Annotated in this window: 178 protein-coding genes and 1 pseudogene (1 of these 179 running past the window's edge); 84 read left to right on the forward strand and 95 right to left on the reverse strand. The window is 71.7% G+C overall.

Annotation, left to right across the window (positions count from 1 at the left end):
- Window positions 1-114 precede the first annotated feature (114 nt).
- Window positions 115-1,587, forward strand: coding sequence for an aminopeptidase P family protein (locus GA0115234_RS15765; protein ID WP_256088727.1), 1,473 nt, complete (start codon window positions 115-117; stop codon window positions 1,585-1,587).
- 160 nt (window positions 1,588-1,747) lie between these two features.
- Here GA0115234_RS15765 and GA0115234_RS15770 read toward each other — a convergent pair whose 3' ends face one another.
- From GA0115234_RS15770 to GA0115234_RS15800, 7 genes are all read right to left on the reverse strand, one after another.
- Window positions 1,748-2,476 carry a GntR family transcriptional regulator gene (locus GA0115234_RS15770; RefSeq protein WP_093542063.1) on the reverse strand — a complete coding sequence of 243 codons (729 nt, stop codon included), beginning with the start codon at window positions 2,474-2,476 and terminating at the stop codon, window positions 1,748-1,750.
- Window positions 2,477-2,565: 89 nt separating this feature from the next.
- Window positions 2,566-3,510: an ornithine cyclodeaminase family protein gene (locus tag GA0115234_RS15775; protein WP_256088728.1), complete on the reverse strand. Its 945-nt coding sequence runs from the start codon at window positions 3,508-3,510 to the stop codon at window positions 2,566-2,568.
- Window positions 3,507-4,508, reverse strand: coding sequence for a proline racemase family protein (locus GA0115234_RS15780; protein WP_093542065.1), 1,002 nt, complete (start codon window positions 4,506-4,508; stop codon window positions 3,507-3,509). The genes GA0115234_RS15775 and GA0115234_RS15780 overlap by 4 nt, the downstream gene beginning before the upstream one ends.
- 200 nt (window positions 4,509-4,708) lie before the next feature.
- On the reverse strand, window positions 4,709-5,617 hold the full coding sequence (locus tag GA0115234_RS15785; RefSeq protein ID WP_093542067.1) for a dihydrodipicolinate synthase family protein: 909 nt from the start codon (window positions 5,615-5,617) through the stop codon (window positions 4,709-4,711).
- 137 nt (window positions 5,618-5,754) lie between these two features.
- Window positions 5,755-7,275 carry an FAD/NAD(P)-dependent oxidoreductase gene (locus GA0115234_RS15790; RefSeq protein ID WP_093542069.1) on the reverse strand — a complete coding sequence of 507 codons (1,521 nt, stop codon included), beginning with the start codon at window positions 7,273-7,275 and terminating at the stop codon, window positions 5,755-5,757.
- Window positions 7,256-7,582, reverse strand: coding sequence for a (2Fe-2S)-binding protein (locus tag GA0115234_RS15795; RefSeq protein ID WP_093542071.1), 327 nt, complete (start codon window positions 7,580-7,582; stop codon window positions 7,256-7,258). Before GA0115234_RS15795 ends, GA0115234_RS15790 begins: the two co-directional genes overlap by 20 nt.
- A 123-nt stretch (window positions 7,583-7,705) precedes the next feature.
- A complete protein-coding gene (locus tag GA0115234_RS15800; protein WP_093542073.1) occupies window positions 7,706-8,860 on the reverse strand; it encodes an NAD(P)/FAD-dependent oxidoreductase in 1,155 nt (384 codons plus the stop codon).
- 155 nt (window positions 8,861-9,015) lie between these two features.
- On the opposite strand from GA0115234_RS15800, the gene GA0115234_RS15805 reads away from it, so the two are divergent.
- Complete coding sequence (locus GA0115234_RS15805) at window positions 9,016-12,150, forward strand: alpha-mannosidase (RefSeq protein WP_093542075.1); 3,135 nt, start codon at window positions 9,016-9,018, stop codon at window positions 12,148-12,150.
- A 167-nt stretch (window positions 12,151-12,317) separates the two neighbouring features.
- On the opposite strand, the gene GA0115234_RS15810 is transcribed toward GA0115234_RS15805, so the two are convergent.
- From GA0115234_RS15810 to GA0115234_RS15820, 3 genes are all read right to left on the reverse strand, one after another.
- A complete protein-coding gene (locus tag GA0115234_RS15810) occupies window positions 12,318-14,060 on the reverse strand; it encodes a pyruvate dehydrogenase (RefSeq protein ID WP_093542076.1) in 1,743 nt (580 codons plus the stop codon).
- Between the two features lie 65 nt (window positions 14,061-14,125).
- The gene (locus tag GA0115234_RS15815; RefSeq protein WP_093542078.1) at window positions 14,126-15,865 is read right to left on the reverse strand and encodes a protein phosphatase 2C domain-containing protein; all 1,740 of its coding nucleotides are present in this window, start codon (window positions 15,863-15,865) and stop codon (window positions 14,126-14,128) included.
- A gap of 127 nt (window positions 15,866-15,992) precedes the next feature.
- Window positions 15,993-19,763 (reverse strand): S8 family peptidase, encoded by a 3,771-nt coding sequence (locus GA0115234_RS15820; RefSeq protein ID WP_093542080.1) that lies wholly within the window; start codon window positions 19,761-19,763, stop codon window positions 15,993-15,995.
- Window positions 19,764-19,973: 210 nt separating this feature from the next.
- Here GA0115234_RS15820 and GA0115234_RS15825 point away from each other — a divergent pair, with 210 nt between their 5' ends.
- The 3 genes from GA0115234_RS15825 to GA0115234_RS15835 all read left to right on the forward strand — a co-directional run bounded on the left by GA0115234_RS15825 (window position 19,974) and on the right by GA0115234_RS15835 (window position 24,142).
- Window positions 19,974-20,963, forward strand: a complete 990-nt coding sequence (locus GA0115234_RS15825) for a helix-turn-helix transcriptional regulator (protein ID WP_093542081.1) — start codon at window positions 19,974-19,976, stop codon at window positions 20,961-20,963.
- A gap of 112 nt (window positions 20,964-21,075) precedes the next feature.
- A complete protein-coding gene (locus tag GA0115234_RS15830; RefSeq protein ID WP_093542083.1) occupies window positions 21,076-21,558 on the forward strand; it encodes a DUF456 domain-containing protein in 483 nt (160 codons plus the stop codon).
- A 241-nt stretch (window positions 21,559-21,799) separates the two neighbouring features.
- The gene (locus GA0115234_RS15835; protein ID WP_093542406.1) at window positions 21,800-24,142 is read left to right on the forward strand and encodes a glycosyl hydrolase family 95 catalytic domain-containing protein; all 2,343 of its coding nucleotides are present in this window, start codon (window positions 21,800-21,802) and stop codon (window positions 24,140-24,142) included.
- Window positions 24,143-24,148: 6 nt separating this feature from the next.
- Here GA0115234_RS15835 and GA0115234_RS15840 read toward each other — a convergent pair whose 3' ends face one another.
- Both GA0115234_RS15840 and rsgA read right to left on the reverse strand, forming a co-directional pair.
- Window positions 24,149-25,501, reverse strand: a complete 1,353-nt coding sequence (locus GA0115234_RS15840; protein WP_093542084.1) for a DNA-3-methyladenine glycosylase 2 family protein — start codon at window positions 25,499-25,501, stop codon at window positions 24,149-24,151.
- Between the two features lie 103 nt (window positions 25,502-25,604).
- Complete coding sequence (gene rsgA / locus GA0115234_RS15845; protein ID WP_093542086.1) at window positions 25,605-26,780, reverse strand: ribosome small subunit-dependent GTPase A; 1,176 nt, start codon at window positions 26,778-26,780, stop codon at window positions 25,605-25,607.
- Window positions 26,781-27,178: 398 nt separating this feature from the next.
- On the opposite strand from rsgA, the gene GA0115234_RS15850 reads away from it, so the two are divergent.
- Window positions 27,179-27,679: a DUF5949 family protein gene (locus tag GA0115234_RS15850; protein ID WP_093542408.1), complete on the forward strand. Its 501-nt coding sequence runs from the start codon at window positions 27,179-27,181 to the stop codon at window positions 27,677-27,679.
- Between the two features lie 161 nt (window positions 27,680-27,840).
- Here the strand turns inward: GA0115234_RS15850 and GA0115234_RS15855 are convergent, their stop codons facing one another.
- From GA0115234_RS15855 to GA0115234_RS15880, 6 genes are all read right to left on the reverse strand, one after another.
- On the reverse strand, window positions 27,841-28,251 hold the full coding sequence (locus GA0115234_RS15855; RefSeq protein ID WP_093542087.1) for a rodlin: 411 nt from the start codon (window positions 28,249-28,251) through the stop codon (window positions 27,841-27,843).
- Between the two features lie 119 nt (window positions 28,252-28,370).
- Window positions 28,371-28,571 carry a hypothetical protein gene (locus tag GA0115234_RS15860; protein ID WP_093542089.1) on the reverse strand — a complete coding sequence of 67 codons (201 nt, stop codon included), beginning with the start codon at window positions 28,569-28,571 and terminating at the stop codon, window positions 28,371-28,373.
- A 265-nt stretch (window positions 28,572-28,836) separates the two neighbouring features.
- Window positions 28,837-29,247 (reverse strand): rodlin, encoded by a 411-nt coding sequence (locus tag GA0115234_RS15865; RefSeq protein ID WP_093542091.1) that lies wholly within the window; start codon window positions 29,245-29,247, stop codon window positions 28,837-28,839.
- 187 nt (window positions 29,248-29,434) lie between these two features.
- The gene (locus GA0115234_RS15870) at window positions 29,435-29,725 is read right to left on the reverse strand and encodes a hypothetical protein (protein ID WP_093542092.1); all 291 of its coding nucleotides are present in this window, start codon (window positions 29,723-29,725) and stop codon (window positions 29,435-29,437) included.
- A gap of 249 nt (window positions 29,726-29,974) precedes the next feature.
- Window positions 29,975-30,208, reverse strand: a complete 234-nt coding sequence (locus GA0115234_RS15875) for a chaplin (protein ID WP_093542094.1) — start codon at window positions 30,206-30,208, stop codon at window positions 29,975-29,977.
- Window positions 30,209-30,512: 304 nt separating this feature from the next.
- Window positions 30,513-30,914 carry a rodlin gene (locus GA0115234_RS15880; protein ID WP_093542096.1) on the reverse strand — a complete coding sequence of 134 codons (402 nt, stop codon included), beginning with the start codon at window positions 30,912-30,914 and terminating at the stop codon, window positions 30,513-30,515.
- A 550-nt stretch (window positions 30,915-31,464) separates the two neighbouring features.
- Here GA0115234_RS15880 and GA0115234_RS44130 point away from each other — a divergent pair.
- Window positions 31,465-32,247: a chaplin gene (locus tag GA0115234_RS44130; protein WP_093542098.1), complete on the forward strand. Its 783-nt coding sequence runs from the start codon at window positions 31,465-31,467 to the stop codon at window positions 32,245-32,247.
- 96 nt (window positions 32,248-32,343) lie between these two features.
- Here the strand turns inward: GA0115234_RS44130 and GA0115234_RS15890 are convergent, their stop codons facing one another.
- From GA0115234_RS15890 to GA0115234_RS15910, 5 genes are all read right to left on the reverse strand, one after another.
- Window positions 32,344-33,279, reverse strand: coding sequence for a dihydrodipicolinate synthase family protein (locus GA0115234_RS15890; protein ID WP_093542100.1), 936 nt, complete (start codon window positions 33,277-33,279; stop codon window positions 32,344-32,346).
- The gene (locus tag GA0115234_RS15895) at window positions 33,276-34,265 is read right to left on the reverse strand and encodes an oligopeptide/dipeptide ABC transporter ATP-binding protein (RefSeq protein WP_093542102.1); all 990 of its coding nucleotides are present in this window, start codon (window positions 34,263-34,265) and stop codon (window positions 33,276-33,278) included. Before GA0115234_RS15895 ends, GA0115234_RS15890 begins: the two co-directional genes overlap by 4 nt.
- The gene (locus GA0115234_RS15900) at window positions 34,262-36,229 is read right to left on the reverse strand and encodes a dipeptide/oligopeptide/nickel ABC transporter permease/ATP-binding protein (RefSeq protein WP_093542104.1); all 1,968 of its coding nucleotides are present in this window, start codon (window positions 36,227-36,229) and stop codon (window positions 34,262-34,264) included. Before GA0115234_RS15900 ends, GA0115234_RS15895 begins: the two co-directional genes overlap by 4 nt.
- Window position 36,230: 1 nt before the next feature.
- Entirely contained in the window at window positions 36,231-37,181 is a 951-nt protein-coding gene (locus GA0115234_RS15905) for an ABC transporter permease (protein ID WP_093542105.1), read from the reverse strand.
- A gap of 235 nt (window positions 37,182-37,416) precedes the next feature.
- On the reverse strand, window positions 37,417-39,012 hold the full coding sequence (locus GA0115234_RS15910) for an ABC transporter substrate-binding protein (RefSeq protein ID WP_093542107.1): 1,596 nt from the start codon (window positions 39,010-39,012) through the stop codon (window positions 37,417-37,419).
- Window positions 39,013-39,195: 183 nt separating this feature from the next.
- Between GA0115234_RS15910 and GA0115234_RS15915 the strand changes: the two genes are divergently transcribed.
- From GA0115234_RS15915 to GA0115234_RS15935, 5 genes are all read left to right on the forward strand, one after another.
- Complete coding sequence (locus GA0115234_RS15915) at window positions 39,196-39,927, forward strand: FadR/GntR family transcriptional regulator (protein WP_093542109.1); 732 nt, start codon at window positions 39,196-39,198, stop codon at window positions 39,925-39,927.
- A 182-nt stretch (window positions 39,928-40,109) separates the two neighbouring features.
- Window positions 40,110-41,117: an acetylxylan esterase gene (locus GA0115234_RS15920; protein WP_093542111.1), complete on the forward strand. Its 1,008-nt coding sequence runs from the start codon at window positions 40,110-40,112 to the stop codon at window positions 41,115-41,117.
- 15 nt (window positions 41,118-41,132) lie between these two features.
- On the forward strand, window positions 41,133-42,431 hold the full coding sequence (locus GA0115234_RS15925; RefSeq protein ID WP_256088730.1) for a GDSL-type esterase/lipase family protein: 1,299 nt from the start codon (window positions 41,133-41,135) through the stop codon (window positions 42,429-42,431).
- A gap of 103 nt (window positions 42,432-42,534) precedes the next feature.
- Complete coding sequence (locus GA0115234_RS15930) at window positions 42,535-43,974, forward strand: sialidase family protein (protein ID WP_093542115.1); 1,440 nt, start codon at window positions 42,535-42,537, stop codon at window positions 43,972-43,974.
- A gap of 102 nt (window positions 43,975-44,076) precedes the next feature.
- Complete coding sequence (locus GA0115234_RS15935; protein ID WP_093542117.1) at window positions 44,077-45,267, forward strand: FAD-dependent monooxygenase; 1,191 nt, start codon at window positions 44,077-44,079, stop codon at window positions 45,265-45,267.
- Window positions 45,268-45,289: 22 nt separating this feature from the next.
- On the opposite strand, the gene GA0115234_RS15940 is transcribed toward GA0115234_RS15935, so the two are convergent.
- Together GA0115234_RS15940 and GA0115234_RS15945 are read right to left on the reverse strand one after the other, a co-directional pair.
- The gene (locus tag GA0115234_RS15940) at window positions 45,290-45,982 is read right to left on the reverse strand and encodes an ATP-binding cassette domain-containing protein (protein ID WP_093542119.1); all 693 of its coding nucleotides are present in this window, start codon (window positions 45,980-45,982) and stop codon (window positions 45,290-45,292) included.
- Window positions 45,979-47,103 carry an ABC transporter permease gene (locus tag GA0115234_RS15945; protein WP_093542121.1) on the reverse strand — a complete coding sequence of 375 codons (1,125 nt, stop codon included), beginning with the start codon at window positions 47,101-47,103 and terminating at the stop codon, window positions 45,979-45,981. Before GA0115234_RS15945 ends, GA0115234_RS15940 begins: the two co-directional genes overlap by 4 nt.
- Before the next feature lie 115 nt (window positions 47,104-47,218).
- On the opposite strand from GA0115234_RS15945, the gene GA0115234_RS15950 reads away from it, so the two are divergent.
- On the forward strand, window positions 47,219-47,809 hold the full coding sequence (locus tag GA0115234_RS15950) for a TetR/AcrR family transcriptional regulator (protein WP_093542123.1): 591 nt from the start codon (window positions 47,219-47,221) through the stop codon (window positions 47,807-47,809).
- Window positions 47,810-47,874: 65 nt separating this feature from the next.
- Here the strand turns inward: GA0115234_RS15950 and GA0115234_RS15955 are convergent, their stop codons facing one another.
- Window positions 47,875-48,573, reverse strand: coding sequence for a FadR/GntR family transcriptional regulator (locus GA0115234_RS15955; protein ID WP_093542125.1), 699 nt, complete (start codon window positions 48,571-48,573; stop codon window positions 47,875-47,877).
- 152 nt (window positions 48,574-48,725) lie between these two features.
- Here GA0115234_RS15955 and GA0115234_RS15960 point away from each other — a divergent pair, with 152 nt between their 5' ends.
- The 4 genes from GA0115234_RS15960 to GA0115234_RS15975 all read left to right on the forward strand — a co-directional run bounded on the left by GA0115234_RS15960 (window position 48,726) and on the right by GA0115234_RS15975 (window position 52,938).
- On the forward strand, window positions 48,726-49,685 hold the full coding sequence (locus GA0115234_RS15960; protein WP_093542127.1) for a dihydrodipicolinate synthase family protein: 960 nt from the start codon (window positions 48,726-48,728) through the stop codon (window positions 49,683-49,685).
- Window positions 49,682-50,728: an ROK family protein gene (locus GA0115234_RS15965; RefSeq protein WP_093542129.1), complete on the forward strand. Its 1,047-nt coding sequence runs from the start codon at window positions 49,682-49,684 to the stop codon at window positions 50,726-50,728. The genes GA0115234_RS15960 and GA0115234_RS15965 overlap by 4 nt, the downstream gene beginning before the upstream one ends.
- The gene (locus tag GA0115234_RS15970; protein WP_093542131.1) at window positions 50,725-51,405 is read left to right on the forward strand and encodes an N-acetylmannosamine-6-phosphate 2-epimerase; all 681 of its coding nucleotides are present in this window, start codon (window positions 50,725-50,727) and stop codon (window positions 51,403-51,405) included. The genes GA0115234_RS15965 and GA0115234_RS15970 overlap by 4 nt, the downstream gene beginning before the upstream one ends.
- Before the next feature lie 63 nt (window positions 51,406-51,468).
- A complete protein-coding gene (locus GA0115234_RS15975) occupies window positions 51,469-52,938 on the forward strand; it encodes a sialate:H+ symport family MFS transporter (protein WP_093542132.1) in 1,470 nt (489 codons plus the stop codon).
- Between the two features lie 44 nt (window positions 52,939-52,982).
- Here GA0115234_RS15975 and GA0115234_RS15980 read toward each other — a convergent pair whose 3' ends face one another.
- Entirely contained in the window at window positions 52,983-54,218 is a 1,236-nt protein-coding gene (locus GA0115234_RS15980) for an acetyl-CoA C-acetyltransferase (protein WP_093542410.1), read from the reverse strand.
- Between the two features lie 308 nt (window positions 54,219-54,526).
- On the opposite strand from GA0115234_RS15980, the gene GA0115234_RS15985 reads away from it, so the two are divergent.
- Both GA0115234_RS15985 and GA0115234_RS15990 read left to right on the forward strand, forming a co-directional pair.
- A complete protein-coding gene (locus tag GA0115234_RS15985) occupies window positions 54,527-56,113 on the forward strand; it encodes a 3-hydroxyacyl-CoA dehydrogenase (protein WP_093542134.1) in 1,587 nt (528 codons plus the stop codon).
- 125 nt (window positions 56,114-56,238) lie between these two features.
- Window positions 56,239-56,631, forward strand: a complete 393-nt coding sequence (locus GA0115234_RS15990) for a VOC family protein (protein WP_093542412.1) — start codon at window positions 56,239-56,241, stop codon at window positions 56,629-56,631.
- Here GA0115234_RS15990 and GA0115234_RS15995 read toward each other — a convergent pair.
- Window positions 56,571-57,343 (reverse strand): annotated as a pseudogene (locus GA0115234_RS15995) (DUF6597 domain-containing transcriptional factor). The gene GA0115234_RS15990 and the pseudogene GA0115234_RS15995 sit on opposite strands and share 61 nt — an antisense overlap.
- A 52-nt stretch (window positions 57,344-57,395) precedes the next feature.
- Here GA0115234_RS15995 and GA0115234_RS16000 point away from each other — a divergent pair.
- A complete protein-coding gene (locus GA0115234_RS16000; protein WP_237541466.1) occupies window positions 57,396-57,779 on the forward strand; it encodes a CU044_2847 family protein in 384 nt (127 codons plus the stop codon).
- A 50-nt stretch (window positions 57,780-57,829) separates the two neighbouring features.
- Here the strand turns inward: GA0115234_RS16000 and GA0115234_RS16005 are convergent, their stop codons facing one another.
- Window positions 57,830-58,942 (reverse strand): YihY/virulence factor BrkB family protein, encoded by a 1,113-nt coding sequence (locus GA0115234_RS16005; RefSeq protein WP_093542136.1) that lies wholly within the window; start codon window positions 58,940-58,942, stop codon window positions 57,830-57,832.
- A 104-nt stretch (window positions 58,943-59,046) separates the two neighbouring features.
- On the opposite strand from GA0115234_RS16005, the gene GA0115234_RS16010 reads away from it, so the two are divergent.
- From GA0115234_RS16010 to GA0115234_RS16070, 14 genes are all read left to right on the forward strand, one after another.
- Window positions 59,047-60,684, forward strand: coding sequence for an acyl-CoA dehydrogenase family protein (locus GA0115234_RS16010; protein ID WP_093542138.1), 1,638 nt, complete (start codon window positions 59,047-59,049; stop codon window positions 60,682-60,684).
- A 264-nt stretch (window positions 60,685-60,948) separates the two neighbouring features.
- Window positions 60,949-62,229: a GAF domain-containing protein gene (locus GA0115234_RS16015; protein ID WP_256088731.1), complete on the forward strand. Its 1,281-nt coding sequence runs from the start codon at window positions 60,949-60,951 to the stop codon at window positions 62,227-62,229.
- An 89-nt stretch (window positions 62,230-62,318) separates the two neighbouring features.
- A complete protein-coding gene (locus GA0115234_RS16020; RefSeq protein ID WP_093542141.1) occupies window positions 62,319-62,915 on the forward strand; it encodes a GNAT family N-acetyltransferase in 597 nt (198 codons plus the stop codon).
- A gap of 219 nt (window positions 62,916-63,134) precedes the next feature.
- Entirely contained in the window at window positions 63,135-63,218 is an 84-nt protein-coding gene (locus GA0115234_RS44340; protein ID WP_317864749.1) for a putative leader peptide, read from the forward strand.
- A gap of 116 nt (window positions 63,219-63,334) precedes the next feature.
- On the forward strand, window positions 63,335-65,032 hold the full coding sequence (locus GA0115234_RS16025) for a nitrite/sulfite reductase (RefSeq protein WP_093542143.1): 1,698 nt from the start codon (window positions 63,335-63,337) through the stop codon (window positions 65,030-65,032).
- The gene (locus tag GA0115234_RS16030; protein ID WP_093542145.1) at window positions 65,029-65,208 is read left to right on the forward strand and encodes a hypothetical protein; all 180 of its coding nucleotides are present in this window, start codon (window positions 65,029-65,031) and stop codon (window positions 65,206-65,208) included. Before GA0115234_RS16025 ends, GA0115234_RS16030 begins: the two co-directional genes overlap by 4 nt.
- Window positions 65,205-65,906 (forward strand): phosphoadenylyl-sulfate reductase, encoded by a 702-nt coding sequence (locus GA0115234_RS16035; RefSeq protein WP_093542147.1) that lies wholly within the window; start codon window positions 65,205-65,207, stop codon window positions 65,904-65,906. The genes GA0115234_RS16030 and GA0115234_RS16035 overlap by 4 nt, the downstream gene beginning before the upstream one ends.
- 23 nt (window positions 65,907-65,929) lie before the next feature.
- Window positions 65,930-66,475, forward strand: coding sequence for an adenylyl-sulfate kinase (gene cysC, locus GA0115234_RS16040; protein ID WP_237541396.1), 546 nt, complete (start codon window positions 65,930-65,932; stop codon window positions 66,473-66,475).
- Window positions 66,472-67,407, forward strand: a complete 936-nt coding sequence (cysD, locus tag GA0115234_RS16045) for a sulfate adenylyltransferase subunit CysD (protein ID WP_093542151.1) — start codon at window positions 66,472-66,474, stop codon at window positions 67,405-67,407. Before cysC ends, cysD begins: the two co-directional genes overlap by 4 nt.
- The gene (locus tag GA0115234_RS16050; protein WP_093542153.1) at window positions 67,408-68,751 is read left to right on the forward strand and encodes a sulfate adenylyltransferase subunit 1; all 1,344 of its coding nucleotides are present in this window, start codon (window positions 67,408-67,410) and stop codon (window positions 68,749-68,751) included.
- Window positions 68,752-68,994: 243 nt separating this feature from the next.
- Window positions 68,995-70,110: an aliphatic sulfonate ABC transporter substrate-binding protein gene (locus tag GA0115234_RS16055; protein ID WP_093542155.1), complete on the forward strand. Its 1,116-nt coding sequence runs from the start codon at window positions 68,995-68,997 to the stop codon at window positions 70,108-70,110.
- A 41-nt stretch (window positions 70,111-70,151) separates the two neighbouring features.
- Window positions 70,152-70,943, forward strand: a complete 792-nt coding sequence (locus GA0115234_RS16060) for an ABC transporter ATP-binding protein (protein WP_093542157.1) — start codon at window positions 70,152-70,154, stop codon at window positions 70,941-70,943.
- Complete coding sequence (locus GA0115234_RS16065) at window positions 70,930-71,820, forward strand: ABC transporter permease (RefSeq protein ID WP_093542159.1); 891 nt, start codon at window positions 70,930-70,932, stop codon at window positions 71,818-71,820. The genes GA0115234_RS16060 and GA0115234_RS16065 overlap by 14 nt, the downstream gene beginning before the upstream one ends.
- Before the next feature lie 8 nt (window positions 71,821-71,828).
- Entirely contained in the window at window positions 71,829-72,593 is a 765-nt protein-coding gene (locus GA0115234_RS16070) for a sirohydrochlorin chelatase (RefSeq protein WP_093542161.1), read from the forward strand.
- Between the two features lie 12 nt (window positions 72,594-72,605).
- On the opposite strand, the gene GA0115234_RS16075 is transcribed toward GA0115234_RS16070, so the two are convergent.
- The 3 genes from GA0115234_RS16075 to GA0115234_RS16085 form a co-directional block, all read right to left on the reverse strand.
- On the reverse strand, window positions 72,606-73,241 hold the full coding sequence (locus GA0115234_RS16075; protein WP_093542163.1) for a mycothiol-dependent nitroreductase Rv2466c family protein: 636 nt from the start codon (window positions 73,239-73,241) through the stop codon (window positions 72,606-72,608).
- Between the two features lie 134 nt (window positions 73,242-73,375).
- Complete coding sequence (locus tag GA0115234_RS16080; protein ID WP_093542165.1) at window positions 73,376-73,960, reverse strand: TIGR03086 family metal-binding protein; 585 nt, start codon at window positions 73,958-73,960, stop codon at window positions 73,376-73,378.
- A 68-nt stretch (window positions 73,961-74,028) separates the two neighbouring features.
- Window positions 74,029-75,033: a ketopantoate reductase family protein gene (locus GA0115234_RS16085; RefSeq protein ID WP_093542167.1), complete on the reverse strand. Its 1,005-nt coding sequence runs from the start codon at window positions 75,031-75,033 to the stop codon at window positions 74,029-74,031.
- Window positions 75,034-75,154: 121 nt separating this feature from the next.
- Between GA0115234_RS16085 and GA0115234_RS16090 the strand changes: the two genes are divergently transcribed.
- Window positions 75,155-76,024, forward strand: coding sequence for an aldo/keto reductase (locus GA0115234_RS16090; RefSeq protein ID WP_093542169.1), 870 nt, complete (start codon window positions 75,155-75,157; stop codon window positions 76,022-76,024).
- Window positions 76,025-76,136: 112 nt separating this feature from the next.
- The gene (locus GA0115234_RS16095) at window positions 76,137-76,922 is read left to right on the forward strand and encodes an ABC transporter ATP-binding protein (RefSeq protein WP_093542416.1); all 786 of its coding nucleotides are present in this window, start codon (window positions 76,137-76,139) and stop codon (window positions 76,920-76,922) included.
- Window positions 76,923-76,928: 6 nt separating this feature from the next.
- Here the strand turns inward: GA0115234_RS16095 and GA0115234_RS16100 are convergent, their stop codons facing one another.
- The 6 genes from GA0115234_RS16100 to GA0115234_RS16125 form a co-directional block, all read right to left on the reverse strand.
- Window positions 76,929-77,324, reverse strand: a complete 396-nt coding sequence (locus GA0115234_RS16100; protein ID WP_093542171.1) for a nuclear transport factor 2 family protein — start codon at window positions 77,322-77,324, stop codon at window positions 76,929-76,931.
- On the reverse strand, window positions 77,321-77,896 hold the full coding sequence (locus GA0115234_RS16105) for a DUF1697 domain-containing protein (RefSeq protein WP_237541399.1): 576 nt from the start codon (window positions 77,894-77,896) through the stop codon (window positions 77,321-77,323). The genes GA0115234_RS16100 and GA0115234_RS16105 overlap by 4 nt, the downstream gene beginning before the upstream one ends.
- 122 nt (window positions 77,897-78,018) lie before the next feature.
- Complete coding sequence (locus GA0115234_RS16110) at window positions 78,019-79,221, reverse strand: S8 family peptidase (RefSeq protein WP_093542173.1); 1,203 nt, start codon at window positions 79,219-79,221, stop codon at window positions 78,019-78,021.
- A gap of 362 nt (window positions 79,222-79,583) precedes the next feature.
- Entirely contained in the window at window positions 79,584-80,882 is a 1,299-nt protein-coding gene (locus GA0115234_RS16115; protein WP_093542175.1) for an ABC transporter substrate-binding protein, read from the reverse strand.
- A complete protein-coding gene (locus GA0115234_RS16120; RefSeq protein WP_093542177.1) occupies window positions 80,882-81,721 on the reverse strand; it encodes a carbohydrate ABC transporter permease in 840 nt (279 codons plus the stop codon). Before GA0115234_RS16120 ends, GA0115234_RS16115 begins: the two co-directional genes overlap by 1 nt.
- Window positions 81,718-82,689: a carbohydrate ABC transporter permease gene (locus GA0115234_RS16125; protein WP_176729180.1), complete on the reverse strand. Its 972-nt coding sequence runs from the start codon at window positions 82,687-82,689 to the stop codon at window positions 81,718-81,720. Before GA0115234_RS16125 ends, GA0115234_RS16120 begins: the two co-directional genes overlap by 4 nt.
- A 104-nt stretch (window positions 82,690-82,793) precedes the next feature.
- Here GA0115234_RS16125 and GA0115234_RS16130 point away from each other — a divergent pair, with 104 nt between their 5' ends.
- Window positions 82,794-83,660, forward strand: a complete 867-nt coding sequence (locus GA0115234_RS16130) for a phosphotransferase enzyme family protein (RefSeq protein ID WP_093542419.1) — start codon at window positions 82,794-82,796, stop codon at window positions 83,658-83,660.
- Window positions 83,661-83,696: 36 nt separating this feature from the next.
- On the opposite strand, the gene GA0115234_RS16135 is transcribed toward GA0115234_RS16130, so the two are convergent.
- Together GA0115234_RS16135 and GA0115234_RS16140 are read right to left on the reverse strand one after the other, a co-directional pair.
- A complete protein-coding gene (locus GA0115234_RS16135) occupies window positions 83,697-84,428 on the reverse strand; it encodes a 3'-5' exonuclease (protein ID WP_093542181.1) in 732 nt (243 codons plus the stop codon).
- A 78-nt stretch (window positions 84,429-84,506) separates the two neighbouring features.
- Window positions 84,507-85,739 carry an SAV2148 family HEPN domain-containing protein gene (locus tag GA0115234_RS16140; RefSeq protein WP_093542183.1) on the reverse strand — a complete coding sequence of 411 codons (1,233 nt, stop codon included), beginning with the start codon at window positions 85,737-85,739 and terminating at the stop codon, window positions 84,507-84,509.
- A gap of 416 nt (window positions 85,740-86,155) precedes the next feature.
- Here GA0115234_RS16140 and glgX point away from each other — a divergent pair, with 416 nt between their 5' ends.
- Entirely contained in the window at window positions 86,156-88,321 is a 2,166-nt protein-coding gene (gene glgX, locus GA0115234_RS16145) for a glycogen debranching protein GlgX (RefSeq protein WP_093542185.1), read from the forward strand.
- 90 nt (window positions 88,322-88,411) lie between these two features.
- Window positions 88,412-90,808, forward strand: coding sequence for a malto-oligosyltrehalose synthase (gene treY / locus GA0115234_RS16150; RefSeq protein WP_093542187.1), 2,397 nt, complete (start codon window positions 88,412-88,414; stop codon window positions 90,806-90,808).
- Here treY and GA0115234_RS16155 read toward each other — a convergent pair.
- Both GA0115234_RS16155 and GA0115234_RS16160 read right to left on the reverse strand, forming a co-directional pair.
- On the reverse strand, window positions 90,768-91,799 hold the full coding sequence (locus GA0115234_RS16155; protein ID WP_093542421.1) for a cytochrome P450: 1,032 nt from the start codon (window positions 91,797-91,799) through the stop codon (window positions 90,768-90,770). The genes treY and GA0115234_RS16155 overlap by 41 nt on opposite strands.
- A 234-nt stretch (window positions 91,800-92,033) precedes the next feature.
- A complete protein-coding gene (locus tag GA0115234_RS16160; RefSeq protein ID WP_093542189.1) occupies window positions 92,034-92,606 on the reverse strand; it encodes a DUF1707 and FHA domain-containing protein in 573 nt (190 codons plus the stop codon).
- A 240-nt stretch (window positions 92,607-92,846) separates the two neighbouring features.
- Here GA0115234_RS16160 and GA0115234_RS16165 point away from each other — a divergent pair, with 240 nt between their 5' ends.
- Window positions 92,847-93,800: a GNAT family N-acetyltransferase gene (locus GA0115234_RS16165; RefSeq protein ID WP_093542191.1), complete on the forward strand. Its 954-nt coding sequence runs from the start codon at window positions 92,847-92,849 to the stop codon at window positions 93,798-93,800.
- A 22-nt stretch (window positions 93,801-93,822) separates the two neighbouring features.
- Here the strand turns inward: GA0115234_RS16165 and GA0115234_RS16170 are convergent, their stop codons facing one another.
- Together GA0115234_RS16170 and GA0115234_RS16175 are read right to left on the reverse strand one after the other, a co-directional pair.
- Entirely contained in the window at window positions 93,823-94,902 is a 1,080-nt protein-coding gene (locus GA0115234_RS16170) for an alpha-L-fucosidase (RefSeq protein WP_093542193.1), read from the reverse strand.
- A 34-nt stretch (window positions 94,903-94,936) separates the two neighbouring features.
- On the reverse strand, window positions 94,937-96,304 hold the full coding sequence (locus GA0115234_RS16175) for a GH1 family beta-glucosidase (protein WP_093542195.1): 1,368 nt from the start codon (window positions 96,302-96,304) through the stop codon (window positions 94,937-94,939).
- Between the two features lie 182 nt (window positions 96,305-96,486).
- On the opposite strand from GA0115234_RS16175, the gene treZ reads away from it, so the two are divergent.
- Window positions 96,487-98,268, forward strand: a complete 1,782-nt coding sequence (gene treZ, locus GA0115234_RS16180; RefSeq protein WP_093542197.1) for a malto-oligosyltrehalose trehalohydrolase — start codon at window positions 96,487-96,489, stop codon at window positions 98,266-98,268.
- Window positions 98,269-98,341: 73 nt separating this feature from the next.
- Here the strand turns inward: treZ and GA0115234_RS16185 are convergent, their stop codons facing one another.
- From GA0115234_RS16185 to GA0115234_RS16195, 3 genes are all read right to left on the reverse strand, one after another.
- The gene (locus GA0115234_RS16185; RefSeq protein ID WP_093542199.1) at window positions 98,342-99,469 is read right to left on the reverse strand and encodes a M24 family metallopeptidase; all 1,128 of its coding nucleotides are present in this window, start codon (window positions 99,467-99,469) and stop codon (window positions 98,342-98,344) included.
- Window positions 99,470-99,546: 77 nt separating this feature from the next.
- Window positions 99,547-100,206: a LuxR C-terminal-related transcriptional regulator gene (locus GA0115234_RS16190; protein ID WP_093542201.1), complete on the reverse strand. Its 660-nt coding sequence runs from the start codon at window positions 100,204-100,206 to the stop codon at window positions 99,547-99,549.
- Window positions 100,194-101,504: a sensor histidine kinase gene (locus tag GA0115234_RS16195; protein WP_093542202.1), complete on the reverse strand. Its 1,311-nt coding sequence runs from the start codon at window positions 101,502-101,504 to the stop codon at window positions 100,194-100,196. The genes GA0115234_RS16190 and GA0115234_RS16195 overlap by 13 nt, the downstream gene beginning before the upstream one ends.
- 169 nt (window positions 101,505-101,673) lie before the next feature.
- Here GA0115234_RS16195 and GA0115234_RS16200 point away from each other — a divergent pair, with 169 nt between their 5' ends.
- Together GA0115234_RS16200 and GA0115234_RS16205 are read left to right on the forward strand one after the other, a co-directional pair.
- Entirely contained in the window at window positions 101,674-102,390 is a 717-nt protein-coding gene (locus tag GA0115234_RS16200; protein ID WP_093542204.1) for an ABC transporter ATP-binding protein, read from the forward strand.
- Window positions 102,387-105,074 carry an ABC transporter permease gene (locus tag GA0115234_RS16205; RefSeq protein WP_093542206.1) on the forward strand — a complete coding sequence of 896 codons (2,688 nt, stop codon included), beginning with the start codon at window positions 102,387-102,389 and terminating at the stop codon, window positions 105,072-105,074. Before GA0115234_RS16200 ends, GA0115234_RS16205 begins: the two co-directional genes overlap by 4 nt.
- Before the next feature lie 46 nt (window positions 105,075-105,120).
- On the opposite strand, the gene GA0115234_RS16210 is transcribed toward GA0115234_RS16205, so the two are convergent.
- The 7 genes from GA0115234_RS16210 to GA0115234_RS16240 form a co-directional block, all read right to left on the reverse strand.
- Window positions 105,121-106,053, reverse strand: a complete 933-nt coding sequence (locus GA0115234_RS16210) for a LysR family transcriptional regulator (protein ID WP_093542423.1) — start codon at window positions 106,051-106,053, stop codon at window positions 105,121-105,123.
- A gap of 112 nt (window positions 106,054-106,165) precedes the next feature.
- Window positions 106,166-107,359 carry a glycine C-acetyltransferase gene (locus GA0115234_RS16215; RefSeq protein ID WP_093542208.1) on the reverse strand — a complete coding sequence of 398 codons (1,194 nt, stop codon included), beginning with the start codon at window positions 107,357-107,359 and terminating at the stop codon, window positions 106,166-106,168.
- A 38-nt stretch (window positions 107,360-107,397) separates the two neighbouring features.
- Complete coding sequence (gene tdh / locus GA0115234_RS16220; protein ID WP_093542210.1) at window positions 107,398-108,426, reverse strand: L-threonine 3-dehydrogenase; 1,029 nt, start codon at window positions 108,424-108,426, stop codon at window positions 107,398-107,400.
- 261 nt (window positions 108,427-108,687) lie between these two features.
- On the reverse strand, window positions 108,688-110,889 hold the full coding sequence (locus GA0115234_RS16225) for a bifunctional serine/threonine-protein kinase/ABC transporter substrate-binding protein (RefSeq protein WP_093542212.1): 2,202 nt from the start codon (window positions 110,887-110,889) through the stop codon (window positions 108,688-108,690).
- A gap of 6 nt (window positions 110,890-110,895) precedes the next feature.
- Window positions 110,896-113,034, reverse strand: a complete 2,139-nt coding sequence (locus GA0115234_RS16230; RefSeq protein ID WP_093542214.1) for a bifunctional serine/threonine-protein kinase/ABC transporter substrate-binding protein — start codon at window positions 113,032-113,034, stop codon at window positions 110,896-110,898.
- Window positions 113,035-113,057: 23 nt separating this feature from the next.
- Window positions 113,058-113,834 carry a hypothetical protein gene (locus GA0115234_RS16235; protein ID WP_256088732.1) on the reverse strand — a complete coding sequence of 259 codons (777 nt, stop codon included), beginning with the start codon at window positions 113,832-113,834 and terminating at the stop codon, window positions 113,058-113,060.
- A gap of 133 nt (window positions 113,835-113,967) precedes the next feature.
- Window positions 113,968-114,591 (reverse strand): GNAT family N-acetyltransferase, encoded by a 624-nt coding sequence (locus GA0115234_RS16240; RefSeq protein ID WP_202553749.1) that lies wholly within the window; start codon window positions 114,589-114,591, stop codon window positions 113,968-113,970.
- Window positions 114,592-114,931: 340 nt separating this feature from the next.
- Between GA0115234_RS16240 and GA0115234_RS16245 the strand changes: the two genes are divergently transcribed.
- Window positions 114,932-116,608, forward strand: a complete 1,677-nt coding sequence (locus GA0115234_RS16245; protein WP_093542218.1) for a glycosyltransferase family 2 protein — start codon at window positions 114,932-114,934, stop codon at window positions 116,606-116,608.
- A 16-nt stretch (window positions 116,609-116,624) separates the two neighbouring features.
- Entirely contained in the window at window positions 116,625-119,633 is a 3,009-nt protein-coding gene (locus GA0115234_RS16250) for an acyltransferase family protein (protein WP_093542220.1), read from the forward strand.
- 180 nt (window positions 119,634-119,813) lie between these two features.
- Here the strand turns inward: GA0115234_RS16250 and GA0115234_RS16255 are convergent, their stop codons facing one another.
- From GA0115234_RS16255 to GA0115234_RS16270, 4 genes are all read right to left on the reverse strand, one after another.
- A complete protein-coding gene (locus tag GA0115234_RS16255) occupies window positions 119,814-120,695 on the reverse strand; it encodes a peptidase S1 (RefSeq protein WP_093542222.1) in 882 nt (293 codons plus the stop codon).
- 194 nt (window positions 120,696-120,889) lie between these two features.
- Window positions 120,890-121,549 carry a double zinc ribbon domain-containing protein gene (locus GA0115234_RS16260; RefSeq protein WP_093542224.1) on the reverse strand — a complete coding sequence of 220 codons (660 nt, stop codon included), beginning with the start codon at window positions 121,547-121,549 and terminating at the stop codon, window positions 120,890-120,892.
- Between the two features lie 161 nt (window positions 121,550-121,710).
- Window positions 121,711-124,509, reverse strand: coding sequence for an eCIS core domain-containing protein (locus tag GA0115234_RS43435; RefSeq protein WP_093542226.1), 2,799 nt, complete (start codon window positions 124,507-124,509; stop codon window positions 121,711-121,713).
- Between the two features lie 128 nt (window positions 124,510-124,637).
- Window positions 124,638-125,168 (reverse strand): ATP-binding protein, encoded by a 531-nt coding sequence (locus GA0115234_RS16270; protein ID WP_093542228.1) that lies wholly within the window; start codon window positions 125,166-125,168, stop codon window positions 124,638-124,640.
- A 165-nt stretch (window positions 125,169-125,333) separates the two neighbouring features.
- On the opposite strand from GA0115234_RS16270, the gene GA0115234_RS16275 reads away from it, so the two are divergent.
- The 4 genes from GA0115234_RS16275 to GA0115234_RS16290 all read left to right on the forward strand — a co-directional run bounded on the left by GA0115234_RS16275 (window position 125,334) and on the right by GA0115234_RS16290 (window position 129,727).
- Window positions 125,334-126,188 (forward strand): helix-turn-helix domain-containing protein, encoded by an 855-nt coding sequence (locus tag GA0115234_RS16275; RefSeq protein WP_093542230.1) that lies wholly within the window; start codon window positions 125,334-125,336, stop codon window positions 126,186-126,188.
- Complete coding sequence (locus GA0115234_RS16280; RefSeq protein ID WP_093542232.1) at window positions 126,185-126,442, forward strand: DUF397 domain-containing protein; 258 nt, start codon at window positions 126,185-126,187, stop codon at window positions 126,440-126,442. The genes GA0115234_RS16275 and GA0115234_RS16280 overlap by 4 nt, the downstream gene beginning before the upstream one ends.
- A 198-nt stretch (window positions 126,443-126,640) precedes the next feature.
- Complete coding sequence (locus GA0115234_RS16285) at window positions 126,641-129,109, forward strand: GTPase-associated protein 1-related protein (protein ID WP_093542234.1); 2,469 nt, start codon at window positions 126,641-126,643, stop codon at window positions 129,107-129,109.
- Between the two features lie 147 nt (window positions 129,110-129,256).
- Complete coding sequence (locus tag GA0115234_RS16290) at window positions 129,257-129,727, forward strand: hypothetical protein (RefSeq protein ID WP_093542236.1); 471 nt, start codon at window positions 129,257-129,259, stop codon at window positions 129,725-129,727.
- Between the two features lie 36 nt (window positions 129,728-129,763).
- On the opposite strand, the gene GA0115234_RS16295 is transcribed toward GA0115234_RS16290, so the two are convergent.
- Window positions 129,764-130,885 (reverse strand): DUF1648 domain-containing protein, encoded by a 1,122-nt coding sequence (locus tag GA0115234_RS16295; protein WP_093542238.1) that lies wholly within the window; start codon window positions 130,883-130,885, stop codon window positions 129,764-129,766.
- Between the two features lie 141 nt (window positions 130,886-131,026).
- Window positions 131,027-131,428 carry a GntR family transcriptional regulator gene (locus tag GA0115234_RS16300; RefSeq protein ID WP_093542240.1) on the reverse strand — a complete coding sequence of 134 codons (402 nt, stop codon included), beginning with the start codon at window positions 131,426-131,428 and terminating at the stop codon, window positions 131,027-131,029.
- A gap of 119 nt (window positions 131,429-131,547) precedes the next feature.
- Here GA0115234_RS16300 and GA0115234_RS16305 point away from each other — a divergent pair, with 119 nt between their 5' ends.
- Entirely contained in the window at window positions 131,548-131,919 is a 372-nt protein-coding gene (locus GA0115234_RS16305) for a hypothetical protein (protein ID WP_093542242.1), read from the forward strand.
- A gap of 84 nt (window positions 131,920-132,003) precedes the next feature.
- On the opposite strand, the gene msrB is transcribed toward GA0115234_RS16305, so the two are convergent.
- The 4 genes from msrB to GA0115234_RS16325 all read right to left on the reverse strand — a co-directional run bounded on the left by msrB (window position 132,004) and on the right by GA0115234_RS16325 (window position 135,240).
- Window positions 132,004-132,411: a peptide-methionine (R)-S-oxide reductase MsrB gene (gene msrB, locus GA0115234_RS16310; protein ID WP_093542244.1), complete on the reverse strand. Its 408-nt coding sequence runs from the start codon at window positions 132,409-132,411 to the stop codon at window positions 132,004-132,006.
- 9 nt (window positions 132,412-132,420) lie between these two features.
- Window positions 132,421-133,815 (reverse strand): UDP-N-acetylmuramate--L-alanine ligase, encoded by a 1,395-nt coding sequence (gene murC, locus GA0115234_RS16315; RefSeq protein ID WP_093542246.1) that lies wholly within the window; start codon window positions 133,813-133,815, stop codon window positions 132,421-132,423.
- A gap of 58 nt (window positions 133,816-133,873) precedes the next feature.
- Entirely contained in the window at window positions 133,874-134,326 is a 453-nt protein-coding gene (locus GA0115234_RS16320; protein ID WP_093542426.1) for an indole-3-glycerol phosphate synthase, read from the reverse strand.
- A gap of 149 nt (window positions 134,327-134,475) precedes the next feature.
- On the reverse strand, window positions 134,476-135,240 hold the full coding sequence (locus GA0115234_RS16325; protein WP_237541402.1) for a pyrimidine reductase family protein: 765 nt from the start codon (window positions 135,238-135,240) through the stop codon (window positions 134,476-134,478).
- 37 nt (window positions 135,241-135,277) lie between these two features.
- On the opposite strand from GA0115234_RS16325, the gene zapE reads away from it, so the two are divergent.
- The 5 genes from zapE to GA0115234_RS16350 all read left to right on the forward strand — a co-directional run bounded on the left by zapE (window position 135,278) and on the right by GA0115234_RS16350 (window position 141,965).
- On the forward strand, window positions 135,278-136,369 hold the full coding sequence (zapE, locus tag GA0115234_RS16330) for a cell division protein ZapE (RefSeq protein ID WP_093542250.1): 1,092 nt from the start codon (window positions 135,278-135,280) through the stop codon (window positions 136,367-136,369).
- Window positions 136,370-136,452: 83 nt separating this feature from the next.
- Window positions 136,453-136,878 (forward strand): OsmC family protein, encoded by a 426-nt coding sequence (locus GA0115234_RS16335; RefSeq protein ID WP_093542252.1) that lies wholly within the window; start codon window positions 136,453-136,455, stop codon window positions 136,876-136,878.
- Between the two features lie 125 nt (window positions 136,879-137,003).
- Window positions 137,004-138,446, forward strand: a complete 1,443-nt coding sequence (locus tag GA0115234_RS16340; protein WP_093542254.1) for an alkaline phosphatase PhoX — start codon at window positions 137,004-137,006, stop codon at window positions 138,444-138,446.
- 279 nt (window positions 138,447-138,725) lie between these two features.
- Complete coding sequence (locus GA0115234_RS16345; RefSeq protein WP_093542256.1) at window positions 138,726-140,948, forward strand: FAD-dependent oxidoreductase; 2,223 nt, start codon at window positions 138,726-138,728, stop codon at window positions 140,946-140,948.
- Window positions 140,949-141,092: 144 nt separating this feature from the next.
- Entirely contained in the window at window positions 141,093-141,965 is an 873-nt protein-coding gene (locus GA0115234_RS16350) for a polysaccharide deacetylase family protein (RefSeq protein ID WP_256088734.1), read from the forward strand.
- Window positions 141,966-141,981: 16 nt separating this feature from the next.
- Here GA0115234_RS16350 and GA0115234_RS16355 read toward each other — a convergent pair whose 3' ends face one another.
- The 5 genes from GA0115234_RS16355 to GA0115234_RS16375 form a co-directional block, all read right to left on the reverse strand.
- The gene (locus GA0115234_RS16355; RefSeq protein ID WP_343335946.1) at window positions 141,982-142,491 is read right to left on the reverse strand and encodes a methyltransferase; all 510 of its coding nucleotides are present in this window, start codon (window positions 142,489-142,491) and stop codon (window positions 141,982-141,984) included.
- Between the two features lie 103 nt (window positions 142,492-142,594).
- The gene (locus GA0115234_RS16360; RefSeq protein WP_093542258.1) at window positions 142,595-142,801 is read right to left on the reverse strand and encodes a hypothetical protein; all 207 of its coding nucleotides are present in this window, start codon (window positions 142,799-142,801) and stop codon (window positions 142,595-142,597) included.
- 10 nt (window positions 142,802-142,811) lie between these two features.
- Complete coding sequence (locus GA0115234_RS16365; RefSeq protein ID WP_093542260.1) at window positions 142,812-143,483, reverse strand: ABC transporter; 672 nt, start codon at window positions 143,481-143,483, stop codon at window positions 142,812-142,814.
- Window positions 143,480-144,328, reverse strand: coding sequence for an ATP-binding cassette domain-containing protein (locus GA0115234_RS16370; protein ID WP_093542262.1), 849 nt, complete (start codon window positions 144,326-144,328; stop codon window positions 143,480-143,482). Before GA0115234_RS16370 ends, GA0115234_RS16365 begins: the two co-directional genes overlap by 4 nt.
- 44 nt (window positions 144,329-144,372) lie before the next feature.
- Entirely contained in the window at window positions 144,373-145,050 is a 678-nt protein-coding gene (locus GA0115234_RS16375; protein ID WP_093542264.1) for an AIM24 family protein, read from the reverse strand.
- Between the two features lie 71 nt (window positions 145,051-145,121).
- On the opposite strand from GA0115234_RS16375, the gene GA0115234_RS16380 reads away from it, so the two are divergent.
- The 3 genes from GA0115234_RS16380 to GA0115234_RS16390 all read left to right on the forward strand — a co-directional run bounded on the left by GA0115234_RS16380 (window position 145,122) and on the right by GA0115234_RS16390 (window position 148,435).
- Window positions 145,122-145,883, forward strand: coding sequence for a peptidyl-tRNA hydrolase (locus GA0115234_RS16380; protein WP_093542265.1), 762 nt, complete (start codon window positions 145,122-145,124; stop codon window positions 145,881-145,883).
- Between the two features lie 192 nt (window positions 145,884-146,075).
- Window positions 146,076-147,374, forward strand: a complete 1,299-nt coding sequence (locus GA0115234_RS16385) for a DUF692 domain-containing protein (protein ID WP_093542430.1) — start codon at window positions 146,076-146,078, stop codon at window positions 147,372-147,374.
- A 5-nt stretch (window positions 147,375-147,379) separates the two neighbouring features.
- Complete coding sequence (locus GA0115234_RS16390) at window positions 147,380-148,435, forward strand: TIGR04222 domain-containing membrane protein (protein ID WP_093542432.1); 1,056 nt, start codon at window positions 147,380-147,382, stop codon at window positions 148,433-148,435.
- A 225-nt stretch (window positions 148,436-148,660) separates the two neighbouring features.
- Here GA0115234_RS16390 and hemQ read toward each other — a convergent pair whose 3' ends face one another.
- Window positions 148,661-149,389, reverse strand: a complete 729-nt coding sequence (gene hemQ, locus GA0115234_RS16395) for a hydrogen peroxide-dependent heme synthase (protein WP_093542266.1) — start codon at window positions 149,387-149,389, stop codon at window positions 148,661-148,663.
- 4 nt (window positions 149,390-149,393) lie between these two features.
- A complete protein-coding gene (hemG, locus tag GA0115234_RS16400) occupies window positions 149,394-150,881 on the reverse strand; it encodes a protoporphyrinogen oxidase (protein WP_093542268.1) in 1,488 nt (495 codons plus the stop codon).
- Window positions 150,882-151,007: 126 nt separating this feature from the next.
- On the opposite strand from hemG, the gene GA0115234_RS16405 reads away from it, so the two are divergent.
- Window positions 151,008-151,982, forward strand: coding sequence for a DUF4349 domain-containing protein (locus tag GA0115234_RS16405; RefSeq protein WP_093542269.1), 975 nt, complete (start codon window positions 151,008-151,010; stop codon window positions 151,980-151,982).
- Between the two features lie 50 nt (window positions 151,983-152,032).
- Complete coding sequence (locus tag GA0115234_RS16410; RefSeq protein WP_093542270.1) at window positions 152,033-153,418, forward strand: FAD-dependent oxidoreductase; 1,386 nt, start codon at window positions 152,033-152,035, stop codon at window positions 153,416-153,418.
- A gap of 23 nt (window positions 153,419-153,441) precedes the next feature.
- On the opposite strand, the gene hemE is transcribed toward GA0115234_RS16410, so the two are convergent.
- On the reverse strand, window positions 153,442-154,515 hold the full coding sequence (gene hemE, locus GA0115234_RS16415; protein WP_161275604.1) for a uroporphyrinogen decarboxylase: 1,074 nt from the start codon (window positions 154,513-154,515) through the stop codon (window positions 153,442-153,444).
- A gap of 91 nt (window positions 154,516-154,606) precedes the next feature.
- Between hemE and GA0115234_RS16420 the strand changes: the two genes are divergently transcribed.
- The 5 genes from GA0115234_RS16420 to GA0115234_RS16440 all read left to right on the forward strand — a co-directional run bounded on the left by GA0115234_RS16420 (window position 154,607) and on the right by GA0115234_RS16440 (window position 161,256).
- Window positions 154,607-155,266, forward strand: a complete 660-nt coding sequence (locus GA0115234_RS16420) for a DUF3000 domain-containing protein (protein ID WP_093542273.1) — start codon at window positions 154,607-154,609, stop codon at window positions 155,264-155,266.
- A gap of 294 nt (window positions 155,267-155,560) precedes the next feature.
- Window positions 155,561-156,223: a helix-turn-helix transcriptional regulator gene (locus tag GA0115234_RS16425; RefSeq protein WP_093542274.1), complete on the forward strand. Its 663-nt coding sequence runs from the start codon at window positions 155,561-155,563 to the stop codon at window positions 156,221-156,223.
- Between the two features lie 115 nt (window positions 156,224-156,338).
- Entirely contained in the window at window positions 156,339-157,613 is a 1,275-nt protein-coding gene (locus tag GA0115234_RS16430) for an HRDC domain-containing protein (RefSeq protein ID WP_093542275.1), read from the forward strand.
- A 296-nt stretch (window positions 157,614-157,909) separates the two neighbouring features.
- A complete protein-coding gene (locus GA0115234_RS16435; RefSeq protein ID WP_093542277.1) occupies window positions 157,910-159,130 on the forward strand; it encodes a thiolase family protein in 1,221 nt (406 codons plus the stop codon).
- Window positions 159,127-161,256, forward strand: a complete 2,130-nt coding sequence (locus tag GA0115234_RS16440; protein ID WP_093542278.1) for a 3-hydroxyacyl-CoA dehydrogenase NAD-binding domain-containing protein — start codon at window positions 159,127-159,129, stop codon at window positions 161,254-161,256. The genes GA0115234_RS16435 and GA0115234_RS16440 overlap by 4 nt, the downstream gene beginning before the upstream one ends.
- A 96-nt stretch (window positions 161,257-161,352) precedes the next feature.
- Here GA0115234_RS16440 and GA0115234_RS16445 read toward each other — a convergent pair whose 3' ends face one another.
- Window positions 161,353-162,456 carry a hypothetical protein gene (locus GA0115234_RS16445; RefSeq protein WP_093542280.1) on the reverse strand — a complete coding sequence of 368 codons (1,104 nt, stop codon included), beginning with the start codon at window positions 162,454-162,456 and terminating at the stop codon, window positions 161,353-161,355.
- A gap of 99 nt (window positions 162,457-162,555) precedes the next feature.
- Window positions 162,556-163,563 (reverse strand): UDP-glucose 4-epimerase GalE, encoded by a 1,008-nt coding sequence (gene galE / locus GA0115234_RS16450; protein ID WP_093542281.1) that lies wholly within the window; start codon window positions 163,561-163,563, stop codon window positions 162,556-162,558.
- Window positions 163,564-163,742: 179 nt separating this feature from the next.
- Here galE and GA0115234_RS16455 point away from each other — a divergent pair, with 179 nt between their 5' ends.
- Window positions 163,743-164,849: an LCP family protein gene (locus GA0115234_RS16455; protein WP_093542282.1), complete on the forward strand. Its 1,107-nt coding sequence runs from the start codon at window positions 163,743-163,745 to the stop codon at window positions 164,847-164,849.
- A gap of 28 nt (window positions 164,850-164,877) precedes the next feature.
- Here the strand turns inward: GA0115234_RS16455 and GA0115234_RS16460 are convergent, their stop codons facing one another.
- From GA0115234_RS16460 to ngcE, 9 genes are all read right to left on the reverse strand, one after another.
- Window positions 164,878-166,392, reverse strand: coding sequence for an amino acid permease (locus GA0115234_RS16460; RefSeq protein ID WP_093542283.1), 1,515 nt, complete (start codon window positions 166,390-166,392; stop codon window positions 164,878-164,880).
- A gap of 200 nt (window positions 166,393-166,592) precedes the next feature.
- Window positions 166,593-168,521, reverse strand: a complete 1,929-nt coding sequence (gene dxs, locus GA0115234_RS16465; RefSeq protein WP_093542285.1) for a 1-deoxy-D-xylulose-5-phosphate synthase — start codon at window positions 168,519-168,521, stop codon at window positions 166,593-166,595.
- Between the two features lie 191 nt (window positions 168,522-168,712).
- The gene (locus GA0115234_RS16470; protein WP_093542286.1) at window positions 168,713-170,026 is read right to left on the reverse strand and encodes a sugar ABC transporter permease; all 1,314 of its coding nucleotides are present in this window, start codon (window positions 170,024-170,026) and stop codon (window positions 168,713-168,715) included.
- On the reverse strand, window positions 170,023-170,817 hold the full coding sequence (locus tag GA0115234_RS16475; protein WP_093542434.1) for an ATP-binding cassette domain-containing protein: 795 nt from the start codon (window positions 170,815-170,817) through the stop codon (window positions 170,023-170,025). The genes GA0115234_RS16470 and GA0115234_RS16475 overlap by 4 nt, the downstream gene beginning before the upstream one ends.
- A gap of 264 nt (window positions 170,818-171,081) precedes the next feature.
- A complete protein-coding gene (locus tag GA0115234_RS16480) occupies window positions 171,082-172,179 on the reverse strand; it encodes a substrate-binding domain-containing protein (protein ID WP_237541404.1) in 1,098 nt (365 codons plus the stop codon).
- A 122-nt stretch (window positions 172,180-172,301) separates the two neighbouring features.
- The gene (locus GA0115234_RS16485) at window positions 172,302-173,501 is read right to left on the reverse strand and encodes an ROK family transcriptional regulator (protein WP_093542289.1); all 1,200 of its coding nucleotides are present in this window, start codon (window positions 173,499-173,501) and stop codon (window positions 172,302-172,304) included.
- Window positions 173,502-173,692: 191 nt separating this feature from the next.
- Window positions 173,693-174,610, reverse strand: coding sequence for a carbohydrate ABC transporter permease (locus GA0115234_RS16490; RefSeq protein ID WP_093542290.1), 918 nt, complete (start codon window positions 174,608-174,610; stop codon window positions 173,693-173,695).
- A gap of 91 nt (window positions 174,611-174,701) precedes the next feature.
- Window positions 174,702-175,625 carry a carbohydrate ABC transporter permease gene (locus GA0115234_RS16495; RefSeq protein ID WP_093542291.1) on the reverse strand — a complete coding sequence of 308 codons (924 nt, stop codon included), beginning with the start codon at window positions 175,623-175,625 and terminating at the stop codon, window positions 174,702-174,704.
- A 50-nt stretch (window positions 175,626-175,675) separates the two neighbouring features.
- Window positions 175,676-177,124 (reverse strand): N-acetylglucosamine/diacetylchitobiose ABC transporter substrate-binding protein, encoded by a 1,449-nt coding sequence (gene ngcE, locus GA0115234_RS16500; protein ID WP_093542292.1) that lies wholly within the window; start codon window positions 177,122-177,124, stop codon window positions 175,676-175,678.
- Between the two features lie 502 nt (window positions 177,125-177,626).
- On the opposite strand from ngcE, the gene GA0115234_RS16505 reads away from it, so the two are divergent.
- On the forward strand, window positions 177,627-181,472 hold the full coding sequence (locus GA0115234_RS16505; protein ID WP_093542294.1) for a GH92 family glycosyl hydrolase: 3,846 nt from the start codon (window positions 177,627-177,629) through the stop codon (window positions 181,470-181,472).
- Window positions 181,473-181,542: 70 nt separating this feature from the next.
- Here GA0115234_RS16505 and GA0115234_RS16510 read toward each other — a convergent pair whose 3' ends face one another.
- The 5 genes from GA0115234_RS16510 to GA0115234_RS16530 all read right to left on the reverse strand — a co-directional run bounded on the left by GA0115234_RS16510 (window position 181,543) and on the right by GA0115234_RS16530 (window position 188,953).
- Window positions 181,543-182,187 carry a histidine phosphatase family protein gene (locus tag GA0115234_RS16510; protein ID WP_093542296.1) on the reverse strand — a complete coding sequence of 215 codons (645 nt, stop codon included), beginning with the start codon at window positions 182,185-182,187 and terminating at the stop codon, window positions 181,543-181,545.
- A gap of 272 nt (window positions 182,188-182,459) precedes the next feature.
- Window positions 182,460-183,344, reverse strand: a complete 885-nt coding sequence (locus GA0115234_RS16515; RefSeq protein ID WP_093542435.1) for an aminoglycoside phosphotransferase family protein — start codon at window positions 183,342-183,344, stop codon at window positions 182,460-182,462.
- A 208-nt stretch (window positions 183,345-183,552) separates the two neighbouring features.
- Window positions 183,553-186,267 (reverse strand): aconitate hydratase AcnA, encoded by a 2,715-nt coding sequence (acnA, locus tag GA0115234_RS16520; protein WP_093542437.1) that lies wholly within the window; start codon window positions 186,265-186,267, stop codon window positions 183,553-183,555.
- A 287-nt stretch (window positions 186,268-186,554) separates the two neighbouring features.
- Window positions 186,555-187,634, reverse strand: a complete 1,080-nt coding sequence (locus GA0115234_RS16525; RefSeq protein WP_093542439.1) for a hypothetical protein — start codon at window positions 187,632-187,634, stop codon at window positions 186,555-186,557.
- 11 nt (window positions 187,635-187,645) lie between these two features.
- The gene (locus GA0115234_RS16530; RefSeq protein WP_093542298.1) at window positions 187,646-188,953 is read right to left on the reverse strand and encodes a hypothetical protein; all 1,308 of its coding nucleotides are present in this window, start codon (window positions 188,951-188,953) and stop codon (window positions 187,646-187,648) included.
- Window positions 188,954-189,176: 223 nt separating this feature from the next.
- On the opposite strand from GA0115234_RS16530, the gene GA0115234_RS16535 reads away from it, so the two are divergent.
- The 7 genes from GA0115234_RS16535 to GA0115234_RS16565 all read left to right on the forward strand — a co-directional run bounded on the left by GA0115234_RS16535 (window position 189,177) and on the right by GA0115234_RS16565 (window position 199,521).
- Window positions 189,177-192,596 (forward strand): CHAT domain-containing protein, encoded by a 3,420-nt coding sequence (locus GA0115234_RS16535; protein ID WP_093542300.1) that lies wholly within the window; start codon window positions 189,177-189,179, stop codon window positions 192,594-192,596.
- A 362-nt stretch (window positions 192,597-192,958) separates the two neighbouring features.
- Window positions 192,959-193,639 carry a vWA domain-containing protein gene (locus GA0115234_RS16540; RefSeq protein WP_093542301.1) on the forward strand — a complete coding sequence of 227 codons (681 nt, stop codon included), beginning with the start codon at window positions 192,959-192,961 and terminating at the stop codon, window positions 193,637-193,639.
- 1 nt (window position 193,640) lies between these two features.
- Complete coding sequence (locus tag GA0115234_RS16545) at window positions 193,641-194,774, forward strand: protein phosphatase 2C domain-containing protein (protein ID WP_093542302.1); 1,134 nt, start codon at window positions 193,641-193,643, stop codon at window positions 194,772-194,774.
- Window positions 194,771-196,447: a DUF4189 domain-containing protein gene (locus GA0115234_RS41390; protein ID WP_141718428.1), complete on the forward strand. Its 1,677-nt coding sequence runs from the start codon at window positions 194,771-194,773 to the stop codon at window positions 196,445-196,447. Before GA0115234_RS16545 ends, GA0115234_RS41390 begins: the two co-directional genes overlap by 4 nt.
- A gap of 118 nt (window positions 196,448-196,565) precedes the next feature.
- Window positions 196,566-197,069, forward strand: a complete 504-nt coding sequence (locus GA0115234_RS16555; RefSeq protein WP_093542304.1) for a hypothetical protein — start codon at window positions 196,566-196,568, stop codon at window positions 197,067-197,069.
- Window positions 197,070-197,095: 26 nt separating this feature from the next.
- Window positions 197,096-197,719 (forward strand): RraA family protein, encoded by a 624-nt coding sequence (locus GA0115234_RS16560; RefSeq protein WP_093542305.1) that lies wholly within the window; start codon window positions 197,096-197,098, stop codon window positions 197,717-197,719.
- A 272-nt stretch (window positions 197,720-197,991) separates the two neighbouring features.
- Window positions 197,992-199,521, forward strand: coding sequence for a helix-turn-helix domain-containing protein (locus GA0115234_RS16565; protein WP_093542306.1), 1,530 nt, complete (start codon window positions 197,992-197,994; stop codon window positions 199,519-199,521).
- Window positions 199,522-199,940: 419 nt separating this feature from the next.
- Here GA0115234_RS16565 and GA0115234_RS16570 read toward each other — a convergent pair whose 3' ends face one another.
- Window positions 199,941-202,217 (reverse strand): GmrSD restriction endonuclease domain-containing protein, encoded by a 2,277-nt coding sequence (locus GA0115234_RS16570; protein ID WP_093542307.1) that lies wholly within the window; start codon window positions 202,215-202,217, stop codon window positions 199,941-199,943.
- A gap of 563 nt (window positions 202,218-202,780) precedes the next feature.
- On the opposite strand from GA0115234_RS16570, the gene GA0115234_RS16575 reads away from it, so the two are divergent.
- The 3 genes from GA0115234_RS16575 to GA0115234_RS16585 all read left to right on the forward strand — a co-directional run bounded on the left by GA0115234_RS16575 (window position 202,781) and on the right by GA0115234_RS16585 (window position 212,971).
- Window positions 202,781-204,124, forward strand: a complete 1,344-nt coding sequence (locus tag GA0115234_RS16575) for a serine/threonine protein kinase (RefSeq protein ID WP_093542308.1) — start codon at window positions 202,781-202,783, stop codon at window positions 204,122-204,124.
- 161 nt (window positions 204,125-204,285) lie between these two features.
- Complete coding sequence (locus GA0115234_RS42810) at window positions 204,286-207,378, forward strand: DEAD/DEAH box helicase (RefSeq protein ID WP_202553751.1); 3,093 nt, start codon at window positions 204,286-204,288, stop codon at window positions 207,376-207,378.
- Window positions 207,379-207,430: 52 nt separating this feature from the next.
- The gene (locus GA0115234_RS16585; protein ID WP_093542310.1) at window positions 207,431-212,971 is read left to right on the forward strand and encodes an Eco57I restriction-modification methylase domain-containing protein; all 5,541 of its coding nucleotides are present in this window, start codon (window positions 207,431-207,433) and stop codon (window positions 212,969-212,971) included.
- Window positions 212,972-213,055: 84 nt separating this feature from the next.
- Here the strand turns inward: GA0115234_RS16585 and GA0115234_RS43440 are convergent, their stop codons facing one another.
- The 3 genes from GA0115234_RS43440 to GA0115234_RS16600 all read right to left on the reverse strand — a co-directional run bounded on the left by GA0115234_RS43440 (window position 213,056) and on the right by GA0115234_RS16600 (window position 214,396).
- Entirely contained in the window at window positions 213,056-213,178 is a 123-nt protein-coding gene (locus tag GA0115234_RS43440) for a hypothetical protein (protein WP_256088735.1), read from the reverse strand.
- A 205-nt stretch (window positions 213,179-213,383) separates the two neighbouring features.
- Window positions 213,384-213,611: a hypothetical protein gene (locus GA0115234_RS16590; protein WP_176729182.1), complete on the reverse strand. Its 228-nt coding sequence runs from the start codon at window positions 213,609-213,611 to the stop codon at window positions 213,384-213,386.
- A 416-nt stretch (window positions 213,612-214,027) separates the two neighbouring features.
- Window positions 214,028-214,396 carry a hypothetical protein gene (locus GA0115234_RS16600; RefSeq protein WP_093542312.1) on the reverse strand — a complete coding sequence of 123 codons (369 nt, stop codon included), beginning with the start codon at window positions 214,394-214,396 and terminating at the stop codon, window positions 214,028-214,030.
- Between the two features lie 158 nt (window positions 214,397-214,554).
- Here GA0115234_RS16600 and GA0115234_RS16605 point away from each other — a divergent pair, with 158 nt between their 5' ends.
- From GA0115234_RS16605 to GA0115234_RS16620, 4 genes are all read left to right on the forward strand, one after another.
- Complete coding sequence (locus tag GA0115234_RS16605; protein ID WP_256088736.1) at window positions 214,555-214,782, forward strand: winged helix-turn-helix domain-containing protein; 228 nt, start codon at window positions 214,555-214,557, stop codon at window positions 214,780-214,782.
- 154 nt (window positions 214,783-214,936) lie between these two features.
- Window positions 214,937-222,022: a DEAD/DEAH box helicase gene (locus GA0115234_RS16610; RefSeq protein ID WP_093542315.1), complete on the forward strand. Its 7,086-nt coding sequence runs from the start codon at window positions 214,937-214,939 to the stop codon at window positions 222,020-222,022.
- Window positions 222,019-224,397, forward strand: a complete 2,379-nt coding sequence (locus GA0115234_RS16615) for a UvrD-helicase domain-containing protein (RefSeq protein WP_093542317.1) — start codon at window positions 222,019-222,021, stop codon at window positions 224,395-224,397. The genes GA0115234_RS16610 and GA0115234_RS16615 overlap by 4 nt, the downstream gene beginning before the upstream one ends.
- Before the next feature lie 544 nt (window positions 224,398-224,941).
- Complete coding sequence (locus GA0115234_RS16620; protein ID WP_093542443.1) at window positions 224,942-226,024, forward strand: NAD-dependent epimerase/dehydratase family protein; 1,083 nt, start codon at window positions 224,942-224,944, stop codon at window positions 226,022-226,024.
- A gap of 3 nt (window positions 226,025-226,027) precedes the next feature.
- Here GA0115234_RS16620 and GA0115234_RS16625 read toward each other — a convergent pair whose 3' ends face one another.
- Together GA0115234_RS16625 and GA0115234_RS16630 are read right to left on the reverse strand one after the other, a co-directional pair.
- The gene (locus GA0115234_RS16625) at window positions 226,028-227,134 is read right to left on the reverse strand and encodes a sensor histidine kinase (RefSeq protein WP_093542318.1); all 1,107 of its coding nucleotides are present in this window, start codon (window positions 227,132-227,134) and stop codon (window positions 226,028-226,030) included.
- Complete coding sequence (locus GA0115234_RS16630; RefSeq protein WP_237541406.1) at window positions 227,131-228,045, reverse strand: response regulator; 915 nt, start codon at window positions 228,043-228,045, stop codon at window positions 227,131-227,133. Before GA0115234_RS16630 ends, GA0115234_RS16625 begins: the two co-directional genes overlap by 4 nt.
- 124 nt (window positions 228,046-228,169) lie before the next feature.
- On the opposite strand from GA0115234_RS16630, the gene GA0115234_RS16635 reads away from it, so the two are divergent.
- The 3 genes from GA0115234_RS16635 to GA0115234_RS16645 are packed head-to-tail and all read left to right on the forward strand — an operon-like array spanning window position 228,170 to window position 230,354.
- Window positions 228,170-228,874: a glycosyltransferase family 2 protein gene (locus GA0115234_RS16635; RefSeq protein WP_305123100.1), complete on the forward strand. Its 705-nt coding sequence runs from the start codon at window positions 228,170-228,172 to the stop codon at window positions 228,872-228,874.
- Entirely contained in the window at window positions 228,871-229,548 is a 678-nt protein-coding gene (locus tag GA0115234_RS16640; protein WP_093542322.1) for a TIGR04282 family arsenosugar biosynthesis glycosyltransferase, read from the forward strand. The genes GA0115234_RS16635 and GA0115234_RS16640 overlap by 4 nt, the downstream gene beginning before the upstream one ends.
- A complete protein-coding gene (locus GA0115234_RS16645) occupies window positions 229,545-230,354 on the forward strand; it encodes a class I SAM-dependent DNA methyltransferase (protein WP_093542323.1) in 810 nt (269 codons plus the stop codon). Before GA0115234_RS16640 ends, GA0115234_RS16645 begins: the two co-directional genes overlap by 4 nt.
- Before the next feature lie 325 nt (window positions 230,355-230,679).
- On the opposite strand, the gene GA0115234_RS16655 is transcribed toward GA0115234_RS16645, so the two are convergent.
- Window positions 230,680-230,686 carry the 3' end of a molybdopterin-dependent oxidoreductase gene (locus tag GA0115234_RS16655; RefSeq protein ID WP_093542325.1) on the reverse strand. It continues 1,331 nt past the right edge of the window, so the window shows 7 of its 1,338 coding nt (coding positions 1,332-1,338); its start codon lies off the right edge, out of view — the gene reads right to left on this strand; its stop codon occupies window positions 230,680-230,682.

Genomic DNA, 230,686 nt, shown 5'->3' on the forward strand with positions numbered 1-230,686 from the left:
ACGGCTCACGCACGCCGGTCGCCATCACCGCGTTTTCGGTCGCCGGACCACCGCGTCCCGACAGAGCCCGGAGCCCCGCGCCGGGCACCTACCGAGCCCCGAGGAGCAAGGCCCGTGCCCCACTACCCCTCCGCGCCCCGTACCGGCAGCCACGACCTGCCGGTGTCATCCGCCCTGGACACCTTCATGCGTACGGCATGGACGGACACCCCCCTGCCGACCGACGCCCGCGCCCCCTCCTACGACGCCACCCCCGCCCGCCGCGCCCGGCTCGCCGCCCGCTTCCCCGGCGAGCGCCTGGTCATTCCGGCCGGGGCACTCGCCGTCCGCTCCAACGACACCGACCACCGGTTCCGGCCGCACACCGGCTACGCCTGGCTCACCGGCCTGACCGGCGAGGACCAAGCCGGTCACGTACTCGTCCTGGAACCGGACGGTGACGAACGGCACGAAGCGGTGCTGTATCTGCGGCCCCGGTCACCGCGCACCGGTCAGGAGTTCTACCGTGACCGCAGATACGGGGAGTTCCGGGTCGGGCGCAGGCCCGACCTGGCGGAGGCCGCCCGGCTGACCGGCATCCGCTGCGCCCGTCTGGACGCCTGGGAGAAGCTGCTCACCGGGCCGCAGCCGCCGGTCAGGTTCCTGAGCGGCGTGGACCCGTCCGTCGACGAACTCCTGCGCTGTCGAAGCACGTTCCCGCTCGGGCGCTCGGCGCCGGCCGGGCTCGAAGCGGTCCTCAGCGAGCTCCGGCTCGTCAAGGACCCCTGGGAAGTCGGGCAGTTGCAGCAGGCCGTCGACGCGACGACAGCGGGCTTCGAGGACGTGGTCCGAAGCCTGCCGCAGGCACTGCGGCACCCGCGCGGCGAGCGCTGGATCGAGGGCGTCTTCGATCTGCGGGCCCGGCTGGAGGGGAACGGTCCGGGCTACTCCACGATCGCCGCGGCCGGGGCACACGCCTGTGTTCTGCACTGGATCCGCAACGACGGACCGCTGGAACGCGACCAGTTGCTGCTTCTGGACGCCGGAGTGGAGACCGACACGCTCTACACCGCCGACATCACCCGCACCCTGCCTCTGTCCGGCCGTTTCTCCCCTGTGCAGCGCACCGTCTACGAGCTGGTGCTCGCCGCGCAGGACGCGGGCATCGCGGCCCTGCGCCCGGGGGCGCGCTTCCGTGACTTCCATCTGGCGGCCATGCGGGTCATCGCCGAAGGTCTGCACGAGTGGGGCGTGCTGCGGATGTCCGCGGACGAGGCACTCGACCCGGACAACGGCCTCTACCGCCGGTACACGCTGTGCAGCAGTGGCCACATGCTCGGCATGGACGTGCACGACTGTGCGCAGGCACGGGCCAATTCCTATCTGGACGGGCGTCTGGAACCGGGTCAGGTGCTGACCGTGGAACCCGGGCTCTACCTCCAGCCCGACGACGGAACACTGCCGCGGTCGCTGCGCGGGATCGGGGTGCGGATCGAGGACGACCTCGTGATCACGGCCGACGGGGCCCGCCTCATGTCGTCGGCGCTGCCGCGCACCGCCGACGGCATCGAGGAGTGGATGGGCTCGCTGCTGGAGAGCCGGGCCTGACGACCGGCCCCGCCGCCGGTGCCGGCGGTGGGGCCGGCGGTGGGGGCGGGGGTGTGGCCGGTGCCGGCGGTTGGGCAGCCGGCGAGGGTGTGGACTGAAGCAGGGGGGCAGAGGGCGGGGGTGGTGGGGCTGAAGCAGGGACAGCAGGGCCGACGGCGGGTCAGGCCTCCGTGACCGGGAGCGAGACCCTTCTGATCTGCCTGCCACCTGCGCCCGTGTCGTTGGGTTCCTCCTCGGCCCAGAGGTTCCTGACATGTGACATATGAGCCAGCATGCACCTCTCGGCGCGCTCCGCGTTCCCGGCGATCAGGAGGTCGAGCAGTTGGCCGTGCTCCTCGGCCGACTGGACCAACAGCCCGGTTTCGGCGAGCCGGTTCAGCCCGAAGAGCCGTGATCGCTTGCGCAGATTGCTGACCTCCTCCACCAGGCGGCGGTTTCCGGCCAGGCCCAGCAGTTCGAGGTGGAAGCGGCGGTCGGCCTCCAGGTAGCCGATGATGTCGTGCTCGGCGGCGGCCGCGACGATCGCCTGGGCGAGCGGCCGCAGCGCCTCCAGCTCCTTGGTCCGGCCCATCCGGGCGATGCGGCCGACGGTGGGGACCTCGATCATGACCCGCAGCTCGGTGAAGTCGTCGAGGTCCTGTTCGGTCAACTCCGTTATCCGGAAACCCTTGTTGCGCACGGCTTCCACCAGGCCCTCGCGGGCCAGGTCGAGCATGGCCTCGCGGACCGGGGTGGCGGACACCCCGAAGTCGGCGGCGAGAGCGGGCGCTGAGTAGATCACGCCCGGACGGAGGTCCCCCGCGATGAGGGCCGCCCTGAGGGCGTTTGCCACCCGGTCACGCAAGTGCTCCTGCGCGGAGATGGCGTTGAGCGTCGTCAGGCGGGCCATATTCTGTTCCTCCAGCGCCGTACGGGGCCTCAGAATACAATGTCACGTTTCCATCAGGGCCCATCGTTCCGGAGCTGTGGACAACTCGCTCACGACACGGTATTCCGGTGCACCGCCGCGGCGACGGCGAGATCCTCCCAGCCCATTCCGACGCTTTTGAAGAACCGGGGTCCCGCGAATCCGGCCGGCTCTCCGCCGGGGCCGCGACCGGTCACCAGCTCGGCGAGGTTGGCGTCGATGTCCTCGGCCCCGAAAGCTCCCTCCGCCATCGGGATCAGCAGATCGCCCGCCTCCGACAGCGCCGCCGCCCGCGATTCGACGACCACGGCGGAGCGTGCGACCAGCTGGGTGTCGACCTCCCGGGCATCGCGGGTGTGCGAGCCGACCGCGACGACCGTCGCCCCGTCAGGTACCAGGGCACCGTCGAACAACGGGGTGGCGGACGTGGTGCAGCAGAGCACCAGATCGGCCGTGGCGACCTCACCGGCGCCCCGGGCCCGCCCCGTGCGGGCATCCACTCCGAGCCGGCGGGCGTGCTCGGCCAGCGCCTCGGCCCGGTCCTGGTTCCGGCCGATCACGGTGACCCGTTCGACGTGACGTTCCGCGAGCACCGCGGCGAGGTGCCCGTACGCCTGGGGACCCGTTCCGAAGAGCACCAGATGGCGCACGACGGGCCCGGTGAGGTGGCGGATCGCCAGTGCGGACACGGCCGGTGTGCGCAGGGTGGTGAGCGCGGCCCCGTCCAGCAGGGCGATCGGCACCAGTGTCGGGGCGTCGAGCAGCAGATAGCTGCCGGTGATCCGGGGCAGGCCGCGCGCCGGATTGGCCGGGGCGACCCCGGCGATCTTCACTCCGGTCACCTGCCCCGTGCTGGCGGGCATGATCAGCAGCTCCCCGCCGGGCACGTCGACATGGTGCCGGGCCGGTGCCGTCTCCGGATCGAGTCCCCCGCTCAGCGCCGCCTCCAGCGCGTCCACGGCTCCGGTCGGTCCCAGGGCCGCGATGTCGTCAACGCCGAGCAGGGGAAGCTTCACAGCAGGAATCCTTCGGGGAAGGGATCGGACGGGTTCAGGAAGAATTGTGCGGTACCGGTGATCCAGGCACGGCCGGTGATGGTGGGGACGACGGCCGGCAGCCCGCCCACGGTGGTCTCCCGGACCAGACGTCCGGTGAACGAGGTTCCGATGAACGATTCGTTCACGAAGTCGGTTTCCAGGGGGAGTTCACCGCGGGCGTGCAGTTGGGCCATGCGGGCCGAGGTGCCCGTCCCGCACGGCGATCGGTCGAACCAGCCCGGATGGATGGCCATCGCGTGCCGGGAGTGGCGGGCGTCGGACCCGGGCGCGATGCACTGCACGTGCTTGAGGCCGTGGATGGCCGGGTCCTCGGGGTGTACGGGGCGGTCGGTGGAGTTGACCGCGTCCATCAGGGCGAGCCCGGCGGCCAGGATGTCGTCCTTGCGCGCCCGGTCGAAGGGCAGCCCCAGGTCGGACAGCTGGACCATCGCGTAGAAGTTCCCGCCGTAGGCGAGGTCGTAGCGCAGCGTCCCGTAGCCGGGTACGTCCACCGTCCGGTCGAGCGCGACGCTGAACGCCGGAACGTTGGTGAACGTCACCGCGGTGGCCGCGCCGTCCTTCACCTGGACGTCGACGCTGACGAGTCCGGCCGGGGTGTCCAGCCGTACGGTGGTGACGGGTTCGGTGACCTCTACCATGCCGGTCTCCACCAGAACGGTCGCCACCCCGATGGTGCCGTGTCCGCACATCGGCAGCAGGCCGGAGACCTCGATGTAGAGGACGCCGTAATCCGCGTCCGGCCGGGTGGACGGCTGGAGGATCGCGCCGCTCATGGCGGCGTGGCCGCGCGGTTCGTACATGAGCAGGGTGCGTACGGCGTCCCGGTGCTCCTGGAAGTAGGTGCGCCGTTCAGCCATCGTGGCACCGGGGATGGTGCCGACGCCGCCGGTGATGACGCGGGTGGGCATGCCTTCGGTGTGTGAGTCGACGGCGTGGAAGATGTGACGTGTCTGCAAGGCTCCCCCTGGCTGGTCACGACGGACACGAAGAACACGGGAACGGACGGGCGGGGCCGGGCCGGTCGCGGACCTGGCGCGGGCCGGCGGACCGGTCACGGACCCGGGCATGGACTGGTGCGGACCGGGCACTGGCCTGGCGCGGACCGGGCACGGACCTGGCGCGGCTCCGTCCGGGTGTGCGAGACCGGGCAGGGCCCTCAGCTCAGGCCCCCCGCGAGTGCCTTCTCCGTCGCGGCGCGGATGGCGGCCACGTCGTCGGCGGGAAGGGGGAACCGCGGCGGACGAGTGGGGCCGCCGTGGCGTCCGACGACGTCCATGGACGCCTTGATGGCCTGGACGAACTCCGGCTTGGAGTCCCATCGCAGCAGCGGGTGCAGCTCCCGGTAGAGCGGCAGGGCGGTTGCCATGTCACCGGTGACAGCGGCCCGGTACAGCTCGACGCAGCAGGACGGCAGCATGTTCGGGCACCCCGCGATCCATCCGACGGCACCGGCGAGTGCCAGTTCCAGCAGTACGTCGTCGGCGCCGATCAGCAGGTCGAGGCCGGGCGCCTGTTCGGCGATCTCGTAGGCTCTGCGGACGTCGCCGCTGAACTCCTTGACCGCCACGATGCTGCCCTCCTGGTGAAGGCGAGCGAGCAGTTCCGGTGCCAGATCCACCTTGGTGTCGAACGGGTTGTTGTACGCGACGACCGGCACCCCGACCTCGGCCACCTCGGCGTAGTGGGCACGCACCGCCGCCTCCTCGCAGCGGTACCCGTTGGGCGGCAGGAGCAGTACGGAGCCGGCACCGGCCTCGGCGGCCCGTTCCGCCCAGCGCCGTGATTCCGCGCTGCCGTAGGCGGAGACGCCCGGCATCACGCGGCTGCCGTCGCCCGCGGCCTCGACGGCGACCCGCACCACCTGGTCGCGCTCGTCGTCGGTCAGGGTCTGGTACTCGCCCAGCGAGCCGTTGGGCACCACGCCGTCGCAGCCCGCCTCGATGAGCTGGCGCACATGGGTGGCGTAGGCGTCGTAGTCGATGGTGCGGTCCTCACGCAGGGTGACGGGCGTGGCGACCATGACCCCGTGCCAGGGGCGGGTGCGCGGGAGGGTGTTCGTCTGCATCGTGGCTCCTTAGAGAGGTGTGACATGTCACGGTGTGGTGGAAACATGGGTCAGTGGTGGGCGGACGCGGTGTTCCGGGGCGCTGGGGTCCGTCGCGGCGGCCCGACGGGATGCGAGGACGGGACCGGCCACCGGTTCTAGCCGGGGCCGTCCAGGTCGGCGAGTGTGGAGAGCTTCACGGGGCAGGCCAGCGGGCGCCGGTCGGGTCCGCCCGGCTCCTGCCCCGTGCCGTGCGCGGTGGCAAGTTCACGTACGGCGAATCCGCACGTCCGGCCCTGGCACCATCCCATTCCGGCCCGGGTGAGCAGTTTGACGGTCCTGGTGTCACCCGCGCCCAGTTCCTCGCAGGCCGTGCGGATCCGGCCCGCGGTGACCTCTTCGCAACGGCAGACCTCCGTATCGCCGGTCAGCCACTCGCTCCACCCGGCCCCCGGCCGGTGCACGGTCCCCATCAGTGCGGCGAAGGCCCGCAGCCGGTTCCGGGAGCGCCCCAGCGCGATCGCTCGGCGCGCCTCCTGCCCGCGCACCCCGCCCCGCACCTCACGGATGATCGACAGTGCGGCCAGCTCGCCTTCGCACAGGGCCAGTTCGACACCGCCGACGCCGCCGGACTCACCGGCCGCCCAGACGCCGGGGACGGTGGTGCCGAGTCGCGCGTCGAGGACGACCGCGTGCGTGCCGTCGAGGCCCGGACGCGTAACGCACCCGGCGGCCAGGGCGAGTTCCAGCTGCGGCACGAGTCCGTGTCCCACGGCGAGCGCGTCGCAGGCGATCCGGCGGCCGGTTCCCGCGACGGGGCGCCACCGGTGGTCCACCCGGCTGACGGTCACCGCCTCCACCCGTTCGTCGCCGTGCACCTCGGTGACCGCCCGATGAGTCAGCACCCGGACCCGGGCGCGGGCCAGCGCCGCCCCGAACCGGGCGCCTTCCACCGCCTTGCCTGGGTTGCCGGCCAGCACCCGGGGAGCGCGGGCGTACGCCCCGTAACCGGCGGCTTCGACCAGCGCCGGAACGCGGGCCCCCGCACGCGTCAGCGAGACGGCGACGGCCTGGAGGAGCGGCCCGCTCCCCGCGACCACGATCCGGCGGCCCGGCAGCACCAGCCCGGACTTGAGCATGGCCTGGGCCCCCGCCGCGCTCACCACCCCGGGAAGTGTCCAGCCCGGGAAGGGCAGTTGACGCTCATGAGCACCCGTCGCCAGGACCATACGGCGGGCCCGTACGGCGGTACGGGTCTCCTGGTCGCCGCCGGTCACGGCGTGCAGGATCCAGTCCCCGTCACCGGTTCGTTCGACCGTCCACACCTGGTGACCTGCGAGATGGCGGATCGCGCCGCTGTCGCGGTGCGCGGCGAGGCGGGCGGAGAGTTCGGTGAAGGTGTGCCAGTGGTGGTGGAGCCGGCCGGGCCGGGTCGCGCCGAGTCCGTCGGCCGGGCTGCGGTAGTACTGCCCGCCGGGTGCGTCGGCCGCGTCCAGCAGAACGACGTCGAGCCCGTGGTCGGCGGCGGTGACGGCCGCGGCCAGACCCGCCGGCCCCGCGCCCACCACGGCGACCTCGGCGAACTCCGGGACCTCGGCGACCTCGGCGACCTGATCGACCTGGCCGACCTCGGCGCGGCCGGTCTCCCGCGCCCCGGGCTCATCCGTCGAGTGCGGCATGCCCGTCGCCCTCCTGGGTGGTGATGGTGTCGCCCGGTCTCGCGGGCAGCAGGCACGCGCGCTGGTTGGGGCGGCCGTTGACGGTGGCCAGGCAGTCGTAGCAGGCGCCGATGCCGCAGAAGGCGCCCCGCGGCCGGCCGTGGACCCGGGTGGTGCGCCAGGACAGGATGCCCGCCGACCAGAGTGCGGCGGCGATGGTCTGGCCGGGCAGTACGGGGACCGGACGGCCGTCGAAGCTCAGCTGGAACTCCGGTCCGGGCTCGGATCCGACGAGCTCGGCCGGGGTTCGCGCACGGGTACGTCTCACTGGGGCCTCTCCTGGGGCTTCTCCTGCGTCCTCACTGGGGCCTTTCCTGCGTTCTTCACTGGGGCCTCTCCTGGGGCACGGGTGCTCCGCCCTCCACCGTCATGTGACATGGCATTCGGCGCCTCATTCGGCATCGAACCGCTCGGGTGCGAACGGTGCGAGATCCAGTGCGGGCCGCTTCCCCCGGATCGCGTCGGCGATCAGTTGCCCGGTCGCGGGCGCCAGCCCGATCCCGGCGCCCTCGTGCCCGCAGGCGTGGAAGAGCCCCGGTACGCGGGGGTCCGGTCCGATGGCCGGCAGATGATCGGGCAGGTAGGGACGGAACCCGTGGTAGGCGCGCATGACCCGCACATCGCCGAGCACGGGGAAGAGTGCCGCCGCCTGGGCCGCCAGCCGGGCGACCACCGGAACGGACAGCGTCCGGTCGAAGCCGACCCGTTCGCGGCTCGCCCCGATGAGCACCGGACCCGAGGGCGTCCCCTCCACCACGGGCGAGGTCTGCAGGGCGGCGGACCCGCTCGACACATCGGCGACGTACTCCGCCGCGTAGACCTTGTGCCGGATCAGCCGGGGCAGTGGCTCGGTGACGAGCACGAACCCCCTGCGCGGCAGGACCGGCAGGTGCACCCCGGCCAGTGCGGCCAGGTCGCCGCCCCAGGTGCCCGCCGCATTGACCACGACGGGGGCCCGCAGTTCGCCCCGTGTCGTGCGGACCCCCCGTACGGCCCCCCGTGAGTCCGTGAGTATCCCGACCACCTCCTCCCCCGGGCACAGGAGCGCACCGCGACGACCGGCCGAACGCAGCAACTCGGAGGCTGCCACGGCCGGTTGGACCTGGGCGTCCTGCGGGTAGTGACAGCCCCCGGCCAGGTGCGGTGCGAGATGGGGCTCCATGTCGCGGAGCCGGTCGGGTGTGACGTGGTACGCCTCGACGCCCGCCCTCCGCTGACCGGTGGCCGTCATGGAGAGGGCGGCCAGGGAGTCCTGGGACGCCGCGACGACCACACCGCCCTTGAGCTCGTACTCGATGTCCGGGGGCAGTTCCTCGGACAGTTGCTGCCACAACGTGGCGGAGAGCAGGGCCAGTTCCAGCTCCGGTCCCGGCACTTTGTCGGAGACCAGGAGGTTTCCCTCGCCGGATCCGGTGGTGCCGCCGGCAACCGGCCCGCGGTCGACGACGGCGACGGAGAGTCCGGACCGGGAGGTGTAGTGGGCACAGGCGGCACCTACCACTCCGGCCCCGACGATGACGACATCCAAGGGGTGTCTCGTGAGCACGCCAGTAATATGTCACATTGCTCAAGGGTCGCCAAGGGTGCGCACAGGGCCAGTTGATCAATCGTCACCCCGTCGCACGGCTCGCAGGGGTGCTGGGTCGGCCGCCGGGGAAGTGGAACACGGAAACCCGCAGGCGCCGACCCCGAGGAGCCGTGATGCACGACGACCGCACCCTGGTGGAGGACCGCCTGGAGCGCGCCCTTCACCAGTTCCTCCGCCCCGCCCAGTACCCGGCACGGACCCCGCTCGCCCTCTCCGTGCGCCACCTCCCCGGCGAACCCGTTCCGGTGGATCAGGTCCTCCGGGAGCCGTTCGAGCCGTTCCGCACCGGCACCGAGTGGGGGAAACCCTGGTCCACCAGCTGGTTCCGGCTGGTGGGGGCCGTGCCCGCGGAATGGGCGGGGCGGCGGGTCGAGGTGGTCGTCGATCCCGGGTTCTCCGGCCAGGGGCCGGGCTTCCAGGCCGAGGGCATGCTGTACGACGCCACGGGCGTCCCCCTCAAGGGCATCCATCCGCGCAATCGCCATCTGACGCTGGCCGCCGCGGCGGCCGGAGGTGAGCCGGTGTCACTGCTGCTGGAGGCGGCGGCCAACCCGGCCGTGCTGGAGCACGGCTTCACGCCGACACCGCTCGGGGACCTGACGACCGCGGGCGACCGGCCGTTGTACCGGTTCGCCGCCGCGGACCTTGCGGTGCTGGACGAGGAGGTCTGGCATCTGGTCCTGGACATCGAGGTGCTCTCCGAGCTGATGCGGGAGCTTCCCGTCGAGCGCTCCCGACGGCACGAGATCCTGCGGTCGCTGGAACGCATGCTCGACGTACTGGATCTGCACGATGTGGCGGGCACCGCGCGGGCCGGCCGGACCGAGCTGGCCGGGGTGCTGTCCCGTCCGGCCGCGGCGAGCGCACACCGGATCTCGGCCGCCGGCCATGCGCACATCGACTCGGCGTGGCTGTGGCCGCTGCGCGAGACGGTACGCAAGGCCTCGCGCACCTTCGCCAATGTCACCGCGCTGGCCGAGGACTATCCGGAGCTGGTCTTCGCAGCGTCGCAGGCCCAGCAGTACGCCTGGGTGAAGGAGCATCAACCGCACGTATGGCGAAGGATCGAGCGGGCCGTGGCGAACGGGCAGTGGGCGCCCGTGGGGTCGATGTGGGTGGAGTCCGACGCCAATATGCCCGGTGGCGAGGCGCTGGCCCGGCAGCTCGTGCACGGCAAGCGGTTCTTCGAGCAGGAGCTGGGCGTGGAGACCGAGGAGATCTGGCTGCCGGACTCCTTCGGTTACACGGGCGCCTTCCCGCAGTTGGCCCGGCTGGCGGGGGTGAAGTGGTTCCTGACCCAGAAGCTTTCCTGGAACCAGAGCAATAAAATGCCACATCACACCTTCTGGTGGGAGGGCATCGACGGGACCAGGATCTTCACCCATTTCCCGCCGGTGGACACCTATAACTCCCAGCTCCACGGAAGCGAACTCGCCCATGCCGAACGGAACTTCGCCGAGAAGGGGTTGGCGACCCGCTCGCTCGTCCCGTTCGGCTGGGGTGACGGCGGGGGCGGGCCCACCCGCGAGATGCTGGAGAAGGCGCGCAGGCTCAGGGACCTGGAAGGTTCACCGAGGGTGGGCATCGAGCGGCCGGCGGCGTTCTTCGCGGCGGCCGAGGAGGAGTACGGCCCACAGGCTCCGGTCTGGTCGGGCGAACTGTATCTGGAGCTGCACCGGGCCACGTACACCACCCAGGCCAGGACCAAGCGGGGCAACCGGCGCAGCGAACACCTGCTCCGGGAGGCCGAGTTGTGGGCCACGGCGGCGGCGCTGCGCGACCCCGCCCACGGCGCCCACCGCGCCCGCTACCGCTATCCGTACGAGGCGCTGGACCGGCTGTGGAAGACGGTGCTGCTGCATCAGTTCCACGACATCCTGCCCGGCTCCTCGATCGCCTGGGTGCACCGTGAGGCCCATGAGACGTACGAACGGGTGCGGGCGGAGCTGGCGGACCTGTTGGCGGAGGCGGTGGCCGCGCTCGACGGGGCCGAGGGCCTGGTGGTGCTCAACTCGTCGCCGTACCAACGCCGTCAGGTGGTCGAGCTCGACGCGGAGGCGAGCGCGGTGCTGCCCTCCGGCACTCAGACGCAGCACCTGGGCGGCGGCCGTACGGCGGTGCTGGCCGACGCCCCCGGACTCGGCGCGGGTCCGCTGAACGGCTCGGCGGTACCGGAGCACCCGGTCACCGCGACCGGTTCGGCGGGCGAGGGCATCGTCCTCGACAACGGACTGCTGCGGGTGGTGGTGGACGGCGACGGGCTGATCGCCTCCGTGTGCGACCTCGGTGCGGGGCGGGACGTCCTCGTCCCCGGCCACCAGGCCAACCTCCTCCAGCTGCACCCGGATCACCCCAATCACTGGGACGCCTGGGACATCGACCGGCACTACCGCCGCACCCGCACCGATCTCACCGACGCCGACTCCGTCGAGCTGGTGGAGGCGGGCCCGTTGCGGGCCTCGGTCCGTGTGCTGCGGTCCTTCGGGCACTCACATGTCACACAGGACATCCGGCTGACCGCGGGCAGCCGGCGCGTCGACATCGAGACCGAGGTCGACTGGCGGGAGTCGGAGAAGGTCCTCAAGGCGGCGTTCCCGCTCGACGTGCACGCCGAACGGTCCACGTCGGAGATCCAGTTCGGCCATCTGCACCGCCCCACGCACGACAACACCAGCTGGGACGCGGCCCGTTTCGAGATCTGCGCCCATCGCTGGCTCCGGGTCGCGGAGCCGGGGTACGGCGTGACATTGCTCAACGACTCGACGTACGGGCACGACGTCACCCGGACCCCGCACGGCTCGGGTCTCGGCACGACCGTACGGCTGACGCTGCTGCGCGCCCCGCACAGCCCCGACCCGGAGACCGACCTCGGCCGGCACCGGTTCGCGTACGCGCTGGCGCCGGGCGGCGGCATCACGGACTCGGTACGGGAGGGGCTCGCCCTCAACCTGCCGTTGCGGGCGGCCGTGGCACCGGTGCTGCCCTCACTGGTCGACACGGGACATCCGGCGGTCACGGTGGAGTCGGTGAAACTCGCCGACGACCGGAGCGGCGATGTGGTCATGCGGCTGTACGAGTCTGCGGGCGGCCGCGCCCGCACCAAGCTGCGGGTCGGGTTCCCCGTCGTACGGGCCCGGGTCACCGACCTGCTGGAACGGCCCCTGCACGAGGCGGACACCGACGAGCACGGTCTCGTACTGTCGCTGCGGCCGTTCCAGATCCTGACGCTGCGGCTGACCCCGGCGTGACGGGCCGGCGTGACGGGCCGGCGTGACGAACCGGCGTGACGAACCGGCGTGACGAACCGGCATCGCAGCCCGACGCGTGGCCCGGTGTCACATGTCACCGTGCACCGACCCGCCTACGTCCGGCCCGGGGCACCTTTCAAGGGCGGACCGTTCCAGGACGGGACGGTTCAGGGACGGGGCACGTTCCGCAGGTTGGAGCGGGCCATCTGGACCATCCGGCCCACTCCCCCGTCCAGCACGATCTTGCTCGCGGAGAGCGCGAAGCCGGTCACCATGTCGGCGCTGATCTTCGGCGGGATGGAGAGGGCGTTGGGGTCGGTGACGACATCGACGAGCGCCGGGCCCTTGTGCTTGAAGGCGTCCTTGAGGGCGCCTTCGAGCTGCTTGGGCTTCTCCACCCGCACGCCGTACGCCCCGCAGGCGCGGGCGACCGCGGCGAAGTCGGGGTTCTTGTTGGAGGTACCGAACGATGGCAGGCCCGCGACCAGCATTTCCAGTTCGACCATGCCGAGCGAGGAGTTGTTGAACAGTACGACCTTCACCGGCAGGTCGTACTGCACCAGCGTCAGGAAGTCGCCCATCAGCATGGTGAACCCGCCGTCGCCGGACATCGAGACCACTTGCCGGTTCCGGTCGGTGAACTGGGCGCCGATGGCCTGCGGAAGCGCGTTGGCCATCGAGCCATGGCTGAACGATCCGATGACCCGCCGCTTGCCGTTGGGCGAAAGATAGCGCGCGGCCCACACATTGCACATACCGGTGTCGACGGTGAACACGGCGTCTTCGTCGGCCAGTTCGTCCAGCACCGAGGCGACGTACTCCGGATGGATCGGGATGTGCTTCTCGACCTTGCGGGTGTACGCCTTGACCACGCCCTCCAGCGCGTCGGCGTGCTTCTTCAGCATCCGGTCGAGGAACTTGCGGTCGGTCTTGGCCTTCACCCTCGGGGTCAGACAGCGCAGGGTCTCGCGGACATCGCCCCAGACCGCCAGGTCCAGCTTGGAGCGACGGCCCAGGTGCTCGGGGCGCACATCGACCTGGACGATCTTCACATCGGTCGGCAGGAAGGCGTTGTACGGGAAGTCGGTGCCCAGCAGGATGAGCAGATCACACTCATTGGTCGCCTCGTAGGCGGCGCCGTAGCCGAGCAGCCCGCTCATCCCGACGTCGTACGGGTTGTCGTACTGGATCCACTCCTTGCCGCGCAGCGCGTGCCCGACCGGGGCCTTCACCCGTTCGGCGAACTCCATCACCTCGGCGTGGGCACCCGCCGTGCCGCTGCCGCAGAACAGGGTCACGCGTTTCGCCTCGTCGACCATCCGGCAGAGCTCGTCGATCTCCGCGTCACCGGGCCGGACCGTCGGTCGCGAGGTGACCAGCGCGTGCTCGATGGACTTCTCCGGGGCGGGCTGCGACGCGATGTCGCCCGGCATCGTGACGACGCTGACCCCGCCGCGGCCGATCGCGTGCTGGATGGCCGTCTGGAGCAGTCGCGGCATCTGCTGCGGGTTGGAGATCATCTCGTTGTAGTGGCTGCACTCCTGGAAGAGCAGCTCCGGGTGGGTCTCCTGGAAGTAGCCGAGACCGATCTCGCTCGACGGGATGTGCGAGGCGAGGGCGAGCACGGGGGCCATGGAGCGGTGCGCGTCGTAGAGGCCGTTGATGAGGTGCAGGTTGCCGGGGCCGCACGATCCGGCGCAGGCCGCCAGCGAGCCCGTGATCTGGGCCTCCGCTCCGGCGGCGAACGCCGCGGTCTCCTCGTGCCGGACCTGGATCCAGTCGATGGCGCGATTGCGTCGGATGGCGTCGACGACCGGGTTGAGGCTGTCGCCGACGACACCGTACATACGCCTGACGCCCGCCCGGACGAGGATGTCGACGAACTGCTCCGACACGTTCTGCTTGGCCATGGGTGCGTACCCTTTCCGCGCTTCGGCTTCCGGACTCCGCATCCATCAACCCATGGCGCGCGCGGTTACGCCTCCCAGACTCCCGCACTTGTACGGTCGTCGGAGTACCCCTTCACCCGGAGCTGGGTGTCCGCGAGGAAGGCCACGAGGCCGGGCGCCTGCCCGGGGGCCCAGCGCGCGGCGAGCTCCCGGGCCAGGGCGGGCTCGCCGCGCAGCGGTCCGGCCAGTCCGGGGCCGCACAGCAGCAGCGTGTCGCCCGGCCGGGCAACCGAGCCCCGGAACCGGAACGGTTCTGCGGGCAGGCCGGGCACCTCGGGCGGGCCGGGCGGGCCGGGCGGGTCCTCGACATACGAGGGCCAGGAGGTGGTGACGGCCGGATCCGCGGTGAGGCCCTCACCACCGGGACCGCCGTCGGGCCATCCTGAAGCGGATCCCGAGCCGGTTCCTGAACCAGGTCCTGGACGGGAGGGCCCTGAACCGGTCCCTGATCCGTTGTCCGCGCTGGTGCCGCCCGCCGCCGGAACCTCCGGTTCGAGGTCCTGCCAGCTGCCGTCGCGCAGCCGGAAAAGTCCCCCGGGGCCGATGCCGAAGAAGATCCTCGTACGGCAGTCGGGGTCCCCCGGCAGCAGCAGGCAGCGCAGGCCCGCCGTGTACCGCCGCGGCTCCGTCCCCAGCTCGGCGGCGCGGGCGCGCAGCTTGCCGTAGGTGCGGTCGGTGAGACGGTTCAGCCCGGACTTGAGCTCACCGCGGCGGCCCGCCCGTATGTCCTCGGAGAGCCGGGCGTGGCTGCGGCCGACCGCTTCGCCGATCCAGCGGCAGGCATCGGCCGCCGCCAGATGTGCCGATGCGGTGGCGCGGGCCCCGGTGGCGACGGCGACCAGGACCAGTGCGTGCTCGTCGGTGCCGAAGCGCGCGGTGAGCAGCGCGTCGCGGCGGAGCTCGCCGCGGAACCGTGCGGAGTCCCCGCGCACGGAGGCGGCGCGCAGGGTGTACGTGCCGTAGCGGGCGCCGTCGAGCACGGTGTCGGGGACGAGACCGTCCAGCTCCTGGGGGACGGCGGCGGGCAACGCGGTGGGCTCGGCGTCGTAGGTGGGCGGCCGGTCACCCACATGGGTGATCACCGGGCGGGGTGGGGGCGTGGGTCCGTGCCCGGCCTCCGGTCCGGGCGCGGCGGGCGGGGTGGCCGTGGTGTCCGGTGTGACGGGCGCCGACGGGGCGACGGGTCTCTCGGCGACGGGCCGTCTGGGCAACGGCGGCAGCGACGACACCGGCGGTAATGACGGTGCGGACACCGTCTCCTCGTGCGGCGGCCCGTTCGGCGGCTCCGGGGCCGGAGGCCGGGCGGGGTCGGGCGGGGGATCGGCGGGAACCGGCGGTCCGGCGAAGGTACGCGGCCGCGAGGGGCCGACCGGGACGGCCCCCGAGGCCCGTGCGGTAGCGAGGGGCGGCTCCCAGGGAGCGCGCTCCCCCACCGGCCGGGGCACGGCCACCGCCCCCGGAGCCCCGCCGTCCGTGCTCGAAGCCACGGCCTCCGCCCGCGAAGGCGAAGTCTCCACCCCCGGGGATTCGCCGCCCCTCCGCGAAGGCGAAGTCTCCGCCTCCGGAGCCCTGCCCTCCGGACTCGAAGCCACGGCCGCCGCCCCCGGAAAGCCGCCCCCCGCACTCACCGCGCCCGACGCCGAGTCGAAGCGGTCATCGAGGCTGTCGGCCGCGTCGCTCGTCCCGGTGTCCCGGGCGTTCTCGTCGTACAGCCTGCTCCACCAGTCGTCCTCGTGGGCGGCGGGCATCTCCCCCTGCTGACTCATGACCTTATTGTCGACCGCGGATGCGGTACGAAAACGGGTCATCCGGAAAAAGTGACCGCGAACATGGGTCCGCCGGGCGGCCCCACCCCCCACGGGAAGGACGCCCGGCGGACCGGTCAGGTCGTGATCAGCGCACGGCGTACGCGTCGTTCACGGTCTGGATGACGGAGTTGCCGTTGGCGTCCGTCAGTTCGGTCCTCAGGGTGACCGGCTTGCCGGCCGCGCCCGCGTGGTTCACGGTCGCGGTCCACCGGCCGCCCTGCTGTGCGGTGGTGGCGTCGATCCAGGTCTCCCCGTTGTCGTAGGAGTACGAGACCTTGGCCGCGGTCAGCTTGCCGGGGGTGTACCCGGCGTGACCGGTGACGCTCAGGCCGATCTTCTGACCGTCCTTCGCCGCAAGGGTCTTGAGCCCGTCGGCCGCCAGGTCGTAGCCCGGGAAGAGCAGCGGAATGCCCTGGGAGTAGACGTTCTCGTCGCGCTTCGAGCGGAACTTCCAGGTGGTCTCGGTGCTGGTGGACCGCTTCCACACGGCGGTGGGCTGCCCGAACCTGGTGGTCTGCAGGGTGAGTTCGTACGCGGCGTCCTCCGCCGGGACGGTGAACACCCCGGACGGCCAGCCGGTCTCGCCGATCACCTTGCCGCCGCTGCTCAGGCGCATGTTGCCCATGTCACCGAAGGAGCCCTGGAGACCGGCGTGCTCACTGTCGCTCCAGAAGCCCGGGGCGACACCGATCAGGTTGTCCTGGCGCTCGGCGGCGAGCTGGACCTTGCCGGCGGCGTCGCGCGGGGCGGCGGGGGCGGGGATGCCCCGGTACCAGTTCTCCGTGCGCGTCGAGCCCGCCTCGTAGGTGCGCGGCTGGTCGACCATCATCTCGCCCCAGGGGAAGCTGGAGGAGAGGTACCGCACCCACTCGGTGTCGCCCGCCGAGTAGTACTCGGTGCGCTTGCCGGGGACGGCTACGGAGTCGGTGACGGCGGAGAAGGAACCGCCGTACGGCCGGTTGATGATCATCGTGTCGACGTAGTCCGCCGCGAGACCCATCGCCTCGTAGTTGGCGGTGACCTTGCCGAGCTTGCTGTCGCGGACCTTGTAGGTGCGGTCCGAGGTGACCGGGCCGGTCTCGGGGAAGGCGAGGTTGTAGACGAACGGGCTGACCGCGGTGGCCTTCCAGCGCAGCTTGACCGGGCCGTCGGCCAGGGCGGCCTTCAGCGCGTCGGCCTCGCCCGCCTCGATGCCGAGTGCGGGCAGCACCGACGGGGCGTAGCCGATGGACGGCTGCCAGGGGCCCGCGGCGGGACGGTGGGCGATGACGGCCTTGGCACCGGCGGCCTTGGCGTCGCGCGCCTGGGCGTAGACGCTGTTGTCGTCGTCACCGACCTCGACCAGGGCGATCTTTCCGGCGACGCCCGCGGCCTTCAGCTCCTCGGGGGTACCCGTACCGGCGTCGACGAGTGCGGCCTCGCCCGTGCCGTCGAGGTTGACGGAGCCCGTGCTCGCCGTCTTCGGGTGCAGTTCGGCGCCGCCGACGACCGACAGCTTCTCGATCTGCGGGGCGTACGCGCGCCAGAAGCTGGCGAACTCGAAGTCGCCGTCGCTCGCCCTGCCCTGTACATCGGCCAGGTAGTTCTTGATCGCGGAGCCGCCGGTGATGGAGCCCGAGTGCAGCCAGGCATCGTCCCAGCTGCGGCCGAACGCGAGCGTCGTGGAGCGGTTCTCGGAGGCGCGGTCCGTGGTCTGCACCTGGATCCGGTGCGCCTTTCGGGCGTCCAGGACCAGGGTCGTGTCCTTCGTGATGTTCACCTGGGGCCGCGCGAGGTAGGCGACGGACTCGTCCAGGTTGCCGGTGGCGTCCTTCGGGTCGGGTGTGGTGACGAAGCCGGACACGAAGTAGGCCCCGGGGCGCACCTGGTAGACCTGGTCGGTGGCACCCTCGTTGAAGCGGCGCTCGCCGCTGGAGGTGTCGGTGCCGATCACATCGAGCGAGGAGAAGCCCGCGGCGGGCTTGCCGGCGCGGTCGACGACCTTGACCCTCAGCGTGACGGTCTCGGCCCCGACGTACAGCGAGAACGGGGTGGACACCTTGGCACCGCCGGGGCCGGTGGCCAGCACCCGTCCGGTGACATCGCCGTACTGGGCGGCCTTCAGCTTCGCCGTCGGGTCGATCTTCAGCGGAACCTTGACGGTGGCCCCGGCCGGGACGGTGACGGTGCCCGCGTCGAGCTTGGCGACGGCGGAGCGGACGGCCGAGCCGTCGTTGCCGGTGACGCCCTGGACCTTCAGCGACAGCTTCACCGGCTTGGTGCCGGAGTTGGTGTACGGGATGTCGACCGTGGTGCGGTCGCTCTTGTCCTGCGGCCAGTTGTAGGTGCCGCCCTGGACGGCGGGGGCGCCGACGAGGGTGGTGTCGATGGCGGCCTTGACGTCGAGGCGGCCGCCGCCGGTCTCGCGTACGTCGCCGGGGATGTCGCTCTTCGCGGACGAGACGAGCGCCGCCTTGATCTGCTGGGCGGTCCAGTCCGGGTGCCGCTGCTTCACGATGGCGGCGGCGCCCGCGACATGCGGGGTGGCCATCGACGTTCCGGACATCGTCTGGTACGCGTAGATGCCGCGGCCACCGGCGGCCGCGGCCGAGATGCCGACGCCGGGGGCGGTGATCTCGGGCTTGAGGGTGTGCGATCCGATCACGGGCCCGCGGCTGGAGAACTGGGCCGTGGTGTCGTCGCGGTCGACGGCGCCGACGGTCAGCACGCTCGGGGCGCAGCCCGGCGAGGAGACGGTGTTGAACGTCGGGCCCGCGTTGCCGGCCGCGATCACGAACAAGGTGCCCTTGTTCTGGGCCAGTTCCTCGGCGGCGACGCTCATCGGGTCGGTGCAGTCGGTCGGTTCCGGGCTGCCGAGGCTCATGGAGACGACGTCGGCCTTCTGGTCGACGGCCCACTGCATGCCGGCGATGATCCAGGACTCGGCGCCGGAGCCGCTGTCGTTGAGGACCTTGCCCGCGAGCAGGTCGGCGCCGGGGGCGACGCCCTTCTTCTTCCCGCCGCTGGCCGCGCCGGAGCCGCCGACGGTGGAGATGGTGTGGGTGCCGTGGCCCTGCCGGTCGTCGGTGGTGTCGGAGTCGGTGAAGTTCTCCGAGGCGGCGACCCGGCCCTTGAGGTCGGGGTGTTCGGCGTCGACGCCGGTGTCGAGCACGGCGACCTTGGTGCCCTTGCCGTCGTAGCCGGCGGCCCAGGCGAGGTCGGCGCCGATCTGCTTGGTCGACTTGTCGAGAGTGGCCTGAACCTTGCGGTCGAGCCAGAGCTTCTTGACTCCGGAGGCCGAGAAGGAACGGGCGCCCCGGCTGACGTCCGACCAGAAGTCGGCGGCCTTCGCCTTGTCGGCCTTCAGCGCGACGCCGTCGATGGCGTCGAGCGCGACTCCGCGCTTCGCGCCACGCGGGGTGGCGAACGCGGTGCGGGCCCGGTCCTTGCCGTAGACCGCGATCAGCGGCAGCGACGTGGTGTGCGCGTCGTCGTAGCCCTGGCGGATGAGGCCGGTGACGTTGAAGAGTTCCTCGTCGACCGTGCCCGCGGCCAGCGCGTCGACGGCGGTGTCGGGGTAGACGTACAGGTCCTTGCCGGACTGCCTGGTCTGTACGAGGGGTACGGTCCCGTCCTCGCGGGGCAGCGCGGTGACCGAGGAGGCCCCCGAACCGTCCTTGCTCACCAGGACCTTGTCACCGGTGACCAGCGTCACGGTGACCGGTTTGACCTGCTTCGCGTCGGCGGCGACGCTGCCGGTCAGTGGTCTCTTCCCTGTCGCGTCGTCCTGCGGCGCTGCCGCTGACGGTGCGATCGCGGTGACGGCCAGGACGGCGGCGGTGGCCGCTCCCAGCGCCGTGCGCGATATCGGACGCATCGCTCTCCCCAAGTGAATCCGGAACCAACCTGCGCAAACCGCAGCCTTCCGGAGGTTGTTGGTACTGCGGTGGCGCCACATTGGCAGAGCGACAGGGGATAAAGGGATGATGTACACGGCGGGTTTACGCCGTGGCCGCTTTCCGCCACGACCGGGCGCCCGACGACAGTGACAAGGTACGGAAGCAATGCGTCCGGGAGGGGTCCAGGGATGCTGGGAGCCATAGGTCTCGACGAGATACAGGAGTCGGCGTACCGCGCGCTCGTGACGGTGGGGGCCGCGGAGGTCTCCGATCTCGCGCACCGCCTGGGTCTTCCCGAGCCGGACACCGAGCGGGCCCTTCGCAGGCTGGAGCAGCATGGCCTGGCGGCGCAGGCGTCGGCCCGCACCGGACGCTGGGTGGCGGCGCCGCCGGGCGTGGCGCTCGGGGCGCTGCTGACCCAGCAGCGCCATGAGCTGGAGCAGGCGGAGCTGGCGGCGGCGCTGCTCGCCGAGGAGTACCGGGCGGAGGCCGCCGAACCCGCCGTGCACGATCTGGTCGAGGTGGTCACGGGGGCGAGCGCGGTGTCGCACCGCTTCCACCAGTTGCAGCTCGGCGCGACGAGCGAGGTGTGTGCCCTGGTCACCGGCAAGCCGATCGCGGTCAGCGGGATGGAGAACGAGGCCGAGGAGCGGGCGGCGACGCGGGGGGTGTCGTACCGGGTGGTGGTCGAGAGGGAGCTGCTCTCGCTGCCGTCCGGGATCATGGAGCTGTCGGCGGCCCTGAGCCGGGACGAGCAGTGCCGGGTCATCGACCGGGTGCCGACCAAGCTGGTCGTCGCGGACGGCGCCCTGGCGATGGTGCCGCTGACCGGTCGCGGCGCCGAGCCCTCCGCCCTGGTGGTCCACGCCTCCGGGCTGCTGGAGTCGCTGATGGGGCTCTTCGAGGCGGTGTGGCGCGAGGCCATGCCGCTCAGGCTGGGCGAGGTCGGCCGGCTGCACGAGGAGGGCAACGGGCCCGATCCGACGGATCTGGAGATCCTTTCGCTGCTGCTGGCCGGGCTGACGGACGCGAGCGTGGCGAAGCAGCTGGATCTGGGGTTGCGGACCGTGCAGCGCCGGGTGAAGGGCCTGATGGAGCTGACCGGCGTCTCGACCCGGCTGCAGCTGGGCTGGCACGCGTACGAACGGGGCTGGGTGTCCCGCACACCGCGGGCCTGAGGCGATCCGCCGGCGCCCCGGGCCGTGCCGGTACGGCCCTGAGCTGGGCCGACGGCCTCCGTCCCGGAAGCGCTGACGGGCGGGACCGGCCGGACTCCGGCAGGCTGGTGAGATGAGTGTGTGGCAACTCGTCGCCGTCGGCCTCGTCATGCTCCTCGGCCTGCTGGGCGTGCTGGTGCCGGGGGCGCCGGGGCAGGCGATCGTCTGGGCCGCCGTGCTGTGGTGGGCGCTGACCGACATGACGCCGGTCGCCTGGGGCGTGCTCATGGGCGCGACGGCACTGCTGCTGCTGAACCAGGCGCTGAAGCCGCTGCTGCCGCCGCGCCGCCCGCGCGAGACGGGGGCGCCGCGCAGGACGCTGATGCTCGGCGGGATCGGCGCGATCGTGGGCTTCTTCGTGGTGCCGGTGGTCGGCGGGGCGGTGGGATACGTGGGGGCCGTCTACGGGGCGGAGCGGCTGCGGCTCGGCAGCCGCGGGGCGGGCTGGGCCTCGGTGCGCTCGGTGATGCGGGCGACCGGCTACTCGGTGCTCGTCGAGCTCTACGCGTGCCTCCTGGTGGCGGGGGCCTGGCTGGGCGCGGTGATCTGGGGCTGACGATCCGGGGCGGAACGCACCCCGCCGTTCCGTACATCTGACGGGACTCCGTCCAGATACAGAGAAATACATCGGATCTCTCCCGTTCCATTGACGCAGCAATGCCCCGCGCCTACGTTCCCTCCAGGAATAGCTCGGATGAATTGAAGCGCCTGCGTACGAGTCGCCAGGAGAAGCCTTGCCCACAGCACCGGACCCCTCCCGCACGCCCCGGACCGAAGCCTCGTCACCGTCCCCTTCCCTGCCGTCACCGTCCCGGAGAACGGTTCTCGCCACCGGCACCGCGCTCGGCGGCGCTCTCGTGGCCGCCGGTACGGCCGTCCCGGCGCGGGCGGCCACCCCGGCCACGCGGCGGCCCGCCGCCCCGGCGGCCACCACCGTGCACTCCCCCGCCGACAGCTGGCGCACCGTCCTCGACGACGCCGACCTGCTCTGGCAGAAGCTGCCCAGGACCTGGTACGAGGGCCCGTACCTGGGCAACGGCCGCCTCGGCTCCGGCATCTACGCGGAGCCCGGCGCCACCACCCGGGCCGTCCGTTTCAACGTCCAGCACTCCGAGGTCCAGGACCACCGCCCCGAGTTCGGCTCGCTCTTCGGGCTCGCCCGCCTCCCCATCGGCCACTTCACCCTGGAACCGGTCGGCGCCATCACGGGCGTCGAGTGGTGGATGCGGCTGCGCACCGCCCAGCTCGAAGGCACCGTCACCACCACCGCGGGCACCCTGGAGCTCCGCGCCTTCGTCCACTCCACCAGCGATCTGCTCACCGTGGAGGTCACCCCCAGCGCGGGCGAACGCGGCTTCCGCTGGGTCTTCCACCCGGCCGAGGCGATCAGCCCGAGAGCCGCCTTCAAGCCCCTGCCGGACGGCTACACCGGCAACCCTCCCGCGGTGACCGAACAGCACGGCGACACCACCGCCGCCGTCCAGCCGCTGCTCGCGGGCGGTCAGCACGTCACCGCCTGGCGCGAACGCACCAGGGGCAGCAGCCGCACCCTGTACGTCACGGTCGCGCACTCCCACCCCGCGGCGACGGCCCGGGACCGTGCGCTGCGCACCGTGAGGACCGCCTCCGCGCTCCCGTACGGTCCGCTCGCCGCACCCCATCGCGCCTGGTGGGACCGGTTCTACCGGAAGAGTTTCCTGTCCCTGCCCGATGCCCGGCTCCAGCGCTTCTACTGGATCCAGCTCTACAAGACCGCGTCGGCGGCCCGCAAGGACGCCCCGGTGATGGCCACCTCCGGCCCCTGGCTGGAGCCCACCCCCTGGCCCAACACCTGGTGGAACCTCAACGTCCAGCTGGAGTACTGGCTGATCCACGGCTCCAACCACCTCGAACTGGACGCCGTCACCCGCGCCCTGAGCGAATTCCGGGACCAGCTCTCGCGCGAGGTCGCCGCCCCCTACCGGGCCGATTCGGCGGGCATCCCCCGCACTACCGATCCCCAGCTGGTCAACGGCGCCTCGGTGGCCGACGGCGGCTACGGGGTCGGCATCCCCGGCCAGGATCCGCCCACCCCCGAGGTCGGCAATCTGACCTGGGCGCTGCACAACGTGTGGCTCTCCTACCGGCACACCATGGACGAGTCGATCCTGCGCGACACGCTGTTCCCGCTGCTGCGCAAGGCGGTCAACTACTACCTGCACTTCCTGACGCCCGGCCCGGACGGCCGACTGCACCTCCCGGCGACGTTCTCCCCCGAGTACGGCGTCAACGCCCCCGACTGCAACTACGACCTGATGCTGCTGCGTTGGGGCTGCCGCACCCTGCTGGACTCGGCCCGCCTGCTCGGCGTCCACGACCCGCTGACCGCCCGCTGGCAGGAGGTCCTCGCCCGGCTCGCGCCGTACCCGGTCGACGCCAACGGGTTCATGATCGGCGCCGGGGTGCCGTTCGCGCAGTCGCACCGTCACTACTCGCACCTGCTCGCGGTGTACCCGCTGTACGAGCTGACGGGCGCGACGGCCGACGAACGCGCCCTGATCGAGAGGTCCCTCGCCCACTGGGTCGGCTTCGAAGGCGCCCTGCAGGGCTACACCTTCACCGGCGCCGCGTCGATGTCCGCGCTGCTCGGCAAGGGCGAGGACGCGCTGGAGTACCTCGGGCAGCTGATGAGCCGCTTCATCCAGGCGAACACCATGTACAAGGAGTCGGGCCCGGTCATCGAGACCCCGCTCTCGGCGGCCCAGTCCCTGCACGACATGGTCTGCCAGTCCTGGGGCGGCACGATCAGGGTCTTCCCGGCCCTGCCCGCCGCCTGGCGGGACCTGACCGTGCACGACTTCCGGACCCAGGGCGCGTTCCTGCTCAGCGCGGTGCGCGAGGAGGGACGGACCCGCTGGGTGCGGCTGACCAGCGAGGCCGGCGCGCCCTGCGTCGTACGCCATGGCATCGACGGCCCGGTGGAGATCCGGGACCGGCACGGACGGCCGCTGGACCACGAGGAGGCGGCCGACGGTACGGTCCGCGTCCGCCTGCGCAAGGGCGACTCGGCGCTGATCACGGCGAGGGGCGACCGCCCGGACCTGACCGTCCGCCCGGTGACGCCGAACGAACCCGCGCCGCGCTGGGGCCTGCCGGACTGACCCCCGTCACAACAGCTCCAGGTGGCGCACCCCGTACGAACGCCAGGGCCGCCACCCGTCCACACCGGGCCGCCCTTCCGGATCCACGTCCGGGTCACCGAGCGCACGCATCCTGATGACCGCCGCGGCTGCCGGGCCGATACCCGGCAGCCGCAGCAGCGCCCGCACGGCCTCGTCGCGGTCGGCCCCGGCATCGAGCCGTACCTCGCCGTCGGCGAGCGCGGCCGCCAGCGCCCGCAGCTCCGGGCCGTCCGCCGCGCCGGCCAGCGCCCCCGGCTCGGGGAACACATGCGTCAATCCGCCGCAGGGCACGTCCAGAACCTTCCCGTACGCCTCCACCAGCCGTTCCGCCGCGTCCCGGCCCACCAGCGTCCGCACGGCGAACTCCTCCGGGTCCGCGGCACCCGGCGAACGCAGTCCGGGGCGGGCGGCGACGCCCGGCGCGAGGAGCGGGTCGGCGCGAAGCCGCTCGTCGACGGCGTACGGATCGGCGTCCAGGTCGAAGAGGCGCCGCAGCCGCTGGACGGCTGTCGTGAGATCCCGCAGGTCCGTGAGGTGGATCCGGGCGTCCAGCCAGGACCCGGCGGACCGCTCGTCGACGGCGACGATGCCCGTGCCGTACGGAAGCCGCAGGGTGCGCCGGTAGGTGCGGGCACCCACCGCGCCGCTCACCTCCTCGATCCGGGCGACCGTCTCACCCGCCAGGAGATCGAAGACCTCGCGGGCCGCGTACGGCCCCCGGTGGGCGAGCCGCAGCGGGATCCCGGCGGCCCGCGCCTCCCGGACCGTCGCGCCCAGCCCCGTCCCGGCCTCGGCCCGCAGCGCGCTCGGCGTACGGGCGTAGATCTGCCGGATCGTGTCGTTGAACTGACGCACGCTGGCGAAGCCCGCCGCGAAGGCGATCTCCGTCACGGGCAGCCCGGTCGTCTGGAGCAGCACGCGCGCGGTGTGGGCCCGCTGGGCGCGGGCGAGCGCGACCGGGCCCGCGCCCAGCTCGGCGTTGAGCTGCCGCTGCACCTGGCGTGAGCTGTAGCCGAGCCGCTGGGCCAGACCGGGCACGCCCTCCCGGTCGACCACACCGTCGCCGATCATCCGCATGGCACGGCCCACCACGTCGGCCCGGACGTTCCAGTCGGCCGAGCCGGGCACGGCGTCCGGGCGGCAGCGTCGGCAGGCCCGGAAGCCGTGGCCCTGCGCGGCGGCCGCGGTCGGGTAGAAGCGGACGTTCTTCCGCTTGGGCGTGACGGCGGGGCAGCTCGGCCGGCAGTAGATCCCGGTCGTTTCGACGGCGAAGAAGAACTCCCCGTCGAAACGGGCGTCGCGGCTGCTCACCGCCTCGTACCTGGTCCGTTCGTCCATCACACCGTCCAGTGTGCGGCACCCACCGGTACCGCACTGGCGGTTTTCGGACGCGGACCCATGGCCGGCGGCCGTGAGGGGCCGCCGACCGGAAGACCACGGCCTACCGCACCCGGCCCCGCTTCGCGTCCATGGCGGCCCGGCCCTCGGCGCCCTTGCGCTTCCAGTCGCGCAGCAGCTCCGACCGCACCCGGGCGTCGGTCTTGGCTACGATGCGCCGGTTCTCGCGCATCAGCTTGCGGAAGCTGTCGAGGCGCCGTTCGTGCAGCGAACCCTCCTCGATCGCGGCGAGCACCGCGCAGCCGGGCTCCGTCTCATGGACGCAGTCGTGGAACCGGCACTGCCCGGCCAGCTCCTCGATCTCGGAGAAGACCTGGCCGACACCGGCCTCCGCGTCCCAGAGCCCGACCCCGCGCAGCCCGGGGGTGTCGATCAGCACGCCCCCGGAGGGCAGGACCAGCAGATTGCGGGTGGTGGTGGTGTGCCGGCCCTTGCCGTCGACGTCCCGGGCGGCCTGCACCTCCATCACATCGCGGCCGAGCAGGGTGTTGGCGAGGGTCGACTTCCCCGCACCGGACGCCCCGAGCAGCACGCTCGTACCGCCCGAGACGACGGCGGAGAAGATGTCGATCCCCTCCCCCGTGGCGGAGCTGACGGTCAGCACCTGCACCCCGGGGGCGACGCCCTCGATGTCCTGGACGAGGTAGGAGAGCGTGGCGGCGTCCGGCACGAGGTCCGCCTTGGTCAGCACGACGATCGGCTCGGCGGCGCCGCCCCCGGCCTGCCCGTCGTCCCGCAGCAGCGCGTCACCGCTGGAGCTGGACATGGCGAGCGCCAGGAAGCGCTCCACCCGGCCCAGGTCGAACTCCACCGCGAGGGAGAGACAGATGACGATGTGGTCGATGTTGGTGGCGAGCACCTGTCCCTCGGAGCGCTGCGAGGACGTCGAACGGACGAAGGCGGTACGCCGCGGCAGCAGCGTCCGTACGAACTGCGGGTCGCCGTCGGGGTCCACCGCGACCCAGTCGCCCGTGCAGACGATCCGCATCGGATCGCGCGGGACGACGAAGGCGGTGTCGGCCCGGAGCGTGCCGTGCGGGGTGACGACATCGCACTGACCGCGGTCCACCCGCACCACGCGTCCGGGCAACAGACCCTGCTCGGCGTACGGTGCGAATTCGGCCGCCCACGCGTCGTCCCAGCCGTACGGGGACAGCGGATGCGACGCGGACGAGCCCTGAAGAGAAGAAGCGGAGAACGGAGAAGACGGGAAAGACAAGGGAGACCCTTCAAAGGGTGGCCCCGGCAACGCGCACACGGGCGCGGAGAGTTGCGGAGTAGGTCAGCCGGCGACCACGGGGGTGGGAACGATGCTCTTCGGGTTATGGGCAGCGCCCATCGCAGCGACAGTCATCACAGTCCTCACCTCCTGGTTCAAGCACGGGACCGACAGCGGTAGTTGATCTCCGCGGTCCGGAACAGTGGACACCATAGCCCGCACATGTCGGGCGGCTCAACACATTAAATGTCGGAGCCACCGGGAAGCCGTCGGGCGCGCCCGGGAGTACCTCGACCGAAGACGCTCCGGGCCGTATTCACGGGAGATATCCAGGTATCTCCCTCGATCAGGTGATACGCATGCGCAACGACCGGTTCCGGGCCGTTATGGTGCCGAGCATGACCTCTCCCCAGACCGCTTCCGGCACGTTCACCCAGGCCCAGTTGGGCACGATCACCCTGATCGGATGGAGCGGCGAACACCCCGCCGACGGCCAGGACGTCGCCTTCCTGCTCGCCTACTCGCTGGGCGACGGTTCGGACGGTCCCGCGGCCGGTGAGGCCGCCATGCGCGTGGCCCTGGAACGCGCGGGCCTGCCGGTCGGCAGCGCCCCGGTGTACGCCTCCGAGCACCCGGGCCTCCCTGTGAAGCTGCTCGTCCAGGCGGGCCAGGCGGTCCTGACGCTGCCCCACTTCACGGCGCAGTACCCCGCACCGCCCGAGTGGCTGGCCGCGGCCGGCGCGCGGAGCGAGGTGCACGCGATGTTCGCCACCCGCCCGTGGCCCCAGGGAACGCCGGGCCGGCTGGTGAGCGAGGAGCTGCTGCGGTCCTTCGCCGCCGACCCGGAGGTCATCACGACCGCCGCCCACTGCGTCCTGCCGGTCCGCAGCCTGGGCTGACCCGCCCCGGTACGCCGAATGCCCACCGCCCCCCGTGGAGCGGTGGGCATCCTCATGCGTGGAGCCCTGGAGCGGTGGCCCCGGGTCCTGCTGTGCGGCGCCGTACACCACGGTGCGGGCCACCGGGGGCTGATCCCCGGGCGGCCCGCACCTCAGGCACGTCAGTCGTTGGCGATACCGTTGCCCGAGAGCACCGGGATGTCGTCCACGAGGTGCGACAGCGGCTCGTCGCCCTTCGCCTGGGTGGAGTTCTCGGCGCACTGCTGGTTCTGCGGCGAGGCCAGGACGTTGACGTCCTGCACCGCGACGGGCACCAGCAGGCCGACGAGCGAACCGACGTTGGCCTTGAGCGGCAGACCGACGCAGGCCTTGTTCAGGGTGCCCTGGACAAGCTGGACCTGCGGGCTGCCGTCGCCCCGGGTCACGCTGTTGCCGAACTCGTCCACGGCGCCGTTGCCGTTGACCGACGTGGTGCCCCCGTCATTGCCGATCGCCATGGCCGCGGGGGCCATTGCGGCGGACAGGCCGACCAGGGACACAGCCACTGCTGCGCCGGCCATCATCTTCTTCATCACGCTTCACCTTTCGGAGCGTCCCGTTCTGGAACGTACTGATCAACCCGCTACGGAAGCGTCGGTTCCGCAGTACCACTCAAACGGGTTCGATCCGGCATGAGTTCGATCGCTCTCGATCACCCGTCGACAGCCTCGCCGGAGGTGCGTGCCGCGGGAACCCTGCGTCCCGCGCACGGCCGTTCGGACGGAGCGGGCGGCGCCGGCTCCGCACGGCCGTGGGCCGCCTGCCACTCGGCGAGCAGCCGGTCGTAGATGGGTGTGCCGTCCTGTGCGTGCCGTTGTCGGCCGCGGGGGCGCTGACTGTCGTACTGGTCCATGCAAGGCCCCTACCCGGTGCGGCGGACGACGTCCGCCGTCACTACGGCAACCGGCCCAGTCCGCCCGCCCCTTCGAGGGGCCGTGGCACCTCCGGACGCACGAGTGGGGCCGGCCCATCCGGACGGCCGAAGAACGGCTGCCGCGTGGATGTGCCGACCCCACGGGTGTTGCGGGTACCGCGTGCAGGCGGGCTCGAAGCTGCCCGCGGCACGCTCCTCCACCGGCCAGGACAACCGGCGGAGGAGCGCCCGGAGCGGTGCGACGTCAGTTGTTGGCGACGCCGTTGCCCGACAGGACCGGGATGTCGTCCAGGATGTGCGACAGCGGCTCGTCGCCCTTCGCCTGGGTGGAGTTCTCGGTGCACTGCTGGTTCTGCGGCGAGGACAACACGTTGAGGTCCTGCACCGAGATCGGGATGGCCCCGAGCAGCGAACCGACGTTGGCCTTGGCCGGCAGCGCGATGCAGGGCTTGTTGAGCGAGCCCTGGATCAGCGCGAACTGCGGGCTCCAGTCGCCGTGGGTGGCGGAGTTGCCGTACGACTGGATGGCGTCGTTGCCGTTGACCGACGTCGTGCCACCGTCGTTGCCGATGGCCATGGCCTGCGGGGCGATCGCGGCGGAGACGCCGACGATCGAAGCAGCGACGGCTGCCGAGGCCATAATCTTCTTGATCATGAAATAGCCCTTCTGGGGTTCTCTATTGCCCGCCTGTCCGGAGCGTCCTGATCAACTCACGACAACGGGGATGGTTGTGCCGGTTCACTCGAACGGTGCTTTTACGTTCAGTTGTTCGCCGAATTCGCCGCACCGGAGGAATGCGAAAGCCCGGGAAATCAGCGGGGAACCGCCGTGGCGCGACGGATCAGCCGCCGAGCGGCAGGCCGCCCATGAGCGGGGCCGCACCCTTGGCCGCACCGGTGGCCTGGCCGGCCAGCTTGGTGACGGTGCCGTTCTTCTGCACCGACTTCGCGGCGCCGCTGACCGTGTCGACGATCGGGTCGACGGCCTGCGGCGCGCTCTCCACAACCTGGTTGAGGCCTCCGTTGAGGCTGAAGTTGGGGGCCGTGGCGTTGGTGACGGCGAAGGCGGGAGCAGCCGTTCCGAGAGCAACCACGGAACCGGCAACGAACGCAGCAGTCTTCGCGTACTTCACTTTCGGGTTCCCTTCTGCAGCGGCATCTGTTTCGGTCGCGTACCCGCGCCGCACGAGCCTTCTTTAGCCGTGCCTTCTGCCGCTTCCGCCCTGGGTAACGATGCGGTTGCGACCGGGCAACTGGACGGGGCCGTTTTTCTGCGGGACCACCCGATCGAATGCCGGGAAGAAAAGGGGAAGGCCCCGGAACGCATCGAAATGTGTTCCGGGGCCTTCCTTTCACGAGCGTTCGGCCCGCCCGACCGAAGGTCAGGCGTTGACGCAGGTGTTGCCGAAAGACGGGTTGAGCAGACCGATCACGTTGATGGTGTTGCCACACAGGTTGACCGGAATGTGGATCGGAACCTGGATGACGTTGCCGGACACCACGCCCGGGGAGTTGGCAGCGCCGCCCTCGGCACCGGAGTCGGCGAACGCGGGCGCGGCGGCACCCATCGCCATCAGGGTTCCGGCGGCAATGGCGGCAACCTTGGTGTACTTCACTTTGTTCCCTTTCTTTGGCGGAGTGCGAAGCGGCCACGTCTTTCGTGCCGCACGAGCGCGGTCCTGATCACCCGTAACTCCGCCACAGTAATTCGTAACGATTTAAGACCGTAGGTGAAACTCTTCCGGCTGAAGATCTTCAAAAGATCGCCCGAATGATGCAGTATCGATCACTCGACGTCACCGGAGAGGCCTCCGACAATCCGATGTACCTATGCCGGGATACGGCAGCAAACAGGCCCGAGCCGCACGGAGGAGGAACGCCGGGGGCTCGGGCCTGTCGTTACGGCTGGATCGGCTGCACTCAGCTGTTGCCGGCACCGTTGCCGGAGAGCACCGGGATGCCATCCAGGATGTGCGACAGCGGCTCGTCGCCCTTGGCCTGGGTGGAGTTCTCGGTGCACTGCTGGTTCTGCGGCGAGGACAGCACGTTGACGTCCTGGACCGCGATCGGGATCAGGCCGATGAGCGAACCGACGTTGGCCTTGGCCGGCAGGCCGATGCACGGCTTGTTCAGGCTGCCCTGGACCAGACCGAACTGAGGGCTGCCGTCACCGTGGGTCTCGGCGTTGCCGAACGACTGCGAGGCTCCGTTGCCGTTGACCGAGGTCGTACCGCCATCGTCGCCGATGGCCATGGCCTGCGTCGCGCCCAGACCGAGGATGGAGGCGGCAACGGCACCCGTAGCCAGAACCTTCTTGATCACGATTAACCCTTCTCGTACCGGATGCCCCGTACCGGAGCCCCCTGCCCAACTCGTGACCGGGCGTTTGGTTCTCTCCATTCACCCGAATGCCAGGAATGCACGAACGGCAGTGCGAAACAGCACATCGGACGGGCATCGGAGGAGTCGAGCCAACCGGCCGCACTCACCTCCCGGCGGCTTTGCCCGGTCGACACAATCGAACGCCCATACATGTCGCAGGGCGCCACGCCCGAGCCGTTCACATACTCCATTCGAGTGATCACAAAATTTCCACGACCTATTGAGTTTCCTGAACAAATCCTCCTCGTTATGGGTGTCACAAGCGTGCAGTTCGGGCGCTTGACCGGCAGAAGCAGGACTCATCACATGAAGAACGCGTCCTGGTGGTCTCTGCGATTTCCGTAACCGCCGCTTGCCGCGTCACGCACGGGCACCGCCGGGGTGGCCCCCCGGCGGCCTCCGAACCGGCCTGATGAACGAACTGCGAGCTCCTGCTCGCACGGACTGTCCTAAGAAGGGGCAATCAATGCGAAAAGCCTTGAGTAAGAGCGTGCTGGTGATGGCGGCTGCGTCAGGGATCCTGACCGCCGCCGGTGGCTACGCGTTCGCGGATGCCTCCGCCGACGGCGCGGCCGTCGGGTCGCCCGGCGTCGGCTCGGGCAACACCGTGCAGGTGCCGGTACATGTGCCGGTCAATGTGTGCGGCAACACCGTCAATGTGATCGGTCTGCTGAACCCCGCGTTCGGCAACGAGTGCGCGAACGTGAGCGGCCAGGGGGGCGGCGGGGGCCAGGGTGCGAGCGCCGAGGGCGTCGCGGCCGGCTCGCCCGGCGTGCTGTCCGGCAACCTCATCCAGGTTCCGGTGGACGTTCCGGTCAACGCGTGCGGCAACACCGTCGATGTCGTCGGTCTGCTGAACCCGGCGTTCGGGAACAACTGCGGCAACGCGTCCGGTGGCCACGAGACCCCGCCGCCGCCGGTCCACCCGCCGCACAAGCCCCCGGTGCACCCGCCGCACAAGCCCCCGGTACATCCCCCGCACAAGCCGCCGGTGCACCCGCCGCACAAGCCTCCGACCCACAAGCCCCCGACGCACCACACCCCGGACTGCCCTCCCCCGCACCACAAGCCGCCCACCCACCACAAGCCGCCGACGCACCCCCAGCCGCCGAACCACCCCACGCCGGCCACGCACCATCACCACCACCACAAGCCGCCGCAGCTGGCGCACACCGGTGCCGACGCCAACCTGGGTGTGGCCGGTGGGGTCGCCGCGGCCATGGTGCTCGGTGGAACCCTGCTGGTCCGCCGTACCCGCGCCTCCAAGAGCTGACCGGCTCCGCCGACAGGTAGCGCGGAACGGAGAACAGCGGTCCGTCGTCACAGCCGAGCTGTGACGACGGACCGCTGTCCGCTGATCCGGGCCGGCTCACACCCGGGCGAGCCCCGCGCGGTCCAGGCAGGCCGCGATCTCCGCGGTCTCGGCCGCGTCCAGGGCGCGCATCGGCGCGCTCATCGCGTTCGTCGTGATGATCCCGCGCAGCATGAGCGCCGTCTTGAAGGCGCCAAGGCCTGCCGCGGTGGCGGACACCGTGCCGGGACGGGCCGCCCGGACGATGTCGAAGAGCGCCACCAGACGGTCCTGTTCGGCCCTGGCGGCGGCCCAGTCTCCCCGCACCGCGGCCTCGTGGAGGCGTACGTATCCGTGCGGGTCCACATTGCCGAGCCCGGGGACCGAGCCGTCGGCGCCGCCGAGCATCATCGCGTCGACGACCAGTTCATGCCCGGTGAGTACGGAGAACTCCGGGAGTTCACGGGCTCCGATGGCCAGGCGGCGGAACGAGCCGTCGTCGCCGCTGGAGTCCTTCACCCCGGCCAGCACGCCGTCCGCGGCAAGCGGCAGCAGCAGTTCCGGGTCGAGTTTGCTGTGCACGCAGACCGGTACGTCGTATGCCAGGACCGGCAGGTCCAGGGCGGCGGCGATGTCGCGGAAGTGGCGGTCGATCTCGGTGGGGTGCGTGCGGGTGTAGAAGGGGGCGGTGACGACGACGGCGTCGGCGCCGAGTCCTTCGGCGGCGCGGGCCCGCTCGATCGCCCGGCCGGTGGTGGTCTCGATCGCGCCGACGAGCACCGGGACCTGGCCTGCGCAGGCGGCCGTGATGACCTCGATGACCTCGTCCTGCCGGGCGGGCGTCAGATAGGCGGTCTCGCCCGAGCTGCCGAGGGCGAACAGGCCGCTGACACCGCCGTCGAGCAGATGTCCCACGACCCGTTCCAGCGAGGCGCGGTCGATCTCGCCGTCCGCGGTGAGCGGGGTGACGACGGGCGGGATCACGCCGGTGTAGCGGGGAGTGCGGGCGGTCATGCGGTGCTCCTTGCGGACGGTACGGGGGACGTGGGGATCTGGGGATGGACGCAGTGCCAGCGGTGTCCGTCCGGGCCGGAGCCCGGGGCGGGGAAGACCGTGGCGCAGGCGTCGTCGGCCTTCCAGCACCGGGTGCGGAACGGGCAGCCGGACGGCGGGTTGGTGGCCGAGGGAACGGGCCCGGTGAGCACGATGCGTTCGGTGGTCTCCAGCAGGCTCGGGGTCGCGGAGAGCAGTGCCTCGGTGTACGGGTGCGCGGGGGCGCCCGCCACCTGGGCCGCTCGGCCCTCCTCGACGATCCGGCCGAGGTAGAGGACGGCGAGGCGGTCGGCGAGGTAGCGCACCGTCTGGATGTCGTGCGAGATGAACACCATGCCGAGCCCCAGGCGTTCACGCAGGTCTACCAGGAGGTTGAGGACCTGGGCACGGACGGAGACGTCGAGTGCGGAGGTCGGTTCGTCGGCGACGATCAGTTCCGGTTCCAGGGCCAGCGCGCGGGCGATGGCGACGCGCTGGCGCTGGCCGCCGGAGAGCTGTCCGGGGAGCGCGGCGAGGGTGTGGCCGGGCAGGCCGACCAGGTCGAGGAGCTCCTCGACGCGTGCCTCGCGCGCCTCGCGGGTGCCCCGCTTGTGCACGTCGAGCGGGTCGCGGAGGATCTGCCGGACGGTGAGCCGGGGGTTGAGGGCGGTGGACGGGTCCTGGAAGACGACGCCGACCGCGGAGCCGAAGTCGTCGCGGCGCTGTGCCGCGGACATCGACCACAGGTCGCGGCCGTGGAAGCCGACCCGGCCCTCGGTGGGCTTCTGGAGCCCGGTCAGTACCCGGGCCAGGGTGGACTTGCCGCAGCCGGACTCGCCGACCAGGCCGACGATCTCGCCGCGCTCGACCTCCAGGGTGGCGTCGGTCAGGGCGTGCACGGCGTCCCGGCGGAAGACTCCGCCGCTGCGTGCCTTGTGGCGTACGTGGACGCCGTCGAGCCTGATCACCGGGCGCTCCCTTCGAGTTGTGCGGTCTTCGCCGGATGGTGGCAGGCGAAGCCGTGGTCGTTGGCGGCGGCGCGTGCGGTGAGTTCGGGTGCGGCGGTGCGGCACAGGTCGGTGGCCGCGTCGCAGCGGGAGGCGAAGCGGCAGCCGTTGCCGAAGCCCTGGGGGGCGGGGACGATGCCGCGGATCTGGTGCAGCCGGTCGGCGCCGGCCTCCAGGGAGACGACCGAGCCGAGCAGGCCTCGGCTGTAGTGGTGGGTGGGGCCGGTGAGTACGGAGCGGGTGGCGCCGATCTCGGCGAGGCGGCCCGCGTACATCACGGCGACCCGGTGCGAGAGGTCGCCGACGAGGGCGAGGTCGTGCGAGACCAGGACCATGGCGAAGCCGAGTTCGTCGCGCAGCTTCACGAGGAGTTCGACGACCTGGGCCTGGACGGTGACGTCGAGGGCGGTGGTCGGTTCGTCGGCGATGAGCAGGCGGGGGTCGCGGGAGAGGGCCATGGCGATCAGGACGCGCTGGCGCTGGCCGCCGGAGAGCTCGTGGGGGTAGCTGCGCAGGGTCCGTTCGGGTGCGAGGCCGACGAGTTCCAGCAGTTCGGCCGGGGTCTTCGTACCGCCGCGGGAGGTGAGCTGCTTCAGCTGGGTGCCGACGAGGACGGAGGGGTTGAGGGAGGAGAGCGCGTCCTGGTAGACCATCGCGATCTCCGGGCCCATCAGCGCGCGGCGTTTCTTCGGCGGGAGGTCCAGCAGGTTCCGGCCGCGGTACAGGATCTCGCCGCTGACCTCGGCGTTGCGGGCGAGCAGGCCCATGACGGCGAGGCTGGTGATGGACTTGCCGCAGCCGGACTCGCCGACCAGACCTAGGGTCTCGCCCTCGTGGACGGTGAAGTTCAGCGAGTCGACGACGGAGATCTGTCCGTAGCGGTCGGGGAAGCGGATCGACAGGTCCCGTACGACGAGCAGTTCGGCGGCGTCGGCGCGTACCGGGGTGATGGTCGGCTCGGTGGCGTCGGTGCGCTCGGCGAGCCGGGTGAGGGCGGCGTCGACGTCCACGGTGGAGGTGGCCTCGACCGGGCCGGGTGCGGTGGTCGTGGTGGGGTCGGCGGCGGCCTTGGCGCTCCTGGGCGCGGCGGAGGCGTCGGTGAGGCCCTCGGAGAGGATGTTGAGGGCGAGGACGGTGATCAGCAGGGCGAGGCCGGGGAAGAAGGTGGCCCACCAGCCGCCGGCGAGGAGGATCTGCCGGCCGTAGGCGAGGACGCTGCCCCAGCTGGGGTCGGGGTCCTGCACTCCGGCACCGATGAAGGAGAGGCTGGCCTCGAAGATGATCGCCTCGGCGACCATGACGGTGGCGAACACCATGATCGGCGCCAGGCAGTTGACGGCGACGTGGCGGAGCACGATGTAGCCGCGCCGGGCGCCGATGACCTTCTCGGCGGCGACGTAGTCCTCGCCGTACTGGGACAGCACATTGGCGCGGACCACGCGGGCCAGCGACGGGGTGTAGACGAAGGCGATGGTGAAGATGATCACCGGGAGACTGGTACCGAAGACCGCGACGAGGACGGCTGCCAGCGCGATCGGCGGGAACGACATCACGACGTCGAGGGTCCGCATCACGGATTCGTCGCCGAGCCTGCGCGAGGTGGCGGCGATCGAGCCGAGCAGCGCCCCGGCGACCAGGGCGAGCGCGGTGGCGCCGAGGCCGATGATCAGCGAGTAGCGCGAGCCGTGCACGACCCGGGCGAAGACATCGCGGCCGGCCCGGTCGGTGCCGAACCAGTGGGCGCCGCTGGGTGCCTGGACCGGGGTGCCGGTGGTCAGCGGATTCTGGGTGAACAGCGGGGCGAGCACGGCGCCGAGCACGACGACGATCAGCACGCCGAGGGCGATGCGGGAGGTGACCGGGAGGGCGCGGAACGCGAGGCCCGGTCGGGACAGTTTGTTGGCCAGACGGCCGGTGGCGAACATGTCACACCGTCCTGATGCGCGGGTTGACCAGCAGATAGAGCAGGTCGACGATGACGTTGACCACCAGGAACGCGATGGCGATGGTCAGTACGGTGCCCTGGACCAGGGCGACATCGCCGCCGGTGACACCTTCGAGGATGAGCTTGCCCATGCCGGGCAGGTCGAAGATCGCTTCGATGACGACCGCGCCGCTGAGCATGTAGCCGACCTTGATGCCGAGCACGGTCAGCGGGGTGACGAGCGCGTTGCGCAGCACCGAGCGGATCACCAGCAACGGCGGGAGGCCGTTGCCGCGGGCGGTGCGTACGTAGTCGCGGTCGAGTTCGGCGACCATCGAGGTCCGTACGAGCCGGGCGAGGGAGGCGGAGACCGGGAGCGCGAGCGAGATCGCGGGCAGGGCCATGGTGGTGAGCCAGCCGCTGAAGGAGTCGGCCGGGTTGGTGTAGCCGCCGGTCGGGAAGATCCGGGTGTTCAGCGCGAACTGCTGGATCAGCAGCACGCCGAGCCAGAAGGACGGGATGGCGACCCCGGCCATGGAAACCATCCGGAACAGCTGGTCGGGCCAGCGGTCCCGGTACATCGCGCCGATCACGCCGAACAGCACGGCCAGCACGACCGCGAGGAGCAGTCCGAGCAGGGTCAGCTGGAGGGTGAGCGGGAAGGCGGCGGTGATCCGGTCGACGACGGGCTGGCTCGGCGGGACGGTCATCCCGAGGTCGAAGTGGAGCAGTTGGCCGAGGAAGTGGAAGTACCGGACCGGGAGGGGGTCGTTGAGGCCGTTGGCCTCGGCGAAGGCCGCTCGGGCCTCGGGGGTGGCGCTCTCCCCGAGCGCGTTGAAGGCCGGGTCGGCCGGCGAGAACTGGAGCACCACGAAGACGAGCAGCGCGATGCCGAGGACCATCACCGGCATCATCGCGACGCGACGCAGCGCGAGCCGGAGAAAAGCAACCATCGTCGGGTTCCTTGCGGTTGGGCGGTGTGGTGGCCCGGCACCGGGGGGCGGGGTGCCGGACCGGGCAGTCGGCGGCCTGTGACATGTGACCAGCGCACCGTCCGCGGCGGGGCGGGCGGTGTGGTGCTTGCGGCGCGGTGCGTGCGGCGCGTGCATGCAGTGCGGTGCATGCGTGTGTGCGGTGCGGTGCATGCGTGTGTGCGGTGACATGTCACAGGTGGCCTGTGCGCTCGGGTCAGGCGCGGCTGACGTCCAGGAAGGAGAGGCCGGTGGTGGGCAGCGGCTTGAAGCCGGGCAGCGCCTTCTCGTTCCAGGCCGTGGGCAGCTTGCGGTGGAGGATCGGGTAGAGCGCGGCCTCGTCGGCGACCAGGTCGGTGACCTCGCCCCACAGCTCCTTGCGCTTCGCCTCGTCGGCGGCCTGGGCGGCCTTGTCGAGGGTCTGCCTGACCTTCTTGTACGCGTCGGACTCGGCCCAGCCGTAACGGCTCTCGGGCCAGAAGCCGTAGTAGAACCAGCGCAGCAGGAGGTCGGCGTCGTTGCCGAAGACGGACGGGTCGCCGGGGGCGACCAGCACCTCGAAGGCGCCCTTGTCGACCTTGGCGTACTGGGCCGGGGACTGGGCGATGTCGAGGGTGACCTCGACGCCGGCCGCCTCCCAGCTCTCCTTGAGCAGCGGGGCGATGTCCTTGACCCAGCCGGTGTCGGTGGTGAGGACGGTGAAGGAGAGGTTCTTGACGCCCGCGTCGGCGAGGAGTTGCCTGGCCTTCGCCACGTCGTGCGTGTAGACGGTGGCGGCCTTGTGGTAGTCGGGGTGGGTGGCTGGGACGTATCCGGTGGCGGGCGCGGCGTTGCCGACCATGGCGGTGGAGATGATCTTCTCGGTGTCCAGGGCGTAGTGCAGCGCCTGGCGCACGCGCTTGTCGGCGAAGCGCTTGTCGGCGGTGTTGAACATCAGGAAGAGCAGGCCGAAGGACTGCACGGACTCGGTCTTCGAGGAGCCCGCGAGGCGCTTGACGTCGATGTAGGGGACGTCCTCGATGGCCTGGACCCGGCCCGACTCCATGGCGCTGACGCGCGCCGACTGGTCGGACATCAGCCGCCAGATCATCTTCTCGGCCTTGGCGGGGTGCGGACCGTTGTACTTGTCGTACGCCTCGAAGACGATCTTGTCCTCGCGGGTCGCCTCGACGAACCGGTACGGCCCCGAGCCGACCGGCTTGGCGTCGAACGCCTTGGGGTCCGGTCCGACGATCTTCTTCGGGACGATCCGGGCCACGGCGATGCGGGACGGGAAGAGCGCGAAGGGGTACTTCAGCTTGAACTCGACGGTGCCGGCGTCGACGGCCTTCACCGAGTCGAGGAAGGGCACGAACTGCGCCATGAGCGAGGCGTTCTTCGGGTCCAGGATGCGCTGGAAGCTGAACACCACGTCGTCGGCGGTGACCGGGGAACCGTCGTGGAAGGTCGCGCCCGTACGGAGCGTGGCCCGGTAGGTGGTGGCGTTGATCTTCTTCGGCATCTCGGTGGCCAGTGCGGGACGGGCCACGAGTGTTGCCGGATCGAGATCCACCAGACCCTCGAAGATATGCATATTGGCGGCGTACGGGGTCGCGCCCGAGGTGATCATCGGGTCGAAGCCGGTCGACAGGGGGTACGAGAGACCGGCCTCGATCAGGCCGCTGCCGCTGCCCTTGTCCGCCGTGCCGTCGGCGGTCGAGGACGGTCCGCCGCAGGCGGAAAGGCTCGCCGTGATGGCGGCTGCCGCGCCGATGGCGCCGGTGAATCGCAGGAAGGTGCGGCGCTCGACACCGGCTGGTCTCAGCTCGGGCACGGGTCCTCCAGGGACGTCGAAGGTGGAACGTAGGGGTGGAAAACAGGCGAGGGAACGGGGGCGGCACACGGGATCACGAGGGATCGAGGAACCTTGAGCATCAGACGTCAGATGTCTGATGCCTTGATAGCGTGGGAACGTAGCTGGACAATCGAGAGGGGTCAAGAGGTGGGGAGTTCACATATGTCCGGTGCGAAGCCCGGCCGGCAGCTGCTCCGGCAGGAAGTCGTCGAGGGCATCAAGCGCTACATCCTCGAAAAGCGGCTGCGCCCCGGGGACCCGCTGCCCACCGAGCCGGCCCTGTGCGAGGCGCTCGGCGCCAGCCGCTCCAGCGTCCGCGAGGCGGTCAAGATCCTCGACGCGCTGGACATCGTGGACGTGCGGCACGGGCACGGCACGTACGTGGGCCGGCTGAGCCTGTCGGCCCTGGTGGAGAGCCTGACCTTCCGCGGGCTGCTCTCCCCGGACGACGACTTCCAGGTGATGGCCGACCTCGTCGACGTACGCGAGCTCTTCGAGCGCGGGATGGCCGACCGGATCGTCTCGCTGCTCAGCAAGGAGCAGCTCGACACGCTGGACGGCCTGGTCACCACGATGCGCCGGACCGGCGTCCAGGACGGGCACGGCTTCGTGGAGGCGGACCGGGCGTTCCACGCGTTGCTGGTGGCGCCGCTCGGCAATGAGCTGATCGGCCAGCTCTCGATGGCCTTCTGGGACGTGTACTCGATCGTCGCGCCGCATCTCGACGGGTTCACGCACGCCGACGAGATGGAGACGATCGCGGCCCACCAGAACATCGTGGACGCGGCGCGGGCCGGGGACATCACCGGCTTCATGAAGGCGCTGGGCGAGCACTACGCCCCGGTCAGGCGCCGGATCTCCGAGGCCCGCGCCCGCGACAACGTCCGGAGCTGACACCGCCACCCACCCCTCGGGGGGAGAGGGAGCCGGGCCCCGCCGGAACGGACCCCGGTCCGACGGGGCCCTTGACTGCCGCCGTGAGCGCTGCCTAGGGTCCGTGTGCCGCCAGGACATCTGACGTCTTCTGTCTTGATGGTCGGCGTTCACACCCCGGTTCACCCCAGGAGGGCACCTCCATGCCGTTGACGGACCTCTCGCTCACGGACTGCCGTGCGTACCGGCCCGAACTGCCGGTTCCGGACGGCTTCGACGCCTTCTGGTCGAGCACCCTGAGCGAGGCGCCCGCCGACGAAGGCCCGGTGTCCGGGCCGGTGTTCGCCCTCGTGGACACCGGACTCACCCAGATCCGTACGTACGATGTGACATTGCCCGGCTTCGCCGGACGTCCGGTCCGCGGCTGGCTGCATCTGCCGGCCGGGGCCATCGAACCCCTCGGCTGCGTCGTCGAGTTCCTCGGCTACGGGCGGGGGCGCGGTCTCGCGCACGAGAAACCGCTCTGGGCGTCCGCCGGTCACGCGCACCTGATCATGGACACCCGCGGTCAGGGCTGGTCGGCCGCGGGCGGTTCCACCGCCGATACGGACCCCGGCGCGGCCGGTACCGTACCCGGCTTCCTCACCCGGGGCATCGAGAGCCCGGAAACGTACTACTACCGGCGGGTGTTCACCGACGCGGTGCGCTGTGTCGAGGCGATGCGCGAGCACCCGGCGGTCGATCCGGACCGGATCGTGGTCACCGGGGTCAGCCAGGGCGGCGGCATCGCCCTGGCGGTGTCGGGACTGGTGCCGGGGCTGGCCGGAGTGATGCCGGACGTGCCGTTCCTCTGCAACTTCCGTCGGGGCGCGGAGATTTCGGGCCGGCCGCCGTACACCGAGATCGCCGAGTACCTGAAGCTCCACCGCGACCGCACCGCGACGGTGTTCAGCACCCTGTCGTACTTCGATGCCGCGCTGCTCGCCACCCGCGCCACCGCTCCCGCGCTGTTCTCGATCGCGATGATGGACGAGATCTGCCCGCCCTCCACCTGTTTCACCGCGTACCACCACTACGCGGGCCCCAAGGACATACGCGTCTACGAGTTCAACGGGCACGAGGGTGGCACCGCGTATCACCAGCGGGAGCAACTGGCCTGGGTGCGTTCCCTGTTCGCGGGCCTGCCGTCGGGGCGGGCCTGCCACTCCTGACCGGAGGAACCTTCCGTGCGCAGACGATCCATGCTTCTCGCCGCCGGTGCGGCGGCCCTGAGCGCCCCGTTCGGCGGCCGCGCCTTCGCCGCCGCTCCGGGCGGCGGACCGCTCCTGGACCACGACACCCCGGTGGACCTGGACGGCGGCGAGTATGTCGACCTGTCGGACCGGGTCGACGCACTCGCGCCGCTCACCGCGGGGACCCTTCTCGTCACCTTCCGCACCACCAGCCACAACGCGGCGATGACCCTGCTCAGCGCCTCCGATCCCACCGAGCCCTCGTCCAACATCACGGTGAACCTGAGCGGCGGCGCCCTTCAGTTCTCCGTGCGCGAGAAGGGTGCGGTACTGATCAATGTCATGACCAGGACACGGTATGACGACGGTCTGCGCCACACCGTCGCCGTCACCGTCGACTCCTCCGGCACCCGGCTCCACGCCGGCGGACGCCAGGTGTTCGAGACCGCGCCCCACCCCTTCTTCGGCGCCGTCTCGGGGCTGGGCGCGCTCGCCCTCGGCCGCAATCTCGACAGCGACCACCCCGGTGGCGAGTGGTTCTGCACCGGCACCATCGAACGGGCCGCGGTCTGGGACCGAGTGCTCGGCGAGGCCGAACTGGTCGCGCAGAGCCCCCGCCCCGACCTCGCCGATCTGGGCCGGATCTCCACGGTCCTGAACAGCGACACACCCGCCACCTGGGTCGTCACCGGCGACAGCATCACCCATGGCGCCCTGCACACCAACGGCTGGCGCAGCTACCCGGAGCACTGGACGGAACGCGTCCGCTGGGAGCTGGGCAAGCCCAAGAACCGCGACTTCGTGATCGACTCCGGCGTGAGCGGCGCCACCAGCGCCGAACTCGTCACCCTGTTCGGGGAGCGGGTCACCGCCTTCTCGCCGCGGGTGGTCTCGATCATGATCGGTACCAACGACATCGCGACGTCCGGCCTCGGCCCCGAGGTCTACCGGGCCAACCTCGTCTCGCTCGTCCGCTCGGTCCGGGCGCTGCCCGGCGCGCCGGTACCGGTGCTCCAGTCGCCCAACCCGGTCGATCCGGCGAAGTGGCCCGGCCGGGTGGGACTTTCGCGGTACGCGCAGGTGATGGGCGAGGTCGCGGCCGAGCAGGACGTCGTGTTCATCGACCACTACGACGACTGGCTGAACGGCAACGGCGGCCAGGTCCCGCTCTCCCTGCTCAACGACGGGCTCCATCCCGACCAGCGGGGCCATCACCGCCTCGCAGTGAAGATGATCAAGGATCTGCGGGTCTTCGACACCGACAGCCGGGTCTGCTCGCTGCGCATCCCGTAGCGGCACGCGCGGTGTCCCCGCGACCCCGCGCCCAGCCCGGCCCACCCTTCCGAGAAGCACCGCCCCTTCGAAGCACCACCCCTTCCGAGAAGAGAGATCGTCCATGCAGCGAAAAGTCTCCGTCGCCCTGCTCAGCGCCGCCCTCCTGGTGGTGACCGCGACCGGCACCGCGCACGCCGCCTCCCCCGCCCCAGGTCAGCTGAGCTCGCAGGATCTGACGGTCGACGGAGTGGGCTCGCCCCACTACCGCATCCCGGCACTCACCACCTCGGTCAAGGGCACGGTGCTCGCGGCCTACGACGCCCGGCCGACCCTCGGCGACCTGCCGAGCAACATCTCCGTCGTGCTGCGCCGCAGCACCGACGGAGGTGTGACATGGCACCCGCAGCAGGTGGTCCGCTCGGACACCACACCCAAGGGCTACGGCGACCCGAGCCTGCTCGTGGACCGCACCACCGGCCGGATCTTCCTGTTCTACGCGGCCTCGGTGAACCAGGGCTTCTTCGGCTCGGGCACCGGCAACGACGAGACCGACCCGAACGTCCTCCAGGCCGACTACAGCTACTCCGACGACGACGGGGTGACCTGGACCCACCGCCGGATCACCCAGCAGATCAAGAACCCCGCCTGGGCCGGCATGTTCGCCGCCTCCGGCGAGGGCATCCAGCTGCGCCGGGGCCCGTACAAGGGCCGGCTGATCCAGCAGTACGCCGTGCGCATCAACGGCGCCAACTACGCGGCCGGCGCCTACAGCGACGACCACGGCGAGACCTGGAAGATGGGCAACCCGGTCGGGCCCGGCGGCGACGAGAACAAGACCGTCGAGCTGTCGGACGGCCGGGTGATGCTCAACAACCGCTCCGCGCCGTACCGGACGATCGCGTACTCCACCGACGGCGGGGTCAACTACACCCCGTTCACCCAGGACACCCGGCTCACCGACCCGGCGAACAACGCCTCGGTGATGCGCTACGCGCCCGATGCCGCCCCCTCCGACCCGCAGTCGTCATGGCTGCTGTTCAGCAACACGGAGGACGCCTCGGCGCGGCGCAACCTCACGGTGAAGATGTCCTGCGACAACGGGAGGACCTGGCCGATCCGCAAGGTCGTCGACCCCGGATCCGCGGCCTACTCCACGCTGACCCGGCTGCCCGGCGGCCGCCTCGGACTGCTCTACGAACGGGCCGACTACCAGCACATCACCTACGCGTCCTTCGACCTGAAGTGGCTCGGCGGCACCTGCGCCGACATCACCATCACCCCGCCCGCGACGCTCGGGGCGGGGACGGCCGCCGAGGTGACGGTGCGGGTGGTCAACCGGATGGACGTGCGCCGCGACCCGGGCACCGTCGACCTCACGGTGCCCGGCGGATGGACGACGGCCCAGGTCGCCGTCCCGGCGCTCAACCCGGGCCAGGGGGCCAATGTGAAGGTCCCGGTGACGGTCGCGGCAGGCACCTCGGGCAGTGCCGCGCTCACCGCCACGTACCGGGCGAACAACAAGCAGGCGTCCGGCAGTACGACGGTGACCGTGACTCCGTAGCGGTCCCGGTCTCCGGGAGGCGCCGCACGTCCCCCGTCCCGCACGGGTGCGACGATGAGGGCGTTCAGCACCTCCCGGAGCGTCGGAACAGGCGGTGGCACGATGGCAGTGACAGCGGGTTTACGCATCGGAGTGGTCGGCGGCAGCATCGCCGGCTGCGCGATGGCGATCGCGGGGACGCGGGCCGGGGCGGACGTCACCGTCCACGAGCGCAGCGACGGCGCCCTGCAGGACCGGGGGTTCGGCATCGTCATCCCGCCGCCGCTCCACCGGGAGCTGGTCACGGCCGGCTATCTGGGCGCGGACATGCCGACGACCCCGGTCGCCACCCGGGTCTGGCTCGCACGGGCGCCGGGCCGGCGGTCGGCGCGTGAGCTGGCCCGGCAGCAGGCCCCGGTGACACCATGCAACTGGGGGCTGCTGTGGCGGGCGTTGCGCTCGAACATCGGGGGCAGTGCCTACCACCGGGGGCGGCCCGTCGACTCCGTCGTCCGTACGTCCTCCGGCGGCGCCCTGATCCGTACCGCGGACGGCGAGCGGGAGTACGACATCGTCGTCGGGGCGGACGGGCACCGGTCCGTCACCCGCGAACTGATCGCGCCCGGGGTGCGGGCGGCCCCCGCCGGATATCTGGTCTGGCGGGGCACCATCCCCTCGGACGCGCTCCGCGACCATCCGGAACAGCTGGATCTGCTGGAGACCGCCTGGGTAACCCTGGGCTTCCCCGGCGGACACGGTGTCTTCTACCTGATCCCGGGAGCAGAACCGGAATCGCGGCTGCTGGCATACGCCGTCTACGCCCCTCCCCCGGCACCGGCGGGGTCCGATGGCCAGGTCTCCGCCGCGTACGTGCGGCACATCGCCGAGGAGCACTTCCCCGCCGAGTGGGCCGATATCGTCGCCCGGGGCGAGCACACCTCCCAGGCGCTCCACCCGGTCGCCGACTTCGTGGTGCCCCGGGCGGCGGAACCGCCCTTCCTGCTGGCCGGTGACGCGGCGAGCGTGACCCGGCCGCACACCGCGAGCGGGGCGGTCAAGGCGCTCCAGGACGCGCTGTGCCTGGAACGGTCGCTGCGCGCGTCCTCCTCGGCGGCCGGGGCGCTGCGCCGGTACGCGGACGAGCGTTCCGCCGAGGGGGCCCGTCTGGTCGCCCTGGGCCGCAGGCTGGGGCGTGCCCTCGTCGAGCACACGCCCGACTGGCCGGCGATGGGGCCCGCCGAGGTGGACGCGCTGAGCCGCGCCGCGCTGGACGGTGCCGACAGCTATCTGTACGGCAGCGTCCAGCGGGAGTGACGGGCCCGGTCGCTGGGCGGGTTCAGCCGCCGGGCACCCCGGCCGCCGCCGTGCCGGCGGTCAGCGCGGCCATGTCCACGACCCGGTCGGCGGCCTCGGCCACAGCCGGGTCGTGCGTGGCCACGAGGGTGACGCAGTCGTCCTCGTGGGTGCGTTCGGCGAGCAGCGCGGCCAGTTCGCCGGCCTGGGAGCGGTCGACGGCCGCCGTCGGTTCGTCGATCAGCAGCAGTCCCGGGGAGAGGAGGAGCGCGCGGGCCAGGGCGACGCGCTGGCGTTCGCCGCCGGAGAGCTGCTCGGGGCGGTGGCGCAGGCGATGGCCGAGGCCCACCCGGGCCAGGGCCTCCTCGGCGCGGGAACGGTGCGCGCGGGGGCGGGCGCCGCTGATGTACACGGCGGCGAGCAGCTGGTCGACGGCGGTCAGGCCGGAGAGCAGATTGCCGCTCTGGAACATGTAGCCGATCCGCTCCCTGCGTATCCTGGCGCGCCGGGCGTCGGAGAGTCCGGCGAGGTCCTCGCCGTCCAGCAGGACCTGCCCTGCGGTGGGCCGCAGCAGGGCGCCCGCGAGGGCGAGCAGGGTGGACTTGCCGGAGCCCGATGGTCCGACGAGGGCCGTCATCCTGCCGGGTACGAAGGTGGCGTCGAGGCCGTCGAGGACGGTGGTACGGGCGTCGGCGCGGCCGAACGCGACGGTGACGCCGCTCAGTCCGAGGCTCATCGGTTGGCTCCCAGCATGGTCAGCGGGTCGGCTCGGGTGACCCGGCGCAGGGTCAGGGCGGTGCCCGCGAGGCCGACGGCCGCGACAGTGCACATGGTGGCGGCGAGGGTGGCGGCGGGCAGGCTGAACGGCACCTGTTCACCGACCAGCAGCCCGACCGCTCCGGCGAGCACGGCGCCCGCCGCGGTGCCGAGGACGACGACCAGGGCCGCCTGGAGCACGGTGTGCGCGAGCAGCCGCCGACGGGAGGCGCCGAGCGCCCGGAGCAGGGCGAGTTCGGGCTGCCGCTGCACGGTCCACACGGAGAAGAAGGCGCCGACCACGAGCGGGGCGATCAGGTAGAGGAACACCTGGATCGAGGTCATGGTGACGCGTTCGCCGGTGTAGCCGGGGGCCGCCTCGTACGCCTTCTCCTTGGTGAGGGTGGTGGTGGAGTGACGCGCGTCGAGGGTGGCGGCCGGGGTCCCGGCCGGTGGGGTGCGCAGGGCCAGGGCGCTGAACTGGTCGGGGATCACGGCGGTCGCGGACGCCGGGGCGCCGGGGGTGCTGAAGCGGATGCGCTGCCAGGTCTTCAGCGGGACGTAGGCGACGGGCACATGGCCGTAGCTGGAGCGCTCGGTCAGCCCGATGACGCGCAGCGCGATGCCGAGCCGGTCGATGACCAGGGTGTCGCCGACGCGTACGCCCTCGTCGGCGAGCTTGGCGGACAGCACGACGCTGTCCGGAGCCGCGTCGGCGAGGCCCTTGCCCTCGGTGACCGAGGGGGCGAGGAAGGAGCGTGGCTCGACACCGAAGGCGGCGAGATCGACCTCGGCGCCGCGGTCCGTGGTGCCGCGGGCGATGGAGACGCCCAGCGGGGTCGTGTCGGTGTCCGCGTCCGCGCGCCAGGCGGCGGCCGCCTTCTCGTCGAGGAGGCTGCGGGCGAACTGGTCGGACCGGGCATCCGAGGAGAAGACCAGCTGCGCGGCCGGCAGGCGGCGCAGCGCGGAGATGGTGTCGTCGCCCAGGCCGGTGGTGAAGCCGGAGATGATGCCGACGAGTGCGGCGACGAGCACCACGACGGACCCCATGAGCAGGAAGCGCCCTCGGGCGGCGCGCAGCTCCAGCAGAGCGAGGAACACGGCGGTTCCCTTCGATGGATCGATGTTAGGGACGGTGTGTCGCCAAGATAGATGATGGGGACGCCGCGTCGCCAAGTGGGGCTCGGCAGTGCACCGGGGCTTCTAGACTGGGCCGGTGCCCAGGATCAGAGCCGCCACGGTCGCCGAGCACCATGCCCAGCAGCGACTGGCCCTGGTGCGGGCGGCGCGTGAGCTGCTGGAGGGCGGCGACGCCGAGGCCGTGACCTTCACCGCGGTCGCCAGAGCCACCGGCCTGGCCCGCAACAGCGTGTACAAGTACTTCCCCGGCCGCCCCGAGCTGCTCGCCGCGGTCGTCGAGGACGCGATGCCCCGCTGGACGGACGCCATCCGGGCCGGGATGGCGGCGGCCGGTACGCCCGAGGAGAAGATCGCCGCCTATGTGTCGTCCCAGCTGGAGCTGGTGCGCGGCGGGGAGCACCGGATCGCCCAGGCACTGGCGGGGGTGCGGGACGCGACGGTGGTGCGGGAGAGCGCGGCACGGGTCCACCGGGAACTGCTCACCCCGCTGATCGGCGCGCTGACGGAGCTGGGCGAGGAGGACCCGCGACGCACGGCGCTGCTCCTTCAGGGAATCGTCAACGCGGCCACGACGGCGATCGAGAACGGCGACGACCCCGCGGCGGTGACGGACCGGGCGGTACGGATGGCCGTCACCGCGATCACCGGGACGACGCCGGGGCGGTGAGGGAAGGAGTATCCGCCCCTCCCCTTCCCGTCCTCCTCCTCCGCTGCGAGGCGTCCGCCGCCCGGCTACCGGACCGGTGACGGTTCGAGGCGGGTGCGGATGCCGTCGAAGTGGGTGCGCATGGCGCGCACCGCGCGTGCGCCGTCGGCCGCCGCGACCGCCTCGACGATCTCGCGGTGCTGGGCACAGGTGGCCAGCGGGTCCTGATGGCCGTCGTCGAGATCCTCGCGCACCCGGTCCATGGCCGCCCAGAACGCGTCGAGCACCTCGCTGAGCAGGTGGTTGTCGAGCGAGGCGTAGAGCGCGAGGTGGAAGGCGCGGTCGGTGGAGCGCGCCACCCGGCCGCCCTCGCGGGCCTCGGCGTCCATCGTCGCGACGAGACCGCGCAGCACGCCGAGGTCCTCCTCGGGAATACCGGCCGTGACGGCGCCGACCAGCCCCGCCTCCAGCGCCTCCCGCACCTTCATCAGCTCGAGGAGGCCCGGCTCCCCCTGCCGGTGGCGGACCGCGGCCCGGAAGGCGAGCCCCTCGGCGAAGGGCGACAGGGAGAGCGAGCCGACGAAGGTGCCGAAGCCACGGCGGATCTCCACGACATTGACGGCCTGGAGCGCCTTGAGGGCTTCGCGCACCGACACCCGGCCGGCCTCGAAGAGCTCCATCAACTCGGCCTCGGTGGGCAGCGCGTCACCGGGGCCGAGTCTGCGTTCCAGGATCAGCTCCTTGAGCCGGCGCTCTATGTCCTGAGCCATGGTGGGGCGCGCCACAACATCCTCCCGGGGTGCGATTGCCCCTTGACCGGTCGCAGGAGCATCTGTTTAAGGTGAGCCAGACATAGGACATCTTACGTCTCACGTCACGATCCGTGCAGCTGCCTCGGGCCACGGATCGGTGCATCGACCGAGCTGGAGCCCTCACCATGTCCCTGACCTCACCGCTGCACGGCGTCGTCCCGCCGGTCTGCACCCCGCTCGACTCCCGGGGGGAGGTCGACACCGCGTCCCTCGCCCGGCTCGTCGAGCACCTCATCGGCGGCGGTGTGCACGGGCTGTTCGCGCTCGGCTCCACCAGCGAGGTCGCGTACCTCACCGACGAGCAGCGCGCCACTGCCCTGGCGACCGTGGTCGACGCGACCGACGGCAGGGTTCCGGTGCTCGCCGGTGTCATCGACACCACCACCGCCCGGGTCGTCGAGCACGCCCGCTCCGCCGCCGAGCTGGGTGCGGACGCCCTGGTCGCGACGGCGCCGTTCTACACCCGCACCCATGGCAGGGAGATCGCCCAGCACTTCCGGCGGCTGCACGCGGCGGTCGGCCTGCCGCTGTTCGCGTACGACATCCCGGTCGCCGTACACAGCAAGCTCTCCCCCGCGCTGGTGCGCGAACTCGCCGAGGACGGCACCCTGGCCGGCCTCAAGGACAGCAGCGGTGACGAGGGCGGGCTGCGCCGCCTGATCGTCGAGCTGGGTGGCCGCGAGGGCCGCGCGAACGGCCCGGCGCCCCGGTTCAGCATCCTCACCGGCTCCGAACTCACCGTGGACGCCGCCCTGTTGGCCGGGGTGGACGGTGTGGTGCCGGGCATCGGCAATGTCGACCCGGCCGGTTACGTACGGCTCTACGACGCCGCGCGGGCCGGGAACTGGGAGCTGGCCGCGGCGGAGCAGGAGCGGCTGGTCGAGCTGTTCGCCATGGTCGACGCCGGTCCGGAGGCGGACATGGGCCGCAGCTCCTCGGCGCTCGGCTCCTTCAAGGCGGCGCTCCAGCTGCTCGGCGTCATCGCCTGCGGCGACACGGCCTTCCCGCAGATCCGGCTGAGCGCCGAGTCCGTCGCCGTGGTCGCGCAGCGCCTGCGCGCCGCCGGTCTGCCGCCGGTCCGATGACCGGCCACTCCCCGCGGTCCGCCACCGGCCCGACGAGCGACCGCTCCCTGCCATCCGCCGTCAGTCCGACGAGCGACCGCTCCCTGCCGTCCGCCGCCGCCACCGATGCCGTGGTGATCGGGCTCGACCTCGGCGGCACGAAGATCGCCGCCGCGCTGCTCGGCCCGGACGGCACGGTCCTGGCCCGGCACACCCGGCCCACCCCGGCCCGGGACGGCGCGGCGGCCGTGCTGGACGCACTCGCCGGGGCGGCCGCGGCCGTCGACCCCGGGCGGCTGGCCACCGCGCTCGGCATCGCCGCTGCCGGGGTCGTCGACCCCCGCACCGGCATGGTCACCAGCGCCACCGACTCCCTCAGCGGCTGGGCCGGCACCGCCCTGGGCACCGGCCTCGCCGACCGCACCGGATACCCGGTGGCCTGCGACAACGACGTACGCGCCACCGCCGGACCGGAACTCGCGGCGCTGATGGCGGACGGCGGACCAGGGCAGCAGTCGCTGCTCTTCGTGGCGGTCGGCACGGGCGTGGGCGGTGCGATCGCCGTCGACGGACGGATGCTGCACGGCGCGGCCGGTCTCGCCGGACACCTCGGCCATCTGCCCAGCCCCGAGGCGGCCGGACTGCCCTGCACCTGCGGCGCCGCCGGACATCTGGAGGTCATCGCCTCCGGGCCCGGCATCGCCGCCCACTACGCCCGGCTGACCGGCACCCCCGTGGACCGGCTCGAAACCGTCGCCGCCCGCGCCGGGCAGGGCGACGCGGCGGCCGTCCGCGCCATCACCACCGGCGCCGCCGCCACCGGCCAGGTGCTCGGCGGGCTCGCCAACGCGCTGGGGCCCGACCGGGTCGTCGTCGGCGGCGGCGTACCGCGGATCGGCCCGCTGTACGGGGACGCCCTGGCCGCCGCCTTCGCCGCGGAACTGATGCCACCGCTGCGCGGGCTCCTGCCCCGGGCACCGCTGTTCGGCGCCGACGCGGCGGTGCTCGGTGCCGCCGCCCTGACCACCGTCCTTCCCCTCCACCACCCGGGAGTCCTCCGATGACCGCTCAGGAACTGGCCACCACCCTCCGGGGCAGGCTGATCGTGTCCTGCCAGGCGCCCCCCGGCGACCCGATGCGGGACACCGGCACCCTGGTCCGGCTCGCCCGCGCGGCGGTCGCCGGGGGCGGCGCCGCGATCCGCGCCAATGAGCCGGAGGTCGTCGCCGCGATCGTCGAGGCCGTGGACCTGCCGGTCATCGGCCTGTGGAAGGACGGAGACGTCGGCGTCTACATCACCCCGACCGTCCGGCACGCCCTGGCGATCGTGGCGGCCGGTGCCGATGTCGTCGCCGCCGACGCCACCGACCGGCCGCGCCCCGACGGCTCCACCTTCGCCGAGCTGGTCGCGGCGGTGCACGGGGCCGGCGCGCTGGTGATGGCCGATGTGGCCACGCTCGCCGAGGGCGTCGCGGCGGCCGGGCAGGGGGCGGACTTCGTCTCCACCACCCTCTCCGGCTATGTGCCGGGCACGCCGAAGCAGACCGGCCCCGATCTCGCCCTGGTCGCCGAGCTCGCCGCCGCGATCGACGTCCCGGTGGTCGCCGAAGGCCGTATCAACACCCCCGAGGAGGCCGCCGAGGCCGTGGCACGCGGCGCCCACAGCGTCGTCGTCGGCACCGCCATCACCGCGCCCACCGCCCTGACCGCCCGCTTCGTGGCGGGCATCGCCCGGCCCTGACCTTCCCCCACCACGCGGGCCGGCGGCTCGACGACGAGCGCCGTCCCGCATCCTGGAGTCACCGTGCAGACCACATCACCCGCCGAGCTCCCCTGGTACCGAGAAGTGAGCGGCACCCAGTGGAAGTCGTTCTTCGCCGCCTGGATCGGCTACGTCCTCGACGGCTTCGACTTCGTGCTGATCACGCTCGTGCTCACCGAGATCAGTGACGACTTCGGGCTGAGCACGGTGCAGGCCGCCAGCCTGATCTCCGGTGCGTTCATCACCCGCTGGCTGGGCGGTGCGGTGCTCGGCGCCATCGGCGACCGGTACGGCCGCAAGCTCGCCATGGTCCTGAGCATCCTGCTGTACTCGCTGGGCACCTTCGCCTGCGGATTCGCCTGGAACTACCAGAGCCTGTTCGCCGCCCGGCTGGCCATCGGCATGGGCATGGCCGGTGAGTACAGCGCCAGCGCCACGTACGTCATGGAGAGCTGGCCCGCCAGGCTCCGCAGCCGGGCCAGCGGCTTCCTGATCTCCGGGTTCTCGGTCGGTTCGGTGCTCGCCGCGCAGGTCTACGACTGGGTGGTGCCCTCGCTCGGCTGGCGGTGGATGTTCTACCTCGGCCTGATACCGATCGCCATCGCGCTGTGGATGCGGCGGGCGCTGCCGGAGGCGGAGGAATGGACGGAGAGCGTCGCGGACAAGGGCGCCAAACCCAATCCGTTCCGGCCGCTGTTCGCGACCCGGGGGCGGGCGGTCGTCAACACGGTCCTGGTCGCGGTGGCCACCGTCGCGCTCTTCCTGGTCTTCACCCCGGGCGGGGCCGGGATGGTCCCGGTGCTCTCGGTGGCCGCCGGAGTGGCGCTCGCCGCCTTCGCCGTGCAGCTGGGCGGGAAGCGCGGCTGGGTGCTGTATCTGTCGATGATCGTGACGCTGTTCTTCGCGTTCCTGTACTCGTGGCCGATCCAGGCACTGCTGCCCACCTATCTCAAGACCGAGCTCGGCTACTCCGCCGACCAGGTCACCGATGTCCTGTACTTCGCGGGCTTCGGGACCATGGCCGGCTGCTGGACCGCGGGCTTCCTCGGTGACCGGATCGGGGCGAAGAAGGCGTACGCGCTGACGCTGCTCGCCTCGCTGGCCTTCGTCTACCCGGTCTTCGCCGTGCACGACGATCTGCTGCTGCTCGGCGTCCTGCTCTTCCTGCTCCAGGCGACCAGCTTCGGCATCTCCGGGCTGCTGCCCCGCTACATCGGCGGGCACTTCCCGACGGCGAGCAGGGGCGCGGCGCTCGGCTTCACGTACAACGTGGGAGCCCTCGGCGGTGCGGTGGCCCCGGTCCTGGGGGCGCATCTGGCGTCCGGGATGGATCTGGGCCGGGCGCTGGCCGTGCTGACCTTCGCGGGCACGGTGATCGTGGTGCTGCTGGTCGGGTTCGACGTACCGGCCCGGCTGAACCGGCTGACCGATCCGGATGCCGAGTGGGACCATCTCGCGGGGCCGCCCGCGGCTGAGCGGGGTGGTGCCCCGGACCCGGCTCCCGCCGGCTGACCGACGGGAGCCGCGCGGTCGGCCACCCCGGGACGAAAGGCCCCCTACGGGTGGTCCGCGATCCGCTCGAAGACGGCCGCGAGGCCCTGTCCGCCGCCGATGCACATGGTCTCCAGACCGTACCGGGCCTCGCGGCGGTGCAGCTCGCGGGTCAGCGTGGCGAGGATACGGGCGCCGGTGGCGCCGACCGGGTGGCCGAGGGAGACGCCGGAGCCGTTGACGTTGATGCGCTGCTCGTGGTCCTTCTCGCCGAGGCCCAACTCGCGTGTGCAGGCGAGCACCTGGGCGGCGAAGGCCTCGTTGAGCTCGATCAGGTCGAGGTCGGCGAGGGTGAGTCCGGCGCGGTCGAGGGCCGCCCGGGTCGCCGGGACGGGGCCGATGCCCATCGTCGCGGCGGGCACCCCGGCGCGGGCGAAGGAGACCAGCCGGACCAGCGGGGTGAGGCCGAGGCGTTCGGCGGTGGCCGCACTGGTGACCAGGCAGGCGGCGGCCGCGTCGTTCTGGCCGCTGGCGTTGCCCGCGGTGACGGTCGCCTCCGGGTCGGACTTCGCCATGACCGGGCGCAGCGAGGCGAGTTGCTCGGCGGTGGTGTCGGGGCGGGGGTGCTCGTCGGCGGTGACGACGGTCTCGCCCTTGCGGGTGCGTACGGTGACGGGGACGGTCTCCGCGTCGTACCGGCCCTCCTTCGCGGCCTGCCCGGCGCGCTGCTGCGAGCGCAGGGCGAGGGCGTCCTGGTCGGCGCGGCTGATGCCGTAGGCGCGGCGGAGGTTCTCGGCGGTCTCGATCATGCCGCCCGGCACGGGGTGAGCGACGCCGCCCGCGGTGACCCTTCCCCGGGCCAGCGAGTCGTGGAGCTGGAGGCCGGGCCCCTTGATGCCCCAGCGGCCGTCGTGCGTGTAGTACGGGGCGGCGCTCATCACGTCGACGCCGCCCGCGATCACGACCTCGCTGAAACCGGCCCGGATCTGCATCGCCGCGTCGAGCACGGCCTGGAGGCCGGAGCCGCAGCGGCGGTCGACCTGGGAACCGGTGACGGTCTCGGGCAGTCCGGCGTCGAGTGCGGCGACCCGGCCGATGGCGGGGGCCTCGGCGGACGGGTAGGAGTGCCCGAGGATCACCTCGTCGACGGCGGCGGGGTCGATTCCGGTACGGGCCACGAGCTCCGCGACGACGCGTGCGGCGAGTGCGGCCGGCGTCTGCTGCGCGAACACTCCGCCGAACCGGCCGATGGGGGTGCGCAGTGGTTCGCAGATGACGACATCGAGCTGCTGATCGGGCACGTCGTGGCCTTTCGGGATTCCGGGGTTCATCGTTGGGCCGTCTCGATGTGACCCTAATTCGGCGGGGGACGGCGATCAATGGCCGCCGACGGGGTGGAGCGGGGCGCGGGTCCGGGGTGCGTCGGCGGGGCCGGTGGCCGGTCCGGCCGAAACCGTACCGCCGACGGCCGGGGCCGAACTCCCTTCGCTGCGCGAGGATGTGGACGCGGACCACGTCCTTCTTCGCCGGGACGGGTCCGACGGGCCACCTGTCACAGCCGTCCGCCCGGACGGATCACATGTCACATCGCGAGAGGACCACAACCGCCATGCGTATCAGGATCGTCGGCGCCGGGGCCATGGGCCGCGGCATCGCCCAGTGGGCGGCGACCGCCGGACACACCGTCGAGCTGTGCGACGTACGCACGGAGGCCGTGACGGCCGCCGTGGACTTCGTGGGGTCCATGCTCGAACGGGCCGTCCAGAAGGGCCGGATGTCCGCCGGGGACCGCGCCGCAGCCCTGGAACGGCTGGTACCGCTCGACGATCCGTGGGCCCCGGGTCCGGATGTCGAGCTGGTCGTCGAGGCCGTGCGGGAGGACCTCGGCACCAAGACGGAGGTCTTCGGCCGGCTGGAACGGGCACTGCCGGCGACGGCCGTCTTCGCGACCAACACCTCGTCCCTGTCGGTCACCCGGATCGCCGCGGCGCTGAAGGACCCGACGCGCCTGGCCGGGCTGCACTTCTTCAACCCGGTACCGCTGATGAAGATCGTCGAGATCGTGCCCGGCGCGGCCACCCGCCCGGAGATCCCGCCCATCCTCACCGCACTCGTGGAGAGCTGCGGCCACCGCGCGGTCACCGTCGCCGACACCCCCGGCTTCCTGGTCAATCACGCCGGTCGCGGCCTGGTGACCGAGGCGCTCGCGCTGCTGGAGGAGGCGGTCGGCGAACCGGCGGACATCGACCGGATCGCCCGCGACGTACTGGGCCTGCGGATGGGCCCGTTCGAGCTGATGGACCTCACCGGGCTGGATGTGACGGCCGCGGTGATCGACTCGATCTGGCAGGGCTTCCGGTACGCGGACCGGCTCCGCCCCTCCTTCCTCACCCCCAACCGGGTGGCGGCCGGACTGCACGGCCGCAAGACCGGACACGGCTGGTACGCGTACGGTCCCGAGGCGCCCGCCCCCGCTCCGGAGCCGCCGGTCACCGGCGACGCGGGCCGTGCGGTGTTCGTCCACGGCCCCGCGGGGCAGGACCGCGACGCGGCCGCGCTGCGGGCGGCGCTGACCGCCGCGGGTGCCGTCGTCGAGACCGGCGACGGGCCGTCCGCCGGTGGCCTGGTGCTGGTTCCGGTCTGGGGCACCACGGTGGCCGCCGCGGTCGCCGGGCACGGGCTGCCCGCGGGGCGCACCTTCGGCGTGGACCCGCTGCCCGCGGCGGGCCGACGCCGGGTGCTGGCCGTGACCCCGGCGGCGGACCCGGCCGCCGCGCGTGACGCCCGAGCGGTGCTGGCCCGTGCGGCGCAGGGCGACGAGCCGTGGGCGGTCTCGGTGGTGCGGGACACGGCGGGCTCGGTCGCCCAGCGGCTGCTCGCCTCGATCGTGTCGGTCGCGGCGGGGATCGCGGAGCGCTCCATCGCCGCCCCCGCCGACATCGACCTGGCCGTCACGGCCGGACTCGGCTACCCCGTCGGCCCGCTGGCCTGGGGCGACCGGATCGGCGCGGACCGGATGCTGGAGCTGCACCGGGCGCTGCACCGCACGACGGGCGACCCGCGCCATCGCCCGAGCCGCTGGGTCACCGAACGCGCCCAGCTCGGCCTCGCGCTGACGGCCCCGGGCACATCACCCGCCGACTGCACGGCCGCCGCCGCGTCCTCGCAGGACTCGCAGGACTCGCAGGACTCGTAGAACTCGCAGGGCTCATGGACGCGGGTGGGGTGTCGTCGGCCGGTGGCGGCACCCCCGCGGGTGACCGTCCCGTCGACGTCCGTTTCGTACAAGACGCGCGCCGGGGCCCGGCATACGGTCGGGGCATGACTCCACGTATGGACGCGATCGGCATCGTCACGGCGGACCTGGCCGCATCGCTCACCTTCTACCGCCGGCTCGGTCTCGACATCCCCGCCGGCGCGGAATCCGCCCCCCATGTCGAAGTGACGCTCCCGGGCGGTCAGCGGCTGCTCTGGGACACCGAGGACGTCGTCCGTTCCTACGACCCCGGATGGACCGCGCCGACCGGCGGGGACCGGCTCTCGCTGGCCTTCCTGTGCGACAGCCCGGCCGAGGTGGACGCGGTGTACGACGACCTGACCGGGGCGGGGTACCGGGGGCATCTGAAGCCGTGGGACGCGGTGTGGGGGCAGCGTTACGCGACGGTCCTCGACCCGGACGGCTGCGCCGTGTCGTTGTTCGCCGCCAACGGCTGAGCCCCGGTGCGCCCGGCTACCGGGAGAGGTGGGCGGTCAGGGTGGTCCCGGCCAGGTCGCGCATCTCCCGGGCGAGATGGGCCTGGTCGGTGCAGCCCGCCTCGACGGCCGCCTCGGCGTACGGCGTCCCGGACCGGGCCAGGGCCAGCGCGCGCTGGAGCCGCAGGACCCGGGCGAGCGTCTTGGGCCCGTAGCCGAAGGCCGCGAGCGAACGGCGGTGCAGCCGGCGGGCGCCGAGGCCGGCCCGGTGGGCGGTGTCCGCGACGGACCGCCCGGCGCCGAGCCGGTCCGCGACGTACCGCATCAGCGGGTCCGGCGGTCCGGTCTCGGCCGCCCGGCGCAGCGCCACGGCCTCCAGCGCTCCGGCCGGGTCGGGGGCTTCGGCGACCCGCTCGGTGAGTACGCGGACCCGGTCCCCGGGCCACAGATCCGCCAGCTCGACGCGGCGGTCGCGCAGCTCGTGCGCGGGCACCCCGAGCAGTGCGGGGGCCGTGCCGGGTGCGAAGCGGATCCCGGCGCACTGCCCGCCGGCCGGGGCGGACGGCGTCGCGGCACGGGTGTCGGGGCCCGCGACGAGCAGCCGTCCGTCGATCCAGAGCAGGTCCATGCACCCGTCCGGCAGCACCGGATGCATCGCCCCCACGGGCACGCTCAGCGTCCACACGGTCGCTCCGTCGAACCGCGACGTCCGCTCTTCGTACCTCTCGTCCATGCCCCACACGCTAATCTCGTCGGCGAACGGATTCAGCTTCCCGGGGGCGGTCATGACGGCACTGATGGAGTTCACCACCGACAGCGGCGCGACGGTGATGGTCGAGGTCGACCGTCACACGCAGGGCGCGCAACTGGTCGCGCTGGGCGATGACAACACCCTGGCCAGGGCCGGGCGTACGTTCGACAGCGCACTCACGGGAATCCGGTCGGCGGCCGAGTCCGCCCTCGCGGTGTTCCGGGACGGCGCCCTGAAACCGGACGGCGTGGAGCTCGAATTCGGGGTGCGGATCACGGCGGAGGCCGGGGCCGTGATCGCGAAGAGTGCGGTCGAGGGCCACATGGTGGTCAAGCTGTCCTGGTCCCCCGGCGCGGCCCCGGCAGCCCCGGCAGCACCTGCGGCCCCGGCCGTTCCGCCGCCCTCCCCTGCCCCTTAGGACCTTGGGACCTTGGGGGCCTCGGGAATCCTGGGAGCCTGGGGAGCCGCTCAGCCGTCGGACGCGTCGTCCCGCTTCTCCGGGTTCGGCTTGTCCGGCTCCTTCTCCCTGCTCGGCTGCAGCCGGGACTTCACATCGTCCGGCGGCAGGAACTTCGACCAGCGCTCGGGGAACTCGGACGGCATGTAGGGGCTGTCACCGTAATCGCCCTCGTCGTCCTCGTCATCGTCGTCGTCCCAGTCGTCGTCCCCCTGGTCGCCCGCCTGCGTCCGGGCGACGAACTCCGCCGCCTGGGCGGCGCGCACGCGGTCGTTCGCCGCGCGGGCGGCGGCCGTCGCCAGCGAGGGCCACACCCGGTCGATGGCCGCGTTCACCGCCGCGCCCACCAGCACCGCGAACGCGGAGATGCCGATCCACAGCAGCACGGCGATCGGGGCCGCCAACGAGCCGTAGATCGTGGGTCCCTCGACCGTGCTGGTGAGGTAGATCCGCAGCAGGAAGCTGCCGAGCACCCACATCGTGAGCGCCACCAGCGCGCCCGGCACATCCTCGATCCAGGGCGAACGGACCGGTACGGACACGTGGTAGAGCGTCGTCAGGAAGGCGATCGACAGCAGGATCACCAGCGGCCAGTACAGGACGCTTATGAGCTCGGTGCCCCACGGCACGAACTCCACGACCCGGTCGGGGCCGACGACGAGCAGCGGCAGCACGACGGCACCGAGCAGCAGCGCGACGACGTACAGCAGGAAGGAGAGCAGCCGCGTCTTGACGATGCCGCGCTGGCCGTCGAGGCCGTACATCACGGTGATCGTGTCGATGAAGACATTGACCGCGCGGGAGCCGGACCAGAGCGCGATCGCGAAGCCGATCGAGATGACATCGGGGCGGGCGCCGGTCGTGACGTCCGCCAGGAGCGGCTTGGCGAAGTCGTTGACGCCCCGCTCGCTGAGCACGGTCTGCGCGGCGTTGAGGATGTTGCGCTCGATGGAGGCGACCGTGGTGGTGCTGGTCCACTCGTCGACGTAGCCGAGCAGCCCGATCAGGCCGAGGAGCAGGGGAGGCAGGGACAGCAGGGTGAAGAACGCCGCCTCGGCCGCGAGCCCGAGAATGCGGTACTCCATGCACGAGTTGACGGTGTCCTTGAGCAGCTGCCAGACCATCTGCCGCTTGGATACGTTGCGGTAGAGGACTCGGGCCCGGTGGAGCCGTCCCGTTGGCCGCTCGGGTGTTTCGTTTGCTGCCTGCACATCCTTACCGTATCGGCATGGCAGCCACCACCCACACCGTGTCCAACCAGGTACCTCCGCTGACCGGCTACGACGTCTTCGCCGCCGACCGGGCGCTCACCGAGGCGGTGCAACGTCACACGTCACCCGGGCTCCTGGCCGAAGTGCGGGGCGAGCTCGGTGAGCTGGGCCGTTCCGCCGGATCCGCGCAGGTGCAGGAGTGGGGTGCGCAGGCGAACGGCAATCCGCCGGTACTGCGCACCCACGACCGGTACGGGCACCGCATCGACGAGGTCGAGTTCCATCCCGCCTGGCACCGGCTCCTCGGCCACGCGGTCACCGCGGGGCTGACCGACGCCTGGGGCCGGCCCGGCGGCCATGTGCGGCGGGCGGCCGGCTTCCTCGTATGGACGCAGGCCGAGGCGGGCCACGGCTGTCCGCTGTCGATGACGCACGCGGCGGTGCCCGCGCTGCGCACCGATCCGGCGCTGGCCGCCGAGTGGGAGCCGCTGCTCACCTCGACGGTCTACGAACGGGGGCTGCGGCCCGCCGCGCAGAAGGCCGGTGTGCTCCTCGGGATGGGGATGACGGAGAAACAGGGCGGCACGGACGTACGGGCGAACACGACCCGCGCCGAGCCGCTGGCCGCCGAGGGCGAGTATCTGCTCACCGGGCACAAGTGGTTCTGTTCGGCGCCGATGTCCGACGGATTCCTGGTGCTGGCGCAGGCGCCCGGCGGCCTGACGTGTTTCCTGCTGCCCCGGGTGCTGCCCGACGGCACCCGCAACCCGTTCGCCATCCAGCGGCTCAAGGACAAGCTGGGCAACCGGTCGAACGCCTCGGCCGAGGTCGAGTTCGACGGCACCTGGGCGCGCCGGGTCGGCGAGGAGGGGCGCGGGGTGCGCACCATCATCGGGATGGTGGCGGCGACCCGGCTGGACTGTGTGGTCGGTTCGGCGGCGCTGATGCGGCAGGCGGTGGCGCAGGCGGTCCACCACTGCGCGTATCGCAGCGTGTTCGGCGGCGTGCTGATCGAGAAGCCGCTGATGCGCAATGTGCTGGCCGATCTGGCGCTGGAGTCGGAGGCCGCGACGGTGCTGGCGATGCGGCTGGCGGCGGCGTACGACGACGGGTCGGAGAGCGAGCGGGCCTTCCTGCGGATCGCGGTGCCCGCGGCGAAGTACTGGGTGACCAAGCGGTGCGCGCCGGTGGTGGCCGAGGCGCTGGAGTGTCTCGGCGGCAACGGCTACGTCGAGGAGTCCGGGATGCCCCGGCTGCTGCGCGAGGCGCCGCTCAACTCGATCTGGGAGGGTTCGGGCAATGTGCAGGCGCTGGACGTGCTGCGGGCGCTCCAGCGCGAGCCGATGGCGCTGAACGCGTTCCTCCAGGAGGTCGGCGGGGCGCGCGGCGCCGATCACCGGCTGGACGGGGCGATCAGGGACATGCTGACGGAGCTCGCCGATCTGGAAGGGATCGAGGCACGGGCCCGCCGGCTGGCCGAGCGGATGGCGCTGGTGCTCCAGGGCTCGCTGCTGGTGCGGTGGGCGCCGCCGGAGGTGGCCGACGCGTTCTGCGCGTCACGGCTGGGCGGGGACCGGGGCGCGGCCTTCGGCACACTGCCGCACAGTCTCGATCTGGCCTCGGTCGTCGAGCGGGCCCGGCCCGTCGCGCCCTGAAGGCCCTCGCGCCCTGAGGGCCGTACAGCAACGGAGGGTGGTGCTGCGCCGACACGGCACCACCCTCCATGCTGAGCACACCGGACGGTGGGACACGGGCCCCGCCACGCGGTGTTCCACCACTCTCGTACGGACCCGCACCCCCTCGCCAGAGTTGCAAAGGGTTGCAACCATTGTGCGGAGTGTGCGGTGCCGGGCCCCTCACGGCGGCAGGATGGGCCCGTGGATAGTCGAGCCGGCCCTGGCCTGTGGGGGGAAACGAGAGTGGAGACAAGCGCCTCCGGGGTGACGCGCCCGGCCGTCCCGCAGTCCGACCGGGACACCCGCGCGATCCACCGGGCCAGAGAGGCCGCGCTGGCCGGCGACCGTCCGGAGGTCGCCCCGCGGGCCGAGATCGGCGCCTCCTGGGACCGGGTGCTGCGCAGCGGCATCGATCCGGACCAGTCCACCGAGAGCGTGCTGCTCGATATGGACGAGATCGAGCACCGGCGCCGCAGCTCGACGCTGAGCGAGGTGATGCCGCTGCTCAACGACGCGCTGGTCTCCCTGGCGGATGCCGCCCAGCAGATCGTGGTGGTCACCGATGTGGAGTGCCGGGTGCTGTGGCGCCGGGGCAACGCGGGGGTGCTGCGCCGGGCGGACGGGGTCTGTCTGGCGGAGGGCGCGGCCTGGGCGGAGGAGGCGACGGGGACCAATGCGATCGGTACGGCGCTGGTCTCCCGCGTCCCGGTCCAGGTCCATTCCTCGGAGCACTTCGTCCGTACGCTGCACAACTGGACGTGTGCGGCGGCCCCGATCCGCGACCCGCGCGACGGCAAGGTGATGGGGATCGTCGACATGAGCGGTCCCGTCTCGACGTTCCATCCGACGACGCTGGCCCTGGTCGGTTCGGTCGCCCGGCTGGCGGAGAGCGAGATCAGGAACCGGCACCTCCAGGCGATCGACCGGCTGCGTTCGGTGGCGGCACCGCTGGTGTGCCGGCTGGGCGGCCGGGCCCTGGCGGTGGACACCCACGGCTGGCTCGCCGCGGTGACGGGCATGCCGCCGGTCGACCGGCTGCCGCTGCCCAAGTCGTTACGGCCGGGCCGGGTGTGGCTGCCGTCGCTCGGCATGTGCCGGGTCGAACCGCTGCCCGGCGGCTGGCTGCTCCAGGTCGCGGACGGGCCGTCGGACGGGGCGCCGCAGCGGGTGGTGCTGGATCTGAGCCGCCCGCGCGGCCTCACCGTCAATGTGGTGGGCTCGGTGGGCACCTCGACGCAGCGGCTCTCGCCGCGCCATGCGGAGCTGCTGTTCGCCCTGGCGCTGCACCCCGAGGGGCGTACGGCCTCCGAGCTCGCCCAGGACATCTTCGGCGACGCCACCCGGACGGTGACGGTGCGGGCGGAGATCTCCCGGATGCGCCGCCATCTCGCCCAGGTCCTCGCGCACCGCCCGTACCGCTTCGGCGACGACGTCGAGGTGGAGGTGATCCACCCGGACGACCGGGCCGATCTGCTGCCGCACTCGACGGCTCCGGTGGTGGTCAGGGCACGTACGGGCGGCTGAGTCCTGAATGGCGGATCAGGCCGTGCCCCGCTGTCCGCGCTTCGGGACCGGCTTGGGTCCGGGCGGCGGGGCGTGGTTCCCTGGCAGTCATGAGCAACCCCGTACATGCCACCGCACCCGCCACCACCGAGGTGACCGTCTGGTCCCTGGAGCAGACCTCCCCCGACGATCTGCGGCCCGCCGCGGTCCCGGAGGGCGATGTGCGGATCGTGCGGTCGGAGATTCCGCTTCCCGAGTTCAGCCGGTTCCTCTACACGGCGGTCGGCGGCGACATCCGGTGGACGGACCGGCTCGGCATGACGTACGCGCAGTGGCAGGAGGCCCTGGACCGGCCGGGGGCCGAGACCTGGGTGGCGTACGCGAACGGCACCCCGGCGGGTTACATCGAGCTGGACCCGCAGGACGAGGGCGCGGTCGAGATCATGTACTTCGGGCTGATCCCGGCGTTCCGGGGGCGGCGGATCGGCGGCCATCTGCTCTCGTTCGGGGCCGCCCGCGCCTGGGACCTGGCGGAGCGCTGGCCGGAGCGGACGCCGACCAAGCGGGTGTGGCTGCACACCTGCTCCAAGGACGGCCCGCACGCCATGGACAACTATCTGCGGCGCGGCTTCCGGCTCTTCGACACGAAGGTGGAGCTGGAGCCGGAGGTGGCGACGCCGGGGCCGTGGCCGGGATCCGGTCGGTAGCACGTCGAGGGAGGCGGGGCGCCCGGCGTTTCGGGCCGCGAACCCGGTGACCGGCGGAGAACGCACTGGGCGGCATCTGCGGAGATTGCGGTCATTACGGGCGGCCCCGCCCTGGCGTCCCGAGTGATGGGCGCCGCACGATCTCACACTTCGGGACACTCTCGTCCACATCTTGGATAGTGGTGGACTGGCCCGAGATACGCGTGCCACGCTTCCGTCATGCCTGGAACTGGAATTGCCTTGGTGAGTCGACGCCACGTCGACCTCGGCCGCGTGTCCAGCGCCATCTGTCCGGCGAGCTGAGAGTCCCAGCACCGCCGCGCTCCCCCCTTTTCTCTGCAATCCCTGCGCACCGCCGCGCCTTGACGCGAGTGTGCAGTTCAGAGCCGCCCTCCTGCAGTCCCGAAGGACGTACTGTCATGGCCGCTACCCCGGAACAGCCTGCGACCACCACGCCCCGCCGCAAGGCCGGACGCCACCGTGGCGAAGGCCAGTGGGCCGTGGGGCACCACACTCCGCTCAACGGCAATGAGCAGTTCAAGAAGGACGACGACGGTCTCAATGTGCGGACACGCATTGAGACGATCTACTCCCGGCGCGGTTTCGACTCGATCGACCCCAACGATCTCCGTGGACGCATGCGCTGGTGGGGCCTGTACACCCAGCGCAAGCCCGGTATCGACGGTGGCAAGACCGCGGTCCTGGAGCCGGAGGAGCTGGACGACAAGTACTTCATGCTGCGGGTCCGGATCGACGGCGGCCGGCTGACCACCGCACAGCTGCGGGTGATCGGCGAGATCTCGCAGGAGTACGCACGCGGCACCGCGGACATCACCGACCGGCAGAACATCCAGCTGCACTGGATCCGCATCGAGGACGTCCCCGCGATCTGGGAGAAGCTGGAGGCCGTCGGGCTCTCCACCACCGAGGCGTGCGGCGACTGCCCCCGCGTGATCATCGGCTCCCCCGTGGCCGGGATCGCCGCCGACGAGATCATCGACGGCACGCCCGCCGTGGACGAGATCCACGACCGGTACATCGGCAACAAGGAGTTCTCCAACCTGCCGCGGAAGTTCAAGACCGCGATCTCGGGTTCGCCGGTGCAGGACGTGGTGCACGAGATCAACGACATCGCGTTCGTCGGCGTGGTCCACCCCGAGCACGGTCCGGGCTTCGACGTCTGGGTCGGTGGCGGCCTCTCCACCAACCCGCGGCTCGCCGAGCGGCTGGGCGCGTGGGTGCCGCTCGACGAGGTGCCCGATGTCTGGGCCGGTGTCGTCGGCATCTTCCGCGACTACGGATACCGGCGGCTGCGCACCCGCGCCCGGCTGAAGTTCCTGATGGCCGACTGGGGACCCGCGAAGTTCCGCCAGGTGCTGGAGGACGAGTACCTGAAGCGCCCGCTGACCGACGGCCCCGCGCCCGAGCAGCCCAGCAGCCGCTGGCGCGACCACGTGGGCGTGCACCAGCAGCAGGACGGCCGCTTCTACGTCGGTTTCGCCCCCCGGGTCGGCCGGGTGGACGGCTCCACCCTCGCCAAGATCGCCGACCTCGCGGCGGCGCACGGCTCGGACCGGCTGCGCACCACCGTCGAACAGAAGATGCTGATCCTCGACGTGGCACAGGACCAGGTGGACTCCCTCGTCGCCGGGTTGGAGGCGCTCGACTTCCAGGTGCGGCCCTCGCCGTTCCGGCGCGGCACGATGGCCTGCACCGGCATCGAGTTCTGCAAGCTGGCGATCGTCGAGACGAAGGCGCGCGGCGCCGCGCTGATCGACGAACTGGAGCGCCGGCTGCCGGACTTCGACGAGCCGCTCACCATCAACATCAACGGCTGCCCCAACGCGTGTGCCCGCATCCAGACCGCCGACATCGGCCTCAAGGGCCAGCTCGTGCTGGACGACGACGGCAACCAGGTCGAGGGCTATCAGGTGCACCTGGGCGGCGCGCTGGGCCTGGAGGCCGGGTTCGGCCGCAAGGTCCGTGGCCTGAAGGTCACTTCGGCCGAGCTGCCCGACTACGTCGAGCGGGTCCTGGGCCACTTCCAGGAGGAGCGCGAGGAGGGCGAGCGGTTCGCGACCTGGGCGGCTCGGGCCAGTGCGGAGTCGCTGTCATGAGCGAACGCGCCGCACCGTTCTACTGCCCGTACTGCGGGGACGAGGACCTGCGCCCGCACGAGACCGGCCACGGCGCCTGGGAATGCGCGTCCTGCAATCGCGCGTTCCAGCTCAAGTTCCTGGGTCTGCTGACCCGGGGACTTCAGCGCAACGACGCCGAAGGAGACGGGATATGACGGAGACTCTGCGGGCCGAAGACCTCGAAGCCCTGGCCGGCCGGGCCGGCCGCGAGCTGGAGGACGCCTCCGCGCCGGAGATCCTCACATGGGCCGCCGACACCTTCGGCGGGAGGTTCTGCGTCACCTCCTCCATGGAGGACGCGGTGGTCGCGCACCTCGCCTCGCGCGTCTTCCCCGGCGTCGACGTGGTCTTCCTCGACACCGGCTACCACTTCCCGGAGACGATCGGCACCCGTGACGCGGTCGAGGCGGTGATGGACGTCGACGTCATCACCCTCACCCCCCGGCAGACGGTGGCCGAGCAGGACGCCGAGTACGGGCCGAAACTGCACGACCGCGACCCCGACCTGTGCTGCAAGCTGCGCAAGGTCCAGCCCCTCCAGGAGGGACTGACCGGGTACACGGCCTGGGCGACCGGGCTGCGCCGCGACGAGTCCCCCACCCGGGCGAACACCCCGGTCGTGGGCTGGGACGCGAAGCGGCAGAAGGTGAAGGTCTCGCCGATCGCCCGCTGGACCCAGGACGACGTCGACACGTACGTCGCGGAGCACGGCGTTCTCACCAACCCGCTGCTGATGGACGGCTACGCCTCCGTGGGCTGCGCGCCCTGCACCCGCCGGGTGCTGGAGGGCGAGGGCGTCCGCGCCGGGCGCTGGGCCGGCCGGGGCAAGACCGAGTGCGGGCTGCACGACTGATGACGACTGATCAGGAGACTTCGATGAGCGTGACGGAGACGGGAGCCACCATCTGGCTGACCGGTCTGCCGAGCGCGGGCAAGACCACCATCGCGTACGAACTCGCCGGACGGCTGCGCGGCGAGGGCCATCGCGTGGAGGTGCTCGACGGCGACGAGATCCGGGAGTTCCTCTCCGCGGGCCTCGGCTTCTCCCGCGAGGACCGCCACACCAACGTCCAGCGGATCGGCTTCGTCGCCGAGCTGCTGGCGGCCAACGGTGTGAAGGTGCTGGTCCCGGTCATCGCCCCGTACGCGGACAGCCGGGACGCGGTGCGCAAGCGGCACCAGACCGAGGGCACCGCGTACCTGGAGGTGCATGTCGCGACGCCGGTCGAGGTGTGCTCCGCACGCGATGTGAAGGGTCTCTACGCCAAACAGGCGGCGGGCGAGATCAGCGGGCTCACCGGGGTCGACGATCCGTACGAGGCACCGGACTCGCCCGACCTGCGGATCGAGTCGCACCGGCAGACCGTGCAGGAGTCCGCGGCGGAGCTGTACGCGCTGCTGAGCGAGAGGGGGGCGGCGTGACGACCGTCGCGACCGTGTCGGAAGGCACCGACAGTCCGTACGCACTCAGCCACCTGGACTCCCTGGAGTCCGAGGCCGTGCACATCTTCCGTGAGGTGGCGGGTGAGTTCGAGCGGCCGGTGATCCTGTTCTCCGGCGGCAAGGACTCCATCGTCATGCTGCACCTGGCGCTGAAGGCGTTCGCGCCCGCGCCGGTGCCGTTCGCGCTGCTGCACGTGGACACCGGGCACAACTTCCCCGAGGTCCTGGAGTACCGCGACCGCACGGTGGCCCGGCACGGGCTGCGGCTCCATGTCGCCTCCGTACAGGAGTACATAGACGCCGGAAAGCTCCGCGAGCGCCCGGACGGCACCCGCAACCCGCTGCAGACCGTGCCGCTGACCGAGGCGATCCAGCAGCACCGCTTCGACGCCGTGTTCGGCGGCGGACGCCGGGACGAGGAGAAGGCCCGCGCCAAGGAGCGGGTCTTCTCGCTGCGCGACGAGTTCTCCCAGTGGGACCCGCGCCGCCAGCGCCCCGAGCTGTGGCAGCTCTACAACGGCCGGCACGCCCCCGGCGAGCACGTCCGGGTCTTCCCGATCTCCAACTGGACCGAGCTGGACGTCTGGCAGTACATCGCGCGCGAGGGCATCGAGCTCCCGGAGATCTACTTCGCCCACGAGCGCGAGGTCTTCAGCCGCTCCGGCATGTGGCTGACCGCGGGCGACTGGGGCGGCCCCAAGGAAAACGAACGGGTCGAGATCCGGCAGGTGCGTTACCGTACGGTCGGCGACATGTCGTGCACCGGTGCCGTCGACTCGGATGCCACGACGCTGGACGACGTCATCACCGAGATCGCCGCCTCCCGGCTCACCGAGCGGGGCGCGACGCGTGCCGACGACAAGATGTCCGAGGCCGCGATGGAGGACCGGAAGCGCGAGGGGTACTTCTAAATGACCGCCATCAGCGAGCAGTTGTCGACCACCACCCTGCTGCGGTTCGCCACCGCCGGGTCCGTCGACGACGGCAAGTCCACCCTCGTGGGACGCCTTCTGCACGACTCCAAGTCGGTCCTCACCGACCAGCTGGAGGCCGTCGAGCACGCCTCGCGCAGCCGCGGCCAGGAGGCGCCCGACCTGGCGCTGCTGACCGACGGCCTGCGCGCCGAGCGCGAGCAGGGCATCACCATCGACGTCGCCTACCGCTACTTCGCGACGCCGCGACGCCGGTTCATCCTCGCCGACACCCCGGGGCACGTGCAGTACACGCGCAACATGGTGACCGGCGCCTCCACCGCCGAGCTGGCCGTCGTCCTGGTCGACGCCCGCAACGGTGTCGTCGAGCAGACCCGGCGGCATGCCGCCGTCGCCGCGCTGCTGCGGGTGCCGCACGTGGTCCTGGCCGTCAACAAGATGGACCTGGTCGACTACGCGGAGCCCGTCTTCGCCGCCATCGCCGAGGAGTTCACCTCCTACGCCGCCTCGCTCGGCGTCCCGGAGGTCACCGCGATCCCGATCTCCGCACTGGCCGGTGACAACGTCGTGGAGCCGTCCGCGCACATGGACTGGTACGGCGGCCCGACGGTCCTGGAACACCTGGAGACGGTGCCGGTCAGCCATGACCTCACCGCCTGCCACGCCCGCTTCCCGGTCCAGTACGTCATCCGGCCGCAGACCGCCGAACACCCCGACTACCGGGGCTACGCCGGTCAGATCGCCGCCGGCGCGTTCCGGGTCGGCGAGGCCGTCACCGTCCTCCCGTCCGGCCGCACATCGACGATCGCCGGGATCGACGCGCTCGGCGAGAGCGTGGACATCGCCTGGGCACCCCAGTCGGTGACCCTCCGGCTGGCCGACGACATCGACATCTCGCGCGGCGACCTGATCGCACCGGCCGACGACGCGCCGACGGTCACCCAGGACGTCGAGGCCACCGTCTGCCACGTCGCCGACCAGCCGCTCACCGTCGGCCAGCGGGTGCTGCTCAAGCACACCACCCGCACGGTCAAGGCGATCGTCAAGGACATCCCCTCCCGCCTCGCGCTGGACGACCTCTCCCAGCACCCGGCGCCGGGGCAGCTCGTCGCCAATGACATCGGCCGGGTCGTCGTCCGTACCGCGGAGCCGCTCGCGCTCGACGCGTACGCGGACTCCCGGCGCACCGGATCGTTTCTGCTGATCGACCCGGCGGACGGCACCACACTGACGGCCGGAATGGCGGGCGCCTCGTTCGCCACCGCGGCCGAAGCGGCTGCCGGGGCCGGAACCGAAACCGAGGCCGACGCATGGGACTTCTGATGACCATCGACGTCTTTTCCACGTTCGCGAAGGAGGGCGGCCGCATCGGTAGCGGCGCCCTCGGCAGCGGTCAGGGCGGGGTCGCACGATGTGTGCGATGACGTACGCTCACCGACTGCGCGCCCGCTCGCCGCAACCGCACCGCCCGCACAGCCAGTTCAGACGAAGACCTGCCGACTTCCCGGCCGCGTCCCCGTAATCGCTCAGGACGCGAGCACCGGGCCACCGAGAGGAAAACCTCCCGTGTCTGCCCCCCGTACCACGCCGCGCCGCGCTCTCTCCGCCGTCGCCGCCCTGCCGATGCTCGCCCTCGCGCTCACCGCGTGCGGCTACGGCTCCGAGGCGAAGCAGGACGACGCCGCCAAGGCGGGCGTCTCCACCGGCGGCAAGAAGCTCTCCGCGGACACCGTGAAGATCGGCTACTTCCCGAATCTCACCCACGCCACGGCCCTGGTCGGCATCCAGGAAGGCCTCATCGCCAAGGAGCTCGGCTCCACGACGGTCAAGCCGTCGACGTTCAACGCCGGCCCGTCCGAGATCGAGGCGCTCAACGCGGGCTCGATCGACATCGGCTTCATCGGCCCGTCCCCGGCCATCAACGGCTTCACCAAGTCCAAGGGCAAGAGCCTGCGCATCATCGGCGGTTCGGCGTCCGGCGGTGTGAAGCTGGTCGTCGACCCGAAGAAGATCAAGACCCTGGACGACCTCAAGGGCAAGAAGATCGCCACCCCGCAGCTCGGCAACACCCAGGACGTCGCCTTCCTCAACTGGATCTCCGAGAAGGGCTGGAAGGTCGACGCCAACAGCGGCAAGGGCGACGTCTCCGTGGTCCGCACGGACAACAAGGTGACGCCGGACGCCTACAAGTCCGGTTCCATCGACGGCGCGTGGGCCCCCGAGCCGACCGCCTCCAAGCTGGTCGCGCAGGGCGCGAAGGTGCTCCTCGACGAGTCGACGCTGTGGCCGGACAACAAGTTCGTGATCACGAACATCATCGTGTCGCAGAAGTTCCTCACCGAGCACCCGGACGTCGTCGAGGCGGTGCTGCGCGGTTCGGTCAACACCAACGCGTGGATCAACGCCAACCCGGACAAGGCGAAGGCCTCCGCCAACGCCGCGCTCAAGACGCTGTCCGGCAAGGCGCTGCCGGCCGATGTCCTCGACCCGGCGTGGAAGTCGGTCCAGTTCATCGACGACCCGCTGGCCGCCACGCTCGACACGGAGGCGAAGCACGCGGTGAAGGCGGGCCTCCTGGACCAGACGGACCTGACGGGGATCTACGACCTGAAGCCGCTCAACAAGGTCCTCAAGGCCGCGGGCAAGCCCGAGGTCGCCGACGCCGGTCTCGGCGTCAAGTAAGCGCGTCCGGCACCGAACAGGATTCCCAGGAGGTGACGACCATGGCGACCACCACGCTGACCACGACCGAGGACCGTACGGAGGTCGGGCACGCGGCCCGCATCGACCACGTCTCGAAGTCCTTCGGCGGACCGGAAGGGCAGCAGCTCGTCCTGGACGACATCACACTCGATGTCGCTCCCGGCGAGTTCGTCACCCTCCTGGGCGCCTCCGGATGCGGCAAGTCGACCCTGCTCAACCTGGTGGCCGGACTCGACCGCCCGACCGCGGGGTCCATCGAGACCCCCGGCGGGCGGCCGGCCCTGATGTTCCAGGAGCACGCCCTCTTCCCGTGGCTGACCGCGGGCAAGAACATCGAACTCGCGCTGCGGCTGCGCGGCATGCCCAGGTCCGAGCGCCGCGCCGAGGCCGAGCGGCTGCTCGAACTCGTACGGCTCGGCGGGGCGTACGGCAAGCGGGTGCACGAGCTCTCGGGCGGTATGCGGCAGCGCGTGGCGATGGCCCGCGCGCTCGCCCAGGACAGCCAACTGCTGCTGATGGACGAGCCGTTCGCCGCACTCGACGCCATCACCCGGGACGTGCTGCACGACGAGCTGACCCGGATCTGGCGCGAGACCGACCTCTCGGTCCTCTTCGTCACGCACAACGTGCGCGAGGCGGTCCGGCTCGCCCAGCGGGTCGTGCTGCTCTCGTCGCGGCCGGGCCGGATCGCCCGGGAGTGGACGGTCGGCATCGAGCAGCCACGCCGCATCGAGGACACCGCGGTGGCCGAGCTGTCCGTGGAGATAACCGAACAACTGCGTGGGGAGATCCGCCGACATGGCCAGCACTGAGACCGCCGCCAAGGACACCGCCCAGGACCTGGCGGGCCTGGAGGCGGGGCTGGACGCGCTCGACGCCGTACGGGTGAGCCGGACCCCGGTCCGCGAGGTGCTGGTGCGCAAGGTGCTGCCGCCGGTCGTGGCCGTGGTCCTGGTGCTCGTCGTCTGGCAGATCCTGATCTGGGCGCAGGTCACCGACGACTACAAGCTGCCGTCGCCGTCCCAGGTGTGGGACGAGGTGACCGACGCCTGGGCGCAGGGCACCCTGCTCGGCTACATCTGGACCAGCGTCTCGCGCGGTCTGCTCGGCTTCCTGCTGGCCCTGGCCATCGGCACCCCGCTCGGGCTGCTGGTGTCACGCGTCAAGCTGATCCGCGCGGCGATCGGACCGGTGCTGTCCGGGCTCCAGTCGCTGCCGTCGGTCGCCTGGGTGCCTCCCGCGGTGATCTGGCTGGGGCTCGACGACAGGATGATGTACGCGGTGATCCTGCTGGGCGCGGTCCCGTCGATCGCCAACGGCCTGGTCGCGGGCGTGGACCAGATCCCGCCGCTGCATCTGCGGGCCGGGAAGACGCTGGGCGCCACCGGTCTTCGCGGCACCTGGCACATCGTGCTGCCGGCCGCGCTGCCCGGCTATCTGGCGGGCCTGAAGCAGGGCTGGGCGTTCTCCTGGCGTTCGCTGATGGCCGCCGAGATCATCGCCTCCTCGCCCGATCTGGGGGTGGGCCTGGGCCAGTTGCTGGAGCAGGGCCGGGAGACCAGCAGCATGTCGATGGTGTTCCTCGCCATCATCCTGATCCTCGCCGTCGGCATCGCGATCGACCTGCTGATCTTCAGTCCGCTGGAGCGGTGGGTCCTGCGCGGCCGCGGCCTCCTCGTCAAGAACTGAGTACGGTCATGACCGCTCCGGTACTGCTCGTCATCGCCCACGGCAGCCGCGACCCGCGGCACGCGGCGACCGTGCACGCGCTCACCGCGCGGGTGCGGTCGCTGCGGCCGGGGCTGCGGGTGGAGACGGGCTTCCTGGACTTCAACGCGCCGTCCGTGCCGCGGGTCCTGGAACGGCTGGCCGCGCAGGGCGCGCAGGACGTCGTCGCCCTCCCCCTGCTTCTCACCCGGGCCTTCCACGCCAAGTCCGACATCCCGACGGTGCTGCGCGAGGCCCGCGGCAGGCTGCCCCGGCTGCGGGTCCGGCAGGCCGAGGTGCTCGGCCCGTCGCCGCTGCTGAACTCGGCGCTGGAACGGCGGCTGCGCCAGGCCGGGATCCGTCCCGGCGACCGGGGCTCGACCGGGCTCGTCCTGGCCTCGGCGGGCTCCACGGACCCGGAGGCGATCGCAGTGATCGCTGAAATCGCGCGGGAGCTGCGGCACACCGGTTGGTGTTCCGTGCGGCCTGCGTTCGCCTCCGCCACCTCTCCCGCGGGGTTCCCCCGTACCGAGGACGCGGTACGGGCCCTGCGGGCCGAAGGAGTGCGCCGGGTGGCGGTGGCGCCGTACGTCATCGCTCCCGGCCGGCTCCCGGACCGGATCGCCGAAGGGGCGGCCGGGGCGGACGTCCTGGCCGATGTCCTGGGCCCGGCACCGGAGTTGGCCCGGCTTCTGCTGACCCGGTACGACGAGGCCCGCAGGCCGGCGGCCCGGACCGCCGCGCTCACCGCGTAGCGCGGCGCCCGCTCACCCCACGTCCAGGCTGCCCGTGCGGGTCCGCTTGAGTTCAAAGAGGTCCGGGTTCCCGGCGAGCACCCGGAAGCTGTCGAAGACCCGTCCGGCCTCCTCGCCGCGCGGTGCCGCCCGCAGGACGGGCCCGAACCAGACCGCGCCGTCGACATGGATCGTGGGCGTACCGACGTAGGCGTCCGCCTCCGGGTCCTTGCCGGCGTCATGGCTGCGGCGCAGCGCCTCGTCGTACGCCTCCGAGTGCGCGGCGGCGGCGAGCGCGGCGGGCAGGCCGAGCTCCGCCAGGGACCCGGCGATCACCGCGTCGAAGTCCTCGTTCTTGTGCCGGTGGATGCGGTCGCCCATCGCGGTGTAGAGAGCGCGCAGCACCTCGTCGCCGTGGTCCTGCGCCGCCGCGACCGCGACCCGGACCGGGCCGATCGACCGGTCGACCAGGTCCCGGTACCAGTCGGGGAGTTCATTGCCGATGTTGTGCAGATACAGACTCATGACGCGGAAGCGGAGGTCGATGTCGCGCCGCTGCTCGACCTCCAGCATCCAGCGGGAGGTGATCCAGGCGAACGGGCAGGCCGGGTCGAAGTAGAAGTCGACGGCGGTACGGTCCGGTTCCGGGGTTCGTGGTGAGGTGCTCATGCGTCGACCCTAGGTGCGGATTGGCATGCGGTCCCGGGCCATTCGCCGTCGATTCGACCGGGCCAATCCGGCCCGGGTGAGCGGGCGGTGGCATCCCCCGGCCCACCGCCCGCCCCCGTTCCGGCGCTCTGCCCTCAGGCCCCGGTCCAGTGCGGGTCGCGTCCGCTGCGGGCCAGTGCCCGTGTGAAGGCGGAGGCCGACGCGGGCACCGTCACCTCGTCGGCGAAGCCGTCGTACTGCCGGTAGAGCGCGGCGGTGCTGTCGACGACGCCGAGGACGTAGGCCGCCGCCTCGTCGGAGAGCCGGAACTCCTGGCCGACCGCACGGGCCACGTCCCAGCCGTGCAGGGCCGTCTCCTCGATGAGCATCGCGGCGATGTCGGCGGCCGGGGAGGCCGAACCCCCGAGGTCGACCTCGCCCTCCCAGACCGCCGGGTCCGACCACGCGGCGACCGCGCGGTCCAGCTGCGCCGCGTACTGCTGCGCCCAGTCGGCGTCGGCGGTGAAGTCCCGGGTGGTGAGCTCCTCCGGGAGGTCCTTGCGCAGGGCACGGTGCTCCAGGCCGTGGGAGGTGTACAGCACCCAGTGGTTGACGAGCCCGCGCACGTCCCAGTCACCGCAGGGCGTGTTCGGTGCGTCGAGCTGTTCGGCGCCGATGGAGCGGGCGATACGGGCCGCCTCGGCGGCGACTTCGGTCATGTGCGCGTGCTCGGTCTTCATGCCTCCCAGTCTGGATCCGGTCCGGCGGGCGGTATTGAAGAAACGCGACGCCGTCCGGCGTGTCCGGCTCAGGACGTCTCGGCGTCGACGAGCGCGACGAGTGCGGCCAGGGACATCGAACCGGCTTCCCGGCGCTCGCGCGCGAAGGCGTTCGCGGTGCGGCGGAGCACCTCGTTGACCGGAGTGGGGATCCCGTGGAGGCGGCCGAGCAGCACGATCTCGCCGTTGAGGAAGTCGGCCTCGATCGTGCCCGTGCCCCGGCTGAGGCTCTGCCAGGACGAACCGCCGCCGCGCGGGGAGCCGTCGAAGGGCTCGAAGCGGATCCTCCCGGCGCGTGCCTCCGCCTCCTCCTCCCGGCTCACCGGGTCGATTCCGGCGGCGGCGAGCACCGCCTGCCCCTCGGCGAACGCCCGCTCGAAGAGCTCGGAGGCGGGCTGTCCGGCGAGCGAGCCGGTGACGGCCTCGATCGCGTTGGCGAGGTTGGAGAGCAGCTTGCCGTACTTCCAGCGCATCACGTCCGGCACGACGGGGGCGAGCAGCTTCGCCTGCTCCAGGTCGGCGGCGATCAGCCGGGCCGTCCCGTCGGTCCCGGTGGGGTAGCGGCCCAGGTACAGGATGCCGGTCAGCGGGGTGCCCGCGGCGGCGACCTCGCCGGGTTCGACGAAGGTGGCGGGCAGCCAGACGCACATCCCGTACACCCGGCGGAACCGGCGCAGGGCGAGCCGTTCGCTCTCCACCCCGTTCTGGGCGCAGACCAGCGGCAGCCGCTCCCCCGCCGTGCCGCCGCCCGCGACGGGCCGGACGCTCCACGCGTCGAGGGCGGCCGTGCTGTCCTGCGTCTTGACGGCGAGCACGAGGACGTCGTCGGGGGTGAGGTCGATCGCCTCGGGCCGGTCGACGACGGGGAGCCGGTGGACGCGGGTGCCCTCGGGCGTGACGAGCCGCAGTCCGCCGGTGCGCAGCGCCTCGTACTGGGCGCCGCGCGCCACGAGCACGACCTCGTGGCCGGCCTCCGCCAGACGTCCGCCGAGGGCGCCGCCGACGGCACCCGCCCCGATGATGAGGTAACGCATCCCGACTCCTGTTCCACGGCCGCGCAGATCGGACATCCGGCCCCTCGCAGGGGCGTCGGCGTCTCAGCATAGGGTCCGTGGCCACAGCACCGATCGCGGGACAGCCCTTAGTGTTTCCCTCATGTCCTCCCTCTCCCCCCTTCCCGATGATGTGTTCCTGCTCGGCGGTGAGCTGCCCGTACGGCGGCTCGGCTACGGCACCGCCCAGCTGACCGGTCCCGGCTACTGGGGTCCGCGCGGTGCCCGGCAGGATGCCGTGGCCGTGCTGCGGGCCGCCGTCGAACAGGGTGTGACGCTCGTCGACACCGCCGACAACTACGGCCCGGGGCTGGCCGAGGAGCTCGTAGCCGAGGCGCTCCACCCGTACCGCGAGGATCTGGTGATCGCGACCAAGGGCGGTGTGGTGCGCACCAGTGACAGTGCCTGGCACGTCGCGGGGCGGCCGGAGCAGCTGCGGGCGATGTGCGAGGCCAGTCTGCGGCGGCTGCGGACGGACCGGATCGACCTCTACCAGCTGCACCGGTTCGACCCGGAGGTGCCGATGGCGGAGCAGTTGGGCGCGCTGGACGCGCTGCGGCAGGAGGGTAAGATCCGGTACATCGGTCTGGACACCCTCACCGCCGACCAGCTGGAGCAGGCCCTCTCCCTGACCGGGATCGCCTCGGTGCAGAACCGCTTCAATCTCCTCGACCGTTCGTCGGACGCGGTACTGAAGATGTGCGAGGCCCACGGCCTGGCTTTTCTGCCCTGGTTCCCGCTGGCCAACGGCGCTCTGACCGGCGACGCCGCTGCGGCGCTCACCGGCATCGCCGACCGGCACGGTGCCACCCGCGGGCAGATCGCCCTCGCCTGGCTGCTGCACCGTTCCCCCGTGCTGTGCCCGACCCCGGGCACCGGTTCGCCCGCCCATCTCGCGGAGAACCTGGGGGCCCGGGAGATCCGGCTGTCCGCCGAGGACCTGAGCGGCCTGGAAGCGCTCGCACCCGCGTGAAGGAGACTCGCCCGTGACCATTCCCCGTACCGCCCCCGCCGTTCCCGCCCCGGCCGCCGCTCCAGGCCCGGGTGCGGCTTCCGCCCCGGATGCCGTCGAGGCCGCCGTCCCGGTGATCCGGGCCGACGACGTCTCGCTCGTCCGGGACGGCAATGTGCTGCTCGACTCGGTCTCGCTGACCGTGCGGAGCGGTGAGCACTGGGCGCTGCTCGGTGCCAACGGAGCCGGGAAGAGCACCCTGCTGGGGCTGCTCGGCGCGGTCACCCACCCGACCCGGGGTTCGGTGGAGGTGCTGGGGCGCACCCTGGGCCGGGTCGATCTGCGGGAGCTGCGGTCGCTGCTCGGGCATGTCAATCCGCGTCATCCGCTGCGCTCCCCGCTGTCGGTGCGCGAGGTGGTGCTGACCGGTCTGACCAACTCGGTCGAGCCGGTGCCGCGCCGCTCGGTGGACGAGGAGCAGCGGGGCCGGGCGGAGCGGCTGCTGACGATGCTCGGCATGGGCGGCAAGTCGGGGTCGCGCTGGCCGGCGCTGTCGCAGGGCGAGCGGGGCCGTACGCTCATCGCCCGCGCCCTGATGCCGCAGCCGCGGCTGCTGCTGCTCGACGAGCCGGCCACCGGTCTCGATCTCGCCGCGCGTGAGCAGCTGCTCGACAGTCTGGACGTGCTGCGGGAGGAGCATCCGGAGCTGGCGACGGTGCTGGTCACCCACCATCTGGAGGAGCTGCCCGCCTCCACCACGCACGCGCTGCTGCTGCGGGGCGGCCGGTGCGTGGCCTCGGGCCCGGCGGACGAGGTGCTGACCACGGACCGGGTCAGCGACTGCTTCGGGCATCCGGTGCGGATCTCCCGTACGGACGGCCGGTGGGCGGCGCGGGCGCAGCGCGTCGCCCGTCGCTGACCGGGCTCAGCCGTCCGCGCCGGTCCCGGTGTCCTCGGCGGTGCCGAACGGGGTGGCCTGGTGGAAGTAGAGCAGCCAGCCCGCGTCGGTCAGCCGCCACAGCGAACTGCGGTGGGCGAGGCGCCCCTTCGTCTCGGTGTCGTAGGTGAGGTGGACGAGGCCGTCGCCGAGCTGGACCCCGGCCATCCGGGACGCGGTCATCGGGCCGGGGCGCGGGGCGTCCTTCGCGGTGAGCGAGGCGGTCATGGTGTCGCGGTCCCAGACCCGGCCGGTGTAGTCGATCTCGCGGTAGTCGGGGTGCAGCACCTGGGCGAGGAGTCCGGCGGAGGCGCGTACGGCCGGGTCCAGGAGGCGCAGCTCGCCCTCGACCGCCGCGGCCACGCCGGGGGACGCCCCGGTCATGCGGGGGCTCCGTCGTGCGTGGTCCCCGTGGGCGCCGTCAGTTCCACCAGTCTGGCCACGGTGTTCCAGTTGCGCGAGGTGGCGACGATGTCCTTGGTGACGGAGGACCGGGACAGTGCCTCGGCGAGTCTTGAACGGCCGAGTCCGTCGGGGGCGTAGAGGTAGAGCGCGCGGTCGCCGAGGCCGAATCCCTCGGGGAGGTAGGCCGTCGGGTCGATCCGGGCGAAGCGCCCGGCGTCGACGGGCCGGTCGTAGTACGTGATGTGCAGTTGCTTTCCTTCGAGTTCGGCGGCCGGGAACGGGCAGGCCGCGGCAACTGCCGCCAGGTAGGCGCCGTCCCGGACCAGGCAGGGGACGGGGAAGCCGAACCGCTGCTCGATGGCCCGCTCCAGTTCGGCGGCGAGGGCGTTCTCGTCGTCCGACGCGCTGCTGAAGACGGCGTTGCCGCTCTGCAGGTGGGTGCGGACGTCGCCGTGTCCGAGTTCGGTGAGCAGCGCGCGGAGTTCGGCCATCGGGACCCTCTTGTGGCCGCTCACATTGATCCCGCGCAACAGCGCCGCGTACATCGTCATGGGCACACCATAGGACGGTCTCTTCGCACGGTGCGGCCGCCGCGCCCCGTGGGGGAGGGCACGGCGGCCGCCGGTTCCGTGGTGAGTGGGCGTCCGCCGCCCGGTCACCGCTGCGGGGTCGGTTACTCGACGACCTTCAGCAGCTTGTTCGGTGTGCCCTCGGTCGCGTTGGAGATCGCGTCGGGGGTGGCCCCGTCGGTGAGTGCCGTGGCGACCTCCTCCGGGGTGGCGTCCGGGTGTCCCGCGAGGTAGACGGCGGCGGCACCGACGACGTGGGGGGTCGCCATGGAGGTGCCGGAGATGGTGTTGGAGCCGTCGTCGCTGTCGTTCCAGGACGAGGTGATGTCCGAGCCCGGAGCGTAGATGTCCACGATCGAGCCGTAGTTGGAGAACGACGACTGCTCGTCGTCCACCGTGGACGAGGCGACCGTGATGGCCTCGGGGACGCGGGCCGGGGAGCTCTCGCTCGCGTCGGAGGAGTCGTTGCCGGCGGCCACCGCGAAGGTGACGCCGGAGGCGATGGCCTTCTGGACCGCGGCGTCGAGCGCCTCGTCCGCGCCGCCGCCGAGGCTCATGTTGGCGACGGAGGGGCCCTCGTGGTGCTCGGTGACCCAGTCGATGCCGGCGACGACCTGCTCGGTGGTGCCCGAGCCGGAGTCGTCGAGCACCCGGACGGCGACGATCTTGGCCTTCTTGGCGACCCCGTAGGTCGCGCCGGCGATGGTGCCCGCCACATGGGTGCCGTGGCCGTTGCCGTCGTCGGCGCTGTCGTCGTTGTCCACGGCGTCGTAGCCCGAGCTGGCCCGGCCCTCGAACTCGTTGTGCGTGGTGCGGACACCGGTGTCGATGACGTACGCGGTGACGCCCTCGCCCGCGCTGTCCGGGTAGGTGTACGCGTTGTCGCCGGCCGTCTCGGTCTGGTCGATCCGGTCCAGACCCCAGGACGGCGGGTTCGTCTGGGTCCCGTCGATGTGGAACTTCTTGTTCTGCACGACCTTGGAGACGGCCGGGTCGGCCGCCAGGCGCTTGGCCTCGGTGAGCGAAAGGCCGCTGGCGGAGAAGCCGTTGATGGCGGAGCTGTAGTTCCGCTTCAGCGTGCCGCCGTACTCCTTGGCGAGCTTCGACTTGTCGGCCTTCTGGTCCAGCATCACGATGTAGCTGCCGGAGACGGCGTCGGCCGCGTCCGCGCCGTACACCACGCCCATCGCGGGAGCGGGGGCGGCACCGGCGAGGGAGGTGTTGAGCAGGGTGACTCCGGCGGCCGCGGCCACCGCGGTTATCGCCGCGGTCAGCTTGATCCGGCGTGCGCGCTTGTGAATTGCCATGAAGAGGGGTCTCCTCGTCATTCTTTGTGGGGGGATCGACCCCCGGCCGGAAGATCTCCGGGGGGCTGGCTCGAAACCCTCGCCGATTGACGCGCCCAGATCAAGACCTTCATGCGGCTGTGACTTACTCAACAAAGTTTCGTAATAAGAAACCGGCCAGCCGGGCCCAAGTCGGGCACGGTCGCCACGGCGTCCGTCGCTCGCCCCGGGCCCACGGCGCGACCGGCACACTTCGCACACGGGAACGCGAACCCCGCCCGGCCGTACGGACGGACGGGGCGACGGCTTGTTTCCGTCCCCGTGTTCACAGAGCTCTCACGCGGTGACCACGTTGAGGTCGGTCCCGGGGAGGGGACCGGGCCTCAGCGCTGGTAGCGGGCCAGGACCCGGTTGCCGTCCTCGACCAGACGTTTCCTCAGCTCGTCCGCCCCGATCGCTCCGCTGTAGTACTCCTGGAGGGCGGGCGTGGCGACCTTGTCCTTCCACTCCGGGTAGCCGCGCACCGACTGGGCGGGCGCGGGCCGGAGCGCCTCCGCGAGGGCGACACCGGTCGCCCAGCCGTTCTCGGCGGTGTGCAGGGACGGATCGGCGAGGGCCGCGGTGCCGGTCGGGAGCATCCAGTCGCCCTTGGCCAGCCGCACCATGTTCGGCGGCCGGAGCAGGAAGTCGATGAACCGCGCGGCCTCCCTCTTGTGCGGGCTGGCCGCCGAGACGGACAGCGTCTGCGGGCTCACCCCCTGGGCGAGGCCCGCGCTGCCCGCCGGAGCCGGCAGGACGGTCCACTCGAAGCCCTCGGGGGCCTGCTCGACGACCTGCTGGCGGTACGAGAAGCCCAGCGGCACCATCGCGTACTTGCCGCCGAAGAATCCGGGGAGGGTGTCGGATCCGCCCATGCCGAGGGTGGTGCGCGCGGCGCTGTGGTCGGTGTTGACCTGGTCGTGGATGGTGCCGGGGACGATCCGGTCGCCCTCCTCGGCGCGGAGGGTCACCTTGCCGTCGGCGCCCCGGTGGAAGAGGCGGCCGCCGCCGGAGAGGCCGAGGTTGAGGGTGACGGAGACCGGCTCCTTGAGCGGCCAGGCGACCCCGTATCTCCCCTTGCCGGTCAGCTCCCCGGTGATCCGCCGGAACTCGGCCCAGCTCCAGGGCCGGTCGGGGGTCGGGATCCGGACCCCCGACTCGTCGAGGATCCTGCTGTTGGCGATCAGGGCGCGGGGTTCCTGGAGGAACGGCACACCGTAGACGCCGTCGTCGAAGGTGGTGGTGGACCAGCTCTGCCCCGGGATGTCGGCCCTCAGCCGGCCGGGCAGGAGCCCGCGCAGGTCCGCGAGGTAGCCGCCGTAGGCGAAGTCGGCCAGGTCGTCTGAGGCGTCGTGGATGATGTCCGGCGCCTCGCCGCCCTCGAAAGAGGTGAGCAGCTGGTCGTGGACGGTGTCCCAGCTGCCCTGGACATAACTGACATGGATGTCCGGATGGGCTTCGTTCCACTCCTCCACCAGTTGCTTGTTGGCGTCGACGGACTCCTTCTGCCAGGCCAGCGACTGGAAGCTGAGCTCGATCCGACCGTGGTCGCCCCGGCCGTCGTCGGGCCCCGCGCAGCCGGTGAGCAGCAGGGCCAGCGCGGTGGCCGCCGAGGCCACCACCGTCCTCAGGGAGGCGGGCATCAGCTCTTCACCGCCCCGGCCAGCATGCCGCCCGTGATCCGCCGCTGGATGATCGCGAAGATCACCAGCGAGGGCAGGGTGGCGAGGAACGCGGCGGCGGCGAGCGGCCCGAGGTCGGCCGCGCCCTCCGCTCCGATGAAGTGGGTCAGTACGACCGGCAAGGTCTGCTTCTCCGGGGTCTTGAGCAGGACGAGTGCGAAGAAGAGCTCGTTCCACGCGGTGATGAAGGCGAAGAGCGCGGTGGCGACGATGCCGGGGGCCAGCAGCGGAGCGGTGACCGAGACGAGCGTCCGCAGCCGGCCCGCCCCGTCGACCGAGGCGGCCTCCTCCAGTTCGGCGGGCACCGCCCGTACGTATCCGACCAGCATCCAGAGCGCGAAGGGCAGCGCCCAGACGGCGTACACCATGATCAGGCCCCACAGGGTGTTGATCAGATGGAGGTTCTTCAGGATCAGGAAGAGCGGGATGATCAGCAGGACCAGCGGGAACGCCTGGCTGATCACGACCCAGCCGGTGGCCGCCGTGGTGAGCCGGGAGCGGCGGCGGGCCATCACGTACGCCAGGGGCGTGGCGACGACGACCGCGATGAGGGCGGCGCAGAGGGCGGCGGTCAGCGAATTGGCGGCGGCCCGGAGCAGCGGCTGTTCGTCGAAGGCGGTGCGGAAGTTGTCGAGCGTCGGATGGTCGGGGATCCAGGTGGGGTGCAGGGAGCCCAGTTCCCGCGCGGGTTTGAAGGCGGTGGAGATCAGCCACAGGAACGGGAACGCCAGGAAGACCAGATAGCCGAGGAGCGCGGCGTACTGTCCGGCGCGGGCGGTTCCGCCGGTGCGCATGCTCATCGCTCCCCACCTCCCCTGAGCCGGCCGGCGAGATACACCGCGAGGATCACGGAGATCACCGCGACCATCACACAGCCCATCGCCGCGGCGTATCCGAACTGTCCGTAGTGGAACGCCTCCTCGTACGCGAAGAGCATCGGCAGCCGGGTGCGGCCGCCGGGTCCGCCGTTGGTCAGTACGTAGACCAGGGCGAAGGAGTTGAAGTTCCAGATGAAGTTGAGGGCGGTGATGGCCAGCGCGACCGGTCTGAGCACGGGCCAGGTGACGGTGCGGAAGCGGCGCCAGGCACCGGCTCCGTCCAGGGCGGCCGCCTCGTGGAGCTCGTGCGGGGTGTTCTGCAGCCCGGCGAGCAGGGCGACGGCGGTCTGGGGCATGCCCGCCCAGACGCCCACGACGATCACGGCGGGCAGCGCGGTGGCGAGTCCGGTGAGCCAGTCCCGGCCGTCGCCGAGGCCGAGATCGCGGAGGGTCTCGTTGAGGACGCCCGCGTCCGGGTGGTAGACGAGCCGCCACATGATGCCCACGACCACCTCGGGCATCGCCCAGGGGATGATCGCCAGTGCCCGCGCGAGCCAGCGCATCCGCAGGTTCTGGTTGAGCAGCAGGGCGAGGCCGAGGGCCAGCACGAACTGCGGGACCGTGACGCCGAACGCCCACACCAGGCCGATCCGGAACGAGTCCCAGAAGAGGGTGTCGTGGAGCAGGTCCTGGAAGTTCAGTCCGCCCACCCACTGGGTGGAGCGGGTGCGGCCGGACTGGGCGTCGGTGAAGGCCAGCGCGATGCCGTAGAGCAGGGGGCCGACGCTCAGGACCAGGATCGGGATCAGCGCGGGCAGCACCAGGAACCAGGTTCCGGCGCTCCGCTCGACGGGGCGGGACGGCCTGTCCTGCGGCCCGCCGGGCGGTCCGTGCTTCCCGGAACGTACGGTTGCATTCGCCAATGTCACGAAACCGCCCCCTTGCGTCATTCGATCGGTTTCATACCGTTCTGGCCGCTCAGGTGGCCTCCGTCATCGTGCTGACGGGCCATCGGTTCGTCAAGCCGACCTGCGCGGATGCGAAAATCGGAGTCATGAACGAGATGCGTGCGCGTGAGGTGCTGACCGCTGCCGGGCTGTCCGGTGGTGCGGAGCTGCTCGCGATCGGTGAGAACGCGGTGTTCGCCGTCGGCGACCTGGTGGTCAAGGTCGGCCGGGACGCCGTGCGGCACCCGGAGCTACGGGACCGGGCCGAACGCGAGGTGGCCGTCGCCCGCTGGCTGGCCGCCTCGGGCGTCCCCGCCGTACGGGCCGCCGAGCCCGCGGCGCGGCTGGTCGAGGGGCACCCCGTGACCCTCTGGCACCGGCTGCCGGACGCCGTGCGCCCCGCCGAGCCGAGGGATCTGGCACCGCTGCTCGCCCTGGTGCACGCGCTGCCCGCGCCGGACGGCCTCGCCCTGCCGCGCCGCGAGCTGCTGGGCGGCGTCGAACGCTGGCTGCGGCTCGCGGGCGACGCGATCGACCCGGCCGACGCCGACTATCTGCGGGAGCGCCGCGACGGCTTCGCGGCGGCCGCCGCCGCCCTGGTCCCGCATCTGCCGCCGGGGCCGATCCATGGCGACGCCCTGCCCCGCAACGTCCATGTCGGCCCGGACGGGCCGGTGCTGGTCGATCTGGAGACCTTCTCCGCGGATCTGCGCGAACACGACCTGGTGGTGCTCGCGCTCTCCCGCGACCGCTACGGCCTGGCGCCCGAGGCCTACGACGCCTTCACCGCCGGGTACGGCTGGGACGTCCGTGAGTGGGAGGGCTGCGCGGTGCTGCGCGGTGCCCGGGAGACGGCCAGCTGTGCGTGGGTGTCCCAGCACGCACCGGCCAACCCGAAGGCCCTCGCGGAATTCCGCCGCCGGGTGGCCTCGCTGCGCGACGGCGACACGGCGGTGCGGTGGTATCCGTTCTGAGAGCCGTCCGCTGATCCGCCGGACGGGGCCGGGCCCTCAGCCCGCCGCGACGCCGGCCGGCTCCCGCAGCGGCCAGTGGCCGTCGATCACCGCGTCCGCGGTGCCCTTGCGGCGCAGGAACTGCTGGAAGTCCGCCGCCCATTGCGCGTACCACTCCACCTGGCGCTCGTGCAGCTCGGCGGCGGTCAGCCCGGCCACCGAGCCGTGCCGCTCGGCTATGGCGTACGCCACCCGGACCGCGGCCAGCGCGTCCGCCCCCGCGTCATGGGCCCCGCCGTGCACCACGCCGTACTCGACACAGACCGCCTCCAGGTTGCGCTTGCCCTTGCGGTAGCGGTCGACGGACCGGTCGATGGTGTACGGGTCGATGACCGGGCCGATCCTGGCCCCGTCGAGCCGGTCGCTCAGCGACGGCAGCCCGTGCCGGCGCAACTCCGCCGTGAGCAGCGTCAGGTCGAAGGCCGCGTTGTACGCGACGACCGGCACCCCCTGGCGCCAGTAGCCGGTGAGGGTCTCGGCGATCTCGTCGGCCACCTCGCGCACCGGCCTGCCCTCCGCCGCCGCCCGTTCGCTGCTGATGCCGTGGATCGCCGAGGCCTGCGCGGGGATCCGGATGCCCGGATCCGCCAGCCAGGTGCGCTGCCGCACCGGCTCCCCGTCCCTGCCGTCGACGCCGACGACCGCGGCCGTCACGATCCGGGCCTCCAGCGGTTCCGTACCCGTCGTCTCCAGGTCGAAGCCGACCAGCGCCTCCCGGTGCCAGCTCATCCCGTACCTCCTTCGTGGTGCTCTCCCCCAGGTGGTGACCACCCTCGCACGCACCACTGACAACGCGGACCCGGCCCCTCAGGAGACGGGCCGGGAGTCCGTCCACACGGACTCGAATTCCTCGCGGTACGTCTCGAAGAGCCCGTGCTCGTTGTCCTGCCCCGCCCGGACCACGGCGCGCCCGCCGCCGCGCAGCACCAGCACGGGGGCCTCCATGCCGCGTGCGCGCCGCAGATAGGTCTGGACGACCCCGACCGCGTCCGTCCCGTCGCCGTCCACCAGATAGGCCGTGAAGCGCGGGGTCTCGTCGAACACATGGATCTCGAAGGCGCCGGGGTCGCGGAGCTTGGAGCGGACCCGGCGCATGTGGAGGATGTTCATCTCCACCGACCGGCTCAGCTCGCCCTTCTTCAGGCCCAGCTCCCGCTCCCGGCGTTTGACCGCGCTGCTGGCAGGATTGATGAAGAGCAGCCGGACCCGGCAGCCCGACTCGGCGAGCCGGATGAGCCTGCGGCCGGAGAAGTTCTGCACCAGCAGGTTGAGTCCTATGCCGATCGCGTCGAGCCGGCGCGAACCGCCGAAGAGGTCCTCGGCCGGCAGCTGGCGCTGGAGCCGCACCCGGTCGGAGTGGACGGAGACCACGTCCGCGTACCGGTCGCCGACCAGCTCCTCGACGGCGTCGACCGGGAGCCGGTCGGCCGACGGGACCCCGGCCCCGCTGCCCAGGATCTCCAGGAGCCGGGCGGAGGCCCGCTCGGCCTGGGCGAGGACGGCCTCGTTCAGTGCGCGGTTGCGGGAGACCACGTTGCGGGCGACCTCCAGCTCGTCGAGGGCCAGCTCCACCTCGCGCCGGTCGTCGAAGTACGCCTCGAAGCACGGCCAGTGCTGGACCATCAGCTCACGCAGCTGGGGCAGCGTGAGGAAGCTGAGGACGTTGTCGTCGGCGGGGTCCAGCAGATAGCCCTTGCGGCGCGAGACCTCGCGCACGGCGACGGCGCGCTGCACCCACTCCTGCCCGGCCGGTCCGGCGGCGGCCACCACCCAGTCCTCGCCGTGGACCGGCTCGTAGATGGGCCGGAGCACCGCGGCGACCACGGCGCGCAACCGCTGTTCCACGAGATTCAGCCAGATGTAGGCGCGCCCGGCCCGCTGGGCGCGCGTACGCACCTCGCTCCAGGCGTCCGCTCCCCAGTCCAGTTCCGCGCCGATCTCCATGGGCTGCGCAAGCGATACCGCCCCTGGTGGGACATCGGTGGAATCCCCCTCGTGACCTGGGTCACCTGGGGGCAGCTCGAATCCTCCCGAGCTCACCCGCGCACCGCCTTCCACTCCCCCACCAACGATCAAGGAAGGGTACTCCGGGAGCGGGAGCCGGTGCAGCCGGATGCGCATGCTGCTTCGTCAACTCCCGTGTACCGCAGGCATGTTCCCGTCGGCAAGATCTGCCGTAGTGAGGGGATTCATAGTGATTAAGCACCCCATCCGGGGCCCCGCGCGGGGCGGCGGCCGGATTCCGGGGCCCGGATCCGGGTGCCGGGCGACGCGGAGGGGCCCGATGTTGACCGGACCGCGCGACGCCGCCCGCCGATTGCCGGTCGGTCTTAGGTAGCCGCACCTCTTTCGGGGAAGATCTGGCTCCGGGGCCGTCCGGCGGATCAGGGCCGGACGGGGCCCGGACGTGTCCGCTAGCTCCAGGTACCCGGATCAGAAGTGGAGGAGTCGAGCCCATGCAGGTCTGGCCGGGACAGGCGTATCCCCTCGGCGCCACGTACGACGGCGCCGGGACCAACTTCGCGGTCTTCTCGGAGGCCGCCAGACGAATCGAGTTGTGCCTGCTGCACGACGACGGTTCCGAGACGGCGGTGGAGCTCAGGGAGACCGACGCCTTCGTCCGCCATGCCTATCTGCCCGGGGTGATGCCCGGGCAGCGGTACGGATTCAGGGTCCACGGGCCGTACGAGCCGGAGCGCGGCGCCCGCTGCAATTCGGCCAAGCTGCTGCTCGACCCGTACGCCCGTGCCGTCGCCGGCCAGATCCGGTGGGGCGAGGCGGTGTACGGCTATCCGTTCGGCCGGCCCGACGCGCGCAACGATCTCGACTCGGCACCGCACACCATGACCTCGGTCGTGGTCAACCCCTACTTCGACTGGGGCGACGACCGGCGGCCCCGTACGGACTACCACCGCACGGTGATCTACGAGGCCCATGTGAAGGGCCTGACGATGCTCCACCCGGGGCTGCCGAAGGAGCTGCGCGGCACCTACGCGGGTCTGGCCCATCCGGAGGTGATCGCCCATCTGACGGAACTGGGCGTCACGGCGATCGAGCTGATGCCGGTCCACCAGTTCGTCCAGGACCACCGGCTGGCCGACGCCGGGCTGGCCAATTACTGGGGCTACAACACCATCGGCTTCTTCGCCCCGCACAACGCCTACGCCTCCTGGGGCGACCGCGGCGAACAGGTGCTGGAGTTCAAGCAGGCCGTACGGGCGCTGCACCAGGCGGGCATCGAGGTGATCCTCGACGTGGTCTACAACCACACCGCGGAGGGCAACCACCTGGGTCCGACGCTCTCCTTCCGGGGCCTGGACAACGCCTCGTACTACCGGCTCGCGGACGACCAGCGGTACTACATGGACACCACGGGGACCGGGAACTCCCTGCTGATGCGGTCGCCGCACGTGCTCCAGCTGATCATGGACTCGCTGCGGTACTGGGTCACCGAGATGCACGTGGACGGCTTCCGCTTCGATCTGGCGGCCACCCTGGCCCGGCAGTTCCACGAGGTGGACCGGCTGTCGTCGTTCTTCGACCTGGTGCAGCAGGACCCGGTGGTCAGCCAGGTGAAGCTCATCGCCGAGCCGTGGGACGTGGGCGAGGGCGGCTACCAGGTGGGGAACTTCCCGCCGCTGTGGACCGAGTGGAACGGCAAGTACCGGGACACCGTACGGGACCTGTGGCGGGGCGAGCCGCGGACGCTGGCCGAGTTCGCGGGGCGGCTGACCGGCTCGTCGGACCTGTACCAGGACGACGGGCGGCGCCCGCTCGCCTCGATCAACTTCACCACCTGCCACGACGGGTTCACCCTGCACGACCTGGTCTCGTACAACGACAAGCACAACGAGGCGAACGGCGAGGGCAACCGGGACGGCGAGAGCCACAACCGGTCCTGGAACTGCGGCACGGAGGGCGGTACCGACCAGCCGGAGGTCCTCGGTCTGCGGACCCGGCAGATGCGGAACTTCATCGCCACGCTGATGCTGTCGCAGGGCGTGCCGATGCTGAGCCACGGCGACGAGTTCGCGCGTACCCAGCAGGGCAACAACAACGCGTACTGCCAGGACAGCGAGTTGTCGTGGGTGCACTGGCCCGACCCGGCCGAGGCCGCCGGGGACGACACGGAGGACGCCGACCGGGACACGGCGGAGGAGCCGGGCAGCAGTCTGCTGGAGTTCACCCGGGCGATGGTCTGGCTCCGCCGCGACCATCCCGTCTTCCGGCGCCGCCGGTTCTTCCACGGCCGTCCGGTCGAGGGCACCCACGACGAGCTCTCGGACATCGCGTGGTTCACGCCGGAGGGCGGCGAGATGACGCAGCGGGACTGGCAGGCCGCGCACGCCAAGGCGCTGACGGTCTTCCTCAACGGGCACGCGATCTCGGAGCCGGGGCCGCGCGGCGAGCGGATCTCCGACGACTCGTTCCTGCTGATGTTCAACGCGAGCGCGGAGACGCTGGAGTTCTCCGTACCGGTGAATCACGGCCGGCAGTGGCTGGTGGTGGTCGACACGGCGCGCCCGGTCGGTGTCATGCCCGGCTCGGGGCCGAAGGTGGCCGCGGGCGATCGGGTGACACTGGTCGGACGCAGTATGGCGGTGCTCCAGCGGCCCGCGTAGGGCGTGTCCGGCCGCCGGGGCACACCGCCGGTCGAGCCCTTTGCGGCGTTCCGTGACACAGAAGCCGCCAGGCTGGGTACGAACGTCCGCATGACGCCCACCGCCACCTACCGCCTCCAGCTCCAGCCCGGCTTCCCGTTCTCGGCCGCCGGACACGCCGTGCCGTATCTCGCCGCGCTCGGCGTCTCTCATCTGCACCTGTCGCCGGTCCTGGAGGCCGTGCCCGGCTCCCGGCACGGCTACGACGTCGTCGACCACGGCCGCGTCCGCGCCGAGCTCGGCGGTGAGGAGGGGCTGCGGGAGCTGGCCCGCACGGCGCGTGAGCACGGTCTCGGGCTGATCGTGGACATCGTGCCGAACCACATGGCCGCCGTCCCCCGCCACAACCACGCGCTGCGGGAGGTACTGCGCGAGGGTCCCGGGTCCCCGTACGCCCGCTGGTTCGACATCGACTGGGCGGCGGGCGGCGGCAAGGTGCTGCTGCCGGTGCTCGGCGGCCGGATCGGCGAGGAAATGGACCGGCTCCGGGTGGACGGGGACGTGCTGCGCCACGGCGAGCAGGAGTTCCCGCTGCGGACCGGCACGGCCGGGCTGCCGCTGCCCGAGCTGCTGGAGGCCCAGCACTACCGGCTGGGCTGGTGGCGGCTGGCCCGTACCGAGCTGAACTACCGGCGGTTCTTCACGATCTCGGAGCTCATCGGGGTGCGGGTGGAGGACCCCGAGGTCTTCGCCGCCACCCACGGCAAGATCCTCGAACTGGTCCGGGACGGTGTCGTCGACGGTCTGCGCATCGACCACCCGGACGGGCTGGCCGACCCCGCGGCCTATCTGGCGCGGCTCTCGGCGGCGACCGGCGGGCGGTGGACGGTGGTGGAGAAGATCCTCACCGGCGACGAACGGCTGCCCGCGGACTGGGCCGTCGCGGGAACCACCGGGTACGACGTGCTGCACCGGATCGACGGGCTGTTCGTCGACCCGATGGGCGCCGCCGAGCTGGTCGGCCGCTACCGGGAGTACGCGGGGCCCGCCGGTGACCGAGGGGGCTACTGGACGTCGACCGTCCGCCGTGCCGCGTACCGGGTGGTGACGCATGAACTGGCCGCCGAGACCGAGCTGCTGACCCGGCTCGCGGCACGGATCTGCGCGGCGGACCCAGCGCTGCGCGACCACGCCCCGTGGACGCTGCACGCCGCGGTGCGCGAACTGCTCGTGCGGGTGCCCGTCTACCGCCCGTACGCGACGGCGGGCGGGCCCCGCACGCGGACGGCGGAGGAGACCCTGCCGGACTCGACCGTCCGGGACGCGAAGGCGGCGTTCGCCGTCGCGGAGGAGGCGTCGGCCGTCGATGTGGTCCGGGAGCTGGCGCTGGGGCGGCTGGGCGAGGGGCCCGAGCGGGCCGCGTTCTGCGCCCGGTTCGCGCAGACCGCATCCGCGCTGCGCGCCAAGTCGGTCGAGGACACCGCGTTCTACCGGTACGTTCCGCTGGTCTCGGCGAACGAGGTGGGCGGCGATCCCGGACAGCCCGCGGTGACCCCGGAGGGGTTCCACGCGTTCTGCGCCCGGCTGGCTCGCGACTGGCCGGCCACCGGCACGGCGCTGACCACCCACGACACCAAGCGGAGCGCCGATGTACGGGCCCGGATCGCGGTGCTGACGGAGTGCCCGGAGTCGTGGTCCGGGCTGCTGACGGAGCTGGAGCGGGCGACCCCGGCCACCGCTCCCGACGCGCAGCTCGCCTGGCAGGCCTGGCAGACGGCCGTGGGCTGCGCGCGGCTGCCGGGCGGCGAGATGGCGGGCCGGCTGGAGCCGGCGCTGTTGAAGGCGGTCCGCGAGGCGGGGCTCTTCACCAGCTGGACCGAGTCCGATCCGGCGTACGAGCGGGCGGTGACGGACTTCGTCGCGGCCGGTCCGGCCGCGGGCGGCGGTCCGGTGCGCGAGACGCTGGAGCGGTTCGCGCACACGCTCGATCCGTATGTGCGGGCCAATGTGCTGGGTGCGGCGCTGGTGCATCTGACGATGCCGGGGGTGCCGGATCTGTACCAGGGCACGGAGCGGGAGTACCTGGCCCTGGTCGACCCGGACAACCGGCGTCCGTTCCGCACGCCGTCCGGGGACGCGGCCTCCGGCGAGAAGGGCGAGCTCACGGCGGTCGCCCTGCGGCTGCGGCGCGACCGGCCGGAGGTGTTCGGCGAGTCCGGTACGTATGCCCCGCTGGACGCCCGGGGCCCGGCGGCCGCGCACTGTCTGGCGTTCTGCCGCTCCGGCGAGGTGGTCACCGCGGTGACCAGGCTGTCGTTGCGGCTGGCCGAGTCGGGCGGCTGGCACGACACGGAACTGACGCTGCCGGACGACGGGCCGTGGACCGATCTGCTGGCCCCCGGCCGGGAGTTCGCCGGGGGTTCGGTCGCGCTCGCCGAGCTCTTCGCCGGACGGCCGGTGGCGCTGCTCAGCCGGGCCGGACGAGAAGGGCCCGCGGACCACGGGTGAGCAGCCCGGTGCCCGCCGGGCGGAATCCGTCCGCCCAGCGGAGACGGGGCATCGCGTCGAGCAGCGCGCCCAGCCCCTGCCCTGCCTCCAGCCTGCCGAGCAGGACGGCCGGGCAGGACGCGGGGCCGGTGAGGGACCGGCCCTGGTCGCGGCGGAAGGGATCGAAGCGGTCGGGGGCGGCGAACCGTTCCGGATCGCGGCCGGCCGAGCCGATCAGACAGGCCACGTCCGCCCCGGCGGGCAGGGTGCCGCCGCTGAGGGTGACCTCGGTGACGGTGCGGCGCAGCACCACCTGGACCGGCGGGTCGCGGCGCAGCGACTCCGTCCAGGCCCGGTCGGCCAGGGCGGGTTCGACGCGCAGGGCGGCGAGCAGGTCGGGGTCGTCCAGCACATTGGCGAGGAACGAGGCGAGGGCGGTCTCGCGGAGGGCGGTGTACCGGGTGCAGGGCAGGGCGGCGCCGCCCGCGGGGGTGCCGGACGGCCGGAGGACGTACGGGCGGGGGCTCGTGCCGGTGGTCGCGCCGACGGGCAGCCAGCGGCAGAACTCCTCGACGAGGTCGGCCTGTTGGCGCCCCGCGATCCGGCGTGCCAGCACGTACGCGGTCCGTTCGATCCGTGCGGCCAGGTGACGCGGTATCGGACCGGGGGCGGCCGCGTGGTGCTTCCGGGGTGCGCAGCGGGGGCCGCCGTGGCAGAGGCCGAGCGGGGCGGGGCCGCCCCGGGGCGCGGTGTCGTGCGGGAGGCCGGTGAACCGGGGGTCGGTGAGGGCCGTGGCCACGTCCGCGTACCGGCTGACCAGCCAGGCGCCCAGGGGCACGTCGTAGCTGAGCGGGTATGCCTCGCGCAGGACGCGGTAGAGCCGGTAGGGGTCGTGCGCCGCGCCGGGTGCGAGCAGGCTGGGGCCGGTGCTCCGGCGGGGGCCGCGCGCCGGTCGGCCGGTCCGGCGGCCGAGGTCCGGTGCGGGTATGCCTTCCGGCGCGTCGGCCTGCATCGGGTACCCCCGGGGCGTCAGGGCGCCGGTGTGCGGCGCGGTTTCCCACCAGGGGATCACCGGCGGGGGCGTCGCGCAGTCGGCGTACGGCTGTCCGGGTGACCACGGTACGCCCGGACGGGGGGTCCCGGTCGGGGGTCCCGGTCGGCCGGCGGCCGGGGTCTCAGTCCGCCGGCGTCCGGGGGCGGAACGGCCGGACGGTCCCGAGCAGGTCCGTGAACGCGGCGGCGCCGGTCAGCCCGACGCGGGCGGTCCGGGGACGGGCGTGGAGAGCCGGAAGCTCATCCGGCCGAAGCTCACCTGGTCCCCGTCGCGGACCGGGACGGTGCCGATGACCCGCTGGCCGTTGACGCAGGTGCCGTTGGTCGAGCCGAGGTCGCGCAGCAGCCAGCTGCCGCCCCGCACGGTGAGTTCCGCGTGCATCCGGGAGACGGTCTCGTGGCTGAGCCGCAGTCCGTTGCCGGGATCGCGGCCGATCAGCAGGGGGTGCGGGCTCGGCGCGGGGAGCAGGAGCTTCGGGAGCCGCTCGGTCTGCCAGACCCGGCGTACCCGGCCGGGGAATCCGGACACCCCGCCCACCACCCGGAGTATCCGCCGTGACCAGCGGCCCTCGCCCTCCAGGTCGGCGGTGAGGGCGTCCAGTTCATCGGAGCGCCGGGCGGTGAGGGCCAGTTCCATGCGCCGCATGAAGGTGTCGTGGGACAGCCTTCCCTGTGCCGCGCCGTCTCTGAGCACGCCGAGCACACGGTCGCGCTGGGCGTCGGACAGCCGCGCGGGATACGTGTGGGACTCGAAGGAGGACGTCACGCGCCCAATTGTCGGTCCGACCGCCCCGGAGTGTCCAGAACGGGCCCGTACTCTCCCCGGCCGACGCTCCCGTTCCGCCCTCGCTCCCCGCCCCGGCCCACGCCCGTACCCTCCCCGGCCCGCTCGGAACGCCTGCCGCGGATATCCCCGCGCACGGCCGCGGAGACGTTGCTACTGTCTGCCGCCGCGGGCCGCCCGGCACCCACCGGGCGGCTCTCCCGAGCACCTCAAGGAGCTTGTGTGACCCATGCACCACAGGAACTGACCATCCGTCCGCTCGTCGGCCCACAGGAGCTCGGGCTCTTCCGGCAGCTGTCGTACACCCTCGATCACGAGTTCGCCGACGACCTGGCGAGCGGGCGTCGCCGGCCCGAGTGGATGTGGGTGGCGATGCGCGGCAAGCAGGTGGTGGCGCGCATCGCGTGGTGGAGCCAGGACGGAGCGGCGCCGCTGCTCCTCGACGTGTTCGACCTGGACGACACGTTGCCCGAGCCCGGACGCGGTGAGGCGGGCCTGAAGCTGCTGGAGGCGGCGACCGCCGCGGTCGTGCCCGCCGGTGCCCCGCGCCCCGAGTACGGACGCTTCGTCCCGGCCGACTGGCGCGAGGACCCGGCCGTCCGCGAGGTCGTCGAGGCCCGGATCCGGGTCATGGAGCGCTCCGGTGCGCGGATGCTGGTCGAGCGGCTCCGGCTGGAGTGGCGGCGCGGCACTGCGGTCCCCGCCGGCAGCGGCCGCCTCCGGTTCCGCCAGGTCGAGGGCCGCGAGGATCTCCTCGCGCTGATGGCCCCGGTGATGGAGGGCACCCTCGACGCCCACGGGCAGGCCGACCTCGCGTCCGGGCTCAGTGCCCGCGAGGCCGCCGAGAAGCAGTACGACGAGGAGCTGGTGTCGTACCGGACGCCGCGCGAGTGGTGGCGGATCGCCGAACTCCCGGACGGGGAACCGGTCGGATTCGTGATCCCGGCGCGCAACAGCTACAACCCGATCATCGCCTACATCGGTGTGCTGCCCGCCCGGCGCGGCCACGGCCACATCGACGACATCCTCGCCGAGGGGACCAGGGTGCTGGCCGCGCAGGAGGGTGTGGAGCGGATCCGGGCCGCCACCGACCTCGGCAACGTCCCGATGGCCAGGTCCTTCGCACGCCTCGGGTATGTGAACTTCGAGCGCTCCTTCGACATGGTCTGGGACTGATCCCGGACCACCGGCCCGTCGGTCACGGCGACCGCTCCCCCGCGGGTCCGGGGGTGAGTTCCGCCAGCCACCGCAGGCGGAGCCACTGCTCGGCGGGGATCGTCGCGTCCTCGCCGCGCGGCGCCACGTCGAGCAGCAGACCGCCGTCCCCGTCCGCCGACTCCCTTACCAGCGACTCCAGTTCCTCGCGGCCGGGGTACGTCCCGGGCGGGGCGTCACGGTTGTAGCCGAGGGCGGAGCCGGTGCGGCGGGCGTGTTCCGGGGTGCGGAGACCGGGGCACGGGCCGGGGCCCCCGCCCCGGGCGGCGGTGCGGCGTTCCCAACTGCCGTACAGGGCCCTGGCGCCGGGCAGCCGCAGCGCGCGTCGCACCGGTGCGTACGGGGAGAGCTGGTCGTTGACGACGCCGTGCGGGACGGCGAAGCGGTAGTACTCCAGGAGCCGTTGCGCCTCGGTGGGCGAGCCGGGCCAGGCGAGGTCGTTCCAGAGGAGGTCGGGGCGGTACCGGCGGATCAGTTCGCGCATCTGGGCGCCCGCGTACGCGGGGTAGCCGCCGCGCGGGACGGCCGCGACGGCGTCCGCGCCGGTTCCTATGGGCCGGTCGTCGAAACTCCAGTCGAGTCCGCCGGAGTAGGAGAGACCGAGGCGGAGCCCCTCGGCCCGTACGGCTTCGGCGAATTCACCGACGACGTCCCGTGCGGTGTGCCAGCGGGCGCGGTGCGGATGGGCGGCGTCGGAGGGCCAGAGACAGAAGCCGTCGTGGTGCTTGGCGACGAGGACGGCGTAGCGGGCTCCCGCGGCGCGGAAGCCGCGGGCCCACTCGGTGGGGTCCCAGCTCTCCAGGGCGTCGTTGAAGTCGCCCCCGAAGGCGGCGTAGGGGCGGGTGCCGTGGGTCGCGCGGTGGTGGGCGGATACGGGGCTGTCGGGGAACCGGAGCGCGTTCTCGTACCACGCGGCGTACGGTGCCCAGCCGAGCGGCGACCGGCGCCCGGCCAGGGGGAGTTCGGCCGCCGGGACGTGGGGCGGGGCCCAGCCCGGTACGGAGGCGGGCGTCCAGTGCACAAAGATCCCCAGTCCGGCCCGGGACCACCATGAAGCAACCATGCCGCGAAGTATGGATCACACCGCGCGCCGCCCGTCAGGCCGGTGTGCCGGGCCGTCCCGCCTTCTGCGCGCGGATCAGTTCGCGGTACCAGGCATAGGAGTCCTTGGGCGTCCGGCGCAGTGTCTCGTAGTCGATGTGGACGAGGCCGAAGCGCTTGCTGGCGCCCTCGATCCATTCGACGTTGTCGGTGAGCGACCAGGTGAAGTAGCCCCGCACGTCGACTCCCGCGTCGATGGCCGTACGCAGGGCCTTCAGATGCCCTTCGAGGTAGGCGATCCGGCGGCTGTCCTCGGCGGGCTCGTCGACGGCGCAGCCGTTCTCGGTGATGTAGAGCGGGGGCAGCCGGTCGCCGTAGCGGGTGTGGAGCTGGACGAGGGTTTCGCGCAGGCCGTCGGGGACGACGGGCCAGCCGAAGTCGGTCTTCTCGTATCCCTCTATCTCGCGGATGCCGAAGGGGAGTTCGGGCGGCATCCGGAAGCCGGAGAAGGTCTCCGGAGCGCTGGTGTCGGGGGCGCCGACGAGGGTGGGGTTGTAGTAGTTGACGCCGTACCAGTCGATCGGGGTGGAGATGGTCGCGAGGTCGTCCTGGACCGGGCCGGGCATCAGCGCGGCGAAGTTCTCGTCGGGGTAGCGGCCGGTGAGGAGGGGGTCGGCGAACAGCCAGTTGGTGACGGTGTCGTACAGCTCCGCGCCGAAGCGGTCCTCGTCGCTGTCGCCGGCGGTCCAGACGGGGGTGTGCGAGACGGCGATGCCGATGTTGTCCGCGCCCGCACCGCGCAGTGCGCGCACGGCCAGGCCGTGTGCGAGGAGCTGGTGGTGGGCGGCGGGCAGGGCGTCGAAGAGGAGGGCGCGACCCGGCGCGTGCTCGCCGAGGGCGTAGCCGAGCATCGTCACCTCGGCCGGTTCGTTGATGGTGATCCACATCGGTACGCGGTCGGCGAGGCGCTCGGCGACGATGCCCGCGTACTCGGCGAAGCGGTAGGCGGTGTCCCGGTTGAGCCAGCCGCCCTCCTCGTCCAGCGGCAGCGGGGTGTCCCAGTGGTAGAGGGTGGGGGCCGGGGTGATGCCGTGGGCGCAGAGCTCGTCGACGAGGCGGTCGTAGAAGTCGAGCCCCTGCGGATTGACCGGTCCGCTGCCGCCGGGCACCACGCGCGGCCAGCTGACGGAGAACCGGAAGGCGTCGGCGCCGAGGCCGGCCAGCAGCGCGACGTCCTCGCGGTAGTGCTGGTGGAAGCCGGTCCCGCGGGTGGTGTCGGTGCCGTCCTTGATCCGTCCGGGCTGCGCGGCGAAGGCGTCCCAGCCGGAGGGGCCCTTGCCGTCGGTGTCGGCGGCCCCCTCGGTCTGGAAGGCGGACGCGGAGGCTCCCCAGAGGAAGCCGGGTGGGAACGACGGCACGGTCATCTCGGCCTCCACAGCCGTAAGAGGGAGTGCGTATTGATGCGTATTGAGCGGAACCTGACGGGGCAATGATCAGAACCAGACCTTAATCGCCGGTAACGGGCCCGATCCAGTGCCGTGAGCCGGTGATCGCGGCTGCTGCCGGCGGCGGGGGCACGGGGGCGAGGAGACGAGGAGCGTTTTGCATGCTGTTCGAGGTATGGGCACCGGAGGCGGACTCGGTGGGACTGCGGCTGTCGGGCGAGCTGCGGGAGATGGGACGTGATCCCGGGCGGGACGGCTGGTGGACGGCCGAGGCGGAGGCGTCGGACGGGGACCGTTACGGCTTCGTCCTGGACGGGGGCGAGGGGGACGGTGCCGGCGCGCGGGTGCGCCCCGATCCGCGTTCACGCCGCCAGCCGGACGGGCCGGACGGCGAGAGCGCCGTCGTCGACCACTCCTTGTTCGAGTGGCGCGCCGACTGGCCGGGCCGGGGGCTTCCGGGCGCCGTCCTGTACGAGCTGCACATCGGCACGTACACCGAGGAGGGCACCTTCGACGCGGCGGCGGCCCGGCTCGGGCACCTGGCCGGGCTCGGCGTCACCCATGTGTCGCTGATGCCGGTCTGCCCGTTCCCCGGCACCCACGGGTGGGGGTACGAGGGGGTGTCGCTCTGGGCCGTGCACGAACCGTACGGCGGGCCGGAGGGGCTCAAGCGCTTCGTGGACAGGGCGCACGGTCTCGGGCTCGCGGTCCTGCTGGACGTGGTCCACAACCATCTCGGCCCGTCCGGCAACCACCTCCCGGCCTTCGGCCCGTACTTCACCGAGACCCATCGCACGCCGTGGGGCGCGGCGGTCAATCTCGACGCCCCCGGCTCGGACGAGGTGCGGGCGTTCCTGCTGGGCAGCGCGCTCGCCTGGCTGCGGGACTACCGGCTGGACGGGCTGCGGCTGGACGCGGTGCACGCCCTGGCCGACGGGCGGGCGCTGACCTTCCTGGAGGAGCTGTCCACGGCGGCCGACGCGCTCGCGGCCGAACTGGGCCGTCCGCTCCCGCTGATCGCCGAGTCCGACCTCTGCGACCCGCGGACCACGGCCCCGCGCGCGTCGGGCGGCCTCGGCCTGCACGCCCAGTGGAACGACGACTTCCACCACGCCCTGCACACCGCCCTCACCGGCGAGTCCCAGGGCTACTACGCGGATTTCGCCGCAGCGCCGCTGGCCGCCGTCGCCAAGACCGTGACCAGCGCGTTCTTCCACAACGGCACCTACTCCAGCTTCCGGGGCCGCACCCACGGCCGCCCCGTCGACATCGCCCGCACCCCGGCCCACCGCTTCGTCGGCTACGCGCAGACCCACGACCAGATCGGCAACCGGGCCCTGGGCGACCGGCTCTCCGCCACGCTCTCCCCCGGGCTGCTTGCCTGCGCCGCGGCCCTCGTCCTGACCGGGCCCTTCACCCCGATGCTGTTCATGGGCGAGGAGTGGGGCGCGCGCACCCCCTGGCAGTTCTTCACCGACCACACCGATCCGGAGCTCGCCGAGGCGGTCCGCAACGGCCGGCGGCGGGAGTTCGCGGCGCACGGCTGGGCGGCGGACGACGTTCCCGACCCGCAGGACCCGGCCACCCGGAACCGCTCCTGTCTGGACTGGAGCGAACCCTCGCGGGAGCCGCACGCCCGGCTGCACGCCTGGTACCGGGAGCTGATCGCGCTGCGCCGCGCCCTGCCCGACCTCCACGACCCGGACCTGGCGTCGGTCCGCACCGCCCACGACGAGGAGGCGCGCTGGCTGGCGTACCGCAGGGGCGACCTGCGGATCGCGGTGAACCTCGGCGGGCAGCCGGCCACGATCCCGCTGGGCGGCGGGCGGCGCCGGGGCGGCGAGGACCGGGTGGTGGCGGCGTGGGAGCCGGTGGAGGCCCCGGGCGCCGACGGGCTGCTGCGGCTGCCGCCGGAGTCGTGCGTGGTGCTGGCCGACGGCTGAAGGGCCGGGGCGGGGGCGGCGCGGATGCGGCTCGGACCCGCCCGCGTCCGCCCCTGGAACCCCCGTGTTCCGGCTACTCGACGATCGCCAGCTCGCGCGCGGTGGTGTTGAGGCGTCGGCCGCCGTCCTCGGTCACGGTCACGATGTCCTCGATCCGCACCCCGAACCGGCCCGGCAGATAGATGCCCGGCTCCACCGAGAAACACATCCCGGGCACCAGCGGCTGCTCCTCGCCCTCGATCATGTAGGGCGGTTCGTGGGTGGTGACGCCGATGCCGTGACCGGTGCGGTGGATGAAGCGTTCGCCGTAGCCGAACTCGGTGATCACCGCGCGGGCCGCGCGGTCGATCTCCTGGCAGGCGACGCCCGGCCGGACCGCGTTGCAGCCCGCCTCCTGCGCCTCCCGCACGATGTCGTGGACCCGCTGTTCCTCGGCGGTGGGTTCACCGACGTGGACCGTACGGGAGGTGTCCGAGCCGTAACCGTGCTTGAGGCCGCCGAAGTCGAGCACGACCATGTCGCCCCGCTCGATGGTGCGGTCACCGGCCTCGTGGTGCGGGTTGGCGCCGTTGGGGCCGGAGCCGACGACCGTGAAGTCGACCTGGGAGTGCCCGAACCGCCTCAGCAGCTCGGCCAGTTCGGCGGCGATGTCGGTCTCCTTGCGCCCGGAGAAGCGCACCTTGAGGATCTCGCCGTACGTGGCGTCGGCGGCGGCCCCGGCGGCCGCGAGCCGCTCCAGCTCATGGGCGTCCTTCACCGCGCGCAGCATCGGCAGCGCCTCGGTGAGGGAGGCGTAGGAGGTGTCCGGCAGCGTGCGCTGGAGCCCGAGCAGATGCATCGCCCAGGCGTTGTCGCTGATCCCGAACCGGCCCCGGCCGTCGAGCAGGGGTGCGGTGACGGCATAGGGGTCCTTGCCGTCGGTCCAGTCCCGGAGGGTGAGGGCCGGGGCGCCGACGGCCTTCTCGGCGTCGGGGGCCTCCAGCGTCGGGACGACGAGGACCGGGTCCTGACCGGGGGTGAGGACGAGGACGGTGAGGCGTTCGGTGTTCACCGGCCGGTAGCCCGTGAGGTACACCAGATCGGGTCCGGGCGCTACCAGTACACCCGCGAGTCCGGCCTCGGCGGCGGTGTCGGCCGCGCGCTTCATCCGGGCCCGGTAGTCGTCGGCGGTGAACGGTGCGGGCTGGTTCTGGCTGGACATGCGGGACCTCCTGGCGACGCGACACGGCACACAGCATCCTGCCTGTCCGGGCCGGTCGACGCGAGCGGGGCGCGGGATCAGCGGGCTCCCTTGCCCTCCAGATAGGCCAGCACCGCGAGGACCCGTCGGTGCACCGTGCCGTCGTCGGGTTCCAGGCCGAGCTTGGCGAAGATGGAGCCGATGTGCTTGCTCACCGCCCGTTCCGTCACGACCAGTTCGGCGGCGATGGTGCCGTTCGCCTTGCCCTGCGCCATCAGTTCCAGGACTTCGCGCTCGCGCGGGGTGAGGCTCCGCAGCGGCTCGGCCGACGACTTGCGGGTGAGCAGCTGGGTCACGACCTCGGGGTCGAGCGCCGTGCCGCCGCCCGCCACCCGCTCCAGTGCCTGGAGGAACTGGTCGACCCGGCCGATCCGGTCCTTCAGGAGGTAGCCGATGCCCTGCGCGCCCCGGGCGAGCAGTTCGGCGGCGTATGTCTCCTCCACGTACTGCGAGAGCACCAGGATCGGCAGCTCGGGCAGTTCCGCGCGGGCGGCGAGCGCGGCGCGCAGCCCCTCGTCGCGGAAGGTGGGCGGAAGCCGTACGTCGAGCACGGCGGCGTCCGGGCGGTGTTCCAGCAGGGCGGGCAGCACCTCGGGCCCGGTCGCCGCGTCGGCCACCACCTCATGGCCCGAGCTGGTGAGCAGCAGGATCAGGCCCTCCCGCAACAGCGCGTTGTCCTCGGCGATCACGATCCGCACGGCAGCTCCACTTCGATGTCCGTCGGCCCCCCGAGGGGGCTGCTGATGCGGGTGGTGCCGTCCAGTGCGGCGATCCGCCGCCGGATGCCGACCAGCCCGCTGCCGGACCCACCCGGGTCCGCGGCCCGCGCGGGCCGGGGGCTCGGGCCGCCGCCGTCGGTGGAGAGCTTCTCCGGGGTGCCGCCGTACTGTTCGCCCGCGCCGCCGCGCCCATTGTCGCTGATGGTCACCCGCAGGCTGCCGGGGGTACGGCCGATGCTCACGGTGGCGGCCGTCGCGCCGCTGTGCTTGCTGATGTTGGTGAGTGCCTCGGCGATGACGAAGTAGGCGGCGGCCTCGATCGCGGCCGGAAGCCGCCGGCCGTCCTCGACCCCGTCCAGCTCCGCGGTGACGGGCACGCCCGCGTCGGCGGCCAGGGCCCGGACGGCGCCCGCCAGTCCGCGGTCCGTCAGCACCGGCGGGTGGATGCCGCGCACCACGTGGCGCAGTTCCGCGAGGGCCGCCTCCGCACCGTCCTGCGCCTCGTCCAGCCGGACGCGCGCGGCGGCCGGGTCGCTGTCGAGGAGTTGTCGGGCCAGGCCGATGCGCAGCGACAGGGCGACGATCCTGGCCTGGGCGCCGTCGTGCAGATCGCGTTCGATGCGGCGCAGTTCGGCGCCGTGCGCCTCGACCGCACCGGCCCGGCTCTCGGTCAGCTGGGTGATCCGTTCGGCCAGCGCGGCCGAGGGCGAGGTGGTGAGCAGGGACCGGGTCCATTGCGCGGACAGGTCCGCGAGGACGCCGTGCCAGCGCAGCACCCAGCCCTGCCGCTCGGGCGGCGGTGTGCCGTACTCGTCGGCGGCCCGCCGGTCCAGCAGCCGCACGACCGACAGCCCGGCCCCGTCCACCAGGAGCCCGACCGGCCACAGCACCATCGCGAGGTAGCCGAGGGCATTGCCCATGAGCGCCTGGAGGGGCAGCCAGAGCGCGTCGCGCCAGACCGTGGGGTCGGTGAGCACCCGCCGGACCCGCTCGGAGAGTTCGTCGCTGTCCAGCGGCGGATACGGCGTCGGTGCGAACGGGATGCCCAGTCGCGCCGACGCCCTGCGCCGCTCGGACTCCGCGAACCGGCGCAGCACCTTGGCGGCCTCCGGCAGCGCCGGCAGCCCGATGATCACGGCGGCGAACAGCAGGACCGCCACCACCAGGAACGTGGCCACATAGGAGAGCAGCGCGACCCCGATACCGATGCCGAGATAGCGCGAGGCGTCCCATGAGCGCCGGATGGCGGCGGTCAGCGGGGCGGGAGTGGTGCTCATGACGCTTCACGTTACGGGGGCGCGCCCGCCGCCGGAGTGGCGCCCTCTCCCGGGCCGGGGTGGAGCTGGCTGCACCCCTGTTCCGGGTTCGTGCACCCTCGCCCGGCCGGTCTCCGGTTCGTAGCGTTCAACCAGGTCAGAAGGTACGCGGCGGGGTGGAGAAGGAACGGTGGAGACCACGGTGGGCACGATCACGGCGGTGCGGGCGGCCGCGCTGAGGCTGGAGTCGGTGAGCCGGCGTCATGGCCGGCGCGGCCGGGAGACGACGGCGCTCGACGCGGTCAGCTGCGAGGTCCCGGCCGGGAGCTTCACCGCGGTGGTGGGCCCTTCCGGCTCGGGCAAGAGCACGTTCCTCCAGTGTGCGGCGGGGCTGGACCGTCCGACGTCGGGCACGGTACGGATCGGGACCACCGATCTCGGTTCGCTCTCGGAGGCCGCGCTGACCCGGTTGCGGCGGGACCGGATCGGCTTCGTCTTCCAGTCGCACGCCCTCAATCTGGTGCCTTCGCTGAGCATCGAGGAGAACGTGGTGCTGCCGTTGGTGCTGGCGGGCGCCGATCCGGCGGACGAGCGGGTGCTGGTCCGGGGGCGGGACCTGCTGGCCCGGGTCGGGCTGGCGGGCCGCGGTGCGCAGGGTCCCTCGACGCTCTCCGGCGGGCAGCAGCAGCGGGTCGCGGTGGCAAGGGCGTTGGTGACCGGACCCGAGGTGATCTTCGCGGACGAGCCGACCGCCTCCCTGGACCCGGAGTCGGCGTCGCTGGTCCTCGGTCTGCTGCGGGACGCGGTGCGGATCGACGGCCGTACGGTCGTGATGGTCACCCATGATCCGGTGGCGGCGGGCTGGGCGGACACCGTGCTGACGATGGACGGCGGTCGGCTGCGATGAGCCGGAACGAGGACGGCACGAAGAGCAGGAAGAACAGGAGGAAGGGGAACGACGCAAGCGGGACCGGCGGCGGCCGGGCGGCGCGGTCCGGGGCGGACGTGCGGTTCGGTGTGCGGCGGGCGTCGGCGTTTCTCGCCCGGCGTTCGCTGCGGGCCCATCGCCGGGCCTGGGGCGCGGTGTTCGCCGCGACGGCGGCGGCGTCCGCACTGATCGGCGCCTTCGCCCTCGTCGTCGGTTCGCTGCTGCTGGCGCAGCCGCCGGTGGAGCGCTACGCGGGGGCCGACGCGGTGGTGACGGCCGACCAGGAGGTGACGTACACCGCGAAGCCGTGGGGCAGCAAACCGAAGACCACGTCGACGTATCTGCCGGAACGGGTACGGCTCGACCGTGCCCTGGTGGCGAAGGCGGCCGCCGCGCGCGGGGTCGCGAAGGCCGTCGCGGACGATGCGGTGCCGCTGACCGTGGGCGGCCGGGGCGGCGCGGCTCCGGGCCTCGGCCGTTCCTGGGCGGCCGCCGCGCTCACCCCGTACCGGCTGACGGACGGGCACGCGCCCGGATCCGCCACCGAGGTGGTCCTCGACGGCGCGCTGGCGGCCGCCACCGGAAGCAGGACCGGTGGCCGGGTGACCCTGCAGGTCGACGGGGCTCCCCGGACGTACACCGTCAGCGGTGTCGCCGAGCGCGGCCACCGGGACGGCTCCCCCGCCGTCTTCCTCACCGAGCGACACCTCACCGCCCTGGCCGGGCACCCCGGCACGGTCGACGCGGTCGGCGTCATCGCCGGCCAGGGGGTGTCCGCCGACGCGCTGCGGGCCTCACTGGAGAGGGCGCTGCCCGACCGGGCCCATGGCGACCGCGGGGTCCGGGTGCTCACCGGCCCGGAGCGCGGGCAGGCCGAGCACCCGGACGCGCTCGGCGCCCGCGGTGATCTGCTGCCGATGCTCGCCTCCATCACGGGGACGGTCTTCATGGTGGCGCTCCTGGTGATCGCGACCACCCTCTCCCAGGCGGTCCACCAGCGCTCCGGTGAACTGGCGCTGCTGCGTGCCGTCGGGGCGACGCCCCGGCAGCTGAGATCGGCCGTCGGCCGCGAGGTGAGCCGGGTGGCCGGTGCGGCGGCGGTGCTGGGCGGGGTCGGCGCCGTACCGCTGGGGCTGCTGATGCGGTCGCTCCTGACGACGGATCCGCTGCCGCTGCCGGTACCGGTGTGGCTGCCGTTCGCCGCGGGTGCCGCCGCCGCGTCGGTCGTCGCGCTCACCGCCCGTCCGGTGTCGTTGCTCGCGGCCCGGTCCATCACCGGGCTGCGGCCCGCCGCCGCACTGGGCGCGGCCCGTGCGCCCGAGCCGGGCGAGCCGGGCAGGGTGCGCACCGTCGCCGGGGCGGTGCTGGCCGTGGCGGGTGTCGGTGCGGCCGGTACGGCGACGGCGCAGGGCGGGCAGGCCGCCGCGCTGGCCGCTTCGGGGGCGGCGACCTCGCTGATCATCGCCGTGGCGCTGCTCGGTCCGTGGATCGCCCGGGGGGCGACGCGGGTCCTCGGTGCTCCGGTGCGGCGGGCCGGTGGGGTCTCCGGCTTCCTCGCCGCCAAGTCCGCCGACGCGCACCACCGGCGCCTCGGTGCGGCGATCACCCCGATCGTGCTGGTCGTCGCGTTCGTCTGCGTACAGCTGGCTGCGGGCTCGACGCTGGAGCGGGCCGCCGACCGGCAGGCCGCCGACGCGCTCCGGGCCGACCTGGTGGTGACGGGCCCGGCCTCCGGGCTGCCGGCCGGTGCGGCTCCGGCCGTGCGCGGGGCGGCGGGGGTGGCTGCGGCGACCGGGGTGCTGCGCTCCGGTGTCGTCCTCGCGCACCGGGAGATGGGCGATCCGAAGCTGGACCGGTTCCCGGTGCTGGGGGTGACGGCGGACCAGCTGTCCGGCACGCTCGATCCGCGGGTCACCTCGGGCGATCTGGCGGACCTCACCGGCACGGGCACGGTGGCGGTCGGCGAGGACCGGGCCGACGCGCTCGATGTCGGTCCCGGTGACACGGTGGAGCTCCGGCTCGGCGACGGCGCCGAGGTACGGCTGCGCGTGGTGGCGCTCTACGAACGGGCGTTGGGGCTCGGCGAGTTCATGCTGCCGCGCGAGGCGCTGGCCGGACATGTCTCGGCCCCCCGCGACCAGCGGATCCTGATCCGCTCGGCGGACGGCGCCACGGCCTCCGCCACCGCCGCCTCGGTCCGGCGGGCGCTCACCGCCTACACGGGGGTGCGGGTCCGTGCCGCGACGGCCGACGACATTCGGATCGCACCGTCGTCGTCGGACCAGGACGACGCGATGGTCGTCATCGGGGTCGGGGTGATCGGTGGTTTCGCGCTGCTCGCGGTGGTCAGCACCCTGTCCCTGATCACGGTGGGCCGTCGCCCCGAGTTCCGGCTGCTGCGGATGGTCGGCGCGGGCCGCCGCCAGGTGCGGCGGATGCTGGTGCTGGAGACGGGGCTGGTGACGGTGGCCGGACTGGCGATCGGCACGCTGGTCGCGGCGATCCCGCTGCTGGCGTTCGCGGTGTCGGTGACCGGTTCGCTGCCGTATCTGCCGGCGGCGCGGTACGGGGTGCTCGCCCTGGCCGTGGCGGTCGCGGCGGGGGCGGGGACGCTGTGGCCGGCGTCGTCCGGCGGCCGGTTCGCCCTGGGGCACCGGTCCTGATCCGGCCTGATCCGCACTGATCCGGGCGGAAGGCCCTGGGCGCGGGTCACGGTGGTACGGGCAGGGGCAGCGCCCCCTCCCGTACCGCCGCCTCGGCCAGCGCGTCGAGCACCGGGGCGATCAGCGGATGCCCCTCCGCCCCCTGGCGCACCGCGGCGAAGACCCGGCGGGTCGGCGCGTTGCCCTCCACCGGCCGCACCACCACTCCCGTCAGCTCCATCCCCAGCAGCGCGGAGCGCGGCACCAGCGCCACCCCGGCGCCCGCCCCGGCCAGCGCGACCACCGCGCGGAAGTCGTCGGAGGAGTGCTCCAGCCTCGGCTGGAAACCGGCGAACTCGCAGGACAGGACCACCACGTCGTGGCAGGGGTTGCCGGGGTACGGGCCGATCCAGGCGTCCTTCTCCAGGTCGGCGATGGCCACCTGGGCCCGGCCGGCCAGCGGATGCCCGAGCGGCAGCACCGCGTCGAACGGCTCGGAGTACAGCGGCACCCGGGTCAGGCGCCGGTCGTCCTCGCCCGGGGCGCCCCGGTACTCGACGGCGACCGCCACATCGACCTGCCGGTCGAGCACCATCGGCACGCTCGCGTCGCCCTCGGCGTCCTGGACCCGGACCCGGATGCCGGGCGCGGTGCGCGTCAGTCCGGCGATCGCGGGGGCCAGGACCAGGCCGATGCCGGTGGCGAACGCGGCGACGGTGACCGTGCCCGCGTCCCCCGCGCTGTAGGCGGCGAGCTCCGCCTCGGCCCGCTCCAGCTGGGCCAGCACCGCGTTGGTGTGGGTCAGCAGGATCTCCCCGGCGGGGGTCAGCCGGGCGCCGCGCGCGCCCCGTTCGACGAGCCGGTGCCCGGTCTCCTGCTCCAGGGCGGCGAGCTGCTGGGAGACGGCGGAGGGGGTGAGGTAGAGCGCGGCGGCGGCTGCGGTCACCGTGCGGTGGTCGGCCACCGCACGGAGGATGCGCAGCCGCCGTGAATCGATCATGTGACCCATTGTCCCAGGTCACGGGGGAGACTTGCCCCCGGTCACGGAGGGGGCTCGTCCCCTGCCACGGAGGGAACCCCGCCGCAGGGCGGGGCTCCCCCGGGGCCGGGTGCTATTCGCCCAGCGCGGCCCGCGCGTCGACGAACGCGTCCACGGCCCGGTTCACGTCCGCCGTGGAGTGCGCGGCGGAGAGCTGGACGCGGATGCGGGCCGCGCCCTGCGGGACGACCGGGTAGGAGAACCCGATCACGTACACACCGCGCTCCAGGAGGAGCTCCGCCATCCGGCCTGCCTTCGCCGCGTCCCCGATCATGACGGGGGCGATGGCGTGGTCGCCGGGCAGGATGTCGAAGCCCTCCTCGGTCATCCGGGTGCGGAAGAGCGCGGTGTTGGCGTTGAGCTGCTCACGCAGGTCGCCGGCGGCCTCCAGCAGGTCGAGGACCTTGAGCGAGGCCGCCGCGATGACCGGGGCGAGGGAGTTGGAGAAGAGGTACGGGCGGGAGCGCTGACGCAGCAGCGCGACGATCTCGGCGCGGGCCGCGACATAGCCGCCGGACGCGCCGCCGAGCGCCTTGCCGAGGGTGCCGGTGATGATGTCGACCCGGTCCATCACGTCGTGCAGCTCGGGCGTGCCCCGGCCGCCGGGGCCGACGAAGCCGACGGCGTGCGAGTCGTCGACCATGACCATGGCGTCGTAGCGCTCGGCCAGGTCGCAGATCTCGCGCAGCGGCGCGACGTACCCGTCCATGGAGAAGACGCCGTCGGTGACGACGAGCCTGCGCCGGGCGCCGGACGCCTCCTTGAGCTGCTTCTCCAGGTCGTCCATGTCGCGGTTGGCGTAGCGGAACCGCTTGGCCTTGGAGAGGCGGATGCCGTCGATGATGGAGGCGTGGTTGAGGGCGTCGGAGATGACCGCGTCCTCCGGGCCGAGGACGGTCTCGAAGACACCGCCGTTGGCGTCGAAGCAGGAGGAGTAGAGGATCGTGTCCTCCTGGCCCAGGAACGTGGAGAGCCGCTGCTCCAGCTCCTTGTGGACCTCCTGGGTGCCGCAGATGAAACGGACCGAGGCCATGCCGTAGCCCCAGCGGTCCAGCGCCTCGTGGGCGGCGGCGATCACCTCGGGGTGGTCGGCGAGGCCCAGGTAGTTGTTGGCGCAGAAGTTGAGCACCTCACCGGGGCGGCCGCCCGCGGTGACGGCGACCGACGCGGACTGCGGGGTGCCGATCACGCGCTCGGGCTTGTGCAGTCCGGCGGCCTCGATCTCTTCGAGGGTGGTGCGCAGGTCGTCGCGTACGGAGTCGAACATGAGGGGTGTCTCCCGGCTCGATAGCTGGATACGGGTGGTCAGGAGGTCCAGTCGAGGATGACCTTGCCGCCGCGGCCGCTCGCCGCGTCGTCGAAGGCCGCCTCGAAGTCGCGGTAGCCGTACCGGCCGGTGATCACGGGGGCGAGGTCGAGGCCGCCCTCCAGCAGTACGGACATGGCGTACCAGGTCTCGAACATCTCACGGCCGTAGATGCCCTTGACGGTGATCATCGAGGTGACGATGCGGGACCAGTCGACGGCGAACTCCTCGGACGGCAGTCCGAGCATGGCGATCCGGCCGCCGTGCGTCATGTTCGCGATCATGTCGCGCATCGCCTCGGGCCGGCCGGACATCTCCAGGCCGACGTCGAAACCCTCGCGCAGTCCGAGCCGCTTCTGGCCCTCGGTGATGGTCTCCTCGCCGACGTTCAGGGCGAGGCTGACGCCGACCTTGCGGGCCAGTTCGAGGCGGGCCTCGCTGACGTCGGTGATGACGACGTGGCGGGCGCCCGCGTGCTTGGCGACGGCCGCGGCCATGATGCCGATCGGTCCGGCGCCGGTGATCAGGACGTCCTCGCCGACCAGCGGGAACGACAGCGCGGTGTGCACGGCGTTGCCGAACGGGTCGAAGATCGCGGCGACGTCGAGGTCGACGGGGGTCCGGTGCACCCAGACGTTGGAGGCGGGCAGCGCGACGTACTCGGCGAACGCCCCGTCCCGGCCGACGCCGAGGCCGACCGTGGAGCGGCAGAGGTGGCGGCGGCCGGCCAGGCAGTTGCGGCACTTGCCGCACACCAGGTGGCCCTCACCGCTGACCAGGTCGCCGACGTTGATGTCGACGACGTCGGCGCCGGTCTCCGCGACCTCGCCGACGAACTCGTGCCCGAGGACGAGCGGGGTGCGTACGGCCTGCTGCGCCCAGCCGTCGTAGTTGCGGATGTGCAGATCGGTGCCGCAGATGCCGGTGCGGAGGACCTTGATCAGTACGTCCGTGGGGCCGATCTCCGGCTCCGGCACGTCCATCAGCCAGAGTCCGGGCTCGGCCTTCTGCTTCACGAGTGCCTTCACGGCTGTGGCTCCCTGCGCTGGTGCGGTGTTGAGTACCCGGGCCGGGGGCATGCCAAGGGGAAGCCTGCGGCCCGGGAAATCGAGAGGGACGGGACACATCGGCAGCGCGCGTCGATCGGCTGCCGCGCACCATCCTCGGCCGTCACGGAGAAATCTGCCGCACCCCGCGCCACAGGTCCATCGAGGTTTTCTTAAGCGCGCCCGAAGATCCGCTTCATGCCGTCGGCGCGGCTCCCCCGTCCGGCGCACGGCGGGCCGGGCTCAGACCTTGGTGTAGGGCCCCAGGAAGCGGGCCCGGCCGTGCTCGACCCGGTAGAGGAAGATCCCCGTCTCGATCCGCACCTTCCGGACGGCGGAGGAGAAGGAGAGCGTCCGGGTGATGCCCGGGTGGCTGGCCCGGAACAGCCGCTGGGCGACGCCACCGCGTTCCGGGGCGGCGCCCGTGGCCGGGACGGCCCGTGCGATCAGTCCGACCGCGTCGTACGCCTCGGCGGACCAGCGGGCCGGTGCGGTCCCGAACCGCTTCCGGTACGCGGCGGTGAACGTCTTCGCGGCCGGGAGCGCCGTCGGGTCGGTGTACGCCTGGGCGAAGACCCACCCTTCGGCGGCCTTCCCCGACCGGCGGAGGAAGGCGGGTGCCAGGACCGGCCCGACGGACATGCCGGTACCGGTGAATCCGGCGTCGGCGAGGGCGGTGGCGCAGCGGGCGCCCCGGTCGGGTGACGATCCGGCGTACACGACCGCGTCCGCACGGGCGGCGACCACCGCTCGGGCGGCCGGGGCGAAGTCGGCGGTGTCCGCCCCGACCGTGCGTACGGTCACCTCCAGCCCCTCGGTCGGGGTGTCCCGGAACTGGTTCGCGACCGACCAGACGCCCCGGGGGTCGGCGTGGTCCTCGACGAGGACCACCCGTCGGGCCGGGCGCACCCGGGTCAGGTACCGGATCAGACCGATGGACAGAGAGCTGTCGAAGGGCCGGGTCACGCAGAGGTACTCGGTGCCCGCCCAGTCGGCGGTGGTGGACCGTGCCGCGACGACGACCAGGGGGAGGCGTGCCTTCTCGTAGCGGCTGACGACGGCCTCGGCGGCGACGTCCCCGGTGGGACCGACCACGGTGAGCACGTCCGGATCGGCGGCCAGCCGGTTGGCGACGTGCAGGGCACGGGCCGGGTCCCCGGCGTCGTCCTCGGTGCGCAGGGCGAGCCGGAAGCCCGCGCCGGTACGTGCGTTGTGGTCCTCTACGGCGAGCCGCATCCCGCGTTGGTGCGCCAGGCCGGCCGCCCTCCCCGGCCCGCTCAGGTCCGCGTGCAGGCCGAGCGTGTACGTGGGAAGGGCGCGGGAGGACGTGCCCGCGCCGCGCGGTCGCCCGGCCAGCCGGGCAGCGGCGGCGGCGCCGCCCGTCAGGAGGACCGCGCCGCCGGCCGCGGCGATGAGGACCCGCCGTCGCGAGGGCCCGGACGGACCGGGGTCCCCGACGACGGTGGGCGGTTCGGGGGTGGGGAGCGCGAGGGCGGCGGCCGAACGTTCGGCGATCAGCGCGGCGAGACCCGGCGGCGCCCAGGAGGACCCGTCCGCGGGTGCGGCGCCGGTGAGCCGCTCCTCCGCCTGACGCGCCGTGAACGGATCCTCGGCCGTCTGACGCGCCGTGAACCGGTCTTCGCCCTGACGGGCTGCAAGCCGCTCCTCCGCCTGACGCGCCGTGGGCCGGTCCGCCGGGTCCTTGGCGAGGCAGGCCGTGACCAGGGGCCGCAGTGCGGGCGGCAGTCCGTCCAGGTCGGGTTCCTCGTGCACGGTCCGGAAGAGCGCTCCGGCGCCGCCGCCCCTGCCGAACGGGGGCCGTCCGGTCGCCGCGTACGCGAGGACGCAGCCCAGCGAGAAGAGGTCGCAGGCCGGTCCGAGCGGCCCCGCGGAAGCCTGTTCGGGGGCGAGGTAGCCGGGTGTGCCGATCACGGCGCCGGTGGCGGTGAGAGCGGTGGCTCCCTCGTGGCGTGCGATGCCGAAGTCGATGAGCCGGGGCCCGTCGAGCGCGAGGAGCACATTGCCGGGCTTGAGGTCGCGGTGGACGAGCCCGGCCGCGTGCACGGCGACGAGCGCGCCGGCCAGGCGGGCGCCGAGCACCCGGACGGTGGCGGCCGGCAGCGGTCCCCCGGTCCCGACGGCCTCGGCCAGCGAGGGCCCCGGCACGAACGCGGTGGCCAGCCAGGGTTCCCGGGCCTCGGTGTCGGCCCCCGTGACCGGGACCACCCACGGTCCGGCGACCCGCCCGGCGGCCTCGGACTCGCGCCGGAAGCGGGCCCGGAAGCCGGGGTCGGCGGCGAGCTCGGCCCGGATCACCTTCACGGCGGCGAGCGCCCCGCCCGGCGAACGGGCCAGGTAGACCACGCCCATGCCGCCCGCGCCGAGCCGTACCAGGGTGCGGTACTCGCCGATGGTGCGGGGGTCGTCCGGGGTGAGCGGCCGCATGCCGGATCAGCTCCCGGTCCTCGGCGCCCGGCCGAGGTAGCGGTAGCCGCCGTCGCGCACCCCGTAGAGATAGGCGCCCGAGCGCTTGAGGCGGTGGGTCTCGTCGAAGACGTAGGTCCGGGACACTCCTTCGTACGTGGCCGAGGCGATGCCCGTCACGAGGGCGGCCCGCGCGGGCCGTTGGGCTCCCTTGGTGAGCGTGGTGAGGGCGGCGACGACGAGCCCGGCCGCGTCGTACGCCTCGGCGGCCCAGTGGCCGGGGGCGCTGCCGAATCTGCGGCGGTGCGCCGCGGCGAACTCCTTGGCCTCGGGCGCCGTCGCGTCGATGTGGGGGGCGGTGAACTCCCAGGTCTCGGCGGCCTCCCCGGCCTCCGCCAGGAAGCGGGGGCCCATGACGGTGTGCAGGGCCATGCGGGGCCCCTCGAAGGGGGTGGCGGCGAGGGCGCGCGCAGTGCGGGCGGCCCCGGCCGGGTCGCCCGCGTAGAAGAAGGCGTCGCTGTCATGGGCGAGCATGTCCGCGACGACCGGCGCGAGGTCCCGCGCACCGGCCGGCACCACTCGCGGGTAGGTGGTCCCGGTGGTGAGCACACCGGCGTTCATGTTGGTGAGGTAGCCCACCTGGTAGGAGGACTGGCCGCCGGACCGGTCGAGCAGCACCCCGAGCCGTTCGACGTCGGGGCGCAGCAGCAGCCGGTTGATGATCGGTTCGGCCAGGGCGCCATCGGACGGGGCGGCCTGGAAGAAGGACCTCTTGGACCTGGCGGGGTAGGCGAGCAGGAGCGAGGAGACGGTGATGACCGGCAGCATCGCCTCGTCGTAGGTGCCGAGGACGGAAGCGGTGGCGGGATCGCCGGTCGGTCCGATCACGGCGAGTACGTCGCGGTCGCGGGTGAACCGTTCGGCGACCCGCACCGCCCGGGTGGCGTCCCCGCCGTCGTCCAGGGCCTTCACCTGGAGCGTGAAGGGTCTGTCCTCACGGGAGTTGAACCGTTCGACGGCCAGGCGTACGCCGCGCTCCTGCGCCCGCCCGGCCGCGCTCCGGGGGCCGGACAGATCGGCCTGTACGCCGATGGTCCAGGCCCGTTCACCGGCCCCGGCCGCACCGGGGGCGTCGTCGCGCAGCCACTCCCGTACGGCGAAGGTGCCGCCGCCTGCCGCGGCCACCACGGCGGCACCCGCCAGCAGGAGGAGTCTCCGGCGTCCCGGCCGGTCCGCGCCCGGCGCGGGTTCCCCGGCGGTCGTGGCGTCGATGTCGGGGAGTGCCAGCATCGCGGCGGACCGGTCGGCGATCAGCCGTACGACGTCCTCGGGCAGCCAGTCGACGGACCCGTCGGGGGCGTCCTCGGTGATCAGCCCGTCGAGCTGCGCGGCGGTGGGCCGGGCGGCGGGTTCCTTGGCCAGCAAGGTGCCGAGCAGCGACCTCAGTTCGGGGTCGTCGATCCCTTCGAGGTCGGGTCGGTCGTGGACGGTGCGGTAGAGCAGCGCCTCGGCGGCGCCGCTGCCGAAGGGGGGCCGTCCGGTCGCGGCGTACGCCAGGAGGCAGCCCAGCGAGAACACGTCCCCGGCGGGTCCGGCGGCCGTTCTGCCGCCGGAGGCCTGTTCCGGCGGGAGGAAGCCGGGCGTCCCCACCACCAGGTCCGTCGCGGTCAGCGCGGTGGCGTCCACGGCCCGCGCGATACCGAAGTCGATCAGGCGCGGTCCGCCGGCGGTGAGCAGCACATTGCCGGGTTTGACGTCGCGGTGGACGAGTCCGGCGGCGTGCACGGCGGCCAGTGCGCGGGACAGCAGCCGTCCGAGCACCCGGACGCTCCGTGCCGGCAGCGGCCCGCACCGGGCCACCGCCTCCGACAGCGCGGGCCCGGGTACGAACGCCGTGGCCAGCCAGGGGCGTTCGCCCTCCGTCCCGGCGCCGGTGACCGGCACCGCCCAGGGGCTCCGCACCCGGCGGGCGGCCTCGACCTCGCGGCGGAAGCGGGCCCGGAAGTCCTCGTCCTCGGCGTACTCGGGCAGGATCACCTTGACCGCGGCGAGCGCCCCGGTCTCCGAGCGGCCGAGGTAGACCACTCCCATCCCACCGGCGCCGAGCCGTCCCAGCAGCCGGTGTCCGCCGATCCACGACGGGTCCGAGGCACGCAGCTCATCCATCCGGCCGTCCCCTTCTCAACTTCTCAACTCTGCTTCGCGACTGCGGATCCGAGGCGCGTGAGCATGACGGCCTGGGCCTGGGTGGTGAGGTCGTCGATCTCCTTCTCGGCCCGCCCCTTGGCCCCCTTGCCCGTCACGGCCACGGTGAACCGGAGTGCCTGCGCCTGTTGCCAGAGGTACGGGTGGGGGCCGCCGAGCACACTGCTCCGGTACTCTCCGGCCTCGGTCAGCGCGTCCTCGGAGTTGTTCTGGGCGCTCTCCCCCCGCATCAGTGAGCTGGAGATCATCGAGCCGATCAGTTCGCCCTTGCGCAGCTGCTGTGTGGGGCAGCGCATCGTCTCCTCGATCGACTCGGCCATCTCCCACCGCGCGTCCTCGCGGGTGCGGTGGACGGTCATGACGGCGGAGAGCCGGATGGGCCCCTTGCCCCGGGCCGCGGGCACTTCGAACGAGCGGGTGAGGGTGGCCAGGACGCTGCTCGCGGGCTTCTCCTGGCGCCAGACGCAGTCGGCCCCGAGGACGGGCCAGGTGGCCGGGTCGCTCTCGTACGGGCGTCGCGCGACGACCCCGGGGCCGAAGCTGTCGGGGTCCGCGATGACCCGTCCGATGAGGTCGAGGGCCGCTTTCCGGGTGGCGGGCAGCCGGGCGGGGTCCGCGTCGATGACGGGTCCGGCATCGGCGTCGGGCGTCTTCGTGGCGGCGGTGCTGCGGGCCGGGGAGGCGCTCGGCCGCTCCTTCGCCGGAGTCCCACCGCCCCCGGCACATGCCACCACCAGCAGCAGCGGGGCCAGTGCCAGCACCCCGCGCCCGCGTGATCCTCGTATCGGTCCGCCGCGCGTCACGATCGACCACCCCGCCCCGTCTCCCCGGAATCGCGTCGATCCTATGAGTACGGAAGGGACGCGGCCGGTTCCCGAGTGATCTGTTACATCGTCAGGACACTGTGGGTTCGGGGTCGTTGGCGAGGCGGGCGTGCAAGTGCTCGTCGTGGTAATTCCCGTCGCCGAAGCGGTGGGAGTCGCGCAGGGTGCCCTCGAAGAGGTAGCCGCAGCGGTCGGCCACCCGGCAGGAGCTCTCGTTGCCCGCCGCGTGGGCTATCTCGATCCGGCGGGCGTCGGCCGTGGCGAAGCCCCAGCTCGTCACCGCCCTGGTCGCCCTGGTGGCGACGCCCCGGCCACGGGCGGCCGGCAGTACCCAGTACCCGATCATCGCGAGGCCGTCCTCGCGGTCGACCCAGCGCAGTGCGACATTGCCCAGCAGGGCGCCGTCTGCGGCCGCCAGTACGGCGAAGGCGGCACCGGCGCCGCGGTCCCAGGCCCCGTCGCGCGCCGCCACCCAGGCAAGGGCGTCGGCGCGGTCGGTCGTCGCGATCGGGTTCCAGAGGGCGATCTGCGGATCCGCGGCGGCGGCCACCAGGCCGTCCAGCAGTTCCTCGGACTCCGCGTCCTCCCGGCCCCATGGCCGCAGCACCACATCGCCGAGGTCGAGTGTGGTGCGGACGAAGGTCCTTCGGCTGACGGGGTCCTGCGCGGGCTGCGGGGGCATGACTGTGCTCATGGCCCCATTCGTACCCGGCCGCCGGGGCCACCGCCAGCGAATTTCCGCCGGTCACAGGCCCGGGGGCCGAGCACGGGTCCGCCGACCCGGTGGCCCGGTACGGGAGTTGGACGACTGTTCATCCCCGTGTGCGCCTGTGATTCCCGCACGACACGGACAGAACGATCGAATAGGTCTGGACCACTCACGGATACCTCGATCCGCCCTCTCCGCCCTCGACGCCTCCGCCCCACACCCCGTTCCACACTCCCTTTTAACGCTCCCTTCGCAAATGGTCTATACCTTTGGCGCTAGGGTGGGGGTCATCTGATGCCGCCACATACCTGGCCATAGGGGTCTTATGACGATCCATCATCTTCCTCAGCCACCTTCCGACTCCGAGCTCTACTGGTACTTCGGCCCGCAGCGCCGCTGGGTACTGATCAGCTCCTCGTTCGCCTTCGTGCTCACCGCGGCGACGATGCTGACCTTCGCCCTGCGCACCCCGGCCCTGTGGGCCTTCCTCGCGGTGCTGGCCCTCAACGTCGTCGCCCTCACGCTCTCCTCGGTCAACAGCCTGCGCCAGCGCCGGCTGACCAGGCGCTCGCACGAGGTGCTCGTCCACGCCTGGGACCCTCCCGAACTCCCTTCCGTCGACCTGTACTTGCCGACCTGCGGCGAACCGCTCGCCGTGCTGGACAACGCCTACCGCGCGGTCTCCGCGGTCGACTGGCCCGGTGCGCTGACCGTCTGGGTGCTGGACGACGCCGCGAGCCCCGAGGTCGCCGGGCTGGCCGCCTCGTACGGCTACCGGTACGTCGTCCGCCCCGACCGGGGCCATCTCAAGAAGGCGGGCAATCTCAACCACGCGCTCACCCTGAGCAGCGCGGAGTACATCGCCGTCCTGGACGCCGACTTCGCGCCCAGGCCCGACTTCCTGCGCCATCTCGTGCCGTATCTCGCCGATCCGGGGGTCGGCATCGTGCAGAGTCCGCAGTGCTTCGACACCGACGAGTCGATGAGCTGGATCCAGCGCGCCGCGGGGTCGGCCCAGGAGTGGTTCTTCCGCTGGATCCAGCCGTCCCGGGACGCGAGCGACGCCGCCATCTGCTGCGGCAGCAACGCGGTCTACCGCCGCAGCGCGATCGATCTGGCCGACGGCTTCGCCAAGCTCGACCACAGCGAGGACCTGTTCACCGGCCTCGCCCTCCACGAGCAGGGGTTCCGCACCCTGTACGTTCCGGTCCTGGTGGCCAAGGGCACCTCGCCGGACAACCTGGCGTCCTTCGTCAACCAGCAGTACCGCTGGGCGATGGGCAATCTGCACCTGATGGGGACACCCGTCCTCAAGCGCATGCGCGCGCCCTGGCGGATGCGGCTCTGCTTCTACGAGGGCATCGTCGGCTATCTGACGACGGCGGTGAACACCTTCGCGGCTCCGCTGCCGCCGCTGGTGATGCTGTTCCGGTACCCGGACGACGTCCGCCCCTGGCACGTGCTGCCACTGCTCGCCCCGCTCTGGCTCTGGCACGTGCTGCTGCCGCGGATCAGCCGGTCCCGCTGGCGGGTGGAGGTGATCCGGGCCAACGTCCTGACCAGCGTCGCCGCCGGGGCCGCCTTTCTGCACACCCTGCGTGGCCGCAGCGCGGCCTGGGTGCCCACCGGGGCCGGCGGCACGGTGAAGGGCGGCATGGCCCGCCGGGTCGTGATCGTCTCCCTCGCCTGGCTCTGCTGCTCCACCGGGGCGGCCGTCGCCGGGCTCGCCCTGGCGGTGGCCCGCAACGGCTGGGTGCCCAACTGGGGCCTCGCCCTCTATCTGCTGGTGCAGTGCCAGATCAACCTGCCCCTGATACGCGACCTGTCGGCCGAACTGCGCCCCGCCCGCCCGGCATCCGGAACCGCGCGGCGCGTACGGCCGACGGGGCGCCGCCTGCTGCCCCGGCGCTGGCCCGAAGCGCTGGCCGCCACCACACTGCTCCTGCTCACCGCCCTGCTCGCATCCGGTTGGGTCAACCCGATGCTGCCCTGGCTGAGTTGAAAGGCCCCTCAGAACAATGTCCACGACCATGGCTCCCGGCGTCCGCCGCGGGGTCGTCCCACCCTCCGAAGCGCCGCCCGCCGGGGGTGGTTCCGGGCCGGGTCCGCGCCGCGCCGGGTTCCGCCCCGACATCGAGGGGCTGCGCGCGGTCGCGGTGCTCGGGGTCCTCGCCTTCCACGCGGCCGTGCCCGGTCTGACCGGCGGCTTCGTCGGAGTCGATGTCTTCTTCGTCATCTCCGGCTATCTGATCACCGGGCTCCTGTTACGTGAGGCCGTCACCACCGGGCGCATCCGGCTCGGCGAGTTCTTCTCCCGCCGGGCCCGCAGGCTGCTGCCCTCCGCCGCCGTGGTCCTCGGCGCCGTCGCCCTGGCCGGGGCCTGGCTCACCGTCCCACTGCGCCGTACCGAACTGGAGTACGACGTGGTGGCGGCGGCGCTGTCCACCGCCAACTGGCGCTTCGTCCAGCAGCAGACCGACTACCTCGCGGCCGGGCACGACCAGAGCCCGTTGCTGCACTTCTGGTCACTGGCCGTGGAGGAGCAGTTCTATCTGCTCTGGGCCCCGCTGCTCGCCGCTTTCGTGTACGCCGCCGCCAGGGCGGTGCGCCGGGGCCGTGCCGTGCGGGCCGCGGTGACCGCCTTCACCGCGCTGCTGACGCTCGGCTCCTTCGCCCTGTCCCTGCACTGGACGGGCGACTCCGTCTCGCTGGCGTATCTCGGAACTCCTTCGCGGATATGGCAGTTCGGCATCGGCGCGCTGCTGGCGCTGCTGCCCTGGCACCTGCTGCGCGGCCCCCGCCCCCTGCGCCTGCTCTCCGGGTGGGCGGGTGCCGGAGCGCTGTCGTGGTGCATGGTCGCGTACGACGCGTCGACCCCGTACCCCGGATACGCCGCGCTCGTGCCGACGCTGGCCACGGCGGCGGTCATCCTGGCCGGGATACCCGGCCGGTCCCCCGGCGCGAACGCGAACGACCCGGACGCGTACGGAGTAGGGCGGCTGCTGGCGGGCCGGGCACCCCGTGCGATCGGGCGGCTCTCCTACACCCTCTATCTGTGGCACTGGCCCGTGCTGGTCCTCGCCGAGGCCCGCCTCGGCGCTCTGGACTGGCCGCTGAAGGCGGCGCTCACGGCAGCGTCCGCGCTGCCCGCGCTGGCCACCATGCGATGGGTCGAACAGCCGGTGCGGCACAGCAGGACCGTGTCCGAACTGCCCCGGCGCGGGCTGTCGGTGGGGGTCTCGGCCGTTGCCATCCCGGTGGTGCTCGCGCTGGTGATGGGCACCACGACCCTGCGGCTGCTGGGTCCGGCCGCGCCGGTGGACGTGAAGGGCCTGCCGCCGGGCGCGGCCGAGGGCCCGCATCTGCTGGCGCGGAACGGTACGCCGCTCACGGGCGGCCCCGTGGTGCCCAGTCCCGTGCAGGCGCGCAAGGACTTCCCGCCGGACGGGGCCTGCGAGGTGGCGCCGCCGGTGACCAGCAGCCCGCCCTGCCTGTTCGGGGCGACTGGCAGCCCGGACCGCGTCGTGCTGCTCGGCGACTCGCATGCCGGGCAGTGGTTCTCCCCGGTGCTCGCCCTGGCGGCCCAGCGCGGCTGGGCGCTCCAGGAGTTGGTGAAGCAGGGCTGCCCGTTGCCCGAACTCCAGGTGGTGAACCCGCAGTTGGGCCGCACGTACCACGAGTGCGACACCTGGCGCGCGGACACGCTGGACCGGATCGGGAAGGGGCCCAAGCCCCGTCTGATCGTGATCGCCTCCCTCAACCGCTACACCGACGACCAGCGACTCCTCACCAGGGGATGGGAGAAGACGCTCAAGCCGCTGCGTGCGCTCGGTGTCCCGATCGTGTATCTGGAGGACACCCCCGTGCCGGGGAAGGACATCCCCGCCTGTGTCTCCGGGCACGCCGCGGATCCGGAGGCCTGCGCCTTCGACCGGGGCACCGCGCGGTGGCCCGATCCGCTCGCGCGGCGGATCGCGTCCGGGCGACTGCCCGGGGTGCGGGCCGTCTCGGTCAACGAGGCGCTGTGCCCGTCGAAGGGGGCGACCTGCCCGGCGGTGCGGGACCGCATCCTGCTGTACCGGGACGACGCCCATCTGACCGATGTCGCCGCGGTGGTCCTCACTTCCCGGCTCGAACGGCTCCTCACGGAGGCCGGGGCGCTCTCCGAAAGCCCCGCACCGGAGGCGGACGGCTGGACGCGGGTGCTGCACGACGACTTCGACGGACCGGCGGGCAGCCGCCCGTCCGCCGCCCGGTGGACGTACGACCTGGGCACTTGCTACCCGGGGTGCCCGGCCCCGCAGTGGGGAACCGGTGAGATCGAGACCATGACGGACTCGGCCGACAACGTCCGCCTGGACGGGAAGGGGTCGCTGGAGATCGTCCCCACGCGCAGGGACGGCAGATGGTACTCCGGCCGGATCACGTCCCGGCGGTCGGACTTCGCGCCGCCTCCCGGCGGTGTGCTGCGGATCGAGGCGTCCATCGCGCTGCCGGATGTCACCGGTAGCGCGGCGGCGGGCTACTGGCCGGCCTTCTGGACGCTGGGGGCGAAGCTCCGCGACGGCTACACGGGGTGGCCCTCGGTCGGGGAGCTCGACATCATGGAGTCCGTCAACGGCCGTGACACCGTCTTCGGCAGCATGCACTGCGGCGTCCTCGACGGCGGCCCCTGCGAGGAGCCGGTGGGTCTGACCTCGGGCCCGCAGCCGTGCCCCGGCTGCCGTACCGCGTTCCACTCCTACGCCGTCGAGGTCGATCTGACACCCGGCGCCGAGGAGGTGCGCTGGTACCTGGACGGGCGCGTCCACCACCGGGTCACCGAGGCCGGAATGGATGCCGGGACCTGGGACCGGGCGGTGCACCACGGGCTGTTCCTGATCCTGAACGTGGCCATGGGCGGCAAGCTCCCGGCCGCCGACGGCGCCACCCCGGGCCCCGGCACCGAACCCGGGCACCCGATGCGCGTCCAGCACGTCACCGTCTCGACCCGGGAGGTTGCCACCCGCCCCCGCTCCCGCCCCTGACCGGCCGCGCCGCGCAGCACACCGAGTCGGCTCCGGTGCGCGGCGCGGCGCGGTTTCCATCGGTACGGGTCAGGCGGTACGGGTCGGGCGGCACGGATCAGGGATACGGATCAGGCCTGATACGCCAGATGTGACATATCAGGTGTCACACGTCGTGCCTCACACGCTCTGCCCCAGGCGTCAGGAGAGCGCCAGCTCGGTGACGTTGCCCGCCTCCAGGACCCAGGCCGCGCTCAGGCCGCCCTCCTTGACCCGTGCGTCGCCGTCGCCCTTGAGCACACCGATGCGCTTGCCGGACAGGGCGATCTGGATCGCCTGGTCGTACTCGTGGACCCAGGCCGCGCTGAGGCCGCCCTCCTTCACGTGCGCCTCACCGTTGTCCTTCAGGATGCCGATGCGGTCGCCCGACAGTTCGAGCTGGATGACGTCGTCGGCCTCGCGCACCCAGGAGGCGCTGAGGCCGCCCTCCTTCACCCACGCCACACCGTTGCCGACCAGGACGCCGATGCGGTTTCCGGCCAGGTCGATGCCGATGACGTTGTCCGACTCGCGCACCCAGGAGGCGCTGAGGCCGCCCTCCTTCACCCACGCCACACCGTCACCCGTGACGACACCGATGCGGTTGCCGGAGAGCTCCAGCTCCTTGACCTTGTCGGACTCCTTGACCCAGGTCGCGCTGAGGCCGCCCTCCTTCACATAGGCATCGCCGTTGTCCTTCACGACACCGATGCGGTTGCCGGACAGGGCGATCTGCTTGACGTCGGTGGCTTCCTTGACCCAGGTGGCGCTGAGGCCACCCTCCTTCACCCAGGCGACACCGTCACCCGTGAGGACGCCGATGCGGTTGCCGGAGAGGGTGATCTGCTTGACGTCCGCCGACTCCTTGACCCAGGTGGCGCTGAGCCCGCCCTCCTTGACGTAGGCGTCGCCGTTGACCCGCAGGGTGCCGATGCGGTTGCCGCCGTCGCCGGAGACCGTGCCGGGCGCCGCACCGGCCGGGGCGGTCGCGGCGAGGCCGGACAGTGCGAGGACTGCCGCCACGGAGAGAGTCTTGAGCTTCATGGAAGTAACTCCTGTGCGCAGTGGGACCCTTGGGCCGGATGGTTGGCGCCCTCGGGGGATTTGACCAATCCGATGACGCTCAACGACCGGCCGGGCGCACGGTGCGTAGGCCATTGGAGTGAGGTCGGCGCACTGGGTCCGGCCGGCCGCGCGCCGGTCTCGCGACCACCGCGCGTGCGACCGCCCCGGCGCCGTTACTGCCGCGAGCCGCACCCCGGGCAGAACGCGGACCCCTGGGGCACGGTCGCATGGCACGAGGCGCACTGCGGGGTCCGGGCGAGCCGGTGGCCGCACCCGGGGCAGAAGGCGCCGCCGTGGGTCTCCGTACGGCACTGCGGGCAGACCAGCTGCCGGGCCGTCTGGGCGTCGTAGCCGTGCCCGGCGTTCTGTCCGGCGGCGTAGGCGCGGTCGGAGACGGAGTCGTTGAGCCCGCGTCGGCGGGCCGCCTCCGCCTCGGCGGCGGTGTCGGGGGCGCACTGGAGGCAGAGTCCCTGCTCGGCGTTCCAGCACCGCCCGCAGTCGTACGAGGTACAGCGGGGGCAGCGGTTGAAGTGCCCGTGCGCGTTGTCGATCGCCCGCTGGAACGCGGCGTCCCGGGCCCCGCCCCAGGTCGCACCGGCCAGCCCGTCGGCGGCGTTGTTGATCGTGTTGGCGCTGCCGCCCAGCAGGCTGAAGGCGGCGTTGACGCCCTTGCCTATCCAGCCCGCCGCCTGGCCCGATCTGAAGGGTTCGAACGGTGAGCGCCAGGTGTCGGAACAGCGCTGGCACCGGAACTCGAACTGGAACCCGGCACCGGTGCCGTGCTGCTGCGACAGGTCGCTGTAGTTGTTGCTGAAGTAGATTTCCTCGGCCACGTCTGAACCTCTGAGCCCTCGCGTCGTTGTGTCGTCGGGTCGTTCCCAGAGGTCATGATGGCAATCATCGGCAGCGGTGCGGTCTCCGCCCGGTCATGGTTCGGCAATGCCGTCGGCTCCGGCCGCGGGTGGGGGGCCGGAGCGCCAGGGGTCCGGCAGGGCTACTCCGCACCCTCCGGGAGTCCGAGGAGGTGGTCGACGAAGCGTTTGTAGGAAGCCGCTTCACGGGCGCCCGAGGTGAGTTCCGCTTCCTTGCTCCGCAGTTCGGAGGCGAGCGGCGTGCCCATCAGGTAGTCGCGCAGATGCTGCCCGCCGACCCAGCGGCCGAGGTCCTTGGTGGCGGAGGCCCGGTCGCTGAAGGCCCCCATCCTGCCCTCTTCCTGCATGTTCTGGAGGGCCGCCGCGGCGGCCTTGAACTCGGGCTGGCCTGGGGGTGCGCCCGCCTTGTCGTAGTCCCTGCTGACGGCGGCGAGGCTGTCGATGTCCGGCTTCTTGACCCCGGCACCGGCGTACAGCGACTGCCGGAACGCCTTGCTCTGCTCCATGCCGATGCTCTCGTACATGATGGTCTTGCCGGCCGACAGCGCCTCGGAGGTGCTCTGGTTGCCGGTCGTCATCACGATCGGCTCGCTCGCCTTGATCAGCGTCAGCATGTCGTCGTGCGGGACCCGATCGGTCGTGATCCAGTGCATCGTCTTGCCGGGGCCACCGGTGTCGACGGACGTGATCGCCGGGGCCTGCCCGTTCGAGGTCACCTGCACCAGCCGGACCTTGGCCACTCCGAGCCCCGCGAGTTCGCGCTTCGCGGTCCCGTCGAGCTCCGGCATCGGATTGGGAGAGGACTGGACGACGTGTACGTCATTGGTCTTGCCGTTCTCGACCTCGGCGACGGTGAGCGCGAACCGCAGCGCGCTCTTGTTGGAGTAGGCGAAGTACAGCCGGGACGTGGCGGCGGTGGCATAGGCCTTCGCCGCCCGCTCCTGATCCTCGGGAAAGAGCGCGGTGAGCAGGTCCTTGGACTTCAGCGCCTGGAGGTTCTCCAGCCGGGCCGTCCGCTTCTCCTCCTCGCCCCCGATCTCGTCCTGCTGCCGCTTGTAGGCCCGCAGACCGGCGTCGAACGTGATGCCGACCTCTCCCGTACCGAGTCCGGTGGTGTAGCCGGTCCCGTCGGCCCCCGGCGGCATGTCCTCCTGCTTGGAGTACTCGGTCATCGCGGAGGTCTTGCTGCCCCACTTGCCGACGCTTCGCTGGAACTTCTTCGTGGCGGCCAGCTGCGGGGCGACGACCACGTGGGTGGGGGCCTGGTTCCGGCCGAGGTCCGGAGCCGCGGGGGTGGCACCGTCGAGCACCGTGAACGGGTGACCGGATTCCTCGAATACACCCGGCTGCTTCTGGTGCGCCGCTCCGGCGGTCAGCAGTGCGATGTCGTTCTTGTTCGCCTCGGTCCGCGGGAAGTTCTCCCGCAGCGCGTCGGCGGTCTTGATGCCGAGCATCAGGTCGCCCTTGCCCTGGGCCTCATGGGTGAAGACCGCGATGGGGGCGCGGCCGGTCCACTGCAGGCAGCTGTAGAGCTGGTCGATGAAGTGCGGTACGGCCTTGGCCCTGTTGACGATCGTCACGGACCGGGCCATCTGCTGGAACACCTCGTCGTTCAACCGGCTCCCGGGCCGTCGGCGCAGGTACCTGCGGGGCTCACTCCGCTCCTTCTCCAATTCGCCCCGGGCCTGCGCGGAGTTCGCCGCGAAGTCCGCCGCCGGGATCTGCTCGGCGGCCCAGTGCTGCTGCTCCACGACCGGCGCCGGAGGCAGGGTGGTAGGGGCGGGACGCACCGGGGCGCGCTCCGGGACGGAGGGTTCCTGCTGCTGGGTGACCGCGGAGCTCGACTGCTGCTGCTCCGTGGTCGCGGTGTGCTCGGCCGGCTTGCGCGCGGGCACCGGCCGCCGCGCGGGACGGGCCGGGACGGTGGGCGTGGAGACGGGGGACGCAGGGAAGGCGGGCGCGGGTGCGCTGGACGTCGGAGCGACCTCCGGAGCCCGTACGACCTCCGGAACGGCCACGGCCCCGGCCTGTTGGGGCAGTTGGAGGCCCATCGACGACGCGAGGGCGCCCAGGTCGCCGTAGACCGTCGCGCCGGTACGTGCCGCGTTGACCACGCTCCACTTCGGCGTCGCCCCCGGGATCCGCGCCTTCAGCTCCTGCATCGCCCGAGCGGTGTCGTAGCCGTTCAGGTCGCCCTGGAAGACCCGCTGCACGGGGAGCGAGGCGGAGCCCCCGCCGCCGCCCGGAGCGGGGGAAGCGTCCGCACCCGAGAGGCCGCCCGCCGGGGCGGGGCCGCTCATCACCCGACGGGCGTTGGCCTCCGCCTCCCGCTCGAACCGGTCGGAAGGGTCCGAGACCCGCAGGCCCGCGCCGTTGTCGGTGCCCGCGACCGCCCCCTGCCGTTGCTGGACGACGTGCGTCAGCTCGTGCGCCAGGGTGTGCTTGTCGGAGCCGCCCGCGCCGACGACCACATGGTTGCCCGAGGTATAGGCGCGAGCACCGACTTCGGCGGCGGAGGCCCTCGCGGCGCCGCCTTCATGGATACGTACGTCGGAGAAGTCCGTGGCGAAGCGGGCCTCCATCTCCGCGCGTGTCCCGCTGTCGAGCGGGCGGCCCACGGTGCGCAGGACGTCATGGACGGTGGAGCGTTGTACGGCGGGCTGCTCGGCCTGGTCGTCGTGGCCGCATCCGGCGGAGTCCGCATGCGCCTCCTCCGCCCCGGGGTGCCCGGCCTGGCGGAGCATCTGGACCACGGCGGCGTTCCCCATGGCGGCCTGAACCGGGAGAAGCCCTGGCAGCGGAGGATGCGATGTGGCTTCGGAGCTGCGGGCCGCCCGCCGGGCACCCTCGGTTCCGGTCGTCCTGACGTTCTCGTGGTCGCGCACGGGGCCTCTTCCGGCGAAGGAGGTTCGACCCTTCATGCATAGGCGATCAGGGGCGGCCGGGCCAGGTATTCCGGGGCAGTGTCGACCGCCCGCCCAGGCCAACGGGTGAGGCCCGCGCAGGGCAGCGGGCGGCCGGGGCAGTGACTCGCCCGCTCCGGCTCAGGTCACCGACCGGCCCGCGCCATCGATACGGAAGACCTGCTCGATGAACTCGACTGCGGTTGCTTCGAGTTGCAGCACGAGACGTCCAGCTCCGCGCGGACCGTCTTTCCCGGGCTCCGGTCCAGCACGGCCCAGCGGTCGGCCAGGGCGTCGACCAGGACGAGGCCGCGCCCGCCGTCCGCGTCGGCAGGCGGTGGGACCAGATGCGCCGGGCCCGGCGGGAGTTGTTCGCCCCGGGTATCGCTGACCTCGATGCACAGGACGCCGCGTGCGCCGTCGACCCCGGGTGAGTGGCGGAGCCTCAGCTCGAAGTCCCGGCCCGGCACCCGGCCGTGCGTCACGGCGTTGGTCGCCAGCTCGGAGACGATCAGTTCCGCCGCCTCCGAAGCGTGACTGCGGTACGGAATGTCCCAGTCGTGCAGCACATTCAGGGCGAGGTGACGGGCGAGCCGGGCCCCGCGCGGTGTGGAGCTGAAACGCTGCACGAACACACGTACGGTAACCGGGGGTTGGGGGGTCGCGATGGCTTCCATGCGCCCACCGTGGCGTCGGAAACCCCCTCCGACCAGCTCCAGAACTCGTACGCTCAGCAAGCGTACGGGTACGGACTGTGGACAGTAGGGGTAACGGTCCGTGACGATGGGCGAGTTGTCTGCCGGTAGCGGCACGGAGTACGACGAGCACGGAGGTGGCCGGATATGACGGACGGCGTCGGCACGGCGGGCGGAACAGCACGGTCGGGCGGAGAGCCGGAGCCCACAGAGAGCCTGAGGACGTTCGGGGAAATCGTCAAGGTCTTTCGCAAGCGGGCCCTGCTCACCCAGGAACAGTTCGCGCCACGCGTGCAGTACTCGGTGCCGACCGTCGCCTCGATCGAACAGGGCCGCAGGTTCCCGCCACTGCCCTTCGTCGAGCGCTCCGAGATCGTGCTGGACGCGTTCGGGGCGATCAGGGCGGCGGCGAAGCATCTGTCCCGGCGACCGGGCATCGCCAGTTGGTTCCAGCAATGGGCGAGGCTGGAGATGGAGGCGATCAACCTCTACACGTACGAATGCCGGTTGCTTCCGGGGCTGTTGCAGTCGGAGTCCTACGCGCGGGCGCTGTTCCTCAACCAGCTCCCCATGCTCGACGACGAGCAGATCGAGCGGCAGCTCGCGGCCCGGATGGAACGCCAGCAACTTCTGCGGGAGCGGACCAACACCAACTACAGCTTCATCCTCGAAGAGCATCTCTTCCTGCGTCAGACGGGCGGTACGCAGGTCATTCGGGAGGCCATCGACCACATTCTCGATCTCGCCGAGCTTCGCAATGTCGAGATTCAGATCATGCCGCAGGTCCGCGAGAGCCACGCCGGGCTGGACGGCCCGATCAGGCTGTTGGAGACGCCGGAGCACAAGTGGCTGGGATACAGCGAGGGCCAGGAGAGCGGCCAGCTCCATGCCGATTCAACTGTGGTCAGCAAGCTCCAGATGCGGTATGCCAGGATGCGTTCGCAGGCTCACACCCCCGAAGACTCTGTGGGTCTGTTGAAGCGGATGCGAGGAGCACTATGAGCACCACCACAGATCCTTCCTGGTTCAAGAGCAGCTACAGCGGCGGGTCCGGCGACTCCTGCGTAGAAGTCGCCCTCTCCTGGCACAAGTCCAGCTACAGCGGCGGGTCCGGCGACGACTGCGTAGAGGTTGCCGCCTGCCCCACCACCGTCCATGTGCGGGACTCCAAGGTCGAGCAGGGCCCGCAGCTCGCCCTCTCCCCCGCCGCCTGGACCGGCTTCGTGACGTACGCGACGGACACCGCGCGCGTCTGATACACCGTGCCGCGCGCCGGGTCGACTCCGGTGCGCGGCACAGCTGTTCCGCGGGGCGCGCGGGGCAGGCGCACGCCTTGATAGCGTCGCTCCCGCGATCGCGGTTCCCACTTCCCGCCGGGGTCGTCGCCGTGCGTCGTACGGCCCGCCCCGAGGGGCACGGGAAGGTCTGCGGCAAGGACGAAGAGGGCCCGACGCATGAGTCTCGCGCAGTTGCACTACACCGCTGCCTCTGCTGCCTCTGCGGACGACGACGGGGGCGGCGCCCGTTTCACGGCGGTGAGCGGCGGACTGCCCACGCAGGTGCTGGCCGAGGCCGAAGAGCTCCTCCGCCTCGAACCGCCCGCCGACGCCCCGCACCGGCCGACCTCCGACCAACTCCGCTCCCTCCCCGAGGCGTTCAGCTTCAGCGCACTGTCGGACGGCGGACACCTGCTGGCCCGCGCGGTGGCGTACGCCGGACCGTCCTCCGGCCCCGGCACCCTCGGGTTCCACGCGCACGCGGTGCACCTCCCGGCCGGTACGCGCCTGCCGGAGGACGCGCTGCCGATCACCGCCTGGCGCTCGCCGAGCTGGTCCTCCACCCCACCGGCCGGAGGGGCGCCCGAGCGGATATCCGCGCTGCCCGCCTCCGCCGCCTTCGGACCGGAGGCGCTCAACGACTTCGCGGTCTCCCGGAGCCCCTGGCTGGCGGCGGTCTTCGCCGACCTGCGCCGGGTGTGCGAGGACCCGGCGGCGGGGCGCCTGGTCCTGGTGGAGCGGCACAGCGCCGATGTGGCCCGGTGGATCGCCCTCGCCTCGGCCGTGCTCCCGCAGGACGACGCGCACCGGCTGACGTTCACGACGTACACCCGCCGTCCGGCGCACTCCCCGCACCAGCTCGTCGGCGTGCTCCCGCAGGACGCACCGCGCGCGGACGGCCCCGGGGCGCAGGCGCTGCGGGTCCACGACTGCGCGGGGTCGCGGCCCGGGGAGCCGGTGGACGACGCCTGGGCCGAGACCTGCGCCCGGATCTGGCGCAACCGGTCCCCGAAGCTGTTCCGGGCGGCGGCCGAACTGCCCGGCGGGCCCTTCGCCGCCGGTCCGCTCGCCGTCACCGCCCTGTGCGCGGGCATTCCGCTCGGCCCCGGGGAGCGGGCGGCGGCGGCCGAGTGGGCCGCCGAGCGGCCGTACGCGCTGGACGAGGACCGGACGCATCTGCTCACCGATGCGCTGACCGACCCGGACATCGACCGTACGCCTCGCGAACTCGCCGCCGTGGCCCGGCTGTTGACCGCTCTCGACGGACGGGCCCCGGCGGCCGTGACGGCCTCCCTCGGCGCGCTGCTGGTGACGGAGACGGTCTACGGGGGCGATGTCTCCGTGACGCCCCCGGGGCGCTCGGTCTTCGCCGGGCCGGACGGGGAGCGCGTCGCCGCCGCCCTCGTCGACGCCCTGGGCGAGGATCTGCGGGCCGAACTGGCGACCGGTGCGCCCGTGGCCCCGGACGCGGTACCCGGGCGGAGTGTGGGGCGCACCGTCCAGTTGCTGCGGATCGCGCGCCTGCTCGACGTGGACTGCGCGGAGCTGCTCCCCGAGGTCGTACGCCGGATGGCGCGGGGGCTGCTGGACGAGGGGGCGGGCGACTGCGCCCGGGTGCTGCTCGACCTCCTGGACGAGCAGTTCGACGTCCGTACCGCGCTGCTGGGCGAGCTGGACCGGATCACCCCGCACCGCCCCCGGGCGGCCCAACGCCTGCTGGCCGGTGTCGCCCTGCCGTTCACCGGGGCACAGGCGCTGCCGCATCTGCGGATGTGCGCCGCCGCGCCGGACGCCGGGGCGGGCGACGGCGACGACCGGGTGAAGGTGCTGAACGCGGTGGTGCGTGCCGGTGGAATGTCACCGTTCACCGAACCGCTGGTGCTGCGCACGGCCATGGGTCTCGTCTGGGGCGACGCCACCCCCACGGCGGGTGAGGCCCGGCTGCTGCTGGCCGGGAGCACCTCCGACGCACACCGTACGGCCGGTACGTGGTCCGCCCTCCTCGCGGCGGCGGTCGGCGCCCCCGCCGACGACACGGACGCCCCGGAGCTCGCCCCCGACCTGTTGCGCGGCTTCCCGCAGGAGATCGACGCGCGGACGCGCGGCGCCCTGCACCTCCTGGAGTTCGCCCGGGACCTCCGGTCGGGGGCGGCGGAACCGGGCTGGACGGAACGGGCCCGGACGCTGTGCGCCGCAGCCGAACCGGTGGAGCCGGGCCCGCGCGAGCAGGCGTTCGGCGCCCTGGCCGAGCGACTGCTCACCCCGGACCGGCCGGAGGCGGAGCTGTACGCCTTCGTCCACAGCGACGACGCGGACCTCATCGCGGCCTACGGCAGCGCCGCCCGCCAGGACGCGGTGCTCGCCCGGCTGCGCTCCGACCCCGCGTATGTCGCCGACTGCTTCACCGTCTGGAGCGCGCACCCGCACGCGGGAACCGCCTGGAGCGGGACCCGGGAGGCGCTGCTCGCGGAGGTGCTGCGTCCGGTGGTGCGCGGCCTGTCCGCCGACGAGGTGGCGGCGGTGGAGGAGGCCGCCGAGCGGGCGGGCAGCAGCCGCACGGTGGAGGCGTTCCGGGCGTGGAACCGGCCGGCCGGCCTCCGCAGACGGCTCGGCAACCGGCTGGCGGCACGGGTACGGCGGTCGTAGCCGGGCCTTGCCGGCGGTCGTGGGCGCGGCCCCCTGTCGTCGCGGGCGATCCACGGAGTTCGTGACCCGTGCGGGGTGACCGGTACCGTGTGACCCATCGATCTCGTGCGCTCCCGGCGGGCTGCGTGACACCCCCAGGAGGAACAGATGACGACGAACCGCGGACGCAAGGACGTCATCCGGGACCGGATGGCCGCCACCGGCGAGTCGTACAACGTCGCCGCCCGCAATCTCAAGGCCATGAAGGACATGGGCGCCACGCGTGAGGCCGTCCTCACCCAGCGCTGGCGTCCCGCCGACACCCTCGACGTCCCGTGTCCCTGCGGCGGCACCTGCGAGCCCGGCGAGCGGTGCGAGCGCTGCCACGCACTCCACCGGCACGTGGCGCGCTACCCCGGCAGTGCCACGGACGTGGAGACCTGGGCCGACCGCTACGACTGCATGGGCTGCGCCTCCTCGTACAACCTGACCGTGGTGCTGCGCGGACGGCCGTGGGGGGTCGCCGAGACCGTGGTCATCGGCGGCTCCGCGGAACCGGTCGTACGGGCCCGGGTCTTCCCGGGCGTCGCCCATCCGCTGCTGAAGCCGGAGAGTGCCGAGGACGGGACCGAGGACTGACGGCCGGGACCTGCCAGCGCCCCGGCCGCCCCGGAATCACCGGACGGCCTGGACGACGGCCGCTCCCACCGCGACGACGAGGACCAGTGCGGCCACGACGAGGGACCGCGGGTTGCCGAAGTTGACCGTCCAGCCGATGCCGACCCGCTTCGGCACCAGGATCGCGGGGTCGTCGGCGTTGACGTAGACCGTACCGGCGCCGCGCCAGAAGCGGTCGTCGTCGCGCGGGACCAGTCCGGTGCCCTCCTCGCCCGTGTCCTCCCGCAGCCTGCTCCCGGAGGGTCCGACGCGCAGGACGAGCCAGCCGGTCAGGGCGAGGACCCCGACGAGCGGCACGAAGGTGACGGCCAGGGTCAGGGCCGTGGAGCGGGTGTCGCTCCACATCAGCGCGGACAGCCCGAACAGCATCAGGTTCATCAGGGTGGCGACGCCCATCATGGAGCGGGCCATGACGGTGAGGTAGCGGCGGTACCGCGCGGCACCGGCCACGGGGCGGGCCACATCGAGATCGGCGCGGGCCCGGAGCAGCCCCGCCACGGTGACGACCATGGTCAGGGTGAGCAGGAGCTGACCGAGGACGAAACCGAAGGCGGTCCACACATTGGTCGGGTACATCCGGTAGACCGTGCCGTCGAGCGAGCGCTGGGGCAGCGCGATGCGGTCGGGCAGGCCGGGGTAGACGATGACGCCCACGACGACGCTGACGGCGATCACGACGAGCGCGGGGACGGCCCAGCCCCAGGGGAAGCGGACCGGATCGGTGCGCAGGGACGTGTCCATGACGGTGCCCTGCCGGGCCTGTGCGTACCAGCCGCCCTCCGCCTTCGCACGGGCGATGCCGCGGTGGGCCCGTACCCACAGCGCGGCGGCGAGGACGCAGAGCAGCAGGGAACCGACGACTCCGACGGCGAGGGTGCCCAGGGCGGCGCCGAGCGCCGAGGAGACCACGGTGACGACGGCCGCGGCGGCCAGCACCGCGCCCCGGTAGCGCCCGCGCTGTTCCTCGACGGCGTCGGCGCGCGCCTTGTCCGGGGGGACCCGGACGCCGAAGGGCACGGCGGGGGGATTGAGGAGCGGGCTGGGGGCGGCGTAGAGAACGGCGCCCAGCACCGCGAGTATGCCGAAGTTGAGGGCTGCGTCGACCAGCAAGGTGTTCACCTGTCCGTTCTTGTCGTTGATCCCGGCGGGACGGCTCTTGTCGTCGGTCCCGGCGGGACGGCTCTTGTCGTCGGTCCCGGCGGGACGGCGCCTCCCGGGACAAGGCCTCCCGCGCCGGGGTCTCCCGCCCGGCCGTACGGGTCAGGGATGTTCGTCCTCCCTGCCGGGGAAGGTGTCCAGAACTGCCGCGACATGGCCCTTCACCTCCTCCTCCGGGATCCCGCGCACATCCAGTTCGGCGAGGAGGGTGCGCATGCGCGCCTCCCAGTCGACTCCGGCGCGCAGTTCGTCCGACGGCTGCTTGACGTCCGGCCGGACCGCCGCACCGCTCTTGCGGTTGACGCGGATGATCCCTTCGCGCCGCAGCAGGTCGTACGCCTTGTTGACGGTGTGGAAGTTGATCGCCAGGTCGACGGCCATCTGCCGGGTGGAAGGGAGTCCGGCACCGGGCGCCAGCGCCCCTTCCGCGATGGCCTCCACCACCCGGTCCCGGATCTGCTGATAAATCGGCACCTCGCTGTCGAGGTCGAGCGTGAGATACACACCAGAACTCTATCTGCTATACATCTAATAGAACAGACAAACGCTCATGGCAATGCGGCAGCACGCCGACGGCGCGTGACCGCCCAGGGGCCCGACCGGCCCCGACGGAGGGGAATCCCATGGCACTGATGAACATCTCCGACACCGGCCTCACCATCGAGTTCACCGGGTGGGAGCGCACCTGGCTCCGGCGCGGCTCCCTGACCGTTCCGCTCACCGCGGTCCGCCGGGTCACCGTCGTCGACGACCCCCTGCGCGCCGCCCACGGCACCCGCAAGGGTCTGCACGCCTCCGGGGTCGCCAAGATCGGCACCTGGGGCCTGGTGGCCGGCCCGCGGCAGCTGGTGGCCGCCTACCGGGGCAGGCCGGGGCTGCGCGTGGAGGTGGAGCGCGCCGCCGCTGGCGGCGACTTCGACGAGCTGGTCCTCTCGCTCGACGAGGCGGGGCGGCTGGCGGGGCTCATCGAGCAGCGGGTGGACAGCGGCCGATGAGCGGGCGGCCCCGGGACCGCGTGGATACGGAACGGCGGGTGCCCCGGAGCACGCTCCGGGGCACCCGCCGAAATCCTGCCGGTCTCAGTCCTCGTCCGGGACCAGGCGCAGCGAGATCGAATTGATGCAGTACCGCTGGTCCGTCGGGGTGGGGTAGCCCTCGCCCTCGAAGACATGGCCGAGGTGCGAACCACAGCGGGCGCAGCGCACCTCGGTGCGGACCATGCCGTGGCTGCGGTCCTGGATCAGCTCGACCGCGTCCGTGTCCTTCGGGTCGAAGAAGGACGGCCAGCCGCAGTGCGACTCGAATTTGGTGTCCGAGCGGAACAGATCGGCGCCGCAGGCGCGGCAGGAGTAGACGCCCGTGGTCTTGGTGTCGGTGTATTCACCGACGAAGGCGGGTTCGGTGCCGGCCTGGCGCAGGACCGCGTACTCGGCCGGCGTCAGCTCGGCCCGCCACTGCTCGTCCGGCTTCTCGATGTCGTACGACACGTCGCTCCCTCAGCTCGACAGGTGGTCCAGGATCTGCGGGCCGAGGTCCGTGACGTCGCCCGCTCCCATGGTGAGAACGAGGTCGCCGGGCTTCGCCATTCCCGCGACGGCCTCGGGGACCGCGGCCTTGTCGTGGACGGCGGTGACGTCCGCGCCGGCGGCCCGCGCGGCGTCGATGATCAGCTCGCTGGTGACGCCGGGGATCGGGTCCTCGCGGGCGGGGTAGATGTCCAGCACCACGGAGGCGTCGGCCAGCGCGAGGGCCTGGCCCATCTCGGTGCCGAGCTCCTGGGTGCGGGAGAAGAGGTGCGGCTGGAACACGACCAGGAGGCGCGCCTCGGACGCGGCGCCGCGCATCGCTTCGAGGTCCGCGGTCATCTCGGTGGGGTGGTGTGCGTACGAGTCGATGACCTGCACGCCCGCCACCTCGCCCTTGAGCTGGAGGCGGCGCTTGACCCCGGTGTACTTGCCGAGCGCCGAGGCCAGGTTGTGCGCCGGGACGCCGAGGGCGACGCCGGCGGCGAGGGCCGCGACGGCGTTGAGGGCGTAGTGGCGGCCGGGCACGGAGACCGTGAACGTGAGGTACTTCCCGTTCAGGACGACCGTGACCTCGCTGGTCAGTCCGCGCGGGGTGATCTTGTGGACGCGTACGTCGGCGGTCGCCGACTCGCCGTAGGTGACGACGTTCAGCGAGGGGAGGGCCCGGACCCGCTCTGTCAGCTCGACGGCACCGGCCTGGTCGGCGGAGATCACCAGCGTGCCGCCGGGGACGATCTTGCCTGCGAAGGCCTCGAACGACTCGTAGATCTCGTCCATCGAGGCGTAGTTCGCGTGGTGGTCCAGCTCGACGTTGAGGACGATCGCGACCTCGGGGTCGTACTTCTGGAAGCTGCGGTCGCTCTCGTCCGCCTCGGCGACGAAGATCGCGCCCTCGCCGTGCGCGGCGTTGGTGCCGGGCCCGGCGAGGTCGCCGCCGATGGCGTACGAGGGGTCGAGGTTCAGCTCGGTCAGGGCGACGGCCAGCATCGACGTGGTGGTCGTCTTGCCGTGCGTCCCGGCCACCGCGAGGGCGCGCAGCCCGCCCATGAGCGAGGCGAGCGCGTCGGAGCGGTGCACGACGGGGACCGACAGCTCGGCGGCGCGCAGCAGCTCCGGATTGTCGGCGCGGATGGCGCTGGAGACGACCACGCACGAGGCGTCGTCCGCCAGATGTCCGGCGGCGTGCCCGATGTGGACGGTCGCCCCCAGCGCCCGCAGTGCCTCGGCGGTACCCGACTCCTTGGCGTCGCTGCCCGCGACCTTGGCGCCGCGCTGGGCGAGGATCTTCGCGATGCCCGACATTCCGGCGCCGCCGATGCCGATGAAGTGCGGCCGTTCCATGGCGGCAGGAATACCGGGTGCCATGCGTCTGTCTCCCAGGGGTCGATCCGCGTACCCGGGGCGGTACGCGTGGGCGCCCAGCCTATTCGCTGTGCGCGAAGAGCTTGAGCACCGGGACGCCGACCTTGTGGCGGGCCCTGGACGCCCAGTCCCGGTGGAAGAACTCCTCCACGTAGTGCGGCGCGGTCAGCACGATGACCTCGTCCGCCTCCGCGTCGTCGACCACGGCCTTCAGCTTGTCCAGGGGGTGGTCCTCGATCACCTGTCCGACCGCTTCGGAACCCGCCTGCCGCAGCGCCTCCAGCGAGACTTCGAGCGCGAGTTCGGCGGGCTGTCTGGCGTTCTTGCCCTCCGGCTCCTCGCCCTCCCGGGCGGCTTCCTTGAGTTCGCCCATCGCCAGGTCGTCGATCGCCCGCAGCAGCACATCGGCCTGGTCACCGCGCGGCTGCATGAGCACGACGAAGGAGATCCGCTCCTCCCCGTGCAGGGTGGTGACGAACTCGACGTCCTCCGAGGTGAGGGGCTTCTCGATCATCAAAACGCTGGTGAACACCACGGGCGCCCTTCTGCTTCAGTGACCGTCGCCAGTCACTGCTGAAACCATCCTTCCCCGTGCTCGCACGGGGTCTGCGAGAGTAATTGTGCCCACCGGAAGCTAACCGGAACGACAAATTCCGCTGATTGTCAGCTCCGACGGTACCGAGTGAACAGGAACCCGGCCTCTTCCAGCATCGACGCCAGGGCGAATCGTTCCGGCACGGCCATCGCGGGGCCGCCCGCGATCCGCTGCGCGTCCCCGGCGGTCAGCATCGGCGAGAGGGTCAGACAGAGCTCGTCCAGCACCCCGGCGGCCACGAACTGCCCCAGCAGCCTCGGGCCGCCCTCGGTCAGCAGCCGCTTGAGCCCGCGGTCGGCCAGCTCCCGTACGGCCCTGACGGGGTCCACCCGGGAGCCCTCCCCCGCGATCACCACCTCGGCGCCCACCGCGCGCGCCTCCTCGATCCGGCCCGGCGGGGCCCCGGCGCCGGTCAGCACCAGGGTCGGTACGAGCGGCCCGGTGAAGAGCGGCAGCGAGAAGTCGAGGTCCAGACTGCCGCTCACCACGGCGATCGCGGGTGCGGGCCCCTGCCCGGCCGCGGCCCGCCGGGCCGCGAAGGCCTCACGGGCCCTGGCGGGGCGGTAGCCCTCCAGCCGTACCGTCTCCGCCCCGGCCAGCACCACATCGGCCAGACCGCGCAGGGTGCCGAAGATCCGCATGTCGCTCGCGCAGGAGATCGGCTGCGAGCGGCCGTCGTGCTGAGCGGCCCCGTCGAGCGTCGAAACCATGTTGGCGCGCAGCCAGGGGCCGTCCTGCTCGGGGTAGGCATAGGCGTCGGCCAGGGCGTCCAGAGTCCACTCCCCCTCTCGGTCGGCCGGTGTCAGGTCGGTCACAGGGAAGAGGCGTCGCATGTCACGCAGTCTGGCACGGCGCTTAAGGTGGAGAGTTGTGTCGTCCTCCACAGCCGTGCCGGGGCAGAGCCCCATAGCCGAAACGGCCCCCCTGTCCCTGTGCGCCCTAGAGCCCCGCGTTCCCGCCGACCGCCTGGTCGCCGAGATGGTGCCGCCGCCTCGCTTCGACTCCGTGCGCTTCGATACGTATGTGCCGGACCCCAACCAGCCGAGCCAGACGGCGGCGGTCGGGGTCCTGAGCGACTTCGCGACGGGTCTCGGCGGGGCGCATGCCAGCGGCTCGGGCAAGCGCAAGTGGTTCAGCAAGAAGCCGACGGCTCCCTCGGCGCCGCTCGGGGTCTACCTCGACGGCGGCTACGGCGTCGGCAAGACCCACCTGCTGGCCTCCCTCTGGCACGCCACCCCCGCCGACCCCTCGCTGAAGGCGTTCGGCACCTTCGTCGAGCTGACCAACCTGGTCGGCGCGCTGGGCTTCCAGCAGACCGTGCGGACGCTGAGCGGGCACCGGCTCCTGTGCATCGACGAATTCGAGCTGGACGACCCGGGCGACACCGTGCTGGTGTCCTCGCTGCTGAGCAGGCTGGTCGAGGCGGGCGTCGCGCTCGCCGCCACCTCCAACACGCTGCCCGGCAAGCTCGGCGAGGGCCGGTTCGCCGCGGCCGACTTCCTGCGGGAGATCCAGGGGCTGTCCGCGCACTTCCGTCCACTGCGGATCGACGGCGAGGACTACCGCCACCGCGGGCTGCCCGAGGCCCCCGCGCCGTACTCCGACGAGCAGGTCACCCGGGCCGCGTACGCCACCGAGGGGGCCAGTCTGGACGACTTCCCCTCGCTGCTCGACCATCTCGCCCGGGTCCATCCGAGCCGCTACGGCGCGCTGACGGACGGGCTGCGGGCGGTCTGCCTCACCGAGGTCCAGCCGGTGCCCGACCAGTCGACCGCGCTGCGGCTCGTCGTCCTCGCCGACCGGCTCTACGACCGGGAGGTCCCGGTGCTCGCCTCCGGGCTGCCGTTCGACCGGCTGTTCAGTGAGGAGATGCTGAACGGCGGGTACCGGAAGAAGTACTTCCGGGCGATCTCCCGGCTGACGGCGCTGGCACGCGACGCGAAGGGGCTGGTGGCGCAGTAGGTTCGGGGGCGTACCGTCCCGAGGCGCCTCCGGGCGCCCCGGGCCCCCGTATCGCTCGCGCACACCGTTTGAAGGGATCCAGCATGGCTACCACCCGTCAGGCCCACACGGTCTGGGAAGGCAACCTGATCGAGGGCAAGGGTGTCGTCACCTTCGACTCCTCCGGCATCGGCGACTACGACGTCTCCTGGCCCTCCCGCGCGGAGAAGGCGAACGGCAAGACGTCTCCCGAGGAGCTCATCGCGGCGGCCCACTCCAGCTGCTTCTCGATGGCGCTCTCCAACGGCCTGGCCACGGCCGGCACCCCGCCGACCCGGCTGACCACCACGGCCGACGTCACCTTCCAGCCCGGCACCGGCATCACCGGCATCCACCTCACCGTCCAGGGCGAGGTGCCCGGCCTCGACGAGGCGGGCTTCGTCAAGGCCGCCGAGGACGCCAAGGCGAACTGCCCGGTCAGCCAGGCGCTGACCGGCACGACGATCACGCTCTCCGCCTCGCTGGCCTGACCTCAGGGGCCGCTCCCGGCCCGGGACACGTCCGGGGCCCGGTGACCCGCATGGTTCCCGCGCGGCACCGCGCGTGCTACACACATGCGGGTCACTTCTCCTGTCCGCCAGCAGGGAGTTGCCTCATGTCATCAGAAACGTCACGCCTCACCGCGGAAGCGTCGCACCTGACCGCGGAGGCCCCACGCCCGACCGCGGAAGCGTCACGCCCGAGCGCCACCCGTCGCCAGGTCCTGGCCGGCGGCGGCGCGGCCGTCGCCGCCATCGCCTTCACGGGGGCGTTCTCCGAACTCTTCGCCGGTACCGCCGCCGCCCGGGGACACAGCGGGTACGGCCCGCTGGTGCCCGACCCCGACGGCCTGCTCGACCTGCCGAAGGGCTTCCGCTACCGGGTCCTGTCCCGGGAGGGCGACCGGCTCCGCTCCGGCGAGGGACAGGTACCCAGCAACTGCGACGGCATGGCCGCCTTCGCGGGCCGCCACGGACACGTCCGCCTGGTCCGCAACCACGAGAACCGCGTCACCGCGAAGATCCAGGTCCCGGTCGTCGAGGGCCTCACCTACGACCCGATGGGCAAGGGCGGCTGTACGGCCCTGGAGCTGGACGGCCGCAACAACGTCCTGGGCGAACGCGTCGCCATCGCCGGTACGGCGGTGAACTGCGCGGGCGGCCGCACCCCGTGGAACACCTGGCTGACCTGCGAGGAGACCGAGGACAGGGCCGGTACCAACGGCTACACCAAGGATCACGGCTTCATCTTCGAGGTCGACGGCGCCGATCCGCACCGCACCGGGGCCGTGCCGCTCACCGCGATGGGCCGGTTCCAGCACGAGGCCATCGCGATCGACCCGAAGAGCGGGATCGTCTACGAGACGGAGGACGCGTTCGAGAAACCGTTCGGGCTCTTCTACCGCTTCCTGCCGAGGAAACCGCTCGGCGGCACGGGCTCCCTGCGGGCCGGCGGCCATCTGGAGGCCATGCGCGTGCCGGGCGTGCCCGACCTCTCCGTGGTCCAGGAGACCGGGGCGCGCTTCGAGGGCGTCGAATGGGTGCCCGTGCCGGATCCGCTGGCGGCCGAGACCCCGATCCGGTTCCAGGACTTCGGCCCCAAGGGCATCACGCATGCGCAGAAGCTGGAGGGCTGCTACTGGGGCGGCTCCTCGGTCTACTTCGTCTCCAGCTTCGCGCACAGCGCGGAGGGGTCGGCCGCCGACCACTACGGCCAGGTGTGGCGGTACGAGCCGAAGCGGCGCCGTCTCACGCTCGTGATCGTCTTCGGCCCCGGCACCGATGTGCAGCTGCCGGGCGAGTCCCCGGACAACATCTGCCTCGCCGCGGACGGCGGGCTGATGGTGTGCGAGGACGGTGGCGGCGCGCAGCATGTGTTCGGTCTGACGCGGGGCGGCGAGGTCTACGCGATGGCGCGGGGCCGGCAGAACATCGGGACGCCGGAGAAGCCCGAGTGGGGCGAGTTCGCCGGGGTCACCTTCGCTCCCGACGGCGGCACGATGTACGTGAACTGCTACACACCGGGGACGACGTTCGCGGTGACCGGGCCGTGGCACTGACGCGCTGACCCATCGGGGCGCACGGTGGCGTACGGGGGCGGGCGGCCGATGCCCACCCCGTACGCCGCCCCGAACGGCCTTCGGCCCGAAGGGCGTTGATCTCTTGGCCTCGGAAGAAGTCGCGGCGGGACCGCGCGCGGGGAGATAGGCTCCCGCCTGGTTCCGCGCGCCTCCGCGGGACCCGCCCGCACCGGCCCGTGTCCGACCCCACCCTCACCCCCGGCGGTGCGCGGCATGCATTCCGCAGCCTCGAAACCAACCCCCGATGGGACGTGAACCATGAGGCACGAAACCGTACGGCACGACATCACCGTCGTCGGCGGCGGTCTGGCCGGTGTCTGCGCGGCGATCGCCGCCGCCCGGCTGGGCCGCACCGTGGCACTCGTCAACAACCGGCCGGTGCTCGGCGGGAACGCGAGCAGCGAGGTCCGGGTCTGGGTGGTCGGCGCCACCGCCCACGGCAACAACCACCACGCCCGCGAGGGCGGCATCATGGGCGAGCTCTTCGTCGAGAACCAGTTCCGCAACCCGGACGGGAATCCGTACTACTGGGACGCGGTGGTGCTGGACGCGGTCCGGGCCGAGCCCGGAATCACGCTCTACCTCAACACCGACGTACGGGAAGTGGACGCGGACGGGCCGGAGGACGCCCGGCACATCACCGCCGTCACCGGGTGGATGATGGGCTCGGAGCGGCTCATCCGCTTCGAGAGCGAGCTGTTCCTGGACTGTTCGGGAGACGGCCTGGCCGGTGCCCTGGCGGGTGCCCGCCACCGCATCGGCCGGGAATCGCGGGCAGAGTACCTCGAACCGTGGGCGCCCGAGGAGGCCGACCGCATCACTCTCGGCTCGACCCTGCTCTTCTACACCAAGGACGCCGGTCACCCGGTCAAATACGTCCCCCCGTCCTTCGCGAAGAACATCGCCGAGACCTCGATCCCGCAGCGCCGCATCATCAAGTCCGGTGACAACGGCTGCGCGTACTGGTGGATCGAGTTCGGCGGGGAGCTGGACACGGTTCATGACAACGATGCCATCCGTGACGAACTGTGGGCGGTCATCCACGGCATCTGGGACCACATCAAGAACTCCGGCGAGTTCGACGCCGCCGACATGACGCTGGAGTGGGTGGGTTCGGTGCCCGGAAAGCGCGAGTACCGGCGCTTCCTCGGCGACTACGTACTGCACCAGGGCGACATCCTCGGCCAGACCGAATTCGCCGACCGGGTCGCCTTCGGCGGCTGGTCCATCGACCTGCATCCGCCGCAGGGCATGTACGCCGACGGGGACGGCGCCAAGCAGCGCTACGCGGACGGGATCTACCACATCCCCTACCGGAGCCTGTACTCGGTGAACACGACGAACCTGCTCTTCGCCGGGCGCAACATCTCCGCCAGCCACGTCGCCTTCGGCTCGACCCGGGTCATGGCGACCTGCGCGACGGTCGGCCAGGCCGCGGGCACCGCCGCCGCGCTGTGTGCCGCCCAGGGGGGCGCCCCGCGCGCACTCGACGTGTCCGCGCTCCAGCGCACCCTGTTGCGGGAGGACGCCTCCGTCATCGGTCTGGCGTCGGACGACCCGGACGACCTTGCCCCGCGCGCCGCCGTCACGGCCTCGTCCAGCCTGACGGACTTCGGTGTCGGGACGCTGCTGGAGCGCCTGCCGCTGACCTCGGACGCCGGTCTGGTGTTCCCCGTCGACCCCGAGCTGACCGGCCTCGACCTGCTCGTGGACGCCGAGCGGGACACGGAACTCGTCGTCGAGCTCCACGACCCGGAGCTCGGCCAGAACTACGTCCCCCGCCGTCTCGTCGACTCCGTCACCGTCCCGGTCGCCGCCGGGTCGAAGCAGTGGGTCGGGACGGGGCTCCGCTGGGCTCCGGAGAGCGCCCGCAACGCCTTCGTCGTCGTACGGGCCAATGACGACCTCGCCCTGTACAGCACCGACGGACCGGCCCCGGGCGTGCTGGGCCTGACCCGTATCCCACTCGACCCGCGCGCCGAGTCGCCGCAGCCGCTGCGCGAGTGGACCGACGCCGGTCTGCTGCGCCGCGCCTTCCGCTTCCGGGCGGGCGGGACCTCCGCGTACGCCCCGGCCAAAGCCGTGGACGGCTACGCCCGCCCGTACGCCGGTCCGCACATGTGGGTGTCCGAGCCCCTCGGGGAGGACGGCGGGGCCTGGCTGGAGCTGGCCTGGCCGGAGCCGGTCACGCTCCGCCGGATCGATGTCCTCGCCGACGACGACGTCAACGAGGACCTGATCAACCTGCATCACCACCGGACCCCGTTCGACACACTGCCCACCCTGCTGCGGGACTACCGCGTCGAAGCGCGCGACACGGACGGCGGCTGGCGGACCGTCTCCCGCACGACGGACAACCGGCGCCGCCGCCAGGTGCACACCCTGGACGAGCCGGTCACCTCGACGGCGCTGCGGATCGTCGTCGAGTCGACCAACGGAGCCGCTTCGGCCCATGTCGTCGCCGTCCGCGCCTATGCGTAGAAACGGACCGGCCCGGCGGGGCGGCGAAGCGGAGCGGACCGGCCGGGGGTGGTAATTCGACGGGCCGGGTGAATCCGCGCGCGACTCCGGACAGGAGAGGCGCCATATACACCCGTTAGTCACATAACTGGATATTTTCCGCTAGTGACTTATTCTGCGCGGAAAACGACGGCTCTGACCGTTCTCGGTGTGGTGCTCGGCAGCCTCACCGGCTGCGGGGGCCACGGCATCGTGTCCACCGACGGCCCCCCGGCCGAGGCGCGTACCGCTGCCGTGGCCTCTCCGCGGCCGCACGCGGCCCCGGCACCACCGCCCACCCTGGCCCCGGGCCCCGACGGGCGGACCCCGGTCTTCGAGCACGGGGCGCGGACCGGCCAGAAGGTGGTGGCCCTGACCTTCGACGCCGACATGACGGCCGCCGAGGGGCCGCGCGCGGCGGCGGGCGAGCACTTCGACAATCCCGGACTGATCGATCTGCTGCGCGAGTTGAAGGTACCCGCGACGGTGTTCATGACGGGGCGGTGGGCCGACGAGTACCCGGCGCAGGCCAGGTCCATCGGCGCCGATCCCCTCTTCGAGGTCGCCAACCACTCGTACAGCCACTACGCCTTCACGTCCCCCTGCTACGGGCTGCCGACCGTGGCGAAGGGCGACATGCGCGCCGACGCGGCACGGGCCATCGCCTCCTTCCGGAAGGCCGGCGTGCGCAACACTGTGCCCTACTTCCGCTTCCCGGGCGGCTGCTACGACGACGCCTCGCTGAGCGCGCTGGCGCCCGAGAAGATGACGGCGGTGCAGTGGGACGTCATCAGCGGCGACGCCTTCGCGACGAACCCGGACGCGGTGGCCGACCAGGTGCTGGACGGGGTGCGGCCGGGCTCACTGGTCGTCATGCACTGCACCCGCAGCGCGGCACCGGTCACGGACGAGGCGGTGAGCCAGGTGGTCCCGGAGCTGCGCAGCCGCGGATACCGCTTCGTGAAGGTCTCCGACCTGATCCGGGCGGCACAGCGCTAGGGGCCGCTGTCCGGGGTCACGACGTGGTGCGACCCCGCCGGCTCGGAGGCTTCGGCCGCAGCGCTCCTGGTCCTACTCGGCGCTCACCGCCTCGACCACGGACAGGACGGTCGGGCGTCGGCACGATGCGGCGCAGGCGCAGCCCGGCCTCCTCGAAGAGCCGCGTGAAGTCCTCCTCCGTGCGCTCCCTTCCCACGAGGGAGGTCGTCATCATCAGGTCCAGGGTCTTGGACTGATGGGGCAGGTCGCCGGGCGGCACGACGGCGTCGATGACGAGGATGCGGCCGCCGGGAGCCATGGCCTGCGGGCAGTTGCGCAGGATCGTGGCCGACTGCTCGTCGTTCCGGTCGTGGAGGATGCGCTTGAGGAGGTAGAGGTCTCCTGCCGGTACCGATAAGGAGAAGTCGCCCTCCGACAGTGACCAGCGGTCGGCGATGTCCTCCTGGCCGAGCCGGGTTCGGTAGCCGCTGGTCCCAGTGCATCTTCCTGGGCACGGCGGGGCCATAGGGCTTCCGGCCGTCTTCATCTTCACCCGGACGTGGGTCCGCGTTCTGCCCCGGACGGCTGCGAGCGGCCGTACGAGGGCGTCCGTCAGGACCTGTCCGCTGTGTCAGGGAGCGGGAAGGGCCCTAGCCCGAGCACGCCGTTCGCTGGGCCTCCTGCCAGGCGCAGACCGGGCAGAGGGTGATGCCCTTGACCGAATCCGGGTACTCGGTCGGCTTCCGGCAGAGCACGCACTCCGCGTAGGGCGGGCCCGCGGCGGTCTCCGTCCCCGCGGTCGCGGCAGGTGCGCCGCAGTACGTCTCTTCCCCGCCCCGGTCCGTCTGCTCGTCCATGCGTACGAGCCTACTCAGCACGCAGGGACGCCAGCCGACAGGTGAGCGCGGCCGCCGCGGCGGCGAGGGCGGCGGCGACGACGAACGGCAGGACGGGCAGGTGGACCACGCCCGTCCGTGCTCCGGTGACCAGGCCCGTCACGGCGGTGTTGGCGGGCGAACCACTGGTCACGACGGCCAGCAGCGCGGCGAGCACGGTGGCCGAGACGGACCAGCCCCGCCGGAGCAGCAGCGGCCGGGTGCAGAGCGCGCCGACCGCCGCCCCCAGCAGCGCGCAGCAGCCGGCGGCGAGCAGTCCGGCGATCCCGGCGGGCAGCAGCGCCACCCGGACCGTGGTGTCGTGGCCGGTCGGCCTGCTGATCAGCAGCACGACCAGGGTGGCGGCCACGCCCAGCAGCCCGGCGCAGCCGAGCCCGGTGAGCAACGAGGCCAGATGCACCCTCGGCGATCCCACCACCGCGGCGGTCACGGTCCGGGCGGCGGGCGGTTCCTGGTCGACGCAGAGCTGGACGAGCCAGGCGGTGACGGGCAGGAGCCCGGCGGCGGCGTAGCCGAGCGAGTCGAGGACGGGCTGTCCCGCCTGCACGCCGATGCCGACGAAGGCCGCGTACAGCAGGACCGGGGCGAGCCAGCGCTGGGAGCGGACCAGTAGATCGGCCCGGTAGCGGAGGAGGGCGGTCATGGTGCCTCGGGGGTCGGGGTGCGGTGCGGGGGCCCGTCGTCCCCCGGGCTCTCCGCGAGGCCGGGGACGGCGGCCAGTCGCCGGATGTGCCAGGGCGGGTGCGCGGTGAGCAGGGCGCGCAGCAGTGCGTCGGAGTGCGTGGCCGCGACGGTGAGCCGGACGCCCCCGTCGGCCGCGGGCGTGTGCTCCGGCGTGCCCGGCAGCCCGGCGGGGAGCGCGGCACCGGGCGGGCCCGCCGCCTCGATCCGTACCCGGGTGCCGGTCCCCGCGGCCCGTGTGGCGGGGGCGGCGAGCAGACCGGTGCCCTCGATCCGGAACACGGCGTCGACCGATCCGGCGAGCCTGCGCGGGTCGTGGTCGACGAAGACGACGGTGGCACCGGCCGCGACCCGTTCGGCCACGGCCCGTTCCAGTTCGTCACGGGCCGCCGTGTCGAGCCCGGTCCACGCCTCGTCCAGGATCAGCAGCTCCGGCTCGGCGAGCAGCGCCTGGGCGACGGCGACCTTCTGGCTGGTGCCCTTGGAGAGCTCCGGAAGCGGCGTACGGGCATGGCCGGCGGCGCCGAGGCGGGCGAGCCACGACCGCGCGCGGTCCGTCGCCTCGGAGCTCCGCAGGCCGTGGATGCGGCCGAGGTGGACCAGGTACCCGGCCGCGGTGAACGGCAACGCGGCCGAGAAACGCTCGGGTACGTACGCCGTGCGCGGCCGACGGCCGGTGATCCTGCCCTCGGACGGGGAATCGATCCCGGCGAGCAGCCTCAACAGCGTCGACTTCCCGGTGCCGTTGGCGCCCTCGACCCGGATCAGGGTGCGCGGGGGCAGGTCGAGGTCGACCCCGCGCAGCACCCAGGCTCCGCCGAGGCCGTACCGGCGTCCGACGCCGCTCAGCCTCAGTTGGCCGTCGCCTTCTCGGGCTTGGCCTCGCTGGGGCGCACGATCACGAAACCCTCGCCGTCCAGGCGCAGCTGGACGGCCTCGCCGGATCCGCCGCGGATCATCGAGCCGAAGCTCTGCGAGCGGTGCAGCGACGTGGTCAGGTTGGCGCTCCAGCCGACCACCGCGTCCGTGTCGACGCAGACCGGCTGCTGGGGCGTGACGGGGATCACGATGGGGTGACCCTCGCACATCAGGCCGAGCTTGCCGTAGCCGGTGAAGACGCTGTTGAAGAGCCCGCCGCCGGTCATCCCGGCGCCCTTCACGGTCTTGATCTCGTACGAGATCGTGGAGTCGAAGCAGAGCACGTTGCGGCCGTTGATCGTGAGGACGTCGCCGTGTTCCATGTCCACGATGAAGCAGTTGGCGGCCTCGTGCGCGAACCAGGCCTCGCCCTGGCCGCGGACGGCCATCAGCGGCAGTCCCTCGCCGGTGACGGCGCGCTTGAGCAGGCCGCCTATGCCCTGGCCCTTGCGCTCGAACTGCAGATCGCCGCGGAAGGCGATCATCGCTCCCTGGCGGGCGTGCATCTCGCCGTTGACTGCGTACTTGATGGATTTGGCGTTCTGCAGGGTCATCCCGGGGGCCGTCGCCTGCTGCGCCATGTTCTCGCTGGAAAAGAGATCGCTCTTCATGCGGTGCATCCTCACCCGGAGCGATCCATTCCGCCAAGAAGCGTTTCCGGGGCGGCTGGCAGACTGAACGGGTGAGCAGCAACGACACCCCCGTAGACACCTCCGTATCCCCGGCCGCGCCCCACTCTCCTGCGGCGGACAGCCCGTTCAGGACGGAGCCGACCAGCCGCGACGAGGCGCCGCAGTACGTGCTGCCGCTGGTCGTGCACATCGAGAAGACGGCTCCCCCTGCCCGTACCGACGCCCTGCGGACCGCCGCCCGCGCGGTGCTGGTGATGCTCTCCGACGAGCGCTCGGACGGCGAGGGCGCGTGGGCGCGGGCGATGCGGGACTGGCAGGACGCGCGCATCCGCAAGGTGGTGCGGCGGGCGCGCGGCGCGGAGTGGCGCAAGGCGTCCGCGCTGCCGGGCATCACGGTCACGGGCGAGAGCGCCGAAGTGCGGGTCTTCCCTCCGGTGCCCCTGGACGGCTGGCCGAAGGAGCTGGCGAAGCTCCAGGTGTCGGGGACGGATCTGGACGACCCGGAGCCGCCGGCCGCGCCCGACCTCTCGGGCCCGGTGCTGTGGCTCAACCCGGAGCTGGACATGTCGGCGGGCAAGGCCATGGCGCAGGCCGGGCACGGTGCGCAGCTCGCCTGGTGGGAGCTGTCGGAGACGGAGCGCAAGGTGTGGCGCGAGGCGGGCTTCCCGCTCTCGGTCGCGACCGCGGAGGCGGGCCGCTGGCAGGAACTCACGGTGAGCGGGCTTCCGGTGGTGCGTGACGCCGGATTCACCGAGATCGCTCCCGGGTCGTGCACGGTGGTCGCCGACCATCCGGCGCTGCGGCTCGGCTGAACGGAGCCGGACCGCGGCGGCTCCGCCCGCCGCCCTTCCACAGGCGCGCGCCCATCTTTCCACCGGCGCGCGGGCCCGCGCCGGTCTCCCCGTGCCGGGAACCTCAAATCGACCTCTGAACGTCCCCCTGTTCGGATTCATCACCGCCCTCCGGGGCCATGAGGTCTGCACGGAGTGGAGGAGGGGGACGGCATGAGGCTGGGAATGGGGATCGGCTGGCGGCCGGAGATCGCGGACGCCGTCGAGGCGCTGCCGGGAATCGACTGGGTGGAGGCGGTGGCGGAGAACATCTGCACCGGCCATCTGCCCGATTCGCTGGTGCGGCTCAGGGAACGCGGGGTCACGGTCGTGCCGCACGGCGTCTCGCTGGGCCTCGGCGGGGCCGACCGGCCCGACGCGGGACGGCTCGCGGACCTCGCCGCCCGCGCCGAGCTGCTCTCCGCGCCGCTGGTGACCGAGCACATCGCGTTCGTACGGGCCGGGGGGCCGCGCACCTCGTCGCCGGGGCTGGAGGCGGGCCATCTGCTGCCCGTGCCACGGACCCGGGACGCGCTGGACGTGCTCTGCGAGAACGTACGCATCGCACAGGACTCGCTTCCGGTGCCGCTGGCCCTGGAGAACATCGCGGCGCTGATCTCCTGGCCCGGCGAGGAGCTGACGGAGGGGCAGTTCCTCGCGGAGCTGGTCGAGCGCACCAACGTCCGGCTGCTGATCGACGTCGCCAATCTGCACACCAACCACGTCAACCGGGGCGAGGACCCGGCCACCGCGCTCGACGAGCTGCCGGTGGAGGCCATCGCGTACGTGCATGTGGCGGGCGGCGTGGAGAAGGACGGCGTCTGGCACGACACCCACGCCCATCCGGTCACCGCGCCCGTCCTCGACGTCCTCGCCGCACTCCGCTCCCGGGTCGACCCGCCCGGCGTCCTCCTGGAACGCGACGACGACTTCCCTCCGGCCGGGGAACTGGCGGGCGAACTGGACGCGATCCGCGCCACCCTGGACCGGGCTGCGGGGCGGGCGACACGGTCCGCCCCGGCCGTCCGTCGGGCCGCGCGGCCGGTGGCCTCCGCGACGCCGGACGCCACCCGCGACCGGCTCGCGGCCGCCCAGACCGGGCTGCTCTCCGCCCTGGTCGCCGGTGGCCCGGTCCCGCAGGGCTTCGACCGGCACCGCCTCGGGGTCCAGCGCCGCGCCCTGGCCGCCAAGCGGGCCGGGGTCGTCGCCAAGGTGGCACCCGAACTCCCGGAGATCCTGGGCACGGACTACCGGGACGCCTTCCTCGCGTACGCCGCGGCCCGTCCCCTGTCCGGCGGCTACCGGCGCGACGCGCTGGACTTCGCCGAGGAGCTGCTGATCGCGGGCCGGCCCGCCGACGCCGCCGCCCGGCGCCGGCTGACGCACTGGTGGCAGGACCGGGCAGGCGCCCGCCCGCCGCGCCGCACCACCCTGTTCGTACGAGCGGCCCGCGCGGCCCTGACCGGAAGGTGACCGGCATGGACACCGTGGCACTGCTGGTGGATCTCGGCGTCGTCGTCTCCTCCGTCCTCCTGATCGTGGGGCTCGCGCGGGCCCGTGGCGCCGTCGGCGGCTCCGTCCACGACCTGTACGAGGCCGCCTTCCTCAACGGCGGTCCGGGCAGGGTCGTGGACACCGCGCTCACCGCGATGAGGGCGGACGGGCGGCTCGCCGTCGGGGGTCCCGGAATCGTCGCCGTCCACCGGGCCGACGCCCACGACCCGGTGGAACGCGCGGTGCTCCAGGAACACGCCCAGGCCCCCAGCGGGGCGCTGCACACCCTGCGCGACGCGGTGATGCGGCACCCCGCGGTGCAGGAGATCGGCGACGGGCTCGCGGCCCGCGGTCTGCTGGCGGCTCCCGCCACGAGCCGGACGTGGCACCGCTGGGGCGTCATCCAGGGGCTGGTCTGCATCCTGGCCGTCCCGTTCACCGTCGTGGCGACCGTCACGCAGTCGCTGTCCGACGAACTGTCCCCGGACCCCTCCGTGCCCTTCGTCTTCAAGGTGCTCCCGGTCCTGATCGGCGGCGCCGTCACCGGATTCGTCTGCGCCGGCACCGCCCGGGGGCGCGTCACCAAGTCGGGCCGGCGGGCCGCCGAGGCGTACCGCGCCGCGCAGGCACACAACCCGGCACCGGCCCAGCTGGTCGCCACGCTCGGACTGCGGGCCCTGCCCGATCCCGAGCTCCAGGCGCAGCTGATCGCGGCGGCCCGGATGCGGCCGGGCGGGCGGACGGCCGGGCCGCGGGCACGCGCGGCGGCGGCGTCCACGGGCGCCTCCGCCCTGCTCCTCGCGCCGGTGGTGTGGTGCGCCGGTACGAGCCCGGGGCACGGCAGTTGCGGAAGCTCCGGGGACGGGAGCAGCGGCGGTGGTGGCGGAGGGTGCAGTTCCGGGTCGGGGTGCGGAGCGGGGTCCGGCTGCGGCGGATCGAGCGGCTCCGGCTGCGGTGGCAGCGGTTCCAGCTGCTCCAGCAGCAGTTGTGGCGGAGGGTCGAGCTGCGGCGGCGGGTCCAGCTGCGGCAGCAGCTCCTGACGGGCGCGGTCACACGGCTGATGCCCGGTCAGGAGCACGGCCGGTCCGGCGCGGGGTGGCGGTGTCGAAGGACGCCGACGCGGTGTGTGTAAAAGACGCCGGTGCGGCGCGCGGAACGCGCGCCGCACCCGGAGCCGGACCCGGTGTCGCTGGAACGACGGGCGGCGCGAGAACGCCGGTGCCCGTCGTCTGATCTTCCGGGTCGGGGTGGTCCGAGCCCGCTCGCTACGCGAGCCCGGCCACCAGGTCTGCAACCGACTTCCTGCGCCCCGTGTAGAACGGGACCTCTTCGCGGACGTGCATCCGCGCCTCGGAGGCCCGCAGGTGACGCATCAGGTCGACGATGCGGTAGAGCTCGTCGGCCTCGAAGGCGAGAATCCACTCGTAGTCGCCGAGCGAGAAGGAGGCGACGGTGTTGGCCCGGACGTCGGGGTAGCCGCGCGCCATCTTGCCGTGGTCCGCGAGCATGCGCCGACGGTCCTCGTCGGGCAGCAGGTACCAGTCGTAGGAGCGCACGAAGGGGTACACGCTGATGTAGTTGCGCGGCGTCTCGTCGGCCAGGAACGCCGGGATGTGCGACTTGTTGAACTCGGCGGGGCGGTGCAGCGCCATGTTCGACCAGACCGGCTCCAGTGCCAGGCCCAGCCTGGTGCGCCGGAAGAGGTTGTACGCCTCCTGGAGCTCGTCGGCCGTCTCGGCGTGCCACCAGATCATGACGTCGGCGTCGGCACGCAGGCCGGAGACGTCATAGGTACCGCGGACGGTGATGTCCTTGGCCGCGAGCTGGTCGAACAGCTCCTGGACCTCGTCGGCGTAGCCGGCACGGTCCGCGGGCAGGACGTCGCGCAGCTTGAAGACGGACCACAGCGTGTAGCGGATGACCTCGTTGAGGTCCTTGGCCTTCTTACCCGCGTTGGGGCCCTTGCTTGATTTCACAGTCTCAGGCGCACTCATACGGCTATTGTCCCGCCTCGCTCCGTGTGCCCGTGACCAGGGTCGACGTGGCGATGATCTCTTCGCCGGAACCGCAGGTGAGCCCGGCCGCGATCTCGTCCGCGGCGCGGTGGGCGCTGGCGATGCACGCCGGGATGCCGACGCCGTCGTAGACCGCTCCGCAGACCCGCAGCGCGGGCAGCTTGGCGACCTCGTCGCGGATCCGGGCGACCCGGGAGAGGTGGCCCACGGGGTACTGGGGCAGTCCGCCCGTCCACCGGGTGACCTCGGTGTCCACGGGCTTCGCGGCCAGTCCGGTCGCCTCGGCGAGGTCGCGCAGCGACACGTCGACGAGCTCGCCGTCCTCGCGGTGGATGTGGTCCTCCTCGCCGTAGCGGCCGACGGAGGTCCGCAGGACGAAGAGGTCCGGGGCGGATTCAGCGACCCAGTTCCACTTGTGCGAGGAGAAGGTGGACGCCTTGATGGTGCGGCCGTCGACCGGGGGGACGAGGAAGCCGGAGCGGCCGTCGAGCGCGGTCGTGGCGGCGACGTCGGAGCGGCGGAAGGCCATGGTGACGAGCGCCATCGACGCGTACTCGACACCGGCCAGCTCGGCGGAGGCCGCCGGGGACTCGGCGGCGAGCAGCGTGGAGGCGGACCAGGCGGGGGCGGCGAGCACGATGCCGTCGGCGGTGAACGTCCGGGTGTCCGTGCGGACGTCCCAGCCCCCGGCGGTACGGGTCAGGCCGAGGACGGGGGTGGCGGTCAGGATCTCCCCGCCCGCCGCGCGCACGGCGTCGGCGACCGCGCCGGGCAGGGTGCCGATGCCGCCGTCGATGCCCTGGAAGACCGGTCCGTTCTGCTGCCGGGCCACGGCCCGCTCCTGGATGCGCAGGACGCCGTCGAGCAGCGAGCCGCCCTCCCGGGCCGCCTCGAAGAGCTGCGGTACGGCGGCGCGCATCGAGATCCGGTAGGAGTCGCCCGCGTACACACCGCCGAGCAGCGGTTCCACGAGCCGGTCGACGACCTCGCGGCCCAGTCGGTCGGCGACGTACGCGCCGACGGCGACGTCGTCACCGACCGGGGTCGGGGTGAGGTCGCGTTCCTGCGCGACGCGGGCGAGGCCCTCCGGGGTCAGCAGTCCGCCGAGCACCGCCGGGTCGCCGGGCACGCCCATCACATGGCCCTTGGGCATGGGCCGCAGGGCGTCGCGGGTCCAGACCGACGCGGTGGCCGTGGCGGGAGGCCGCAGCCGGTCGCCGAGCCCGACCTCGCGTGCCAGGGCGACCGCCTCCGGGCGCCGGGCGAGCATCGACTCGGCGCCCAGGTCGACCTGGGCGCCGGCGATCTCACCGGTCATGAGCTTGCCGCCGAGCCGCCCGGTGGCCTCCAGCAGGGTGACCCGCAGTCCGGCGCCGAGGAGTCGGTGGGCGGCGGCGAGACCGGAGATGCCTCCGCCGATGACGACGACGTGTCCGGTGCCCGGTTCCGCACGGTTTGTTGAACGCTGCATGCCCCCACTCTCTCAAACCCGGTCCGAGTCCTGAACGTGACTGCTTCGAAATCGGTATTCGGCAACCGGTGCCCCGGTCCGGCACGTCGAACCGGCACCATCGACGACCCGCCTTGGGGGGCATTCATGCAGAGACACCGGCATCCAGGCCGTTCATCGGTCCGCCGTCCGCGTCTGGTCCTGGCGGCCGGCCTCGTGGCCGGCCTGCTCGCCCTGAGCGGCTGCGCCGCCTCGGACAGTGCGAGCGACGCGAGTTCCGGCGACAGCAAGCGGGCGTTCGGCGCCGAGGAGCGGGGCGCCGCCGACGCGGCGGCCGGGAAGGCGGAGCAGGGGACGGCCGGTGCGCCGTCGCAGCGGAAGAAGACCGATGCCCTGCCCTCCGGCACCCATGTCATCCGTACCGCCGCGCTCTCGGTGGAGGTGCGGAACGTGCCGAAGGCGGCCGCGGTCGCCCGTTCGGCCGCTGAGGGTGCGGGCGGTCTGGTGGCCGACGAGAAGACCGAGCGGGTCGATGACACACATGACATGTCACGTCTCGTGCTGCGCGTTCCACAGGGCGAGTACGAGGCGGTGCTGAAGCGGCTCGCGGGCACCGGAAGGCTGCTTTCGCGTACCTCGTCGGCGAAGGACGTCACCGACCAGGTGGTCGACGTGGAGAGCCGGATCGCCACCCAGCGGGCGAGTGTGGCGCGGGTACGGAAGCTGATGGACCAGGCGGAGAAGCTCAGCGACGTGGTCACGCTGGAGGGCGAGCTGAGCAGCCGTCAGGCGTCCCTGGAGTCGCTGCTCGCCCAGCAGGCGTCGCTGGAGGACCGCACCGCGCTCGCCACGATCACCCTCGAACTCACCGAGCCGGAGACGGCGGCGAAGGACGGCGACGACGACGGCCCCGGGTTCCTGGACGCACTCGGCGGCGGCTGGCACGCGTTCGTGACCGCGCTGCTGTGGCTGGCGATGGCGGTGGGCGCCGCGGCCCCGTTCCTGGCCGCGGCGGCCGTGCTCCTGCTGCTGTGGCGGCTGCTGCGCCGCCGGCTGCCCGGACGCCGTGCGCCGCGGACACCCGGTCCCGGCGGGTCCTCGCCCGCTCCTCCGGCGTCGTAGCGTGGTCCCTTCGGACCGGGGACGGACCCCGGGTGTCGAAGGGACCAGGCATGACGGCGGAGCGACTGGTGGTCATCGGTGGTGATGCGGCGGGCATGTCCGCCGCGTCCCAGGCCCGCAGGCTCAAGGGCCCCGGCGAGCTGGGCATCATCGCCTTCGAGCGGGGCCATTTCGCCTCGTACTCCGCCTGCGGCATCCCGTACTGGGTCGGCGGCGACGTGGCGGAGCGGGACGATCTCGTCGCGCGCACCCCGCAGGAGCACCGGGCGCGTGACATCGACCTCAGGACGCGCACCGAGGTCACGGAGATCGATGTCGCCGGGCAGCGGGTGCGGGCCCTGGACCGGGAGACCGGTGAGACGTACTGGACGGGCTTCGACAAGCTGGTGATCGCGACCGGGGCCCGCCCGGTGCGTCCGGCGCTGCCGGGCATGGACGCGCCCGGGGTGCACGGGGTGCAGACGCTGGACGACGGGCAGGCGCTGCTGGAGACGCTGGACCGGGCTCCGGGCGCACGGCGGGCGGTCGTCATCGGGGCGGGCTACATCGGCGTGGAGATGGCGGAGGCGCTGTTGAAGCACGGCTTCGAGGTGACCGTGCTCAACCGCGGCGAGCAGCCGATGGCGACGCTCGACCCCGACATGGGGCGGCTGGTGCACGACGCGATGGACGGTCTGGGCATCACCACGGTCAACCGGGCCGAGGTCACCGCGATCCGCACCGGCTCGGACGGCCGGGTCCGCGCGGTCGCCACGGGCGACGCCTCCTACCCGGCGGACGTCGTGGTGCTCGGCATCGGTGTGGAGCCGGAGACGACGCTGGCCCGCGCCGTCGGCCTCCCGCTGGGCCCGCACGGCGGGCTGCTGACCGATCTGTCGATGCGAGTGGTCGGGCACGACAACATCTGGGCGGGCGGCGACTGCGTGGAGGTCCTCGACCTGGTGGCGGGCCGTACCCGCCACATCGCGCTGGGCACCCACGCCAACAAGCACGGCCAGATCATCGGGTCCAACGTCGGCGGCGGCTACGGGACGTTCCCGGGGGTGGTCGGCACGGCGGTGAGCAAGGTGTGTGATCTGGAGATCGCCCGCACCGGTCTGCGCGAGAAGGACGCCCGCGCGGTGGGCCTGCGGTTCGTCACGGCGACGATCGAGTCGACGGGCCGGGCGGGGTACTACCCGGGGGCGCGGCCCATGACGGTGAAGATGCTCGCGGAGTACCGCACGGGGCGGCTGCTGGGCGTACAGATCGTGGGCCGGGACGGGGCGGCGAAGCGCGTGGACATCGCGGCGGTGGCGCTCACGGCGGGAATGACGGTGGAGCAGATGACCGCCCTGGACCTGGGGTACGCCCCGCCGTTCTCACCGGTCTGGGACCCGGTCCTGGTGGCGGCCCGCAAGGCGGTGACGGCGGTGCGCCGGGCGGGCACCGCCTGAGGACGGCGCCCGGCCCCGGCGGCTCAGCGCTCGGTGCTGGTGTGCACGTACTCGACGAGCCGGGTCAGCGCGTCCGGGTCCATCGTCGGCATCACGCCGTGGCCCAGGTTGAAGACATGGCCTTCGAGACCGGCGGCCGCGTCCAGCACCTCCTGGGTCTTGGCCTCCACCACCTCGGTCGGGGCGAACAGGACGGCGGGGTCGAGGTTGCCCTGGAGCGCCTTGCCGGGGCCGACCCGGCGCGCGGCCTCGTCCAGCGGGACGCGCCAGTCGACGCCGACGACATCCGCGCCCGCCTCGCCCATCAGGCCGAGCAGCTCGCCGGTGCCGACACCGAAGTGGATGCGCGGGACGCCGTACGGGGCTACGGCGTCGAAGACCTTCGCGGAGGCGGGCAGCACCGAGCGGCGGTAGTCGGCGGGGGCCAGCGCGCCCACCCAGGAGTCGAAGAGCTGGACGGCCGAGGCGCCCGCCTCGATCTGCACCTTGAGGAAAGCGCCGGTGATCTCGGCGAGCCGGTCCAGCAGATCCGCCCAGAGCTGCGGGTCGCCGTACATCAGGGCCTTGGTGTGCTCGTGGTTGCGGGACGGGCCGCCCTCCACGAGATAGCTCGCGAGGGTGAACGGTGCCCCGGCGAAGCCGATCAGGGGGGTGGGGCCCAGCTCGGCGGTGAGCAGGCCGATGGCCTCGGTGACGTACCAGACGTCCTCGGGGGTGAGGTCGCGCAGCCGGGCCAGGTCGGCGCGGGTACGGATCGGGTCGGCGATGACCGGGCCGACACCGGGCTTGATGTCGAGGTCGATGCCGATCGCCTTGAGCGGTACGACGATGTCGCTGAAGTAGATGGCGGCGTCGACCCCGTGGCGGCGGACGGGCTGCATCGTGATCTCCGCGACCAGCTCCGGCATCATGCAGGAGTCGAGCATCGGGATGCCTTCGCGCACCCTCAGGTACTCGGGCAGGGAGCGCCCCGCCTGGCGCATGAACCAGACCGGTGTGTGCGGCACGGGCTCCCGTCGGCACGCCTTCAGGAACGCCGACTCATGGGTGGCGGAGGTCTTCGTCTGCTGGCCCATGGGGCGATCGTTGGCACTCACACCAGGAATCTTCGCACGAAGCCGTAAGCAGCCGGGCCCGCCCGGGTGTCCCTCCCTGCGCGAAGCGCCGGTTCCGCCTACTCTTCCCCGCATGGCTCCGGCTCAGGGACAGTTCTCCGATCAAACCGATGGCGCTGACGGCAAGGACAGCGAGGAGGGTGGTTCCGTCCCGCCCGCCTTCCGGTCGGCGGTGGACGCGCTGCATTCGGCGCGGCTCCGCCCCGAGCTGGAGGTGGAGCCGACGAAGCCGCCCAAGCGGCTCGCCCCGTACGCGTACGCCCTGGAGGCTGCGGTCGTCGACGGCGAGGACGACCTCGCCGACGGCCGCCTCGTGCTGCTCCACGATCCGGCCGGGCACGACGCCTGGCAGGGCGCCTTCCGCCTGGTGACACTGGTGCGGGCCGAGCTGGAGCCGGAGATGGCCTCCGACCCGCTGCTGCCGGAGGTGTGCTGGTCCTGGCTGACCGGCGCGCTGGAGGCGCGCGGCCTGTCGTACGGGGAGGCGGGGGGCACGGTGACCCGGGCCGGGTCGCACTACTTCGGCACGCTGGGCGCGAGGCGTCCGGCGACCCAGATCGAGATCCGGGCGTCGTGGACGCCGCGGGAGGGCCGCGGCGGGGTGCCGGACACGGCGTCGCACCTCATGGCGTGGGGCGATCTGCTGTGCCAGATCGCCGGGCTGCCGCCGTCGGGCCCCGTCGACGCGGCAGTGGTGACGCTCCCCCAGCGGCGCGGCCCACAGGTCTCCTGAGCCCCTCCCCCGGTTCCCCGGACCGCTTCCCCGAGGTTTCCCCTCCGGATTTTTTCTCTGGCTGAAATCCACCCCTCACCGGTAACTGAGCGTCATATCCCCCGCCCAGTTACCGGTGTTCTTTTCGTACAATCGATCGTATGCCCGATTTGCCCGAATTTGTTACTCACCAAATCGCGATCTTCCCCTAAAGGAGCACGGGTCTGCTGCCGAAGAGGTCAATGACCCTTCAAGCACGGTTCGCCCCGGCTTCATCCCCGAGCCGGCCCGTCCCGCCACTCCCCAGGAGGCCTGGTGTCCGTTCTCCTAGAGCAGCCCGCAAGCCTGGTCGCCTACCGCCCGAACAAGCCGACGGCCATGGTCGTCGTGGCCGACCCGCGCGTCCGTTCCACCGTCACCCGCCATCTGTGGGCCCTCGGAGTACGTGACGTCATCGAGGCGTCGTCCATCGCGGAGGCTCGTCCCCGCGTCGGCAATCCGCGCGACATCTGCGTAGCCGACGTCCACCTGCCCGACGGTTCCGGGCTGACCCTGTTGTCCGAGACCCGAGCAGCCGGCTGGCCGAACGGCCTCGCCCTTTCCGCCGCCGATGACATCGGCGCCGTACGCAACGCCCTCGCGGGCGGCGTGAAGGGCTACGTCGTCACCGGCACACGCACCAATATCGGCCACCCCACCCGTCCCGGCGTCGCCCCCATCGGCGCCAATGCCGCCCGTATGCACCGCCGGCCCCCCGGCGCCCCGAGCCACCCGGGCGGCTACCGCGAACTGTCCGGCCGCGAGGTCGAGGTCCTCCGGCTGGTCGCCGAGGGCCAGTCCAACAAGGCCATCGGTGTCTCCATGGGCCTGTCCGCCCTGACCGTCAAGAGCCACCTCGCCCGTATCGCCCGCAAGCTCGGCACCGGAGACCGCGCAGGAATGGTCGCCGTCGCCCTGCGAACGGGAATCATCCACTGACGCCCGCAGCCCGGCGGGCCCGCGCAGGCGGGGACCGGCTGGTTTGCATTCATCGGCGCCCGTCGACGGAACGTTCCGTCGACGGGCGCCGTACATACACAGATACCCTTGACACGTGACCGACGCCCAAGAGACCGCAGCAGACACATCACTGCGAACCACCGGGGGCGCTCCCCCGGACGACGTCGCCCCGGCGCCGATCCCCTTGCTCGAACCGCGCGAGGGCATTCCCCCGGTGGTGGCCTCCGACGACGCCCTCGCCCGGGTGGTCGCCGCCTTCGCCGCCGGCTCCGGCCCGGTGGCCGTCGACGCCGAGCGGGCCTCCGGCTACCGCTACGGCCAGCGCGCCTATCTGGTCCAGCTGCGCCGTGACGGCGCCGGCAGCGCGCTGATCGACCCCGTCGGCTGCCCCGACCTGTCGGACCTCGGCCAGGCACTGGACGGCAGTGAGTGGATCCTGCACGCCGCCACCCAGGACCTGCCCTGTCTGCGGGAAATAGGGATGACTCCCACCGGACTCTTCGACACGGAGCTGGCCGGGCGGCTCGCCGGGTTCCCGCGGGTCGGGCTCGGCGCCATGGTCGAGAGCGTGCTCGGCTACTCGCTGGAGAAGGGCCACTCCGCCGTCGACTGGTCCACCCGCCCGCTGCCCGACCCCTGGCTGCGCTACGCGGCGCTCGACGTCGAGCTGCTGATCGATCTGCGCGACGCCCTGGAGGACGAGCTCGACCGGCAGGGCAAGCTGGAATGGGCCCGCGAGGAGTTCGACGCGATCGCCTCGGCGCCGCCCGCTCCCCCGCGCAAGGACCCGTGGCGCCGCACCTCCGGCATGCACAAGATCCGCCGCCGTCGCCAGATGGCCGTGGTGCGGGAGCTGTGGACCGCCCGTGACCAGGTCGCCCAGCGCCGTGACGTCTCCCCCGGCAAGGTGCTGGGCGACGCCGCGATCGTCGAGGCGGCACTCGCGCTCCCGCCGAACGTCCAGGCCCTGACCGCGCTGCCCGGCTTCGGCCACCGCATGGGACGGCGCCAGCTGGAGCAGTGGCAGGCGGCGATCGACCGGGCCAAGGCGCTGCCGGACGCCGAGCTCCCGCAGCCCGGCCAGACCCTCGCCGGTCCGCCGCCGCCCCGCGCCTGGGCGGACAAGGACCCCGCGGCGGCGGCCCGGCTCTCGGCCGCCCGCGCCGCGGTGTCGGAGCTCGCCGAACGGCTGCACATGCCGCAGGAGAACCTGATCACCCCGGACACGGTGCGCCGGGTCTGCTGGGAGCCGCCCAAGAACCCGACCCCGGACGCGGTCGAGACCGCGCTCGCCGGGTACGGGGCGCGCCACTGGCAGATCGAGCAGGTCGCCCCGCTGCTGCTTCGCGCGCTGACACCGGCGGCCTGAGGGTCTCGCCGGGGGCGTAATCGCGCCAGGTTGTGCGGCCGGTGGCCGCATGGTGTTCCCGATCGCCGGACAGGCTGATGCCAGCCTGTCCGGCGATCGGCGTTTTCCGGGCCGGTCCCCGCGCACCGGCGGGCCGGGACGGGAGGGTCCATGCACCCGCCCGTCCGCATGTGACCTTCGCCGCTCCCGCCGTGGGGGGTGGGCAGTCTGGTTACCCGCAAGTAGCATGATGGTGGCGGCACGCTTCCGGGCGGGCCGCGCAGCAGTGCCATCCCGCACCCTGGAGGAGAGCCACCGTGCCTCGTACCATCCGGGACGTCGTCTTCGTCGACGGCGTCCGCACCCCGTTCGGCAAAGCGGGCCCCAAGGGCATCTACCACGAGACCCGCGCCGACGATCTCGTCGTGAAGGCCATCCGGGAGCTGCTGCGCCGCAACCCGGACCTGGACCCCGCGCGGATCGACGAGGTCGCCATCGCCGCGACCACGCAGATCGGCGACCAGGGCCTGACGCTGGGCCGTACCGCCGGGATCCTGGCCGGGCTGCCGCAGTCCGTCCCCGGTTACTCCATCGACCGCATGTGCGCGGGCGCCCTGACCGCCGTCACGTCGACGGCCGGCTCCATCGCCTTCGGCGCGTACGACGTCGTCGTCGCCGGTGGTGTCGAGCACATGGGCCGCCACCCGATGGGTGAGGGCGTGGACCCGAACCCGCGCTTCGTGTCGGAGAAGCTGGTCGACGAGTCCGCCCTGTTCATGGGCATGACCGCGGAGAACCTGCACGACCGGTACCCGCAGATCACCAAGGTCCGTGCCGACGAGTACGCGGTCCGCTCGCAGGAGAAGGCCGCCAAGGCGTACGCCAACGGCAAGATCCAGCAGGACCTGGTGCCGATCTCGGTGCGCCGCACCAACGCGGAGGCCGGCGAGACCGGCTGGGGCCTGGTCACCGCCGACGAGCCGATGCGCCCGGGTACGACCATGGAGTCGCTCGCCGGGCTGAAGACCCCGTTCCGCGCCCACGGCCGGGTCACCGCGGGCAACGCCGCCGGTCTCAACGACGGCGCCACCGCCTCGCTGCTCGCCGCCGAGGACGTCGCCCGCGAGCTGGGCCTCCCGGTCAGGATGCGGCTCGTCTCGTACGCCTTCGCGGGCGTCGAGCCGGAGGTCATGGGCTACGGCCCGATCCCGGCGACCGAGAAGGCCCTGGCCAAGGCCGGGCTGACGATCGACGACATCGGTCTCTTCGAGATCAACGAGGCGTTCGCCGTGCAGGTGCTCGCCTTCCTCGACCACTACGGCATCGCCGACGACGACGCCCGCGTCAACCAGTACGGCGGCGCCATCGCCTACGGCCACCCGCTGGCCTCCTCCGGTGTGCGTCTGATGACGCAGCTGGCCCGGCAGTTCGAGGAGCAGCCGGAGGTCCGCTACGGCGTGACGACGATGTGCGTCGGCTTCGGCATGGGCGCCACGGTCATCTGGGAGAACCCGAACTTCGACGGAGGCAGCAAGTGAGCTCCACCACTGAGCTTCTGAAGGGTGCGGCCGAGCTGTTCCCCGGTGAGGTCGTCACCCAGGCCCACGTACGCCACCTGGACCTTCCGGCCGGTGCGGGCCGCTTCGCCCTCATCACGCTGGACAACGGCCTGGACCACACCAAGCCGACCACCTTCGGACCGCAGTCGCTGGCGAACCTGAACGCCGCCGTCGACCAGGTCGAGAAGGAGGCCGCCGAGGGTGCGATCACCGGCATCGGGATCACCGGCAAGCCGTTCATCTTCGCGGTCGGCGCCGACCTCAAGGGCGTCGAGCTGCTGAAGAACCACGACGACGCGCTCGCCATCGGCAAGGGCGGCCACGACGTCTTCCGCCGGCTCTCCGGTCTCGCGGTCCCGACGTTCGCGTACTACAACGGCGCGGCGATGGGCGGCGGCGTCGAGGTCGGTCTGCACTGCTCGTACCGCACCGTCTCCAAGGCGCTGCCCGCGTTCTCGCTGCCCGAGGTCTTCCTCGGTCTGGTCCCGGGCTGGGGCGGCTGCGCACTGCTCCCCAACCTGATCGGTGCCGACCGCGCGGTCTCGGTCATCATCGAGAACTCGCTGAACCAGAACCGTCAGCTCAAGGGCAAGCAGGTCTTCGAGCTCGGCATCGCCGACGCGCTCTTCGAGGGCGCGGACTTCCTGGAGCAGTCGCTGATCTGGACCGCGGACGTACTGAACGGCACGGTCACGGTGGAGCGCCCCGAGATCGACCGCGGGGACGCCTGGGACCAGGCCGTCGCGCGCGGCAGGGCCATCGCCGACTCCAAGGTGCACGGCGCCGCACCGGCCGCGTACCGCGCGCTGGAGATCATCGCCGCGGCGAAGGACGGCGACCTGGGCGCCGGCTTCGACCGCGAGGACCAGGCCCTGGCGGACCTGATCATGGGCGGCGAGCTGCGCTCCGGGATCTACTCCTTCAACCTGGTCCAGAAGCGCGCCAAGCGCCCGGTCGGTGCCCCGGACAAGAGCCTGGCCCGCCCGGTCACCAAGGTCGGTGTGGTCGGTGCCGGTCTGATGGCCTCGCAGCTGGCGCTGCTGTTCCTGCGCCGCCTGGAAGTGCCGGTCGTGCTGACCGACATCGACCAGGAGCGCGTGGACAAGGGTGTGGGCTATGTCCACGCCGAGATCGAGAAGCTGCTCGGCAAGGGCCGGATCAACCAGGACAAGGCCAACCGTCTGAAGGCCCTGGTCTCCGGTGTGCTGGACAAGGCGGATGGCTTCTCCGACGCCGACTTCATCATCGAGGCCGTCTTCGAGGAGATCGGCGTCAAGCAGCAGGTGTTCGCGGAGGTCGAGGCGGTCGCCCCGGCGCACGCGATCCTCGCCACCAACACCTCCTCCCTCTCCGTCACCGAGATGGCGTCGAAGCTGACCCACCCGGAGCGGGTCGTCGGCTTCCACTTCTTCAACCCGGTCGCGATCCTGCCGCTGCTGGAGATCGTGCGCGGCGAGAAGACCGATGACGCCTCGCTGGCGACCGCCTTCGGTGTGGCGCGGAAGCTGAAGAAGACCGCGGTGCTGGTGAAGGACGCCCCGGCGTTCGTCGTCAACCGCATCCTCACCCGCTTCATGGGCGAGATCCAGAACGTCATCGACGAGGGCACCCCGGTCGAGGCAGCGGAGAAGGCCATCGAGCCCCTCGGTCTGCCGATGTCCCCGCTGGTGCTGCTGGAGCTGGTCGGCCCGGCGATCGGTCTGCACGTCTCCGAGACCCTGAACCGCGCCTTCCCGGAGCGCTTCACCGTCTCGCAGAACCTCGCGGCGGTCGTGAAGGCCGGCAAGCGCGGCTTCTACGTCTACGACTCCGGTAAGCCGGAGCTGGACCCGGAGGTCGCCGCCCTCCTCAAGCAGGGCGATGTCGTCCTGTCCGAGGAGCAGGTCCGCGACCGGGTCCTGGACGCGGTGGCGCAGGAGATCGGTCTGATGCTGGACGAGGGCGTCGTCGCCGAGGCACAGGACATCGACCTGTGCCTGATCACCGGCGCGGGCTGGCCCTTCCACCTGGGCGGCATCACGCCGTACCTGGACCGTGAGGGCGTCTCGGAGCGGGTGAACGGCAAGAAGTTCCTCGCGCAGGGTGTGGCGAGCGTCCCGGCGTAGTACCCACCCGGTCGACAGCACCGGACGGGCCGTACGGAGAGGTCTCCGTACGGCCCGTCCGGCGTACGGCCGCGCGCCGTCACACGGTTCCGGCGCTCACACCCGGCTCCAGTCGCCGAAGGTCAGCCCCCGGCCCTCCTCCTGGCGTGCGACGACGGGCCTGCCGTCGGTGCCGACGGCCACGACGGCCGTTCCTCCGCGACCGTCGACCGCCAGCGCCGGATCTCCGGCGCAGCTCATGCCGGTACCGGTCCACCGGAACCCGGACCGCTCGCGCCCGGTCCGGCAGATACCGAGGTGGACCGTGTCATCGGCCCCCCGGACGGCGAGCACCGTGCAGTCGAGGCCGCCCGCGCTCGCCCTGACCGCGGAGATCCGGCCGTCCCCGGGGTCGCCCCCCAGCGGTACGGGCCGGTCGTCCTCCCGGATCGCCAGGACACCGCCGCCCCGCGCATCGGTCAGGTAGTGGGTGAGCCGGTCCGGGGCGGTCTCCAGCGCGGTCACCGATCCGGGCAGCGGCGGAACGGCCACGTCGTGACCGGGCACCAGGGCGCCGCCCGGCTCCGGCTGCCGGAGCCGGTGCGCGGCGGCAGGAGTGGGGACGAGGATCTCGACCAGGCCGGACGAGGTCGCCGCGAGCGCCGGTCCTCCGGTGCCGCCGGACGCCTGGAGCTGATCCCACGCCTCCCACCGGCCCCGCTTGTCCTCGCGGCGCAGGGCCACTCCGCCCGCCCCGGTCGGGACGCAGACGTACAGGGCGCCGTCGCTCGCCACGGCGGCGGCCGGGGCGCCGATCCCGGCCGCCTCGTCGACCTCCTTGAAGGGGTTGCCCAGCGAGCGCCACTGCGTCGTCGGGCGGCCCGTCTGGTACTGCGTGGCGTACATGATGTCCACGTTCGACCGGCCGTCGGCACGTGGCCGGATCCGGCGCCCCAGCAGATGGGCGTAGTGGTTGCGCCCCTGCACCACGGTGAGCCGGTCGATGTCCTTCGCGGGCAGGACGTCCGGTCCCGCCCAGCACCGGCCACCGGCAGCGGACTCGGTCCAGCGCAGCACGGAGCCGTCGGTGTGGACGTACACGGTCAGTCTGCCGTCGTGTCCGGTCAGCAGCCAGGGGCCGCCCAGGAGTTGGCCGGGCCGCGCGGACACCGTGACGGGCGCGCTCCGCTGCTTCGCTTCACCTGTGGAGGCGCTGCGCATCGCCTTTCGTCACCCTTCCTGGAAGCAGTCCCGCGCAGGTCGCGGGCGTTCGATGTGGCGGACTCCCGATCAGGACCCCATGGACAGGCCGGGGCATGCTCAGGTCGAGGCGGCGGCGGCCGGGCGGCGCGCCCCGGGGTGGGCGAGGCACCAGCCCTCCCACGCCGACGCGACCATCTCGCGGACGTCGTGCCGGGCGGACCAGCCCAGCTCGGTGCGGATCCGCTCTGCCGAGGCGACCACCCTCGCAGGGTCCCCCGCCCGGCGCGGGGCCAGGACCGGAGCGGCCTCGGCCCCGTACCCCGTCACCTCACCGATCAGTTCGATCATCTCGCGCACCGAGACGCCTTCACCGCGGCCGACGTCGACCGTCAGATCGGTGCCCGGCTCCCGGCCGAGGAGCGCACGCGCCGCGGCCAGATGGGCCGAGGCGATGTCGTCGACGTGGATGAAGTCGCGTACGCAGGTGCCGTCCTCGGTGTCGTAGTCGTCGCCGAAGACCACCGGGGCCGCCCCCTGCGTCAGCTTCTCGAAGACCATGGGCACCAGATTGGAGACGCCCGTGTCGGCGAGCTCCGGGGTGGCCGCGCCCGCGACGTTGAAGTACCGCAACGAGGCGGTGGCGATGCCGTGCGCCTTCCCCACGGCACGCACCATCCACTCGCCCGCGAGCTTGGTCTCGCCGTAGGGGTTGATCGGGACGCACGGGGTCGTCTCCGTCACGATCCGTACGTCGGGCATGCCGTAGACGGCCGCCGACGACGAGAAGAGGAACGCCCGCACCCCGCTGTCGGCCACGGCCTCCAGCAGGGTCTCCAGGCCCTGTACGTTCTCCCGGTAGTAGAGCAGCGGGCGTTCGACGGACTCCGCCACCTGCTTCTTGGCGGCGAGGTGGACCACGCCCCGCGCCGACAGGTCCGCCAGGGTGCGCCGCAGCAGGACCCCGTCGAGTGTCGAGCCCCGGACGAACGGGACGTCCGCGGGCACGCGTGAGCGGTCCCCCGTCGACAGATCGTCGTACACGGCGACCGGCTCACCGGCCTCGCGCAGCGCACGGACGACATGCGCCCCGATGAAGCCCGCCCCACCCGTGATCAACCAAGTCATGAACGAATAGTAGTTCGATCAGCTCAGACCATGATTCCAGTGCCCAAAACACCCATTCGCACGATCCTCTGTTCTATAGTGCACGCTCAGTCATGTCCGCACGGACCGGCCGCGCCCCCACCCGGGTCCCGCGTACTCCACGGTCCCTCCGGGCCATGAGAGGTGAGGACCGGGCCACGATGAGCCATGACGCCAGGGCACAGGGCACACCCGACGGCCGTCCGTCGCCGGGTGGCACCGGACGGGAGCGGAGGGGAGGCCCCCGCAAGCGCCGCCGAGGTCTGCGGATCACCCTCGCCGTCCTGCTCGTCCTGCTGCTCGCCGCCGGCGGCACCGTCTACTGGCTCTACAGCCGCCTCGACGGAAACCTCACGGGTGTGGACATCGACAAGGCGCTCGGCGACGAGCGGCCCGAGAAGCCGCCGACCAGCGGCCAGAATCTGCTGGTGCTCGGCTCCGACTCGCGGGCCGGTGCCGAGAACAAGGAGCTCGGCGGTGGCGGCTACGCCGGCGGTGCCCGGTCCGACACCGCGATGGTGGTGCACATTCCCGAGGGCCGGTCCAGGGCGGTCGCCGTCTCCATACCCCGGGACACCCTGGTGTCCCGGCCCGAGTGCACCAGGGCCGACGGCTCGACGGTGCCCGCGGCGAACCGCGTGATGTTCAACTCCGTCTACGCGCAGGTCGGTCCGGCCTGCGTGGTCAAGACCGTGGAGACCATGTCCGAGGTCCGGATCGACCACTATCTGGAGATCGACTTCGCCGGGTTCAAGGACCTGGTGGACGCCATCGGGGGCGTCACGGTCGATGTCCCGCAGGACATCCACGACAAGGCGTCCGGCCTCGATCTCACCAAGGGGCCGCACCGGCTCGACGGCACCGAGTCCCTCGCGTACGTCCGCACCCGCCACGGCATCGGGGACGGCAGCGACCTCGGCCGGATCGGGCTTCAGCAGCAGTTCCTCCTCGCCCTGCTGAGCGAGGTCAAGTCGCAGGACCTGCTGGGCAGTCCGGCCAAGGCCTACCGGATCGCCGGCTCGGCCACCAGATCGCTGACCACCGACGAGGGGCTCGCCTCGCTCACGTCCCTCGCGGAGTTCGGCCGGTCGATGAACGGTGTGGACCCGGGCACCATGGAAACGATCATGCTCCCGGTGGCGTACGACACGCAGGACCCCAACCGTGTGGTGGCGGCCCAGCCGCAGGCGGGCGACCTCTGGAAGGCCATCCGCGAGGACCGCACGATCCCGGCGTCCGCGAAGAAGTCCCCCGCCACCGGCGGCTGAGGGAGCGAGGCGCCCGCACCGGCAGGATCTACGAGCGGCCGCCGACGGGGTCGTTGATCCGGCTGTGCCCGCGTCCGTAGGCGAAATAGATGATCACGCCGATGGCCATCCAGATACCGAACCGCAGCCAGGTCTCCGCCGGCAGGTTGAGCATCAGCCACACCGACGCGGCCACCGAGAGGACCGGGATCACCGGTACCCACGGGGTACGGAAGGCGCGGGGCAGGTCGGGGCGGGTGCGGCGCAGCACCAGCACGCCCAGGGCGACCACGACGAACGCGAAGAGCGTGCCGATGTTCACCAGCGTCGCCAGCTCGTTGATGCTGGTGACCCCGGCGACGATCGCGATGATCACACCGAGCAGGATGGTCGGGCGGTACGGGGTGCCGTACTTCGGGTGCGTCTTGGAGAAGAACCGCGGGAGCAGTCCGTCCCGGCTCATCGCGAAGAAGACCCGGGTCTGCCCCAGCAGCAGGATCAGGCAGACGGTGGTGAGCCCGATCGCGGCCCCGAAGCTGATGAGCCCGGCGTAGACGGGGTGGCCGACGGCCTTGAAGGCGTCCGCCAGCGGGGCCTCCACCGAGAGATCGGTGTAGTGCTCCATGCCGGTGACCACCAGCGATACGGCGACATAGAGCACGGTGCAGATGAAGAGCGACGCGAGGATGCCACGTGGCATGTCACGTTGCGGAAGCTTCGTCTCCTCGGCGGCGGTGGCCACCACGTCGAAGCCGATGAAGGCGAAGAAGACGACGGAGGCGGCGGTGAAGACGCCCATGATGCCGAAGTTGGTGGGCGCGAACCCGAACATCAGCTGGACCAGCGGGGCGGTCAGCCCGGAACCCGAGGGCTGCGGCTGTGCCTCGGGGATGAACGGCGTGTAGTTGGCGGCCTTCACGAAGAACAGTCCCGCGATGATCACGATCAGGACGACCGCCACCTTGATGGCGACCACGACGGTCGTGACGCGGGCCGACAGCTTCATCCCGAGCACCAGCACCACGGTCAGGACGAGGACCAGGGCGAAGGCCAGGATGTCGAAGCCGAATCCTTTCGCCACATCGGTCCCGGAAAGCACACCGGGCATGTGCCAGCCGAAGTTCTCCAGCAGCGAGCGGACGTAGCCGGACCAGCCGACCGCCACCACCGCCGTGCCCAGCGCGAACTCCAGCACCAGGTCCCAGCCGATGATCCAGGCGACCAGTTCGCCGAGCGAGGCGTACGAGAACGTGTAGGCGGAGCCGGCGACCGGGACGGTGGAGGCGAATTCGGCGTAGCAGAGCGCCGCCAGTGCGCAGACGACGCCCGCGATCACGAAGGCGAGGGCGGTGGCGGGCCCCGCCGTCTCCTTGGCCACCTTGCCGGTGAGGACGAAGATGCCGGTGCCGATGACGACGCCCACTCCGAAGACGGTGAGGTCCAGGGCGGAGAGGGACTTCTTGAGAGCGTGCTCCGGCTCCTCGGTGTCGCGGATGGACTGCTCGACCGTCTTGGTCCGGAACAGTCCGTCACTGCTGGGTGGTGTGTCCTGCTGGGCGGTCACCGGCGTACCTCCACGCACTCGTCGTGTACGCCATGATTGGGACCCCACCTGCGGCGCAGGGCTCCGCACCGGGCGATTTCACGCGAATGGGCCGGTCGGACCACCCGTACAGGGTGGCCCGACCGGCCCATCGGCGGTATCACCGCCCGCCGCGCCGCCCCCTCCTGCCCCAGGGGTCCGGTACGGACGGGAGGCCCAGGTCAGTCCCGGGCGGGCTCGATCACGGAGCGGGCGTCGGCGTCGCTCTCGAAGCGGCCGTCCAGCTTGGCCACGAGTCCCGTGACCTGGCGGGCGATGTCCGGCGCGGTCAGCCCGATCTCGGCCATGACCTCCTTGCGGGAGGCGTGGTCGAGGAAGCGCGGCGGGATACCGAAGTCACGCAGCGGTACGTCGACCCCGGCGTCGCGCAGTGCCTGGGAGACCGCGGAGCCGACGCCACCGGCGCGGCTGTTGTCCTCGACGGTGACGACGACCCGGTGCTGCTCGGCGAGCGGGGCCACGGCCTCGTCGACCGGCTTGACCCAGCGCGGGTCGACGACGGTCGTCGAGATGCCCTGGGCCTCCAGCAGCTCGGCGATCTCCAGGCACATCGGGGCGAGCGCGCCGACGGAGACCAGGAGGACGTCCGGCCGGGTGGTGCCGGGCTCGCGCAGCACGTCCATGCCGCCGACCCGGCCGACGGCCTTGACCGCCGGGCCGACCGCTCCCTTGGAGAAACGGACCACGGTCGGCGCGTCGTCGACCTCGACGGCCTCGCGGAGCTGGGCGCGGACCTGGTCGGCGTCGCGCGGGGCGGCGATCCGGAGCGTGGGCACGCACTGCAGGATCGACATGTCCCACATGCCGTTGTGCGAGGCGCCGTCGGTGCCGGTGACCCCGGCCCGGTCCAGGACGAAGGTCACACCGCACTTGTGCAGGGCGACGTCCATCAGGACCTGGTCGAAGGCGCGGTTGAGGAAGGTGGCGTACACCGCGAAGACGGGGTGCAGTCCGCCGGTGGCGAGGCCCGCCGCGGAGACCGCGCCGTGCTGCTCGGCGATGCCGACGTCGTAAATCCGGTCCGGGAAGGCCTTCTCGAACTTGGTCAGGCCCACCGGCTGGAGCATGGCCGCGGTGATCGCGACGATGTCCTCGCGCTCCTTGCCGAGCTTGACCATCTCCTCGCCGAAGACGGAGGTCCAGTCGAGGCCCGAGGTGGCGACCGGGAGGCCGGTGTCGGGGTGGATCTTGCCGACGGCGTGGAAGCGGTCGGCCTCGTCGAGCAGGGCGGGGGTGTAGCCGCGGCCCTTCTCGGTGAGGCAGTGCACGATGACGGGTCCGCCGAAGCGCTTGGCGCGCTGGAGCGCCGACTCCAGGGCCTCCATGTCGTGGCCGTCGATCGGGCCGACGTACTTCAGGCCGAGGTCCTCGAACATGCCCTGCGGGGCGATGAAGTCCTTGAGCCCCTTCTTGGCCCCGTGCAGCGTCTCGTACAGCGGCTTCCCGACGACGGGGGTGCGCTCCAGGAGGTCCTTGCCGCGGGCCAGGAAGCGCTCGTAGCCGTCGGTGGTGCGCAGCGTGGCGAGGTGGTTGGCGAGGCCGCCGATGGTCGGCGCGTAGGAGCGCTCGTTGTCGTTGACGACGATGACGAGCGGGCGGTCCTTGGCCGCGGCGATGTTGTTGAGCGCCTCCCAGGCCATGCCGCCGGTGAGCGCGCCGTCACCGATGACGGCGACGACGTGGTCGTCCTTGCCCAGCACCTCGTTGGCCTTGGCGAGGCCGTCGGCCCAGCCGAGCACCGTGGAGGCGTGCGAGTTCTCGATGATGTCGTGCTCGGACTCGGCACGGGAGGGGTAACCGGAGAGGCCGCCCTTGCTCTTGAGCTTCGAGAAGTCCTGGCGGCCGGTGAGGAGCTTGTGCACATAGCTCTGGTGACCGGTGTCGAACAGCACCTTGTCCTTCGGCGAGTCGAAGACCCGGTGCAGGGCGATGGTCAGCTCGACCACGCCCAGGTTGGGGCCGAGATGGCCGCCGGTCTTCGAGACGGCGTCGACGAGGAAGGTCCGGATCTCTTCGGCGAGCTGTTCCAGCTGCTCGGGAGTGAGCCGGTCCAGGTCACGCGGTCCACCGATGCGGGTCAGCAGGGCCACCCGTGCCTCCTTGCGTATTGAGCTGGTCGAGCATGCCGATCCGATGAGTCTAATGTTCCGTCCGGTCGCGTGGGCATCGGGCATGGAGTGGGCTGTCCCACCCCCTGTCCGGCACCCGGAAGTGCCCGGCGCCCGGAGCGGGCGCCGGGCACCGGGCCGTGCGGCGTGGTACGCACGCGCGTCCCGCGGTCCTACGCGCGCCCTGCGGTCTTCTGGGTGCGGCGGGAGACCGAGTCGATGACCACGGCGGCCAGCAGCACCGCGCCGGTGATCATGTACTGGATGGCGTTGGCCATGCCGATCATGTTCAGGCCCTGCTGGATCGACTGGATCACGATCATGCCGAGCAGCGCGGACCAGACCTTGCCCCGGCCGCCGAAGAGGCTGGTGCCGCCGATGACGGCGGCCGCGATGACCAGCATCAGGGTGTTTCCGCCGCCGACGCTCTTGGTGGCGCCGCCGGAGAGGCTGGCGATGAAGAGTCCGCCGAAGGCGCCCAGCATTCCGGAGAGCGCGAAGACGGTGATCCGGATCCGGTCGACGTTGATACCGGCGCGCCGCGCGGCCTCCGGGTTGCCGCCCACCGCGAAGACCTGGCGGCCGAAGGTGGTCCGGCGGGCCACGAAGTCCGCGACGACCAGTACGGCGAGGAAGAGCACCAGGGCCAGCGGCAGACCGCGGGCGCCGGAGGGCTCGTTCAGGACGTACGCGACGGCGAAGCACAGGATCGCGACGATGCCCGTGCGGAGCAGGACCTCGGTGGTGGGACGGGCCGGCAGGCCCGCGGCCCCGCGGCGTCGGCTGTCCATCAGGAGCGAGGCGGCGTAGGCGAGGACGGCGACCAGGGCGACGCCGTACGCGACGCCCTTGTCCTCGAAGAAGTAGTTGGTGAGGTTCTCGACGATGCTGCCGGACGGCGTGTTGATCGAGCCCTCACCGCCCATCATCCACTCCTGCAGACCGCTCCAGCCGAGGAAACCGGCCAGGGTGACGACGAAGGCCGGTACCCCGATCTTGGCGAAGAAGAAGCCGTGCAGCGCGCCGAGCACCAGGCCGGAGAGGACCGCGGCGAGGACCGCCGACCAGTCGTTCCAGCCGTGGTTGACGTTGAGCACGGCCCAGACGGCCGCGCCGACACCGGCGACCGAGCCGACGGACAGGTCGATCTCGCCGAGCAGCAGCACGAAGACGATGCCGACCGCCATGATGCCGAGGCCGGAGCTGTAGACGGCGACGTTGGCGATGGAGCTGGCGGAGAGGAAGTTGCTGTTCTGCAGCTGGAAGACGACCGCGATGACGATCAGGCCGACGAGGACCGGCAGTGAGCCGAGCTCGCCGCCGCGCACCTTGCGGGTGAACTCGGACCAGTAGCCCTTGAAGCCCTCCTCGCGGACGAGCAGGCGCGGGTCCACCGCGGGGACGGGGGCCGCCGACGGCTCGGCCTCGGTGGTCGCCGCGCCGGGGTTGTCGGTGGCGGTTTCGGGGGTCTTGGCGAGGTCGCTCACTTCGCGTCCTCCTTCGTGGCTGTGCGGGCCTGGCGGCGCGTGACGGCGTTGTCCGTGGCACCGGTGATCGCGGAGATGATCTCCTCGTGGGACGTGGTCGCCACGTCGAAGAATCCGTTGTTGCGGCCCAGCCGCAGCACCGCCACCTTGTCGGCGACGGCGCGCACGTCGGCCATGTTGTGACTGATGAGGATGACGCCGTGGCCGCGCTCGCGCAGCCGCTCGACGAGATCGAGGACCTGGGCGGTCTGCTCGACGCCGAGGGCGGCGGTCGGCTCGTCGAGGATGACGACCTTGGGGTCACCGATCAGGGCGCGGGCGATGGCCACGACCTGGCGCTGACCGCCGGAGAGCGAGGCGACCGGGATGCGGACGCTGGGTATCCGGATGGACAGCGTGTCGAGCAGTTCCTTGGCGCGCTTCTCCATCCCGATCTCGTCGAGGACGGAGGCCTTGCGCAGTTCACTGCCGAGGAAGAGGTTGGCGACGACATCGAGGTTGTCGCAGAGCGCCAAGTCCTGGTAGACGGTGGCGACTCCGAGCTCCTGGGCGTCGTTCGGCCGGTTGATCCGGACCGCTTCGCCCTCCCACTCGATGGCGCCTTCGTCGATCGGGTGGACACCCGAAATGGTCTTGACGAGGGTCGACTTGCCGGCGCCGTTGTCGCCGACCAGGGCGACCACTTCGCCGGAGCGAATCTCCAGGTCCACATCGGTGAGCGCCTGGACGGCGCCGAACCGCTTGGAGATTCCGCGCAACGCCAGCACGGGCGTAGCGGACACGTGAATCATCTCCTTCGCCGCCTGACCGGCGGGGATGGTACTGCTGAGCACAGGGGCGGAGCCGGTATCCGGACCACCGGGGCGACCGGGGGCTGCGGGGGATGCCCTCGGAACGCCGTCGCCCGGGGACGACCGCGCGCCGAAATACGGAACCGGGGGCCCGGGGTCCGTGAGAAGTCCGGAACCGGTGAGAAGTCCGGCGCCCGCCCCTGCTGCGGGGCATGTGACGGGGCGGGTGCCGGACCGGACCGGGGGAAGCCTGCCGGCGGGTGACTACTTGATGCCGGCGGCGTCGCAGGCCGCCTTGTACTGGGCGGTGCAGATCTCCTCGACCTTGTAGACCTTGTCCGCGACGATCGTGGAGGCGATGTTGTCCTTGGTCACGACCGAGGCGTCGTAGAGCTTCGACGGGGTGCCCTTGAACTCGCCGGAGATGCTGTCGACCTTGACCGGGGTCAGGTCGTCGATCTTCTTGCCCTTGAGCAGCCGGACGGCGATCTCGGCGGTGGTCTCGGCCTCCGGCTTGATCTGCTTGTAGATCGAGAAGGCCTGCTCGCCCGCGAGGATGCGCTGCAGACCGGCGAGCTCGGAGTCCTGGCCGCCGACCGGGATCCTCACACCCTGCTTCTTCAGGGCGGTGATGATGCCACCGGCCATGCCGTCGTTGGCGGAGTAGACGCCCTGGAAGCCGTTCTTGCCCAGGGAGTCGAGGGCCGCTCCCATCTTCTTGTTGGCCTCGTCGGCCGACCAGTCCGGGATGTCCTGCTCGTAGACGACCTTCTTGACCTGCTTGTCGAGGACGCTGTGCGCGCCCCTCTTGAAGAAGGGGGCGTTCGGGTCGGTCGGCGAGCCGTTGATCATGACAACGTTGCTGTCCTTGGCCTTGGCGCCGAGCGCCTTGACCAGCGCCTCGCCCTGGAGCTGGCCGATCTTCTCGTTGTCGTACGAGACGTAGGCGGAGATCGGCCCCTCGGCCAGACGGTCGTACGCGACGACCTTGACGTCCTTCTTCGCGGCCTGCTCGACCCAGGACTTCGCGGCCTTGTAGTCGACGGTGTCCAGGATGATGACCTTCACGCCCTGCGTGACGAGCGCGTCGAACTGCTTCTTCTGGGTCTCGGTGTCCTGCGCGGCGTTGTTGTAACTGACCTTGCAGTCGGAGCACAGCGCCTTGATCTTCGCCTCCATGATGGGGCGGTCGAAGGTCTCGTAGCGCGTGGTCTTGTTCTCCGGAAGGAGCAGGCCGATGGTCTTGCCGTCGCCGCCGCTGCCGGAGTCCTTGTCGTCACCGGCCTTGCCACACGCCGCGAGGGAGACGGCCATGGAGAGTGCGGCCGTACCTATGACGATGCGTCGCGTCGTTGCGTTCATTACGGGTTGCCTCCCTGACGAGGCCGCAACGTTGCGGCCGAGGTGGCTGGCAGTCAACTCGGCTGCAACGTCAGCGTCAAGGAGTAAATCCTTAACGAGATGACAACGGTGCCATTCGTTATCTAAGTGAAGGCAGGAGTGCCCTTCGGCAAGGTACTTTCCAAAAGGGTCGAATCCCCCATCTCGCTGAGCACCAGGGCCAGTGCGCCCAGGACTTCGGCACGGCCGCCCAACGCCCCGGGCAGCACCGAGAGCTGTCGGGCGGCGCTCGGGATGGCGTAGCGGGAGACCGAGTCACGGATCGGGGCGAGCACCAACTCCCCTGCCTCGGCGAGCGATCCGCCGAGCACCACCCGGCTGGGGTTGAGCAGATTGCAGAGGTTGGCCACCCCGCTGCCGATGTGCCGCCCGACGTCCCCGATCACCCGGCGGCAGCCCGGATCGCCCTCGCGGGCCAGCTGGACCACCCGTTCCATGGTGAGATCGGGGCCGTGGCTGGGCTGGAGCAGCGGCAGTACGTACCGGGCGGCCGTGAAGGTCTCCAGGCAGCCGCGGTTGCCGCAGCGGCACACCGGACCGGACTCGTCGAGTGTGATGTGCCCGATCTCGCCGGCCGTGCCGCCCGGCCCCCGGTAGATGCGCCCGTCGATCACCAGACCGGCGCCGACACCACTGGCGACCTTGATGTAGGCGAGGTCCTTGACCCCCCGGCCGCTCCCCCAGACCAGCTCGCCGAGCGCGCCGAGGTTGGCGTCGTTGTCGACGTACACCGGCACACCGAGCCGGCCGGCGAGCTCCTTGCTGGGGTTGATGCCCGTCCAGCCCGGCAGGATCGACGTGGAGCCCAGCGTCCCGGACTCCACGTCGATCGGGCCGGGAACACCGAGGCCCACCCCGATCACCTTGTCCGGAGCGATCCCGGTCGTCTCGATCAGCCGCCTGACCAGCCGCTCGGCCCGTCCGAACCCCTGCGCGGAGGAGGCGTCGACGTCCAGCGGCTCGGCCTCCTCGGCGAGCACCTGGTGGGCGAGGTTGCCGATCGCCACCCGCAGGTGCGTATGGCCGAAATCCACCCCGATCACAATGCCCGCGTCACCGCTGAGCGAGACGCTGCGGGCCCGGCGGCCGCCCGCCGAGGTCGGGGTGACCTCGACCGTGCCGCCATCCTTCAGTTCACGAACGATGTTGGAGACGGTGGCCGCTGACAGGCCGGTGCTCCGTGCGATCTCCGCCTGGGTGAGCGAGCCGGCCATACGCACTGCGCGTACGACCCGCTCAAGGTTGGCGCGATGCAGAGATGTCTGCGACCCCGGAGTCTCCATCGACTCTCTCACTCCTACCGTTTTCTCTAACATGTGAACTCTAAGCTGAGCGTTTTGCGGCACTCCCCGTCAAGACCTTGAGCAAGTGAAGCCTCGGATGAGCGCCCGGGGCGGCCGTCCCCGTACGCGCGAACCGCCCGCCGGCGCGTGGCCGACGGGCGGTTCGTGAGTACGGGGACGGTGCCGGGACGTTACTTCACCGCGCCCGCGGTGAGCCCGGCGACGACCTGGCGCTGGAAGATGATGTAGGCCGCGAGGACCGGCAGCATCGCCATCACCAGACCGGCGAAGAGACCGGACCAGTCGCCCTTGTACCCCTGGCTGTTGGCCAGTTCGACCAGGCCCTGGGAGAGCACCCGGTGGTTCGGATCGGTGTTGAGCACCGTCGGCAGCATGTACTGGTTCCACTGCCCGAGGAAGTTGAAGATACCGACGCTGATCAGGCCGGGCTTCGCCATCGGCAGCATCACCTGGAAGAACGTCCGGGCGTGCGAGGCGCCGTCGAGCATCGCCGCCTCCCCCACCGAGCTCGGCAGCGTCCGGAAGAAGGAGGTGAGGAAGAAGACGGTGAACGGCAGCGAGTACGCGATGTAGACCATGATCAGTCCGTGCCGCGTGTTCAGCAGGCCCATGTTGTTCATGACGAAGAACAGCGGGACCAGCGCCAGGATGATCGGGAAGCTCATCCCGCCGATGAACAGGTAGTAGATGAAGCGGTTGCCGGGGAAGTCGAACCGCGCCAGCACGTACGCCGCCATCGAGCCCAGCAGCAGGGTGCCGACGAGCGAACAGCCCACCACCACGACGGTGTTGAAGAAGTAGTCGCTCATGTGCGCCTGGCTCCAGGCGCGTGACCAGTTGTCGAAGTGCAGCTTGTCGGGCAGCGACCACGGCGTCGACAGGATGGAGTCGTCCGTCTTGAAGGACGCCATCACCGCCCACAGCAGCGGCATGACGACCAGGATCGCCCAGATGATCAGCACACCGTGCGAGAAGACGTTGAGGACCTGGCCCTCGCTGCTCTTCTCCTTGGCGGCCGGTGCGGGCGTCTTGGCCACCGGGGCCGGTTCCGCCGCCGGGGCCGCGGGAGGGGTGTCAGTCGTCTTCACGTGTACTCACCTCGTACTGTCGAGCCGGACACGGAGGCCGACCTGTGGTGCCTGCTGGGTGTCCGGGTGGCGTCTCCCGGGAATCGCAGCATCAGAACTCCAGCCGATCGCGCCGGCCCAGTCGCATCACGATGGCGGCGAAGGCCATGGTGACGATGAGCAGTCCGACACCGATCGTCGTCGCGTAGCCGGCCTGCCCGTCGCGGAAGGCCGTCTGGTACACGTACAGCGGCAGGACCGTGGTCGAGTAGTCGGGGCCGCCGGGGCCCACGGTCATGACCTGTACGGCGGTGAACGCCTCGACGCCGAGGGCCAGGATCCCCATGTAGACCCAGCCCGACTGCACCGTGTCCCAGAGCAGCGGAAGGGTGATCCGGAAGAAGGTGGTGAAGCGGTTGGCGCCGTCGAGGAGCGCCGCCTCGTAGAAGTCCTTCGGGATGGACGCCATTCCGGCCGAGAACAGGACGACGAAGAATCCGACCGTCGACCAGATCAGCACCGACATGACGCAGATCAGCGCGAGGCTCGGGTCGCCCAGCCAGTCCGGCTGGATGGAATCCAGACCGATTCCCTTCAGTGCCGAATTCAGCATCCCGCTGACGGGGTTGAACGCGAACTGGAAGAGCAGGGCCACGATGACGATCGAGAGCACCTGCGGGAAGAAATAGGCGATCTTGTAGAAACCCGAGCCGCGCACGCCGGAGACCGCGGCGTTCTTGCGCCGCCGGCCTCCGACATTGAGCATGAAGGCGAAGAAGAGCGCCAGGCCCAACGTCACCAGCGGCAGCACCAGCACAAGCAACACGCTGTGCTGCAACGACTTCCAGAAGATGTCGTCCTTCAGCATCTTCGTGTAGTTGCTGAACCCGACCATCTTGAAGTCCGGGCTCAGGCCGGTCCAGTCCGTGAACGAGTAATAGATGGACTGGATGAACGGCCAAATGACGAAGACCGCGTACAGCGCGAGTGGGACCACCAAGAATCCCACAATGAAACGGTACTTGCCGTGCTGCATCGTTTACCGACCCCGATCTTTCCGCGGGTGCCGCCGCTGGTGACGGTTGCTCACTGGTGCTTGTAGTGCTTGATGGACTGATCCTTGGCCGCCGCGTCGGCGAAGGCCTGGATCTTCTTGATGGCTTCCGCCGGGGTCGCGCGGCCGGCCATCATCTCGCCGATACCGGCGACACCGATCTGCTCCTTCTGGAGCTTCACGTACCAGTCCTGCAGACGCGGGTTCACCACGTTGTCGCCGGCCTTCTTCAGCGAGTCGACGCCGGACTGCATGGCGGTCGACAGGGTCAGACCGTCGGTGCCGCCGTTGAACGCGCTGAGCGACTTGACCTGCTTGGTGAAGTTCTTCGAGGACTCCTCGGAGAGCATGATGCGCAGCTGCTCCATGCCACCCTCGGGGTTCTTGGCGTTGGCCGGGACGATGAAGGGCTCACCGCCGGAGGCCCAGATGGTGCCGAACGGCAGCTTGTCCGACGAGTCCAGGCCCGACGGCGGCGCGACCATCATCTTGAAGTCCTTGGGCGTGGTCGGCGCGGCCTCGTTCTCCACCCACGAACCGTTCGGGATGAAGAGCGCCTTGCCCTTGGTCCACTCGGTCTGCGACTGGATGTGGGTCAGACCGGGGGTGCCCTTGAGGATGTACCCCTTCTGGTACAGCTCGTAGTACGCCTCGAACGCCGCCTTGACCGCGGGGTCCTTCCAGGCGTTCGGCTCCAGGTTGTCGATCTTGTCGAGAACCTCCCGGCCACCGATCTTGGCGATGAACGGGTAGAGCGAGAACGGCAGGTAGTACGGGTACTTACCGGCGTACGTCCAGCCCGCGATGCCCTGCTTCTTCGCCTTCGCGCAGAGGGCGAGCATGGCGTCCCAGTCCTCCGGGTACTCCGCGTCGAGCTTCTCCAGCGCGGTCTGCGAGTACCAGACGCCGTAGACGGTGTACGCGTAGTACATGATCCAGACCGGGTCGCCGTCGAACTGACCCATCTCCAGGACACCGGGGCGCAGCGTGTCGCGGACCTTCTTGTTCGGGTCGTCTATGGACGGGGCGTCCATCAGCGGCGTCAGGTCGAGCAGCTGCTTCTTGCCGACCAGGACACCCATGTCCATCTGCTCGGCGCCGGAGTTGTCGATCAGGTCCGGCGGGGTGCCGCCGTTGAAACGGGGCTGCAGCTGCGACTGGATCTTCTGGGTCGCGACGTGCTTGACCTTCGGGGCCTTCGGGAACGCCGCGTTGTACTTCTTCTCCGCGTCGATCGCGTACTGCTGGCCGAAGCCGCCGTCGAAGATGACCACCTCTAGCGGGGCCGTCTCGTTGACGCCGAGCGGGTTGGCCTTGGTGGCCTTGCCCTTCTCGACCTTCTTGTCACCGCTGCTGTCGCTGCTCGCGCACGCCGACAGGAAGCCCATCGTCGGAACGCTGATCAGGCCGAGTGCGGCCGATCGCTTGATCACATCGCGACGGCCAAGGCCCTCATTCTTGTGGGCGGAGGTGGATCCCATGCTCAAGTCCTCGCCTTCTCCAGGACTCAGGCGGTGTGTACCGGTCGCCCGTCGATATTCGCCTCAGGCGAAGGGCCCCGCCACCGCGGTCAGTTGCGCTTGGGTCGTGCTGATTTTCAGGCTAGCCATGTGCAGTGGGGGGTTCAGGGAGACCGGGTATCGGATGCACCCGTCGTGCCGTCCTCGACCGTTCCCCCATGTCCCCTTGCCCGCGTCGCCGAAAACGGCTGTGCAGACGCCGACAGGTATAGTCCACTCACGGCCAACTGAGCAAGATCGAATGCGACTTTGAGCAGCAGTCTTTCCCGAGTTGAGACCTCGCGGATACATGGCCCCCGCATGCTCATCGGCCGGGTGTAACGATTTCCGCATTCCGGTCGATACAGCCTGCCCTTCGCACCCAACACCCTTGACACATCCCAGCACTTGCCTCCCTACTGGACCTTGCGCATCTCTCTGACAACGTTGTCCAGGTGCACTTCCTCGGGAGGAATGGCTCGACATGCAGCCCCGACATGGTTCTCGCAGGAGACAAAGCCGTACGGCCGCACTGATCGCGGCTTCACTGGTCCTGATCGTGACCGCCCCCACGGCGGCCGCCGCACAGTCGGCCGGCAGTCACGGAAAGGGACGGCCCCCCTCGGGGGACCGGACATTCAGCTCGTCCTTCGAAGCGGATGAAAAGCAGCCGGACTGGCGCAACACCGTAGAAGAGGGTCCTGAGGGAAAGAAGCGGTCATCGGGTGTCGATGGCGGCTTCTCCACAGGAATTCCGGGCAATGTCACCGACAAGGTGACAGAAGTCCGCGCCAGTGGCGAGAACACCGGCGGCGGTGAGGTGAAGGAAAACCTGATCGACAGGGAGTCCGGCACCAAGTGGCTGGCCTTCGAGCCCACCGGCTGGGTCGAGTTCGATCTCGACGCACCGGTCAAGATCGTGACGTACGCGCTGACTTCGGCCAATGACCACGACGAGCGCGACCCGAAGGACTGGACGCTGCAGGGCTCCGCCGACGGCAAGGACTGGAAGGACCTGGACTCCCGGACCGGCCAGGCCTTCTCCGAGCGGTTCCAGACGAAGTCGTACGATTTCACCTCCGACACCGCATATCAACACTTCCGTCTGGAGATCACGAAGAACAACGGCGCCTCCGACGCCACCCAGCTCGCCGACGTCCAGTTCTCCGACGGCGACACCTCGGTCCCGGCCCCCGCCGAGATGCGCAGCCAGGTCGACCGCGGCCCCTCCGGCTCCCCCACCGCGAAGGCGGGTGCGGGCTTCACCGGGAAGAAGGCCCTGCGGTACGCCGGTACACACAAGGCGGAGGGCCGCGCCTACTCGTACAACAAGGTCTTCGACGTGAACACGGCTGTCACCCGTGACACGGCACTGTCCTATCTGGTCTATCCGCAGATGGGCGAGACCGACCTCTCCTACCCGGCGACGCATGTCGCGGTGGACCTGGCGTTCACGGACGGCACGTATCTGAGCGATCTACGGGCCACCGACAGCAACGGCGGTCTGCTGACCCCGCAGGGCCAGGCCGACGCCAAACGGCTCTACGTCAACCAGTGGAACAAGGTCGAGTCGACGATCGGCACGGTCGCGGCGGGCAAGACCGTGGACCGGATCCTGGTGGCGTACGACTCCCCCAAGGGCACGGCGAAGTTCCAGGGCTGGATCGACGACATCGCGATCGCCCCGAAGGCGCCCGAGAAGCGCCGCTCCCACCTCTCCGACTACGCGTCGACGGTCCGCGGCACCAACTCCAGCGGTGGTTTCTCCCGGGGCAACACCTTCCCCGCCACCGCCGTCCCCAACGGCTTCAACTTCTGGACCCCGGTCACCAACGCGGGCTCCACGAGCTGGCTGTACGACTACGCGCGCGGCAACAACGACGACAACCTGCCCACCCTCCAGGCCTTCAGCGCCAGCCATGAACCGAGCCCCTGGATGGGCGACCGGCAGACCTTCCAGCTGATGCCGTCGGCGGTCTCCGGCACCCCGGACGCCTCCCGCACGGCACGTGCGCTGCCCTTCCACCACGAGAACGAGACGGCGAAGCCGCACTACTACGGGGTGACGTTCGACAACGGCCTCAAGGCCGAGATGACACCGTCGGACCACGCGGCCCGGATGCGGTTCACCTACCCCGGTGACGACGCGAGCATCGTCTTCGACAACGTCTCCAACGACGGCGGGCTCACCCTCGACCCGGCCACCAGCTCCTTCACCGGTTTCTCCGACGTGAAGAGCGGCGGCTCCACCGGCGCCACCCGCCTCTTCGTGTACGGCGTCTTCGACGCCCCGGTGAGCGCGAGCGGCAAGCTGTCCGGCGGCGGTGGCGACGACGTCACCGGCTACCTCCGCTTCGACGCGGGCAGGGACCGCACGGTGAACCTCCGCCTGGCGACCTCCCTCATCAGCATCGACCAGGCGAAGCGGAACCTGGCCGCCGAGATCCCCGCCTCCCGCTCCTTCGGCCGGGTCGAGGACCGGGCGCAGCGGGCCTGGGACGACATCCTGGGCAAGGTGGAGGTCGAGGGCGCCACGGCCGATCAGCTGACCACCCTCTACTCCAGCCTGTACCGGCTGTACCTGTACCCGAACTCGGGCTTCGAGAAGGTCGACGGCAAGGACAAGTACGCCAGCCCCTTCTCCCCGCAGGTCGGCCCGGACACCCCCACGCACACCGGGGCGAAGATCGTCGACGGCAAGGTGTACGTCAACAACGGATTCTGGGACACCTACCGCACGACGTGGCCCGCGTACTCGCTCCTCACCCCGGACAAGGCCGGCGAGATGGTGGACGGCTTCGTCCAGCAGTACAAGGACGGCGGCTGGATCTCCCGCTGGTCGTCGCCCGGCTACTCCGACCTGATGACCGGCACCTCCTCGGACGTCGCGTTCGCGGACGCCTACGTCAAGGGCGTGAGGTTCGACGCGGAGGCGGCGTACGACGCGGCGCTGAAGAACGCCACGGTGGTCCCGCCGTCCTCGGGCGTCGGCCGCAAGGGCATGGCGACGTCCCCGTTCGTGGGCTACGCGAACACCTCGACGCACGAGGGCCTGTCCTGGTCCCTGGAGGGCTACCTCAACGACTACGGCATCGCGCAGATGGGCCGGGCGCTCTACGAGAAGACGAAGAAGGCCCGGTACGAGGAGGAGTCCGAGTACTTCCTGAACCGCGCGCGTAACTACGTCCAGCTCTTCGACGACAAGGCCGGCTTCTTCCAGGGCAAGGACGCCAAGGGCGACTGGCGGCTCCCGTCGGAGAAGTACGACCCCCGGGTCTGGGGCTACGACTACACGGAGACGAACGGCTGGGGCTATGCCTTCACGGCCCCGCAGGACAGCCGGGGCCTGGCGAATCTGTACGGCGGCCGGGACGGTCTGGCCAAGAAGCTCGACACGTACTTCACCACGCCGGAGACGGCGGGCCCCGAGTTCGTCGGCTCGTACGGCGGTGTCATCCACGAGATGACGGAGGCGCGTGACGTACGGATGGGCCAGTACGGCCACAGCAACCAGGTCGCGCACCACGTCGCGTACATGTACGACGCGGCCTCGCAGCCCTGGAAGACGCAGGAGAAGGTGCGTGAGGTCCTGAGCCGGCTCTACACGGGCAGCGCCATCGGGCAGGGCTACCACGGCGACGAGGACAACGGCGAGCAGTCGGCCTGGTACCTCTTCTCCTCGCTCGGCTTCTACCCGCTGGTCATGGGCGGTGGCGAGTACGCGATCGGCTCCCCGCTCTTCAAGAGGACCACGGTCCATCTGGAGAACGGCCGCGACCTGGTCGTCAGGGCACCGAGGAACAGCGCGAAGAACATCTATGTGCAGGGCCTGAGGGTCAACGGCAAGAAGTGGACCTCGACCTCGCTGCCGCACGACCTGCTGGCCAAGGGCGGTGTGCTGGACTTCGACATGGGTCCGAGGCCGTCGTCGTGGGGCACCGGCAAGGACGCGGCGCCGACGTCGATCACCACGGACGACAAGGTGGCGTCGCCGCAGGCGGACGTGCTGAAGGGGGCGGGTGCCCTGTTCGACAACACGTCGGCCACCTCGGCGAAGGTCGCCGAGGTGGACCTCCCGGTCCCCTCGGCCACGGACGCGGTCCGGTACACACTGACGTCGGACAAGGCCGCCGAGGCCCCGACCGGCTGGGTCCTCCAGGGCTCGTCGGACGGCACGGCCTGGAAGGACCTCGACAAGCGGTCCGCCGAGTCCTTCGCCTGGGACAAGCAGACGAGGGTGTTCTCGGTGGGCCGGCGGGGCACGTACGCGCACTACCGCCTGGTGTTCGCCGGTGAAGGCACGCTGGCGGAGGCGGAGCTGCTCTCCTGAGCCCGTGCTCCATCCGCGTCACGGCCGTCGGCCGGTACCCCCGCCCCGGGGGTACCGGCCGTCGGTCCGTTCAGTCCCGTTCCGGGGTCTCCGGGACGGCGCGGGGGAAGAGGCTCTCGGGCAGGGTCACGTTCCATGCCGTGATGACCGGCTTCCCGTGCTCGGTGCCGAGCCGGGAGACGGCCCCGGTGGCGAGCTGGAACAGTGTGCCCTCGGCCGGGGTCAGGCCGAGGTAGCGGGCGGTGAGCACACGCAGGAAGTGGGAGTGCGCGACGAGCGCGATGTCCTCCTCCGGGACGCGGCCCGCCGCCTCCGCGGCCTCGGCCAGCACCCGGTCGGCGCGGGCCCCGACCTCGGCCGGGGTCTCGCCGGGATGGGCCTCGGGGCCGGGGGCGACCCCGTCGGTCCAGAGGTTCCAGTCGGGGCGGGTGCGCCGGATCTCGTCGGTGGTCACCCCTTCGTAGCCGCCGTAGTCCCATTCGCGCAGCTCGGGTGTGATGCGGGGGGCGGCGAGCCCGGCGAGCTCGGCGGTGCGCCGGGCGCGTACGGCGGGGCTGACCAGGGTGAGCGCGATCCGCCGGTCGGCGAGCAGCGGCGCCAGCGCACGGGCCTGCCGTTCCCCGAAGGGGGTCAGGGGCAGATCGGTGTAGCTCGTGTGCTGCCCGGACCGCGACCACTCCGTCTCGCCGTGCCGGATCAGGATCAGCTCGCCCATGGGTGTCATCCGCTCTCTGTGCCGTTCGTTCCGCGTGGTCCGCTGCTCTGCGAACCCGCAGGACCACCATCGCATTCCGTGCGCCCACGATGAGGCGGGCGGTGGCCCGTTTGCGGGTACGGCGACCGGGTCGTCCGCGACTTTCCGTCAAATGCCCCAGCCCGGGGGTTGCCGCCGCGCAGCAGGACGACGCCGCGGGCGAAGGGCCCGGCGGCGAGCATCGGTGAGGCGGCCGGGCAGGTACGTCACATACGGCCGCCGTCAGCGCCGTGTCACGGAGTCGTTCCGTCACCGGCGAGGACCTCATGGACGACGTGCCGTGCGATCGCCGCCATGGCCGGGTTCGAGTCCCGGTAGTAGCGCAGTTCGCCGAGCGCGGTCGACAGCGCCCAGCCCCGCCCCCGCGCCCAGGCCGCGTCATCGGCGCCCAGTGCCGTACGGAAGATCCCGCGCGCGTGCGCCGGGAGCAGGTACCACGCCGCGATGAGGTCGACGGCGGCATCGCCCAGCCCCATGCAGCCGAAGTCGATGACGGCACTCAGCCGTCCGTCGGCGAGCAGCAGATTGCCGGGTTGCAGGTCCGAGTGGATCCAGACGGCCGGGCCGGTCGGCGCGGAGGCCCGCAGCGCCGCCTCCCACACGACGAGCGCCGCGCCGGTGTCCACGGCCGTGTGAAGCTCCGCGAGCGCGGCGCGCGTCGAGGCGTCGCGGGCCGCCAGGGGCTCGCTGCGGAAGGAGGGCGGCCCGTCGGCGGGATCGATCAGGTGCAGCGCGGTGACGAAGTCCGCCAGGTCCGCCGCGAGCAGGCCGGGTTCGACGGCCTCCCCGAGCACCGGGTTCGCGCCGTCGAGCCACCGGAAGACCGACCAGTGCCACGGGTAGCCCTCGGCGGGCGCCCCCTTGCCCAGCGGCACCGGAACGGGGACGGGAAGCGACGGAGCGAGCCGGGGCAGCCAGCGCTGCTCCTTCTCCACGTCATCGGCCGCCCCCGCCGTGCGGGGAAGCCGCACCACCAGGTCCTCGCCGAGCCGGTACATGGCGTTGGAGGTGCCCACCGGAACGACCGGTGCGACGGGCAGCCCGGCCCAGTCCGGGAACTGCGAGGCGATCAGCCGGTGTACGAGGGACTCGTCGATGTCCGGTTCATCGGCGTGCATCCTGCCCATGCGTATGAAGACCCTTCAGCAGTGGGGCACCGACCGGCGGTTGGCGGCCGACGGCCATACGAACGCCGACGCGTACCGTCCGTCAACTCGTTTACCGCGCACGGCCGCACCCGGCCGACCGAGCAGGCTCGGCGGACACGCGAAGGGCCGCACCCCGGAATTCCGGGGTGCGGCCCTTCGGCTCTCCTGCCTGTGGCGACTACTTGCGGATCAGGCTGCGGAGCACGTACTGCAGGATGCCGCCGTTGCGGTAGTAGTCCGCCTCACCGGGGGTGTCGATGCGGACGACGCCGTCGAACTCCACACCGGTGTCGGTGGTGACCTTGACCGTGCGCGGGGTCGTGCCGTCGTTCAGCTCGGTCACGCCGGTGAAGGAGAAGGTCTCCTCGCCGGTGAGGCCGAGGGACTCGGCGGTCGCGCCCTCCGGGAACTGGAGCGGGAGGACGCCCATGCCGATGAGGTTCGAGCGGTGGATGCGCTCGTAGGACTCGGCGATGACGGCCTTGACGCCCAGGAGCGCGGTGCCCTTGGCCGCCCAGTCGCGGGACGAGCCGGAGCCGTACTCCTTGCCCGCCAGGATGACCAGCGGGGTGCCGGCGGCCTGGTAGTTCTGCGAGGCGTCGTAGATGAACGACACCGGGGCGTCGGCCTGGGTGAAGTCGCGGGTGAAGCCGCCCTCGGTGCCCGGCGCGATCTGGTTGCGCAGGCGGATGTTGGCGAACGTGCCGCGGATCATGACCTCGTGGTTGCCACGGCGCGAGCCGTAGGAGTTGAAGTCACGGCGCTCGATGCCGTGCTCCGTGAGGTACTTGCCGGCCGGGGTGTCGGCCTTGATCGCACCGGCCGGGGAGATGTGGTCGGTGGTGACCGAGTCGCCCAGCTTGGCCAGGACACGGGCGCCGGTGATGTCGGAGACCGGGGTGGTCTCCATCGTCATGCCCTCGAAGTACGGGGGCTTGCGCACGTAGGTGGACTCGGAGTCCCACTCGAAGGTGTTGCCGGTGGGGATCGAGAGGGCCTGCCACTGGGCGTCGCCCGCGAAGACGTCCTGGTAGGACTTGTTGAACATGTCCTCGCCGATGGAGTTGGCGACGACGTCGTTGACCTCGGCCTCGGTCGGCCAGATGTCGGCGAGGAAGACCGGCTTGCCGTCCTGGTCGGTGCCCAGGGCGTCCTTGGTGATGTCGACCTTCATCGAACCGGCGATGGCGTACGCGACGACCAGCGGCGGGGACGCCAGGTAGTTCATCTTGACGTCGGGGTTGATCCGGCCCTCGAAGTTACGGTTTCCGGAGAGCACCGAGGTCACGGCCAGGTCGTGCTCGTTGACCGCCTTGGAGACCTCCTCCGGCAGCGGGCCGGAGTTGCCGATGCAGGTGGTGCAGCCGTAGCCGACGAGGTTGAAGCCGACCTTGTCGAGGTACGGGGTGAGGCCCGCCTTGTCGAAGTAGTCGGTGACGACCTTCGAGCCCGGGGCGAGGGTGGTCTTGACCCACGGCTTGCGGGTCAGGCCCTTCTCGACGGCCTTCTTCGCCACGAGCGCGGCAGCGACCATGACGTACGGGTTCGAGGTGTTGGTGCAGGAGGTGATCGCGGCGACGGTGACGGCGCCGTGGTCGATCTCGTACGTGGTGCCGTCGGGGGCCGTGACCGTGGTCGGGCGCGACGGGACACCGTTGGAGGAGGCCGGGGCGTCGGAGGCCGGGAAGGACTCCTTGCCGGACTCCTCGTCCTCGGAGACGTAGTTGCGCACGTCCTGGGCGAACTGCTGCTTGGCGTTCGCGAGGATGATGCGGTCCTGCGGGCGCTTCGGGCCGGCGATCGACGGGACGACCGTCGACAGGTCCAGCTCCAGCTTCTCGGAGAAGTCCGGCTCGGCGGCCGGGTCGAGCCAGAGGCCCTGCTCCTTGGCGTACGCCTCGACCAGCGCGACCTGCTGCTCGTCGCGGCCGGTCAGGCGCAGGTACTTCAGCGTCTCGTCGTCGATCGGGAAGATCGCGGCGGTGGAGCCGAACTCCGGCGACATGTTGCCGATGGTGGCGCGGTTGGCGAGGGATGTGGCGGCGACGCCCTCACCGTAGAACTCGACGAACTTGCCGACGACACCGTGCTTGCGGAGCATCTCGGTGATGGTCAGCACCAGGTCGGTGGCGGTGGTGCCGGCCGGGAGCTCGCCGGTCAGCTTGAAGCCGACGACGCGCGGGATGAGCATGGAGACCGGCTGGCCGAGCATCGCGGCCTCGGCCTCGATGCCGCCGACGCCCCAGCCCAGCACACCGAGGCCGTTGACCATGGTGGTGTGCGAGTCGGTGCCGACGAGGGTGTCGGGGTAGGCCTGGCCATTGCGGACCATGACCGTACGGGCCAGGTGCTCGATGTTGACCTGGTGGACGATGCCGGTGCCCGGGGGGACGACCTTGAACTCGTCGAAGGCGGTCTGGCCCCAGCGCAGGAACTGGTAGCGCTCCTTGTTGCGGCCGTACTCCAGCTCGACGTTCTGCGCGAACGCGTCGTTGGTGCCGAACTTGTCGGCGATGACGGAGTGGTCGATGACCAGCTCGGCCGGGGCGAGGGGGTTGATCTTGGCCGGGTCGCCGCCCAGCTCCTTGACGGCCTCACGCATGGTGGCGAGGTCCACGACGCACGGCACACCGGTGAAGTCCTGCATGATCACGCGGGCCGGCGTGAACTGGATCTCCTGGCTGGGCTGCGCCTGGGAGTCCCAGCCGCCGAGCGCCCGGATGTGGTCGGCGGTGATGTTCGCGCCGTCCTCGGTGCGGAGCAGGTTCTCCAGCAGCACCTTCAGGCTGTAAGGGAGGCGCGCGGAGCCCTCGACCTTGTCCAGCTTGAAGATCTCGTACGACTCGTCGCCCACGCGCAGCGTGCTGCGGGCGTCGAAGCTGTTCGCCGACACGACAGTCTCCTTCATCAATGTGCGCGTACTCCGCGCCGCGCCTCATCGGGCCGGGCGCCGCGCGGTGCCGCCTACGGCCCCTCGACCATCCGCTAAGGTAAGGCTTAGTTAGGTAACCCTTACCGGCTGACGGACCGTGGTGCGCCTTCGGCATATATCTCGATGTCGAGATAACTCTAGTACATCACCGTCGCGCGGTCATGCGCGGGCGGTTGACCGCCGTCATCCGATCGAGGAGTTCACCGGGCGAACCCGGTCCGTTCCGGCCCCCGGAACCCGGTGGCGGCTCACAGCGGCCCCTGGGCCGTTGGAGGGATGCCCGTGGAGAGGATGCGGCGGATCTCCTCCAGCGGGTACGGGGTCTCCCTGCTCCGGTGCTGGAGCTCGTGGAAGAAGTCCGCCATCAGGGCGGTGAGCGGCGCATGGCGGGCGACGACGGACGCGGCCGCTGCCGGGATTCCCGCGGGGCGCTCACCACGGGCGTACGCGCGCACCCGCTCCTCCCGCTCCTCCCGGTCCTCCCTCCCGTATCCGTGCACGGCTGTGACCAGCCAGTTCACCAGATAGCTGGTGGTGTAGCAGCGGTCGTAGCTCCGATGCCGGTCGAAGAATTCGGTCTCCTCCCGGGACAGCTCGAACCGGGAGGAGAGCGCGAGGCCGTAGTCGGTGAAGAACAGGCGCCGGCCGTCGGTGAGGATGTTCTCGAAGTGGGCGTCGAAGTGCAGCAGACCTCGGCCGTTCATGAACGAGACGCCGGTCTCCAGCTCCCGCCCGACCATCGCGCAGGCCCGGTCGGCGGCCGCGCCGCCGATGTCGATCTGGCGGCCCAGCCACTGGTGCAGGTTCTCCGGGATGTACTCCAGGAACAGCGCGACGCTCGCCGAGGACTGCCGGAGCGCCTCGATCCGGTCACGCACCTGCGATCCGCCGCCCCAGTAGGCGACGGCCCGGTCGACGTCGGCCAGCTCCTCGGGCAGCGGCGTCGAGTCCGGCAGCACCCGCCAGTGGTACATCAGGGGGAAACCCTCGTACTCCCCCGCGAGCGCCCAGTCCGTCGTCATGATGTGCGTGGCGAGTTCCCGCCAGGCCCCGAAGCCCGGCCCGCCGATGCCGTACTGGCAGAAGAGGGGCAGCCCGAACAGGTTGGCCGTGGACCGGACGCCTTCCGGCTCTCTCTCCAGGTCGGTGAGGGGCACCCGTTTCACGAAGACCCGGGTCCCGGCGATCTCCAGCAGGGCCGACTTCCCGCCGATGCCGGAGCCGAGCGGCTCGGCCGCGTCCACGAGCCCGCTCAGCGCGCGGTCGTCGCACCGGGCCAGGGAAGCGGAGACGGCTCCGTGGGCGGCCAGACGCGCACCTCGCGACATGTCGGAGGGCTTCACTGCTGAGCCGATGTCGATACTCCGTCCCGCCAACGCGACAGATGGTCGTCGAGGTGGTCCGCGCCGTATCCGAACTGTTCGGCGAGCGCCTGGTAGCGGGCGCACTGGTCGTCGGTGACGGGGACGTCGTACGCGAGGAGGATATCCAGGAGCAGACGGAATCCCAGGTCCGGGTCGACGGTGGTGACCACCTCCTCCAGCACCCCCGCCACGTCCCGCACCTCCTCCACCGCGCTCCGCGTGGCCTCGCGGAGCTCCCGCAGCACGGCTTCCGCCAGGTCGGTCCGGGCCGGGGACAGATAGGGCGTGTAGCCGGGATCGACGGCCGCCAGGCGCTCCAGGCACGCCTGGGCGGCCTGCTCCAGCCAGGTCCGCCCGTCGGCGTCGAATGCCTCGTCCACCCGCAGGCGCCACGAGGCGGTCCGCCACAGGGTGGTGACCGCCTCGTCGGGGAGCGCGGAGTCCAGCAGCCGCCGCACGTCCTCCAGCAGTACCGCCGCGTACGAGCCCGGCGTGTATGCCCCGTCGCTCTCGACGACACGACGGATGTTCTCCGGCACGGTGCCCAGATATATCCAGTCCGTCCCGTGGAACACGCCGGCGAGCAGCGGCAGACCGAAGCGGCCGAGACCGAAATCGCGCCGGCCGGGGTCGATCGGGGGCCAGCACACGTTCAGCTCTTCGAAGACGGCGGCCTCGGGATACGCCAGCAGGTCGCCGATGCCCAGCAGCCGGGCGTACGGCTCCTTCCCGATCGGTACGGAGTACGCCTTCGCCGCCCGCAGGAACAGGCGGAATCCCAGGTCGGCGTCCACTTCGCGCACGACCCGCAGGAGCGCCGGGACGATGTCCGGTACCGCGACGGCGCGTTCGAGGGCGGGTGCGGCCGACTCGACCTCCGCCGCGACGATCCCGCGCAGTTCCTCCTCGGGCACCCTCGGACGCGCCTCGTCGAGGACCTCCGCCTCGACCCGGCCCCGCTCCGGTACGTGCGGCGGGCACACCTCCGCGACACGGCGCAGCCACGACCGGGTGTCCGGGTGCTCCTCGGCCGGGTCGAAGCAGCGCCGTACGGCGGCCAGCCAGAGGGTGCGGAGCATTTCGTCCGGCAGTGGGGAGTCCAGCAGCAGCCGGACGTCCGTGCCCAGTCGGTCGTCCTCGTCCGCCGCTTCCGCCCCGGCGAGGGCGAGCACCACCTGTGCGTCGGTGCGGAGCGTGGCACGGGAGCACACCGTGCCGGCGAATCCGCTGAGCCCGAAGTCGTTCAAGTAGTCGTAGTAGTACAGCTCGCGTATCCGCGTCACCCTCGGTTCCCCCCTCAGGACCACCACCCGGCCTTCATCACCCTGCCACAGCGCCGTCCTCGGAGGTCCGGGCCCTGGCGAGGGCGGCCGGACCGGTCGCTTGCGGGTCGGTTCCGGGGCGCCTTCCGTCCGTTCCCCTCAATCCGGCCCGCCGGGGTCCGGGGACCGGGCATCCTGTGAACACCGGGACGAGCGGAGCGAGCGGGCTACGGAGCGGGGCGCGATGGACCACGGCGACGGCGGGACACGGGGGCTACGGGCCTGGGCGCGCGATGCCGCGGGGCGGGCCGATCTGCTGCTCCCCTTTCACCGGGTGCCGCCGAGGGCTCCGCGCGGAGTCGTCGTCGACCAGGCCTTCCTCGACCGGACTCTGGGCGAACTGACCGAGCTGGAAAGGCTGCTGGACCCGAACGGGCAGCGGCGCAACGCCGTGGCGGCCCGGCTGGGGGTCCTGCTCGCCCTGCGGCATGCGAACGGCGGCCTCGCCGAGGACCGGGACCGGGCGCTCGTGCACCTGCGCCGCGTCCGCGCGGCGGAGCCGCGGGCCCCGAGGTGGGAGCGGCAGTGCGCGGCGCTGGGCCTGCTGCTCCTGATGGCGCCGCCCCCGCGACTCGGCGGCGGTGTCGGTCTGTCCCCTGACTTCCCGGCCGCCATGAACTGGTACCTGACGCAGATCGGCCGCGACGGCATGGCCGAACTGCCCGCGCTCCTCCGCGACGTCGAGGACCTGCCGATGCCGCCCCGACTACGCGCGGAACTCATGCCGTTGGCTTCGGTTCTGCCCCTTCTTGAGGAGCTGCTGGGGTCGGGTGGCGTCAGCGACACGATGCGGCAGCGCCTCAAGGACGCCACGCCCGAGGACTTCCCCTACGAGGACCAGCTCCGCGGGCTGGCCCACTCCATGGGACTCCACATCGATCCGGGGACACCCCCGCCGCCACCGCCCGGCGCGGCCGGCCACGGCACCCCGCCCCGCGACACCCCGCCCCGGGCGCCGACGGCCGGAGGTTCGGTCCGCCAGGCCTCCGGCGCGGTCGACGCCGAGGTCTCCACCGCGCTGCTCGCGACGGCGGCCGCGATCGGCACCGGAGATCCGACGCTGCTGGACACGGCCGTGCGCCAGACGGCCGAGGCCATGGACCGGCTGGCGCCGGAGCACCCGATGGCCCTCACCATGAAGGTCATGCGCTCCGCCCTGCTGCACAGCGCGAGCGCCATCGGCGGCAGCCACCAGGACGACGACTTCGCGCACCGCGTGACCGAGGAGATCAAGGCCGGTCTGGCGGACGCGGCCCCCGTTTCCGGCCCGGATGCGGACGCCCTCACCGCGATGCGTGTCCTCTCGGCGATCTCCCGGATCGGGCGCGGCGAACGGACCGAGGATCTGGGTGAGTTGGATGCCGTGCTGGACGAACTGCTGAGCCTCCACGCCACCGTCCCGAGAGACCGGACCTCCTGGATCCTCGTTCCGCTGGCGCTGAGCCTGGCCCATCAGGCCCGTGGCTCGCTGCTGGGGGACGAGTCGGAGATGCTGCGCGGGCTCGCCCACCTGGAGGAGTGCACACGGTCGGCACCACCGCCCTGGAACGAGATGCTGGGCGAGCTCGCCAGACAGGCGAAGCTCCTGCGCGGACACTACGAGAACGATCCCGCGCTGGTCGAGGAGAGCCTGCACGTCGCGGACCGAGCGGCCCCGGCGCTGTCCATGAGACGCCAGATCGAGGAGCAGCGTACGGCGCTCTCCCTGATGGAGCGGTACCAGCACACCGATGACCCGGCCGACCTGAACCGGGCCATCGCGGGCCTGGAGCGGACACGTGAACGCGCCCGGCAGGGCCGGGAGACGGCGTTCGCGGCGGACGCGCTGTGGCACCTCGTCACGGCGTACTGGCTGCGCTGGTTCCGGACGCAGAACCCGGAGGAGCTGCACGCCGCCACCAATGCGGGGCTGGACGCCCTGCACGCCGTCTCGGCCGACGTACTCCTGCAGGTCGGCTCCGAGCACGGCCTGCAGGCGGCCCGGTCCGCGGCCAACCACGCGCTCATGACCACCCGCACGGCCATCGGCTGCGGCCGTCCGGAGGCGGCGGTCACGGCCCTGGAGCTGGGCCGGGCGCTGGTGCTCCACGCCGCCTCGGCCGCCACGGGAGTACCCGAGCTGCTCGGGGCGCGCGGGCACCGGGAACTCGCCGACGCCTGGCGGAAGGAGACGGCCGCGCCGCACACGGAAGGCGGCCGGATCCTTCCCGGCAGCCTGCGCCGCCAGGCCCTGGAAGCGCTCGGCTACCGGCAGCACGACAGCCGGACGACCCTGTTCGCCACCCCGTCCACGGCCGCACTGCGGGCGGGAGTCGCGGCGGGCGACGCCGACGTACTGGTCTATCTGCTGCCCGGACAGGGCGAGGCCCACGGGCTGGCGATCGCCCTGTGGCCGGACGGGGGGCCGGAAACGCTCGACCTGCCGTCGCTGCTCGCCACGCCGAACGGACCGCTGGCCGAGTACCTGAACACTGCGGCGGCCCGTTCCCGGATGGGCGGCGAGGTGCACGAGCAGAGGTGGGAGAGGGCTCTCGGCCGCCTGTGCGACTGGGCCTCGTACGCGGTCATGGAACCGCTGACCGAGCAGCTCGAACACCGCATCACCACCCGTGCCGGGCGCGGCCCCCTCCGCCTTGTGCTGGTGCCGTGCGGGAACCTCGGTGTCGTGCCCTGGCACGCCGCGCGCCGTCGTGACCGGGGTGAGTACCGCTACGCCTGCCAGGATCTGGTGGTCACCTACGCGGCGTCGGGCAGCCAGTTCCTCGCCGCGGTGGGCCGCGACCGGCTTCCGGTGGACGCGGCTCCGGTCCTGGTGGCCGATCCACGGATGGACCTCACGCACGCCGAGCGGGAGATCAGCGCGCTGCACCGTGCGTACTATCCGGGGGCGCGGCTCTACGGGGAGTTCTACGAGGCTCCGGCTCCGCCCCACGCCCCCGGGACACCGGACGAGGTGCTCGCCGTGCTGGGTGAGGCGTCGTTGCTGCATGTGGCGTCGCACGGGTCCGCCGGACCACGGCCGACGGTGTCGGCGCTCAGCCTGGCGTTCCCCGGCGGCAGTGAGGCGTGGCCGGCCGAGCGGGGCGGACCGGGCGCGTTGCCGGACCTGGGGATGCTGACCGTGACCCGGCTGCTGGACGTCCCGGACGACCGCGCCGGAGGCACGGCCGCCACCGCCGGAACCGCCGCCGCACCCCGCCGCGCCGGGCCGCTGATCGTGCTGAGCGCCTGCGAGACGGACCTGAGCACCCGTGATCACGACGAGGCGCTGACGCTGACCACGGCGTTCGTGGCGCGCGGCGCACGGAACGTGGTGGGGTCGCGATGGAGGACGTACGACGGCGCCTCGGCGCTGATGATGGCGGTGTTCCACCACTTCGTGGCGGTCGACGGCCAGGACCCGGCGAGTGCCCTTCGGTCGGCTCAGTTGTGGATGCTCGACCCCCGGCGCAGGGTTCCCGCCGGCGTAGACAGCGCGCTGGCGCGCGACGCCCAACTTCCGGGCCTGGAACGGCTTTCGGTGTGGGCCGCCTTCGCCCACCAGGGACATCCGGGGCGCCCTGGGCTGTCGGCCGCCGCAGTGGCCGGTGAGGGTGCCACGTGAGTCCTGCCCGCCGGAACCGAGTGGTGGCGCTGTCACAACAGCGGCCGCCCCGATTCCGCCCGGTGCGCGACCAGTAGGCCTGGTGCACTGGAACAGAGAGATGAGGCGGGCACACCGATCCGGTGCGTCCAAGTCCTCCGCACACCAACGGGGTGAGGCACTCTCGACGCGCGAAGGTGCCGCCCGGTTCCCGGAACCACTCGGATTCCGGAACCACTCGGATTCCGGAACCGGCTGGATTCCGGAACCGGCCGGGGAGGGAACCGCGACTCGCGGATGAGCGTCCCGCACACCACGGGGTCCCCAACCTGAACGCACGGCACACAACAGGCAGTAGCCGAGACGAGAGGGGCACACGGACGATGAAGGAAAGCAATCGGGGGCATCTGCTCCCCATCTACGTCCTCGCCGACGAGTCGGCGTCGATGTACGAGCACATCGACGACCTCAACGACGGGTTGCGGTCACTGCATCAGGCGCTGCTGGGCGAGCCGATGGCCGCCGCCAAGGTGCGTTTCTCGGTACTCGGATTCTCCGACGACGTCATCGAGCGACTGCACCAGGTGGACCTGCGCGGTGCGAACGAGTTCCCGCGGCTGCACACCCGCGGATCGACGAGCTACGCCGCGGCGTTCGATGACCTCACCGACCGCATCCCGGTCGACGTCAAGGACCTCAAGAGCCAGGGCTACCAGGTGCACAGGCCCGCGGTGTTCTTCCTCAGCGACGGCGCCCCGAACGGCGGGGAGAACTGGCAGGAGACGCTGCGCCGCCTCACCGACCGCACGGTGACACCCGCCGCGCCGAACATCATCGCGTGCGGCATCGGCGACGCGGACGCGGAGACCATCAACAAGGTCGCCACACGGCCGGAGTTCGGCTTCGTCGCGGACAAGGGCGTCGATGTCGGCGCGGCCATCGCGAAGTTCTGCGCCGCGCTCACCAAGAGCGTGATCGCCTCCGGCCGCTCGCTCGATTCATCGAACCCGCACCTCCAGGTCGACAAGCCGGAGGGTTTCACCGTAGCGATCGACGTGATCTGACATGGCGCCGCTCTTCGACCGCCACCGGGGGGAGAAGCAGCACGAACCCGCCCGGCACGTACCCCCGCCGCCCGGGCCGCCGCCGATGCCTCCACCACCGGTACCGCCCCCGGCCGCGCCCCATGACCTGCCCGACCGCACGGCCGGCAACGCGCCGTGGACCTGGGGGCCCGACGTGGCCGGACACGGGCCCGGCCCGGCACCGCTCCGGCACCCGGGCCGTGTCCCGTACCCGCCGGACACCACTGCGGACCAGTGGGGTCCCGTCGTCGTGGACCGGGCCGTGGAGGCCTTCGACCCGGTGCCGCCCACGGGGATGTCCTACCGTCCCGACACCATCTGCGACGGCTGGTCGACGGCGGCACTGGACGTACGGCTGGCGTCCGTACGTGGCTACGAGCACCGGCACGACGGCATACAGCGCGAGGACGACGCGGCGATGGCGTGGGACCAAGGCACCGGCACCGTGGTGTTCGCCGTCGCCGACGGAGTGTCCGAGGCCCACCAGCCGCACATCGGCTCGCAGTTGGCCTGCCGCAGCGCGGTCGACGAGATGCTGTCGCAGGTGCGGAACAAGGGCGGCTTCGTCGCCGACTGGCACAAGCTGTTGTCCACCGTGCACTGGCAACTGCGCGAGCAGGCCCGCCGTCTTCTGCGTCTGCAGGAGGAGGCAGGGGTGCAGGAGACGGCCGAGCTGCTGGGTACGACCCTGGTCGCCGGCACGGCCACACCCACCGAACACGGGGTGAAGGTGTCCGTGATCTGGGTGGGCGACTCCGGCGTGTGGCAGCTCAGGCACGACCGCATCCATGCGTTGGGCGGCGGAAAGACGACCGGGCCGGACGGGCTCCTGTCGTCCGCGGTGGACCCGCTGCCCCTCGTCCCGGCGGGTGTCCGCCCCCTGTCCTTCGTCCTCGAACCGGGCACCGTCCTGCTCATCGGGACCGACGGTTTCGGCGACCCGCTCGGTGACGGCGAGGGCGCCGTGGGACACCTGTTCCGCTCCGAACTCCGCTTCCCCGTATCGCCGTTGAGGTTCGCGCACCTACTGGACTTCTCCCGGGAGACGTTCGGGGACGACCGTACCCTGATCGCGCTGTGGCCGCGCGAGACGTCACCGGGAGCCCCCCGGTGACGGTCCCCTGGGTCAGGCCCGACCAGCTCGGGCAGTACGCGGCGCACCGCCTCGGTGACGGCGGGCAGGGCATCGTCTACGGGGTGCCCCAGGCACCGGGCAGGCTGAGCGGACAGCTGGCCTACAAGGAGTACCGGCCACAGGTACTCCCGGACCCCGACGCACTGCACGCGCTCGCCGGCTCCCTCTCCACCCTCGACCCCGCCGACCAGTCCTTCCTCTCCCAGCGGCTGGCCTGGCCGACCGCGCTCGTCTACACGGGCAGCGCGCCCACACAGCTGCCGATCCCCGCGAACTCCGGCACCACCGTGGTCGGCTTCCTCATGCAGCGCGTGGGAAGCGGGTTCGAGTTGAACAGCGCCGCGATCGGCGGTGTCAAACAGCAGGGCCTGGAGTTTCTGCTCAACCCGGAGACGTTCCTCCAGACCATCGGGCTGACGCTCGACGACCGCACCAGGCTCGATCTGCTCACCGACCTCGCCTCGACGCTCAGCCGACTGCACAAGGGTGGCGTCGTGGTGGGCGATCTCTCCCCGAAGAACGTCCTGTTCACCCTGGTCGGTGCGCCCCGTGTCCTGCTGATCGACTGCGATTCGATGCGGTACCGCAATCGGGACGTACTGCCCCAGGTCGAGACCACCGGCTGGAGCGTCCCGGAGTCGGCGAAAGCCACACCGGCCTCGGACACGTACAAGTTCGGGCTGATCGCCGCGAGGATCTTCAACCAGGACCAGGTCAGCACGGATCTGGGGCCGTTGCGTGGCGTCACGGCCGAACTGGCGGACCTCGCGCAGCGCAGCACGCGGAGTGACCCGGCCCGGCGACCGGCGCTGGCGGAGTGGCTCCGTCCACTGGAGCAGGCACGCAACCGGACGCAGCCGGGCAAGCGCACCAAGGTCAAGGCCCCGGCGCCGCCGACACCACGCCCCGTCCGGACCCCTGCACCCGTTCCCCCCAGGGCCGGAACGGGTCCGACAAGAAACCCGACGAGAACCCCGGCAAGAAACCGGGCAGGAACCCCGGCCGGAGGGTCGTCGTCGGGCAAGGCCGCCGCAGGTGTCGTCGCCGCCATCCTGGGAGTGATCCTGCTGTCCGCGCTCGCGCACGGTCGCGGCACGTCGGGCGACGACTCCGGCACCACCGCGAACCCCGGTGTTTCCACCAGTCCGTACGTGCCCGACGATTCGACGTACGACCCGCCCGTCGACCCGGATCCGCCCGTAGACACGGACGACACGGCGACCGAGGATCCGGCGACGGAGGCACCCGACCCCGCCCCGCCGGCCAAGGATCCCGCCCCCGCAACGACGGAAGCCCCGGCCCCGCCACCGCCGCCACCTCCTCCACCTCCTCCACCTCCTCCACCTCCTCCTCCACCACGCCCGAACTACTACGGCGCCATTGCCGTGGCGCCCAACGGCGCCTACGGCAGAGCCTGGGACCACAAATCCGCGAACGCCGCCCGGCAAGGAGCACTGAACAGCTGCCCCGGCAGCTGCAAGGTCCTCGTGACGTTCGCCAACAGCTGCGGCGCCGTCGCCTACAACCCCGACGCCCACCGCTACTGGGGCGGCCAGGGCGCCAGCCAGACCGAAGCCGAGAACAGCGCGATCGCCCATGCGGGCGGCGGGCGCTGGATCACCGCGGTGTGCACCACGCGGTACACCTCCTGAGAGCACCGTTCCGGACCGGGGCGGGGCGCGCCGGGCGGCGGGCGGCGGGCCGGTCGGCCGTGGCCGGATCCGCCGCCCCGGGTGCCCTGATGTCAGAGGCCGTATCTATGGTTTCGGCATGGCAGTCCCCGCGATCATCCCCATCGCCCATGAGCCGGACTACCGGACCGACACCATCGGGCGGTACTCGGACGGCCAGTTCCTGGCCTCGATCACCTACGCCTTCCCGGAAGGACTCGTGGTCGGCGACGGCTGGGAGGAGCACAAGCGCCTCTACACCGTCCTCCACCGGTTCGACCACGAGGGCCGGCACGTCGACTCGGACATCCGGTGCGCCGGAACATACGCCGAGCAGCAACGACGCCCGCAGGGCGAGGACTCCGTGACGGCACGGGCGCGGTCGCGGATGGCGGAGCTGCTCGACGGCCTTCCCGGTCGCGAGTACGGGGACATCGCGATCCGGCCCTTCCGGCTGACGGTCGACGGCGTGCGCTTCGGCCTGGTCGTCGAACATCATGACGGCGACGGGAACGAGGACGAGGAGGACGGGGAGGACTGGGCCGAGCTCCACCCCGACGGCCTCGGCTTCTACGCCCCCTGGGACGGCCTGTACGACACCTGACGCGCGCACCCGGACGATGGAGGAACATGAACGACAAGAGCGGGTTCAAGGACGTCTCCCCGACCACCCTCGCCGATCTCCTCGGGCGCGGGCAGGTCATGGACATCGGCATCCGGCCCCTGTGGCCCTCGGTCCCGCGCGTGGCCGGCCCGGCGTTCACCGTCCGGTGCCCCCCGGGCGACAACCTCATGCTCCACGCTGCCATCCATCGCGCGGAGCCCGGTTCCGTCATCGTCGTCGAGTCCGGTGATGTGGACTACGCGCTCGCCGGCGGCAATGTCTGCGCCGTCGCCCGACGCCGGGGCGTCGCGGCGTTCGTGACCGACGGGGTGATCCGTGACCTCGCGGAGGTGCGCGAGATGGGATTCCCCGTCTTCGCCAGGGGCGTCATCCCGATCCCGGGAACGAAGAAGGCCGTCGAACCGCTCAACCGGCGGGTGCGGTGCGGCGGTGTGGACGTGGACGCCGGCGACATCGTGGTGGCGGACGAAGAGGGCATCGTGGTCGTACCCCGCACCGGGCACGAGCAGGTGCTCCTCGACGCACGGGCGAAGGCCGCCAAGGAGGCCGCCGAATCGCTCGACGCGTGGGAGGCGGCGCATCGCGCCCGCATCGACGGCATCCTGCGCAGCGGCGGATTCGAGGACTGACCTCCGCAGAACGACGGCCGGGCGCCGGATCCGGGGAGACCACCACCCCCAGGAGCCCGGCGCCCGGCCGTCTTCACCTCCCCCACCCCCGTACGGACGCACAGCGCGCGCGGTCGCGGCGGTCCGGGTGGACCATGGAACGCATGGCGCGCACCGGACACATGTTTGCCGTACCGGCCTGACCTGCAACTGCCGTGCCGACACGCGCGGGCGTCACCCGAACACCACACCCCGGCGCATGCCTCATCTCATATCTGAGATAACCTTTCGCCATGTCAGACGATTACCTCGTACGCATCGGCAAGCTCATACGTGACGCCCGTCAGCATCGGGGCTGGACACAGAGTCAGCTCGCCGAGGCGCTCGCCACCAGCCAGAGCGCCGTGAACCGGATCGAGCGCGGCAACCAGAACATCAGCCTTGAGATGATCGCGCGCATCGGTGAGGCACTCGACAGCGAGATCGTGTCGCTCGGCTACGCCGGGCCCATGCACCTGCGGGTGGTCGGCGGTCGCCGGCTCTCGGGCTCCATCGACGTCAAGACGAGCAAGAACGCGTGCGTGGCCCTGCTCTGCGCCTCGTTGCTCAACAAGGGCCGTACCGTACTGCGCCGCGTGGCCCGGATCGAAGAGGTCTACCGCCTCCTGGAGGTGCTGAACTCCATAGGCGTGCGGACCCGGTGGATCAACGAGGGAACCGATCTGGAGATCGTCCCGCCCGCCCGGCTCGACATGGACGCCATCGACGCGGACGCCGCCCGCCGGACCCGCTCCATCATCATGTTCCTCGGTCCGCTGCTGCACCGCATGGACCGGTTCAAACTTCCCTACGCGGGCGGTTGCGACCTCGGTACGCGCACCATCGAGCCGCACATGATCGCGCTGCGCCGCTTCGGTCTGGAGATCGCCGCGACCGAGGGGATCTACCACGCCCAGGTCGACCACTCGGTCACCCCCGGCCGCCCCATCGTGCTGACCGAGCGCGGTGACACCGTCACCGAGAACGCCCTGCTGGCCGCCGCCCGGCACGACGGCACGACCGTCATCCGCAACGCGTCGTCCAACTACATGGTCCAGGACCTCTGCTTCTTCCTGGAGGCCCTGGGCATACGCGTGGACGGCATCGGCACAACCACCCTGACCGTGCACGGAGTTCCGCACATAGACGTGGACGTCGACTACTCCCCCTCCGAGGACCCGGTCGAGGCGATGAGCCTCCTCGCCGCCGCCGTGGTGACGGAGTCCGAGCTGACGATCCGCCGGGTGCCGATCGAGTTCCTGGAGATCGAACTCGCGGTACTGGAGGAGATGGGCGTCGACTGCGACCGTACGACGGAGTACGCCGCCGACAACGGCCGCACCCGGCTCGTCGACCTCACGGTCCGCCCCTCCAAACTGGAGGCGCCGATCGACAAGATCCACCCCATGCCGTTCCCCGGGCTCAACATCGACAACGTGCCCTTCTTCGCGGCGATCGCCGCATCGGCCCACGGCCAGACCCTCATCCACGACTGGGTCTACGACAACCGGGCCATCTACCTCACCGACCTGAACCGCCTCGGCGGCAGGCTCCAACTCCTGGACCCGCACCGGGTCCTGGTCGACGGCCCGACCCGCTGGCGCGCCGCCGAAATGATGTGCCCGCCCGCCCTGCGCCCCGCCGTGGTGGTACTGCTCGCCATGATGGCGGCCGAGGGCACGTCCGTACTGCGCAACGTGTACGTCATCAACCGCGGGTACGAGGAACTCGCGGAGCGCCTCAACTCGGTGGGCGCACAGATCGAGATCTTCCGGGACATCTGAGGCGCCTCCGGAAAAGTTCCACCGCACCCCTCTTGACCTGCATAAATGCAAGGCCAGAGAGGCTGCGGTGGCACCTCTGGGACTTTTCTGGGACTTTGGCCGGGGCTCGACGCGATCAGCCTCCCGCACTCGCGCCACGACGTCGGCCGCCATCTCGGTGTCGAACGACAGGTCCGTCCACGGCAAAACTTTCCCTGTCATTCGATCGAGTAGAGGTCAGAACGCTGTGGCCGAGTGCTGTTGTCACGATCGGCTTGATCCACCTCCTCGCCTTGCCGGCTTGCTGGCGTTCAGAACCTCTGAACTAACAGCCTGTGGTTGCCGTTTGGAGACGCCTCAGCAGTGCGCAGACCGTGGACTACACCAGAGACAAGCTCCAGGCGCTTCCCCTCCGATCGGCGGGCTGACCATGAGGACGCTCATCCCCAGTGTTCCTCCTGGTAGCGCAAGAGGTCATCGCCGTGGAGTTGCTTGGTGGCGTTGCCGACCCGGACCCAGAAGTCGGTGGCGCCGTTGCCACCCTTGGCGGGCTTGGCGAAAACCGGCTTGCCTGCTGCAGCAACGCTGATCTGACAGACGACATTGCCGGAAATCTCGGGGAAGCGTACGCGGACGGTGGTCGCTGTCGAGGTCGACAGGCTGTTGTCGAGAAGTTGGCGCACGAAGAGCTCGTACCCGTCGATGCTGGCCTGCGACTCCAGAGTGGTGAGGTCGTTCTCGATGCCGAGGACGGTCCCGTCGTCAGCGACGCCGACATACAGGTTTCCGCCCTCGCCGTTCAGGAAGCCGCAGACGGCCTTGACGATGTTATGCCGTAGCGACTTGTCGGCCTCTCGGTTATGGACGTTCCAGCGGGCGCTAGCCTTGAACTCGGTGCCCTGGGACTCGCCGGCGGCGATCATGTCGGCCGGGGTGGTTGGAACATACACAGGGCGTTCCCCTGTGAGGGTTTCGAACGCTTCCCGCACGACTTTGGCGATTAGCCGGCGCCGCCGTTCCAGGAAGGTGAAATAGTCAAGCTGTTCCCAGCCGACCGGGAGCGCGTGCCACCGCACCTGCCGCTCGAGCACCTTCGGGTCCATCGCATACGTGATCCTCGGCCAGTAGTCGCGTGGTGCGTCGGTGTTGGGCAGCTCGTCCGCCGGCCACGTCACGTAGGCCATGTTGGCGATGGCATTGACTTGGCGCCGGTCCGTGATACCCATTCCGGCGAGCGCCTTGCGGTGGAACAGGTTGTCCCGGCCGACAGCCTTGGCGGGCTGGACTGAAGGGTCCAGCAGATCACGGATTCGTTGGTCGCTGAAGAGCATTTCGGCGTCGAGGATATTGAGCGCCGCCTGGTAGGCGAACAGCACTGGTGAACGCGATGAGGATGTGTCCAGCCGGTTCGGGAGGGAGATGTCCCAGTAGTCGCCGGTGAAGTTCGCAGCGATGATCCGGTCGAGTTCCGCGGTGAAGGCTCGGCCGTCACCTGGCAGCAGACTGCCAATCCGTCCCAGGTCAAACTCCATCTGTGACTCCGGCGAGTTGGAGTATCGGCCGGTGGTGTGCGCCATGAAGAACCACCGTGCGATCACGGGACGGAGTTCATCGACCGGCAGTCCGAAGTCGTGGCGCCCGATCAGCCAGATCGTGTAGCTGTACAGCAGGGCATTGTCGGAGGTGATCATCTTGCGACTGCGGAAGCCGGCTGCCGTGACGCACTGGAAGAACTCGTGCCAGCTGGTCAGGTCCAGGACCTTCGTGTGTGCTTGGGCGAGGCGGTTGAACTGCTCCTGCCGTCGAGTGGCGGTGACCTTGCCGGTTTCAAGATCCTTGCCTCGTAGGACGCTGTAGACATGCTGCAGCCGGGCGCGCCTGAAGGCGACAGCGACAGCTACGCGCAACAGTTGGTCTGGGCTAGGGTCCAGAAAGGCATTTCGAGGGCTCGGACCGGGGAGTCCTGCTATCACCGCGCCGCGACTGAAGCCTTCGAGCTGGCGGCGGCCCTTCTCCCAATGCACTGACATCAGGGTGAGAATGAAGTCGGACTGGTTGAGCTTCACGCCTTCGGAGTTGATGCGCACAAAGATGTCGGCGACCTGCTCCTCGTTGGCCGAAGCACCCAACTCCACAACCTGGAAGCGGAACTCGTGCAGGTCCCGGACCCTATCTACGCGTTCTTCGAGCTCATCCTTGGCAGCGTCCGACAAGGGCTGGCCGATGGCCTGTTCGAGCCGCTGGAAAAACTGCCGGACGGTGGGTTTGTAACCGCCCTGGGCCCATAGCGCGGTGATGTCCGGAATGAAGTGCGCGTCGCGCTCGATCGCCGCGTCCGTGACCTCGAACGTCTGGTCCTCTGGATGGAACGCGATGCGAACGTTGATCTCGTCGAAAGACTTAGTGACGATCTTGCGCCCAGTGAGGACAGCGAACAGGGCGGTGAGCCGCTGCTGCCCGTCAACAACCAACAGCTGAGGCGCCCGATCACCGGCTTCCGTTCCGATCTGTCGCGTCCCCACCTCAGCGCCTGTCTCCCAGAACATCAGGGTGCCGATCGGGTAGCCCCGATACATCGAGTCGAAGAGATCGCGGGTCTTCGCCGCGGACCAGACGAACGGGCGTTGGATGTCGGGGAGTCCGATACGGCCGCCTTCGATGTTCTCGATCAGATGCCGGAGCGTGTAACCGGTGTCGCGATACAAAGTGGGTGGCACAGCCGAGGGCTCCTAACGCCCGAAGGCAACTGGCCGGCGGAACGACCAGAGCGTGGGAACAGCATCAGACTTCTACCACGCGGGTACACCACAGCGCAGGGCCAACGGCGCTCCCCACAAGGACGAATTCACGGCAGCGGGACCCAACTAGGCCAATCTTGAGGGGTCACGGGGATGAGCCTCGTCGTGCGTCACGCGATCTCGTCGAGAGGACATCGCACGAACGTTTCGCGGACCGCGGTACCGAATCGACGGACGCGGCAACGAGTAACCCTCACGTCGACATCCCTGCGGGGTGTCCGGGGTTGCCTGCCCCGATCGCAGCGGGGCGTCCCATGCGCAGGGCTCGCACGTCGGTTCTCAGCCAGCGTACAGTCCGATCCAGCCGCTCACCTCCCTGACCTGCTTCAGCCCCAGCAGAAGACGCGGCCGCCCGTCCTAGACTGTCCGCATCCGCGTACGCCGTCGGCCGGACGCGGCCTCCCCGTGCGTCCGGCTCCTCCGGGACCGCCCGCACCGCCGACAACAGCACGATCAGGTTCGATAGGGGTGGGGGCACGGCCGTGTACGAGCTGAACGAGGAGACGGACCCGGCGCTACTCGGCCCGTTCGAACTGCTCGCCGTGCTCGGCCAGGGCGGAATGGGCCGCACCTACCTCGGGCGCAGGCTCCCGCTGGAGCATCTGGGTCCCGAGCTGGAGGCCGGGTATCACCTGACGGAGCTGGACGAGTCGGCGCAGCCGGTGCTGGCGGCGGTGAAGGTCATCAAGCCGTCGAAGCTGCGGGACAGTTCCGAGCACTCCGAGGAGGAGACCAGGGCTCGGTTCGCGCAGGAGATCGAGACGATGCGTACGGTCGCCAGCGCCCGGGTCCCGGCGCTGCTCGGCGCCGATGCCGAGGCCGAACAGCCCTGGCTGGCCATGGACTACGTCCACGGCCCGACCCTCCACAAGCTCGTCCACGCCTGCGGCCCGCTGGCCGTGGGACCGTACGGGGCGCTCGGACTCGCCCTGGTCGACGCGCTGCGCGCGATCCACGGCGCCAAGCTGCTGCACCGCGACCTCAAGCCGGGCAACATCGCCGTCGGCCCGGACGGTCCCGTCGTGCTCGACTTCGGTCTCGCCGTGCTCACGGAGCGGGACAGCGACGCGGCTCTCACGAAGACGGGTACCGGCTTCGGCACCCCGTCCTACATGTCTCTGGAGCAGGCGAGGGACGCCAAGCACGTCACGGAGCCGGCGGACATCTACTCGCTGGGGGCCGTGCTCTTCTTCGCTGCCACGAAGCGGCCGCCGTACCCGTACGGTCCCATGCCCACCGCCCCGAAGTGGGACGGTGTGTACGGGCCGTGCCTGCCGCTGCTGGGCCGGATTCTCGTACAGACGGCGGAGCAGCGGCCGTCCCTGGACGAGATCGCGAGCGACCTCCGCCAGCTGCTCATCGATCACGGGCTGACGGAAGAGGCCGCCGCGGACCAGCTGCGGAGCCTGGTGGCGGAGTCCGGGCTGATACCCGAGCTCCCCGCGCGGGCGCTGTCCGATCTGCCGGACCCCGGGGTCCGGCAGGCGGCCCAGCAGGCCGTGGACGACGGGGGCGCTCCGGACAGCCCATGGGCACCCGACCTGTTCGACGAGTTCCTGGAGGCCGAGGCGCAGGTCCCGGCGCCCCTCGCCCCGGCTGCCGAGCCCGCGCCCGGTCCCGCCGGATACGTGCCGACCGTGGTGGACCCCGCGGCGCAGCCGGCTCCGGAAGCCGTCGCGCCGGTGCCGGCGCAGCCTGGGGTGACCAGCTACGACCTGGCACCCCCGCAACCGCACGCGGCGCCCGAGTCCGAGGTGGTGCCGCCGCTCGCCCTGCGTGCCGCGGAGGATCTGCGCAGGGCGTACGCGCACAGCGGACGCCTCTGACCGGCAGCACGGGCAGCCACCGGGCCTGGGGCAAGCAGCGTTCCCAGGCCGTCTAGGCTTCAAAGGGCCCCGCAGCCCCCTCCTCACCGGTAGAAACAGAACCTCGTACGTGCCCGGGTCCGGCGCGCGTCCCGCCGGCCCGTCGAAAGGAAGCACCCGCCATGCCCGACGCAGCGTCCGAACTCTCCTCGGGCCCACCCCCCGCGGGCACGGTGATCGAGGTACGGGACGAGGAGTGGCTGGTCCGCAGCAGCGGCCGGACCCCCTCCGGCGAGGTCGTGATCGAGGCCACCGGCGCCTCCGAGCTGGTGCGCGGGCACCGGGCGCGCTTCCTGACCTCGCTCGACGGCATGCCGCGCGTCCTGCGCCCCGAGAACACCCGACTCGTCCACGACGGATCCGAGAGCTTCCGTCTCAGCCGGCTGTTCCTGGAGGCCGTGCTGCGCAAGACCCCGCTCCCCCAGATCGAACGCCGCCTCGCGCTCACCGAGGGCTTCCTGCTGGATCGCATGGACTACCAGCTGCGCCCGGCCGAGAAGGCGCTCGCGAACCCGCTGCGGCCGCGCCTGCTGATCGGTGACGTGGTCGGCCTGGGCAAGACCCTGGAGATCGGCATCCTGCTGGGCGAGCTGATCCGCCGGGGGCGCGGGGAGCGCATTCTCGTGGTCACTCCGGCGCCGGTGCTGGAGCAGTTCCAGCACGAGATGTGGACCCGCTTCTCGCTGCCCCTCGTCCGCCTGGACAGTGTCGGCATCTCCCGGATCGAGCGGAAGATCCCCGTCGGCCGGAACCCGTTCACGTACTACAAGCGCGTCATCATCTCGATGGACACCCTGAAGAACGCCAAGCGTTACGGGACCTGGCTCCAGGGCATCGAGTGGGACGCCGTCGTGATCGACGAATCCCACAACCTGATCAACCGGGGCAGCGACCGCCGGGTGCTGGCCGAGCTGCTCGCGAAGCAGACGGACGCGCTGGTCCTCGCGAGCGCCACCCCGCACAACGGTGTGATGCGGGACTTCACCGGTCTGGTCCGGCTGCTGGACCCGATGGCGGTCAAGGACGAGCAGCACCCGAAGGCGTCGGAGCTGCACCACCTCATGCTGCGCCGTACGAAGGTGAGCACGGAGGTGGCCAAGGCGCTGCACGACTCCTGGGCGCCTCGCGGTGCGTCGGAGCCGATCCCGTGCGCGGCGGGCGAGCTGGAGGAGCGCGTCTTCGCCGAGCTGACCGCGAGCTGGCTCGGGAGCCCGGACCCGCACGGAGCCGATCATCTCTTCCCGTACGTGCTGCTGAAGTCCTTCCTGTCCTCGCACCGGGCGCTGTTCGCGACGGCCCGCAAGAAGCTGTCCGGCCTGGGTCACGCCCTCCCCGAGGGCCACAAGCACGTCACCGATCCGCCGCTGACCGGCGCCGAGGCGCACTCGCCGGTGCCGGAGGTCGCCTCGCTGGTACGGCTGACGGAGCTCGCCCGCGAGATCGAGCGGGCTTCGACGGCCGGACCCGGTCCCACAGCCACGGCCAAGCTCGCCGCCCTCGTCTCCTACCTCCGGAAGATCGGGGTCAGTCCGGGCGGCCGGACCCGCGCGGTCGTGTTCTCCGAGCGCCGCGAGACCCTCAACTGGCTCGGGACGGTGCTGCCCGCGCTGCTGGGCTGGCGAAAGCGTGAGGACGGCGAGGCAGCCGTCAAGGTGATGCACAGCGAGGTCTCGGACACGGTCCAGATGGATTACGTGGACGAGTTCGCGCGGGCCGGCAGCGACGTACGGCTGCTGCTGACCGGCGACGGCGCCTCCGAGGGTGTCAACCTGCACCGTCAGTGCCACCACCTCGTCCACTGGGACCTTCCCTGGAGCCTGATCCGCGTCGAGCAGCGCAACGGCCGCATCGACCGTTACGGGCAGACGGAGAACCCGGAGTTCCGGGCGCTGATCCTGCGAAGCGAGGTCGAGGGCGCCCTGGACGACCGGACCGTCGCGGAGAAGGTCCTCGCCCGCGAGGCCCGGGTCCACGAGGTGCTCGGTGCGGTGGAGGCCGCCACGCGGGAGGACGACTGGGACAAGGAGGAGCGCCGCGTGATGGAGGCGCTGCTCCGCGAGGCCCCTCCGGAGGAGGCGGTCGCAGACCTGGAGGCCGTCGATGTGGAGGCCCTTGCCCAGGGCGGGGGTCTCGGCGAGGAGTTCCCCGTCGCCCGGCGGACGATGAGCGAGTTCGGCACCGGCCCCGCACCGGCGGACGAAGACGGCGCGGGCCCGGGCACGGGCTTCGACGCCGACTTCGACTTCGATCTGGACATGGACCTGGACGACTACGGGTCCGACGCGCAGGACGAGCCCGTCCCGGCGCAGGACGGCCGGGGACCGGCTCCGGAGGAGCCGGGCGTGCCGACCGTGGACGAACTGCGCCTCTTCGACACCGCACCGGAGCGCAACCGCCTCCTGTACGTACGCACCGGGCTGGAGGAGCTCGCCCGGCTGGAGTCCCTCCGTCTCGACGCCACCTTCCACGGCACCGACCTGAGCTTCGACACCCCCGAGGACCTGGCCGACCGGCTCGACGTCCTGCCGTCCGGCTATCTGCGCGACCAGAACATCGCCCGCCGGATGAAGCTGACCTTCAGCCGTGAGGACGCGGCCGACTCCCTCAAGAGAGCACGGGAGGACTCGAATTCGACCTCCCTGTGGCCGGACGCCCATTACGTCGGCGAGCTCCACCCGGTCGTCGAGTGGATCACCGACAAGGTGCTCGTCCAGCTCGGCCGTCAGCAGGCCCAGGTCCTCCAGGTCGACCCCGCCCGCGCCTCCTCGCCGGTGGTCCTCACCCAGGGCGTGTGGTCCAACGCCGAGGGCCGCCCGACCCTGGTCGCCTGGCGCGCGATCGACCGGCTCGACGGGCGGGAGCCACGCGTCCGGGAGCTCACGCCGCAGCTGCTCGCCGAACTGGGCATCGGCCCGGACATGCCCGACCACTACACCCCGGGCTCCCTGGAGAACCTTCAGCGGCTGGTCCCGGAGGCGGTGGCCGTGACCCGCCGCGAACTCGACGGTCTGCGCGAGATCGCCGACCGGGAGGTCGACGCCCCGCTGCACGCGTACGAGAAGCAGGTCAACGACTGGCGGCAGGAACTGCTTCCGGGCTTCACCCGCTCCACCCGCGACGAGGCGGCGGACCGCCTGGCCGGGGCGGCCGCCCGGCTGCGGACCTCGGGCGAGCCGATGATCCGGGTCCTGGCCGTGCTGGAGCCCGGCGCATGAGCCCTCGCCCCCTCGACCTCCCCACCATGAACAGCGAGCAGGAGCAGCAGGCGTGACGTTCGACTCCCTGATCAACGAGCGCGAGTACTTCCCGTCCTTCTACTTGGACGACATCCTGCCGAAGCAGCTCGCGAGCGGCCCCCTCAAGCAGTGGTCGGCGCGCGAACGCCAGGGTGAGGCCACGCCCCGGCAGAAGCTTCGCGATCTGACCCGCCCCTACATGGACGTCCGGGCCGTGCTCGCGCCGGACGCCGAGAAGTACAACGGGCTGCCGTACGCACCGGCCGTCGCCGCGCAGGCGGCGGCCGCGGCCGTGCTGAAGGCGGTCGGCCCGGACACGGAACCGCCGGCCTTCCAGCCGCTGCAGGAGCCCGAGGCCGAGGCCGACAGCACACCCGAGGGCGCGTGGCGGGGCGCGCTGGACGGCTGGCACGAACGCCTGCTGAAGGCGCTGGACTTCGTCCCGCGCCCCGGGCACTTCACCGCCCGCACCCCGACCGGTCCGATCGCCGTGCCCGTGGCCCACTCGGAGCCCGGCGTCGTCGTCCTGGCCGGTGGTTTCGCCGAGGACCTGGACGCCACACGCGGCGACGGCCCGGCGAACCTCCTCGCCGCACCGGTTCGTCTCTCGGCTTCGAAGACCCTGACGACCGTCCGCGAGCTGGCCTCCTGGGTGCTGAACGCGGACAACGCCCCGCGCTACGCGCTGCTGCTGTTCGGCGGGGTGCTGATCCTCGCGGACAAGCAGCAGTTCTCCCGTGGCCGCTACCTCGCCGTGAACCTGGACACCGCCCTCCCCCGCAAGGCGGCCAAGGGGGCCAGGGCCAACGAGATCGACCTGATCGCGGCGGTCTTCGCGGCCTCGTCCCTGCGCCCGGCCGAGGACGGCTCGGACGACGAGATCGCCAAGCTGGTCGCCGAGTCCCGGGACCACTCGGTGGGCGTGACCGCGGAACTCCGCGTCGGCCTCCAGAAGTCCGTCCAGCTCATCGCGAACGAGGTGCTCGGGCGGGCGCGCAGGGAGTTCGGGGTCCACCCGGATGACCTGCCGGAGTGGCTGCCCGGCGCCCTGCCGGAGCGCGGTGACCTGCCGCGCCTGCTCACCGAGGAGTCGCTGCGCTACCTGTACCGCATCCTGTTCCTGCTGTACGCCGAGGCCCGGCCCGAGCTCGACATCCTGCCGGTGAAGAGCGAGGCGTACGCCTCCGGATACAGCGTGGCCCGGCTGCGTGAGCTCGTGGTCCAGGAGAAGCTGGGCAGCGCGTCCCGCGACGGGTTCCACTTCCACGAGTCCCTCTCCCTGCTCTTCGAGAAGGTGTTCAGCGGCCACCCGGTGGCGAACACGGTCACCGACCGGAGCGCGCCCGTCGAGGAGGCCCCGGAGCTGGCCGAGGACGACGGCCACGAGAGCGTACGCATCGAGGCGCTGCGCTCACGGCTCTTCGACCCCACCTCGATAAAGCTGGTCGGGCAGCGGATCGACTACCCGGAACCGACCCGTCGCGACGGCTCACCGGCCCCGGCGACCCCCCTGGACCTGCGCCTGCGCAACAAGGTGCTGCACCAGGTCCTGCGCCATCTGACCCTGGTCGAGGGCAAGGGCAAGGGCCGGGGCGGGTTCATCAGCTACGCCAACCTCAGCATCAACCACCTCGGCGCGGTGTACGAGGGCCTGATGTCGTACACCGGTTTCATCGCCGAAAAGCCGATGTACGAGGTCGCCAAGGGCGGCAACCCGGAGGGCGGGTCCTGGCTGATCACGACCGACCAGGTCCGCAGCGGACTCTACTCGGACGCGCCGGGCGACAGCGTCTTCGTCAAGGAGGACGCCGTCAACCCTGAGACGGGCGTGCCCGACTCGGTGGTGCACGAGGTCGGTTCGTACGTGTACCGGCTGGCCGGCCGGGACCGGCAGACCAGTGCCTCGTACTACACACCGGAGTCCCTGACCCGGGCGACGGTTGAGCAGACACTGCGCTTCCGCCTCGACGACGAGGGGCGCATCGACCCGCGCGAACCGGAGAAGTCCGGCGTCGCGGCGGCGGAGGTGCTGCGCTGGCGGGTGTGCGAGCCCGCTCTCGGCTCCGGCGCGTTCCTGAACGAGGCAGTCAACCAGCTGGCCGAGCTGTATCTGAAGCTGGCGCAGAAGGAGCGGGGCGAGCAGATCGACCCGGAGGAGTACCCGCGCGAGTTCCAGAAGGCCAAGGCGTACATCGCCCTCCACAACGCGTACGGTGTCGACCTCAACAGGACCGCGGTGGAGCTGGCGGAGATCTCGCTGTGGCTCAACACCATGTACCCGGGGATGCGGGCGCCCTGGTACGGGCTGCACCTCCACCGGGGCAACTCGCTGATCGGCGCGGCGCGCAAGGTGTACCCGGGGAAGTCGCTGGGTGACGGCGGCTGGCTGAAGTCCTCCGGCCGCCAGGCGCCGAAGGCGGTCCCGCTGACGGAGGCGCTGGGGGGCAACGGCGTGCACCGGCCGGTGCACCAGTTCCTGCTGCCGGCGCTCGGGTGGGGCTCGGTCGGCGACTCGGTGTCGGTGCGGAAGGCCACCGGGAAGAGCGTGGTGGCGGGGGCGGTGGCGGAGTGGCTGGACCCGTCGCTCATCGAGGCGATGCGGAAGTGGCGCTCGGCGATGCGGCGGGCGCCGAAGGGTGAGAAGAGGGCGTCGGCCTCGGTTTCGGCCTTCGCTTCGGGGAAGGCAGCGACGAGCCAGGCGACCGTCCTGAAGCGGGAGGAACGGACCGGGCAGGGGGCACTGGACCTGGGCCTGGACATCTGGGAGCAGTCGGGCTTCGACTTCGCGGCGGCGTCGGCCGCTGACGCCGCGCCCGCGCCCGCGCCCGCGCCCGCCAAGCGTGTCGCCTCTTCGGCGGCCGGTACGAACGCGGACGACGGCTCTTACGGGCAGACGGGCCGCCTGCGGGCGCTGGCCGAGCGGGTGGAGTACCTGTGGGGCCTGGTCCGGCTGCGGCTTGAGCTGTCGGAGCAGGAGATCTCGCGTGACATCCCGGTGTGGGGTGCGGAGGGGGACGGCAAGCGGTCGGCGCCGGTGATGGACCGGGAGGCCGTGCTTGAGGCGCTGGAGGCGCCGGGCAGCCCGTACTGGCGGCTGAAGCAGGTCATGGACGCGTGGTGCGCGCTGTGGTTCTGGCCGCTGGAGGAGGTCGCGCTCCTGGACGGCACGGCGCCGGACTACTTCAACGGGGCGCAGGACCTGAAGAAGCTCGGCAAGGGCGCCATGGACCGGAAGGTGGCGTTGCGGAACCTGGACGAGTGGATCGAGTTCGCGGAGTCGGTCGTCGGCCGGGTTGACGTGGAGCCGGGGAAGGATGCCGGTTCGCTGTTCGAGATGCCGAAGGTCAACGGGCTCAAGGGCCTGGACGCGTTCGAGCGGTCCCTCGACGACAAGATGACCGAGATCTCGGGCTGGGTGGACTTCCTGAGCCTGGGAGACCTGTTCCCGTGGCACGGGACGGCGGTGCGGATCGCGAGGGAGCGGGGGTTCCTGCACTGGGAGCTGGACTTCGCGCATGTGTTTGCGGGGGGTGGGTTCGACTTGATGGTGGGGAACCCGCCGTGGGTCAAGCAGGAGTGGAAGGAGAGCGGCGTCCTCGCGGAGTTCGAGCCGTGGTTCGAGCTGGCGGAAAAGCCGAGCAACGAGGCTTGGGCGGAACGCAAGGCGGATGTGCTGGGCGGGGAGGCGGCCCGGTCGGCGTTCCTGGGGGAACTGGCGGATTCGGCTGCCGTGTCGGGGTACTTGGCGTCGGTGGATACCTATCCGGAGCTGGTGGGAACACAGCCTGATCTGTATCGGGCGTTCATGCTGCTCGTGTGGCGCGCCACCGGCACTCGGGGGGTGGCGGGGCTGATCCACCCAGCTACGCACCTTACTGGGGCGAAGGAAGCCCTGCTCCGTCGAGCGGCCTATCGCCACCTGCGGCTGCACGCGGACTTCGTGAACGCTAAATTGCTCTTCGCTCCCCCAGTGAGCGACACAACGCACTTCAGCATGAACGTATACGCCGCCTCGCGTGAGATCCGGTTCCAGCACGTCAGCTGGCTCTTCCACCCCTTGGTGCTCACGCACTCGGTGTGGCACAACGGTTCAGGCGAGCCCCCAGGGATCAAGCACGAGGGGACGTGGGACACCCGACCGCACGCGAAGCGCGTGGTCACGGTGAATCAGGCCACACTCGCCAAGTGGCAGAAGCTGGCAGGGGAGGAAAACCCACCACCTGTTCAAGAAACAAAGTTGCTGTTTCCCGTCACCGAGTCCGAAGAAGCGGCCATCTCCGCCCTGGCCAGGTGGCAGCATCGGCTCGGTGCACTGAAGCCCCGCATCAGCCCTGGCTTTCACGAGAAGAACGACCGGACTGCGGGCTATTTCACCTGGGACTCCGGCCCTGCGGAGAGCTGGAACGACGTCATCCTTCAGGGACCGTTCTTCGGTATCGCGACGCCCTTCGCGAAGCGGCCGGTCGACGGGGCGCGCACCTCCCTTGAAGTGGAGCCCTGGGCTGCGAGTGCTGTTGCAGATGACGAGGTGCCGCGTACCAACTACCGGAAGCCCACGAGTTGCACCACCGAGGCGTACCTCGGGGCTCTGGCACGGCGGACGTGGGTAGACATCGAGCTGCGTCAAGAACTGCTCGCAGACGGGAGGGTGGCGGCGCAGTTGAGTGCTCTCGATACCGACGAGGGCGAGCAAGGCGCACTGCTCGACGCTTGGTCGTCGCGGCCCTACTCGCGCTTCACTCGCTTGGTCTGGCGTCGCCAAATCGCCTCCAACACCGAGCGCAGCCTCTTTGCCTCGCTTATGCCCCCCGGACCGGCTCACGTCCACATGGTCCACAGCATGTCGCTGCAGACGGAACGAGAAACTGCTCTCGTTGCCGGGTTCTGGGCATCCCTGCCTCTCGACTACTTTCTGCGCGCCACTGGGCGCTCAGATCTCCAGGTGGGCGAGGCGCAGGTCATGCCGGCCCCGACGCAGGGGCATCCCCTGGAACCAGCACTGCTCCTGCGAACCTTGCGGCTAAATTGCCAAACCAATGCCTACGCACGGCTCTGGTCCATGCTGCACGCCCCTCGCTGGGCAGACGATTCATGGGCAGCTGGCGTCTGGCCAATCGCTTTGGGCCCCCTCGCACCCGGCCTGACACCGGATTGGTCCTCGTCCACCCCACTGCGGAGCGAGTTCGCCCGCCGCGCCGCCCTCGTGGAGATCGACGCCCTCGTAGCCGTCTGGCTCGGCATCAGCGCCGACGAGCTCGTCGCCATGTATCGCGCCCGGTTCCCCGTACTTCAGCAGTACGAGGAGAACATGTGGTTCGACGCGACGGGACGGCGTATCGCCAAGGCGCACCAGCAGCACGGGTACGGACAGCCGAAGGACGCCTGGAAGCAGCTCAGCTCCCACGAGGACTTCCCGCTCGAAGCGAACGTGCCCCACGGGTACGAGGGGCCCCTGTACCAAGCCAACCGGGTCGAGGAAATGCGGGCCGCGCACGCGGAGTTCACGCGTCGGATGCGGGCCGTCGGGTGGGAGCCCGGGGACACGGAGCCGCCGGAGTCCACCGAGCAGTAGGCCGGGCCCGAACGCAGTCCGCCCCGCCTCCCTCAGGGAGAACGGGGCGGACAAGCGGGCCGCGCTACGGAACCATGGGCGGGGTCAGAACTCGGCGGGATAGTCGTCGATCCTGATCACGCGGGCGAGGTGGAACCCGCGCTCCCCCTTCTCCGTAGCGGTCTCGTGGAACTCGACGAGGCCGAGGCCGCGCGGCATGGCCGACACATACCCTCCGGGGGCTGCCGGGAGCGGCTGGCCACTGGGGGAAGTACGCCCAGTTCCAGCGCCTCGCGCATCTCGACCATGACGGAGGAGACGGCCGACATCACGTCGGCGGGAGTGTCGAGGCTGAAGAGAACCTCTACAACCTGTGGCGAGAGGGGCAGCGGGTCTTCCTCCTCGGGACCCTCTCACCAGTCATCCTCAGCACTCACCGCCCACGCTCCCGCAGCTCCCGCAGCTCCCGCAGCTCCCGCATGACCGTGGACGCCGAGCGCCCCGGGGCCGTGCCCGCCTTCACTGCAGCGGTTGTACGCGCGGTCTGCGGGTCGCCTGCCACCTGGACGACCAGCCACCAGTTCGTGAGCACCTCCCCGATCGTCTCGGGGATCGCCTCACCCATCTCGCGGTAGAACTCCATGCGCTGCGCAGCAGGCAACGCGGCTGCGACGGCGTTCTGCGTACGCGGGATCGGCTGCGGGTCGGAGTGGATCGACTACGTAGTCACGGTGACCTCCAGGGTCGGCCCCGCCAGCGTATCCGGCGGAGCCGTGGACGTGTCGGGGCCGACGCGGAGTGCCTCGGCCCAGCCACGGTGGAAGGCGAGCACCGTCACCGCGCCGCGCGCACTCACTCGGCACCGTCCCGGTCCCCGCCGCGCCCGCTCGGGAAGAGGTCGATCACGTCCGGCACCGGCGGGAAGTGGGGGGGCGCACCTCGGGCACGCGTACATGTTCCATCCGGGCCCGGAATTCTGGTGCACCTCGGCCACGACCACGGGTGCGTCCGTGACGAGGTAGCAGCGCACGCACAGGCGGACCGGCTTCCGCGCGGGCGTACGGGGAGTCGACTCGCTCACCAGGCCGCCCCCGCCGCGTGCACGTCGCGGGCGTCCAGGTCGATACCGAAGTCCGCCGCCATCACGAGGCTGAGCCGCCGCAGGTGCTGCCGGGCACGCTCCTCCTGCCACTCGTACGCGACGAGGTAGGGGCGGACGAGGGCGCTGTCCTCCCCGGCGAGCCGTTCCCCGAGCCCGTACGGGGACCTCGGCCGGGTGGCGCGTGCCCTCGTGCGTTGTCGGGCCGGAGCGCCGGTCGGGCCGACTCCTTCCGGCCGCCGGACGGAGGTCGGGGCGGTCGGCTGCGGGCCAACCCCGCGTCGTCCTGAACCAGGCGCCAGCACGCCCAGCAGCCACGCAAGCAGCGCGGCGATAAGGTTTCGCATAGCCGAAGCTCCAATCTTCGGTGTGCCCCTGAGCGATCCCTAGGCCGGATCTCTCAGGGGCGTTTTCGTGTGCACACCCAGCCTAAGCACACTGTGCACAGCGTGCACAGTGTGCTCCCCAAAGTGTGGCTTGCGCAGTGTGCACAGACGATGGAGACGTGATCTATGAATGGCAGCGGGTAGCCAACGACATCGAGCGACGCATCCGCGCTGGAGAGATCCCGCCGGGCGGACGAGTCGAGAACGAGCGCGAACTGGCGGACGTCTACAACGTCAGCGCGGGAACCGTTCGTCGCGCTGTCCGAGAGCTGCGCGAGCGCGGACTCGTCGAGACCCTCCCCGCAAAGGGCTCGTACGTCGTAGACGTACTGCCCCCCGCCGGCTGACCCCCACCCCGGCCGATTCCGGACCCACTGTCCGACCTCGGACGTAAAGTGGGCGGGGCCGGGGGCGGATGATCACCCGCGGCCGACGTCACACGTCGCAAGGCGCGTCCGGGAGCGCCCGGAGCAGGACACAGGGGGAGGGCCGGCGGGCACCATGCGTCCCACACTCGCCGCGCAGGCGCTGCGCGACACCACGGTCGAGTATCTGACCACCACGTTCGCGCTCGCCGAGCCCGACACCCAGAGGGCCCTCACCGAGTTCCTCACGGACCCGGCCGACGGGCTCTTCCGCGGGCCGTACCACCGGCTCCGGCGGCCGTTCCGCGCGGCCGAGGACGGTTGGCAGCAGCACCTCGACTGGTACAAGGGCGGTTTCTGGCCGTACGCGCACCAGGCAGAGGCGTTCGCCCGGCTGACGACCAAGGGCGGGCGCGTCCCGCAGCCGACCCTCGTCACGACCGGCACGGGCTCCGGCAAGACGGAGGCGTTCCTCGTCCCCGTCATCGACCACTGCCGGCGGGCCAAGGCGGCCGGGAAGCACGGGATCAAGGCCGTGCTGCTCTATCCGATGAACGCGCTCGCGGGTGACCAGGCGGACCGGATCGGCGAGCTGCTGGAGAACGAGCGGCTCCGGGACGTGACCGCCGGGCTCTACATCGGTGAGGCCAGCTCCACGAAGAACGGCTCCCCGTACGGGCGGGTCGCCGTCGACCGGGCGGAGATACGGCGGAATCCGCCGGACATCCTGATCACGAACTACAAGATGCTGGACCTGCTGCTCCAGCGGCAGCAGGACGCCCCGCTGTGGGCCGACGCGGACCTCGCGTACATCGTGATCGACGAGTTCCACACGTACGACGGGGCCCAGGGCACCGACGTCGCCATGCTGCTGAGGCGGCTCGGCGTGGTCGTCGGAGCGGCCGAGGAGGGGCGGCCGCTGGGCTCGATCTGCCCGGTGGCCACCTCGGCGACGCTCGGTGAGTCGCCCGTGCGGGACCGGCAGGACCAGGGCGGTGCGGGCGGTTCCCGGGCCATGCTGAACGTGGCGTCGCAGGTGTTCGGGGTGCGCTTTCCGGACGACGCCGTGGTCGGGGAGGACCGGCGGAACCTGAACTCCTTCCTCTCCCCCGTGGACGTGTGGTTGCCGCTGCCCTCGCCTGCCCAGGTCGCAGCCCTGCCCGATCCGCCCGCGCGCGACGGCGGGCTCGACGAGGTCTCCCGGCTTGTGCTGGGCTGCGACACGTCCGACGCCCGCGAGATGGGGCGCCGCCTCCTCGCGCACCCGCTCACCCACGACCTGCTGACCGCCGACGTGGACCAGCCGCTCACGGCCGGGGAGATCCTGGCGGCCTTCCCCGCCAGCTCCGCATGGCGGGTGACGGCGGCGCAGGACCCGGAGATCGCCGCCAAGGCGCTGGCCCGGTTCATCGCGCTGATCTCCTTGGCGCGTGACCCGGGGGCACCCGCCGGCAAGGACCGGCCGCTGCTGCTCGTCGAGACGCACCTGTGGGTGCGTGCGCTCTCCCGGGTGCTGCGCTTCGTCGCGCCGCAGCCCGCCTTCTCGTGGACGGACGCCGACCGGGCGGCCTCCGCCTCCGTGACATCCGCCGCGCAGGCGGACCGGAACCGCGTCGTGCCGCGGGCCGGGCGGCTGCCGTCGGCGTACTGCCGGCACTGCGGCCGCTCCGGCTGGAGCGCCGTATGCCCCGAGCGCAACCCGACCTCCCTCGTCTCCGCGCCCGACGACGTCTACCGGCTCAGCGCGGGCGGCGGGGCCTGCAAGGCCCGGGTGCGGGCGCTCATCGCGGCGACGCCCGCCGAGGCGGCGAACCAGGCGCGGCAGGCACTCGGCCGGAGCATGCGGCGCGGGAAGCGGGCGGCGGTCCGCGAAGCGACCGTGCTGGTCCTGGAGGACAACGGGGAGGCGCTGCGCCGGATAGACCCCGACGAGGTGCTGCGCCCCGACGGATCGATCGCCGAGGCCCCGGAGAACGGGGTGTTCGTCAAGGCGTGGTTCGACAACGCCGACCAGGACGCGTACGCCAAGCAGGACCGCTGCCCGGCCTGCGGGCAGGCCCAGGGCATCCGGTTCCTCGGTGCCGGTGTGGCCCCGCTCGCCTCGGTGGCGGTCACCCAGCTGTTCACCGGCGGGGAGCTGCCGAAGAAGGACGCCGATGGCAACGACGCGCGCAAAACGCTGATCTTCAACGACTCCGTGCAGGACGCGGCGCACCGGGCCGGATTCGTCGCGTCGCGCGCCTGGAAGTTCTCGCTGCGTTCGCTCGTGCAGGAACAGCTGGCACAGCGCTCGGCGGAGGAACCGGACTTCGCCGACGAGGGCGTGCCGCTGAACGAGCTGATCGCCGCGCTGGTGAAGCGGGCCTCCGTGGACAAGGAGAAGCTGCTCGCGTCCGTCGTGCCGCCCGACCTGCACGACGTGGACAAGGTGAAGCGGCTCCTGGCGGGCAAGAAGCGGCTGCCCAAGGGGACGTGGGAACTGGTCGGTGAGCGGCTGGCGTTCAACACCCTGCTGGAGTTCGGACTGAACTCGCGGGCGGGCCGCACCCTGGAGCTCACCCGCACGGTGGCGGCGGAGGTGTATCTGCCGGACCCGACAACCGCTGCCAAGCTCGCGGAAGGGCTGTACAGGGAGCACCTGCGCCGCCAGCTGCCCGTGGACCCCGAGGAAGCGGCGGAGGACGACGGACCCGCCGGGGAATCCGCTCCTCCGGTCCTGCCCGCTTCCGGGCCGGAACGGCTGCGCCGCTTCGAGGGGTTCGTCCGCGGACTCCTGGAACACGTGCGGACCAGCGGCGGCATCCGGCACAAGTGGCTGGACGAGTTCATCAACGCCGAGGGGCGCAACCGCTACCCCGTCTGGGGCGGACGCCCCGAAGGGATGCAGGCCTTCGGCTGGAACTCGGACGCGCCCGCCTTCGTCCTGGTGGGGTCGCGATCGGGCCGTACGGACTTCGAGCGGGTCGACACCAAGGAGAGCTGGTACGCCGACTTCGCCGCACGCTGCCTGGGCATGGACCGGGCCCTCGCCGCCGGCTACCTCGCCGAGCTGCTGCCGCGGCTGGCCGACCCGTCGATCGGCGCCCTGGCCCACCGGCGCACCGGCCAGGAGGCGGCGGGCCGGGGAAACCAGGACCACGGGACCTACGGGCTCACCCCCGGGCACATCCGGGTGCGGCCGCTGACCGACGAGCAGACGGCGCACGCGGCGCTGGCCTGCCCGGAGTGCGGCTGGACGCAGACCGTGCCGCCGGAGCGGGTGCCGGTGTGGCAGGGCCTGCCCTGCCCGCTCAAGGGCTGTGAGGGGCAGTTGGCGGTGCCCTCGACCGAGGCGCCCGGCAGGGCCGGCCGGGACTACCGGGCGGACTACTACCGGCAGCTGTACCGGGACGCGGGGCCGTACAGCGTGGTCGCCGCCGAACACACCGGGGTGCTCACCCGCAAGGAGCGTGAAGAGGTCGAGAAGGGCTTCCGGCAGGGCGTCCGGCACACCGACCCCAACGTGCTGTCCTGCACGCCCACCCTCGAACTGGGCATCGACATCGGCCAGTTGGAGGCGGTCGTGCTGGCCTCCCTGCCGCCGACCACCGCCGGATACGTCCAGCGCGTCGGCCGGGCCGGCCGCTCGACGGGCAACGCGCTCATGGTGTCGCTCGCCGACACCAGCCCGCGCGCCCTCTACCACCTGGCCGAGCCACGGCAGTTGATCGCCGGGCGGATCCTGCCTCCCGGCTGCTTCCTGTCGGCGGGCGAGCTGCTGCGCCGCCAGTACGTCGCCCATCTCGTCGACCTGGCCGCGCGCGGGCGCCTGGAGGGCGTGACCCCACTGCCCGACCGGGTGACGGCCCTGTTCGGGCGGGTCGGCTGGCTGCGGCGGTTCTCCCAGGCCGTGACCGGGCGCAGGGATCTGGCCGACGACTTCCTGAAGCTGTTCCCGGAGATCGACGGTGTGCCCGACTCCGGGGTCTCCCGCGATGCCCGTGCGTCGCTGCACCGCTATGCGGCGGGGAAGCTGGCCGAGGCGCTGCGGGACGCCGAGGAGGACTGGGAGGCCGAGCGGGCCGAGCTCGTGGACCGGCGCGCCCGGATCAACGAGGCGGCCGAAGCCCTGCACGAGAACGTGGAGGACGAGGCACGGGAGCAGCGCAACCTCGCCCGGGAGGCCAGGGCCGTCGGGGGGCAGCTCCAGGAGTTCGCGCAGGCCGGGGCTCAGGCGTTCCTGGTCCAGCGGGGTCTGCTGCCGAACTACAGCCTGGTGGAGGGCGGTGTGCGCCTCGAAGCCGCGCTGACCCACAAGGAGCCCGCCAAGCGGGCCCGGAATGCGGCCGGTGCCGACGCGGAGAAGGCGCCCGCGTCGCAATGGCGCACGGAGCCCCGGACCTACACCCGGCCGGCCGAGTCCGCGCTCACCGAGCTCGCCCCCGGGAACTCGTACTACGTCCTCGGCTACCACCACACCATCGACGGCTTCGATCTCGGTCCGCGCCCCAAGGACGGCGAGGACGAGGCCCGTCCGGCGGTGGCCGCCTGGCGCGTCTGCCGGGAGTGCGGGCACGTCCGCACCAAGGATGCCGAGACCGACACCTCGCCCTGCCCCCGCTGCGGCGGCGCCGGCATCGGCGGCCGGGCCGCGCTGCACCACGTGATCGTCCCGCACAAGGTGACCTCCCGGGACAAGCGGGACGACGCCCGGATCATCGACGACGTCGACACGCGCAACCAGCGCCACTACTCGACGGCCACGGCGGTGGACATCGACCCGGCCGCGATCAAGGAGAGCTGGCGTCACACGGGGGCCACGTTCGGCGTCGACCACGTACGCGAGGCGGTCATCCGGAGGTTCAACCTCGGGCCCGCCAGGGCGAACCGCCGCCCCGACACGTACTTCGCCGGCACCGAGGTCACCGTCACACCCTTCGTGCTCTGCCCGCTGTGCGGGGGCGCCACCGACCGCGATCCCGGGCACGCCCCCGTGCAGGAGGAGCTATCCGAATCCCTCGCCGGACGGCCGGAGCTCGCCCACCACCGCCCCTGGTGCCCCACCCGGCGCCGCGGCCGGGCCGTCCAGGCCCAGGACCGGCGGGTGATCACCGCGACCGAGCACCGCACCGAGGCGCTGCGCATCCTGCTGCCCGCCGCGACCCTGCACGTGCCGGAACGCCTGGCGTCCTTCTCCGCCGCCCTGCACCTGGGGCTCGCACTGCGCTACGGCGGCGACCCCGCGCACATCCGGTCCACCCCGAGCACGGAACCGGACCGCGAGACCGGGCTGACCCGCAACTACCTGGTGCTCTACGACTCACTGCCCGGCGGCACGGGCTATCTGCAACGGCTCGTCGAGCGCGTGGGCGACGAATTCCGGGCGGTGCTGGCGGCGGCGCAGGAATACCTGCGCGCCTGCCCGTGCGAGAACGGGCCCCGGCGCGCATGTCACCTCTGTCTGCTGGGATACGCGCCGGAGCGCGAATACCCGCTCCTGGACCGCCTCGAAGCGCTGTGGATGCTCGACGACGTGCTCGGTGCGGACGGGCACAGCCGGTGGGACGTCAAGTCGCTCCGCAAGGACCGGGCGGGCCGCGCGGAGGCCGAGGAGGAGGACCGCAGGCGCTTCGCCCGGCAGGCCCAGAGCGATCTGGAGCGGCGGTTCATCGACTGCCTCGACCGCTGGCTCGACGATCCCGCGAACAAGGCCGACGTGGAGCACGAGGAGACCCCGACCGGACGCCAGGGCAAGCAGTTCACGCTGCGCCGGAGGGACGGCTCCCCGATCCGCTGGGAGTCCGTCGCACAGAAACCGCTGCACGCCCAGGGTACGGTGCCGGACCTGCTGCTGCGCCCCGTCGCGGGTGAGACCACGTCGGACGGGGCGCCGCCCGTACCGGTGGCCGTCTACCTGGACGGCTACCGGTGGCACGCCTCCGCGGCGACGAACCGGATCGCGGGGGACGCCGCCAAGCGGGCCCGGCTCCGGGCCGACGGCATGCTGGTCTGGCAGATCACCTGGGACGACGTCATGGCCTGGGACAAGGAGCTGCGGACCCGGGCCGGCCGCGGTGCGGCGGCGGACGGGGACGAGGGCGCACAGGCCCTCACCCCCGCCCTGGCCGGGCCGTCGGCGCAGGCCGCGTGGCCGCCGTACGCCGTCGACGGGGACGCCACACCGGGCGGCCGGGCCCGGGCCAACTGGGCGCGGCAGCGGCAGGACCCGGCCGAGATCGACCGGCTGTTCGCCGGTGCCGTCCCCGCCCTCCTCGCCTTCCTCGCAGACCCCGACCTGCGGCGCTGGCACGCGCTGGCCCGGCTGTGCGTGGGGGGTCTGCTCCCGTTGGCGAAGCGGGAGGAGGTGGTCGACGCCTCCCCCGGGGCGGCCGTCGCGTGGATAGAGGCGACGCTGCGGGGCGACGCCCGGCCGCCGGTGAGCGGTCAGGGGCTGAAGCTCTACCCCGTACGCGACGGCTCAGGCCTGCCGCTGACGTTGATCGGTGACGCCCGGACGAAACCGCAGGGGCTGAGCGCGCTGGCCGTGCTCGACGACCGTGCGGAGGCCGTCGCCGGGGACGGCGACACGCACCGGCGGCGCTGGAAGGCGTGGCTGTGCTGGGGCAACATACTCCAGTTCCTGGATCCGGCCGGGACCGGCCGGGCCGACGGTATGCAACTCGCCCGCAGCGAGCTGGACTCCTTCGACGCGGGACTGCTGGCGGCCACGGCCGTACGAGCCGGCGGGCTCCTGCCGGCCCTGCGCGAGGAGCTGCCGGGCACGGGGCTCGTGCTGCCGGAAGCGGAGCGGGAGGACCCGGGCGCTGCGGCGGAGGCGGCGGCCGAGGCGGCTCCCGGCACGTCGCCGCAGGCCGACGGTGCGCGTGCGGTGCCGACGGAGCTGGAACGCGCCGCGTGGGATCTCGTCCTTCGTGAGCTGTCGTACGTGGGCGACCCGGCGATCGAAGCCCTCGCCACGGCACTCGCCGAGCGCGGCCAGGTACGGGCCGCCGAGGCGGGCTGGGACGCCCCCGGTCTCTCCAGGCCGCTCGAACTCGCCTGGCCGGACCGCAGGATCGCGGTCGTCCTGGACGAGGACGCGGCCGACGACGCGTACATGGAGCAGTGTCACGCGGCCGGGTGGCAGGTCCGGGCGCCGGGCGGCTGGGACGAGAAGGAGCTCGCCGCCCTGCTGGACGACCGGCGGGAGAGCGCATCCGGAGAGGGAGGGGACCGGTCATGAGCCAGGGAGTCCGGACACAGGTCACGGTCACACCGCAGGCCAACGAGGACATCCGGCGCCTCGACGCGGCCACGAAGAACGCGGTGGGCGACTTCGTCCGCCGGCTGCGCACCGACCGGTCCAACAGGGCGCTGCGGCTGGTCTTCCTGCGGGAGACGGGCGGAAACGGGCGCCTGTTCCTCGCCTCCCTCGACGGCAGTCGCATGGGGCTGCTCCTCGAGACCGAGGAGAACCGCTTCAGTCTGCTGGCCCTCCGGATCGGGCCGGCGGCACGGGACGAACTCGCCCGGCTGACCGTGGAGATCAACGCGGTCTCCGGCGGTGTCGAGCTCGTCGACCAGAGCGAGGTCAGCGCCCAGGTGGTGGCGATGCCCGCACGGCCGGAGCCCGATCCGGCCCCGGATGCCGTGCCGGGGGAAGCCCCGGCCGCCGAAGAAGCCGCCTCGCCTTCCGAACCCGTGCCGACCGCTCTCCCGGTCCCGCTCTTCGCCCGCTACGGCGACGGGGGGCTGGTCGAGCTCGGTGTCATCGCCTCCCTGCTGCCCGCCCTGCGGCGCATCACCGACGGCCGCCAGCTGGAGGCCGTGCTCGGTCACAACCTCCCGGGGCTCACCCGGGAGGTGCTGCTGGCGCTGCACGACGGCATGGAGCCGTCCGAGGTGCGCGCGTTCGTCACCGACCAGTGGCGGGCCGACGGACGAGTCGACCCGCAGGACTGGGCGCAGGCCGCTCGGCGCCCCGTCTCCCAGGTGAGCACGGAGGACGCGGCGGTCCTGGACGCGCTCGGGGACGGTTTCGAGGCGTGGCGGCTCTTTCTCCATCCCGAGCAGCGCCGGCTCGCCACCACGTCCTTCAAGGGATCGGCGAAGGTCACGGGCGGGCCGGGTACCGGCAAGACCGTCGTGGCGCTCCACCGGGTCCGGTACCTCGTCGACCGGCTCCCCCCGGGCCGGACCCGGCCCGTGCTGCTGACCACGTACAACACGAATCTCGCCGCCGACCTGAGGGAGCGCCTGCACCGGCTCGGCGGTGACGCGCTCGTGCGCCGGGTCGACGTCAAGTCCGTGGACCAGGTCGCCCGGGAGGTGGTCGAGCAGCATCCCGGTTCGGTGCTCGGTACGCCCATGGGCGACGAGGAGGCCATGGCGCTCTGGCACCGCGCGTGCACGGAGGTGGGTGTCTTCGACTACGACGCCGACTTCCTCGACGCGGAGTTCAAGCACGTCATCCTCGCGCAGGGCTGCGGAACGGAGCGTCTGTACTTCCGCGCGGAACGCAAAGGCCGGGGAGTGCTGCAACGAGCCGACCGGAAAAAGGTGTGGGAGCTGGTGCAGACGTACCGCTCGCTGCTGGACGGTCCGCCCCGCCGCACCACGTACGCGCTGATCGCCGACGAGGCCGCGCGGATCGAGGGGCGCCATATGGCGAAGGCCGTCGAGCAGGCACGCTACAAGGAGGAGCACGGCGGCCTGGACCTCGTCCATCGTGAGGCCGGAAGCGGCATGTGGCTCAAGCCCCGCTACCGGCATGTGGTCGTCGACGAGGCCCAGGACCTGTCGGCCTCCCACTGGCGGATGCTGCGGGCGATGACGGCCCCCGGGCCGGACGACATCTTCCTGGTCGGTGACGCCCACCAGCGCATCTACTCGCACCAGGTGGTGCTGGGCCGGCTCGGCATCAACACCCCTGGACGAGCCTCCCGACGGCTGACCCTGAACTACCGCACGACGCGGGAGATCCTGGGCAGCGCCCACGGCCTGGTCCACGGTGAGAGCTTCGACGATCTCGACGACGGTGCCGACACCCTGGACGGGTACCGGTCCGTACTGACCGGGCTGGCTCCCCAGTACTGGCGTGCTCCCGACTGGGAGACCGAGATGCGGGCGATCGCCGCCCTGCTCAAGGAACGTCACGAGCGCTACGGCACTCCGTACGCCGCCATGGCCGTCAGCGTGCCCGACAAGGACGCCGTCACACAGCTCGCCTACACGCTGGCGTGCAAACCGTTCCTGATTCCCGCGAGCGAGATCGGCCGGGAGGGCCCCCGCGACGTCGACACCGTGCACATCGGCACCATGCACCGGTTCAAGGGGCTGGAATTCCAGCGGGTGTTCCTGGCGGGTGTCAGCGAAGGCTTGATTCCCCATCAGCGCATCGAGACCTTCAGGCTGAGCAGTCCCGACCGGTATCGCCAGGAGGAGCAGCGAGCCCGCTCCCTGCTCTTCGTGGCGGCGACCCGGGCACGGGACGAGTTGATCGTCACCTGGCACGGCAGACCAAGCCGTTACCTGCCCCGGCAGGCCGACCGCGACGCCGGCCGCGCGTCGTCCCTGTTGCGGGAGGACGGTCCGCCTTCGGGTTCAAACGCGGCCTGACGCCACATAATCTCAGGTCAGGCCCTCTTGTCAGCAGGTTACAGAATCGCCACGCACTCCGCTTGCGAGGTCATCGGAAACGCTTCGACGATTTCCACGGACTCGCGACTCCGGCCAGTCCCCTGCGGCAAAGGGGTCGTCCGCTCCACGGTGCTCACATCAAAATGGCCCGCATGTAGCCCAGAGAACGCGGTCGTGGGCTGCAGTAGCCCCTGGGACTTTGCTGGGACTTTCGACCGCACCAACGTGTACGCGCAGGAGACACCTGAAAGATGACTAATGCAGGTCACCGTTCTGCCGCCGCGTATCGTCGCAGGCCATAGAACTGCGTGGTGTCTTCCGGGACATTTGATATGAGGATGCCGCCGCATCCCTGCCCGGCCAGTAGGAACGTGGCGCGGGCCGGGATGCGGCGGTGTCCTTGGTTCGGCTCCGGACTAGGGGGCCCCGGGCGCACCGGTGCCGCGCCCGTATTGCTTACCGTCCCGTGACGTGCCGGTCCGGAAGCCGGGGACTCGGCACCGGGCGGCCTACCGTGGGCGCCATGCGTGTACTGGTCACCGGCGGCGCCGGGTTCATCGGTTCGGAGATCGTGCGGACCCTCGTGTCGTCCGGGCACGAGGCGGTGGTGCTCGACGCCCTGTTGCCCTCGGCGCACGGCGGTGGTGCGGCCCCGCCCGGCGGTGCCGGCCGCGACGGCGGGATGATCGTGGCGGACGTGCGTGACCGCGAGGCCGTGGACGGTGCGCTGCGGGGCATCGACGCGGTGTGCCACCAGGCGGCGATGGTCGGCCTCGGCAAGGACTTCGCGGACGCGCCGGACTATGTGGGGTGCAATGACCTCGGGACGGCCGTGCTGCTCGCCGCGATGGCCGGGGCGGGGGTGCGGAGCCTGGTCCTCGCCGGATCGATGGTGGTCTACGGGGAGGGCCGGTACGACTGCCGGCGGCACGGGCCGGTCCGGCCGGGCCCGCGCGCGGAGGCCGATCTGGCCGCGGGCCGCTTCGAGCCCCGCTGCCCTTCCTGCGGCACGGAGTTGGCCCCCGGGCTCGTCGGTGAGGACGCGCCGGCGGACCCGCGCAATGTGTACGCGGCCACCAAGCTCGCCCAGGAGAACCTCGCCTCCTCCTGGGCGCGCGCGACGGGCGGCCGTGTGGTGTCGCTGCGCTACCACAACGTGTACGGGCCGGGGATGCCACGCGACACCCCGTACGCCGGTGTCGCCTCCTTCTTCCGTTCGTCCCTGGCGCGGGGCGAGTCGCCCCGGGTCTTCGAGGACGGCGGCCAGCGGCGCGACTTCATCCATGTGCGGGACGTGGCCGCCGCGAACGCGGTGGCGCTGGAGACGGTCGCGGCACATGGTCCCGGCGGCTTCCGCGCGTACAACACCGGGAGCGGACAGCCGCACACCATCGGCCGGATGGCCGCCGCCCTGGCCGCCGCCCATGGCGGCCCGGCCCCGGTGGTCACCGGCGAGTACCGGCTCGGGGACGTCCGCCATGTCACGGCGGACTCCCGGCGGCTGCGCGAGGAACTGGGCTGGAAGCCGGAGGTGGGCTTCGCCGAGGGGATGGCGCAGTTCGCGGCGGCGCCGCTGCGCCCGGCTCCCGCCGTTCCTCGCTGCTGAGACTCACGCCACCGGCAGGGTCACCTCGAAGCAGCAGCCGCCGGTGACGTTGCGGACCTCCGCCCGGCCGGCGTGCGCCTCCACGATCCCTCGCACGATGGCGAGTCCGAGGCCCGCGCCGGCCGGGGGCGTACGGGCATGGGTGCCGCGCCAGCCGGTGTCGAAGACCCTGGGCAGATCCTCCTCCGGGATGCCGCCGCAGCCGTCGGTCACCGAGAGGACCACCCCGGCACCCGCGCGGTGCGCGGCGACGGCGACGGTGCCGTCGGCGGGGGTACGACGGATCGCGTTGATCAGGAGGTTCCCCAGGACCCGGCTCATCTCCTTGCCGTCGACCTCGACGGGTACGGCCTCGACCCGGTCGCCGACCAGCCGTACTCCGTGCGAGCGCGCCACCGGGTCGGCACCGGCGAGCACGTCGTCCACCAGGTCGTGGACGGAGATCCGGGTGGGGGCGAGGACGAGCGAGCCGGCGTGGATGCGGGAGAGCTGGAAGAGGTCGCCGACCATGTCGTTCATCCGCTCCACCTCGGTGCGTATCTGCCGCAGATAGCGTCCCGAGTCGACGGCCATGCCGTCCTCCAGCGCCTCGGACATGGCCCTGAGACCGGCGAGCGGGGTGCGCAGATCGTGCGAGATCCAGGCGACGAGCTCGCGCCGCGAGGTCTCCAGGGCACGCTCCCGCTCCCGCGAACTGTCGAGCTTGGCGCTGGTGGTGGCCAGTTCGCGGGTGAGTGCGGCGAGTTCGGCGGTGGCCGGGGCCTCGGGGGCGGCGAAGGTGCCGCCGTCGCCGAGGGAACGGGCGGCGAGGGTCAGATCGCGGCTCCTCGCCGCCACCCAGCGGCCGAGCAGCATCGCGGTGACGAGCGAGACGACGGCGGCCATCGCGACGACGGTCGTGACCACCGTCAGGTCGTGCGGCGAGAGGAACATCGCCCAGGCGACGGCCAGTGTCCCGGCCAGCATCGCGGTGACGGCCACGGCGGCGACAACGGTCAGCGAGACGACGAGCGAGCGGCGCCGGGAGAGCCGCAGCGCGAGGGCGCCGAGCAGTCCGGCCGCGGCGGCGCCCAGGAAGGCGAGGAGCGCGATGAGGAGGACATCGGTCATGCCGGCGCTCCGCCGACGAGTCCGGCACCGGCCGTGCGGTCCGGGGGGAGGTCCAGCCGGTAGCCGACGCCCCAGACGGTGCGGATCAGCTCCGGGCGGGCCGGGTCGGCCTCCACCTTCCCGCGCAGCCGGCGGACATGGACGGTCACCGTCGAAAGGTCCCCGAAGTCCCACCCCCAGACCTCGCGCATCAGCTCTTCCCGGCCGAACACCCGGCCCGGATGGCGCAGGAAGAAGGCGAGCAGGTCGAACTCCCGCAGGGTGAGGGCCAGTACGCGGCCCTCCCACGTCGCCCGTCTGGCCGCTGGGTCGAGGACGAGACCCGCGCCTTCGAGCAGTGCGGAGCGGCCGGCGGGCCGCGCGGCCGCCCCGGCGCGGCGCAGCACGGAGTCGACGCGCAGGACGAGTTCGCGGGGACTGAACGGCTTGGTGACATAGTCGTCCGCCCCCGTCTCCAGACCGAGGACGCGGTCGTCCTCGTCGCCGCGCGCCGTCAGCATGATGACCGGCACCGGTCCGTGCGCCCGCATCCGGCGGCAGACCTCGAATCCGTCCATGCCGGGCAGCATCAGGTCCAGGACGGCCAGGTCCGGACGGCGGGCGGCGTACTGTTCGAGCGCGGCCGGGCCGTCCGCCGCCCTGGCCACGTCGTATCCGGCAGCGGTCAGGTATCCGGTGACCACCTCGGCGACGGTGGGGTCGTCGTCCACGACGAGTACATGGCCGCGGGCCGGGGCGCCGGAGGGCGTTCCGCCCGGGGGCGGGCTCTCCCCGGCCGAGGCCTCCCCGGACGGCGGGACCCCGCTTCCCGCGTGGTTGCCTCCGGGCGCCGGGCGGGCCGGTGGCCCGTGGTGGACCGGCGGCGCCCCGTGGGCGGGGCGAAGGGGTGAGGGGTCCGGGGTCGGCTGCATGTCCACCACCTTGGCATCCGCTGCGGTGCACCGCGGACGCCCCGGCGCCGCCGGTCGGCGACGTCCATATTTCGTAAGAATCCAGAACCCGAATTGTCGGTTTTCGCTCCGTAGGGTGAGCCGGGTGATTCCTCCCTCCGATACTTCCGGCCCTCGTGCCGACGTCGTCCTGCCCTGTCTGGACGAAGCCGCCGCACTGCCCGGGGTGCTGGCCTCGGTCCCCAGCGGCTGGCGTGCGATCGTCGTGGACAACGGCTCCACCGACGGCTCGGCGGAACTGGCCCGCTCCCTCGGCGCGACCGTGGTGCACGAACCGCGGCGCGGTTTCGGGGCGGCCTGTCAGGCCGGACTGCTCGCCGCCGAGGCGGAGTTCGTCTGCTTCTGCGACTGCGACGGCTCACTGGACCCCGGCCTGCTGCCCGGCTTCGTCCGCCGGATCGCCGATGGTGAGAGCGATCTACTGCTCGGCCGTCGACGCCCCGGGGAACGCGGCGCCTGGCCGTTGCACGCGCGGGCGGGCAACGTGGCGCTGGCCCGGATGCTGCGCCGCCGCACCGGGCTGCGACTGCACGACCTGGGGCCGATGCGGGCCGCGCGCCGGGCCGATCTGCTGGCACTCGACCTCACCGACCGGCGCAGCGGGTACCCGTTGCAGATGGTGGTGCGCGCGGCTGACGCGGGACTGCGGGTCGCCGAGACGGATGTCCCGTATCTCGCCCGGACCGGGAAGTCGAAGGTCACCGGCACATGGCGGGGCACCTGGCACGCGGTGCGCGACATGCGCGCCGTACTGGGTGAGCCACCGGCCCGGACGGGGGTCTCGCGATGAACCCGGCCGAGTCCGGCGCCCACCGCACGGCCCCGGCCGGGGTGACCACGCTGCTGGTCATCGCCAAGGAGCCGCTGCCCGGCCGGGTCAAGACCCGGCTCACTCCGCCCTTCTCACCCGTCGAGGCCGCGCGACTGGCCGAGGCGGCGCTCGCCGACACCCTGCGCACCGTCCGCGTGCTGCCCGCCGCACGGCGCGCCGTCGTCCTGGACGGGGCCCCCGGGCCGTGGCTGCCACCCGGGATCGAGGTGGTGGCGCAGGGCACGGGAGGCCTGGACGAACGGCTCGCCACCGCGTTCGGCGCCTGCTCGGGGCCGACCCTGCTGATCGGGATGGACACCCCCCAGGTCACCGCGGCCGATCTGGCGCCCGCGCTCTCCCCCACCGCCTGGGACGGCTGCGACGCCTGGTTCGGCCCCGCCGAGGACGGCGGATTCTGGGCGCTGGGCCTGGCCGAGCCGGACCCCGGACTCCTGCGCGGCGTACCGATGTCCGTGCCGGAGACGGGTGCCGTGCAGCGGCGCAGACTGGTCGATGCCGGGCTGACCGTGCGCGATCTTCCCCGGCTGCGGGACGTGGACACGGCGGCCGACGCCGCCCGTGTCGCCTCGCTCGCGCCGCACGGGCTCTTCGCCGCCGCTCTGGCCCGGTCGACCCGGGTGGCGGCCGGATGAGCCGCACGATGCCGGAGCCCGGTCTCAGCGGCCGCACGCTCGGGGACGCCGTCTCCTGGAGCACCGACCCGTACGCCGACGCCTTGCGCAACGGGCGCGGTCCCCTCTTCCTCCGCCGTACGGACGGCTGGCTGCTGCCGTTGGACGTGGAGCGCTGGTGCGCAGGCGCGGACGCCGCGGACCTGTCGGCGCTGCGCCGCTGCGAGGGGCCCGTCCTGGACATCGGATGCGGTCCGGGACGGCTGGTCGCCGCGCTGGCGGCGCGCGGCCACCGGGTGCTCGGCATCGACGTCAGCGAGGCCGCGGTCGCCCGGACGCTGCGGCTCGGCGGTTCCGCGCTGCACCGCTCCGTCTTCGAACCGCTCCCGGGTGAGGGGCGCTGGGGCACCGTCCTGCTCGTCGACGGCAACATCGGGATCGGCGGCGACCCGCGTCGTCTCCTGCACCGCACGGCCGCTCTGGTCGCCCCCGGCGGGCTGCTCATCGCCGAGACCGCGCCCCAGGACATCGACGAGCGGGTGGAGGTACGGCTGGACGACGGACGGGCCGCGCACGCCGGGGCGGTGCCCGCCCGGCCGTTCCTCTGGGCGCGGCTCGGCACTCCGGCGCTGCTGCGGCAGGCCCGGCCGCTCGGCTGGCACCCGGCCGATCAGTGGGAGGCGGACGGCCGCCGGTTCGTCTCCCTGCGACGTGAGCGGACCGTCCTGACCACCAGCCAGAGTGCCGACACCGTGAACAGCGCCGCCGTGATCAGCAGCCAGTTCCCGAGGAACACATCGGGGGACAGCCCGCTCGCCGGCTCGTAGTGCACCGCCTTCCGGGTGATCAGCGGAAACCACATGAGCAGCAGCAGTCCGGAAAGGAACGCGGGCACCCGGACGAAGTTCACCGCCGCGGGACGCCGGCCGGCCGACCGGCACAGCAGCCGGTCCGCCGCCCCGTACACCGGAACCAGCACCAGATCGTGCACGAGGGCCGCGCCGACGAACCACACGATCACACCGAAGGCGTCCCCCGCCAGCAGCCGCACTCCCGCGTAGGCCGCGAGGGCGAAGGAGGCGGCCATCAGAACGAGGTGCAGGGGCCCCTCCCCGTACCCACGCCGTACGAGGATGCGCGGATCCGTCCTTTTCACAGC

The organism is Streptomyces sp. DvalAA-43, from assembly GCF_900091725.1.
Taxonomy (GTDB): Bacteria; Actinomycetota; Actinomycetes; order Streptomycetales; family Streptomycetaceae; genus Streptomyces; species Streptomyces pulveraceus.

Coding starts and splice junctions, on each gene's coding strand:
- GA0115234_RS16360 (WP_093542258.1), bottom strand. CDS start 142,801: ATGGACGAGCAGACGGACCGGGGCGGGGAAGAGACGTACTGCGGCGCA.
- GA0115234_RS15970 (WP_093542131.1), top strand. CDS start 50,725: ATGACCGCTCAGGAACTGGCCACCACCCTCCGGGGCAGGCTGATCGTG.
- GA0115234_RS15990 (WP_093542412.1), top strand. CDS start 56,239: ATGACTCCACGTATGGACGCGATCGGCATCGTCACGGCGGACCTGGCC.
- GA0115234_RS16485 (WP_093542289.1), bottom strand. CDS start 173,501: ATGGAGACTCCGGGGTCGCAGACATCTCTGCATCGCGCCAACCTTGAG.
- GA0115234_RS16130 (WP_093542419.1), top strand. CDS start 82,794: ATGAACGAGATGCGTGCGCGTGAGGTGCTGACCGCTGCCGGGCTGTCC.
- cysC (WP_237541396.1), top strand. CDS start 65,930: ATGAGCGTGACGGAGACGGGAGCCACCATCTGGCTGACCGGTCTGCCG.
- GA0115234_RS16335 (WP_093542252.1), top strand. CDS start 136,453: ATGGCTACCACCCGTCAGGCCCACACGGTCTGGGAAGGCAACCTGATC.
- GA0115234_RS16540 (WP_093542301.1), top strand. CDS start 192,959: ATGAAGGAAAGCAATCGGGGGCATCTGCTCCCCATCTACGTCCTCGCC.
- GA0115234_RS16480 (WP_237541404.1), bottom strand. CDS start 172,179: ATGAACGCAACGACGCGACGCATCGTCATAGGTACGGCCGCACTCTCC.
- GA0115234_RS16080 (WP_093542165.1), bottom strand. CDS start 73,960: ATGAAGACCGAGCACGCGCACATGACCGAAGTCGCCGCCGAGGCGGCC.
- GA0115234_RS16000 (WP_237541466.1), top strand. CDS start 57,396: ATGACGGCACTGATGGAGTTCACCACCGACAGCGGCGCGACGGTGATG.
- GA0115234_RS16020 (WP_093542141.1), top strand. CDS start 62,319: ATGAGCAACCCCGTACATGCCACCGCACCCGCCACCACCGAGGTGACC.
- GA0115234_RS16290 (WP_093542236.1), top strand. CDS start 129,257: ATGACGACGAACCGCGGACGCAAGGACGTCATCCGGGACCGGATGGCC.
- GA0115234_RS15965 (WP_093542129.1), top strand. CDS start 49,682: ATGACCGGCCACTCCCCGCGGTCCGCCACCGGCCCGACGAGCGACCGC.
- GA0115234_RS16355 (WP_343335946.1), bottom strand. CDS start 142,491: ATGAAGACGGCCGGAAGCCCTATGGCCCCGCCGTGCCCAGGAAGATGC.
- ngcE (WP_093542292.1), bottom strand. CDS start 177,124: ATGGGATCCACCTCCGCCCACAAGAATGAGGGCCTTGGCCGTCGCGAT.
- GA0115234_RS15770 (WP_093542063.1), bottom strand. CDS start 2,476: ATGGCCCGCCTGACGACGCTCAACGCCATCTCCGCGCAGGAGCACTTG.
- GA0115234_RS16410 (WP_093542270.1), top strand. CDS start 152,033: ATGACGGCGGAGCGACTGGTGGTCATCGGTGGTGATGCGGCGGGCATG.
- GA0115234_RS16030 (WP_093542145.1), top strand. CDS start 65,029: ATGAGCGAACGCGCCGCACCGTTCTACTGCCCGTACTGCGGGGACGAG.
- GA0115234_RS16010 (WP_093542138.1), top strand. CDS start 59,047: ATGGCAGCCACCACCCACACCGTGTCCAACCAGGTACCTCCGCTGACC.
- GA0115234_RS16225 (WP_093542212.1), bottom strand. CDS start 110,889: ATGCGGCCGCTCACCCCGGACGACCCCCGCACCATCGGCGAGTACCGC.
- GA0115234_RS16525 (WP_093542439.1), bottom strand. CDS start 187,634: ATGTCGCGAGGTGCGCGTCTGGCCGCCCACGGAGCCGTCTCCGCTTCC.
- GA0115234_RS16275 (WP_093542230.1), top strand. CDS start 125,334: ATGACGGACGGCGTCGGCACGGCGGGCGGAACAGCACGGTCGGGCGGA.
- GA0115234_RS15890 (WP_093542100.1), bottom strand. CDS start 33,279: ATGACCGCCCGCACTCCCCGCTACACCGGCGTGATCCCGCCCGTCGTC.
- GA0115234_RS16075 (WP_093542163.1), bottom strand. CDS start 73,241: ATGAGCACCTCACCACGAACCCCGGAACCGGACCGTACCGCCGTCGAC.
- galE (WP_093542281.1), bottom strand. CDS start 163,563: ATGACTTGGTTGATCACGGGTGGGGCGGGCTTCATCGGGGCGCATGTC.
- GA0115234_RS15865 (WP_093542091.1), bottom strand. CDS start 29,247: ATGATCAAGAAGATTATGGCCTCGGCAGCCGTCGCTGCTTCGATCGTC.
- GA0115234_RS16625 (WP_093542318.1), bottom strand. CDS start 227,134: ATGACCGATGTCCTCCTCATCGCGCTCCTCGCCTTCCTGGGCGCCGCC.
- GA0115234_RS16510 (WP_093542296.1), bottom strand. CDS start 182,187: ATGGGCGAGCTGATCCTGATCCGGCACGGCGAGACGGAGTGGTCGCGG.
- GA0115234_RS15805 (WP_093542075.1), top strand. CDS start 9,016: ATGCACGACGACCGCACCCTGGTGGAGGACCGCCTGGAGCGCGCCCTT.
- GA0115234_RS42810 (WP_202553751.1), top strand. CDS start 204,286: ATGCCCGACGCAGCGTCCGAACTCTCCTCGGGCCCACCCCCCGCGGGC.
- GA0115234_RS16135 (WP_093542181.1), bottom strand. CDS start 84,428: ATGAGCTGGCACCGGGAGGCGCTGGTCGGCTTCGACCTGGAGACGACG.
- GA0115234_RS16025 (WP_093542143.1), top strand. CDS start 63,335: ATGGCCGCTACCCCGGAACAGCCTGCGACCACCACGCCCCGCCGCAAG.
- GA0115234_RS15905 (WP_093542105.1), bottom strand. CDS start 37,181: ATGGTTGCTTTTCTCCGGCTCGCGCTGCGTCGCGTCGCGATGATGCCG.
- GA0115234_RS16475 (WP_093542434.1), bottom strand. CDS start 170,817: ATGATTCACGTGTCCGCTACGCCCGTGCTGGCGTTGCGCGGAATCTCC.
- GA0115234_RS15935 (WP_093542117.1), top strand. CDS start 44,077: ATGGCAGTGACAGCGGGTTTACGCATCGGAGTGGTCGGCGGCAGCATC.
- GA0115234_RS16125 (WP_176729180.1), bottom strand. CDS start 82,689: ATGACGCAAGGGGGCGGTTTCGTGACATTGGCGAATGCAACCGTACGT.
- GA0115234_RS16245 (WP_093542218.1), top strand. CDS start 114,932: ATGACGATCCATCATCTTCCTCAGCCACCTTCCGACTCCGAGCTCTAC.
- GA0115234_RS16050 (WP_093542153.1), top strand. CDS start 67,408: ATGACCGCCATCAGCGAGCAGTTGTCGACCACCACCCTGCTGCGGTTC.
- GA0115234_RS16495 (WP_093542291.1), bottom strand. CDS start 175,625: ATGCAGCACGGCAAGTACCGTTTCATTGTGGGATTCTTGGTGGTCCCA.
- GA0115234_RS16535 (WP_093542300.1), top strand. CDS start 189,177: ATGGACCACGGCGACGGCGGGACACGGGGGCTACGGGCCTGGGCGCGC.
- GA0115234_RS15790 (WP_093542069.1), bottom strand. CDS start 7,275: ATGCCGCACTCGACGGATGAGCCCGGGGCGCGGGAGACCGGCCGCGCC.
- GA0115234_RS16505 (WP_093542294.1), top strand. CDS start 177,627: ATGCAGCCCCGACATGGTTCTCGCAGGAGACAAAGCCGTACGGCCGCA.
- GA0115234_RS16005 (WP_093542136.1), bottom strand. CDS start 58,942: ATGGTCTGGCAGCTGCTCAAGGACACCGTCAACTCGTGCATGGAGTAC.
- GA0115234_RS16195 (WP_093542202.1), bottom strand. CDS start 101,504: ATGAGCACCACTCCCGCCCCGCTGACCGCCGCCATCCGGCGCTCATGG.
- GA0115234_RS15920 (WP_093542111.1), top strand. CDS start 40,110: ATGCCGTTGACGGACCTCTCGCTCACGGACTGCCGTGCGTACCGGCCC.
- GA0115234_RS16620 (WP_093542443.1), top strand. CDS start 224,942: ATGCGTGTACTGGTCACCGGCGGCGCCGGGTTCATCGGTTCGGAGATC.
- GA0115234_RS15810 (WP_093542076.1), bottom strand. CDS start 14,060: ATGGCCAAGCAGAACGTGTCGGAGCAGTTCGTCGACATCCTCGTCCGG.
- GA0115234_RS16600 (WP_093542312.1), bottom strand. CDS start 214,396: ATGCGAAACCTTATCGCCGCGCTGCTTGCGTGGCTGCTGGGCGTGCTG.
- GA0115234_RS16155 (WP_093542421.1), bottom strand. CDS start 91,799: ATGCAGGCCGACGCGCCGGAAGGCATACCCGCACCGGACCTCGGCCGC.
- GA0115234_RS16250 (WP_093542220.1), top strand. CDS start 116,625: ATGTCCACGACCATGGCTCCCGGCGTCCGCCGCGGGGTCGTCCCACCC.
- GA0115234_RS15820 (WP_093542080.1), bottom strand. CDS start 19,763: ATGCGTCCGATATCGCGCACGGCGCTGGGAGCGGCCACCGCCGCCGTC.
- GA0115234_RS16215 (WP_093542208.1), bottom strand. CDS start 107,359: ATGTTCGACTCCGTACGCGACGACCTGCGCACCACCCTCGAAGAGATC.
- GA0115234_RS16035 (WP_093542147.1), top strand. CDS start 65,205: ATGACGGAGACTCTGCGGGCCGAAGACCTCGAAGCCCTGGCCGGCCGG.
- GA0115234_RS16320 (WP_093542426.1), bottom strand. CDS start 134,326: ATGATCGAGAAGCCCCTCACCTCGGAGGACGTCGAGTTCGTCACCACC.
- GA0115234_RS16640 (WP_093542322.1), top strand. CDS start 228,871: ATGAACCCGGCCGAGTCCGGCGCCCACCGCACGGCCCCGGCCGGGGTG.
- GA0115234_RS16545 (WP_093542302.1), top strand. CDS start 193,641: ATGGCGCCGCTCTTCGACCGCCACCGGGGGGAGAAGCAGCACGAACCC.
- GA0115234_RS16515 (WP_093542435.1), bottom strand. CDS start 183,344: ATGCACGCCGATGAACCGGACATCGACGAGTCCCTCGTACACCGGCTG.
- GA0115234_RS16085 (WP_093542167.1), bottom strand. CDS start 75,033: ATGCGTTACCTCATCATCGGGGCGGGTGCCGTCGGCGGCGCCCTCGGC.
- GA0115234_RS16205 (WP_093542206.1), top strand. CDS start 102,387: ATGAGCCGGAACGAGGACGGCACGAAGAGCAGGAAGAACAGGAGGAAG.
- GA0115234_RS15840 (WP_093542084.1), bottom strand. CDS start 25,501: ATGGACGAACGGACCAGGTACGAGGCGGTGAGCAGCCGCGACGCCCGT.
- GA0115234_RS16610 (WP_093542315.1), top strand. CDS start 214,937: ATGCGTCCCACACTCGCCGCGCAGGCGCTGCGCGACACCACGGTCGAG.
- GA0115234_RS16615 (WP_093542317.1), top strand. CDS start 222,019: ATGAGCCAGGGAGTCCGGACACAGGTCACGGTCACACCGCAGGCCAAC.
- GA0115234_RS15825 (WP_093542081.1), top strand. CDS start 19,974: ATGCTGGGAGCCATAGGTCTCGACGAGATACAGGAGTCGGCGTACCGC.
- GA0115234_RS16090 (WP_093542169.1), top strand. CDS start 75,155: ATGTCCTCCCTCTCCCCCCTTCCCGATGATGTGTTCCTGCTCGGCGGT.
- GA0115234_RS16100 (WP_093542171.1), bottom strand. CDS start 77,324: ATGACCGGGGCGTCCCCCGGCGTGGCCGCGGCGGTCGAGGGCGAGCTG.
- GA0115234_RS16230 (WP_093542214.1), bottom strand. CDS start 113,034: ATGGATGAGCTGCGTGCCTCGGACCCGTCGTGGATCGGCGGACACCGG.
- GA0115234_RS15915 (WP_093542109.1), top strand. CDS start 39,196: ATGTCCGGTGCGAAGCCCGGCCGGCAGCTGCTCCGGCAGGAAGTCGTC.
- GA0115234_RS16060 (WP_093542157.1), top strand. CDS start 70,152: ATGGCGACCACCACGCTGACCACGACCGAGGACCGTACGGAGGTCGGG.
- GA0115234_RS16065 (WP_093542159.1), top strand. CDS start 70,930: ATGGCCAGCACTGAGACCGCCGCCAAGGACACCGCCCAGGACCTGGCG.
- GA0115234_RS44340 (WP_317864749.1), top strand. CDS start 63,135: ATGCCTGGAACTGGAATTGCCTTGGTGAGTCGACGCCACGTCGACCTC.
- GA0115234_RS16115 (WP_093542175.1), bottom strand. CDS start 80,882: ATGCCCGCCTCCCTGAGGACGGTGGTGGCCTCGGCGGCCACCGCGCTG.
- treZ (WP_093542197.1), top strand. CDS start 96,487: ATGCTGTTCGAGGTATGGGCACCGGAGGCGGACTCGGTGGGACTGCGG.
- GA0115234_RS16645 (WP_093542323.1), top strand. CDS start 229,545: ATGAGCCGCACGATGCCGGAGCCCGGTCTCAGCGGCCGCACGCTCGGG.
- GA0115234_RS16175 (WP_093542195.1), bottom strand. CDS start 96,304: ATGACCGTGCCGTCGTTCCCACCCGGCTTCCTCTGGGGAGCCTCCGCG.
- GA0115234_RS16405 (WP_093542269.1), top strand. CDS start 151,008: ATGCAGAGACACCGGCATCCAGGCCGTTCATCGGTCCGCCGTCCGCGT.
- GA0115234_RS16325 (WP_237541402.1), bottom strand. CDS start 135,240: ATGCGACGCCTCTTCCCTGTGACCGACCTGACACCGGCCGACCGAGAG.
- glgX (WP_093542185.1), top strand. CDS start 86,156: ATGCAGGTCTGGCCGGGACAGGCGTATCCCCTCGGCGCCACGTACGAC.
- GA0115234_RS16420 (WP_093542273.1), top strand. CDS start 154,607: ATGGCTCCGGCTCAGGGACAGTTCTCCGATCAAACCGATGGCGCTGAC.
- GA0115234_RS16285 (WP_093542234.1), top strand. CDS start 126,641: ATGAGTCTCGCGCAGTTGCACTACACCGCTGCCTCTGCTGCCTCTGCG.
- GA0115234_RS15930 (WP_093542115.1), top strand. CDS start 42,535: ATGCAGCGAAAAGTCTCCGTCGCCCTGCTCAGCGCCGCCCTCCTGGTG.
- GA0115234_RS16340 (WP_093542254.1), top strand. CDS start 137,004: ATGTCATCAGAAACGTCACGCCTCACCGCGGAAGCGTCGCACCTGACC.
- GA0115234_RS16365 (WP_093542260.1), bottom strand. CDS start 143,483: ATGACCGCCCTCCTCCGCTACCGGGCCGATCTACTGGTCCGCTCCCAG.
- GA0115234_RS16375 (WP_093542264.1), bottom strand. CDS start 145,050: ATGAAGAGCGATCTCTTTTCCAGCGAGAACATGGCGCAGCAGGCGACG.
- GA0115234_RS16070 (WP_093542161.1), top strand. CDS start 71,829: ATGACCGCTCCGGTACTGCTCGTCATCGCCCACGGCAGCCGCGACCCG.
- GA0115234_RS15830 (WP_093542083.1), top strand. CDS start 21,076: ATGAGTGTGTGGCAACTCGTCGCCGTCGGCCTCGTCATGCTCCTCGGC.
- GA0115234_RS16345 (WP_093542256.1), top strand. CDS start 138,726: ATGAGGCACGAAACCGTACGGCACGACATCACCGTCGTCGGCGGCGGT.
- GA0115234_RS16280 (WP_093542232.1), top strand. CDS start 126,185: ATGAGCACCACCACAGATCCTTCCTGGTTCAAGAGCAGCTACAGCGGC.
- treY (WP_093542187.1), top strand. CDS start 88,412: ATGACGCCCACCGCCACCTACCGCCTCCAGCTCCAGCCCGGCTTCCCG.
- GA0115234_RS16445 (WP_093542280.1), bottom strand. CDS start 162,456: ATGCGCAGCGCCTCCACAGGTGAAGCGAAGCAGCGGAGCGCGCCCGTC.
- GA0115234_RS15815 (WP_093542078.1), bottom strand. CDS start 15,865: ATGAGTCAGCAGGGGGAGATGCCCGCCGCCCACGAGGACGACTGGTGG.
- GA0115234_RS16455 (WP_093542282.1), top strand. CDS start 163,743: ATGAGCCATGACGCCAGGGCACAGGGCACACCCGACGGCCGTCCGTCG.
- GA0115234_RS16270 (WP_093542228.1), bottom strand. CDS start 125,168: ATGGAAGCCATCGCGACCCCCCAACCCCCGGTTACCGTACGTGTGTTC.
- murC (WP_093542246.1), bottom strand. CDS start 133,815: ATGGCACCCGGTATTCCTGCCGCCATGGAACGGCCGCACTTCATCGGC.
- GA0115234_RS16170 (WP_093542193.1), bottom strand. CDS start 94,902: ATGGTTGCTTCATGGTGGTCCCGGGCCGGACTGGGGATCTTTGTGCAC.
- GA0115234_RS16210 (WP_093542423.1), bottom strand. CDS start 106,053: ATGATCGATTCACGGCGGCTGCGCATCCTCCGTGCGGTGGCCGACCAC.
- GA0115234_RS16560 (WP_093542305.1), top strand. CDS start 197,096: ATGAACGACAAGAGCGGGTTCAAGGACGTCTCCCCGACCACCCTCGCC.
- GA0115234_RS16185 (WP_093542199.1), bottom strand. CDS start 99,469: ATGTCCAGCCAGAACCAGCCCGCACCGTTCACCGCCGACGACTACCGG.
- GA0115234_RS43435 (WP_093542226.1), bottom strand. CDS start 124,509: ATGAAGGGTCGAACCTCCTTCGCCGGAAGAGGCCCCGTGCGCGACCAC.
- GA0115234_RS15850 (WP_093542408.1), top strand. CDS start 27,179: ATGACCTCTCCCCAGACCGCTTCCGGCACGTTCACCCAGGCCCAGTTG.
- GA0115234_RS15785 (WP_093542067.1), bottom strand. CDS start 5,617: ATGCAGACGAACACCCTCCCGCGCACCCGCCCCTGGCACGGGGTCATG.
- hemQ (WP_093542266.1), bottom strand. CDS start 149,389: ATGAGTGCGCCTGAGACTGTGAAATCAAGCAAGGGCCCCAACGCGGGT.
- GA0115234_RS15855 (WP_093542087.1), bottom strand. CDS start 28,251: ATGAAGAAGATGATGGCCGGCGCAGCAGTGGCTGTGTCCCTGGTCGGC.
- GA0115234_RS16555 (WP_093542304.1), top strand. CDS start 196,566: ATGGCAGTCCCCGCGATCATCCCCATCGCCCATGAGCCGGACTACCGG.
- GA0115234_RS15985 (WP_093542134.1), top strand. CDS start 54,527: ATGCGTATCAGGATCGTCGGCGCCGGGGCCATGGGCCGCGGCATCGCC.
- GA0115234_RS16110 (WP_093542173.1), bottom strand. CDS start 79,221: ATGGCAATTCACAAGCGCGCACGCCGGATCAAGCTGACCGCGGCGATA.
- GA0115234_RS16105 (WP_237541399.1), bottom strand. CDS start 77,896: ATGACGATGTACGCGGCGCTGTTGCGCGGGATCAATGTGAGCGGCCAC.
- GA0115234_RS15940 (WP_093542119.1), bottom strand. CDS start 45,982: ATGAGCCTCGGACTGAGCGGCGTCACCGTCGCGTTCGGCCGCGCCGAC.
- GA0115234_RS16385 (WP_093542430.1), top strand. CDS start 146,076: ATGAGGCTGGGAATGGGGATCGGCTGGCGGCCGGAGATCGCGGACGCC.
- GA0115234_RS16120 (WP_093542177.1), bottom strand. CDS start 81,721: ATGAGCATGCGCACCGGCGGAACCGCCCGCGCCGGACAGTACGCCGCG.
- GA0115234_RS15860 (WP_093542089.1), bottom strand. CDS start 28,571: ATGGACCAGTACGACAGTCAGCGCCCCCGCGGCCGACAACGGCACGCA.
- GA0115234_RS16255 (WP_093542222.1), bottom strand. CDS start 120,695: ATGAAGCTCAAGACTCTCTCCGTGGCGGCAGTCCTCGCACTGTCCGGC.
- GA0115234_RS16240 (WP_202553749.1), bottom strand. CDS start 114,591: ATGAGCACAGTCATGCCCCCGCAGCCCGCGCAGGACCCCGTCAGCCGA.
- GA0115234_RS15960 (WP_093542127.1), top strand. CDS start 48,726: ATGTCCCTGACCTCACCGCTGCACGGCGTCGTCCCGCCGGTCTGCACC.
- GA0115234_RS16305 (WP_093542242.1), top strand. CDS start 131,548: ATGGCACTGATGAACATCTCCGACACCGGCCTCACCATCGAGTTCACC.
- GA0115234_RS16630 (WP_237541406.1), bottom strand. CDS start 228,045: ATGCAGCCGACCCCGGACCCCTCACCCCTTCGCCCCGCCCACGGGGCG.
- GA0115234_RS16565 (WP_093542306.1), top strand. CDS start 197,992: ATGTCAGACGATTACCTCGTACGCATCGGCAAGCTCATACGTGACGCC.
- GA0115234_RS16390 (WP_093542432.1), top strand. CDS start 147,380: ATGGACACCGTGGCACTGCTGGTGGATCTCGGCGTCGTCGTCTCCTCC.
- GA0115234_RS15900 (WP_093542104.1), bottom strand. CDS start 36,229: ATGTTCGCCACCGGCCGTCTGGCCAACAAACTGTCCCGACCGGGCCTC.
- hemG (WP_093542268.1), bottom strand. CDS start 150,881: ATGCAGCGTTCAACAAACCGTGCGGAACCGGGCACCGGACACGTCGTC.